We start from the raw sequence: 212,757 nt of genomic DNA on the forward strand, positions 1-212,757 counted from the left end.
ACAAGCAGTACGACGAAGCCGGCCTCAACGCCCCCCAGATCGTCGATACCGTCCTCAGCGCCCTCCGGCACAACTCCACAGGCGTCGAGCACGATACGCTCGAGGCGAGAGCCTGAGGAAACCGGTGCCGCTGCCCTTCCCCTTCACGCGCGCGGCCGTACTGGCGGCAAGCATCGCCGTGCTGGCAATTCCCGTCACGGCGGGATCGCAGCAGGCAGAAGGCGTGCTGACGATCGATGTCGGCAACGTGCGCGTCGCGCGCGGCACCGTGCATATCGACATCTGCCCGCAGGCGCAGTTCCTCAAGGACAACTGCCCCTGGGCGGCCGACGCCCCCGCGCAAGTGGGCGTGACCCGGCTGGTGGTGCGGCACCTGCCGCCGGGCCGCTATGCCGCGCAGGCCTTTCTTGACGAGAACAACAACAAGGAAGTCGATCGCGCGCTGTTCGGCATCCCTAAGGAAGGCGTCGGTTTCTCCAACGACGCCAAGATCGGCTTCGGTCCGCCGAAGTTCGCCGACGCGGTGTTCACCTTCAACGGCCCGTCGCAAGCGATCCGTTTCAATCTCCGCTATTTCCTCGGTGCCAAAGGCCCGCCTGCAAGACGCTGACCATGCGCCCTACCCCCACCTCCCTCGTTACGGCGAGCGTTCGCCGGCCCTGGCTCACGCTTGCGATCGGCCTCGTGCTCACGCTGGGCGCGCTGTTCGTCAACGCCCAGCGCATGGCGATGACCACCGACACCGCGGCGCTCATCTCGTCATCGGTGGAGTGGCGCCAGCAGGAACAGCGCATGGAAGCGGCGTTCCCGCAATTGCGCGACGCCATGCTGATCATCGTCGATGGCGACACGCCCGAGCGCGCCGAAGGCGCCACGGTGCAACTGGCGGCGAAGCTGGCGGAAGACAGCGCCCATTTCCGCCGCGTCACCCGGCCCGACGGCGGCGATTTCTTCGCCCGCGAAGGCCTGCTCTACGGTTCGATCGACGAAGTCCGCAGCGCCACCCGCGCGATGGTCGATGCCCAGCCCCTGCTTGGCCCGCTGGCCGCCGATCCCAGCCTGCGCGGCGTTTCCGGTGCCCTTTCGACCATGCTCGATGGCGTCGATGCGGGCGAAACCTCGCTCCCTCGCGTTAGCAAGCCGTTCAAGGCGCTGACTAGCGCGATCAACGGATCGCTCGACGGCAAGAAGCCCGGCTTTTCGTGGCAGAAGCTCTTTGCCGAGGATGGCAGCGCGGTGGCGCCCCCCACGCGCCGCCTGATCCTGGTGCAACCGGTGCTCGACCATTCCGCGCTGATGCCCGGCGAAGCGGCGAGCGCGGCCGTGCAGTCCGCCGCCAAGGCGCTCTCGCTCGACGCGGCGCATGGCGTTTCGGTCAAGCTTACCGGCGAAGTGCCGCTGGCGGACGAGGAGTTCGCCACGCTGCAGGAGAACATCGGGCTGGTCGCGATCGTCATGCTGGGGGCGATGCTGCTGACGCTGTGGCTGGCCACGCGCTCGGTCAAGCTGGTGGCCGCGATCATGATCACGATCGTCGCCGGGCTTATCGTCACCACGGCGGTCGGCCTGCTGGCGATCGGGCGGTTCAACCTGATTTCGGTGGCCTTCATCCCGCTGTTTGTCGGGCTGGGCGTCGATTTCGGCATCCAGATCTGCGTGCGCTACAACGCGGAGCGCGCCGACGGCGCCGAACCGGCCGCCGCGCTGCGCCAGGCCGCCGCCGCGCTCGCCGCGCCGCTAACGCTCGCGGCTGGCGCGATCTTCCTGGGCTTTGGCGCCTTCCTGCCCACCGCCTATGTCGGCATCGCCGAACTCGGCGTGATTGCTGGCCTTGGCATGGTGGTGGCGCTGCTGTTCAGCCTGACGCTGCTGCCGGCTCTGGTCCTGCTGCTGAAGCCCGGCAGCCCGCGCGGCGACGTAGGCTTTGCGCAGCTTGCCCCGGCCGATCGCTTCCTCGAACGCCGGCGCGGTGCGGTGCTGTGGGCGTTCGCGCTCGCCATGGCCGCCAGCATCGCGACGCTGCCTTGGGTGGTGTTCGACTTCAATCCGCTGCACCTGCGCGATCCCGAAGCCCCCGCCATGCGCGCACTGGGCGACCTGACGCGCGATCCAGACCGGACGCCCAACACCATCGACGTGCTGGCGCGCAACGCAGACGAAGCACGCCAACTTACGCAGAAGCTGGCCAAGCTGCCCGAAGTGGCCCGCGTGATCTCGGTCGACAGCTTCGTGCCGGAGGATCAGGCACCCAAGCTGGCGCTGGTGCAGGATGCCTCGACGCTGCTCGATCTCACGCTCAACCCCTTCGACATCACCCCACCTCCGGGCGAGGCCGAGATGCAGGCGGCCGTCTCGGCCACCGCGCAACGCTTGCAGACCGTGGCCGCCGCCCATCCCGGTGCCGACGGAACTGACGCGCGCGCGCTGGCCAAGGCGTTCGACCGGCTGGCCAAGGCCACGCCGGCGCAGCGCGAACAGGTCAACGCCATGCTGTCGCAACCGCTCGGCGTGATGCTCGACCAGATGCGCCTGGCCTTGCAGGCGGCTCCCGTCGACCGGGCCAGCCTGCCCGCAGAGATCACGCGCGACTGGATCGCACCCGATGGCCGCGTGCGCCTGCAGGTATTTCCCAGCGGCAATGCCAACGACAACCGCGTGATCCACCGCTTCCGCGATGCGGTAGCAGCAGTGACGCCGGCAATCTCGGGCCTGCCGGTGGCAACGCAGGCCGCCGCCTCGACTGTGGCGGGCGCGTTTGTGCAGGCCGGCGTGATCGCGTTCCTGCTGGTCAGCGTGCTGCTGTTCCTCGTGCTGCGTGACGCAAAGGAAGTGGCCTTCACGCTGGCGCCCGTGGTGCTGTCGATCTTCCTGACGCTGGGCAGCTGCGTGGTGATCGGCCAGCCGATCAACTTCGCCAACATCATCGCCTTCCCGTTGCTGTTCGGCGTGGGCGTGGCGTTCCACATCTATTTCGTGATGGCCTGGCGCGATGGCGCGACCGGGCTGCTGCAATCGAGCCTGGCCCGCGCCGTGCTGTTCAGCGCCTTCGCCACCGGCACCGCGTTCGGCAGCCTGTGGCTGTCGCACCACCCCGGCACGGCGAGCATGGGCAAGATCCTGATGATCTCGCTGATCTGGACGCTGATCTGCGCGCTGGTATTCGAACCGGCGCTGCTCGGCCCGCCGCGGGCAAAAACGAAACGCGGTTAGGGTTGCGGGGCCGGCGCCGGCGGCTGCGGCGCGGGCGTCCCTTCCGGATCGTCCAACGGATCGCGCAACTCGGGCGCGTCGGACTGGGGCGCCGGCGGTTCGGGCTGCGTGCCGGTCAGTTCCGGATCGTTCAGCGGATCGGTCAGTTCCGGCGCGGCCTGCTGGGGAGCGGTTGCGGCATGCCCCTTGGCTTCCTCGACCTCGGCCGCGCGATTCTGGAGATAGACCGAACGCAGGGTGGCATAGGGATCGACCGCGCCATCGAACAGCGCGCGCAAATCCGCGTCCGATTCGGCGCGCAGGTCCAGACCGCCAATGCCGCCGGTGATAAGCTGGTATTCCATCGAATTGAACGGCTTGCCCGCGACCAGCGGCAGGAGCGCATCGTCGGCCGAATTGCCCAACAGGTCGCGCAGCGTGGTGGGGCCGATGAACGGCAGGAAGATGTATGGCCCCGGCCCCACGCCATAGAACGCCAGCGTCGTGCCGAATCCGTTGGGGCGATGCGGCAGCTTGAAGTCCTTGGTCTTGGCCACATCGAACAGCCCGCCAACGCCGAATGTCGAATTGACCACGAACCGGCCGAGCGTTTCAACCGCCTTGCCCGGTTTGCCCTGAAGCAGGAAGTTCACGAAGATGAAGGGTTCGGTAAGATTGCTGAGCGCGTTGCGCAGGCCCGAACGCAATGGCCGGGGCACCACCTGCTTGTAGCCCATCGCCGCGGGGCGGAAGACGGCGTGATCGATCCCCTGGTGGATGCCGAACATCGTCCGGTTGAAGCCTTCGAGCGGATCGCCCTTGGCGTGATGGTGGCGTTCTTCAGCGGGTTGCGTCGCCGGAACCGTCGCATCCTGCCGCTGTGCGGGAGACGCAAGAACCACGGGAGACGCAGACACCGGGTCCGCCGCGCCCGATACCACCGGGCCGGCAATCGCCTGCTGCGGCACGGGTATCGCCGGCTCGGCCGTAACCGGCGCGAATGCCAGCGCCGCGGGAACAAGCAATGGCGAGATCAACTATTTATCACCTCTGGCAGCGATCGCATCCATGTGCGCGACCAGCGAACGCGCGCCCCCGCGTTGCAGGATGGAGGCAAAATCGGAACGTCGCGTCGCGATCTGGCTGATTGCGTTGCGATAGAAAACATCGACGATCCTCCAGCTACCGCCATTCTGCCGCAGCCGGTAGCTGATCGCGACCGGCGCCTGCTTCGGCACATTCAGCGTCGTCCGCACCAGCTTGTCGGTGCCTCGCACCTGAACATTGGGATCGATGGTGAAGCTTTCCCCGGACCAGCTATCGAAATTGCGGGCATATTGGGCCACGGTCATGCGCCGGAACGCCGCCGTCAGCGCCTGCTGGTCCGCCGGCGCGATGGTGGTCCAGGCCGGGCCGACCGAAAGGCGGGTCATCAGCGGAAGGTCGAAGGTCCGGTCCACGACAGGGCCGATTGCCGCCGATCGTGATGAAATGGTGCCGCCGGCGCGCATGATTCTGATCAGTCCGTCGTTAAGCTGCTGCACGGTGGCGCGCGCCGGATCGACGGACTGGGCCGAAGCCATGGCCGGCAACAAAGGCGCGATAACCAGCGCAGCAAGGATCGGACGATGCATTTTGAACTCCTGATATTCCGGTTCGCTTATCGCGTCAGCGCGGCAGCCGTCTACCGCGAACGCACAAAGGCGGTACCTTTCTGCGCAAGAACGCTCTATGAACGGTTCGGGACCACTTTCGCCAGCTGCACCTAAGCATTATCATGTTAGCAGCCGCACAATGAATAAGGCTTTTCCGGATAATCGAATGCCAGGTCCCGTCCATTCGCTGAATATCATTCTCGCCAATCCCCGCGGCTTCTGCGCCGGGGTAACGCGCGCCATCGACATCGTGGAGAAAAGCCTCGAACGCTTCGGCGCGCCCGTCTATGTGCGGCACGAAATCGTTCACAACAAGCACGTGGTCGAACAGCTCAAGGCCAAGGGCGCAGTCTTTGTCGACGAACTGTCGGATATTCCCGCGGGCGCGATGACGATTTTCAGCGCCCACGGCGTCGCCCGCACGGTGGAGGAAGAGGCAAAGATCCGGCAGTTGCCCGTGATCGATGCCACCTGCCCGCTGGTGACCAAGGTCCATAGTCAGGGGCGGCGCTATGCGCGGGCCGGGCGGACGCTGGTGCTGATCGGCCATGCCGGGCACGCCGAAGTGATCGGCACGATCGGGCAGATCGATTCGCCAGTCCATCTCGTGTCGACCGCGGACGACGTCACCGCGCTGCCGATCGCCCAGGATCAGCCGATCGCCTATATCACCCAGACGACGCTCAGCGTGGACGATACGCGCACCGTCATCGCTGCGCTGCACCAGCGTTTCAGCGATGTCGCCGGGCCGGATGTGGACGACATCTGCTACGCCACGCAGAACCGGCAGACCGCCGTGCGGAAACTGGCCACGCTCAGCGACGTGCTGATCGTGGTCGGCGCGCGCAACAGCTCCAATTCCTCGCGTTTGCGGGAGATCGGTGCCGAACTCGGCGTGCGGAGCTACCTTGTCGACAACGGCGACGATATCGATCCGACATGGCTGGAAGGTGTCGGCACCGTTGGCGTCACCGCCGGCGCTTCGGCCCCGGATGTACTGGTGGACAGCGTGATCACCGCCCTTGGCCGGTTGCGCCCCGTCACCGTCTCGCAACTCGATGGCGTAAGGGAAGACATTGAGTTCAGTCTGCCTTCTGCGCTACGACGTCCCGCGCCCGCGATCCCCAGGGCCGCTGAATAGGAATATTGATGAGCCTTCCGCTCTCCCAGGTCGCCCGTATCGGCGCCTATACGCTTCGCCAGCACATCAAGGGTGGCAAATACCCCCTGGTTCTCATGCTGGAACCGCTGTTCCGCTGCAATCTCGCCTGCCCGGGCTGCGGCAAGATCGATTACCCTGACGCCATCCTCAACCAGCGGCTCAGCTTCGAGCAGTGCATGGAAGCGATCGAGGAATGCGGCGCGCCGGCCGTGTCGATCGCCGGGGGCGAACCCCTGTTGCATCGCGACATGCCGCGCATCGTCGAAGGCTATATCGCGCGCAAGAAGTTCGTGATTCTCTGCACCAACGCGCTGCTGCTCAAGAAGAAGATCGACGACTACAAGCCGTCTCCGTTCTTCACCTGGTCGATCCACCTCGATGGCGACAAGCAGATGCACGACCACGCGGTCGATCTGCCCGGCACCTACGAGGTCGCGCTGGAAGCGATCGAGTTGGCCAAGTCCAGGGGCTTCCGCGTCCAGGTCAACTGCACCGTGTTCGATGGCGCCGATCCGGATCGCCTGGCCGCCTTCTTCGACGAGATGAAGAGCCGCGACGTGGAGATCACGGTTTCGCCGGGCTACGCCTATGAACGCGCGGCCAACCAGGAGCACTTCCTCAACCGCGAACGCACCAAGCAGTTCTTCCGCGACGTGTTCAGCCGGGGCAACAAGGGCAAGAACTGGGCCTTCACCAATTCGCCTCTGTTCCTCGATTTCCTGGCCGGCAACCAGACTTACGAATGCACGCCGTGGTCGATGCCGCTGCGCACCGTGTTCGGCTGGCAGAAGCCCTGCTACCTGCTGGGCGAAGGCTATGTCGACAGCTTCCGCGAACTGATGGAAGGCACCGACTGGGAAAAGTACGGCGTCGGCAAGTACGAGAAGTGCTCGAACTGCATGACGCATTGCGGCTTCGAAGGCACCGCCGCCACCGACGCGATCCGCCATCCGCTGAAGATGCTGCAGATCGCGCGCAAGGGCGTGAAAATCGATGGACCGATGGCGCCCGAGGTCGATCTCTCGAAGGCGCGCCCCGCCGACGACGTCTATTCAAGCCACGTCGAGCGCGAACTGGCCAAGATCAAGGCTGAAAATCCCGCTGCGGCCAAGCGCGTGGTGAACGCGGCCTAGCGTCCGGAACGCCAGCCCGGCGTGGCGGCCCGTGCGGATCAGCGCGGGCAGTTGCGCCGGGTTCCGGGCCAGCGACGCCAGCACCGCGCCCAGCGCCACGCTCCCATCGGGCTTCATACCGATTTGCGCCGCCGGCGGCAGCGCTTCATCGGCGCTATCGGAAATGACCCGCACCACCGCGAACGGCAGGCCACGCCGCGCCGCCACGCGCGCGGCGACATGGCTTTCCATATCGACGGCCAGCGCGCCGGTTTCGGCCCGCAAGGCCCGTTTGCCCGCCACCGTCGGCGTCATGACGTCACGCCCGGCGACCGCGCCCACGACGGCTTCCGGCAGGATCGCGCGCAGCTTTTCGACCACCGCCGCATCGCCATCGAGCACGGCGTCCCCAATCTTCAAAGCTGGATCGAGCGCTCCGGCAATGCCGCTGGAGAGGATCACGGCGGGGAACATCTCCGCCATATCGTCCAACTCGGCTTCGAGGCGGGCGCTATCCCCGCCGCCGACAACGATGTGAAACGCCCCGCTGCGCCGGATCAGGTCCGCTTCGCGCTTCAGGCCACAGGCGACGATCCAGTTCACCGCAGCTCGGTCACATGCCGAACGCCACCTGCCGCGTGTTCGACCGCTTGAGGTTGCGATAGCGCGCCACGGCCCACAGCGGGAAATACTTCGGGTATCCGTGATAGCGCAGGTAGAACACGCGCGGGAAACCGCCGCCGGTGTAGTATTCCTGCCCCCAGAGGCCATCGGCCTCCTGGTTTGCGACAAGCCAGTCCACGCCGCGTTTAACGGCTTCCGAATCAGCCTCGCCCGCCGCCATCAGCCCCAGCAGCGCCCAGGCGGTCTGCGACGCGGTGGAGGGCGCGGGAACATGGCCCTTGCGATCGAGCGCGTAGCTGTCGCAATCCTCACCCCAGCCGCCGTCCGGGTTCTGGATCGCCTTGAGCCAGCCGACCGCCCGCGCCACCGCCGGGTCTTCCGCCGGCAGCCCCGCCGCGTTGAGCGCGCACAGCACCGACCACGTGCCGTAGATATAGTTCACGCCCCAGCGGCCGAACCAGCTGCCCTCCGGTTCCTGCTCCTTGCGCAGATAGGCGATCGCGGCGGCCATGCGTGGGCTGTCCAGCCCCTCGCCCAGTTGCGCCAGCATCGAGACGCAGCGCGCCGAAACGTCGGCCGTGGGCGGATCGAGCAAGGCGCCATGGTCCGCGAAGGGCAGGTTGTTGAGGTAATCGTAGTCGTTGTCCGCGTCGAACGCGCCCCAGCCGCCGTTCCTCGATTGCAGGCCGACGGTCCATTCCACGCCGCGATCGATCGGCATCCGGTCCGCCACCTGCGCGCGGTCCATCGCCATCACCACCACGGCCGTATCGTCGAGGTCGGGATAGTGCGCGTTGTTGTACTGGAACGCCCACCCGCCAGGCCGCACACCGGGGCGCTCCTCCGCCCAGTCGCCTTCCACGTCGAGCACTTGCCGAGGCTTGAGCCAGTCGAGCGCCGCTTCCGCGCGCGCCGCGTTGTCCGCCCCGCCCGCTTCCAGCATCGCGTGCGCGGCCAGCGCGGTATCCCACACCGGGGAGACGCAGGGCTGGCAATAGGCTTCGTCCTCATGGATCACGAGCAGGTTCTCGACCGACTGGCGGGCAATGGCGCGGGCCGGGTGATCCTTGGGATAGCCCAGCACGTCGTACATCATCACGCTGTTGGCCATGGCGGGGTAGATCGCGCCCAGCCCGTCCTCGCCGTTGAGCCGCTCGGTCACCCACGCTGCGCATGTATCGATCGCGCGCTGGTGCAGCGTTCTGGGCCAATGCCCCTCGGCCACCTTCAACACCTTGTCGAGCGCGTTGAAGCTCTTGGTCCACACCCACTTGGGATCGGCCGCCTGCGTCTTCCGGTCGATCGGCCGGCGCGTGTAGAGTTCGTCCACCTTGATGCCCTTGGCGTTGCGCGCCACCGGCTTCTTCGCGCACAGCACCAGCAGGGGCACGACCACCGTGCGCGCCCAGTACGACATCTTGGACAGATGGATCGGGAACCAGCGCGGCAGCAGGATCAATTCGGGCGGCATCGTCGGCACGACCGACCACGGCCCGGCATCGAACAGGGCCAGCTGGATGCGCGTGAAGACGTTGACCGCCTCCGCCCCGCCGGCCTTGTGCACAGCCTCGCGCGCCCGCACCATGTGCGGCGCAGCGGGATCGTCGCCGATCATCTTGAGCGCGTAATAGGCCTTCACCGTGGCGCTGACGTCGAACGCGCCCTTGTGGAACAGCCCCCAGCCGTGATGCTCGTCAGACTGCGTGCGCCGCAGATAGCGGCCGATCTTCGCTTCCAGCTCCTCCGCGACCGGCTCGCCAAGGTAGTGCCGGAGCAGGACGTATTCGGCCGGAATCGTGCAATCGGCTTCCAGCTCGAACACCCAGTGGCCATCGGCGCGCTGCGCACCGGAGAGCGCCGAGGCGGCACGGTCCACCGCCGCGTCAACGGCCGCGAGCGGATCGGTCATTGTCGAAAGCGTTGCCATGGACGTCCTCTTAACGTTGCGCGGCAGCAACCGCCAGCCGCGCGGCGGTCTCGCCGGATCGCAGAGCGCCCTCGATCGTCGCGGGCAGGCCGGTCTGCGTCCAGTCACCGGCCAGGAACAGGTTGGTCCAGCGGGTCCGCGCCGGAGGACGCTTGGCGTCCTGCGCGGGCGTGGCGGAAAAGGTCGCGCGCTTTTCCTTGACGATCTGCCATTTCGGCAAGGGCGCGGCAAAGCCATAGGCGCGCTGGATTTCGTCCCAGAAGCGCCGGGCCAACTCCTCGCGATCCTTATCGACGATGGCGTCGGCGGCCGAAACGGTCACCGAAATGCGATCGGGAAAGGCGAACAGCCACTGCGCCGTCGCGCCCAGCAGGCCCAGCATCGGCGGCGCGCCCGGCGGCGGCGACAAGGCGAAATGCGCGTTGACGATCGCGTGGAAAGCGTCGGGCGTGTCGATCCCGGGCAGCAACGTGCGCGCCACCCAGGGCGGCACGGCGAGCACCACGGTTTCATCCTTGCCGACCGATTCCGGCCCGTTGCCCCAGTCGAGCGCGACGACACGGTCACCTTCCGTCACGATGGTTCGCAACCGGCGCCCCAGCGCAACCGGCGCGCCGCGCTCTGCAAGCCACACCGTCGCCGGATCGATGAACGCCGCCGCCAGGGTCGGTTCTGCGATGCGCGGCAGGCTGGCCTTGCCCCCGCGCGCCAGCGATTCGCGCACGACGCCGGCGGTCAGCCGCGCCGATCCGATCGCGGGATCGGTGTTGAGCACCGCCAGCAGCACCGGTTCGAGCAGGCGCTCCCACAAGGCGCCGCTGACCGGCACGCGCTCACCCACCGTCTGCTCCGCCTTGCCCGAAAGCAGGCGGGCAAGCGCGAGATAATCGGACGGCCCCGTCCCCGGCACGCGCCGGTTCTTCGCCAGCACCCACCACGGCATCGCACCATCGTTGATGCGGATCGTCCAGCGCTCGCCCGTGGCAAGGTCCGCGAAGGCGAAATCCGCCTGCGCCGGCCCGGCCAGCGGCTCACGCGCACCGACCGTCGCCCGAAACCGCGCGACCGCGGTGTTGCCGGCAAGGACAAGGTGGTTGCCGTTGTCGATCGTCAGCCCCAGCTGCGGATCGTGATAGGACCGGCAGCGCCCGCCGGCCTGCGCCGCCGAATCCGCGATGCGCACGGCAAAGCCGGCTTCCGCCAGCCGCACGGCGGCGGACAGGCCCGCCAGCCCTGCCCCGGCGACGATCGCCTTGCGCGCGCTCATCCTGTCACCAGCAGGCGCAGCACGGTCCAGATGACCGCCAGCTTGTTGGTCCGCACGCGCCGGCGCGGCGGTGCCCAGCCCACGCGCTCCATCCGCCGCAGCACGCCCGCATAGGCGTGTTCCATCAAGCGCGGCGCGATCAGGTGCCCTTTCGGCCTGGTCGCCAGCAGGGCCGCCGCCTCGCGGTAATGCCGGTGCGCCCGCGCCGCCACGCGGCGCGCGGCCACATCCATGCGCGGATCGGCGGCGACCTGTAGCGGCGTTTCGGGGACAATCCCGGCTTCGGCCAGCGCTTCGGCAGGAATATAGACGCGGCCGATTGCCGCATCCTCGTCGATATCGCGCAGGATGTTAGTCAGTTGCAGCGCCCGGCCAAGATGGTGCGCCAGCACCACACCTGGTTCGCGCTCCATGCCGAAGATATGGACCGAGAGCCGCCCCACCGCCGACGCCACCCGGTCGCAATAAAGATCAAGCTCGGCCTCCGTCGGCCAGCGGACATCGTGATCGACATCGGTCGCCATGCCGTCGATCACCGCCTCGAAGTCCGCCCGCTCCAGCGCAAAGCGCCGCACCGGTTCGGCCAGGAACGCCGCCTGCCCGGCATCGCCGCCGGCATAGAGCGCGTCGAGATCGCGCCGCCACCGGTCGAGCTGCATCCTGCGCGCCGCCCGGTCACCCTGCTGGTCGTCGGCGATGTCGTCCACGATCCGGCAGAAGTCATAGACCGCGTACATCGCCTCGCGCTCGGCCTTGGGCAGCACGCGCATCCCCGCGTAGAACGAACTGCGCGCGGCTGCCGGTGCTGCGGGCACGGTATTGACGGCGCTATCGCTCATGCCGCCCGCCGGAACAGCGTGGGGATCGCCGCGCCCAGCGCCATGAACAGCGCTTCGGCCTTGCCATGGTGGACGCGCTCGCTCAGCGGATCACGCTGTTCGAGACGATCGCAAAGATCGCGTGCAAGCCTATGAATGACGGCCACTTCTGCCGCCAGCCGGCGATCACGAATCATTGCGGAAAAGCCCGCCGCCTGATCGAGCAGCCCGCGCGTGCGCCGCGCTAGCCCGGCGATGATCGCGCGCAGTTCCGCACTGGCCCGGTCTGCCGCCAGATCCTCGACTCTCAGACCGGTGTCGAGCGGGATATAGACCCGGTTGATCGTGCGGTAATCCTTCCCGCAATCCTGCAGGTGGTTGACGATCTGCAAGGCCGCGCACAGCGCGTCGTTGGCCGCCCACGTCGCCCGGCTTTCGCCATGCACGTCGAGCACGAAGCGCCCGACGGGCATCGCCGAATAGCGGCAATAGCCGATCAGATCGTCCCAATCGGCATAGCGGTTGACCGTCACGTCGCGTTCGAAGGCGTTGAGCAGATCGTGCGCGTTGACCGGGTCGATCGACCGCTCCGCCATCACCGCGCGCAGCGCCATGGCTTCGGGCGCGCCGTCTCCGTCCAGCCCGGCGCGCAGCCGCGCCAGCCGCGCCAGCTTCTCGTCGGCGCTCGCCGTCGGATGATCGGCCACGTCGTCCGCCGCGCGCGCGAAGCGGTAATACGCCATCACCGGCGTGCGGTATTCCGGTTTGATGAGCAGGCTGGCGACGGGAAAGTTCTCGTCGCGATGCCCCTTGCCCGAAGCGAGGCCGGTGTTGTCCATCACGTTCCCGTAGCGGCCTGAGCGCGCCCTTTCCACATTCCACCACGCCCCCGGCCATGCTGCCAGGCCGAAAGCACCGTGCAGCCCGCGTAAAATGCCGCGATCACCGGCAAGGCAAGCCCCCACAGCGGGCTGCGCCGGTAGAAGCGGAGCATCGGCTGGAACGACAGCGCCATCAATCCCCACGCCGCCAAACCCAGTCCGCGCGGCAGGCCATGCCCGAACAGCGCCAAGGCCGGCGGCACGCCATAGACCAGCGCCAGCCCCGCAATGGTGCCCGCCAGCAGCACCGGCGAATAGTGCAGTTGCGCGTAGGCGGAGCGCGAGATCATCGCCGCGATCGGCTCGAACCCGTCATAGGGGCGAATGCTGCGCGAGCGATCAGTCAGCCCCAGCCAGACCGGCCCCTGCTTCTTGAGCAGCGCGCCCAGCGTGCAATCGTCGATCAGCGCGCCCCGGATCGCGGCGATGCCGCCCGCGGCCTCCAGCGCCTCGCGCCGCACCAGCATGCAGCCGCCCGCCGCCGCGCCCTGCCCGGTCGGCCGGTTCACGCGGCCAAAGGGATAGAGCATCTGGAAGAAGAACACGAAGGCCGGCACCAGCATCCGCTCGGCAAGGCCTTCGCAGCGCAGCTTGGCCATCAGCGTCACCAGCGCCAGCCGCCCCGCTTCGCCGCGCGTCACCAGCATCCGCAGGGTATCGGGCGCGTGCTCGATATCGGCATCGGTCAGCCAGAGATAGGAGGGGGAAGCCCCGGCGCGCGCCACGCCCTGCGATACGGCCCAGAGCTTGCCGGTCCAGCCTTTCGCCAGCGGCGCGCCGGTCAGCACCTCCAGCCGGTTCGAACCCAGCGCGCGGGCGATATCGCCGGTGCCGTCGCTGCTCGAATCGTCGACCAGGATCACGCGGAAACGTCCCGGATAGTCCTGAGCTACCAGACTGCCGATCGACCGGGCGATCACGTCCGCCTCGTCCCGCGCGGGCACCACGGCGACGACATCGGGCCACACCGCCGGTTCCGCCGGCATCCCCAGCGTATCGCGTTCGCGCGTGAGCCAGAAGCCATGGTGCGCGAAGATCAGGCCCAGCCAGATCGCCAACGACAGGCCGCCCAGGATCAATCCGGTCATCGGATCATGCCCGCCTGCCGGAACCATGCGATCGCGTCGCCGATCGCGCCCTGCCATGGCCGCGCGCTATAGCCGAGTTCGGCCTCTGCCTTGGCCGACGAGAAGAACATCCGGTAGCGCGACATGCGCAGCGAATCGAGCGTCAGGAACGGGTCGGAACGCCCGGTCAGCCGGCACAACGCCTCGTTCGCCCAGGCCAGCGGATAGAGCGGCCCACGCGGCAGGCGAACCTTCGGAGCCTTGCGGCCCACCTGCCGGGCGATCTCCGCCAGCATGTCGCCCAGCATCACGTCCTCGCCGCCCAGGATATAGCGTTCCCCGATCCGCCCCCTGGCCAGCGCCAGAAGATGCCCCGCCGCCACGTCATCGACATGGACCAGGTTCAGCCCGGAATCGACGAACGCCGGCATTTTGCCGTTGGCGGCCTCCACGATCACGCGGCCGGTGGGCGTGGGCTTGACGTCGCGCGGGCCGATCGGCGTCGATGGCTGGACGATCACGGCGGGCAGCCCTTCCTCGGTCACCATGCGTTCGACCAGCCGTTCGGCCACGACCTTGCTGCGCTTGTAGGCGCCCACCGCTTCGTCGGGCGCGGCGGCGTGGCGTTCGTCCACCGGGCCATCATGCGACGGCTTCAGCGTGGCGACGCTGCTGGTATAGACGATCCGGCCGACCCCCGCCGCCTGCGCCGCGCGCATCACGGTGCCGGTGCTGTTGAGGTTGTTGCGGACGATTTCCTCGGGATCGGGCGCCCAAAGGCGGTAATCGGCGGCGACATGAAACAGCGTGCCCGCGCCGGTCAGCGCGCGCGCCATGCTGGCTGCGTCCCGCGCATCGCCTTCCACCAGTTCGCCCGGAAAATCCGCGAGGTTGGCGCGGGGGCTGGTGGCGCGGACGAGGCCCCGCACCTGCCAGCCCTCCGCCGCGAGCGCGCGCGCCACGGCCGAGCCGACAAATCCCGAGACGCCGGTTACCAGAACCAGACCGCGTGAATCGCTCATGGCTTCGCCCACCATGGCATCGTCCGTATCTCGCTCGCTGCCAGCATGGCCCCTCCATATGGCGGCAAGCCGTGGAGGCAAGCCCCCGGCGCGCGCTTTCCGTATATTTCGTCGCTAGGGGCAGGATCGGGCTTTCGCCGGGGTCGCCAGCGCCGGGCCGAACGGCTAGGGAGCCCGCTTATGCCCGGAGTCGCGCTCCTCCTTTCGGCCACTGGCTGGGTGCTGCTGGCGCTCGCCACGATCGGCACGGCCTACATGGCCTTCGCGACGCGGGTGCTGGCGCGTTTTCTGGTCCAGCACTCGCCCGCCTCGCCCCGCGCCACGCCGGTCACGCTGCTGAAGCCGCTCTACGGCGCCGAACCGAAGCTGGCCGAAAACCTCGCCACCTTCCTGAAACAGGATCACGAGGGACCGGTGCAGGTGCTGTTCGGGGTGCAAAGGGCCGACGATCCCGCCATCGCCGCCGTCCGCGCCCTGCAACGGTGCTATCCCGCCGCCCGTATCGATCTGGTGATCGACGGAACGCCACACGGCTCTAACGGCAAGGTCGGCAATCTGATCAACATGATGCGGCAGGCCGCGCACGACGTCCTGATCCTCAGCGACAGCGACATGGCGGTGGCGCGCGACTATATCGCGCAGGTACTGGCCGCACTCGATCAACCGGGCACCGGCGCGGTCACCTGCCTCTATCGCGGGCGCGGCGATGCCGGATTCTGGTCGCGCCTTGCCTCGGCGGGGCCAAGTTATCAGTTCCTGGTCGGTCTGGTCTTCGCCAAGACGCGCGGGCTGGCCGATCCCTGCATGGGCTCCACCATCGCGCTCCGGCGCGAGACGCTCGACGCGATCGGCGGGTTCACGGCTTTTGCCGATGTGCTGGCCGACGATCACGCCATCGGGCAGGCGGTGCGGGCGCGCGGGCTTGCCATCGCCATCCCGCCGCTGCTGCTGGTCCACGCTTCCACCGAAACCGCATTCGCGCAGCTGTGGAAGCACGAACTGCGCTGGGCCGCCACGGTGCGCGGGGTATCGCCGGCTGGCTATGCCGGATCGTTCATCGGCATTCCGCTGCCCATGGCGCTGGCCGGAATGGCCATTCATCCCAATTACGGGCTTGCCATCACGCTGGCTGCGCTGGCAGTGCGGGTGGCGACGGTCCGGGTGGTCGATCGTCACGCCGGCGAGCCGACCGCTCCGCTGTGGACGCTACCGTTGCGCGACGGCATCAGCTTCGCCGTGTTCGTCGCCAGCTTCTTCGTCCGCTCGGTTGATTGGCGCGGAACAGAACTTACAATGCTCGACAACGGGCGCGTCGCAGCGCCCTCGGAGATGACTTGACCATGATGCGTACCCTCTTCCTCCAGGCCCCCTCTTTCGATGGTTATGACGGGGGCGCGGGCGCGCGCTACCAGATGAAGCGCGAGGTCAAGAGCTTCTGGTATCCCACCTGGCTGGCCCAGCCGGCGGCGATGGTCGAAGGATCGAAGCTGATCGACGCCCCGGCGCACGACCAGTCCTGGGAAGACATCGCGCACGAATTCGACGAACGCGATCTGGTCATCCTCCACACCTCCACGCCCAGCTTCAACCAGGACATCCGCACCGCCGCGCTGATCAAGCAGCGCAATCCCAAGATCGTGATCGGCTTCGTCGGCGCCAAGGTCGCGGTCGAGCCGGACAAGAGCCTGGCCGCCAGCGCCGACATCGATTTCGTCGCGCGCGAGGAATACGATTTTACCATCGTCGAGATCGCGCAGGGCAAGCCGCTGGCCGAAGTCGATGGCATCACCTGGCGCGGGCCGGAGGGTGCGTTCATCCGCAACAAGGACCGCGAGATGATCGAGGACATGGACGTGCTGCCCATGGTCTCCCCGATCTACCGGCGCGATCTGGACCTGACCAAGTATTACGGCGGCTACCAGCGCCACCCCTATGTCAGCTTCTACACCGGGCGCGGGTGCAAGAGCCGCTGCACCTTCTGCCTGTGGCCGCAAACGATCAGCGGCCACCGCTATCGCCACCGCACCGTGCCCAAGGTGATCGAGGAGGTGAAATACATCCTCAAGGAAATGCCCGAGGTGAAGGAGATCTTCTTCGACGACGATACCCTGGCCGACGCGCACGATTTCGTGGTCGAGCTGTCGGGCGAGCTGGCCAAGCTGGGCTTCGGCCAGAAGGGCTTCGACATCACCTGGGGCTGCAACGCCAAGGCGAACGTGCCCCAGCCGGTGCTGAAGGCGATGAAGGAAGGCGGATGCCGCGTGCTGCTGGTCGGCTATGAAAGCGGCAACCAGAAGATCCTGCACAACATCAAGAAGGGCCTGCGCACCGACGTGGCGCGCCAGTTCACCAAGGATGCCCACGCCCTGGGCCTGACCATCCACGGCACCTTCATCCTCGGCCTGCCGGGCGAAACGCTGGAGACGATCGAGGAGACGATCCGCTACGCGATCGAGCTGAACCCGCACACCATCCAGGTCAGCCTGGCGGCGCCCTATCCGGGCACGTTCCTTTACAAGCAGGCGACCGAGAACGGCTGGTTCGACGGCAGCGATCACCTGCTGACCGACGGTGGCAATCAGATCGCGCAGCTCAGCTATCCGCACCTGCCGGCCAGCGTGATCTTCGACAAGGTCGAGGAGTTCTACAAGCGCTTCTACTTCCGCCCGCGCAAGATCGGCGCGATCATGGGCGAGATGATCCGTGACTGGGACATGATGAAGCGCCGCCTGCGCGAAGGCGTGGAATTCTTCGACTTCCTGCGCCGGCGCAAGGAAGCCGCCTGACCGCGCGCACGGACCATCCACTTTGAAAAGGCTGGTTATTACCGCGGATGACTTCGGCGCTTCGACCGAAGTCAACGATGCGGTCGAACAGGCGCATGGTGAAGGCGTGCTGAGCGCCGCCAGCCTGATGGTGGGGGGCGCGGCGGCGCAGGATGCGGTGGCGCGCGCCCGCCGCTTGCCGGCGCTGGGCGTCGGCCTCCATGTCGTGCTGGTCGATGGCCGGCCGGTGCTGCCACCGGAACGGGTGCCCGCGCTGGTCGATGCAGACGGTTGCTTCCGTACCGACATGGTGCGCGCGGGGATCACGATTTTCGCGTCATCCGCGGCGCGGCAGCAACTGGCCGCGGAAGTGGATGCACAGTTCGTCGCCTTCGCGGAGACCGGCCTGCCGCTCGACCACGTCAACGCGCACAAGCACTTCCACCTGCATCCGACCATCGCCGGAACCATCCTGAAAGTCGGCCGGCGCTATGGCATCAAGGCGATGCGTGCGCCCATCGAACCGCGCGCCGTCCTGACCGCGATCGACGGCACGCGCGCCGGGCCGGGCATCGAGCGGTGGTGGGCCAGGCTTGTCCGGCGGCGGATGCGCGCGGCCGGCCTGGTCGTGCCGGATCAGGTCTTCGGCCTCGCCTGGTCGGGCGCGCTGACCGCCGACCGCCTGCGCGGGCTGCTCGATCATCTGCCCGACGGTTTGACCGAGATCTATGCGCATCCGGCGACCGGTCCCTATCAGGGCGCCGCGCCGGGCTATCGCTATGCCGAGGAACTCGCCGCGCTGACGGATGCGCTTGCCAAGCAGGCCATCGCGCGCAATGGCGTGAGCCTTGGAAAGTTTGCCGATTTCAAGTGAGGACCACCCCATGACGACTCTCGTCCGCACCTGGGGCGAATACGATGAAGCCGCCCCGCTCCCCAAAGGCCGCGTGAAGCTTGGCAGCAAGGATCATCTCATGCTGATGAGCCGCACGCTGCTCGACACGCACGATCCCTATCGCCCGGCCGTGATCGACTGGCCCAAGCTCGATGACGAAACGCGCGACAAGATCGTTTCGCTGCCCATCTGGGACATCGCCGTGGCCACCGAGGGCCGCGCGGGCATGAACGTGAAGACCTACGCCGAATACATCGACGATCCGCTGCTCAAGGCGGCGGTGGAGATGGACGGGTTCGAGGAAGCGCGCCACAAGGTCGTGCTGGCGGACATGGTGCGCGCCTATGGCATCGAACTGGCACCAGAGCCGGAATACCTGCGCCCGAAGGACCCGGAATTCGCGTTCATGCGCACCGGCTATTCGGAATGCATCGACAGCTTCTTCGGCTTCGGCCTGTTCAAGATCGCCCGGGATTCGGGCTTCTTCCCGCCCGAACTGGTCGATACGTTCGAACCGGTGATGCGCGAGGAAGGCCGCCATATCCTGTTCTTCGTGAACTGGGTGGCGTGGTGGCGGCGCAACATGCCGTGGTGGCGGCGGCCGTGGTTCGAACTCAAGGTGATTGCGGTGTGGATCGCGCTGATCCTGGAACGCATCGATACCGCCAAGGGCATGGGCAAGGACAATACCAAGGCCCAGGAAAACAACTTCACGCTGAACGGGTCCAAGGAACTGGGCGTTGAAATCACGTTTCCGGAACTGGCGCGCATCTGCCTGGCGGAGAACGACCGTCGGCTTGCCCCCTATGACGAGCGCCTGATCCGTCCGCGCTTCGTGCCGGCGATGATCCGGCTGGCGCTGCGGTTCATCAAGACGCCTGCCCCTGCGGGAGAAGCCGCCTGAAATCCTGGAGCCGCCTGGGCATCCTGCTGGCAACGGTTGCGGGGCTGGGCATTGCCATCTGGACGATCGGCAGCGCCGGCCTGACCGACGTGATCGGCACCGCCGCGCGGATGGGAGCCGGCGGCTTCGCGCTCTATTGCGCGTGGACTCTGGGCGTGTTCGTTTTGCTGGGCGCGGCCTGGCTCGCCGCCGCGCCGGGCGAACCGCCGCGCAGCCTGCTCCTGTTCACGTGGGCGCGGCTGGTGCGCGAGGCCGTGTCCGATCTGCTGCCGTTCTCTCAGCTTGGCGGGATCTTCGTCAGCACCCGCATGCTGACCCAGACATCGATTCCCGCGACGCGCGTCTATGGATCGATGGTGGTCGACATGACCACGGAAATGGCCAGCCAGCTCGTCTATACCCTGTTCGGGCTGGCGATGATGGCCTCGCTGCTGATCGGCGATGGCGCGGCGGTGCGGCTGCGCCCGATGATCCTGGGCGGCACCGGCGTGATGATCATCGTCATCCTGCTGTTCTTCACCATGCAGCGCGCCGCGCTGGACCTTGCCGGCCGCATGGCCGAGCGCTTCCTGCCGGGATCGACCGCGCTGGCCGATGTTCGCGCCGAGCTTTCGCGCATTTACGCGCGCCGCACGCATGTCGGGCTGGCCTTCGTGTTCAACCTCGCGGCCTGGATCGCCAGCGGCATGGGCGCGTGGCTGGTGCTGCACCTGATGGGCGTGCGCATCGCGGTCTGGGAGGTACTTTCGCTCGAAAGCCTGATCTTCACGCTGCGCAGCGTGGCCTTCGTCATTCCGGGCGCCATCGGCGTGCAGGAAGCAGGCTATGCGCTGGCCGCGCCGCTGTTCGGCCTGCCCCCGGAAACCGCGCTGGCGCTGTCGTTGGCCAAGCGCGCGCGCGAACTGTTGATGGGTCTCGTCACGCTGCTGGGATGGCAGCTTGGCGAAGTGCGCGGGCTTGCGCGGAGCGCCTGAAGCCCTGACCGGAAACGCGAGCATCCCCGCACCGGTTTGTGACAACGCAGTGAGCCACTTGCGCCGTCATCGCGGCCTGACCTATGCCCGAACCGGTCGCAACCGCGCGGCCGGGATTCGGATGCCATCTCTCTTTCGGAATACGCCATTCGATGAAGGGTTCCGCTCCGCCTTGGCCCGGTCTTGCGCCCAGCATGGTTCCGGCCATCATCATTGCCTTGTGCGCGTCCGGCGCGATGCTGCTCGCCGGGGCAGGCTTCTGGCTGACGCTGGCCGTGCTGGTGGTCTGGCTCGCCAGCCTGTGGCTGGCCCGGCCCGAACCCGTGGTGGAAGCGCTCCCGCCTGACGACGGCAGCGTTTCGCGCCAGGCGATGATCGAGCTGATCGAGCCGTTCGGCGTGCCCGTGATGATGCTGGACGGGCAGCGTATCGCCGCCGCCAACGCCGCCGCGCGCGAAGCGCTGGGGCCGCATGTCGTGGGCCAGGACGCGCGCGTGGCGCTGCGCCACCCCGAAGCGATCACCCTGCTCGATCAGCCGGAAGGCCGCGCGCTGGTGCGCGGGCTGACCGGATCGCGCAGCATCTGGCAGGTTTCGCGCGTGGCGATCGATGAACGCTATTCGCTGATCGAGCTGGTCAACCGCACCGCCGAAGCGGACATCAGCCGCGCGCACACCGATTTCGTGGCCAACGCCAGCCACGAACTGCGCACGCCGCTGGCCTCGATCATCGGCTATATCGAGACGCTGGCCGATCCCGACGCCAAGGTGGACGAAGCCACAGCCGCGCGCTTCCACAACACCGTGCTGCGCGAGGCGAAGCGGCTGCAGACGCTGGTCGAAGACCTGATGTCGCTTTCCCGGATCGAAGCGGAGAAGCACGAACCGCCCAAGGAACGCATCGATCTGGGCCAGCTGGCCGCCAGCATCGGGGGCGAAGTGGGCTTTACGGTGGGCGAAAGCCGGATCGCGGTCGACAGCACCGAGGCGGTCGTGATCGGCGATCGCCAGCAGTTGGACCAGTTGATCCGCAACCTGATCGACAACGCCCTGAAGTACGGCGATCCCAAGGCGCCGGTGCGCGTGGGGGTCCACACCCAGGGGCACGAAGCGGTGCTGACGGTTACCGACAAGGGCGAAGGCATCCACCCCGATCACATTCCCTATCTGACTCGGCGCTTCTACCGCACCGATCCCAGCCGCAGCCGCGCCGCCGGCGGGACCGGCCTTGGCCTCGCCATCGTCAAGCACATCGTCGAACGCCACCGCGGACGGCTGGATATCACCAGCAAGCTGGGCGAAGGCACGACTGTAACCGTGCGTTTCTCGATCGCGCCCGACCTTGAAGCGGCGGAGGCGGCGGCCTAACGCAGCCACAACGGACGACCGTCACATAACTGTCACAAAACCACCGCAAGGGGGTAGGTGGCCGGAAAGCCGGGTGTTCGCCTCAGGAGTCCGTGGCGGCAGCCTCGAAGGAAAGCGGTTCGATGATGACGAGGCGGATTGCTTTGCCTTTGCTGGTCCTTCTGCTGTCCTCCTGCGGCCAGCAGATGGCCACGCGCGATCAGGTTCGCGCCGTGGGATCGTCGACGGTCTACCCCTTTGCCAAGGCTGTCGCGGAATCGCTGGCGCGCGCGCAAACGGGCATCAAATCCCCGATCATCGAATCGACCGGCACCGGCGCGGGCATGAAGCTGTTCTGCGGTGGCGTTGGTCCGCAGTTCCCGGATCTCGAGAACGCGTCGCGCCGGATCAAGAAGTCCGAATTCGAGGATTGCCGGCGCAACGGCGTGAAGGATATCGTCGAGATCCAGGTGGGGCTGGACGGCGTGGCCTTTGCCGAAGGGCGTGACGGCCCGGGCATCGCGCTGACGCCACAGGACGTCTATCGCGCGCTGGCCCGCAATCCTTATGGCCGTCCGAACACGGCGCGCACCTGGAAGGACGTGAACCCCGCCCTGCCCGCCATGCCGATCCTGGTCTATGGCCCGCCCTCCACATCGGGCACGCGCGATGCGCTGCGCGAACTGATTCTGGTGAGGGGCTGCGATGCCGATCCGGCGATGGCCGCGCTGAAAGGCAGCGACGCCCCCCGCCACGACGCGATCTGCGGCGAAGTGCGCGAGGACGGCGGCTATGTCGATGCCGGGGAAAACGACAACCTGATCGTCCAGAAGATCGAGGCCAATCCCAAGGCGATCGGCATCTTCGGCTTTTCCTATCTGGAGGAGAACGCCGACCGGCTGCGCGGGCTGACCATGAACGGCGTGCAGCCCAGCTACCAGACCATTTCGGACTTCAGCTATCCCGGCGCCCGGCCCTTGTACATCTACGTGAAGAAGGCGCACCTGCGCGCCATTCCCGGCCTCAAGGCCTATGTCACGGAATGGTCAAGGCTGTGGGGCAAGGACGGTTCCCTTGCCCGGCTCGGCATGGTGGTGGCGCCGGACGCGGTGCTCGCGCAAAGCCGCAGGATCGTGGAAGAGATGCCGGCGCTGGATGGCGCGCCGCTGAAGTAGGGAGTACCGTTCGGCCTCATGCCCTCCGCCGTGCTTCTTCTGCTTGCCTTCGGGCTGGGCCTGGTCGGATGGCTGGCCGCGCGCGGACGCGCCTGGGCGTTCCGCCGGACCGCGCCGCGCGGCCGCATCGATTCGCTGCCCGGCTTTCACGCCTGGTACGTGGCCCTGTGGATCGCCGTGCCGGCCCTGCTGTTCGCGCTCGCATGGAATACGATCAGCCCGGCGCTGGTCACGCACCAGGTTCTGTCCGATCCCGCCGCGACGATCCTGCCGCCGACAGGGTTCGAGCGTGATACCATGCTGGCGGAAGCCTATGCCGTCGCCGATGGGCGCGCTTACGGGGTCTTCAATGCCGAAGCGCAGGCACTGGTCGAACCGTTCCGCGCTGCGCTGCTGAAGTTCCAGTCAATCGGGCTGGCCATCACCGTGCTGATCGCCTTTGCCGGCGGGGCCTTCGCGTTCCTGCGCCTGCGCCCCGATTTCACCGCGCGAACGCGCGTGGAACGGGCGGTCATGGCAGTGCTTTTGCTCGCCTCGCTGGTGGCGATCCTCACCACGATTGGCATCATCATCAGCCTGATCTTTGAAACAATACGCTTTTTCGGGATGATCTCACCCACGGACTTTCTGTTCGGGACGCATTGGTCGCCCGACCCGATGAGCACGAGCGCGCCCGATGGCAGCAAGTACGGCGCGCTGCCATTGTTCTGGGGCACGATCTACATCGGCGCGGTGATCGCCATGATCGTGGCGATCCCGCTGGGCCTGCTGAGCGCTATCTACCTGACCCAGTACGCCAGCCCGCGCGTGCGCCAGCTGATGAAGCCCCTGCTGGAAATCCTCGCCGGCATTCCCACCGTGGTCTACGGCTATTTCGCGGCGCTGACCGTGGCGCCGGCGGTGCGCGATGCCGCGCAGGCCATCGGCATCGCCAACGCTTCCACCGAAAGCGCGATCGCGGCGGGGCTGGTCATGGGCATCATGATCGTGCCCTTCGTCTCTTCCATGGCCGATGATTCGATTGCCGCCGTGCCGCAGGCCATGGGCGATGGCAGCCTGGCCATGGGCGCGACCCGCGCCGAGACCATCCGGCTCGTCCTGATCCCCGCCGCCCTGCCCGGCATCGTCGCGGGGGTGATGCTGGCGATCAGCCGCGCCATCGGCGAAACGATGATCGTGGTCATGGCCGCCGGCGCAACGGCCAACCTCACGCTCAACCCGTTCCAGAGCATGACCACGGTCACCTTCCAGATCGTTGCCATGCTGACCGGCGAAGGCAGCTTCGACCATCCGGCCACGCTCAGCGCCTTCGCGCTGGGCATGGTGCTGTTCCTGGTCACCCTGGCGCTCAACTTCATCGCGCTGCGCGTGGTGAAGCGCTATCGCGAGGCCTATGAATGATGCCGCCGATGGATGAAGCGAGGACAGCGGCCGATAGCCGCGCGACCGAGCAGGAACACATCCGCGCTCTTCGTCGCGCGCGCATGGAAGCCGGCCTTGCCCGTCGCTACGCGGTCGACCGGCTGTTCCGGCTGGCGGGCCTTTCCGCCGTGGTATTCTCCGCGCTGGTGCTGGCCTTCCTGCTGGCGTCAATGACCGCCAACGGCGTCAGCGGCTTCAAGCGCAGCGAATTGCGGATGGCCGTGCCAATCCGCGGTTCGATGCAGATCGACGCGCAACGGCTGGGCCAGCCCGATCCCGCCGGCGGACTGGAACTGGCCGGGTTGCCCCACGTGATCGACACTGCCGCCAACGCCGCTTTCGGCAAAGGCGGCGCACGCCTGCTGGCGGACGATGCCTGGCGCGAGGTCGCCGACATGCTGATCGCCGATCCGTCGCTGCTCAACAACGCCGTGCTGAACGTTTCGCTGCCCGCCAGCGACAAGCTGGCGACCGCCCAGCGCGGCGATGGCGATCCGGACCTGCGGGTGATCGCGACGCGGCTGGAGCGCGAGGGGAAACTCGTCCGCGCGTTCGATTTCGGCTTCCTGACCCGCTCGGACGCGACCAGCCCGCAAAGCGTGGGTATCTGGGGGGCGCTGAAGGGATCGATCCTGACCATGCTGGTCACGCTGGTCCTGGCTTTCCCGGTCGGCGTGCTGGCCGCGCTCTATCTGGAGGAATACGCGCCCCGCAACCGCTGGACCGACCTGATCGAGATCTCGATCAACAACCTCGCCGCTGTGCCTTCGATCATCTTCGGCCTGCTGGGACTGGCCGTCTTCCTCGGCCTGTTCCCCAATTACCGTTCGGCCCCGCTGATCGGCGGCATGACGCTGGCGCTGATGACGATGCCGGTGATCGTCATTTCGGGCCGCAATGCGATCAAGGGCGTGCCGCCATCGGTTCGCGATGCCGCGCTGGCGGTGGGCGCCAGCCCGGTGCAGGTGGTGTTCCACCACGTATTGCCACTGGCCCTGCCCGGTATCCTCACCGGCACGATCATCGGCATGGCGCGCGCGCTGGGCGAAACCGCGCCGCTGCTGATGATCGGCATGCGCGCCTTCGTCGCCACGCCGCCGGGCGATCTCACATCGCCTTCCAGCGTGCTGCCGGTGCAGATCTTCCTGTGGTCGGACGAGATCGATCGCGGCTTCGTGGAGCGCACCAGCGCCGCCATCGTGGTCCTGCTCGCTTTCCTCCTGCTGATGAACGGCCTTGCCATCTATCTGCGCAACCGCTTCGAGAAACGGTGGTAACATGAATACCCAGCCCATCAGCGCCGATCCGCGCGCCGCCAAAGCCGATGGCGGGGACGAGGCGGTGCCCAAGATGCGCGCGCGCGACGTCTCCGTGTTCTATGGCGACAAGTGCGCGATCGATCAGGTCTCGATCGACATCCCCCAGCGCTATGTCACCGCGTTCATCGGCCCTTCGGGCTGTGGCAAGTCCACGTTCCTGCGCGCGCTCAACCGGATGAACGACACGATCGCCGGCGCCCGCGTGGAAGGAGAGATCCTGCTCGACGGCGAGGACATCTACCGCAGCAGGATGGATGTGGTGCAGTTGCGCGCCCGCGTGGGCATGGTGTTCCAGAAGCCCAACCCCTTCCCCAAGTCGATTTACGAGAACATCGCCTATGGCCCGCGCATCCACGGATTGACCGGCAGCCGCGCCGAACTGGACGCGATCGTCGAACAATCGCTCCAGCGCGCCGGCCTGTGGGACGAAGTGAAGGACCGCCTCTCCGACAGCGGCACCGCGCTATCGGGCGGCCAGCAACAGCGCCTGTGCATCGCCCGCGCCATCGCCGTCGATCCCGAAGTGATCCTGATGGACGAGCCGTGCTCCGCGCTCGACCCCATCGCCACCGCCCGCATCGAGGAACTGATCGACGAACTGCGCGGTCGCTATGCGATCGTGATTGTGACACACTCGATGCAACAGGCCGCCCGCGTATCCCAGCGCACCGCGTTCTTCCACCTTGGCAGGATCGTGGAGTACGGGAAAACCTCCGACATCTTCACGAACCCGCGTGAGGAACGGACGAAGGACTACATAACCGGGCGCTACGGATAGGACGATGGTGGCAGAACATACCGTCAAGGCATTCGATGAGGACATCACCCGCCTGCGCGGCCTGGTTGCGGAAATGGGCGGCCTGGCGGAACTTTCGGTGGGCGAAGCGATGGACGCGCTGGTCCGGGGCGATCAGGAACTCGCCAATACCGTGATTGCCCGCGACAAGCGGATCGACCAGCTCGAGGCGGAAGTCGACCGCCTTTCGATCCGCGTTCTCGCCCTGCGCGCGCCGATGGCCGACGATCTGCGCGAAGTCGTGGCCGCGCTGAAGATCGCCGGGGTGATCGAGCGCATCGGCGATTATGCCAAGAACATCGCCAAGCGCGTCGGCCACATCGAGGGCCGCAAGCGCTTCGAACCGCTGACGCTGCTGCCCGCGATGAACGAACTGGCGGCGGAAATGGTGCACGACGTGCTGACCGCCTTCGCCGCGCGCGATCCGGTGGCGGCGGCGGAGATCGTCGCGCGCGATGCCACGGTCGATGCCTTCTACGACAGCGTGTTCCGCAATTTCGTGTCGTTCATGGTCGAAAATCCGGCCACGATCACCAGCGTGGCGCAACTGCTGTTCGTGGCCCGCAACATCGAACGGATCGGCGATCATGCCACCAATATCGCCGAGATGGTCCACTATGCCGCCACGGGCGCCTATCTGCCGGAACGCGAGGATGTGATTCCGCCTGCCTGAGGTAAAGCTGCCTGAGGTAATGCGACCTGACGTAATGACACCGTAACATTAGTCGTGCTTTCGCAACCTGCCTGTCATGGAGGTTCGCCGTGTCTGCCCCGAAACTGCTTCTGGTTGAAGACGATACCGCGCTTGCCGAACTGGTCGAATACCGGTTTCGTGGCGAAGGATACGACGTGCGCACCACCGACGATGGCGACGAGGCCCTGCTTCTCGCCGCCGAGGATACGCCGGATCTGGTCCTGCTGGACTGGATGATCGGCGGCACCAGCGGGATCGAGGTCTGCCGCCGCCTGCGCCGCAACAAGAGCACGGCGCATGTGCCGATCATCATGCTCACCGCCCGCAGCGACGAGGACGACCGCGTGCGCGGGCTGGAAACCGGCGCGGACGATTATGTCACCAAGCCGTTCTCGCCGCGCGAACTGATTGCCCGCGTGGGCGCCGTGCTGCGTCGCGTGCGCCCGGCACTGGCCGGCGAGACCATCACCGTGGGCGATCTTTCGCTCGATCCCACCGCCCATCGCGTCATGCGGCGCGGGCAGGCGATAAAGATCGGCCCCACCGAATTCCGCCTGCTGCGCCACTTCATGGAACACCCCGGCCGCGTCTTTTCGCGCGGGCAACTGCTCGATGCGGTGTGGGGCAGCGGCAGCGACATCGAACTGCGCACGGTGGACGTTCACATCCGCCGCCTGCGCCAGGCGATCGCGCTCCCCGGAGCGGCCGACCCGGTACGCACGGTGCGTTCCGCGGGCTACGCGCTGGAAGGCGCGTAAACCCGGTCAGACGCCCAGTTTGCGGGCGTAGTCGAGATCGTCGATGGTGACCCACTGATTGACGTAGTTCGCGTAATACAGCCCGAACAGGATCGCCGCCAGGATGGTGGCGCGGATCGCGACCCGCTTGGGCCGGAAATTGCCGGGCGCGCTGTGCGCCTGCCCGTCCACCTTGCCCATCCCCAGTTCGTCGTGCGTGCGAATGCCGAACGGCATCACCAGGAAGGCGGCGAACACCCAGAACAGCGAATAGATCGCAACGATCGACGTCCAGCGCACGGCAGGCCTATCCTTCCCGCAGCAGGACCTGGACGACCGGCTTCTTGCCGGACCAGCGCTGCGCCGCCCGCCTTACCGCCAGCCGCACCGTCTCGGCAACCGCCAGCCTGTCGCGCTTGCGGTCGCCCTTCAGATCCTTGACCGCCTGCGCGGCGTCCGCCTGCGCTTCCTGCACGAACTGGTCCATGTCCTCGTCCAACGGCAGGCCGATGCTGCCGATATCGACCGATGAGGCCAGCCGGCCTTCGGGCGTCACCGCCAGCGCCACCGAAACCAGCCCGTTCAGCCCCAGCTTGCGCCGCGCTGCCATGGCCTCGCCATCCGCCGGCGCGATGATGTCGCCATCCAGCACGAGCCGCCCGGCGCGCACCTCGGTCAGCTTCACCGGCCCGTCGGGCGCCAGCCGCAGCAGATCGCCGTTCTTCTGCAAGATCGCCTTCGGGATGCCCTCGTCCAGCCCCAGCCGGGCCTGCTCCGCCATGTGGCGTATCTCGCCATGGACTGGCACGAGGATCTCCGGCCGCAGCCAGTCATAGAGCGCGACGAGTTCGGGCCGCCCCGGATGGCCGGAAACGTGGATCATGCTCTGGCGGTCGGTCACGATGCGCACGCCGCGCCCCACCAGCGCGTTCTGCACGCGGCCGATGGCCAGTTCGTTGCCCGGTATCTGCCGGCTGGAGAACAGCACGACATCGCCTTCCTCCAGACGGATCGGGTGCTGTTCGGCGGCGATGCGCGCCAGCGCGGCGCGCGGTTCGCCCTGCCCCCCTGTCGCCAGCACCATGATCTCGCCACGCGGCAGGTCCATGGCCCGGTCCATGCTAACCGTTTCGGGGAAGTCCTCGAGATAGCCCGAAGCCTGCGCCACCGAGATGATCCGGTCCAGCGATCGCCCGGCCACGCAAAGCTGCCGCCCGGTCGCCTGCGCCACTTCGGCCAGCGTCTGCAGCCGCGCCACGTTGGAAGCGAACGTCGTCACCACCACGCGCCGCCCGCGCTGGCAGCTGACCGTCTCCAGCAGGCCGGCGCGCACCGCGCCTTCGGAACCGGATGCGGCCGGGTTGAACACGTTGGTCGAATCGCACACCAGCGCCAGCACGCCCTCGTCGCCGATCGCGGTCAGTTCCTCTTCGGTCGCCGGCGTGCCGATGCGCGGTTCGTCGTCCAGCTTCCAGTCACCGGTGTGGAACACGCGGCCGTAAGGCGTGTCGATCAGCAGCGCGTTGCCTTCGGCGATCGAGTGCGCCAGCGGCACATACCGGATATCGAACGGCCCCAGCGAGAACGCTCCCTCGTTGGGAATGACATTCAGTTCGATGTCCGCGTCGATGCCCGCCTCGACCAGCTTTTCGTTGACGAGCCGCGCGGTGAACGGCGTGGCAAAGAGCGGCACGCCCAGTTCCTGCGCGAAATAGGGCACCGCGCCGATGTGATCCTCGTGCGCGTGGGTCAGCACCACGCCCAGCAGGTTTTCGCGCTGCTCCTCGATGAACTCGAGATCGGCGAAAACCAGATCCACACCGGGATAATAGGGGTCGGCGAAGGTCATCCCCAGATCGACCATCAGCCACTTGCCGTCGCACCCGTAGAGGTTGACGTTCATCCCGATCTCGCCCGAACCACCCAGGGCGAGGAAAAGCAGTTCCTTTCCTGGCTTCACGAGGGAGCACGCTCTGCAAGGATCGCGAGACCGTCCAGCGTCAGATCGGTATCCACATGATCGAAGATCGTGGTGTGATCCCCGAACAGCACGGCAAGGCCGCCGGTCGCGATCACCTTGGCCGGCCGGCCCACTTCCGCCCGCATTCGTGCTATCAGCCCTTCCATCAGCGAAACGTAGCCCCAGAACACGCCGATCTGCATCTGATCCTCGGTATTGCGCCCGATCACACTGTTGGTGCGGCTAGGCGGCGCGATGGCGATGCGCGGCAGCTTGGCGGCGGCATTGACCAGCGCTTCCAGCGAAAGGTTAATGCCCGGCGCGATGATCCCGCCCTTGTAGGCACCGTTGAAATCCACCACGTCGAACGTCGTTGCCGTGCCGAAATCGACCACGATCAGATCGCCGGGATACTTGGCGTGCGCGGCGATGGCGTTCACGGCGCGATCGGCCCCCAACGAGCGCGGCTCGTCCACGTCGATATCGATGCCCCATTCGATCGGCTGCTGCCCGGCGATCAGCGCATCGCGATGGAAGTACTTCTGAGCCAGCACCTGCAGGTTGTGCAGCGCGCGCGGAACGACCGTGGAAACGATGATCTGATCGACGTCATCGGCCGCGAAGCCCTGCAACTGCATCAGTTGGAGCAGCCAGACCGCGTATTCGTCCGCCGTCCGGCGCGGGTCGGTCGCCACGCGCCAGCGCGATTTGATCGTCCGTCCGGCATAGAGGGCAAAGACAACGTTGGTGTTGCCTACATCAATCGCGAGCAGCATCCGTTCCCACCATTTCAATATCGCCCGCGTGGATGGCACGGGTGGAGCCGTCCGCCAAGCGCAGAAGCGCCACACCCTCCTCGTCGATGCCGCCGAACGCGCCCATGATCTCGCCCTGATCGCGGTCCTTGACCGTCACCAGCGTTCCGACGGGATGCGCGCGCACCAGCCATTCGCCCCGCAGCAGCGGCCATTCACCCCGGTGCCAGCGCAACAATGCATCGGCCCAGGCCGCCGCCAGCCGCTCCGCGAACGCATCCCGCCTCACGGGAAAGCCCAGCGCGGCAAGACTGGCCGTGGCGCGACCCGGTACCTGCGGGGACTGCGCCAGATTGACGCCGATTCCGACCACCACCGCTTCGCGTTGCCGTTCGAGCAGGATGCCAACCAGCTTGGCATGGCCCACAAGCACATCGTTGGGCCACTTGAGCCGCAGATCGGCGATCGCGGGGGCACAGGCCTTCACCGCATCGAACACGGCGACCCCGGCCACCAGCGCCAGCGTCTGCGCCGGTGGATCGCCGGCGCGCAGCTGCACCGCGGTCGATCCCATGAAATTGCCGGCGCCATCGGACCACACGCGCCCGGCGCGCCCGCGCCCGGCGCTTTGCCGGTCGGCCACCAGCCAGTGCCCTTCCGGCACGGCTTCCCCCTCCCTCACCCGCGCCAGCAACGCGGCGTTGGTGGAGGGGATTTCAGCGACGGTTTCGATCAAGGCTGGACAGCCTTCGCGCGGTCAGGCGACGTGGAACAGCGCCGTGGCGGCGTTGTCGGCCAGCGTCCCGATCCACTTGGTCAGCAGATAGCCCAGCGGCGAGATGAACAGCGCCGACGCTGCCAGCAACACGCCATGCGCCAGATCGATCTCGCCCTTCACCCGGTCCGCCGCCTCGTCGAAGTACATGACCTTGACGACCTTGAGGTAATAGAACGCGCCGATCACGCTGGCTGCGATGCCGATGGCCGCGAGGGCCACGAGATTGGCCTGCACGGCGGCCTGGAACACCACGAACTTGCCCCAGAAGCCGAACAGCGGCGGAATGCCGGCGAGGCTGAACATCACCGCCGCCAGCGCCAGCGCCAGCATCGGCCGGGTCTTCGACAGGCCGGCGAGGTCGGAAATGGCTTCCACCGCCTCGCCGTTCTCGTCGCGCAGCAAAAGGATGGCCACGAAGCCCGCGATCGACATCGCGACATAGATCGCGAGATAGACCAGCATGGCGGACGCGCCCCTGGGCGTCGCCGCCGCAAGGCCGATCAGCATGAAGCCGACGTTGTTGATCGAGGAATAGGCCATCAGGCGCTTGATGTTCGCCTGCCCTATCGCGCCCAGCGCGCCGATCACGATCGACAGCAGCGACGCGAAGATCACGATCTGCTGCCACGCCCCCGGCTGCGAGCCAAACGCTTCGAGGCTGACGCGCATCAGCAGCGCCAGCGCCGCCGCCTTGGGCGCGGTGGCGAAGAACGTCGTCACCGGCGTCGGCGCGCCTTCGTAGACGTCCGGCGTCCACATGTGGAACGGCGCCGCGCTGATCTTGAAGGCCAGGCCGGCCAGCACGAACACGATGCCGAACGTAGCGCCGGTCGACAGCGAGCCCGACAGGGCCAGGCGGATGCCTTCGAAGCTGGTCGTGCCGGTGAAGCCATAGGTCAAGCTCATGCCGAACAGCAGGATGCCGCTGGCGAGCGAGCCGAGCACGAAATACTTCAGGCCCGATTCCGCCGAACGATCATCGGTGCGCAGGAACGCGGCCAGGACGTAGGAGGCAAGGCTGTTGAGTTCGAGGCCGATGTAGAGCGTCAGCAGATCGCCCGCCGAAACCATCATGCCCATGCCCAGCGCCGCGAACAGCACCAGCAACGGGAATTCCGCCCGCATCGCGCGGACCCGGTCGAAGAACGCGGGCGCGACGATCAGCGTGACGCCGGCGCCGGCATAGACCAGCAGCTTGGCGAAGGCCGAGAAGGCGTCCGCCTTGTACTGGCCACCGAATGCCTCGGTATCCGGCCCCATCGCACCGCCGCACAGCGCGGGGGCGACAAGGATCGCGCAGACCGTCAGCGCGGCGACCGACAGGATCGAGATCGTCCGCGCCGCCTTGTCACCGCCCCAGGCGGCGACCAGCAGGAGCAGCAGGCCGGAGATGCTGAGCACTTCTTCCGGCGCGACGATCAGAAGGGAGCGAACGAGTTCCATCAGTGCGCCTCCCCTTCGTGCACTTCATGTTCGGCGGCCGGCTTGGGCGCCCCCATCTTCACGTCGGCATCTCCCTTGGGCCGGGCCTGGGCAAGGCGCGCATCAAGCGCGGCGATGTCCTTCTTCATCGGATCGAGGAACGACTGCGGATAGACGCCCATCCACAGCACCACGGCCGCGAGCGGCACCATCATCGCCCATTCGCGCGCATCGAGATCGGGCATCGCGGCGGCATCGGCGTTCTTCTGTTCGCCAAAAGCCACGCGGCGGTAGAGGTAGAGCATGTAGGCCGCGCCCAGGATGATGCCCGTGGTGCAGATCAGCGCCACCCAGCTCGACGCCTGGTACACGCCCAGCAGCGACAGGAATTCGCCGACGAACCCGCTGGTGCCCGGCAGGCCGATCGAGGCCATGGTGAACAGCAGGAAGAACAGCGCGTACTTCGGCATGTTGATGGCAAGGCCGCCATAACGGTCGATCTCGCGAGTGTGCAGGCGATCGTAGATCACGCCCACGCACAGGAACAGCGCGCCCGCCACCAGACCGTGGCTCAGCATGACGATCATCGAGCCTTCGAGGCCCTGTTCGTTGAAGGCGAACAGGCCGATCGTCACGATCGCCATGTGCGCGACCGAGGAATAGGCGATCAGCTTCTTCATGTCGTGCTGGACCAGCGCGATCAGCGAGGTGATGACCACCGCCGCCATCGACAGGCCCCAGATCAGCGGCGCGAACTGCGCCGAGGCTTCCGGGAACATCGGCAGCGAGAAGCGGATGAAGCCGTAGCCGCCCATCTTCAGCAGCACGCCAGCCAGGATCACCGAGCCGCCGGTCGGTGCCTGCACGTGCGCGTCGGGCAGCCAGGTGTGGACCGGCCACATCGGCATCTTGACCGCGAAGCTGGCGAAGAAGGCCAGCCACAGCCAGGTCTGCGCGTGGACCGGGAAGTTGTAGACCATCAGCGTCGGGATGTCGGTCGTGCCCGCCTCGTTCACCATCCAGAACATCGCGATCAGCATCAGCACCGAGCCGAGCAGCGTGTAGAGGAAGAACTTGTAGCTGGCGTAGATGCGCTCCGCCCCGCCCCAGATGCCGATGATCAGATACATCGGGATCAGGCCGGCTTCGAACATGATGTAGAACAGGAACAGGTCCTGCGCCGCGAAAACGCCGATCATCAGCGTTTCCATCAGCATGAACGCGGCGTAGTATTCGCCCTGGCGCTTGTCGATCGACAGCCAGCTGGCGCCGATGCACACCGGCATCAGGAAAACCGTCAGCGCGATCAACATCAGCGCGATGCCGTCGATGCCCAGCTTCCATTCGAAGCCCGCGAACAGCGCGGCGTGTTCGGTGAACTGCCACTGCGCGCCGCCGGTATCGAAGTTCGCCCACAGCAACATGCCAAGGACGAAATCGATCAGCGTCCCCACCAGCGCCACGGTGCGCGCCTGTTCGCGATCGACGAGGAGGCAGGCCACCGCCGTTACGAGCGGCACCAGCAACATCACCGAAAGGATCGGAAACCCGGTCATTGTGCGATCACCCAGCTGATTGCGAGCGTCAGGCCGATCAGCATGACCAGCGCATAGCTATAGAGATACCCGGACTGCAGCTTCACCGCCGCGCGGCTGCCCTTGGCCACCACCCAGGCGGCGCCGTTGGGGCCGAAGCGATCGATGATGCCGATATCGCCCACCTTCCAGAACACCCGGCCCAGCCACATTGCCGGACGGACGAAGATGAAGTGATAAAGCTCGTCGAAGTACCACTTGTTGAGAAGGAACCGGTAGAGGAAGCCGAACTGGTCAACGAACGCCGCCGGGAACTTCGTGTTCTTGATATAGGCGTACCAGGCGATCAGCAGGCCGGTAGCCATGACCGTGAACGGCGCCCATTTCACCCAGTGCGGCACGTGGTGCATCGCGTGGATCAGGTGTTCGCTGAACACGAGGCTGCCCTTCCAGAACTCGCCCGTGCCTTCGCTGACGAAGGCGTGGTTGAACACCAGCCCCGCGAAGATCGCGCCCATCGACAGGATGACAAGCGGGGTGAGCATCACCGCGGGGCTTTCATGCGGATGATAGCCAGCCGTGCCATCGCTGTGATGGCCATGATGCCCGTGGTCGTCGTGCCCGTGACCTTCGTGGCCGTGATCGTCATGACCATGGCCGTGCGCGTCGTGCACCGCGTGCTGGATGTGTTCGGACTGTTCCCACCGCGGCTTGCCGAAGAAGGTCAGGAACACCAGCCGCCAGGAATAGAAGCTGGTCAGCAGCGCGGCGAAGATGCCCATGAAGAAGGCGAAATGCGAAAGCTCGGTCCCGCGCGCGAACGCGGCCTCGAGGATCGCGTCCTTCGAATAGAAGCCGGCGAAGCCCACCACATCGACGATGCCGACGCCGGTAATCGCCAGCGTGCCCGCCGTCATCGCCCAGAAGGTGATCGGGATGTGCTTCCGCAGGCCGCCATAATAGCGCATGTCCTGTTCGTGGTGCATCGCGTGGATCACCGAACCCGCGCCCAGGAACAACAGCGCCTTGAAGAAGGCGTGCGTGAACAGGTGGAACATCGCCGCGCCATAGGCGCCGACGCCCGCCGCGAAGAACATGTAGCCCAGCTGCGAACAGGTGGAATAGGCGATCACGCGCTTGATGTCGGTCTGCGTCGTGCCGATGGTCGCCGCGAAGAAGCAGGTCGCCGCGCCGATGAAGGTCACGAAGCCCAGCGCCGTCGGGCTGGTTTCGAACATCGGCGAAAGGCGGCAGACCATGAACACGCCGGCGGTGACCATCGTCGCGGCGTGGATCAGCGCCGAAACCGGCGTCGGGCCTTCCATCGCGTCCGGCAGCCAGGTGTGCAGGCCAAGCTGCGCCGATTTGCCCATCGCGCCGATGAACAGCAGCAGGCACAGCACCGTCATCGTGTCAAAACGGTGGCCGAGGAAGCCGATCGTCGATCCGGCCATGCCCGGCGCGGCTTCGAGGATCGCGGGAATGGAAACCGTGCCGAACACCAGGAAGGTGCCGAAGATGCCCATCATGAAGCCAAGATCACCCACGCGGTTGACCACGAAGGCCTTCATCGCGGCGGCATTGGCACTGGGCTTGCGGAACCAGAAGCCGATCAGGAGGTACGAGGCGAGGCCCACGCCTTCCCAGCCGAAGAACATCTGCACCAGGTTGTCGGCGGTCACCAGCATCAGCATCGCGAAGGTGAACAGCGACAGGTACGCGAAGAAGCGCGGCTGGTCAGGCTCGTCGCTCATGTAGCCCCACGAATAGAGGTGCACGAGCGCGGAGACGCTGGTGATGACCACCAGCATGACCGCCGTCAGCGTATCGACGCGCAGCGCCCAGGCGAAATCGAGATTGCCCGAGGTCACCCAGTGCAGCACCGGCGAGACATGCGCCTCGGCATGGCCCGACAGGAACGACAGGAAGATCGGCCACGACAGCGCGCACGAGATGAACAGCGCGCCGGTCGTCACCACCTTGGCGGGAACATTGCCCAGCTGCTTGTTGCCCAGCCCGGCGATGATCGCCGCCAGCAGCGGCAGGAAGACGATGATGTGGATGGCAGACATGATCGCGTACTCAGCCCTTCATCCGGTTGACGTCGTCGACGGCGATGGTGCCGCGGCCACGGAAGTAGATGACCAGGATCGCAAGGCCGATCGCCGCCTCGCCCGCCGCCACGGTCAGCACGAACATCGCGAAGACCTGGCCGACAAGGTCGTGCAGGAAGGCGCTGAAGGCGACCAGGTTGAGGTTCACCGACAGCAGGATCAGCTCGATCGCCATCAGGATGATGATGACGTTCTTGCGGTTGAGGAAGATGCCGAGCACGCCGAGCACGAACATGATCGAGCTGACGACGACATAGTGTTCGATGCCGATCATTAGAGGCTGACCCCCTTGCCCACTTCCGGCTTGACGTTGATGGTCGCCTCTTCCGGACGGCGCGCCACCTGTTTCGCCACGTTCTGGCCGCGCACCCCGCCACGCTGGCGGTGCGTCAGCACGATGGCGCCGATCAGGGCCACCAGCAGCAGGATGCCCGCCGCTTCGAACAGGAAGAGGTAGCGCGTGTACAGCAGCGCCCCGATGGATTCGATGTTGGATGCCCCGGCCAGCGGCGCGGCCGTCCCGTCCGCCGTGCCAAGCTGCATCGCGCCGGCGCGATAGGCGCCGATGCCCAGCACCAGTTCGCACAGCAGCACCAGCGCCAGGATCATTCCCAGCGGAAAGTTCTTCACGAACCCTGCGCGCAGTTCGGCGAAATCGATGTCGAGCATCATCACCACGAACAGGAACAGCACCGCGACCGCGCCGACATAGACGATGACCAGCAGCATCGCGATGAACTCGGCCCCCACCAGGATCATCAGGCCGGCGGCGTTGAAGAACGCCAGGATCAGCCAGAGAACCGAATGGACCGGGTTGCGTGCCAGGATCGTGACGGCGCCCGAGACAATCATGAGCGTCGCGAAGAGATAGAAGGCAAATGCCTGGATCATGCCAACAACTCCCGTTCGCTTCGAGCGAAGTCGAGAAGCCTCGCGCGACGTGTCTCGACTTCGCTCGACACGAACGGATGCAGGGTTTCTGAAGTCATGTGTGTGCGGCCCCCTACCGGTACGGTGCGTCGGCTTCAAGGTTGGCAGCGATCGCGCGCTCCCACTTGTCGCCGTTCGCCAGCAGCTTGGCCTTGTCGTAAAGCAGTTCCTCGCGCGTTTCGGTCGCGTATTCGAAGTTCGGCCCTTCGACGATGGCATCGACCGGGCAGGCTTCCTGGCAGAAGCCGCAGAAGATGCACTTGGTCATGTCGATGTCGTAGCGCGTGGTGCGGCGGCTGCCGTCCTCGCGCGGTTGCGCTTCAATGGTAATGGCCTGGGCCGGGCACACCGCCTCGCACAGCTTGCACGCGATGCAGCGTTCCTCGCCGTTGGGATAGCGGCGCAGCGCGTGTTCGCCGCGGAAGCGCGGGCTAAGCGGGTTCTTCTCGAACGGGTAGTTGATCGTCGCCTTGGTCTTGAAGAAATACTTCAAGGTCAGCCAGTGCGCCTTCACGAACTCCCACAGGGTGAAGCTCTTGATGAGCTGTCCGACGGTCATGAGAAATGCCCCGTAAGCATCAGGTAGCCGCTGACGAGGAACACCCACAGCAGCGAGACAGGCAGGAACACCTTCCAGCCCAGACGCATCAGCTGGTCATAGCGATACCGGGGTACGGTCGCCTTCACCCAGCTGAAGATGAAGAAGAAGAACAGGATCTTGAGCAGCACCCACACGACGCCCGGCACCAGATAGAGCACCGGAATGTCGAGCGGCGGCAGCCATCCGCCCCAGAACAACGTGGCGTTGAGCGCGCACATCAGCAGCACGTTGGCGTATTCGCCCAGCCAGTAGAGCGCGAAGGCCATCGACGAATATTCGGTCTGATACCCGGCGACGAGTTCGCTCTCCGCCTCGGTCAGGTCGAACGGCGCGCGCTGCGTTTCCGCCATGCCCGAGATCAGGAACATCACCCACATCGGGAACAGCAGCGGGTTGAACACGAAGCCGTTGAACAGCCCCAGCACATGGCCCTGCTGCGCCTTGACGATCTCGTTCATGTTGAACGAGCCGGACCACAGCACCACGCAGATCAGGATGAAGCCGATCGAGACTTCGTAGCTGATCATCTGCGCCGAAGCGCGCATCGCCGAGAAAAACGGGTACTTCGAGTTCGAGGACCAGCCGGCGATGATCGTGCCGTAAACGCCCAGCGACGAAATCGCGAGGACATAGAGCAAGCCGACGTTGATGTTGGCGAGGATCGCGCCGGAATTGAACGGGATCACCGCCCAGGCCATCAGCGCCACGGTGAAGGTGATGATCGGGGCGATCAGGAACAGGCCCTTGTTGGCCGCCGAAGGAATGATCGTTTCCTGCAGCATGACCTTGAGGCCGTCCGCGAACGACTGCAGCAGGCCGAACGGGCCGACCACGTTGGGGCCGCGACGGAGCGCCATCGCCGCCCAGATCTTGCGGTCGGCATAGATGATCATCGCCACGCCGAGCATCAGCGGCAGCGCGATCAGCAGGATGCCAACGATCGTAGCGAGCGTCCACGCAGCCTCATAAGACATCGTGACATGAAGCCACGAAATCCAGAGAATGTGAAAGTCCTGAAAGAAAGCGGTCATGACGGCTCCCTCAAGCCGTCACCCCAGCGCAGGCTGGGGTCTCGTGCCTCAGGCGAAGCGCCATCCGGAGTGAGATGCCAGCCTTCGCTGACATGACGGGCAATGGTGTTGGACGTGCTCACTCGGCCGCCTCCGCGAAGCTTTCACCATGGAGCAGTTCGGCCGAGCAGCGCTGCAAAGTGGGGCTGGCGCGGCAGATCGCGTTGGTGAGGTAACGATCCTTGATCGGGTAGCCGGCGATCACGCCTTCCGCCTTCGCCCCGGCGGGGGCAGCGGGCAGCGCGCCGTAATCGGCCAGTCCCTCGGCACCCAGTGCCGGCACGTCCGCGATCATGGCAATGCGCAATTCGTCGAAGCTGTCGAACCCGACCGAGACTTTCAGCGCATCGGCCATAGCCCGCAGGACGCTCCAGTCCTCGCGCGCGTCGCCGGGCGCGAAAACGGCCTTTTCGGCATATTGCACGCGGCCTTCGGTGTTGACGTAGGTGCCGTCCTTCTCGCTGTAGGCAGCGCCCGGCAGGATCACGTCGGCGACATGGGCCGCCTTGTCGCCGTGATGGCCGATGTGGACGATCATGCTGCCGGCGAACTGGGTCCAATCCACTTCGTCCGCGCCGAGCGAAATCACCAGCTTGGGCTTGGCTGCGACGATATCGGCAAGGCCGCCCTTCTGCGCATAGCCCAGCATCAGCCCGCCCATGCGCGCGGCCGCCATGTGGACCACGTTGAAGCCGTTCCAGCCCTCTCGCACCAGGTTGAACTTTTCGGCGAAGGCCAGGCCTGCCTCGCGCGCGCCTTTCACGATGCCGGCGGCACCGATGATGATCGCGGGCTTGGCCGCCTTGGCGAACACATCGGCGACATCGGCCGGCAAAGCGTTCAGCGTGGCGGCATCATCGCCCAGGAAGGTCGCCGAATAGGTCGGCTCCCATGCCGGGCCGATGATGAAGACCTTCGCGCCCTTCTTCACCGCCTTGCGCAGGCGGACGTTGAGCAGCGGGGCCTCGTCGCGGATCTGGCTACCCACGATCAGGATCGCGTCGGCATCCTCGATCCCAGCCAGCGTCGAATTGAAATTCACCGCCGCCAGGCTCGACGTGTCATAGGCCATGCCCGTCTGGCGGCCTTCGAGCAGCGAGGACCCCAGCGCGCCGGCCAGCTTCTTCGCGGCGAACATCGTTTCGCAATCGACCTGGTCGCCCGCGATCACCGCGACCGATGAGCCCGGGTTGATCCGGGCGATGGCGTCGAACGCCTCGGCCCAGCTGGCCGCCTGCAGCTTGCCGTCACGGCGCAGCCACGGCTTGTCGAGCCGGCGCCGGGTAAGGCCATCGACCATGTAGCGGCCACGGTCCGACAGCCATTCCTCGTTCACGTCGTCGTTCACGCGCGGCAGCGCGCGCAGCACTTCGCGACCCCGGCTGTCGAGCCGGATATTGGCGCCCACCGCGTCCGAAACGTCGATCGAGAGCGTCTTTTTAAGCTCCCACGGCCGCGCTTCGAAGGCATAGGGACGGCTGGTCAGCGCGCCGACCGGGCACAGGTCGATCACGTTGGCGGAAAGCTCGTGCTTCGCCGCGTGCTCCAGATAGGTCGAAATCTGGGTGCTTTCACCGCGATAGAGCGCGCCGATCTCGTCCACGCCGGCGACCTCTTCGGAGAAGCGCACGCAGCGGGTGCAGTGGATGCAGCGCGTCATCACCGTCTTGATGAGCGGCCCCATGTACTTCTCGGTGACCGCGCGCTTGCTCTCGTGATAGCGCGAACCGCCCCGGCCGTAGGCCACCGACTGGTCCTGCAGGTCGCATTCGCCGCCCTGGTCGCAGATCGGGCAATCGAGCGGATGGTTGATGAGGAGAAACTCCATCACCCCTTCGCGCGCCTTCTTGACCATCTCGCTGTCGGTGCGGATTTCCTGCCCCTCGGCGGCCGGCAGCGCGCACGATGCCTGCGGCTTCGGCGGTCCGGGCTTCACTTCGACCAGGCACATGCGGCAGTTGCCGGCGATGCTCAGCCGCTCGTGATAGCAGAAGCGCGGGATTTCCTTGCCGGCCAGCTCGCACGCCTGCAGGACAGTGGCGCCTGCCGGAACTTCGAGTTCTACGCCGTCGACTTTGACCTTGGGCATTACTCTGCAGCCTCCCGCACGGCGCCGTGTTCGGCGATCCGGCGTTCCAGTTCGGGGCGGAAGTGGCGGATCAGGCCCTGGATCGGCCAGGCGGCCGCGTCGCCCAGGGCGCAGATGGTGTGGCCTTCGACCTGCTTGGTCACGTTGAACAGCATGTCGATTTCCTCGACCGCCGCGTCACCCGTGCGCAGGCGCTCCATCACGCGCCACATCCAGCCGGTGCCTTCGCGGCACGGCGTGCACTGGCCGCAGCTTTCGTGCTTGTAGAAGTGCGACAGGCGGGCGATCGCGCGGACGATGTCGGTGGACTTGTCCATCACGATCACGGCGGCGGTGCCAAGGCCCGAGCCTAGCGCGCGCAGCCCGTCGAAATCCATCGGCGCGTCCCAGATTTCCGCCGCCGGAACCAGCGGGACCGAGGAACCGCCGGGGATCACGGCCAGCAGGTTGTCCTTGCCGCCACGGATGCCGCCGCAGTGCTTCTCGATCAGTTCGCTGAACGGGATCGACATCTCTTCCTCGACCACGCAGGGCCGTTCGACGTGCCCGCTGATCTGGAAGAGCTTGGTGCCCTTGTTGTTCTCGCGCCCGAAGGACGAGAACCACGAAGCGCCACGCCGCAGGATGGTGGGCGCGACCGCGATCGATTCGACGTTGTTCACCGTGGTCGGGCAGCCATAGAGGCCCGCGCCAGCCGGGAACGGCGGCTTGAGGCGCGGCTGGCCCTTCTTGCCTTCCAGGCTCTCGATCATCGCGGTTTCTTCGCCGCAGATGTAGGCGCCCGCGCCGCGATGGACGAAGACGTCGAAGTCATAGCCCGAACCGCAGGCGTTCTTGCCCAGCAGGCCGGCGGCATAGGCCTCGTCCCGCGCGGCGAACAGCGTCTCGGCCTCGCGGATATATTCGCCGCGAATGTAGATGTAGGCCGCCCGCGCGCGCATCGCGAAGCCGGCCACCAGCGCGCCTTCCAGCAGCTTGTGCGGATCGTGGCGGATGATCTCGCGGTCCTTGCACGAACCCGGCTCGGATTCGTCGGCGTTGATCACCAGGAAGCTGGGCCGGCCGTCCTTGCTCTCCTTTGGCATGAAGGACCACTTCATGCCGGTGGGGAAGCCCGCGCCGCCACGGCCGCGCAGGCCGGACGCCTTGATTTCCTCGATGATGCCGTCCTGCCCGCGTTCGAGCAGCGCCTTGGTGTTATCCCAGTCCCCACGCGCCTGCGCGGCAGGCAGGTTCCACGGTTGGTAGCCGTAGACGTTGGTGAAGATGCGGTCCTTGTCGGCGAGAGCCATGGCTTACCATTCCCCCCGATAATCGTGGTTTTCACCGACCATCGCGGTCAGGTTGCTGAGCGCGCCGGCCGGTTCCACCGTGTGGCGGCCGGGAAGCTGCGTACCGGTCTTGGGCTGCTTGCCCGCCGCCAGTTCGTCGAGGATGCGTTCCATGTCGGCGGGGGTCAGATCCTCGTAGTTGTCGTCGTTGATCTGGACCATCGGGGCCGAAGCGCAGTTGCCCATGCATTCGACCTCGGTGAACGACCAGAGGCCGTCATCGGTGATGTGCCCCGCCTTCATCCCGCGCTTCTTGCACGCGGCGATGATGTCGTCCGACCCCCGCAGCATGCACGGCGTGGTGCCGCAGACCTGCACGTGGAAACGGCCGATCGGCGCGATGTTGTACATCGTGTAGAACGTCGCGACCTCGACCACGCGGATGATCGGCATGGAGAGATAGGCGGCGACGTATTCCATCACCGGGATCGGCAGCCAGCCTTGCGTGTTCAGTTCCGCGCCGACCTGGCGCTGGGCCAGATCGAGCAACGGCATCACCGCCGAGCGCTGCCGCCCTTCGGGGTAGCGCGCCACGATCTCTTTCGCCTTCTCCGCGTTCTCGGCAGTCCAGGCAAAGGCGCCCCAGCGGGCGCGCAGTTCCGGGGTATCCGGTTCGATGTAGCGGTCAGCCATCAGCGAATAAACTCCACTCGAGAGCACTTGTCGCCCTCGAAAGTATAGACTGCGATCACGTCGAACGGTTCGACCAGGGCCGATCCGTCGGTGGCGGGGCCGCGCGTGACGTGTTCGCGCATCAGCACGTAGTTGCCGATCGCCTGCGCGTCGCGGATTTCAGCATGGTTCTGCGGCCAGCGGGCGAACGCGGCGGTAAGGCCCGAACGCGTGCCTTCCTTGCCCTCGCGCACGACATCGCCGCGATAGTTCGCCTCGCAGGCGTCGTCGGTCATGTACGAGACGTAGGTATCCACGTCCTGCGCGTTGTAGGCGGCGATCATGGCCTTGGCGGTGGCAAGGTTGCTCATTTGATGGTCCTTGCGGCCGCCGGACGAACGAAGACAGCCCACAAGACTGCAACGGGAACCATAAGGATTGCGATAACCTTGCCGACCGTGAGCGGAGTTCCATCATGCATGTGTGGGATGATGAACAGCCACAGCGAAGCAAGCATCGCAGTAGTCAAAACGACGGTTACAACGATATGGAGACGCTTCCCGATCACCGGTCGCACTCCCCGAACACCACGTCGATGGCGCCAAGGATCGCGGTCGCGTCGGGCAGCATGTGGCCCTTGCACATGAAGTCCATCGCCTGAAGGTGGCTGAACGCCGTCGGCCGGATCTTGCAGCGGTACGGCTTGTTGCTGCCGTCCGAGACGAGATAGACGCCGAATTCGCCCTTGGGGCTTTCGGTGGCGACATAGACTTCGCCGGCCGGAACGTGGAAGCCTTCCGAATAGAGCTTGAAGTGATGGATCAGCGATTCCATCGAGCTCTTCATCTCGCCGCGCTTGGGCGGGACCACCTTGCGGTCGGCCGAGCTGACCGGGCCTTCGGGCATTTCGGCCAGGCACTGCTTCATGATCCGCGCGGACTGGCGGACTTCCTCCACGCGCACCATGAAGCGATCATAGCAATCGCCGCTGGTGCCGACCGGAATTTCGAAGTCCATGCGGTCATAGACGTCATAGGGCTGCGCCTTGCGCAGATCCCACGCGATGCCCGAGCCGCGGATCATCGGGCCGGAAAAGCCCCAGCGGATCGCGTCTTCCTTGCTGACCACCGCGATATCGACGTTGCGCTGCTTGAAGATGCGGTTGTCGATGAGGAGGCTCATCGCGTCCTCGAACAGCTGCGGCAGGCGCGTGTCGAGCCAGTCGCCAATGTCGGTCAGCAGCTTCAGCGGCACGTCCTGATGCACGCCGCCGGGGCGGAACCAGGCCGAATGCATCCGCGCGCCCGAAGCGCGCTCGAAGAAGTTGAGGCAGTCCTCGCGGATTTCGAACAGCCACAGGTTCGGCGTCATCGCGCCCACGTCCATGACGTGCGACCCGATGTTGAGCATGTGGTTGCAGATGCGCGTCAGCTCGGCAAACAGCACGCGCAGGTACTGACCGCGCAGCGGCACCTCGAGGTTGAGCAGCTTTTCGACCGCGAGCACGTAGGAGTGCTCCATGCCCAGCGGCGAGCAGTAGTCGAGCCGGTCGAAGTACGGGAGCGCCTGGGTATAGGTCTTGTACTCGATCAGCTTTTCGGTGCCGCGGTGAAGCAGGCCGACGTGCGGATCGATCCGCTCGATGATCTCGCCGTCCAGCTCCATGACCATGCGCAGCACGCCGTGCGCCGCCGGGTGCTGGGGGCCGAAGTTGATCGTGTAGTTGGTGATGACCTCGTCGCCGGTGGTCGGCGATTCTTCGAGCTGGAAGCTCATGCGCCGTCTCCTTCAACCTTGCGGTCGGTCTTTGCGGGAGCCCCGGGTTCGTCCTTGGCCGTCGTCTTGGGCGAGCCTTCGACCGGCTTCGCAGCCTCGGCATTGGCCTTGTCGCCGGCGCCGGTATCGGCGGGCTTTTCGGTGACCTTCGGCGTATCGACCTTGGGCGGAGGGGCGGGCGCCGCCGGCGCGGGCGAAGCCGCCGCCTTTTCATCGCCCGGCAGCACGTATTCCGCGCCTTCCCACGGGCTCATGAAATCGAACTGCCGCAGGTCCTGCGCCAGTTCGACGGGTTCATAGACCACGCGCTTGTCCTCTTCGGAATAGCGCAGTTCGACATAGCCGGTCAGGGGGAAGTCCTTGCGGAACGGATGCCCCTGGAAGCCGTAGTCGGTGAGGATGCGGCGCAAGTCCGGATGGCCGGCGAACAGCACGCCGAACATGTCGTAAACCTCGCGCTCGTACCAGCCGGCGACGGGCCACAGCGTCGTCACCGTCGGCACCGGCGTCGCCTCGTCGGTCGAAACCTTGACGATCACGCGATGGTTCTTCGTCAGCGACAGCAGGCAGTAGCAGACCTCGAAACGGTCGGGCCGCTGCGGATAGTCGACGCCGGCGATTTCCATGAGCTGCTGGTATTCGTGCCCGTCACGCAGCAGGCGCAGCGCATCCTCCACGCGGTCGCGCGCGACGGTCAGCAGGACTTCGCCATGCTCTTCCTTCGCCGAAACCAGCATGGCGCCCAGCGCCGCCGAAAGCGTGTCCAGCACGCCTTCGTTCGAGGTGAAGCGCGGGGCGGAATGAACGACCGTCATGCCCTTCTCCTCAACGCTCGAGCGTGCCGACGCGGCGGATCTTCCGCTGCAGCTGCATCACGCCATAGAGTAGCGCCTCGGCAGTGGGCGGGCAGCCCGGCACGTAGATATCGACCGGCACGATGCGGTCGCAGCCGCGCACCACCGAATAGCTGTAATGGTAATAGCCGCCGCCGTTGGCGCACGATCCCATCGAGATGACGTACTTGGGGTCCGACATCTGGTCATAGACCTTGCGCAGCGCCGGGGCCATCTTGTTGCACAGCGTGCCGGCCACGATCATCACGTCCGACTGGCGCGGGGATGCGCGCGGCGCGACGCCGAAGCGCTCCATGTCGTAGCGCGGCATGTTCACGTGGATCATCTCGACCGCGCAGCAGGCCAGGCCGAACGTCATCCACCACAGCGAACCGGTGCGCGCCCACTGGAACAGTTCCTCGGTCGAGGTGACGAGGAAGCCCTTGTCCGAAACCTCGGCATTGAGGCTTTCGAAGAACGCCTGATCGGGCGCGGTGATGGCGGAGCCGGCGGCAGCGCCGGTTGCAGTCGGAGCGGTGACCATGTTGCTCATTCCCAATCCAGCGCTCCCTTTTTCCAGGCGTAGGCAAACCCGACGACCAGTTCCGCCAGGAACAGCATCATCGTGAACCAGCCGGCCCAGCCCGTTTCCTTCAGGCTGACCGCCCAGGGAAACAGGAACGCCGCTTCCAGATCGAAGATGATGAACAGGATCGCGACCAGGTAGAACCGGACGTCGAACTGGCTGCGCGGGTCCTCGAACGCGGGGAAGCCGCATTCGTACTCGCTGAGCTTCTCCGCGTTGGGATTGTAGGTTCCCGTCAAGCGGGAAACGCCCATCGGCAGGAACACAAAGGCACTGGAAAGCGCGAGAGCGATCCCGAGGAAGATCAGGATCGGCAGATATTGTGACAGATCGACCAAGGGGCTGACTCGCCTAGCTGGTGTTCGCTCCGCGCCCTAGTCCCGACGCCGCCCGCGCGCAAGTGCCGTGCAGCGCCCGCAAGGGCAGTTTCTCCACCCTTTTGGCCTTCCCGTGCCGATTACAGCCCCGTTTCCGGGCCTCCCGCGATCGTATGCGGGGCTTACTTAAGTTGCATCTTCAGGGTGCGCTGCGTCGCGGCACCATAGGGCGGCCGCAACCCTGCCAGCTTCGCAAGATCGACCTTCGGCTGACGATAGACCGCGCGCGCATGGCTGAACGTGCGGAAACCTTCCACGCCATGATAACTGCCCATTCCCGAAGGCCCGATTCCGCCGAACGGCAGGTCGTCGGCCGAAACGTGGAAGATCACGTCGTTGACGGTAACGCCACCCGAGATGGTGCGGGTCAGTACCTTCTCCGCCTCGGCCTTGTCCTGGCCGAAGTAGTACAGCCCCAGCGGACGATCGTGCGCGTTGACGTAATCGATCACCTCGTCGATCGCGCGATAGGTTTTCACCGGCAGGACCGGACCGAAGATTTCCTCCTGCATCACGCGCATGTCGTCGTTGACGTTGCGCAGGATGGTCAGCGGCATCTTGTTGCCGTTGGTGCCGGCGAAGTCCTCGCCGCCCGGATTGACGACGATCGCCTCGGCGCCTTTCTCTCGCGCATCCTCCACAAGCCCCGCCAGACGATCGCGGTGGCGGCGGTTGATGACCGAGGTGTAGTCGTCGTTGGCGAGCAGCGTCGGATACATCGAGCTGACTCCGGCGGCGACCGCGGCGATGGCGCGATCCTCCAGTTCCTCGGGCACCATCATGTAGTCGGGCGCGAGGCATATCTGCCCCGCGTTCATCATCTTGCCCAGCGCCACGCGCTCTGCGCTGCGCTGGAGATCGGCGCTGCGGCCGAAGATCGTGGGCGACTTGCCGCCCAGTTCCAGCGTGACCGGCACGAGGTGATCGGCGGCGGCATGGAGCACGTGGCGGCCGATCGGCGTCGCCCCGGTGAACAGCAGATGGTCGAACGGCAGCCCGCAAAACGCCTGCCCGGTTTCCGGCCCGCCCGTGACCACCGCCACTTCCTCTTCCGCGAAATAACGCGGGAACAGTTCCTGCATCAGTTCGGACGTGCGCTCGGTAAACTCCGAAGGCTTGAGCATCGCGCGGTTGCCGGCGGCGAAAGCCTGGGCCAGCGGGGCCATGGTCAGCCCGACCGGGAAGTTCCACGGCGCGACGATGCCGATCACGCCCTTGGGTTCGTAGCGCACTTCCGCCCGCGCACCGAGCAGGTTCAGCGGGAAGTTGACATGGCGCTTTTCCGGACGCGACCAGCGCTTCATCCGCTTCTGCGAATAGCGCACGATGCTGACCGAGGGCATGATGTCGGTCAGCATGGACTGTTCGTGGCTGCGGTGTCCAAAATCGGCGCTCATCGCCTTGGCGAACGCCTCGCCATGCTCCTTGAGCATCGTGGCGCAACGCTCCAGCCTGTCGTGCCGCACCGAAAGCGCTTCGGGGCGCGCCGCCGTGAAGGCCGTGCGCTGACGTTCCAAAACGGCCAGCATGTCCGTGCGATTCGTCTCGTTCATCACAATCCCCGTCCCCGAACCGCTTGTGCAGGTCCGATTTATCCGAAGCCCTGGAGCAGGAAGACCGGCCAGCCGGCGGCGGCGAGACAGGTTCCGAGCGGCAGGGCCGTTTGGCGCGAGACCTTACGGCCTCCCGCCAGCAAAGCAACCGTTGCGAGAAGCCCGATCACGCTGCCTCCCAGCAGGGTGGCGACCGTCCCCACCGGCCCCAGCCACAGGCCGATCGCGCCCAGCAGCAACGGGTCCCCTCCCCCCATGCCTTCGCGGCCGCGCACCCGGCGATAGTAGGCGGCGATCAGCCAGAGCATACCGAAGCCGGTCAGCGCGCCCGCGCTGGCCCACAGGACCGGACCGCTATCGTGCTCCATCGCCCCGCGCAGCAGCGCGAGCACGCCTCCCGAACCGGCGAGCGTGCCCACCAGCGGCAAGGGCAGCCAGAAGTGCCGCAGATCGAGCAACGCCAGCAACAGCAGTTGCCAGCCCAGCACCATCGCGGCCAGCGCGGTGCGATCGGGCATGGCGATCACGGAAACCAGCGCCACCGCCGCGCCACCCAGTTCGCAGCCAAGCTGCCATCCACCGATCGCGCCGCCGCAGGTCCGGCAGCGGCCCCGCTGCACCAGCCAGGACAACACCGGCACCAGCTCCAGCGGGCCAAGCGTCCGCCCGCAGTGATCGCAGGCCGACCGGCCGGTCACGACCGACCGCTCCTCCGGCAACCGTGCCAGCGCCGCGCCCAGGAAGCTCCCGACGATCGCGCCCAGCATCGCCGACGCGGACCAGATCAGCGGCAGGCTGGCATATGCCACGCGTTCGTGACTCCCCCGTCGGCTCGATTGCCATGAGCGCGGCGTGGCAGTATGGCCCCGCCAAGTCCAGCCCCGGCGCGATCGTGGCCACAGGAACCGCCAACGAACCGCAACGGATCGTCAGATGGTTGCCGCCCGCCCGGACCGACCCCATATCCGGGTCTTTCCTGACCCGACCATTGAAGGAGTGTGATCGCCATGGCCCAGTTTTCCGCCGCAGATCCGGTCGTTATCCTGTCTTACGCGCGCACTCCGATGGGTTCGATGCAAGGCGCGCTGTCCGATGCCGCCGCCACCGACCTCGGCGCCACCGCCGTCAAGGCCGCCGTCGAACGTGCCGGCGTGGCGGGTGACAAGATCGACCGCGTCTACATGGGCTGCGTGCTGCCCGCCGGTCTCGGCCAGGCGCCGGCGCGCCAGGCCGCGATCAAGGCCGGACTGCCCAAGTCCGTGCAGGCAACCACCGTCAACAAGGTCTGCGGCTCCGGCATGCAGACCGTGATCATGGGCGCCGAGGCGCTGGCTTCCGGCAGCGTCGACGTGATCGTGGCTGGCGGCATGGAAAGCATGACCAACGCGCCTTACCTGCTCAAGAAGCACCGTTCGGGCGCGCGCATCGGGCATGATACCGCCTATGACCACATGTTCCTCGATGGTCTGGAAGACGCCTACGAACCCGGCCGCGCGATGGGCACCTTCGCGCAGGATACCGCCAATGAATACCAGCTGACCCGCGAAGCGCAGGATGGCTACACGATCGAATCGCTGCGCCGCGCGCAGGCCGCAATCGCGGAAGGTGCCTTCGTGGACGAAATCGCGCCGGTCACCGTCAAGTCGCGCGGCGGCGATGTCGTGGTCGATACCGACGAACAGCCCGGCAAGGGCCGTCCGGACAAGATTCCGACGCTCAAGCCCGCTTTCGCCAAGGATGGCACAATCACGGCCGCCACCTCCAGCTCGATTTCCGACGGCGCCGCCGCCGTGGTGATCACTCGCCAGAGCGTTGCCGATGCGGAAGGCCTGAAGCCGGTGGCGAAGGTTGTCGCGCTGGCCGCGCACGCGCAGGAACCGAAGGACTTCACGGTCGCCCCGGTCGGCGCGATCAACAAGGTGCTGGAACGGGCCGGCTGGTCGATCGCCGATGTCGATCTGTTCGAAGTGAACGAAGCTTTCGCCTGCGTCGCGATGTTCGCGATGCACGATTTGGGCATCCCGCACGAGAAGATCAACGTGCACGGCGGCGCCACGGCGCTGGGCCATCCGATCGGCGCCAGCGGCACGCGCATCGTCACCACGCTGATCGGCGCGCTGAAGCGCCACGGCAAGACCAAGGGCGTGGCCAGCCTGTGCATCGGCGGCGGCGAAGCCACCGCGCTGGCGATAGAGCTGGTCTGACCCGGAAGAAAATGGCGGGGCGCCGACGTTACGGTGCCCCTGCCCCCCAGATGGCCGCTTGCTGGGCATAGCCCTTGCGGCCATTGACATCGAACTGGCACCAGCCGGCGCCGCAATCGCCGATCGTGCCCACCACGCCGGGCGCCAGCCGCCACAGCAGCCGCCCCGAACCGTCGGCCTTTTCGCGCATCTCCGCGACGCCGCCCTTGACCATGCCGGTATGGGCGCGCGCCAGGAACTGGGCGAGCATCCACCCGCGCGAACCGTCCGGGTCCTCCACCAGCCGCCAGCCGCCCATCACGCGCAGCACCTTCATCGGCAACCCCTTGCGCACGTAGGTCCAGTTGATCCGGTATTCCCGGCCGGGGCCGACGCGCATGTTCGATTCATCCTTGCGCAGCGAAACCCAGTATGGCGCGCCGCCATCCTCCGCGCGCGCGGCGTAGCCGGAAAGACCGGCGGACACGGCAAGGACGCAGGGCAGGACATACTTCACGGCACGCACGACACGGAAACCCCAGACCAAATCCAACAAAAACTTGCCCGCCATGCGATACAGCATTGGCACGACAGGGCAACCACGCGCTTGACCATCCCTGTCCCGCAGGCATAGCGATACGATCATGCCAACGCACCAGAGCGCCGCCGGCGCGCGCACCGCGCACGAAGCCGTCAAACGCCGGATCGAGGGGAAACCCTCGGTCATCGTCACCCGCCGCCTGCTGCCGGAAACCGAACAGCGGATGCGCGAACTGTTCGACGTGACGCTGAACGCCGATGACCGGGCGATGACGCGCGACGAACTCGTCGCCGCGATGCAATCCTGCGACGTGCTGGTGCCGACCGTGACCGACACGATCGACGCCGGGATGATCGCCGAAGCGGGAGAACGCCTGGGGCTGATCGCGAATTTCGGCGCGGGGATCGAACACATCGACCTCGCCGCCACGCGCGCCCGCAGAATCATCGTGACCAACACGCCCGGCGTCTTCACCGACGATACGGCGGACATGACGCTGGCGCTGATCATTTCCGTCGCGCGGCGGCTCAACCATGGCGGCCGCATCCTGCGCGCCGGCAAGTGGGAAGGCTGGGCGCCATCCACGCTGCTTGGCCACCGGCTCAACGGCAAGACGCTGGGCATCATTGGCATGGGCCGGATCGGGCAGGCCGTGGCGCACCGCGCCCGCGCCTTCGGCCTGCAGGTGGCCTATCACAACCGGCACCGCCTGCCCGAAGCGCTCGAAACCATGCTGGGCGCACGCTACGTCGCCGATCTCGACACCCTGATTGGCGATGCGGACATCCTGTCACTGCACTGCCCCGCCTCGCCCGAAACGCACCACCTGCTCGATGCCCGGCGGATCGCGCTGATGAAGCCCGAAGCCTACCTCATCAATACCGCGCGCGGGCAGATCGTGGACGAACAGGCGCTGATCGAAGCGCTCGTGGCAGGGCGTATCGGTGGCGCGGGACTCGACGTGTTCGAGCACGAGCCGCAGGTCGATCCGCGCCTGCTGGCGCACCACAACGTAGCGATCCTGCCGCACATGGGCAGCGCCACGTTCGAGGGCCGCATCGCATCGGGCGAAAAGGTCATGGCCAACATCCGCTTCTGGGCCGACGGACATCGCCCGCCCGATCAGGTGCTGGAAGGCTGGGTCTGACGCCGCCGATCCGGCGCCATCGCCTCCTCTGCCTGTACAGGGCCAAGCGCTTCGCCTAGGGGCTTGAACGGACACCGCATAACCGCAAGCGCGGACGGAGGGGCAAGAGTGCGCAAGTTTCTGGCAACGGCCGCGATGGCCGCGACATCGGCCATCCCTGCACTGGCGCAGGCCCAGACCGCCACTACGCTCGATTCCGCCGACAGCGGCGATACCGCCTGGCTTCTCGCGGCTTCGGCGCTGGTGCTGATGATGGCCGCGCCGGGCCTTACCCTGTTCTACGGCGGCCTGGTGCGCGCCAAGGGCTTCCTGGCGGTGATGGTGCAGACCGGCGCAATCATCGCCGTTGCCTCCCTGCTGTGGATCGCCGCTGGCTATACACTGGCCTTCGGCGAGGTAACCAATGGCTGGATCGGCGCCGGCAATGCCTGGATGCTGCTCAATCTCGGCAACGTGCGCGGCAGCTATGGTGTGCCCGAAAGCGCGTTCGCCCTGTTCCAGATGTGCTTCGCGCTGATCACCCCCGCGCTGATGGTCGGCGCCTGGGTCGATCGCGCGCGGTTCGGCTGGGTCGTCGCCTTTTCGGCGTTGTGGAGCCTGATCGTCTATGCGCCCGTCGCGCACTGGATCTGGGGCGGCGGCTGGCTGGCGACCAAGCTCGGCACGCTGGATTTCGCCGGCGGCATCGTGGTTCACACCACGGCTGGCGTCTCGGCGCTGGTCGTTGCGATGCTGCTGGGCAAGCGCAACGGCTTTCCCAAGTCGCTGATGCTGCCGCACAGTCCTGCGCTGACGCTGGCGGGCGCCGCGCTTCTGTGGGTGGGCTGGTTCGGCTTCAACGGCGGCTCGGCGCTGGCCGCCAACGACGACGCGGCCTCCGCCATCATCAACACCCACGCCGCCGCCAGCGCGGCGGCGCTGGCCTGGCTGCTGATCGAAAAGCTGACCGTGGGCAAACCCACCTCGGTGGGCTTCGCCACCGGCGCGATCGCCGGCCTCGCCACGGTGACGCCGGCCGCCGGCTTCATCGCGCCTGGTGCGGCGATGCTGCTCGGCGTTGCCGCCGCGGCGGTATGCTATCCGATGATCCTGCTTGTGAAGCACAAGCTCCATATCGATGATTCGCTTGACGTTTTCGCCGTGCATGGCGTGGGCGGCATGCTCGGGTCGATCCTGCTCGCGGTGTTCGTCTCGCCGTCGCTGGGCGGCACCGGCTATGCCGATGGCATGGGCATGGCGCGCCAGATCGTCGGGCAGGTCGGCGGCGTGGGCATCGTGGCGATCTGGAGCGCCTTTGCCACCACCATCGCTGCCCTGATGGTTTCGATGGTGATACCGATGCGCGTCACCGAAGACGAGGAACGGGACGGTCTGGACCTGACCAGCCACGGCGAACGGGCGTGGGAAATGGACTGACGGCGGGCAGCCCGGATTTCCCCGGACGGTCGGGTCATCGTCCCCAAATCACCGCCGATGCCGATTTTGCTTCATACCCTGCTGATCGATAACGATTCTTTTACCGGCCATTGATACGTCATCTCCGAAGGAGTGATGTGATGGTCCAGCACAAATTGGCGGACGCCCTCGAGGCGAGGACCGCGCATCGACGCCGCCTGACGCTGTCGGTGGAAGCCAATGTCACCGCAGCGGGTACGCCCGTCGACGCCAGGCTGCTCGACTTGTCGGAACGCGGCTTCCTGCTCGAAAGCGATACCGCGCTGGACGAAGGCGATGTGGTAGACATCGGTCTGCCCGAAACGGCCGCGGCCACCGAGGCGGTCGTCGTCTGGACAGCGGGCACGCGCCACGGCTGCGAATTCGTTACGCCGATCAGCCGCGCCACCGTCAGCGCGCTGCTGCTGCGTTCGCCCGCGCTGCATGGCCAGGTGACGATCCCGGCGGACCAGCGATCGCAGGAAGTGTTCTCGCCCCGCGCGAAGTTGGCGATCTGGATCGGCCTTGCCCTGCTGGCATGGCTGCCGATCATCGTCGCCTTCAGCCTCTGGGGCTGAAGGCGCGGCCGCACCACTTACCCGCGCAAGGTCTTCGGCGTCAGTCCCCCGTCAGGATACGATCGACCAATTGCTTCACGCTGGGCGTGAAGTTGTTCGAATAGAACGGGTCCTGCTTGAAACGATAGGCCGCGTGGCCGGCGAACATGAGGTTCTGATCCACCGGGCCGCCGTGCGCGATGTCCTGCAACGTCTTCTGGATGCAGAAGCTGCGCGGATCGGCGAGCCGGCCGGTGGTATAGTCGTCATGATCCTTCCAGGACGAAAAGCCACAGTGGGAAAGACAGCCCATGCAATCGGCCTGATCCTTGCGGATTTCCTCACGCTCGGCGGGCGTCACGAACACGATGGTATCGTCCGGCGTGCGTAGCGCATCGGTATAGCCCGCACCAAACCAGTTTCGCGCGCGATCGAGATCAGCCGGCGTAACCCAGAAGTTCTTGCCCTTCACCCCGACATCGAGCTGCACGGTGTGTTCGCCCGCCGCGACCTTGGAATAGGGAATCTGGCGCTCCGAACGCGCTTCGAGATTGCGCAGGAAGGGGTTGCGCACGGCCGAGCTGTAGAACCCCGTGGGGGAAAAGCGGTGCAGCAGCACGTCGCCCGGTTCCAGCGTGCGCAGATGATCCTTCCACGTCTGCGGAATGGGGCTTTCGTGCGTCAGCAGCGGCCGCGTGCCGAACTGGAAGGCGATGCTGCCGAGTTCCGGATTGTCGATCCAGTCGTTCCATTCGCGCAGGAACCATACGCCGCCGGCCATCACGATCGGCACGTCGTCCGAAACACCTTCCTTGCGCATCGTATCGCGCAGCGCGGCAACGCGGGGATAGGGATCTTCCGGCGTCAGCGGGTTTTCCGCATTCGACAGGCCATTATGGCCGCCCGCCAGCCACGGGTCTTCATAGACCACGGCGGCCATCAGATCGGAAACCTTGTGGTAGGCCCGCTTCCACAGCGCGCGAAAGGCGCGCGCGGAGGAGACGATCGGCAGATAGTTGACGTTGAACCGCGCCGCGATTTCCGAAAGCTTGTAGGGCATCCCCGCGCCGCAGGTCACGCCAGTAACAAGGCCGCGCGTCTTTTCCAGCACGCCTTCCAGCACCTGCTGCGCACCGCCCATTTCCCACAACACGTTGATGTTGATCGCGCCACGCATGCCGTTGGGGCCGCTGGCGATATCATAGGCGCGCCGCACCTGCTCGACCGCCCCGTCGATTGCGTAGCGGATCAGCTCCTCGTGCCGCTCACGGCGAGTCATGGCGTTGTAAATCTGCGGAATGATCTTGCCTTCGGCGTCATAGCTATCGGCGTTGACAGCGCTGACCGTACCGATTCCGCCCGCAGCCGCCCATGCCCCCGAACTGGCATGGTTGGTGGCCGCCACGCCCTTGCCGCCTTCAACCAGCGGCCAGACTTCACGGCCGCCATACAGAATCGGCTTCAACCCCTTGAACGCAGACATAAACCCCTCTCAACGACCCTTCGCGCGCGTGACCTGCCCGGCTTCCAGCCGACACGGCTTTATCTTACCGGGTTCGGGCCGCCTGGGCGCGGCTTCGAACTGTGCATAATAGCCCGCTATTTCGGGCTTACGTTGAAATTCACTCAAGCGGAAGCCCACCGCCTCAAATTCGCAGAACAGAAGCGCCGGCGGCGTTCCGTGCTGTTCGGTCGGCCGGTCCAGATCGACCACGATCACGCGTCCGCCCGGCCGCAGCGCGGGCCAGAGGCGCCACAGGAACGCATAGGGTTCCCCCACTTCGTGATACATGTGGATCAGGAACACGCGGTCGAAACTGTGTTCCGGAATGCGTGGATCGTCGACCGCGCCGGGCTTGATCGACACGTTGTCGAGCCGGTCATGCTCGACGCGTGCACCCAGCTTGCGCAGCGCCGCCTCGTCGATGTCCTGCGCCAATACGCGCCCCTTGGCGCCGACACGGGCCGCCAGGCGGACGGTGTAATAGCCCTCGCCCGCGCCGATATCGGCCACGGTCATGCCCGGCTGGATCGCGGCCAGGTCCATGACCGTCTGCGCTTCCTTGCGGTTGTCGCGCTCCGCCTCGGTGGTGAAGCCACTGCCGCCCGGTCCCGATACGGGCCTGTCCGCACGCGGGAACGCCCGCGCAGTCGGAGCCCGATCCTCGTCCGACGGCCGCTGGCACGACGCCAGCGCCACGCAGGCCACCCCGATCAGGCCCGCCCGCAGGCCCAGGGCAGCCAGCCTGCTCAATCGTCGTCTTCCACGGCGACCTTTTCGCCGGTCACCTTCTGCGAGAGCGCCGCCGCCATGAACGGATCGAGCGCGCCATCCAGCACGTCCGTGGGATTGGTCGAAACCACACCGGTGCGCAGGTCCTTCACCTGCTGGTAGGGCTGCAACACGTAGGAACGGATCTGGTGGCCCCAGCCGATCTCGGTCTTGGCGGCATATTCGCCGCTCGCCGCCGCCTCGCGCTTGGCGAGTTCGGCTTCGTAGATCCGCGCCTTCAACATGTTCATCGCGGTGGCGCGGTTCTTGTGCTGCGAACGGTCGTTCTGGCTGGCGACGATGATGCCGGTCGGCACGTGGGTGATGCGCACGGCCGAATCGGTGGTGTTGACGTGCTGCCCGCCCGCGCCCGATGCACGGTAGGTATCGATCTTCAGGTCGGCCGGATTGATATCGACCTCGATGTTGTCGTCGATTTCGGGATAGACCCAGACCGAGCTGAACGAGGTGTGCCGCCGCGCCGAGCTGTCATAGGGGCTGATGCGGACGAGGCGGTGGACGCCGCTTTCCGTCTTGGCATAGCCATAGGCGTTCTCGCCCTTGATCAGCAGCGTGGCCGACTTGATGCCAGCGGCTTCGCCCGCGTGATAGTCGACCAGATCGACCTTGTAGCCATGCCGTTCGGCCCAGCGCGTGTACATGCGCTGGAGCATTTCCGCCCAGTCCTGGCTTTCGGTGCCGCCCGCGCCGGCGTGGACTTCGAGATAGGCGTTGTTGGCGTCGGCCTCGCCGGCCAGCAATGCCTGCACCTTGTCGTTGTCCGCCCGTTCGGCCAGCGCCGCCAGCGTCGCCAGCCCTTCGTTAATGGTGGCTTCGTCGTCCTCCATCTCGCCCAGTTCGACGAACTCGATCGCGTCGGCCATTTCCTGGCCGATCTGGTTGACTGTGCCGATCGCGGCTTCCAGCCGGCGACGCTCGCGCATCACTTCCTCGGCCTTCTTGGGATCGTCCCACAGCTTCGGGTCTTCGACGCGCGCGTTGAGTTCATCGAGCCGGCGGACGGCGCGATCCCAATCGAGGAACTTGCGCACCAGCGCCAGCGACGCTTCGATGCGATCGATATGAGCCTGACCTTCGGCCCGCATGACACCTGAACTCCGTAAATGAGCGGAACCGCTTAGCGAAGCGGCGCGCCAAGTAAAGGCCGGTTATCATTGCCCGGCGCCCGCCGATGCGGGTTATGGCGCTCGAAAAGGGGCCTAGCGGCGCGCGCGCAGGCGCTGCACCGCTTCCAGCGTCAGGCGGACGTGATCGCGATAGTCCATGTCCGAATGCACCAGCACGACCCGGCCATCGCGCCCGATCACATAGCTGGTGCGCTTGGTCAGCCCGGTGGACGTGCCATCGCGCTTGAGATCGACGTCATAGGCCGCGATCACCTGCGGCGTGGCGGCGGCCACGGCGAACTTGTCGCGGCAGGCTTCGCGCGAAAACTTCTGGAGCGTCGGCAGGTCATCGGCGGACATCCCGACCACGGTGGCCCCGGCGGCACGGAACTGGTCCGTCGCCTCGGCAAAGGCGTGTGCTTCCAGCGTGCAGCCTTGCGTGAACGCCTTGGGGTAGAAATAGAGCACGACCGGGCCACGGCGCAGCGCCTGGCGCAGGTTGAACTGGAACGTCCGCCCGCCCAGCGCGCCTTGCGCGGCGAAATCGGGCGCGCGCGCCCCTTGCGGCAATTCCGCCTGCGCGGCGAACGGGAGGACAAGGGCGATGGCCGCGGCGGCAGCCTTGATGGAGCGTGGGATCATCCCTTTAATATAGCAGGCTCCGCGCCACGCGGGGAGATGCCAAAACGCGGGCTGCCCGATAGGGCGACGAAGCGGGAACAGGGCCGGGTCAGTAGATCCCGCCCTGTTCCTCCACGAAGCCTTCCTCCCCGCCTTCGGGCGCGGCCGCCGCCCCGTGGCGCGCGGCGCGGGCGCGGCGTAGCGCATCGAGCACGGCTTCCTTGGTCGTCAGTTCTTCCTGGTGGATCGTGCGCCGTGGCTCGGTATCGGGCTTGAACGCCTCCCAGATAACCGACGCCTTGGGTTCATCGTTGTTCGGCATGCCGCCGAACACGCGCTTGCCCGAGACGCGATCGATGCGCACCATACGCACGCCTTCGGGCACCGGGAACGGCACATCGGCCCAGCGCGCGCGGGTGGACTGGACGAACTGCTTGAAGATCGGCGCGGCGATGCGGCCGCCCTGCGCATAGCCGCCCAGGCTGCGCGGCTGGTCGTAGCCCATGTACACACCGGCGATGATGTCAGGCGAACCGCCCACGAACCACACGTTGGTCGGCCCGGATGTCGTACCGGTCTTGCCGAACAGCGGCAGGTTGAGATCGCGCAAGGTCACCGCCGTGCCGCGAATGACCACGCCTTCGAGCATGTGGACGACCTGGTAGGCGGTGCGCGCATCCATCACCTGACGGCCCGACGGCTTCAGGCGGGGCATGGGCTTACCGTCCCACCGCGCCATGTTGCACCCGTCGCACGGCCGGTTGTCGGCGCGCCACACGACCTTGCCGTTGCGGTCCTGCACGAAATCGATCACCGACGGATCGTGCTGGCGCCCATGGTTGGCCAGCGCCGAATAGGCGTTGACCATGCGCAGCACCGTGGTGTCTCCCGCGCCCAGCGCCATCGACAGGAACGGCTTGTAATCGCCGATGCCGACATCGCGGATCGTCTTCACCACGCGATCCATGCCGGTATCGTTGGCGATGCGCACGGTCATCAGGTTGCGCGACTGTTCGAGGCCCCAGCGCATCGTGTGGCTGCCCGAACCGCCTTCGCCACCGAAGTTGCGGAAGCACTTCTGGCCGAGCGCCGCGCCCTGATAGACGCAGAACGTGCCATCGACGACCATCGAGGCCGGTGTCATCCCGTTATCGAGGCCAGTGGCATAGACGAAAGGCTTGATCGTGGAGCCGGGCTGGCGCTGTGCCTGCGTAGCGCGGTTGAACGAGCCCAGCCGCGCATCGAAACCGCCCTGCATGGCCAGAACGCGCCCGCTCTGCGGGTCTTCGACCACCATGCCGCCCGAGACTTCCGGCACGGTCCGCACCGCCCAGGCGTTGCCGTTGGGCGCCACCGTGATCACATCGCCCGGCTTCATCGCCTGCGGCATGCCATAGAGCGGCCCCGTGGTGCCATCGGCAAAGCCGATCTGGCCGCTATCGCCCCTGCGCGAAAGCACCACGCCTACGCGCCAGTCGAGATAGCGGATCGAGAGGTTGCTGGTGATGAGCTGGGTCTGCCAGTTGCCATCGGAAAGGTCGATCGTCGCCACCGGCCCGTGCCAGGGCCGTCCGCCCGAATAGCGCAGCAGGCCCGCGCGCAACGCGTCCTGTGCCGCCGTCTGCAACTGGGTATCGAGCGAGGTCCGCACCCACAGCCCGCCGGCATAGACGCTGTTGGGGCCATCCTCGGCCTTTTCGCCGAACTTGTCGATCAGCTGGCGGCGCACTTCCTCCAGGAAATAGCCGGCATCGGCGGTGTAGTTCTCCGCCCGCCGCGCCACCAGGCCCAGCGGTTGCGCCTTGGCCTCGTCCGCCTGCGCCTGCGTCGCCCAGCCGTTGCGGACCATCTGGTCCAGCACCCAGTTGCGGCGCGTCACCGCCTCGTCATGGAACTTGGCGCGGCCATACTTCTCCGGCGCCTTGGGCAGGATGGCGAGAAAGGCCACCTCGTGCAGCTTCAGATCGCCCACATCCTTGTCGAAATAGGCCCGCGACGCCGCCTGCACCCCGAAGCTCTGGCGGCCCAGCGGGATTTCGTTGAGATAGAGCTCAAGGATCTGCTGCTTGGTCAGCACGCCCTCGATGCGCCGAGCCAGGATGAGTTCCTTGAGCTTGCGCGTGATCGAGTATTCGTCGCCCAGCAGGATGTTCTTGGCGACCTGCTGGGTGATCGTGGACCCGCCCCGCGCGCGCTGGCCGGAGCCGAACTTGGTGGCATAATCGAACACCGCGCCGACGAAGCCGGTGTAATCGATGCCGCCGTGCGTCCAGAACGTCTTGTCCTCAGCCGAGAGGAAGGCGTTGATCAGCGGCTCGGGGAAATCGACGAAGCGCAGTTGCACGCGCCGTTCGCGCGCATAGGACGACGCGATCTCGCCATCCGCGCCGCGCACCATCGTGGGTAGCGGCGGCTGATAGGTCAGCAGCTTGTCGGCCGAGGGCAGCCCCCGCGCCACGAACACCCAGACAAGGAAATAGAGCGCGACCAGCGCCCCAAGGGCATAACCCCCGAAACGGAACCACTTCCTTTCGCGCCAGGTTTGGCGGAACCATGCAAACAGCCCCGATGCCTCGCGACGGATGCGGTAGCTGATGCTCTTCTGGGGCGTATCTTCGGCCATCGTGCGCGCCCTCTAGCACGCCCTTTCTGTCATAAGCCAGTAGGCGCGCGCATCATGGAGCAATCCCCGCCGCCTCCTGCCGGGCCAGGAAAATCTCCACGGCCTGCGCCACGCGCCCCGCAAACTGCTTGCGCCAGGCGGGATCGATCAGACGCCGGGCGTCGTCGGGGCTGCTGATATAGCCCGCCTCCACCAGCACCGAAGGAAGATCCAGCGATTTCAGCACGACGAAAGCGGCCTGCCGCTGCGGATTGGCATGAAATGTGACCACCCCCTGCCCTTCCCGCACCACCAGATCGGAGAAGCGCTGCGACCGCTCCCGCATCTCGCGCCGCGAAAGATCGACCAGAATGGTCGCGACCGCATTGGACTTTCCGCCCAGCGCCACGCCGTTGACATCATCGGCGCGGTTTTCGCGTTGCGCCACCAGATCGGCCACCGCATCGGAACCGCGATCCGACAGAGTATAAACCGTTGCGCCGTTTGCGTCCGGCGTTTCCGCCGCATCCGCGTGAATCGACACGAACAGGTCGGCCTTCAACTGTCGGGCTATGCCGGCGCGTTCCTCCAGCACGAGAAACCGGTCGCTGTCGCGCGTCATTGCCACGCGCACGCGGCCATCGGCGAGCAGCGCTTCGCGCAGCGCCTTGGCGAGGGCCAGCGTGACGTTCTTTTCGCGCAACGTGCCCTCGCCGCTCGCGCCCGGATCGTGACCACCGTGACCGGCATCGATCACCACCAGCGGCCGGCTGGCATCCGCCGGCCCTTCGACGGGTGGCAGGCCAATCCCGCGCGATCCATCAGGCAGCGTCAGCCGCAGGACGTATCCATCGCCGGGATTGCCGATGCGCAGCACGAAATATCCCCACAACAGCAAGGCCGCCAAAGGCAGCACAAACCCCGCGATGATCCCGACCCGCCGCAACATCGCCATCCGCTATGCAGGTCCGGTTTCGGTCGGTCCAGCCGGAATCGTGGACGGCACTTCCCGCCCGCCCGACACGCATCGAAAAATGCCGCCGGAAATTGCTCCGGGGAAATCATCGCCATTGTTTTAATTGCTGGTTTGGATTTGTAATGCTAGCACCCTTCCACCGGGGCAAGCCAGCACCGGCGCCAGCCTTGAATATGCCCTCCCTGCCCCCATTTGACCGGACAGGACGGCGGAACCAGGCAATGTGGAGCCGCTGGCAAAAATCCGGAACGCGGGGATGACGAAGCAGAAACGCTCACTCACCCGCGCCGTGAAGGTTGATGCTGTGATGATGAGCCGAGTTTCGATTGAGCAGAAGCGCCCCGGAAGGGCCGCTCGCGCTTGGTCGATACCGCTTCCGACAGGCCGGAGCCTGACGGAAGCCGGCGCGCGCATTTCGCCGCGCATTGTCAGCACTGCAGACGCAAACCAACCGCCGCCGGGCGGAGAGCGCGACAGGACCGAGGTTCAGGCGCTCCGAACCGGCATTTCCGCATTCGCGATACGTCATGGCCGGGCCATCGCCCGGCCGTCCGGCGTTCGCGCTTCACCAAAGAACCGCGCCCGGTACCCGGATACAATCCCGTGGCGGCGCGGCTGGAGATTCCATAATGACCACGCGCATGCTAATCGATGCGCGCCACCAGGAAGAAACCCGGGTGGCGGTGCTCAAGGGCAACCGTATTGAAGAATTCGACTTTGAATCGGCTGATCACAAGCAGATCAAGGGCAACATCTATCTCGCCAAGGTAACCCGCGTCGAACCGTCGCTGCAGGCCGCGTTCGTCGATTTCGGCGGCAACCGTCACGGGTTCCTGGCCTTCAGCGAAATCCATCCGGATTACTATCAGATCCCCAAGGAGGATCGCGAGGCGCTGCTGGCGGAAGAAGCCGCGCATGCCGAGGAAGAAGCCGCCCTGCGCGCGGCCGAGGAAGACGCGGACGACGGCTTTGGCGATGAAGGCGATGCCTTCGGCGATGAAGAAGGCGTGACCGAAGTCGATACTTCGGAAAAGGACGATGTCGCCACGATCGAAGGCGGCGTGGTCGAAGGGGAAAACGAAGAGGCCGAACAGGACGCCGAGGCGGAAGACGCCTCTGCCGATAACGGCGGTCGCCGCCCGCGGCGCGGACGCCGGCAGGGCCGCGGCCAGGCCAAGGAAGCCGATGAATTGCGCGCCAAGCGCATGGCGCTGCGCCGCCGCTACAAGATCCAGGACGTGATCCAGCGCCGGCAGGTGCTGCTGGTCCAGGTCGTCAAGGAAGAGCGCGGCAACAAGGGTGCGGCGCTGACCACCTACCTGAGCCTTGCGGGCCGCTATTGCGTGCTCATGCCCAATTCCAGCCATGGCGGCGGCATCAGCCGCAAGATTTCCAGCGCTTCGGACCGCAAGCGGCTGAAGTCGATCATCGGCGAACTGGAACTCCCCAAGTCGATGAGCTGCATCGTCCGCACTGCCGGGCTGCAGCGCACCAAACCCGAAATCAAGCGCGACTTCGATTATCTCGCCCGCCTGTGGGACGAAATCCGCGAGCGCACGCTGCATTCCAGCGCGCCGGCGCTGATCCATTCGGACAGCGACCTGATCAAGCGCGCGATCCGCGACATCTACAACCGCGACATCGAGGAAGTGATCGTCGAAGGCGAAGCCGGATACCGCGCCGGCAAGGACTTCATGAAGCTGCTGATGCCCAGCCACGCCAAGCGGGTGAAGCACTATGCCGATCCGGTGCCGCTGTTCCAGCGGTACGGCGCGGAAGACCAGCTTACCGCGATGTACGATCCGGTGGTCCAGCTGAAGTCGGGCGGCTATCTCGTCATCAACCCGACCGAAGCGCTCGTTTCGATCGACATCAACTCGGGCCGCTCCACCAAGGAGCACGGCATCGAGGCGACCGCGCTTTCCACCAACCTGGAAGCGGCCCGCGAAATCGCGCGCCAGCTTCGCCTGCGCGACATGGCCGGCCTTGTGGTCATCGACTTCATCGACATGGAATACGGATCGAACATCCGCAAGGTCGAGAAGGCGATGAAGGACGCGCTGAAGAACGACCGCGCGCGCATCCAGGTGGGCCGCATTTCCGGCTTCGGCCTGATGGAAATGAGCCGCCAGCGCCTGCGCACCGGCGTGCTGGAAGCGACCACCCGCGCCTGTCCGCACTGCGATGGTTCGGGCCTGGTCCGCACCGCCTCGTCCGCCGGCCTTTCGGCGCTGCGCATGATCGAGGACGAAGCCGCCAAGGGCCGTGGCAGCGTCATCACGCTCTACGCCAGCCAGGAAGCGACGATTTACGTCCTCAACACCAAGCGCGCCGATCTTGCCGAGATCGAGGCCCGCTATGGCGTGACGGTGGAAGTGATCCCCGAAGGCGAGAACGAAGGCGCCAAGATGCGCGTCGCCTCGCGCGGGCCGAAGCCTGAGTTCCAGCCGCGCTTCGAACCCATCGTCGAACCGGAGGAAGACGACCTCGCCGACGAGGCGTTCGACGACGAGGACGAGGAAGAAGAAGCCGAGGCGCGCGGCGACGACCGCGACAACGGCGATGGCAATGGCCGCCGCAAGCGGCGCAAGCGCCGTCGCGGCCGTGGCCGACGCGACGACGAAACGGCGCAGACCGAGGACGGCCGTTCGGCCGACGACGGCGATGGCGAAACCGAAGCGCGTGATGCTGAAACGGCAGACGATGCCGAGGATGCCGAGGAAACCGAAAGCACCGTTGCCGCTGGCGAGGATGCCGAGGGTGACCGCGGCCCCCGCAAGCGTCGCCGGCGCAGCCGTCGCCGCCGTGGCGGCGGTCGTGAAACGGATGGCACCGAAGGCGGTGAAGAGCTGAGCGCGGCGGAAGAAGCGGCTGCTCCCGAAGAAGCGCCGGAAGAAACGCCCCAAGAAACGGTTGCCGAAGCACCGGCTGAGACGGTCACTGCCGAAGCCGCGCCTGCGGACGAGGCGCCGGCCAAGCCCAAGCGCACCCGCCGCAAGAAGGCCGAGGCCGCTCCGGTAGTCGAGGAAGCGCCGGCTGCGGAAACGGCCCCCGCTGAACCGGCTGCCGCCGAGGAAGCTCCGGCCAAGCCCAAGCGCACCCGCCGCAAGAAGGCCGACGCTGCTCCGGTGGTCGAGGAAGCGCCCGCTGCGGAAGCGGCCCCCGCCGAACCCGCTGCCGCCGAGGAAGCGCCGGCCAAGCCCAAGCGCACTCGCCGCAAGAAGGCCGATACTGCTCCGGCGGACGAAGCGGCCGAACAAGCGCCCGTGGCCGTCGAGGCAGCCGATCCGGTTGTCGCCGATCCGGCCGCCGACGCCGAAAATGCCGAAGCCGAAGGCGGCGCATCGCGTCGCGGCTGGTGGCAGCGCACGTTCGGCGCCTGACGGCACCCGTCATTGGACAACAAAAAGCCCTCCCCGGACAGCCGGGGAGGGCTTTTTCGTGTAGGCCGGCGCATTACGCTGTCTTGAGCGCGCTGCCCCATTCCATCCAGGACGCCCAGCGCGGCATCTTCGGCATGTACCGCTGACCGCTGTCTTCCACGGCAAAGCCCGCCTGCCGGACGGACGCAATCACCGGCCGCGTCAGATGGCATCCCCCCATCAATGGAACCCAGAGCGGCTCCAGCCGGCGCTGCCAGCGCTGCACGCCGGGATCGGGCGCCTGCCCGTGTTCGAGGAACAGCAACCGCCCGCCGGGCTTCAGGATGCGCCGCATTTCGCGCAGGACCTGCGCGGAATCCCCCACCGAGCACAGCGTGTAAGTGCAGACAACCGTATCGAAACTGTCGTCCGCGAACGGAATGGCCTCGCCCACGCCTTCGCGGATATCGGCCTGCCAGCCCTTCCTTTCGGCTTCCGCGCGGGCATAGTCCAGCAGCTTGCCCGAAGGGTCCAGCCCGGCGAACGCGGTTACCGCATCGGCATCGTAGAACTGCTGGTTTATGCCCCCGCCGCAGCCGAGCTCGAACACGCGGCCGCGCGCCTTGGGCACCACGCCCGCCCGCAATTCCATGATCGCATCGGCGCTGCACGCGCATCGGATCATCCGTGGCAGGATCTTGTCCTCATACCATTGTCTGATACCCATCCCTCTCCCTCTCGCTCGCCTTTCACGCTCCGGTCGCAGAGTGAGCATGCCCGCAATGTTCGACAAGCCGGAAACACCGCGCGTTCCGCAGCATGGTTCCGCCAGAGCGACGGCAAGCCGCCCCAACCAATTGTGCGCCGCAAGGGGCATTACCCGTCTGTCCCCCTTGCCCCGCGCGCCGGTTTCGCTAATGACCGACTCGAATTGGAGCCAACCACGCGCAACGGGGACATTTTGATGGCGACCTTCTCGCTTCCGAAGAATTCCAAGATCACCGGAAAGTCCCGTCATCACGCGGCGGCGACCCAGGGGCGGATCCGGAAGTTCAAGGTCTATCGCTACGACCCCGACAGCGGCGAGAACCCCCGCTACGACACGTTCGAGATCGATCTGGACCAGTGCGGCCCGATGGTGCTCGACGCGCTGATCAAGATGAAGAGCGAGCAGGACCCGACGCTGACGTTCCGCCGGTCCTGCCGCGAGGGCATTTGCGGTTCGTGCGCGATGAACCTCAACGGCCGCAACGGCCTAGCCTGCACCACGGCGATCGAGGACCTCAAGGGCGATATCCGCATCACCCCGCTGCCGCACATGGAAGTGATCAAGGACCTTGTTCCCGATTTCACGCACTTCTACGCGCAGTACGCCTCGATCCGTCCCTGGCTGCAGACGGTTTCGCCCACGCCTTCGGGCAAGGAGCGCCTGCAGTCGCCGGAACAGCGCGAAAAGCTGGATGGCCTTTACGAATGCATCCTGTGCGCGTGCTGCTCCACCTCCTGCCCGAGCTACTGGTGGAATTCGGACAAGTTCCTTGGCCCGGCAATCCTGCTTCAGGCCTACCGCTGGCTGGCCGACAGCCGCGATGAAATGACCGGTGAACGGCTGGACGAGCTGGAAGACCCCTTCCGCCTCTACCGCTGCCACACGATCATGAACTGCGCCAACGTCTGCCCCAAGGGCCTGTCGCCGGCGCGCGCGATCGCCGAAATCAAGAAGATGCAGGCCGAGCGGGCGGTCTGACCCGCAGATGGCCTTCAGCTACGGGCCTTCGGACCAGCATCCCGGCTGGTTTACCTGGAACCTCGCGGACCCGACCCGGTTCAACGCCCAGACGATGGGCGACCTTGTGGTGCGCGAGGAAGAGGCGCCGGGCGGCAAGCGGCAGGTTCGCCTGCGCATGTTTCCTGAACGCCGCCACAGTAACCTGCTGGATGCGGTCCACGGTGGGGTCACGCTGGCGCTGATCGACATCTCGCTGTTTTCCGCGATGCGCCTGCTGCTGAACGGCGATGCGGCGGGTTCCGTCACGCTCGACCTCGCGACGCAGTTCATCGGCGCCGGCCGGATCGGCGAGCCGCTCGATTCGGTGTGCGAAGTCCTGCGCGAAACCGGCCGGCTCGTGTTCCTGCGCGGCCTGGTGGTGCAGGAAGACGAAACCGTCGCGTCTTTTACCGGCACGGTCCGCAAACCTTCGCGTAAATGACCCGCGTTTCGGAACGCTATGCCGAACTGGTCGCGGCGGGAGAACTGCGGCCCGATCCGGAACAGGCCGCCGCCGCCGCCAGGCTCGACCGACTCCAGCAGGAACTGGAAGCACCAGCGCACACGCCCGGCTTTTTCGGCAAGCTGCTGGGCCGCAAGGCGCAAGACCAGCCGCGCGGATTGTACATGTGGGGCGGCGTGGGGCGCGGCAAGTCCATGCTGATGGACCTGTTCCACGACAACCTTGCCATCACCGCCAAGCGCCGCTCGCACTTCCACGAATTCATGCTCGACGTGCACGCGCGCCTGCGCGAGGAGCGCAAGAAGGAAAGCGGCGATCCGATCCTGCCGGTCGCCGCCGCGATCGGGCAGGAAACGCGCGTGCTGTGTTTCGACGAGATGGTCGTGAACAACAGTGCGGATGCCATGATCATGAGCCGGCTGTTCACCGCGCTGATCGTGGACCATGCCGTTACCGTAGTGACCACATCCAACCGCGCGCCGTCGGAACTGTACAAGGACGGGTTGAACCGCGAGCACTTCCTGCCGTTCATCGCGCTGGTCGAAAGCCGGCTGGACGTGCTGACGCTCAACGGCCCCACCGATTACCGGCTGGAGCGGATGCGCGGCGTCGGCACCTGGCATGTGCCCAACGGACCGGCCGCCACGGAGGCCACGCGCGAAGCGTTTTTCCGGCTGACCGACTATCCCCCCGAAGACAGCCTGCACGTTCCTTCCGCGGACATCGACGTGGGCGGCGGGAGAATGCTGCATGTGCCCAAGAGCCTGAAGGGCGTGGCCGTGTTCAGTTTCAAGCGGCTCTGCGCCGAAGCCCGCGGCGCGGCGGACTATCTGGCCATTGCCCGCAAGTACCACACCGTGATCATCGTCGGCATCCCGCGCCTGGGGCCGGAAAACCGCAACGAGGCCGCGCGCTTCGTCACGCTGATCGACGCGCTCTACGAACACAAGGTAAAGCTGATCGCCGCCGCGGATGCGGAACCGGCGGATCTTTACGAAAGCGGCGATGGTCGCTTCGAGTTTGATCGCACCATCAGCCGCCTGATGGAAATGCAAAGCCAGGACTATCTCGCGCTGGGACACGGCGAGAACTGACAACGCCTACGTGGCGAACCTGCCTGGCTCATGCCGACAGCGGCTGCCGCTCTTTTGCGCCCCCGGCGACCCGATCCACCAATCCGCTGGCGCGAATCACCCAACAAAAAACCCGCGCGAAACCGCACGGGTTAACCAAAAAACACAAAATCAATAACCCCGGCTCCACCAAAATCCGTGGAAATCAGAAATCCCAGGAATGACAGAAAACGGGCACTTCCTTGCGGAAATGCCCGTATTTTCAGTGCTTCAGATCAGCTGAAGCAGCCAACGCCAAATCGACATAGCTTTTGCCTCCATCCACGGTTGGAAGCAAAAATTATCATTAACGTCGAGGGTTAACAATCCCTAAACGATTCCGATCTGGATGTCGGCCGATCTGCGGTAGGTCTGGATGAAGTCCGCGAAGGATTGCGGTTTGCCGAGGTAATACCCCTGCGCGTAGTCGCAGCCCAGCTCCATCAGAAGCTGAAGCGTCGCCTCGTCCTCAATCCCCTCGGCCACCACTTCCTGGTGAAGATCGTGCGCCAAGGCGATCGTATAGGCCACGATCGCGCGTTCGCGCTCTGCCGTGGTGATTCGCGAAACGAACCGGCGGTCGATTTTCAACTCATCGCTCGGCAATTCGGCCAGGTGGGAAAGGCTCGCCTCGCCGGTGCCGAAATCGTCGATCGAAAGGCGGAAGCCCAGTGCGCGCAATTGCGAAAGATTGTGACGTGCCGCCGGGCGGTTGTGGACGCTGGAGGTTTCGGTGACCTCGATGGTCAGGAGCGAGGGATCGATCCCGCGCCGCTGCACCACCTCGGCGATGTTCGACACCAGGTTCGGCTTGTCGACCATCTGCGCCGAAAGGTTGATGCTCATCTGGAAACGCGGCCCCAGGGCGTTGATTTCCAGCGCGGCCGTAATCGCCTCTTCCAGAACCCAGAAGGTCAGCGCATCGATCCGCCCTGCCCGCTCCGCCTGCAGGATGAAGGCATCGGGCGCTATCGGCCCGCGCGTGGGGTGGTTCCAGCGGATCAGGGCTTCCGCGCCGCAGAAGCGCTTTTCGGCAAAGTCCCACTGTGGCTGAAAGGCCAGCCAGATATCGCCGTTGCGCAGGCCTTCATCGATGCGCGCATGAAGCGAAAGTTCCCACGGCGCTTCGGCAAGGCGAGCCGCTTCGAACAGTTCGATCGACCGGCCGCTGGTCAACGCCTCGTTGGCGCTCGCGAGCGCGGAATTGACGCGCGCAAGGGCATCCACGCCCTCGTTGCGGTCAAGACCGAAATGGATGTTGGTGTCGAACGTGTGCTCGCCGATCTGCAGCGGAGCCGAAAACAGCGCGCGCAACCCTTCAAGGTGGTTGAGCTGCATTTCCAGCGGCCGCGCTTCCTCGGTCCAGGCGAAATGACCGCCATCGCCGTTGTATATCTCGCTGCGTCCCGAGCCGACGGACAGGCGGCGCGCGATCTGCCGCGCGCATTCCCCATGGAGTTCCTTGGGCAGCGTCGCGAGGATTTCTTCATAGCGCGCGATCACCGCGACCACCACGTCGCGCCCGACCTCGATTTGCTTCGAGGTGAGCGACAGAAGATTGGGCAGGCCCGACGCGCTCGTGTGCTGCACGCGACGGCGCCACTTCTGCCACAGGCGGATGCTGCCATAGATCGCCATCGTGGCGAGAAGCTGATCGGTGAAGCTGAGGATGCCAAATTCGACGAGAATGGCGGGCAGCACGAACGTGACGGCGCAGGCGGCGATATAGAACAGCGCCTTTTCCCGACGCGATCGGGCATTCGCCGCCAGCGCGAGGCAGACCGCCAGCAGGCCCAGCAGCACAAGGCGCGGCAGCACGATGGCGAAAGGACGCCGCAAACCCTCCGATCCGGCGAAAGCCAGCGCGATGTCGGGCGTGCGACCGTGCCCGAAGTATCCGATCGGTCGGCCTGCCGTTCCAAAATCGCTGATGACGACAGTGCGGCCGGTCAGCAGGCCCGGCGCGAACTTGCCGTTGAGCAGCTTGCTGACAGGAAGCTGCGGCACCGAATCCGGATCGAGCGAGAAATCGGGAACATAGACCCCGCCCTCACGCCCGCGGATACCGGCAACCGCCGGGCCGACCGTGGGATAGGACTTGCCATCGATCCGCACCGCATAGGGCGCGGTCGTGGCGAAATCGATGAAGTTCGCATTCCATTTGGAAATGGCGATGCGCGAACGCGGCACCACGGAGGAGGCAGGGAACAGGAACTCGCCGTGCGAATCCGCATCCACGCTGTTGTTGCGCAGAACCAGCGAGAAATCGTCCCCCAGTTCACCGATGGCACGCGCCAGCGCGCGATCGCCCCAGATCGACTGACCGGTATCGACGCGCGCGTCGAGCACGACCTTGCGCGGAACCTGCCGTCGCACCAGTTCGAGCAACCGGGCCTGTTCCATCGTGGTCCAGCCGCTGCTCTTCGTCGATCCCGAACCCTGGTTATCCAGCGGGATAACGATAACCGGCTGCGAGATCGCGTGGCTTGAGAGGCGATAGCGAACGTTCCAGTAGATCTGGTCCAACGGCTCGGCAATGAACACCAGGCTGCATATCAGCCCAATGAGCACCGAGATTGAAACTGGCGATCGCAGAAAGTTTCGCATGGACCGTCACGAAAAAGGTTACGATCGGCGTCTAATCCGAAATGGTTTATATGACATTACCATGGTTACCGCCCATCAACCAAATTGAACAGGCGGTGAAGCACGCTCCCGGCGATCGCACGGAAGCCCACGCCCTCCCGCGGCGGGGCGGATCAGGATAGCAGCGCCAGGCTGCGATCCAGCATCAGCACTTGCCACAGCAGGCGGGAATGGTCGGCGCGGCCCGCGATATGAGCCTCGGCGATATCGCGCAGCACAGGAGCACGGAACCAGCCCGTTCGCGCCAGCACGCCACCTTCTGCCACCGCCCTGGCCTCTCCGGCCAGCGGTCCGCGCAGCCATGCGGCGATCGGGGTGACGAAACCCATCTTGGGGCGAAACAGCACGTCTTCGGGCAGATAACGGCGCATCACGTCCTTCATCAGCCATTTGCCCGTCGCGCCGCGCACCCGCATGGCCTCGGGCAGCCGCGCGCCGAATTCCAGCAAGCGATGATCGAGCAGCGGCTCGCGCGCTTCAAGGCTGACCGCCATGCTCGTCCGGTCCACCTTGGTCAGAATGTCGCCGGGCAGATAGAACTTGAGATCGGCGTATTGCGCCCGGTCCAGCCCGGAACGCCCCGGCGCCCGGCGCATCATCTCCACAAAAGGCTGTTCGGCGCGATAATCGCCCCGCAGCCGCAGGAAATCCTCGCCATACAGGCGTTCCCGCAGTTCGACCGGCGTGACGGAGAGCGATCGGGCATAGCCCTCCTCTCCGCTCCGCGCGAGATTGAGGAAGGTTGCCTTGGCCCGCAGCGGGCGTGGCGCCCAGTCTGCCTTGGGCCAGAGCCGCCCCAGCGTGCCGAACACCGGCGTTCGCAAGCCTTGCGGCAGCAGCGCCCGCACGGATTCCTCGCGATGCTGGAACACCTGCCGGCGGTATCCGGCGAAAGCTTCGTCCGCGCCATCGCCTGAAAGCGCCACGGTCACATGCTCGCGCGCAAGTTCGCAGACCCGGAACGTCGGCAGAGCGGAGGCATCGGCGAAGGGTTCGTCGAACATGCCCGCCAGCCGGTCGATGAGCGCGAAATCGTCCGACGCCACCACCCGCTTGCGGTGGTCTGTGCCGAACAGCGCGGCCACCTTGTCGGCATAGGCCGTCTCGTCCAGCGCCTGCACGTCGAAGCCGATGCTGCAGGTCTTCACCGGATCGGTGCTGGCTTCCGCCATCAGCGCCACGACGCTGGAACTGTCGACCCCGCCCGAAAGGAAGGCACCCAGCGGCACATCGGCCATCATGCGCGAGGTAACCGCCTCGCGCAGGCGGTGCAGCAGGTGCGCGCCCAGATCGGCGGTATTGCCCGGCTCCCGGTCGGCAAAGGAGATGTCCCACCACTGTACCGGGGCGGCCGGCGGGGCATCGTGCCGCAGCAGGCGGTAATGGCCCGCCGGCAGCTTTTCCACGCCCTTCAGGATGGATCGGTGATCGGGCACGTAACCCCAGGCGAGATAGTCCTCGATCGCCAGCGGATCGATATCCCGCCGCAGCATGGGATGCGCGAGCAGGGCCTTCAGTTCCGAACCGAAGATCACGCTGCCATCGGCCAGTTGCGCGGTGAACAGGGGTTTCACGCCCAGCCGGTCGCGCGCCAGCAGCAGCGTCCGCTGCCGCAGGTCATAAAGCGCGAAGGCGAACATGCCGTGCAGGCGCGGCAGGCAATCGACGCCCCAGCGCTGCCACGCAGCCAGAATTACCTCGCTGTCGCCGTCAGTGTGGAACTGCGCGCCATCGGCCTGCAATTCGCGGCGCAATTCGCGGAAATTGTAAATCTCGCCGTTGAAGACGAGCATCGCCGAACCATCGGTGGCGGCCATCGGTTGAGGCGATCCCGCCAGATCGATGATCGCCAGCCGGCGGTGCCCCAGCGCCACGCCGGGAGCAGTCCATATCCCCTGCCCGTCTGGCCCGCGATGCGCAATGGCATCGCACATCCGCTCCAGCCGCGCCGGATCGACCGGCTTCATGCCCTCCGTGTGGAAAATGCCCGCGATGCCGCACATGCCTCCGCGCCTATCGCATGTTGCCGGTGCGGTCCATCCAGGTCGCTACCGGACCGGTAGCACCCAGGAACGCGCGAACGGCGGCTTCCGTCTGCCCATCGCTGCCTTCGGACGACACGATCAACGCGGCTGTGGGCCGGCGACGCAACAGCAGCCGGTCAGCGATGTTGGCCAGCTTGAGCCGCGCGTTGCTGCCGGTCAGCAGATCGCCGGTGCGATACCAGGTGAGCGCGAGGCGGTGGACCGGCCCCGGCGCCTGGATCACATCGGACTTCGCACCTTCCAGCGCCAGGCCCTGCTTTTCCCAGGCCCAGCTGCTGCCCAGCGGTAAGGCGCCCTGCCCGAAGCCGCCAGCCTCCTTGCCTTCGGCCTGCCCCGCATAGAGCGCGTAGGACACCTCCACCCGATGGCCTGTCGCATCGGCGTAACTGCCCAGCAAGCGATGCTCGGCACCCGTGTGCAACGGCTGCCAGGGCGCGGCAGGCGCCATGTCTACCCGGTGCCAGCCCGGCACGTCGGGCAGCAGTATTTGCGCAGGGACGGGCGCTTCCAGCCGGTTGGCCATCGCCCCCCAGCCCAGGAACAGCGCGGCGATCCCGGCCAGCGCACCCAGCGCCTTGCCCTCGGGCCAGCGCAAGGCAGCGAGCCGATCCAGCAGCGGAGAAGCGGCGATCGCGTCGGCGTCGATCATCGGATCATCGATCGCGCGGTCGAAGAACTTCCAGCCGGCGGCCATGACCAGCGCCATCACGATGGCGAAGAACACCCAGCCGTAGAACACGTGGTCGAAACCGGCGGCGAAACCGATGCCGACCTTTCCGGCGATGAACACCGTGCCCCATGCGCGCACCCCGTTGGCCAGGATCGGCACCACCAGCGCCATTGCCATGAACGCTGCACGGCGCGGCCAGCTGCGGAAGCAGACGTTGGCGACCAGCGTGCCATAGGCCACCATCGCGATCAGGAATTTCACGCCCGAACAGGCTTCGGCCACTTCGAAGTAACCGCCCGGGGCGGTGATGAACACGCCGTCGATCGTGGCGGGGCCTCCCGCCACGGACAGCAGCAGCATCGTGATCCTGGCGGTCACGGTCTGCAGCGTCGGGATCATCTCGTCCCCGGCGGGCACCAGAAACAGCATGTAGAACAGCGGAAACGCCAGCGCCACGCCCACGCGCGGCCCCAGCAGCGTCAGCACGCTCGCCTGCAACATGACCACCACCGCCAGTTGCCGCGCCAGCGAAAAGCCGGAGAAATCGCCCAGCATCCACAGGAAGCACGCCCCGCCGAACGGCAGCAGCCCCGGCCACCAGGCGGAAGGCACGAGGCGCAGCAATCCGTCCGTCCGCAGCCAGACCAGCCAGCCGAGTATCAGCGGGATGAGCAGCGCGTGGTTGTAGGTCGAACTGTCCCACCATTGCAGCGCCATGTCGCGCCAATCGCCGGCGAACAGCGCGAACACGCCCAGCCATGCCGTGGCAACGAACAGCAACGGCCGCCGCCAGCTTTCCGGCACGGCCAAAACGAAACGCTGGATTGAGGACAAGGGCGCGGCATCAGGCCGCATGGCGATCCCCCCTGCGGTCCGCGCCCAGCAGGGCCGGCAGCGGGTCGAGCGCGCGGTCCCAGCCGCACCGGTCGACCACGAAGCGCCGCCCCGCCGCGCCCATGCTGCGCGCCAGCGCCGTATCCGCAAGCAGCGTCATCGTGTGCGTGGCGAAATCCTCCGGCCCGTCCGCGACCGCGAGGTCCTGCCCCACGCGCGCGGGAATACCGGTGGCCGCCGCGCGCGTCGCCAGCACGGGGCGCGCCATGGCCATCGCCTCCAGCACCTTGTTCTGCACCCCGCGTGCGATCAGCAGCGGCGCGACCACCAGATCGGCCCCGGCCAGCCACGGACGGACATCGGGCACCGTGCCGGTCACGCGGCATCCGTTGCGCCCGTGTAGCGCCTGCACCTCGGCAACGGGCGCGCGACCGACCACGTTGAATTCCGCCTGCGCAAAGCGTTCGCGCACGCGCGGCATGACCTGGCGCGCAAAGAATTCCACCGCCGCCACGTTTGGCGGATAGTCCATCTGGCCGGTGAAGACGATCTGCGGCCCGGCGCGCAGCATGTCCGGCGCGGGGACGATGCCCGACGGATCGTAGAACCGCCAGTCGATGCCGTTGGGCAGCGCCATCACCCGCGTACCGCGCCGATGCCGCAGGCGATCGCGGAACAGCGTGGCTTCCTCATCGGTCACCAACACGCTGGCGGTGGCGCGATGCGCGATCTTTTCCTCGAACCGGCGCAGGAGGTTCGCCTCGCGCCGGTACATCACCCGCACCGCTGGATTGCCTGCGCGCGCATAGGCTTCGAACTTGGCGGAATCGACATCCACAAAGTCCATCACCACCGGCCCGGTGAAATCCTCCGGAATGTATTGCGCCATCTGCCCGGAGAACACGAAGATCGCCGAGATCGGCCGGGTGGCCAGCGTTTCGCGCACGAAGCGGCGGATGGCCGGCGAGGAAAACGCGGTCAGGCTGACGGGCTTGCCCGTTGCCAGCGCCTGCGCGGCGGCTACGGGAACCGACTTGGTCCGCGCGACAAGGCACAGGCTGGCCGAAATCGCCGCCAGTTCCGGTTCGTGCGACCAGTCCGCCTCGTCATCGGCAAAGCACGCGACATGAACCGGCGCCAGCGCGCTGATCCGGCGCAGCATGTGGCACGAGCGGATCTTGTCGCCGCGATCGGGCGGAAACGGCATCCGGTGCGCCAGAAACAGGATTTCGCCCATGGCCGCTCCCGTCAGGCCAGCCCGGTCGCGATCAGCGGACCGAGCCGGTTCGCGATCGGCAGCGGCAGTTTCTGCCACGCGGCGATCTTGGCGCGATAGCGCGGGCTGAGCGGATTGACGTCGCGCGGAGGAACGCCATCGGCGGACCAAGTGGCATAGGACAGCGGCTCTGGCACGAAGCCCCAGTTGCGCTTGAAATGATAGGCGCCGCTGTCGGTCTTGGACCGGCCGAAATCGAACCGGTCGCAGCCCAGGCCGCGCGCGTGGTTCATCAGCGCGTAGTACATCACGTCGTTGGCGCGCAGCGCGCGCGCCGCGAACACGCCACCGCCCCAATAGGGCATGACCGCGCCGCGATGGTACAGGCTCAGCACGCTGGCGACCGGCTTGCCCTGGTGCAGCACCGTCAGGATATCCGCATCCGCAACGAAGAGGTCCATCACCGCGTCGAACAGGCACTTGGGGAATACCGGCGTGCCCAGGTTGCGCACGGATTCGGCATAGACCGCGTAGTGCATCGCGCGATCCGCCCCGGACCGGCCGACCCGCACTTCCAGATCGTTGCCCAGCCCCTTGCGCACTTCCGCGCGCTGTTTGCGCGGAACGGCAAGCAACTGCGCCTCGTCGTCGGCGGCCAGCGGCAGGACGAAGCCGGCGTGGCTATCCTGCTTGATGTGCCAGCCCGCGCCGTCCGGCATCACGCCGCCGCGCAGTTCGATCGTCGGCGTGGACAGGCGGCGGGCCAGTTCGCGCGCGGCATCGAACAGCGCCGTGGCTTCGCCCGCATCGCCGATCAGCCCGCCGCCCACTGCGAACCCGATCGAGACCAGCGCGCGGCCGAAAAGCGGGGAGTGCGCCGCGTGCAACGGCAGCATCGCGGTAATCGCGCCATCACGCTCGGCCAGCAGCAGGTGCGCGCGGTGCCCGGTGGCGCGCTCCACGGCGTCGATCCATTCCAGGCGGTGGAAGGCCGTGGCGGCGGGGTCTTCGGCCAGGAACCGCGCCATAGCCGGGCGGTCACCCGGATCGGCAAGGCGCACGCGGGCCGCCAGGAAGCGGAATGGCGCGTTCATGCCGCCTTCCCCAGTACGGGTTGCGCCGGCAGAGCCAGGGCCATCTGGCCTGCGGCCACCTCGTCCATGCGCCCCCAACGGAAATCGCGGATCAGCCGGTCCAGCTTGGCCGCCATGACCGTGAGGTTGGTATAGTGCCGCACCTTCGAGCGCAGCGGCGCGGAAGCGACGCGTGGCTGTTCCGGATCGATTTCCCACGGATGGAAATAGAACACGGCCGGCCGGCCATCCACGGTGTTGACCTGCCGGATCGCCCAGCGTGAAACGGTATAGGGCAGCAGGCGGAAGAAGCCACCGCCGCCGGCCGCCATACGCCGGCCGGCCACTTCGGCCGTCGTTACCGGGATCTCGATGAGGTCCGCACCTGCGACCGGACGGAAGGCGAAACGCGGCGCCTCGCGCCAGCCGTAGTGATCGTGCACGATCGGCGCGACGCTGGAAGAATAGGCATAGCCCTGCTCGGCCAGCACCTCGTGCGCCCAGGGCGTGCGCGCATCGATCGAGAAGCTGGGCGCGCGATAGCCGGTCACGCGCTGGCCGCCGGCATCTTCCAGCACCGCCCGCGCCCGCGCGATGTCCTCGGCAAAGGCCTTGGCGCCCAGCGTGAACACGCGGGCATGGTCCCAGCCGTGGCTGGCGATCTCGTGCCCTTCGTCGGCGATCCGGCGGATCATCGCGGGATAGCGTTGCGCCACCCAACCCAGCGTGAAGAACGTGCCCTTCACCCCGGCATCGGCGAACATGCGCAGAATCACGTCGCAATTGCGCTCGACACGGCAGGAAAGGCCATCCCAGTCCCCGCGATCGATCACGGTTTCGAACGCGCCGACCTGGAACCAGTCCTCGACATCGACCGAAAGGCCGTTGCGCGGCGCCTGGGCGGGCCCTCTGCTGGGCCCTGAGCTGGGCCCTGAGCTAGGCCAGGTCATCGGCACGCTCCCTTCCTCAAGCCGCGAGGCGCGGCTTCTGTTCGCTTTCCAGCCATTCGATCAGCATGGTCAGGACATGGCGGATCGCCTGTTCCTGCTCGGCCAGCCGCATTTCCAGCGCAGCGACGCGACCGTTGGCATCCGTCAGAGCGGCGGCGAGTTCATCGCGGGCCGGGTCTTCCGTCGTTGCGGCCGGGCGCAGTTCGGCAAGTTCGATCACGGCCTGCTGCAGTTCGGCGATCTGTTCGTCGCGGCTGGCCAGCGCCTGCTGGATCATCGACAGGTCGAACGCCGGCTGGGCATGCGCCTGGGGCTCGGCTTCGCCAACCGGCTGAACACCGTGCTCCAGCGCTGGTTCAGGCGCGGCGAAGGAATCCATCACCGGCAATGCATCGGTCAGCGCCGGTTCGGCCGCGGGGGCCGGCCGCGCGGCAACGGCACCGCCCGCCGCATCGCGATCCAGGTCGGTCAGCACGTCTTTCAGCATGGCGCTGTCAATGCGCGGGGACTGCTCGATTGCTCCCATCAGCAGCAGGCGGCTGACGATCTGGTTGATCCGGCGCGGCACGCCACCGCTTGCCCGCGCCAGATCGGCATAGACGCGCGGCTCGAACGCGGGATTGCCCGTCCAGCCCACACGCGCGAGGCGATGTTCGATATACGGCCCCACCTCGCCCGCTTCCATGGCATCGAGATGGTGCGAGGCGATCACGCGCTGGCGCAACTGTTCCAGTTCGGGCGATGTCTGAAGCAGCGTACGAAATTCCGGCTGTCCCAGCAGGAGCATCTGCAGCAGCGGATGCGCGCCAAGCTGGAAGTTCGACAGCATCCGCAGTTCTTCGAGTGCGCCGATCGAAAGGTTCTGCGCCTCGTCCACCACCAGCAGACAGCGGCGGCCGGCGCGGGCCTCTTCGTGCAGGAACACCTCGATCGCCGCGAGCGCGGACGCCTTGTCGTGCCCTGGCACATGCAGCCCGAACGCGCGCGCGGCCACGTGGATCAGTTCCTCGCCGTCGAGCTTGCTGGTGACGATCTGGCCGGCGGTCAGCCGCTGGCGGTCGATCGTCGCCATCAGGTGCGCGGCCAGCGTGGATTTGCCCGCGCCGACTTCGCCAGTGATGACGATGAAGCCTTCGCCCTGCGCCAGACCATAACCGAGGTACGACAGCGCCTTGCGGTGCGTCGTGCTCTCGAAATAGAAATCCGGGTCCGGCGTGAGCTGGAAGGGACGTCCTGTCAGCCCATAGAACGTATCGTACATCGAAGCCCCCCGGGGGTTAGAAATTGTAGCGCAGGGCGATCCGGCCCGATGCGACGAGTTCATCCGGCGCCGCCTTGCGGCTGAAGCCATCGATCCCCACCGCCGCGCTGCCGACCAGACGATCGGTCAGGTTGCGGAAGTAGGAAGCGTTCGCGCCCACCGCGTTGCTCTTGGCATTGCCAGCCGAACCGCTGTTGTACCAGGCGCTGTACACGGCCACGGCGAAACTGGATCGTCGGTCGAGCCGGCCGGACACGCTGCCATCGACATACCAGCTTTCGTCCACCGTGCCATCCGCAAGGCCCAGCACGGTCCCGCGCGCGGCAATGAACTTGCGCCGCACATAGCCGGCGCCGATCCCCGCGCGCAGACGGCCCACGGTCATGCCGTAGGTCGCGTTGACGCCGCGGGCGCGGAACACCGACGACGACAGCGAGGCCAGCGCGCCGTTGACGCAGCCGCCGCCAGTCGAACCGATGCCGCAACCGCTGATGTTGCCGTTGAACGGATCACGGCCAACCTCGAAGTCGGTCGGCACGTCGCGCAGCGCATTGCCGAGCGAGGAGCCGAAGCCCGAAATGCCGTCATAGACCGAGATTCCCAGCGCGCTGCGCGCGTTGGGCGCATAGCTGAAGCTGCCGTAATAGGTCGTGCTGTCATACCGGCGGCCGACGAAGGCCGAAAGCGATGTGCGCCGGCTGGGCCGCCACATCACGCCGGCATCCCAACTGAGGCCGCTGAAATCATAGGCGATGGCGCGCGGCTTGGACTTGTCGGTAACGAAGCGGCCGTTGCTGCCGATCACCGGCACACCGTTGACATCATAGACCGCATCGCGCGCCGAAACCTGTACGTCCTGATACCCGACATCGCCCACCAGCGCGAGGTCCTGCGTCACCGGCAGGGTCACCTGCACGCCGGCGTTCAGTTCGCGATAGCGCTGGTCGAGGTTGGAAATGTCTTCCTGCGCATAACGGCCGCTGGCGGTCACGCCCACCGGCGCGATCACGCCGGGGCGTACGCCTGCCGAAAGCTGCGCCGATTGCGAAAGCGAATGATCGAAGATGTTGGAACTGGGCTGCCCGGCCACGGCGGTCACGCCGTTCTTGGTATCCACCTTGGTGTAGCCCACCATGTAGGAGCCGTTGACCGCCACGTCGCCGACATGGGTTGCCAGCGCCGGCCCGGCATAGGCCGAATAGATCTGGGTGGTCGCGCTGCTGGTGGCCACGGGGTTGAGGCTGCCCGCCCCGGTGGCATCCACGCGGGTCCGCGTCGCCAGGCCGCCGGCTTCCACCGACAGCGTACGGGGGATCAGATCATGCTTCACGCGAGCGAGGCCCGAGATCGTGTCGCCGTTGGCGGTATTGCCCTTTTCGGTGATGCGCCGTTCATAGCGGAAGGACACCGCCCCTTGCGTGTTGCGCCCGTTGAGCGCGACATCAACCCCGGCCGCAATCGCGGTATAAGTCAGCACATCGTCGCCCGGCTTCAGTTCGGCTAGCAGGTTCTGCGACACCTCGAGATAGGGCTGGATGGTGGTCCGCGCCCCGCCACCGGCGGAACGGATCGAGTGCCCGCCGCGTCCTTTCGCGCCGGCATCGCCGCCCGTGGCGCTTCCGCCCGAGGCATCAACGACGTTGCCGTAGTCAAGCTGCTGCGCAAGCGCTGGCGCACCATGAAGCGCCAGCAGCGCGACGGCACCGTACAGGGCGGATTGCGCACCCCGGCGCGAGGAAAAGCGGGCCATTATCATTCCTTGTACCCGTAATAAGAACCGAACCGCCGGCCCGTGGGCGAGAAGCGGGTGCAGTTGAGCAACAGCCGGATGTTCTCGCAGCCGGAAAGGATGTTCACGGCGTCGCGCAGCTCGGCTTCGCCGGTTTGGTCCGCGCGAACGACCATCATCGCCTGCCCCACGTGCATGGCCAGCTCCGAAGCCGGAGAGGCCGCCAGCGCTGGCGGGCTATCGAAGATGACGATGCGATTGGGTGCGTGCGCCGTCAGCCGGTCCAGCACCGTACGGGTGCGCGCGGACGCCAGGAATTCGGTGTCCGACCCGGTCGAATTGCCAGCCGGCAGCACGAACAGGCCCGGAATGTCCGTGCCGAGGATGCAGTCCTCTACTCGCACGGAAGGATCGGCCAGCGCGTCCATCAGGCCGGGGCCGCCGGGCAGGCCGAGCGCGGACAGCACGCTGGGCTTGGCGAAATCGGCATCCACCAGCAGGACCTCGTTGTCCTTTTCCGCGGCGATCGACAGCGCCAGATTGGTGGCGCAGAACGTCTTGCCCTCGCCCGGATGGGCGGAGCAGACGAGAATGCGCTCGCCATGTGGGGCACCACGCCCTGCGCGCGAATCCGCCGCCGTCAGCAGCAGCTGGCGCTTGACGATGCGGAATTCCTCCAGCAGCTCCGTCACCGCGCCATCGGGTTCGATCAGGCACTGTTCGCGCAAGTGCAGGCGGTCGATGGGATGCAGCTTGCCCTTGAAGACCTGCTCCGCCGGGATACCGTCGAGCACGGGCTGCGCGTCCTCTGGAGCAGGACGGTCGACGGCCGCCGGCACTGGTGGCACGGGCGCGAGGGGCGAAACGGGCGCGGCAACGGGCGGAGGCGCAGGCGTATCCGCAGCCGGCGCGCCAGGCGCGGCGGGCACGGGAGCCTGCAACACCTTGCGGAAATCGAACGTCCCCGCGGCCCGCTCGATCAGCGATGGGCCGGTAGGCGGCAGCGGAATCTTGCTCTGGTCGGTCATCTTCAACCCCGCTTCCTCACGCCACCATGCCGCGCTTCATGAACTCGACCGCCAGCAGCAGCACCAGCACGGCCACAAGGCCCGCGCTCGCGCCGGCAAACCATTTGAGGTGCCGGTTGCGCAACGCGCGCGCCTGGCGCGTCAGCGTCAGCGACACGGAACCCAGCACCGGCATCCCGGAGGCCCGTTCGAGCTGGCCGGTGGTGGTATAGGTCGATCGCAGTTGCGCCACCGCGAAAGCCGCGCCGCAGCCCGCTCCAAGGCCCACGATCAGCACCAGCATGAGCAGCAAGGGCCGATCCGGGGCCGTCGGCGCGCGCGGCGTGGACGGCGGATCGATCACGTCGAACTTCACCGCATCGTGTTCGGATTCCACCTGGCCGCGCAGGCGAAGCTGTTCGCGATCGCGCAGCAGCTTGTCGTACTGTTCCTTCAGCACGTCATAATCGCGATTGATCCGCGCCGCTTCGGCGGCGACCGCCGGTTCGCTGTATTGCTTGCCGGTAAGCTGGCCGATTTCGCCCTGGAGCGATGCCTTGCGCGATTGCAGCGCCACCACGCTTGCCTCGCGATCCGCCTTGATCGACTGGAGCGAGGAATAGGCCGGGTTGGGCGTACCGCCGACGTGCCCCGTTTCCGATGCCGCCTGCCGGGAAAGGCTGGCGATCTGGCTCTTGAGCGCGATCACGTCGGGGTGGCTGTCGGTAAGGCCGCGCGCGCGCATCGAAGCGAGATCGGACTGCGCCTGTGCCAGCGCACCCTTGGCGCCGCCCGATACGCCGGGCACCATGATCGTCGGCGGCGTGCCCGAAAGCTGGCCGTTGATCGAGGCGAGCGCGCTCTGCGCCGCCAGCAGATCGGATTCGACGCCGCGCAGTTCGGAGCGCGCGCTTTCCAGCTTCGCCCCCAGCGAACCGCTGCCGGGAATGAGATCGGTGTTCTTCGCCTCGAATTCCTGGCGCTTCTGTTCGGCGGTTTCGAGATCCTTCTGCCGATCGGCCAGCTGCTGGTCCATGAAGGCCAGTGTGCTGCTCATCTCGCCACGGCCGCCGGCCAGGTTCTCTTCCCGGAAGATGTCGATCATCTTCTGCACGATGTCCTGCGCCAGCTTGGCGTTCTGCACGTCGGTATAGCCGCCGCTGCCGGAGCTGGCCGAAATCTCGAACAGGTTGTCCTGCTGGCTGACCACCTTGATCCGCGCGCCCAGGCCCTGGACCGCCGATTCCATCTGCTTGTCGCTGGTGATCTTGTCGCCCAGCCGCGTCGCGCGGATGACCTTCTCGAGATTGACCGAGCTGGTCAGCGTCTGGCGCACGCGCTCGATATCGCGCTTGCCGTCGTTGCCCACGCCGATCTGGTCGGACAGCACATTGTCGGTCTGGACGAAGATGCGCGCTTTCGATTCGTAGCTGTTCGGCACCATCGCCACGAAGACCCACCCGACAAGGCAGACCAGCCAGGCGATACCCAGCGCCAGCCAGCGCCGGTGCCAGATGCCGTAAAGCGCGATGCGCACTTCTTCATAGATGTTGGTCATCGCCGGAAAGGCCCCCTCGTCCCGCCGCCGCTCAGAACGTGCTCTCGGGGATGATGATCACATCCCCGGGCATGAGCAGGACGTTGGCCTTGCTGTCCCCCTTGCGCAGCAGATCGCCCAGCTTGACGGCGTATTCCTTCTGCTTGCCGGTCTGCTTGTCGAAGCGGATCAGGCGGGCGCGATTGCCGGCGGCGTATTCCGAGAGGCCACCGACCGCGATCATCGCGTCGAGCAGCGTCATGTTGGCGCGATAGGGGATCGAGGCCGGCTTTTCCGTGGCCCCCACGATGCGCACCTGCTGGCTGAACGTGCCCGCGAACTTGTTGACGATGACCGAGACGATCGGCTCCTGGATGTACTGCGACAACTGGAGCTTGAGATCTTCCGCCAGCATCGAGGGCGTCTTGCCCACCGCCGGCATGTCGGTGATCAGCGGCGTGGTGATGCGCCCGTCCGGCCGCACCTGCACGCTGGCGCCGAGTTCGGGGTTGCGCCACACGAAGATCGTCAGTTCGTCGAGCGGACCGATCACGTATTCCTCGCCCGGCCCTTCCTGCAGCGAGACGAACGAGGCCGGCGGAAGCTGCGGCTTGCCGCCCGAACCCGCGCAGCCCGTCAGGGCAAGGCTTGCCATGGCGGTGCCGGCAAGCAGGCGGGTCAGACGCGTATCGATCGGCATGGACTGTCCTTTTCCGAGCCAGCGGCATCGCTTCCGCCGTCCCGCCAAGGGACGCGAAAGGCACCGCTATTCAGTGTCGGCTATCGCCAAAAAGGGTGAAGATACCGTTAGCCTTCACTGAACCGCGCCCGCGAAACAGCGGGAATTTGCGGCCAGTCCCGAAACGGCACGGATCGGGCGGACAGTATGAAAATCCGCTCCGTTACGGATTCATACGAGGATTTCGGCCGCCGGCCCCTGCCCCAGGAACATCGCCGGGCTGGCGCTGGCGCCATAGGCCCCGGCGCAGAAGATCGCCACCAGATCGCCGGGATGGGCGCGCGGAAAGCCGCCCTTGTCGGCCAGCCGGTCCAGCGGGGTACAGAGGCAGCCGACGATGCTCGCCTCTTCCTCCACCGGGGCACCGAACCGCGTGGCGATGGCGCTGGGATAGTTGCGCCGCACCACCGTGCCGAAGTTGCCGCTGGCGGCAAGCTGGTGATGCAGCCCACCATCGGTAACCAGATAGATCTCGCCGTGGCTTTCCTTGCGGTCGACGATGCGGGTCAGATAGACGCCCGCTTCGCCCACCAGATAACGGCCCAGCTCGATGCAGAAGTGCGTGTCGGCGAGCACCGCCGGCAGGTCCGCGAAGCGTTCGGCGAGAGCCGCGCCCACGGCCGCGACGTCCACCGGCTCGTCGCCCGGGAAATAGGGAATGCCCATGCCGCCGCCCAGGTTGCACTTGGGCAGCGGTGCGCCGCTTTCTTCCGCCAGCCGCGCCGCCAGCTGCAGCGTCTGCGCCTGCGTATCGGCGATGGCGGCGGCATCAAGCGCCTGACTTCCCGCGAAAATATGGAAACCGCGCCATTCCGCGCCCGCCGCGATCAGGCGGCGCGCCAGCGCCGGCACGCGCTCCGCATCGATCCCGAACGGCTTGGCCCCGCCGCCCATCTTCATGCCCGATCCCTTGAGATCGAAATCGGGATTGACCCGGATGGCAAGGCGCGGCGCCTGACCCAGCCGTTCGGCAATGGCCAGGGCGCGCTCCGCCTCGCCTTCCGATTCGAGATTGAGCGTCACGCCCCTGGCGATCGCCGCTTCCAGTTCGGCATCGCGCTTGCCCGGCCCGGCGAAGCTCACCAGCGCCAGGTCGATGCCGGCCGCCTCCACCATCGCCAGTTCGCCGCCCGACGCGATATCGAATCCGTCGACCAGCCCGGCCATGTGCGCGAGCAGCGGCCCGAACGGATTGGCCTTCACCGCATAGTGGATCGCCAGCCGCTCCGGCATCGCGGCGCGCAACCCGGCCACCTTCCGGTCGAGCAATTCGCGCGCATAGACGAACAGCGGCGTATTCCCCGCCTCTGCCGCAAGATCGCTCGCCTTGCGACCGGCGATGGCCAGTTCCCCGTCGATCGCGGCGAAACCGGGCGGGATGGGGCCGAGCGGCTTCATGCGTTCTCTCCGCCCGCGAGTTCGGCGACGAGGGCCACGCGGTCCAGCTTGCCGTTGGGGCTGACCGGCATGTCCGCCCGCCAGTGGACGTGGCGCGGCACCATGAAATTGGGCAGCGCGCGGGTCAGCGCGGGCAGCAGTTCCGCCTCGGCTTTCTCCGGCGCCACGGCGGGCCGGGCGACAAGATGGATCGCGTGCCCCAGGTGCGGATCGGGCAGGCCCAGCGCGACGGCTTCGGCGACCAGGCCAGTGGCCACCGCCGCTTCCTCCACTTCCTGCGGGCTGACACGGTTGCCCGAGGTCTTGATCATGGCATCGCGCCGCCCCACGAAATGCAGCAGCCCTTCGGCGTCGCGCCGCACGCGGTCGCCCGACCAAACCGCCATGCCGCCAAGCGCGGAGAACGCCGGCGCGGGGCGAAAGCGTTCGGTGGTGCGTACGGTGTCCTGCCAATAGCCCTGCGCCACCAACGGCCCGGCGTGCACCAGTTCGCCTTCCTCATCCGGCGCGGCTTCGGCGCCGCTGTCGGCCACGACCATGATCTCGGCAAAGGGAATCGCCCGGCCGATCGAGGTGGGGTGACGATCGACCAGATCGGGATCGAGATAGGTGGAACGGAACGCCTCGGTCAGCCCGTACATCGGATAGAGCCGCGCTTCGGGGAACGTGCCGCGCAAGGCGCGCACCAGCGAGGGCGTCAGCGCGCCGCCGCTGTTGGTCAGCCGGCGCAGTTGCCGGGCGGCATCCTCGGGCCAGTCCTGCTCCACCAGTTGCAGCCACAGCGGCGGAACCGCGGCAATGCTGGTCACACCATCGCGCGCCACGGCCTTCACCACATCGCGCGGGGTCAGGTAATCGAGCGGCACCACCGCGCCCCCGGCGTACCACGTCGAAAGCAGCTGGTTCTGGCCGTAATCGAACGCGAAGGGCAGCACCGCCAGCACGCGGTCCGCCGCCGTCACCTTCAGGTAATACGCCACGCTGACCGCCCCCAGCCACAGGTTCGCATGGCTCAGCACCACACCCTTGGGCCGGCCGGTCGATCCGCTGGTGTAGAGAATCGCCGCCAGATCGTCGGACATGGCCTGGCTCGGTGGTAGCGGATCGGCCTCCCCCGCAAGACCCGCGCGCACGCCGGCTTCCTCGCGCAGCGCGGCCTGCCCGGCATCGCCCGGCTCCAGCGTATCGAGCCGCGCCGTGTTGGAAATCATCAGCCGCGCGCCGCTGTCGGCCAGGATATGCGCCACCTGCGCCCGCTTGAGCAGCGGGTTCACAGGAACATGCACCAGCCCGGCGCGCACCGCCGCCAGCGGCATCAGGCACGCCAGTTCGGTCTTGGCCAGCCATGTCGCCACTCGCGCGCCCTTTTCCGGCACCTGCCGGGCGAGCCATGCAGCAAGCCGGCCTACACGGTCATTTAACGCCTCGAAGCTAAGGGTCTCGTTCCGCAGGATCAGCGCCGGGGCTTCCGGCGCGCCGCGCAACGGCAGATGGTCCAGCGGATGAACGGTAGGATCGGGATCGGCGGACACGCGGCTTTCGGACCTTCGCAACGGGGAATTCGGTTCTTGGGCGCCATCGTCTATCACGCCAGTCTTAACGAAGCGCAAGAAGACGCCGCGCTTTCGCGCCTGCTCGGGCGCGAGATGCAGCACGCGCCGTTCGACCGGCTGGACTGGTACGCGCTGCTGGCACGCGAATGCCTCGATCCCGCGCGCTGCTTCCTGGCGACCGCCCGCGATGGGGACGAACGCGCGGTGCTGCCGGTGCGCCAGACCGCGCCGGGCACGCTGGAACCGCTCGGCAACTGGTACAGCTTCTTCACCCGCGCGCGCTGGACCGATCAGGGCGCCGCGCTGCTCGAAGGCATCGCGCGCGACCTGTCACGCACGCACGACGGGATCGTATTGTCGCCGCTGCCCGAGGAAGACGTGGCCCCGCTGACCGCCGCGTTCCGCAAGGCGGGCTGGCTGGCGTTCGCCACCCCGTGCGATACCAACCATATCCTGCCGGTCGATGGCCGCAGCTTTGCCGAATACTGGGCCGCCCGCCCCGGCCGCCTGCGCGAAACCGTGCGCCGCAAGGGCAAGAAGGGGGTGGTCGATCTGCGCATCGCCACCGCGTTCAACGAAGCGGACTGGGCCGCCTATGAAACGATCTATCGGCTGAGCTGGAAGCCGGAAGAAGGCAGCCCCGCCTTCCTGCGCCGCTTCGCCGAAGCCGAAAGCGCGGCCGGCAATCTGCGGCTGGGCATCGCCACGATCGACGGCAAGCCTGTGGCAGCGCAGTTCTGGACGGTGGAAGGCGGCACCGCCTTCATTCACAAGCTGGCGCACGATGAAAGCGCCAAGGCCCATTCGCCGGGCACGCTGCTGACCGCCGCGCTGTTCGAACACGTGATCGATCGCGACCGCGTGCGCGAAGTGGACTTCGGCACCGGCGACGATCCCTACAAGCGCGACTGGATGGAAAGCACCCGCACGCGCTGGCAGGTGGCGTTCTACCGTCCGCTCGCTCCGCGCCGCTGGCCGGCCATCGCCAAGGCGCTCGTGCGCGGCGGGCGGACGTAACGCCCCTTGCTCCGGACTCCCGCGCTGGCTAGACGCCGCGAAAACCATGATATCAGGGAAGGTTCGATAGTGACCGGTCTGGCCAACGACGAAACCGACACGCTGCTCCGCGCGATCCTGCGCGACGTTCTGGGTCTCGCGGCGGACCGCGTTGCCGCGTTCGATGCGGATACCGGGCTGTTCGGCGCGCTGCCCGAACTCGATTCGATGGCCGTGGCAGGCCTGCTCACCGAAATGGAAGACCGCTTCGACATCGTGATCGATGATGACGAAGTCGATGGCGAGTTGCTGGAAACCTACGGCAACCTGCTCGCCTTCGCGCAGGCCAAGCGCGCGGCCGCCTGATCGCGGTGTTCGCCGACTGGCCCTGCCCCGGCCCGGAAGGCCCCGCCAACGAACAGGCGCTCGCGTTCGACCGTGACCGCGCGCACCGCCTGCTGATCGTGCCCGCGCTGTTCGAGGAAGCGAACCGCACGCGGCGCTTCCTGGTCGAAACCATGCGTCGGCTCGACGCCGCCGGGATCGACAGCTTCCTGCCCGACTTGCCCGGCTGCAACGAAAGTCCGCAAGAGTTCGCCGCCCAGAGCCTCCACGCCTGGCGCACCGCCATGGCTCAGGCGGCGGCGCACTTCGCGGTCACGCATGTGCTGGCGGTGCGTGGCGGGGCGCTGGTCTTTCCCACCTCGCTGCCGGGCTGGGTGCTGGAGCCGGTCAAGGGCGCCACGGTCCTGCGCCAGATGCTCCGCGCCCGCACGCTCTCCGCGCGCGAGGCCGGGCGCGAGGAGGACAGCGCATCGCTGCTGGAGCACGGCCGCGCCGAAGGGCTGGACCTCGCCGGATACCGCTGCGGCGCCTCGCTGATCGCGGGGCTGGAGACGGCCCTGCCGGCGGATGAGGGGCAGCGCACGATCCGGCAGGCTGAGCTTGGCGGCAGCGCGCTTTGGCTGCGCGCCGAACCGGGCGAGGATGCTGCGCAGTCGGATGCCCTGGCCGCCATGATCGCGCGCGAGATCGCCGCGTGAACCGCCTGCACCTGACGTGTCCGTGCGAAGGCGCGGCGCTGGCGGGTACGCTGGACATGGCCGCCGCCACGGGGACCACGGGCCTGCTCATTCTCTCGGGCGGCAACGAGATACGCGCCGGAGCGTGGGCTGGACAGGCGCAACTCGCGGCCCGGCTCGCGCGCCATGGCGTTCCCGTGTTCCGCTTCGACCGGCGCGGCGTGGGGGACAGCGAAGGCGCCAACGGCGGGTTCCGCTCCAGCCGCGATGATCTGGCCGCCGCGCTCGCCGCGTTCCGCAAGGCGGCGCCGCAAGTCCGCCGTGTGGTCGCTTTCGGCAATTGCGATGCCGCCGCGGCGCTGCTGCTGCACCACGCCGGGCTGGGCATCGATGCGCTAGTGCTGGCGAACCCATGGACGATCGATGGCGAGGAAGCGCCCGCAGCGATGCCCGCCGCCGCGATCCGCCAACGCTATCTCGCCAAGCTGAAGAACCCGCGCGAAGTGCTGCGCCTGCTGACGGGCGGCGTAAACCTCGCCAAGCTGTTCCGGGGCCTGCGCAGCGCCGCCGCGCCGGCGGCCGCGCCCTCCTCCCTGGTGGATGCGTTGCGCGCCGGGGCAGACGCATTCGCCGGCCCGCTCACCATCCTGATCGCCAGCGGCGACCGCACCGCGCAACTGTTCGAAGCCGCGTGGCCCAAACACGACGCGCGCATCCAGCGGATCGCCAGCGCATCGCACAGCTTTTCCGACGATGCGGCCCGCGAATGGCTGTTCGCGCGCCTGCTGGACGCGCTGGATTAGCCGACCGCTTCCGTCTTGGTCGCGGCGAAATCCAGTTCGGCCACGAACCGTTCCGCATCCAGCGCCGCCATGCAACCGGTGCCGGCCGCCGTCACCGCTTGGCGATAGGTGTGGTCCATCACGTCGCCGGCCGCGAACACGCCGGGGATCGCGGTCTTGGGCGTGCCGGGCTGGACGAAGATATAGCCGCTCTCGTCCAGTTCCAGCTTGCCCTTGAACAGTTCGGTGGCCGGGGCGTGGCCGATCGCGACGAAGGCGCCGTCCGTCTCCACCACCGACTGTTCGCCCGTTTCGGTATCGATCACCGCCACGCCGGTCAGACCCTTGCCGGGCTCGCCCACGAAACGGTCGACCTTCTTGTTCCACAGCACCTTCACATGGGGATGCGCGAACAGGCGGTCCTGCAGGATCTTTTCGGCGCGGAAGGAATCGCGACGGTGGATGATCGTCACGTCCTGCGAATGGTTGGTGAGGTAGAGCGCTTCCTCGACAGCTGTGTTGCCGCCGCCGATGACCACGACCTTCTTGCCGCGATAGAAGAAGCCGTCGCAGGTGGCGCAGGCGGAGACGCCCTTGCCGCCGAACTCGACCTCGCCCGGCACGCCCAGCCACTTGGCTTGCGCGCCCGTGGCGATCACCAGCGTATCGCCTTCGTACATGTCGCCGCTATCGCCCACGGCGCGGAACGGCGGGCCTTCCAGGCTGACCTCGGTGATCGTGTCCCACAGCATCCGCGTGCCGACGTGCTCGGCCTGGGCCTGCATTTCCTGCACCAGCCACGGTCCCTGCACGGCTTCGCGGAAACCGGGATAGTTCTCGACATCGGTGGTGATGGTCAGCTGGCCGCCCGGCTGCAGCCCCTGCACCACGATCGGCTCCATACCCGCGCGCGCGCCATAGATCGCGGCGGTCAGGCCGGCAGGGCCGGAACCGATGATGAGCATGCGGGTCTTGTGCGTGGTGGCCATGGTGAACTCCGGTCGGGGCCTTGGCAACGGGTGCCGAAACTGGGCACGCGACATAGGAAACCGGGGCGCGGAATGCGAGTCCGCGCGGTCCGGTTATCCGGCAAATTCGCCTTGTGATCGGCGAGGTCAGACTATCAGGCGCCGCTCCAGCGCCGCAATATCGGCTTTGCCGAAGCCCAGCACCGCATCGGCATAGGCCTCTACCGAGCCATGTTGTTCGCGAATCGCGGTAAGGCTCGTGTCGAGGTAATCGGCATGGACCGACATCAGCACCCGCACCGCCGCATCATCCATGTGCCGGCCGAACCCGGCGCGCACGTGGCGCGCGCCGGCCGCGATACGTGCCTCGGCGTTGCCCGCCGTGTTGGTCAGCAGGTAATCTTCCACGATATCGTCGGGATGGACCCCCAGCAGGTGATGCACCAGCGCGGCGGCCACGCCCGTCCGGTCCTTTCCCGCCAGGCAATGCAGCAGGCTTGCCCCATCCCGATCGACCAGCGCGCGCAGATAGAGGCGATAGGTGCCGACCAGCACGGGGCGGAACGGCAGGGTTTCGTAGAGCCGGATCATCGCGGCGTGCGCGTCGGCGGCCGTGCGCACTTGTTCGGCCGCTTCCTCGTGCGCCGCCCGGCCATGCGCGCTTGCCGTTTCGCCGGGGTGAAACAGGACGTGCCCTTCGAATTCGGGATGGCGCACGCACGGGCAGGCTTCGCGCTCGCTATCGCCGCGCAGGTCGATCACGGTGGCGATGCCCAGGCGATGCACCGCATCGAGATCGTCCGCCGTGGCTTCGCCATGCTGGCCCGATCGCCACAGCACGCCCAACCGGATGGCACCGCCGCGCGCGCGATACCCGCCGTAGTCCCGAAAGTTGTGAATACCCTGCATGGGCAGGACGCGGGTGTCCGCATCGATCATCTAGTCAGGCTCCTCGTTCGGGATGCCTTGTTGCCCTGCGGCAGGCCGATTGCAAGACAGTGACGGTTAACGCGGGTGGTTCATATCTGCCGGGCGTCACCGCGAGCGCATTGCAGGGCACGCGTCACCACGACGGAGGCCGGCGTCGGTTTGGGCACGAGAATCCCGCCCAGATCGCGCACCGCCATGTCCAGCCGCTCGACGTCCCCGGTATGCAGCACATAGGGCACGCCGCGCGCCGCGAGCGCCCGCGCGACCGGCTCGCAGGTTTTGCCCTGCCCCAGCGACACATCGAGAATGGCCGCGCAGACCGGCTCGACATCAAGGATTTGAAGAGCTTCGTCAGGCTCAAGCGCGGTCAGCGGCACGCACCCGGCATCAGCGACGGCGCATTCCAGATCCAGCAGAATCAACGGCTCGTCGTCCAGAACCAGAATCCGCTTGGGACTTTCATGGTCACCGGCACCGGTCATGCCCGAATAGCTGTTGTCCTGCGTCACCAAACCGATTTGTCCCGGGCGCGGCCGCATTGCCGCTGGTCTTCTATACCGCCGACAATGCTTTTCCCGCCGGATGGTTCCAGCACACGGTAAATTTTGACAGCGACCGTGTTGATAGTTGGCGGCACGTTACTTCCGGTCGAGCGGAATGATCGCCACGGTCAGGCGTGAAACGCACACCAGCCGGCCTTCCCCGTCCTCGATGCGAATCGACCAGACGTGCGTGGTTCTGCCCAGCGCCTCCGGCCGGGCTGTCGCATAGACCCATCCATCGCGGACGGGACGAACGTGGTTGGCGTTGATCTCCATCCCGACCCCGACAAACTTGTCCGGATCGACGGTCATCGCCGCCGCCATCGAGCCGACTGTTTCCGCCAGTGCCACCGAAGCTCCGCCATGCAGCCGCCCGAACGGCTGGTGCGTGCGTTCGTCCACCGGCATTCGCGCCCGGATCCAGTCCGGCCCGCAATCGTCGAACTCGATACCCAGCAGCGCGGGCATGGCCTTCGTGCCCATGCGCGTCAGCCGCTCGAGCGAGGGCATCTCCCCATTCCACCAGATCATGCGAAACCTTCCGCCAGAAACGCTTCGGCACATCCCGCCAGCAATGCCGTTCCCAATGGAAGAACAGCCTCATCCACAACCATCCGCGTCGAATGGATGCCGCAGGCGTGCCGCCAGTCGGTCCCCTCGTGCGCAACGCCCAGGAAGAACATCGCGCCCGGCACCTTTTCCAGCACGTAGGAGAAATCCTCCGCCCCCATGATCGGGTCGGTCAGGCGGTGAAACGCATCCGGCCCGCGCAATTGCCGCGCCACCTTTTCGCCAAGATCGACCGCGCGAGCATCGCAGACCGTGACCGGGAAACCGGGCGTCAGGGTAACCTCCGCCGTCATGCCGTGCGCGGCGGCGATATGCGTCGCCAGCGTGCGCAATCCCTCGCGCAGAGCCTCGCGGTTGGTGGGCGAGAGCGTGCGCAGCGTGCCCCCCAGCGTCGCGGTATCGGCAATCACGTTGTGCGCCGTGCCGGCCTCCACTTTGGCCACGGTGGCGACGACGGGATTGGCGACCGGGAATTTGCGCGTGACCATGGCCTGCAGCGCGGTCACGATCTCGCAGGCAACCGGCACGGGATCGAGCGTGTAATGGGGCATGGAGGCGTGGCCGCCGCTGCCCCGAACCACGATCTCGAACTGGTCGGCCGAGGCCATCAGCGGGCCTGCACGCCCGGCAACAAGGCCATGCGGGCTGTTGGGCATGATATGCAGCGCGAACGCCGCCTCGGGCAGCGGGCGATCATCACCGCCCAGCAGACCGTCTTCGAGCATGAAGCGCGCGCCGTGCCAGCCTTCCTCGCCCGGCTGGAACATGAAGCGGACCTCGCCCGCCCAGCTTTCCCGACGTGCCGCCAGCAGCTCGACGGCGCCGGCGAGCATCGCGGTATGCGTATCGTGCCCGCAGGCGTGCATCGCGCCGGGAATGGTCGAGGCATAGGGCAGCCCGGTTTCCTCGGGCATCGGCAGGGCATCCATGTCGCCCCGCAGCAGCACGGTGCGCCCTTCCCCCGCGCCGCCCTTCAACGTGGCGACAAGGCCGGTGGTGGACGGCCCTTCCCGCCATTCGAGCGGCAGATGGGCCAGCGCGGCGCGCACCTTGTCGCGCGTCTTCGGCGTCTGCAGACCCAGTTCCGGTTCGGCGTGAATCGCGCGGCGCAAGGAGACGATCCGTTCGGACAGTCCACGCGCCTGATCGAGCAGTTGGTCGGTGAGCATGACGGACATCATAGGCACGCCGCCGAAACGGTGTCGAGAGGGGCGGATGCGGATGCCGCATGGTTGCGCCCGGCGAATTGGACTTGCAGAGACCGCTCACGCGTATTAATCGATCGATTAAATACTTCATCCAGCGCGCCGCCGGACACCGTTGCCCGGCACCGCCACAGGGAGAGACTGACCATGGCCGAAGCCTACATCATCGACGCCGTCCGCACGCCGCGCGGCGTGGGCAAGCCCGGCAAGGGCGCGCTTTCGCACCTGCATCCGCAGCACCTTGCCGCCACCGTGCTGAAGGCGATCAAGGACCGCAACCACCTCGACACCTCCACCGTGGACGACATCATCTGGTCCACCTCGTCGCAGGTCGGCAAGCAGGGTGGCGACCTTGGCCGCATGTCGGCGCTGGCCGCCGGCTATGACATCACCGCCAGCGGCACCACGCTCGACCGGTTCTGCGGCGGTGGCATTACCTCGGTGAACCTCGCCTGTGCCTCGGTCATGTCGGGCATGGAAGACTGCGTGATCGCCGGCGGCACCGAAATGATGAGCTTCACCGCCGCCCACGGCGCGGAACAGGCCAATGCCGGCATCAAGCCGCTGGGCATGGGTTCGGGCAATGCGGCGCTCGACGCCATTCACCCGCAATCGCACCAAGGCGTTTGCGGCGATGCGATCGCCTCGATCGAGGGCATCAGCCGCGAAGCGCTCGATGCTCTCGCGCTCGTCAGCCAGCAGCGCGCCGACGTGGCGATCAAGGAAGGCCGCTTCGCCAAGTCGGTCGTGCCGGTCTATAACGAGGACGGCTCGGTCGCGCTCGATCGCGAGGAGTTCCCCCGCCCCGAAACCACCGCCGAGGGCCTCGCCGCGCTCAAGCCCAGCTTCGCCGGACTGGCCGATTTCGACCTTGGCGGAACCACCTTCCGCAAGCAGATCAACCGCCGCTATCCCGACGTGGAAATCCAGCATTTCCACCACGCGGGCAACTCCTCGGGCGTGGTGGATGGCGCCGCCGCCATCCTCGTCACCTCGAAGGACTATGCCGACAAGCACGGGCTGAAGCCCCGCGCCCGCATCGTTGCTTACGCCAACCAGGGTGACGATCCCACGCTTATGCTCAACGCCCCGGTTCCGGCGGCGAAGAAGGTGCTCGCCAAGGCCGGGCTGACCAAGGACGACATCGACGTCTGGGAAATCAACGAAGCCTTCGCGGTGGTCGCCGAAAAGTTCATCCGCGATCTCGACCTCGACCGGTCGAAGGTGAACCCCAACGGCGGTGCGATGGCGCTGGGCCACCCGATCGGCGCCACGGGCTCGATCCTGATCGGCACCGCGCTCGACGAACTGGAGCGCACCGGCGGCCGCTATGGTCTCGTCACCATGTGCGCCGCCGGCGGCATGGCGCCCGCGATCATCATCGAACGGATCTGATACAGTACACCGTCGCCCCCGCGAAAGCGGGGGCCTCAGGCCTTTACAGGGGAACAAGGCACCGCCCGACCTCACGAGATCCCCGCTTTCGCGGGGATGACGCGCTTTACATGCCGCGCGTCATTCGACCGGCTGGATCGGCTCCGCCGCGTTGGTCACGACCTTGAGCACCGCCGTCCACGCCGCCACGTTCTGCGCCAGCGCCTGCGGATCGACCTTGTCGAGCGTATCGTCGGGCGTGTGGTGCAGGTCGAAATAATGCGTGCCGTCCTGGTTGAGATCGACCACGGCCAGCTTCTGCCTGGCGATCACGAAGCCCACGTCGGTTCCGCCCTCCACCTCGCCATGGCCGGCGACGATGCCCATCGGCGCAAGTGCGACGGCGATGCGATCGCCCAGCGCCTTGTTGCCCGCGGCGAACTTCGTGATCACGCGCCACACCCGATCCGCGCCAAAATCGCTTTCCATCGCCAGCGCGTGCGGTTCCCCATGCTTGTCCGCATAGGCCTGGCCGCCGAAGCCGCCCAGTTCCTCGCTCCCCGCCCACAGCACGCGGATCGTGCGCAAGAGCTTGCCCCCTTCCTGCGCCTTCAGCGCGGCAGCGGTCACGATCGCGCAGCCGGCCGCATCGTCGATCGCGCCAGTGCCGAGATCCCAGCTATCGAGATGGCAGCCGACCAGGATCGGCGGCAGCGATGGATCGCTGCCCGGCAGTTCGCCGATCACGTTGCCGGAAGGCAGGTTGTCTGCCGTCTTGCCGGTTAGCGTGAGCGCGATGCGCACCGGCTTGCCGCCGGCCACCGTGCGCGCGATCAGATCGGCATCGGGATTCGAAACCGCCCCGGCCGGGATCGGCTTCACGTCGTCGGGCCAGTTGGTGGCACCGGTATGCGGGTTGCGGTGGCTGTCGGTACCGATCGAGCGGATCACGACGCCGATCGCGCCCTTGCGCGCTGCAATGGCCGGGCCCTGCCGCCGGGCATTGCCATAGGGGCCGTAGCCGCTGCCATCCTGCGCCGCGCGCATGGCGTGGTCGATGTAGGCGATCTTGCCGGCGAGCGAGCCGTCCGGCGCGGCCTTCAGCGCGTCCAGTGTGGGGAAATAGACGAGTTCGCCCTCGATCCCGGCATCCGGCGTGGTGCCGCTATAGCCTAGCGCGGTCACGGCCAGATTTTGCGGCACCGGCGCTACCAGCCGCGCGCGATCCACGCCGCGCACATAGCCGCGGATGGGAAACGGCTCGACCGCGACATTGCGGAAGCCCAGCGCCTTCAGCTTTTCCGACGCCCATACCCGTGCCCGGGCCTCTGCCTCGCTGCCAGCAAGGCGCGGGCCGACATCGGTGGTCAGCCCCGCCACGATGTTCCACGCGACATCGTCCTTCGGCGGTTCCGCCTGCGCGGCAACGAGGGGAACGAAGGCGGCGGAGAGCGCGAGCGCGCGGAGCTTGTTTCGCATGAAACCTCTCCTATCTTTGGGGTGCTCTCCTGCCAACACCCTATCCGCCAAAACGCCCGCTTGCCCGGCCCTTCCCGCTTGGCTAGAGGCCGCATCAAGTGCCGAGTTCGCACGCCATTCCACCAAGGAACGATCATGGCCGCCCAATACGCCTACGTCATGAAAGACATGACGAAGACCTTCCCCGGCGCACAGAAGCCGGTGCTGAACAATATCAACCTGCAGTTCTATCAGGGCGCCAAGATCGGCATCGTCGGCCCGAACGGCGCCGGTAAATCGACCCTGATCAAGATCATGGCCGGGATCGACAAGGACTTCACCGGCGAAGCATGGCCGGGCGAGAACATCACCGTCGGCTATCTCGAGCAGGAGCCGCAGCTCGACGAGAGCAAGACCGTGCTCGAAAACGTCAAGGACGGTGCGCGCGCGACGGCGGACATGGTCGAGCGCTTCAACCAGATCGGCATGGAAATGGCCGAGGAAGACGCCGACTTCGACGCCTTGGGCGCGGAGATGGCCGAGCTTCAGGACAAGATCGACGCGGTCGATGGTTGGACGCTCGACAACCAGCTCGAAATCGCCATGGAAGCGCTGCGCTGCCCTCCCGGCGACTGGTCGGTGGCAAGCCTTTCGGGTGGTGAAAAGCGCCGCATCGCGCTGACCCGCCTGCTGATCCAGAAGCCTTCGATCCTGCTGCTCGACGAACCGACCAACCACCTTGACGCCGAATCCGTCGAATGGCTGGAAAACCACCTCAAGGACTATGCCGGTGCGGTGCTGATGATCACCCACGACCGCTACTTCCTTGACAACGTGGTGGGCTGGATTCTCGAACTCGACCGCGGAAAGTACTTCCCCTACGAGGGCAACTACTCGACCTACCTCGAAACCAAGGCCAAGCGCATGGCCCAGGAAGAGCGCGAGGAAAGCGGCAAGCAGAAGGCGCTGCAGCGCGAACTCGAGTGGATCCGCCAGACCCCGGCCGCGCGCCAGACCAAGTCCAAGGCACGTATCCGCAAGTTCGAGGAACTGCAGAACGCCCAGGACAACCGTCCGGTCGGCAAGGCGCAGATCGTGATCCAGGTGCCCGAGCGCCTTGGCGGCAAGGTGATCGAGGTGAAGAACATCTCGAAGGCCTATGGCGACAAGCTGCTGTTCGAAGACCTGTCGTTCATGCTGCCGCCCGGCGGCATCGTCGGCGTGATCGGCCCGAACGGCGCGGGCAAATCCACGCTGTTCAAGATCCTGACCGGCAAGGAAGTGCCAGACACCGGTTCGGTGGAAATCGGTTCGACCGTCCATCTGGGCTATGTCGACCAGAGCCGCGACGACCTGAACCCGGCCAACAACGTGTGGCAGGAAATCTCGGATGGCCTCGATTACATGAAGGTCAACGGGCAGGACATGTCGACGCGCGCCTACGTCGGCGCGTTCAACTTCAAGGGTCCGGACCAGCAGAAGAACGTCGGCAAGCTTTCGGGCGGTGAGCGCAACCGCGTGCACATGGCCAAGATGCTAAAGGCCGGCGGCAACGTGCTGCTGCTCGACGAACCGACCAACGACCTCGACGTGGAAACGCTGGCGGCGCTGGAAGACGCGATCGAGAACTTCGCCGGCTGCGCCGTGGTCATCAGCCACGACCGCTTCTTCCTCGATCGCCTCGCCACGCATATCCTGGCGTTCGAGGGCAACAGCCATGTCGAATGGTTCGAAGGCAACTTCGCGGCTTACGAGGAAGACAAGCGCCGTCGCTTGGGCGACGCGGCCGACCGGCCCACCGCGCTGGCCTACAAGAAACTGACACGCTGATTTCCATCGGCGGAGCCTGAAACACGGTGCGGGGCGGGAGCACGGTTCCCGCCCCGTTTCGCTGTGCCGTTTCGGGAAAGCTGAACGAATGCCCTTGCAAGCGGTTCAGCGGCGCGACAGCGCGACTCCGGTAACACTGTGTCACATGACGTCACGGGATGGGCCGTGACCACAGGTGCATCGGAGAGCGGCCATGGCCGGGATCACATTCTTCAGGAACAGCCTGCTGGCAGCAGCCGCGCTCGCCTCGACGGTGGCCGCGCTTCCCACGGCCGCTTTCGCCCAGCAGGGCGACTGGCGCGGCGCGGGGCGCGAGGCGCGCGGGACTGAGCCCGGTCCGGGCCGTGGTGGCAACCGGGGTGGCGGCTGGAACGGAGGGGGCAATGGTGGAGGCGGCGGTGGAGGCGGCTGGAATCGCCCCGCTCCACAACAGGCCCAGCCCCAGCCCCAGCCCCAACCTCAGCCGCAACGCAACTGGGGTGGCGGCAATCCGGGCGGCTGGAACCAGAATCGTCCTCAATCGCAACCCTCCATGCCCCAGCAGCAGGCGCCACGCGCGCCCCGCTCCTGGCAGGGAGGCGGCGATGGTGGCGTCCGTCCGGCGCCGCAGGACCGCGGTGATCGTTGGCAAGGGGGTGGCTGGCAGGGGGGCGGCTGGCAGGGAGGCCGCAATGGCGACTGGCAGCGCGGTAATCCGAACCCGCGCCCGGGCGGTCCCCGGCCCGATGGCCCGCGTCCCGACAATGCCCGCCCCGGGCCGACCTATCGCGATGGCGTGGGCGTCCATTATGGCAACGGCCAGTGGCGGAACGACAATCGCGGATACGATCGCGGGCGGGACAATCGCTGGCGTGGCAACGATGGTTGGCGCGGCAACGACGGCTGGCGCTCGGGTGAAAGCTGGCGGGGGGACCGCGGACGCTGGAACAATGGCGGTGGCTGGAACAGCGACTGGCGGCGTGACCGGCGCTACGATTGGCGCGGCTATCGTGCTGAAAACCGCAGCATTTTCCGGTCCCGGCCCTACTATGCGCCCTATCGCGGGTATTCGTACAGCCGCCTCAGGGTAGGCTTCTTCCTGGATAGCGTGTTCTTCGGCAACCAGTACTGGATCAACGATCCGTGGTCCTATCGTCTGCCGGACGTGTACGGCCCCTATCGCTGGGTTCGCTACTACAACGACGTCCTGCTGGTAGATGTCTATTCCGGCGAGGTCGTGGACGTGATCTACGATTTCTTCTGGTAACGCCCAGATACTTCTGGTGACATCCAGGCCGGAAACCGCCGGTTCTAAAGACGCGACGACCCGCCGGTGGCCCGTGCCAACCGGCGGGTCGAACGCTTCAGGAACGCGCCAGCGACGGCTCGCAGCGACCGTCGGGAATCACCGCGGTCCGCCGCTTCTCAGCTGATCGGCCCGATCGCGCGCAACACGCGCCGCATGACGGCATGGCCTTCATCGGTCAGGCGCACGAAGCGGCGGCGCGCATCTCCCCGGTCAGCCTTGCGGTAAAGCAGGCCTTCCTTTTCCAGCCGGGCAATCCACCGCAGGATGGTGGTGGAAGGGACACCGGCCTCGATGCACACGCTGGAAACCTGGATTTCCATGCCGCGTTTGCTGGCGATGTACAGGTCCAGAAGTATATCCCACGCCGGCTCGCCGAAAATCCGCCTTGGCCCCAGGGCGGAATCGCGCTTACGGCGCAAGTTATACAGGGCTTGAGCGAGCCGATAAGCTTCGGCCTCAGTATCGATCAGGGCTTCCAATGGAATACGACCTCCCTATATCAAAAGTAGGTCATCCCAAATTAGCGAAAGAAGAACATAGAATTCCTTGCCCGCTATTAGGCATAGCATTCCAATTCGACCCTTCCGCAAAGTTAGGACTTCGATTCCTACTTCCCGGTATTTATTTAACGACTTCTTCCTACGCCAATATTCACAGTATTTGCCCTGACTGGCAACGGCTCGCCACCGGATCGGATCAAAACCGCATTAACCTTAAATCGCCCCTGAACGCGGGGTGTGACATCCGTCACAAGGCGCCCACGCCTCTTGCTCCCCGTCCCGCCTTGGGTCATGAAAGCGGCACCCATGATCTCCCTGTCTCGCAAGTCCCGTCCGCATCCGGACGCCGCCCTTCTCAAGCGTATCGGCCAGACCGTTCGCGCCCGTCTGGATGCCGATCCTGCGGCCTATCGCCTTCCGGTTGAAGGTCTTGAAATATATGGAGTTTCCAACTTCCTTTCCGAAGCGGAATGCCAGCGGCTGATCGCGACCATTGACGACGTCGCGCGCCCATCGCTTACCTACGATGGCAACCGCAGCGGGGGCCGCACCAGCTACTCCGGCGACGTCGATCCGTGGGACCCGTTCACCCTGATGTTGCAGCGCAGAATCGATGACCTGGTGGGGCTCGATCCCGACACCGGAGAGACCATTCAGGGGCAACGTTACACCCCCGGACAGGAATTTTGTCCCCATTTTGACCATTTTAATCCGGCCCAGCCGTTCTGGGATCGGGAGATGGGGCGTGGGGGTCAGCGAAGCTGGACCGCCATGGCCTATCTCAACACCGTCGAGGAAGGCGGTTCAACCGATTTCCCAAAGGTCGACCTGTCGATTCCCCCCCAACGCGGCGCGTTGCTGGTGTGGAACAACATGGCCGTGGATGGCACTCCCAACCCCAACAGCCTTCATGCCGGCCGGCCGGTCGTCAAAGGCACCAAGTACGTCCTCACCAAGTGGTACCGGACACGCGCATGGGGCTGATCCGGGGGGCGGGCACGGCAAACCCGACGGTTCCGGCAAGAGGGGCTGCAAGCTGGCGCCTGCTTCGCGGCACCGCATTGGTCCTTGCCCTGGGGTTGACGGCAGCGGCAAGCGCCCCGCAGACCTCCCCACTGGCAGATCGGCCCGTCCCGCAAGCCACCGCGAAGGCCGGCTTTGTCCGGCAAAGCGAAGCAGCCCTGGCGCTCGACCGGTTGTTCATGGACGACAGCCGGGCGGAACAGGCGCTCGACCCGCTCGGTGCGCTGGAACAGGGCGAACAGATTCCGCTCGACCGCTTCCTGCTGCTGTTCACGCCGGAAATCGTCCACCGCCTGCGCGAAACCAACGCTGCCACGCTGGCCCGGCTGGACAGGATCGATCGCAATCAGCTCGATGACGCGCACCGCATTTCCTACGACGTGTTCCGCGATGCCAAGCTCCAGGAACGCGATGCGCTGGCTCCGCAGGTGGAGGCGCTCACCGCGGTTCGGCCGTTCAACCACTTCGGCGGCTTTCACGTCGAGTTTCCCGGCCTTGCTTCGTCCGAAACGCCTGTCCCGCTGGAAACGCCCGCCGATTTCGACGCGCTTCTGGCGCGTGACCGGGCGCTGCCGCAGGTCTTCGACCATGCCATCGCCCGTTTCCGCGAAGGCATGGCAGGCGGCGCGATCGAATCCCGCCTGACCGTGCGCAACATGATCGCGCAGATCGATACGATCCTGGCGCAGCCGGTCCAGCGATCCCCGTTCTATTCGCCCGTCGCGCAGTATCCCGCGCGATATGGCACCGGCGCCAAACGGCGCAGCGCCGCCGCCTTCCGGCAGACAATCAGTCAATCGGTGTACCCCGCTTATCACAAACTTCGGGCTTTCCTCGCGGAGGAATACTACCCTGTCGCGCGCGAGGATGCCGGATTGTGGGCGATGAAAGGCGGAGACAGGCTCTATCGGCTGCTCATCCGCAATCACACGACCCTGCCGCTCGATCCCGATGCGGTGCACGATCTGGGCCTAGGTGAAGTGGCGCGCATCCAGCGCGAGATGGAAGGGGTGAAGACGGAACTGGGCTATGCCGGTCCGCTCAAGGCGTTCTTCGACGAATTGCGGGTGAACCCCCGATACCATCCGCGGACCGACGCGCAACTTGCCGAGGGCTTTCGCGCCGTGGGCCGCAAAGTCGAAGCGCAGGCGCCGCGCTATTTCCTGCACCTGCCGCGCACGCCGCTGCTGATCCAGCCCTACCCCGCCTATCGCGCGCGCTACGAAGCCGGCGGCAGCTATAGCCAGGGCGCGCCGGACGGCAGCCGGCCGGGCGTGTTCTTCTACAACACCTACGACCTCAAAAGCCGCTTCCTGACGGGCATCACCACGCTTTACCTCCACGAAGGCGCGCCGGGGCATCATTTCCAGATCAGCCTGGCCCAGGAGAACGCCAGCCTGCCAGATTTCCAGCGTTTCGGCGGCAATACCGCCTATGTCGAAGGCTGGGCGCTCTATGCCGAGACGCTGGGTTACGAGATGGGGTTCTACAAGGACCCGATGCAGCACTGGGGCACGCTGGACGACGAGATGCTGCGGGCCATGCGGCTGGTGGTGGACACCGGCATCCACGCCAAGCGGTGGACGCGCGAACAGGCGATCGACTACATGCTCGCCAATTCGGGCATGGGTCGCAGCGATGCGACCGCCGAGGTCGAACGCTACATTGCCAATCCGGGGCAGGCGCTATCCTACAAAATCGGCGCGCTCACCATCCAGCGCCTGCGCCGCAAGGCCGAAGCGGAACTCGGCCCGCGCTTCGACATTCGCGCGTTTCACGATCAGGTGCTGGGCAGCGGCGCGCTGCCCATGCCGGTTCTGGAAGCGAAGGTCGACCGCTGGATCGCGGGGCAGCGGGGATAGTCGAGAGGGCGGCGCGTCGGCTCCAAAGTGCGCGCTCAGCCTTCCAGCGCCTCGGCGATCAGCTTGCGCGTGTTCTCGATGCCATAGAGCGCGATGAAGCTGCCCATGCGCGGCCCCTGGCTGGAGCCGAGCAGCGTCTCGTAAAGCGCCTTGAACCAGTCGCGCAGGCTCTCGAAGCCGTAATGCGGGTCCTTGCCGATCTCGTAGACGATGTTCTGCAATTCCTCGGCGGTGGTGTCGGCGCTGGCGGCGGCCAGTTCCTCGTCCAGCGCGGTCAGCGCCGCGATCTCGCCGTTCTCCGGCTTGCGGCGGCGAAGCGTGGGCGCGATGAAATCGCGGTTGTAGGCAAGTGCGCAGGTCACCAGCGTATCGAGCGCGGGATGCGCAGCGGGATCGGCATCCTCCACATAGTTGGCAAGATACGACCAGACCTGTTCGCGCGTCGCGCCCGCGCCGAGCACACCCACCAGATTGAGCAGCAGGCCATAAGTGACCGGCAGCTTCTCGCCCGCCCCGGCGGCATCGCCGTTGGCGCGCAGCAGGTGCCACACCGGGTTGCCCAGTTGCTGTTCGATCGGCTGCGCGGGCAGCTTCTCGCGGAACTGCCAGTATTCGTCCACCGCGCGCGGGATGATGCCAACGTGCAGAGACTTCGCGCTCTTTGGCTCGCGGAACAGGTAGAAGCCCAGGCTTTCCTCGCTGCCGTAGTCAAGCCACTGCTCGATCGTCAGCCCGTTGCCCTTGGACTTGGAGATCTTCTCGCCCTTCTCGTCCAGGAACAGCTCGTAGATCAGTCCTTCGGGACGGCGCCCACCCAGCACCTGCGCGATCCGGCCCGACTGCGTGACGCTGTCGGTCAGGTCCTTGCCGCACATCTCGTAATCGACGCCGAGCGCGACCCAGCGCATCGCCCAGTCGACCTTCCATTGCAGCTTGGAGCGCCCGCCCAGGATCGACTGTTCGACCATCTCGCCGGTCACGTCCTCGAACCGGATCACGCCCGCTTCCGCATCGACCACGTCCACCGGCACCTGCAGCACCTGATGATTGGTCGGCGAAACCGGCAGGACCGGCGAATAGGTCTTGCGCCGTTCCTCACGCAGCGTGGGCAGCATGATGCCCATGATCGCGTCGTAATGGCGCAGCACGTTCTTCAGCGCATCGTCGAAACCGCCCGCGTTGTAGCGGTCGCTGGCCGAGACGAATTCGTAGTCGAAGCCGAAGCGGTCCAGAAACGCGCGCAGCATCGCGTTGTTGTGGTGCGCGAAGCTTTCGTGCGTGGCGAAGGGATCGGGAATGCGCGACAGCGGGTGGCCGATATAGGCGGCGAGCAGGCCCTTGTTGGGCACGTTGTCGGGCACCTTGCGCAGCCCGTCCATGTCATCCGAAAAGGCGACGAGGCGCGTCGGGTGGCCGCCCGTCAGCGCTTCGTAAGCGCGGCGGACCAGCGTCGTGCGCAGCACTTCCTGGAACGTGCCGATGTGCGGCAGGCCCGAAGGGCCATACCCCGTCTCGAACAGCACGGGCGCCAGATTTCCGGCGGCATCGCGTTTGCCGCCCGGATACCGCTTCACGATCTTGCGGGCTTCCTCGAACGGCCAGGCCTTGGAGACCTGCGCGGTTTCGAGCACGGACGGCGGACGGGTTTCGGTGTCGGTCATAGCGGGCGTCCTTTCGCCCGCCTGCCCCGCTTGCGCAAGGAAAAGCTGGCGCCGCTGACGACGTGGCCCGATCGTGGGAAGGACACCGCGCCGCGCAACCCAAAAAAGAACGGCCGCCCCGCCAGGGTGCGGGGCGGCCGCGCTGCGGCGCAAGACGCGGGGGAGAGCCTTTAGCGCAGCAGCGTCAGGACGGTCTGCTGGGCCTGGTTGGCCTGTGCGATCATCGCGGTCGATGCCTGGCTGAGGATCTGCGACTTCGCCAGCGCCGTGGTTTCGGCCGAGTAATCGGTGTCCTGAATCCGCGAACGCGCTTCCGACAGGTTGGTCACGTTGCTGGTGAGGTTGTTCACCACCGATTCCAGCCTGTTCTGACCCGCGCCCAGCGAGGCGCGCGTCGCGCTGACATCCGAAAGCGCGGCTTCCACGTTGCTCATCGTGGTCACGGCCTTGGCCGCCGTGGTGACGTCGAGCGCGGCTGCGGCCAGGTTCGTGCCATCGATGGCCGTGCTGGTCAGCGTCACGGTATCGCCGCTGTTGGCCCCCGCCTGGATGTCGATCGACACGTCGGTGCCGGCCGTGGTGCTGAACAACGCGTTGCCGTTGAACTTGACCGTGCTGAAGACGCTGCCGATCTGCTCGGTCAGCGCGGTCACTTCGGTCTGCATGTAAACGCGGTCGGTGGTGTCCTGATAGGTGCCCGAAGCCGACTGGTTCGCCAGTTCACGGATGCGCTGGAGCATGTTGGTCACTTCGCCCAGCGCGCCTTCGGCGGTCTGCGCCAGCGAGATGCCATCGTTGGCGTTGCGGATGCCCTGGCTCATGCCCTTGATCTGCGAGGTCATGGACGTGGTGATGGCAAGGCCGGCCGCGTCATCCTTGGCGCTGTTGATGCGCATGCCGGTGGACAGGCGCTCCATCGAAAGGCCCAGGGTCTTGGTCGCGCTGTTGGATGCGTTCGCCGCGCGTATCGCGTTGATGTTCGTATTGATAACGGTCATGACAAATACCTCCACTCTGTCTGCCGGAACGATCCGGCGCGGACCTGCTGGTCCCGGGGCAAAGACCGGTGTGGAAGCGGGGGGTTTCAGGGCATCCGTGTCAGTACGTAGTCCGCGGGCAAAGATCGCTTCAGTATGACCCCTGTCAATCATGTGATTGTTTTAGCCTAATAATCTCCGATCTTCACCATTTCTGACAGCCGCGCATCGGGAAACGCGACAGGCCATGGCTTGCCCCGCGTTCCAGTTCCGTTCTATGCGGAACGGATGGCTGCCCTTACCCTTCCCGCGCTCCATGCCAGCCATGGCGGCTGCTGGCTGCGCGATGCCTCGCTGACGGGCAGCCCGTCCACGCGCACGGTCGGCAAGGGCGACGCGATCATGGCTGCGGCCGATACGCCGCTGCTGCTGCTCAACGCCCCGCTGGTGGCAAGCCGGCTGGGCTATCCCGACCTGTCCGGGCTGGACCTGCTCGAACTCTATGCCTTCGTTCACCCCGCCCGGTTCGTTGTGCCCACGCCCAAGGGGCTCGCCCACGCCCTGAACCTTGCCGAACCCGCCAGCGACGATGCCGTGCCGCTGCTGTTGCAGGAAGCGGCGGAGGCCCTGCTGGCGGTGTGCGAAAGCCCGGACTGGGCCGAGCGCGAAGGCGCCTGGACGGCGCTGCAATCGCTGGTGCGGATGCGCTGGCCCTGGGCAACGCTGCTCGCTCCCCGCATCCGGCGGCCCGAACGCGCCGAACGCTGGCTGTTCACGCGCCTGCCCGAATGGGAAGAAACGGCCGAACGCCCGCAGCCGGCGCAGGTAACGCTGTCCGGGGAGGACGTGGAACAGCGGTTGGCCGTGCTAACCGGGCGCGACGCCGAAGCGCGCCCCGCCCAGCGCGCCTATGCGCGCGAGGCCGCCGGGATGTTCGCGCCGCGCCCGTCGCGCGGCACCGGTGCGGGCCAGCCGCACATGCTGCTGGCGCAAGCCGGGACCGGCACCGGCAAGACCTTCGGCTATCTCGCCCCCGCCTCGCTATGGGCGGAGAAATCGGGCGGCACCGTGTGGGTTTCGACGTATACCAAGGCCCTGCAACGGCAATTGCGGCGCGAAAGCCGGCGCGCGTTCCCGGCTGAGCGCCATGGCAAGGCGCCGGTGGTGGTGCGCAAGGGACGCGAGAACTACCTGTGCCTGCTGAACCTGGAAGACGCGCTGCAGGGCGGCTTCGCCGGGCGCGCGGCGATCCTGGCGCAACTTGTCGCGCGCTGGGCCGCCTATAGCCAGGACGGCGACATGATCGGCGGGGACCTGCCCGGCTGGCTGGGCACGCTGTTCCGCAAGCGCGGGATCAGTGCGCTGACCGACCAGCGTGGCGAATGCGTCTATGCCGGCTGCCCGCACTACCGCAAATGCTTCATCGAACGCGCGGTGCGCGCCTCCGCCGATGCCGAACTGGTGATTGCCAACCACGCGCTGGTCATGGTCAACGCCGCGCGGGGCCGCGATGCCGCCCAGCGCCCCACGCGGATCGTGTTCGACGAAGGCCACCATGTGTTCGAAGCGGCGGATTCGACGTTCTCCGCCGCACTCACCGGTGCGGAGACGATCGAGCTGCGCCGCTGGGTGATCGGCCCCGAAGGCAAATCGCGCGGGCGGCGGCGCGGGCTTTCGGCGCGGCTGGCCGACGTGGCGAGCTATGACGAGGAAGGCGCGCGGGCGATTGCGCAGGCGCGCGAAGCCGCCGAGGCGCTACCCTCCGACGGATGGCTGGCGCGGCTGCAGGAAAACGCGCCGATCGGCCCGCTCGAAGCGCTGCTCGCGGCGTCGCGCGCGGTGGTCCATGCCCGCGATGAAAGCGGCGGGCAGGAAGCCGGCTATGGCCTGGAAACCGAGATCGCGCAGATGGACGGCGGCTTCATCGAGGTTGCCGGGCGCGCGCAGGAAGCGCTCGAAGCGCTGCGGCAGCCCCTCGCGCGGCTGGCGTTGCGGCTGGAAGCGATCATGGAGGACGGCCCCGACTGGCTCGACGGGCCGGCGCGCGCACGGATCGAGGGCGCGCGCGGCGCCATCGGCTGGCGGACCGATCTGGTCGCCGGGTGGATCGCCCTGCTCAGCCGCCTCGGCGGCCCCGCTGATCCCGATTTCGTCGACTGGCTGGCGGTGGAACGCTCCGACGGGCGCGAGTGGGACATCGGCCTCTATCGCCACTATCTCGATCCGATGAAGCCGTTCGCCAACACCGTGCTGGCGCCCGCGCACGGGGTGATGATGACCAGCGCGACCTTGCGCGACCGGGCCGGTGGCGGTCGGGGGGATTCACCCGACAACGGCGACTGGGACAGCGCGATCCGCCGCAGCGGCGCGCCCTGGCTCGACGTGACCCCGCGCCTGTTCTCGGCGGAAAGCCCGTTCGATTATGCCAGCCAGGCCGAAGTGCTGATCGTGACCGACGTGCCCAAGGGCGATATTCCCGCGCTGGCCGGCGCCTATGCCCGGCTGATCGAGGCATCGGGCGGTGGCGCGCTGGGCCTGTTCACGGCGGTCCGGCGGCTGCGCGCGGTATATGGCCGCATCGCCGACCGCCTCGCCCGCGCCGGGCTGCCGCTCTATGCCCAGCATGTCGATCCGATCGATACGGGCACGCTGGTCGACATCTTCCGCGACGATCCACGTGCCTCGCTGCTGGGCACCGACGCGCTGCGCGACGGGGTGGACGTGCCGGGCCATTCGCTGCGGCTGGTGATGATGGAACAGGTGCCCTGGCCCAAGCCATCCATCCTTCACCGCGCGCGCCGTCTGGCCGGCGGAGGGCAGGCGTATGACGACCGCATCATCCGCGCGCGGCTGGCGCAGGCCTTCGGGCGGCTGATCCGTTCGGCCGACGACAGGGGCTTTTTCGTGGTGCTGTCCTCCGCCTTCCCGTCGCGCCTGCTGGGCGCCTTTCCGCCCGGCACGCCCGTTCGCCGCGTCACGCTCGATGTGGCTTTACAAAGCGTGGCGGGCGGTGTTTCTGGAGCTTCGGCATCCATCGCCAACGCCGGCGCCAGCGCCGGACCTGCCGGGGATTTCTCGTGAAGACGCTTGCGCTTTTCCGTCACGCCAAATCAGACTGGTCCGACGCGCGCGCGCGCGATTTCGACCGGCCATTGAACGATCGCGGCATCAAGGGCGCGCAAGTGATGGGGCGCTTCATCCGCGATGGCGGTTGGCGCTTCGACCGGCTGCTCGCCTCTCCCGCCGTGCGCGTGGCGGAAACGATCGAGCAGGCGAGCACGGCGTGGGGCCACGGCTTTCCGGTGGAATGGGACCGGCGCATCTACCTGGCCAGTTCGGCCACGCTGATGGACTTGCTGCGCGAAGTGGAAGGCGATCCCGCCAGCATCCTGATGGTGGGGCACAATCCCAGCCTGGAAGACCTGATCTTCGATCTGGTGCCCGACGACGGCAGCAGCCCGTTGCGCGACGTGGTGGAACAGAAGTTCCCCACCGCGACCTTCGCTGTGCTGGAACTGGATATCGACCGCTGGTCGGACATTGACGAAAACTGCGCGCGGTTGGTGGCGCTTACCCGCCCGCGCGATCTCGACCCCGCGCTGGGACCAGTCTTGATCGACTAAACGGCTTCGGCTTCCGCAAGGGCGCCGGCAAGACCGTCGCGCACCGCTTCCAGACGGCCGTACAGCACGCGCAGAGCCGAAAGGACATCCTCCGCCCGCGCAAGCTCATCGCTGCTGGCCGGCGCCGGATCGGACACGAACGGAACCGCGACAGGCCGCGCTCCACGCGCCTTGCCCCCGAGCGCCTGCCGCGCCCCGCGGATGGTATAGCCTTCGCGGTGCAGCAAACGGTCGATCTCGGAAACGAGCGCCACATCCTCCGCGCGGTAATATCGCCGCCCACCAGCCCGCGTCAGCGGGCGCAGCATGGGAAACTGTTCTTCCCAGTACCGCAGGACATGGGGCCGTATGCCCAGCCCCCTGGCCACCTCACCGATGGTGCGGAGCGCGCCAGGATCCTTGCCGTCCTGGAAAACAGAGACGCCCCGGCCGCTCATCCACCGGCGCAGATGCGATCCTTGAGCATCTGGCTGGCACGGAAGGTCAGCACCCGGCGCGGCGTGATCGGCACTTCGATACCGGTCTTGGGATTGCGCCCGATCCGTTCGGTCTTGTCGCGCAACAGGAAAGTGCCGAAGCCTGAAATCTTGACGTTCTCGCCCGTGGCCAGCGCGTCGCTCATGTGCGTCAGGATCGATTCCACCATGTCCAGCGAATCCGCGCGCGACAATCCGACGCGCCGGTTGATGCTTTCCGCCAGATCAGCCCGGGTCAAAGTGCCTATCGATCGCATCCGTTTGGTTCCCCCAATGCAAACCCTCCGTCACACCATAATGCAAAACGTCTGCATGGCAATGCAATGCCTTGGGGTTGAAGGGAATTCGGATGAAATCTCCGCGATCAGACGCGCGCGAGGCAGGCACCCCAGGTGAAACCGCCGCCCATTGCCTCCAGCATCACAAGGTCGCCAGGCTTGATCCTTCCATCGCGCGCCGCGGTGTCATAGGCGAGCGGCACCGAGGCGGCGCTGGTATTGGCATGACGATCCACCGTGACCACGACCTTTTCCGCCGGCAGCCCCAGCTTGCGCGCGGTCGCGTCGAGAATGCGGAAATTCGCCTGATGCGGCACCACCCAGTCGATGTCGGACGGCGCGTAACCCGATGCCGCCAGCACCTCTTCCAGCACCGAAGCAAGATTGACAACGGCATGGCGGAACACCTCGCGCCCCTTCATCCGCACCTTGCCGACCGTGCCAGTGGTCGACGGGCCGCCATCCACATAAAGCAACTGGTTGTGCTGGCCATCGGCATGAAGCCGCGAGGCAATGATCCCAGGCGCCTGCCGGTCATCATCGGCCACCGTGCGCGCTTCCAGCACCAGCGCGCCGGCGCCATCGCCGAACAGGACGCAGGTGGTGCGGTCTTCCCAGTCAAGAATGCGCGTGAAGGTTTCGGCGCCGATCACCAGCGCGCACTTAGCCATCCCCGTGCGGATCATGCTGTCCGCAGTGGCCATCGCGTAGAGAAAGCCCGAACAGACCGCCGCCACGTCGAACGCGATGCCGCCGTTGCAGCCCAGGTTGTGCTGGACGATCGTGGCCGTGGCGGGAAACGTCTGGTCCGGCGTTGCCGTGGCGAGCACGATCAGGTCGACGCGCGAGGCATCGACGCCGGCCGCTTCCAGCGCACGACGGGCGGCATCGGTCGCCAGGCTCGATGTGGTTTCGCCTTCCCCGGCAATGTAGCGGTTGCGGATGCCCGTGCGCTCGACGATCCATTCGTCGGTCGTATCGACCATCTTTGCCAGTTCAGCGTTGGAGACCGACCGTTGCGGCAGCGCCGAACCGCTGCCCGTAATCACCGATCGAATCATCACGCCGCCGTCTCGTCTTGCGCGGCGGCAGTCTTGCGGCGGCTGGAGGAACGGATGGTCTCAGCACCGACGCTGGCAAGGTCGGCCGCGATACGCTCGGTCAGATTTTCCTCCAGCAACCGAGCGGTGACCGCCACGGCATTGGCCACGCCCAGCGCCGAAGCGCCGCCGTGGCTTTTTACGACAATCCCGTTGAGGCCCAGGAACACGGCCCCGTTGTGGTTGTTCGGGTCAAGATGATGCTTGAGCAGTTCGGTCGCCGGGCGGGAGATCAGGAAGCCCACCTTGGACCGCAGCGAACTGGCAAAGCTGCGCTTGAGCAGGTCCGCCACGAAGCGGGCCGCGCCTTCCACCGCCTTGAGCGCGATGTTGCCCGAGAAGCCGTCGGTCACGACCACATCCACGTCCCCGCGCGACAGCTTGTCCGCCTCGGTATAGCCATCGAACGACATCGCGAGGCTGGCGTTGGCTTCCTTGAGCTGCTGCGCGGCGGCCTGGAGTTCCTCTGTGCCCTTGGTCTCTTCCGTGCCGATATTGAGCAGGCGCACGCGCGGCGCCGGCAGCCCGGTGACGATGCGCGAATAGGCCGCGCCCATGATCGCGAACTGGACGAGATTGCGCGCGTCGCATTCGGTGTTCGCGCCAAGATCAAGCATGACGAGATCGTGCTCGCCCATCGTGGGGAGCAGCGCCGCAAGCGCGGGCCGGTCGATACCCGGCATGGTGCGCAGCGAAAGCTTGGCCATCGCCATGAGCGCGCCGGTGTTGCCCGCGCTGACGGCGGCGCCGGCATCGCCGCGCTTCACGGCGTCGATGGCGAGCCCCATCGACGTCGTCTTCGCGCGGCGGAGTGCCTGAGTCGGCTTCTCATCGCCCGAGACGACATCGGGCGCATGGAGGATTTCCGTCGCCGCGCGCAGATTAGGGTGGTTTTCGAGAGCCTGCTTGATGCGTTCTTCGTCCCCGACCAGCAGGAACTTGAAGCGATCATGGCGACGACGGGCCAGCGCCGCGCCTTCGACCATCACGCGCACGCCCTCATCGCCGCCCATCGCATCAACAGCGATACGCGGCAGGCTCATTGTGCGAATACCCCCCAATTGATGGGATCAGAGCCCGACGGCGATGACTTCGCGGCCGTTGTAGTGACCGCAGGCGTTGCACAGCATGTGCGGACGCTTCAGTTCACCACAGTTCGAGCATTCGTGGAATGCTTCCGCCTTCAGCGCATCGTGGCTGCGGCGCATGCCGCGACGGGACGGCGAGGTCTTTCTTTTGGGGACGGCCATTTCGGCACCTGTTCCTGATCTTGCGAAACTGTTTGTTACGGGCGCGATAGGGAAAACAAGCCTTCCGCACAACCCCTGCGCGCGTATGCGGCGGAACGGCAAGTCGGGAGTCGCCCCTATCGCGGGCGAAGGCGCGCCTATACGGAATTTCTCGTGCTTTGCAAGCGCAACAGGGCTAGCAATCGTGCGGACAACAAGGGGAGTGGACGAGAGGATGATCCTGCCTGTCACATTGAGCACGGCCGCCGCCGCCGCGCTGCTGAATATCTGGCTTACCATTCGGGTCGGCATGGTGCGCCGCGCCACCGGCATCAGCGTGGGCGACGGTGGCAACGAAGCGTTGATCCGCCGGATGCGCGCACAGCTGAACTTCATTGAAAACGCGCCGGTGGTGCTGGTGATGGTAGGCGGGATCGAGCTGGCGCGCGCCGGCAACCCCTTCCTGCTGGGCGCCGCCGCGATCTTCATCCTGGGCCGCGTGGCGCACGGCATCGGCATGGACGGCGGCCCGCTGGGCTTCCTGCGCGGTGTGGGCACGCTGACCACGATGCTGACGCAACTATGCCTTGCCGTCTGGGCGGTTTCGATCGTGCTGGACGCCTGACCGATTACGGGCCCGCCGCGCGCATAGCCCGGCCGGCCCATTGCTTATCCCAGCACGTAATCGCTGACGTAGGAATTGGTCTGGCGCTCGCGCCCGAACGTGCTGGTCGGCCCGTGACCGGGCACGAACGTGACGTCGGAGCCGAGCGGCCACAGCTTCTGCGTGATCGAATCGATCAGATCCTGATGGTTGCCCATCGGGAAATCGGTGCGGCCGATCGAGCCCTGGAACAGCACGTCGCCCACGATCGCGAACCGCGAGGGCGCGTGATAGAATACGACGTGGCCGGGCGTGTGGCCGGGGCAGTGGATCACGTCCAGCTCCAGTTCGCCGATCGTGACCTTTTCGCCATCCTGCAACCAGCGGTCCGGCTCGAACGGCTCTCCGGGGATGCCCCAGCGCTTGCCGTCCTCGTCCAGGCGCGAAATCCAGAAGCGGTCCGCCTCGTGCGGACCCTCGATCGGCACGCCCAGGTCTTTTGCGAGAATGCCGGTCACGCCGCAGTGATCGATGTGGCCATGGGTGACGAGCAATTTCTCGATAGTAACGCCCGCCTTGGCGATCGCCGCCTTCAAGCGCTCGGGATCACCGCCGGCATCGATGAACGCGGCCTTCATGGTGCGGGTACACCACACCAGCGTGCAGTTCTGTTCCAGCGGCGTGACGGGGATGATGGCCACCTTCATCGGCGGCCGCGCGGCGGTTTCGGTCATGCAAAGGGAAATGGCGGGTCGCGTGGCGCTTGGCAAGGGACGAGCCACCCACCGTGCCATAATCGGCGCGCTACAGGCGCCCGCCCTTCCACACCACGCGTCCGACCACGTCGACCTCACCCATCGCGCGTTCGCTGGCCGGATAGGCCGGGTTGTCGCTGATCACACGCATAGTGCCGGCAGGGCCGGGTTCGAGGCGCTTGACCAGCAACATGTCGTCCAGGCGGATGACGTGGATACCGGCACGCAACGCGCGCGGCGTACGATCGACGAGAATCTCGTCCCCGTCGCGCAAGGTCGGCTCCATCGAATCGCCTTCCACCGCGATCACCGACAGCGCGACGGGATCGAGCCCCTGGGCCTTGAGCCAACGGGCCGAGAAGCGCAGTTGGCCCGATGGCGCTTCGTCCCGCGCCAGCGCTCCGGGACCCGCCGAGGCCCCCAGCGGCAGGCGCGGAATATCCGCCCAATCGACCAGCGCGCGGGCGACGCCGCCCACCGCGACCGCGCTTCCCGAAGCCGCATGGGCCGGCGCGCCGAGCTCGCTTTCCGACACGCCGAAGAAATTGGCGAGAACGCGGCGGTCGTCCTCCTCCAGCTTGCGCGGACTGCCCTTGCGCACGAACTGCTGGAGATAGGCCGGATTGCGCCCCAGCAGGCCCGAGAGCGCCGAAAGGCTAACGCCGCGCCCGCCGGCAAGCTCCAGCAGACGCTCCCGTGCACGGGCCTGAAGATCGGTTCCGGTCATGCACCCACCATTGTCGAAGGATTTTTCCTAGATTTGTAGGATTTGTCCGTCAACATAAGAAAAATCCTAAATGGATTCGCGAGGGAGATTGCACCGTGCTCATCCGCAAGATCGAAAAATTCCTGCTGCGCACCGGGATGCCGGTGACTCGGTTCGGCCGCATGGCCGCGCACGACCCCCGCCTGGTCATGGACATGCGCAACGGACGCGAACCCCGCCCCGAAATGATCTCCCGCGTAGAACATTTCATGAACAACTACAAGCCGGAGACCTTCGCGAGCGATGCCCATGCTGGTTGATCATGCCCTGTTTCGGGACGCGCCGCGCGCCTCTCGCCCGGCCCGCCACCACCGCACCGCAGGCGAGCGGCTATGGCACGCCCTCAGCGCCCTGGCGGGCGCACGCGCCATCCTCGTCAGCCAACGCGAAACGCCGTGGGCCAGCGTGACCTTTTCCGGCGCGCGCCACAGCTTCACGCTGCGCTTCGACGAGGCCGAGGCGATCGAGGACGGCGAACACCTGATCGCAGTGCTGCCCGATCACCCGTTCCACATCCCCGGCCATCTGGTGGCCGACGCCAGCGTGGCGCGGGCAGACCACACCCTGCTGCCCGCCCCGCGGCTGGAGCTGGACATCGACATCCTGTTGCTGGAAGCATCGTGAAACCGATCGGGGCCTGAACGCTCAAGGGGCCGCGCCCGGGTAAACCCCGGTGCGCGGCCATTCCTCTCCACAAACCGTCAGAAGCGCAAACTAGCGGTCGGTGCGGGCCATCAGCTGCGGTGCAGTTGTCGCCCCTACCCAGAGATTCATGTCGACAGCGTTCGAGACCCGGAACGGTTCCCTGCGATCGTTGAGGAACAGTTCCTCCATCTCAGCACGGTTGAACGGACGCGATCCCAGCCGGCCGAAGATGGCGATCTGCCCGCCGGTTTCATCCACGCCGCGATCGCGATCCAGCCCCTTAGAGAGCGCCAGCGCCGGGCTGGGCGTGTGCGCCCACGCGATCAGTTCCGGCCGGGGTTCGGGCGAGAAGCCGTAGAAGTTCGGCTGGCTGGACGGTGAGGTAAGCTGCACCACCTTCATCCCGTTCCGCCCGTCCGCGACATAGGCGAACAGCGAGGCGTTGGTGGAAGCGACGATCACATCCTCGGCATCGTTCAACTGCCCGTCGGCGGTGAACGCTTGCTGGATCGCCGGGCGCGTGGGCGCGGTCACGTCCACGATCACCAGCCCCTGCGCCTTGGCCGCGACATAGGCATAGGTGCGGGCGACATAGACGCGGCGGGCATCGGCCAGCGGAACGGTGGCCTGCGGCACCGGCACCGGCCGCGCCAGGTTTGTCACGTCCATCAGCTCAAGCCCGTTGGCCGTCGTCACCCACAGGTAGCGGAACTGCACAGCCGTAGAGCGCGGGTCCTTGAGCGGCACGACCGAGGTGACGCGTGGATCGAGGCAGGTCTCACCGCCCTTCTCCTCGCTCGCCTCGCAGGGCTTGCCCGGCGACCAGGGCTTGGGGAGGTGGACGGTGACCAGCGCCTTGTCGGTGACGATATAGGCATAGTCACCTGCAAGCGTGATGTGCCGCGCCCCCGTCAGGACGCCGTCCGGATTGAACGTCAGCGCGCGGCGGAAGAAGTTGTTGCGGAACTCGCCATCGGCCAGCGTATCGACGTTGACCGCGATCAGCCCTTCCACGGCATCGGTGACGAAGGCGTAGTGGTAGATCGGCGAGAACGGCTGTTCCTGGTTCAGATGGCGCAGCTCCGGCGTGTTGCGCGTGGGCGCGATCGCCTGGTTGGTGGGCAGCGCCATGCAGGTGGCGTTCTTCGTATCCACATGCGTGTCATGCCCCAGCGGCGAGAACGGCGCAGTGGTGATCCGTTCCGAGAAACCCTTGTTGCTGACCGAGGCGATATCATAGGCGCGGAAGCCGCCCTTCCCTTCGGCCACGAACATGTATTCGCCCCGCATCTGCAGGCAGCGGACCGCGTCCGATGTGCCCTTGGTGACGTTGGTGAACTGTTCGCGTCCCTTGGTCTCTTCGGAGAGCTTGCCGTCGATCACCCCGCCGCGCGTCCAGTCCTTCAGCTCGCGGCCGTTCTTCTCGACGTGCTGCTTCCAGTAGTCCGGATAGGCATAGCGGTGGAGATAGCTGCCGATCACCGCCTGCGGCTCGTCCCATTCGGTGACGCGCACCGCCTCGAACCCGCCGTCCAGCCCGAACCAGGCGTTCATGCCGACGAAGTTCACGTAATTGGTGCCGAGCAGCAGCAGCTGCGCCATGATCGCGTTGTTATCGTCCTGCTGGCTGAGGTGGCAGTCGGTGCACTGCTTGGTCTCGTTCTTGCGGACGGTGTGCGGGAAGTGCGGCGCGAACGCCTGCGAGGAATAGCCGATCGCCGAGATCGGCGGCTGCTGCACGTAGATCCGTTCGCGGTTGATGTTGGTGGACGACAGGATCAGCGCCGAGGACGAGCGGATCGGCGCGGTGATCGCCTTGCCGCTGACGGGGTTGCCGTCCTTGTCGAACTGCACCGGATCGGAACCCGAGGTCTTGTTGCGCTGGTGCTTGCCGAGCTGGAACATGTCGTCGCGCGCGACCTGGGGGTTATAGGTCGCGTAGTTGCGGGTGTAGTCCTCTTCGTACTTGTGCGTGGTGGACTTCCAGTTCGCCTCGATCGGCAGGTGGCAGCCGGCGCACGACGTGGTCCACGAGAGGTGGCAGGTGAAGCACGCCATGTCGTCATCGCGGTGGGCGCGCTGTTCCTTGGGCACGCCGGTGCCGAACTTGTACACCCCATCCTGCGCAGCGGATTTCGCCATCAGCTTGGCCCGCGCCGCCTTGGGATTGAAGATCGGCTTGCCCAGATCATCGACCTTGCCGGCAAAGCGCGCGTCGACCGAATCCTTCACCAGGCTGACCCGCCAGGAGAGGTTGGGATCGATGATCGAGCGCTGGATCAGCACGCGGCGCCCGTCGGCCGCCTTCATCCATTCGAACCGGCGCTGGCCGTCGGCGTTGCGCAGCAGGCTGAGGTTGTTGCCCTTGGGCGGCGCGGCGAGGTTAGACGTCATCAGCGTGGGATAGGCGTCGGGCGTGCCGTGGCAGTCCTTGCAGCCGATCTCCACCGCGTTGGCCACTTCGCCCATGATCATGCCGTTGCCGTGGCTGTCCTGCGAGAAGTGGCAATCGGCGCACTGCATGCCGAGCTGGGCGTGGATGTCCATCATGTGGACCGCCTTGCCGGGATTGTCGGGACCCGGCTCGACGAACTTGCCCTCCATGGTCCCATTGGCACCGCTCTTGCGCCACTTTTCCGGATCGTCCGGATTGACGATGTGCGCCTTGTCGGTGCCGTAGCTCGACATATCGCCTTCATCGTCCAGCAGGTTGCCGCGCCGGTCGCGCTTCAGGATCGCGCGGAAGTTCCAGCCGTGGCCGTGGTAGTCCGCGAACTGCGTGTTCTTGAGCTGCGGGTTCAGGTCATAGACGTTGCGCAGGAACTCCACGTCGCGCCACAGGCCATGGGTCGAGGCCGCTTCCGGATTGCGATCGAGAATCTCGCGCGCTTCGGCCATGTTCGGGTGGAACTGCTTCTTGAAGATGCGCTGGTAGTCCGCGTCGGACATGCCCGCCGGCTTCGGCGCGCGATTCTCCGGCCCCGGCCACATCGAATCCGCATCGGATTCGTAGTCCCACATGATGTAGCCGAGGTAGGTGTTCAGGAAGATGTTGGGCTGGTGCATGTGGCAGTTCATGCACTGCGCCGTGGGGATGGCGCGGGTGAAGGCGTGGACCAGCGGGTGGCCGCGTTCGCGGTCCTGCATCGCCACCGGACCGCCCTCATGACCGCCGGCAGGGGCGGGCACGGCATGGCCCGCCTTGTCGAGCCCGGCCGTCGCGTGCGCTTCGGCCTGGCCCATGGCGTGCGCGTCCATCGACCCGTGCGGCGCGACGCCGGCAGCGGGCGAGAACGTGAGCTGTTCCGCCGAAGCAATGGCGCGCGCGCAGTCGCCGGCCAGGTCCTTGGACGCGGCGGAATCGCTGGCATCGGCCTGCAGATAGCCGCCCTGCCCCCCCAACACGGTGCCGCGCACGCGCGTCTTGTGCTCTTCCTTCGCCGCGTCATAGCTGCCGTACTTGCCGGCACGGTGCTGGCCTTCGCGCAGCGAGTTGATCGTGGGATCGGCGGTGATCGTCTGCCCGTCGCGCCCGCACTTGCCATAGTTCAGGCTGTGGCGCGGCTCGCGATCGTTGGCGTAGATGACGTGGCACGAGGCGCAGCCCGAGGAGCGGTAATCGCCCGGCTGATCGTTGGTGCCCATCTGGAACAGGAACGGGTCGTTCAGGCGCGTCTTGTGGATGTTCAGCACCGGAATGGCGACGCGCAGGCCCGTGGCGGGGCCGCGGTTCGACTGCTTGAGATCGGGGCGGCCCGGCTCGTCGAGCCGCTGGATCAGACCGGTCGAGTTGGGCAGGCCGATTTCGGGGAACTGCGGGTTGATCGTGCGACCGCCATCCTCGAACACGCGGAACACGTCCGCCGGCGGGATCGTGTGCCAGCGCGGCAGCGGATAGAGCACGGGCAGCGCGCCGCGCGCCTTTTCCTGCGGGGTGACGGTGCCCCACATCGGCTTCCCGTCCGGCCCGATTTCCTTCGACGCGGACTTGAGCAGCGCGGGTTCGCCCTGGCGGGTGAAGCTTTCCCCGAACATGTAGTTCTTGAAGGGGACGATGCCGTTGTTATAGGCCGCGCCGCCCCACAGCATCGCGCCGGTGGACATCAGCGAACGTTCCGACGCCTCGATGATGTTCATGTGGCAGGCCCCGCAGGAATCGCGGGCGACGCGATAGTCCGACGGGTTCACGAAGCGGATGAATTCCGGGCTTTCCTTGGCCAGCAGCGCGTAGGAGCGCTTGGGATTGGCCGAGGAAGGCCAGCCCCACGCCACCGGGAAGCGCGGCAGGACGTGGGCGTCCTTCATCGCGCCCACGTATTCCATGCTGCCCCGGTTCCAGCTCCGGTCCGCGACGACCTGGTTGTTGCCGCCATGGCAATCGACGCAGGAGAGCACCACCGCCGGGCTGGCGTGCATGGTCTTGTGATCGCTGGCGGTGTGGCAGCTGACGCAACCGGCGTTTTTCTGGTCGACGAAGGCCCATTGCTCCTCCGCCGTATCGCCCGGCTGGCCGCGCGGGGCGGCGGGGGCGCGGACATACTTGACCTTCTGCGGCACTTCCTCGCCCGAGGCCCACAGCGCGCTGGGCACGGCCAGGACGGCCAAGGCGGCGAGCAGCCACGCCAGCGGCAGGGCGCGAAGCCGGCGAAACAGGGCGGCAGGACGGCGGAAGGCGGAAGGCTGGGTCATCAGAAGGCCAGTGTCGCGTTGGCGAGGACGGAGTAGTAGCGGCTGCCGCCACCTTCCTGCGCGAAGAGGTCACGGAAACCGCTGCCGGCGTGCAGCACGGCGCCCGACAGGCGGAACACCAGATTCTGCGAGGCGTTGGGCCGCCAGATCGCGGAAACGGAGGTATCCCAGCCGATGCTGTTGGGAATCGAGCCCTCGTTGCGCAGGACCTGCAGGATGCGGGTGTTCTGGAACCACAGGTGGTTCACGTTGGCGGAGACGCGCAGCGTGGGCAGCAGATCGAAATCCCCCCCCACCCCGGCCAGCACCGTGCCGGGATTGAGGAAGTTCGACTGGCCCAGTTCCTTCGACGTGCGCAGCGAATTGAGAATGCCGTTGCGGCCGTTGAGCGACACCGCGCGGCCACCGCCCGCGAACGGGATCGACTGGCGAATCCAGTAGCTGGTATCGGCCCCGGCGAACTGCGGGTTCTCGAAGATGGCGTCGAAGCCGCCTTCGGTGCCGTCATAGGGATTGCTGTCGCCGCTGGCCCACAGGCCGGAAAGGCGGAAGCGCATCCAGTTGATGTCGTAGCTGGCTTCGGCCGCCGCCATGAACGCCTTGATGACGGCCGGGCGGCTGGTGATGAAGCTGTTGCGGTCCTCCCCCAGCGCGGCATAGGCCTGCGCGGTCAGGTTCATCCGGCCGACGTGGCCGTCCGCCGCATAACCGATGTAGACCACGTCGTACTGGCGCGGGCGGATATCGCCGAGCAGCGCAGGGCGCGCGGGAAAGCCGTTCTTGTCCGACTTGTAGCGGTTTTCCCGGTTCATGTTGTAGGTGAGCGAAACCTGGCTGGTCAGCCCGACGAACGGGAAATCCTGGCGGTAGATGTTGCCGGTGAAGATCCAGTCGCGGCGCAGCGGCTGCGTCACGTCGTTCAACCCGGAATTGGTGTCCTTCTCGATCCGCCAGAACGCGGCGAGGTTGAACTGCCAGCGGTTGTTGTCGCGGTTGCCGAACAGGCGTACGCCCAGCTGGTTGTCGTTGAACAGAAAGCCGCGGAAGTCCGACTGAAACGGCTGGATGCCGGCGCGCAGCGAGACGAAATCGTAGCGCTTCGTATCGAACCGGCCGATGTGGTAGTCGATGAAGGCTTCCTGCAGGCCGACGAAGCCGGTGGTGCGCGTGGTGCCTTTCGAGGGTTCCACATAGAGCACGCGGCGTTCGGGCACTTCGACATGGGTGATGTTGGCGCCCACGGCCACGCGGTATTCGATGACGGGCGGCTTGAACGCGGTCATGCCCTTGAGCAGCGAAAAGCCCGCGATGAAGGTCTGCGACAGGACCAGGCTGTTGCTTTGTCCGAACACGTCGATCGAATTGGGCCGCGTGGTGGTCTGGTTGCCCACGGGAATCGGGAACGTGCGCGGCTCGATCACCGTGTCCGACACCGCGTTGGCGATGAAGAACCAGTCGTCACCCTTGAGGAAGCCCGGGCGCTGGCCTTTCGACAGCGGATGGTCGCCCTTCAGCAGCGAATGGTGGAAGGGATCGAGCGTGGAATGGCAGACGTATTCCAGCTTGGGGAACAGCGTGAACAGCGCACGATCGCGCGCGCCGGTCTGCGGGTCCTTCTTGGGGCAGAGCGACCCCATGATGCGCCAGCGATCCGGCACGCCAACATCGAGGCCAAGCGCGCCGACGGGGCCTTCGCCATCGTACTTGTCGTAATAGGCTTCGGGCGGCGGGGCGGAAACCGCGCCGGGGTTGGTCTGGTCGACCTTGTCGGGCAGTTCCTTGTTGAAGCCGGGGCGGCGGCGTCCGTCGATCAGGGCGTCGTCCGCTTCTGTTGCGCCGCCCGGCAACGCGGGTGGTGATGCCGCCTCCGGCGCGCCCGATGTTGCTGCCTCCGGCGCCAGCGCCGGTGCGCTGCCGCCTGCCGTTTCGGCAGACACAGGCGCGGACTGCATCAGCGCCACAGCCGGAACCAGGGCGCCGGGCGCGACAGCCGCAGCCGGCAGCGGCGTGGTGGCGGTAAGCACAGGCAGGAACAGGGCGGCGGTTTCGATCACAGGCCCTCGCAGACGTTCTGTTCGTTGCTGTCGAGGAACGGCGCGAACGGGCAATTCACGTAACGCAGCCGCACGCCCTGCCCCACGTTGACCACGATCGTATCGGCCCGCATGTCCTTGGGCGCGTTGCCGATCGTGCCCACGCGCAACCCGCCGTTGTTCGCGCCCAGAAACGCGATCATGTCGTCTTGATCGATGCCGTCACCGGAAATACCGATTGCGCCGACCAGTTGGCGACCGCGATAGATCGGCACCGAGCCGGGAAAGATCTGGATGCCGTTGGCCAGCCGCTTCTTGCCGTTGGGTGCGTCGGGAACGGCCGTACATTGCTGCACCACATCCTGCGCCTTCAGCGAGCCTTCGACGAAGACCGCGTGCTGGATCAGGTTCGCCTTGACCAGCGCGATCTGCAGGCCGGTAGCGAACGGGCTGAAATCGGTAATCGGGCGCGAGAGCGGGCCATTGGGCCGCCCCACTTCGCCATCGGGGAAGAACGGGCGCGAAAGGTTGCCGCCCGAACGGTCGGCAAAGGCGACCTTGCCGGTCAGCGCGGTCTGATCGCCCAGAAAATCGCGCACGCGCTGGACGAATGCCGGAATTTCGGCGTCAAGATCGCCGGTCAACTGCGCGGCGGCATTCGGCCCGGAGAAAAACGCGGCGGTGCGAGCCTTCTGGAGCGAGACATCGGTGCCGAAGATCGGCGCGTCTGGCCCGCGCACCACGCCAAGCGGCGCCCCATAGGTATCGACCATGGAGATCGTCACCTGCGCGCGGCTGTCGAGGGGGCGGCGAATCTGCGCGCGGGCGCGGCTCATCACCTTGAACGCTTCTTCCAGCACCGCGCGCACTTCGGCGGCGGTAAGCGGCTGGGTAACGTCCGCGCCATCGGTGCCGCCGCGAATGGGGTAGCGATCGTTGCCCGATCCGTCCGTCAGCACGAAGGCATCGGCGTTCGCGAACTCGCCCGACGTGGCATAGCGGTAGCCGCTGGCTTCGGTGCCATAGGCCGTTCCCGCCAGCACCACGCCGCCGGGATAGTATCCGTTCACCGGAACCAGCGTGCCCACGGTGTTGTTGATCGCGTTGAAATCGGTCTGGAGCGCGTGCAGCCCTTCCACCCGCGCGTCCGAAAAGCGCAAGGTCGAGCCATCGACCGGGATCATGTTGGCGACGATGCTGTCCGGCGGGGCAAAGCCCTGGATGCCGGCCAGCGCCATGTATTCCTCGGGATCGCCGTCCACGTCGGCGACGTTCGGGTCATAGCCGTAATCGCCATCGGCCATGACGCCGATCCCACCGACCACCACGCCGTTCTTGTAGAGCGGGAACCCGCCCGGATCAGCGGCGAGGCCCAGCGGCGACCGCTTCGGCCCGATGAACGCCGCCGCGCCCAGGTTGTTGGTAATATAGCGCGTGTTGAGGTCGGAACATGGCAACTGGCTGAACTGCACCCCGAACAGCGGGCCGCTTTCCAGCCCCGGCGTGTTCGGCGCGGGCGGGAAATGTTCCTGCACGATCATGCTGGCCGTGCGCGTGGAAAAGGCGTTGCCGCCGCTCGACAGATAGGCGCCGGTGATCGCCTTGGCGATCGCGCCCATCGTCGCTTCCACGGTCAGCCCCTGCGCATCGACCTCGCGCGGGCTGATTTCCCCGGTGGCGGTGCGGCGGCTGGTGTCCATCCGCGTCAGCGCGCCGTTCATCCGGAACACCGCGAGCACGTTGCCGACCCGGTCGACCACCGCGACGATCGCCGGATAGTTGAGCGCGCGCGCCTCTCCCACCGCTTGCGCGATGATCTTCTTCACGTCGTCCGGCGTCAGCGCTTCCTGCCCGGGCGTGGCATAGACGCGGGCGCTGCTGGTGGGTGTCGGCGTGGGCGAAGGCGCGGGCGAAGAACCGCCGCCTCCCCCGCAACCGGCCAGCGCGAGCGAAAACGATGCCAGAATCGCTACCGCCCGGTTGGCGATCACACCGGAAGCAGCCGCCTGACGCAGGGCCAGCTTTACCTTCATCCGTGCAGACTCCGGCATCAGCGCAGGCTCCGGATGCTGCGAATGGCCCCGCCCAGCGCACGGCGGAAAGCGATCGGCTGGAACCCGTTGGGGTCTCGCACCGCCGCATAGGCCTGGTTGATCTGCACGCGCAGGCCGTTGGCGGACCCGCCCGAAACCGCGCCCTGATTGACCAGGCCGTTGAGCAGCGTGTCGATCGCCATGACCGACTGCACCGCGCCTTCGTAATCGGTGAAGCGTTCCGACACCGCGTCGCTGGCGATGGCGTCCATCACCGCGAAGGTCTGTTCGCGGGTGAATGAGGCGCCGGCGAAACGGGTCGAAAGCGTGTCCGCCGCCTGCCGCAAGGCTTGGGCTGCCTGCACCGTCTGCGGCCGGCCTTCGCCCATCGCGCGGTGGAACGCCTTGCTGCGCGCATCGAACGTGGTGGCCAGATCGGGCGCGATCACCCGTGCCGCCGCCAGCAGCATGATCATGTTCTCGTCGTTGTAAGGCGGCATCCCCGCGTGAATCGGGCGGCCGGGATTGGGCATCGCCGTCACCGTCGCCTCGTCGCTGTCATAGATGCGGCGGTGGCACGAATGGCAATCGAAGAACGTGAATTCGGGGAAGAGGCCGTCACTGGCCTTGCCCGGCTGGCTGAACAGTTCGAGCGAGCGCTTGACCGCTTCCGCCTGACCCACGGCCCACATCCGCATCCCGTTGGTCTTGCCCCCCTTGCGCTGGGCATAGTCCGAATCCTCGTTATGATGGGCCTGGAGCGTCGAGAACAGGTCCAGTTCGAACGAGATGCGCGGGTGACCCGCCGCCATGATGCGGTGGGCGATGAACTGCCCCTTGCCGTCCCCGGACAAGTGGCAATCGAGGCAGACCTGCGCGCGCACCCGCGGGCTGGTCAGGTCGGTCATCCCCTGCGCAACGTTGCGCCCGTGGCTGGCGCCGACGGTATAGTGGGTGGAGAGCCAGCCGCCGGCATTGCCATGGCAGGCTTCGCAATCGACGCCATCGGCCACGCGCACGGCGCCCGGCGTGGCGTGGCACCCCAGGCATTCACGCTGCACGCCGGCGGCATCCAGCCCCATGCGGCGGACGATCGCCTGCCCGCGCGGCTCCACGATGGCGCGATAGGCGCGGCTATGCGCGCCGGTGGGCGAGGATTCTTCCTGCCAGCGCAGCAGTTCGTCCTGCCGCACCGGCGTGCCATCGGCCACGCTGCGGCCATGGCAGGTTGAGCCGGCACAGCTTGCCACGCCCTGATGCGCGCGGAGTGAGCCGCCCGCGTTCTGGGCTTGCAGCGGCGCGGCGGGAACGAACAGGGCAGCCGACAGCGCAGCGCACGCCATCAGGACGCACAGAATCGCAGCCAGAAAACCCAATCGCGGGACGGACCGGAAAGCGGTCGAAAGCCGCTTCGGATGGATCGAATTGCCCAGCATTGCCCCTCGTTCCTGCCGGTAGCGGAAAGGAGTGGAAGCTTTTGCCTCTTCACTCCACGCGAACCGGTAGTGCTGCAATGCGACCCCGCGATTGCAGACTAGGCGAGACACCCCTTCGGGTTCAAGCCCTGATTTCGCTTTGGCGCTGGCATTGAAGGCGTTTTTTGCCGCGCGGCTGCTCAGGCAGGACGAATGACGATCGTCTGCCCTGCGGGATCGAAGCGCACCGCGTCGATACCGGGGGCGCTGGCGCATTCGCCGGGCCGCACGGCTTCCCCTTCAACCACCGCCTCGCCACGACGCGGCACGATCAGGCACGGCCCGGCATAGGCATCTGCCAGCGCGGCATCCGGGACGCCATCGACGCGATGCGCGGTGAAGTAAGGCCCGCTGGCCAGCTCCACGGTGCCTTCCGGCGGAATCACGCGCCGCAGCGCGGGATCGAGCGGCACGCCCCGCGCCACGGCCATCCCCCGGTCCAGATGCAACTCGCGCGGGCGGCCGTAGTCGTAGAGGCGATAGGTGATGTCGCTGTTCTGCTGGATTTCGATCAGGCTGACCCCCGCGCCAATGGCGTGGACGGTACCTGCCGGAATGTAGAAGAAATCGCCCGCCTGCACGGGATGCCACACCAGCATATCCTCGATAGACCCGTCCAGCGCAGCGGCGCGCAGCGTTTCCCGATCGACCGTTTCGCGGAAACCGACTCCCAGCGTTGCGCCCGGCTCGGCATCGATCACCAGCCAGCACTCCTCCTTGCCGCCATCGGATTCGCCCATGGCGGCCGCTTGCGCATCGGAAGGGTGGACCTGCACCGAGAGCTTTTCGGACGTGAAGATGTACTTGACCAGCAGCGAGGGCAGTTCGAGCGGCGGCACGAACCAGATTTCGCCAATGCGCGCGCCGCCATGCGGCGGTGGGAATGGGGCCGGCAGGGTATCACGCCCCCAAGGCTTCTCAACGGATCGGGTGGTGAGCTTCATCAACCGGACCTCAACGCGTGCCGCAACCCCTGCGGGCCATCCCGCGAGCGCTACTGGTTTGCCGCGCCCGACAGCTTACCGACGAGTTGCGCGCCTTCCGGCGTGCAGACCAGCACCTCGTCCTTGTCGACCACCACGATCAAGTTTGTGGCGCCGACCACGGACACGCGCGGGCCATCGGTCTGCACCAGAACGTTGGCGCAATCCTTCAGTTCCACCCGCCCCTTGATCGCGTTGCCCGCACCATCGCGCTCCAGCGCCTCGTGCAACGCCTGCCAGTTGCCGATGTCGGACCAGGTCATCACCGCCGGCACCATGGCCGCGCGAACGGTGTTCTCCATCACCGCGTAGTCTACCGATTCGCCTTCGATCGCGGCGAAGGCGGCCGCATCGGGATGGAAGCGATGCCCTTCCTCCACGCCCTTCTCCACCGCTTCGCGCACGGCGGCGGCAAGCGCAGGGCGATGCGTTGCCAGCTCGGCTAGGAACGCCCCGGCGCGGAAGGCGAAGATGCCGCCATTCCACGAATAGCCACCATCGGCCAGAAACTGGCGGGCACGGTCAAGATCGGGCTTTTCGACAAAGCGTTCGACCCTGGAGCCGCCGGTATCACCGATCGTTTCGCCATGCTTGAGATAACCGAAGCCGGTTTCCGGCGCGGTGGGGGCGATCCCGAAGGAAACCAGCCAGTCATCCGCCGCGAGCGCTGCCGCAGCCTGTGCCGCCGCCTGAAACGCCGCGAGATCGCCGATGTGATGATCGCTGGGGCAGACCAGCATGATCGCGTCGTCCGGCAGACGCAGCGCCGCCAGAGCAATGGCGGCGGCCGTGTTCTTGCCTTCGGGCTCGACGATGATGGCCGTCCGATCCGGATCGGGCAGCTGCGATTCCACGTGCCCGAGGTGCGCGGTGCCGGTGACGACCACCGGATCGCCAAAGCCCGCATCCGGTGGACAGCGCAGCAAGGTCGCCTGAAACAGCGTGGTGTCGCCAACAAGGGGAAGGAACGGCTTGGGCATCGCCTTGCGCGAACTGGGCCACAGCCGCGTGCCGCTGCCGCCGCACAAAACAACAGGAATTATGGTCTTCATGATACCCCGTCTTACCTGCCGCCGCTCTGCCATAACCCCAACGCCATGACAAACTTTTTCCCGGCAAGGTTACAAGGCTAAAAGAACCAATGTAGCCGATAAGCATGTCCCATGTTAGGAAACCCCGCGCGAACGCGGGCAGCAGTGCCGAAATAAAGACGAACTACACCCGCCGAATAACCATGTTACGAATTTCGGTCATGTCTTCCATCGCGAAACGGATGCCTTCGCGGCCCAGCCCTGAATCCCGCACACCGCCATAGGGCATGTTGTCGACGCGATAGCTGGATACGTCGTTGACGACGATACCGCCCACTTCAAGCCTGTCCCACGCTTCCAGCACCTTGTGCAGATCGCTGGTGAACAGGCCCGCCTGAAGACCGAACTTGCTGTCGTTGACTTCATCGAGCGCCGCATCCCAGTCGGTAAACTTCGACAGGATCACCACCGGACCGAACGCTTCCTCACGATAGACGTCGCTGTCGCGCGGCGCGTCTTCCAGCAGGGTCGCTTCCAGCATGTTGCCTTCGCACCCGCCGCCCGCCAGCAACCTGGCGCCGCCGGCCACGGCGTTGTCGATCCAGCCCTTGAGCCGTTGCGCCTCCTTCGCCGAGATCATCGGGCCGATGAACGTCTCGCGCAGCTTTGGATCACCGGCGACGAGCGTTTTCACCTTGGCCGCCAGCATGTCGCGAAACGTGTCGTAGATGTCGGCATGGATGATCACGCGCTGCACGTGGATGCAGCTTTGCCCCGACTGGTAATAGCCGCCGAAGATGATGCGGGCGAGCGCGTGGTCGAGATCGGCGTCCTTGTCGACGATCACGGCCGCGTTGCCGCCCAGTTCGAGCACCACCTTCTTCTTGCCGGCCTTTGCCTTCAGGTCCCAGCCCACGCCGGGTGAGCCGGTGAACGACAACAGCTTCAGCCGCTCGTCCGTGGTGAACAGGTCCGATCCGGCGCGGCTGGCCGGCAGGATCGAGAACGCGCCTTCGGGCAGCACGTCGCATTCGGCCAGCACTTCGCCGATGATGATCGCGCCCAGCGGCGTCATCGACGCGGGCTTCATCACGAACGGGCAGCCGACCGCGATCGCCGGCGCGATCTTGTGCGCGGCCAGGTTCAGCGGGAAGTTGAAGGGACTGATGAAGCTGCACGGCCCGATCGGCACGCGCTTCCACATGCCCATGTAGCCCTTGCTGCGCGGCGAGATATCGAGCGGCTGAATCTCGCCATAGTTGCGCGTGGCCTCTTCCGCCGCGATGCGGAAGGTGTCGATCAGGCGACCGACTTCGCCTTCTGCGTCGGCGATCGGCTTGCCCGCTTCGACGCACAGGGCATAGGACAGTTCGTCGAACCGTTCGCGGAAGCGGCCGACACAATGGTCCAGCACGTCGCGCCGCTCGAAGCTCGCCAGTTTCGTCAGCGGCTCGGCCGCGCGCACCGCGCCGGCGATGGCTTCGTCGATCACGTCCGGCGTGGCCAGCGCGGTGCGGAACGCGACCTCGCCGGTGAACTTGTCGGTCACCTCCAAGTCGGCGTTGGGCTGCACCGCCTTGTTGTTGAGGTAGAGCGGATAAACGTCCTTCAACTGCACCATATCTCGAACTCCCCCCTCCCGCTGGCGGGAGGGGCCGGGGTGGGCCTTCTCAGGAGCGGGAGTATACCCACCCCCAGCCCCTCCCGCGAGCGGGAGGGGAACAGGTTGCGCCTAAAGCGCCTTCGACAGTTCCTTGATGTCCTTGTTCAGGATCTGGTCGTTTTCCGAATAGTCGACCGGGCAGTCGATCAGGTGGACGCCCGGCGTATCCCGACAATGCGCCAGCAGTTCGACAAGGTGCGCTGCGCTTTGCACGCGATGCCCGCTGGCGCCGTAGCTTTCGGCATATTTCACGAAATCCGGGTTGTTGTAAGTCAGCCCGAAGTCCTTGAAGCCCATGTTCGCCTGCTTCCAGCGGATCATGCCATAGGCGCTGTCGTTGAGGATCAGCACGGTGAGGTTGAGGCCCAGGCGAACGGCCGTTTCCATCTCCTGGCTGTTCATCATGAACCCGCCATCGCCGCAGATCGCCATGACCTTGCGATCGGGATAGAGCATCGCGCTCATCATCGCCGAAGGCAATCCCGCGCCCATCGTCGCCAGCGCGTTATCAAGCAGCACCGTGTTCGGCCGGCACGCGGTATAGCCGCGGGCGAACCAGATCTTGTACACGCCGTTGTCGAGGCAGATGATCCCGTCATCCGGCATCGTGGCGCGCACCTGCTGCACCAGATGCGGCGGGAAGATCGGGAACCGCGCGTCCCCCGCGAGCTTGTCGGTATGCGCGATCTCCGCCTTGCGGAAGGCCAGCATGTGATCGAACGTCCAGCTGCCGGAAGGCACGATGTCCTCCTTCATCTGCCAGACCGCGTTGGCGATATCGCCGATCACTTCGATATGCGGGAAGTAGACAGGATCGACTTCGGCCGTCTTGGTGGAGACGTGGATCACGGTCGGCCCGCCTTCGTTCTTCATGAAGAACGGCGGCTTCTCGATCACGTCGTGCCCCAGATTGACGATGCAGTCCGATGCTTCGATCGCGCGGTGGACGAAGTCCCCGGCGGAAAGCGCCGCGCATCCCAGGAACCGGGGGTGGCGTTCATCGATCACACCCTTGCCGAGCTGGGTGGTCAGGAACGGGATGCCCGTCTTTTCGATGAATTGCAGCAACATCCGGCTGGTCATCGTGCGGTTGGCACCGGCACCGATCACCAGCACGGGCGATTTCGCCGCCTCCAGCGCCTGCACCGCCTGCCGCACCGACTTGGCATCCGCGTTGGGCCGGCGGACCAGGCTGCGCTTCAGCGGCCGTGAATCGGTGTATTCGTCGGCAATGTCCTCGGGCAATTCGATATGCGTCGCGCCGGGCTTTTCCTCCTCGGCCAGCCGGTAGGCCTCGCGAATGCGGCTGGGGATGTTGTCGGAAGACGCCATCTGGTGCGTGAACTTGGTGATCGGCTGCATCATCGACACCACGTCGAGGATCTGGAAGCGGCCCTGCTTGGATTTCTTGATCGGCTTCTGGCCGGTAATCATCAGGATGGGCATGCCGCCCAGCGTGGCATAGGCGGCGGCCGTCACGAAATTGGTGGCGCCCGGCCCCAGCGTGGCGATGCACACGCCAGTCTTGCCGGTATGACGGCCATAGGTGGCCGCCATGAACCCCGCGCCCTGTTCGTGCCGGGTCAGGATCAGCTTGATCCTGTCAGAGCGGGAGAGCGAATCGAGCAGGTCGAGGTTCTCCTCGCCCGGCACGCCGAAAATGTACTCGCAGCCTTCTTCCTCAAGGCATTCGACGAAAAGATCGGACGCTTTCTTGCCAGTTCCTTCGGCCATGCAACGGTCGCTCCCAGCAGGCGCGCGCAGCCAGACGCGGACCTTTCCCCAACTCGGATACGACCCCGGACAGGCTGGCGTTGTCGTTCTGGCTTCCGCGCCTGTCCCTTGGCCTCAGACCTAACAAACGGCAGGCGCGAAGTCACCCGGCAATGCGCGGAGACGCCGCCTTAATATCCCCGCGCCAGATCGACCACGTGCGTCAGCGGTTCGCCGGCCAGGAAGCGCGGCATGTTACCCAGGAAGCGCTGCACGGAACGTTGGAACATCCGGTCCTGCGCGCGGCCCGAAAGGTGCATGGTGACATGCGCGTTGGGCAGCGACCACAGCGGATGATCCTGCGGCAGTGGCTCGGGCGTGGTCACGTCGAGAAAGGCCGCGCCGATGCGCTTTTCGGACAGCGCGGCCACCAGCGCGGGCTGATCGACCACCGACCCGCGCGCCACGTTGACCAGCGTCGCGCTGGGCTTCATCGCCGCCAGTTCGGCCGCCCCGATCATGCCATCCGTTTCCCCCGTGGCGGGAACCGCCAGGATCACCCAGTCGAATTCCCCCAGCCGCGCGCGCCAGGCATCCGGCGTCAGCACGCCTTCCCCCGGCGTGCGCCGCACCACCGTCACGTCCACGTCGAACGCGCTCAGCAGGTGCGCCACCTTCTGGCCGATCGCGCCATAGCCCAGCAGCAGCGCCCGGCTGCCGGCCAGTTCCATCTTGCCCGGCGAATCCATCAGCCATTCGTGCCGGTCCTGTGCGCGCACCACCTCGCGATAGCCCTTGGCGATCGAGAGCATCCCCAGGATCACGTATTCGGCGATGGTGATCGCGTTGATCCCGGCCCCGTTGGTGAACGTCACCCCGCGCTGCGCCATGACATCGAGCGGGAAACCATCGACGCCGGCATAGATCGAATTGAGCCAGCGCAGCCTGCCCGCGCGGCGGATCGCTTCGGCCATGTCGCCCTTGTCGTGCAGATCGAACCAGCCGATCTCCGCCTCGGGCGCCAGGTCCATCAGTTCGTCCGTGTGGCGGAAATAGCGCGGCTCGATACCGGCGGGCAAATGCCCTTCCACAAGCGGCGCCGCAAGGGCGTTCATCACGAGCACGGTCATTGACGCGGTTCTCTCCCCGGTGTTGTCTGATGACAGCGTAACGCGGAGAGTTCGTCAATGAAACTGATTCAGACGGTCGGCGCTGCCTGAACGCATGGTGGGGTGCCGCCGTTATCGCCGGACGCGTTGCACCGCCCGCATCAGCCGAGCTTCCACTCCCAGCCCAGCGGATCGCCGTCCATCGCCTCGACGCCCCGCGCCGCCAGTTCATCGCGCAGCGCGTCAGACTTCGCGAAGTCCTTGTCGGCGCGCGCGGCCTTGCGTTCGGTCAGAATGGTCTCGATCTCGACTTCGGCAATCTCCGCGCCCTTCGGCCGCAGCCGCAAGGCGGCGCGGTCGAGCGTGAGCAGGTCCAGCCCGAGTACCGCGTCCATCGCGGCGATCGCGGCCAGCTTCTCCGCCGGATCGACTTTCTTCAGCGCGATCAGCTCGTCCAGCACGGTCAGCGCGATGGGCGTGTTGAGATCGTCGGACACGGCGGCATCGAAGCGTTCGAGCAACGGCGCGAACTTCGGCCCCGGCGCCGCGGCCGGACCACCGGGTGCGCGCTCTTTCAGTTGCCCCACCGCCATCAGCATCCGCTTGAGCCGGGTCAACGCGGCGGCCAGCCCCTCCCACGAGAACTCCAGTTCGCTGCGATAGTGCGCCTGCAGGCACAGCATCCGGTAGGCGAGCGGGTGATAGCCCCGGTCGATCAGCAGTTGCAGCCGCAGGAACTCGCCCGACGACTTGGACATCTTGCCGGACCGTTCGACCAGGAAGTTGTTGTGCATCCACACCTTCGCGCCGGAATTGGCCGGCACGTCAAGCCCGTTGGTGCAGCAGAACGCCTGGTTCTGCGCGATCTCGTTAGGATGGTGGATTTCGCGGTGATCGATGCCGCCAGTGTGGATGTCGAACGGGAAGCCCAGCAGCTTGCCCGACATCACCGAGCATTCGAGATGCCAGCCCGGCGCGCCGCGTCCCCACGGCGAATCCCATTCCATCTGCCGCTTTTCACCCGGCGGCGTCTTGCGCCAAATGGCGAAATCGGCCTGGTGGCGCTTGCCGTCGACCTGTTCGATGCGTCCTTCGCCCTCTTCCGTGGCGGCGCGGGCCAGCCGGCCATAGTCCGCCACGGTCGAAACGTCGAAATACAGGCCGCTCGGCAGTTCGTAGCAGTGCTTGTCCGCGATGCCTTCGGCGAACGCGATCATCTGCGGCACATAGTCCGTGGCGATCGACCAGTGCGCCGGCTGGCGGATGTTGAGCGCGCGAATGTCGGCCCAGTAGGCTTCGGTATAATGCTTCGCGATGTCCCAGATGGATTGGGCGCTGGCGCGCGCCATCTTCTCCATCTTGTCCTCGCCCGCGTCCGCATCGTCGGTCAGGTGGCCGACATCGGTGATGTTGATGACGTGGGTGAGCCTGTAGCCCTTGTAGCTCAGCGTCCGCCCCAGCACGTCGGCGAAGACATAGGCGCGCATGTTGCCAATGTGCGGGTAGTTGTAGACCGTCGGCCCGCACGAATAGACCCGTGCCTCGCCGGGGTGGACCGGCTGGAATTGCTCAAGGCTGCGGGTCAGGCTGTTGAACAGCGTGAGCGGGGCGGATGGCGGGGTGGGTTGCATGGGCCATGCCCTTGCCCCGCCCCCCGCCATCCGGTCAAGCGTCTCCGTTCAGGCCTCGCCGCTCAAGCCCCGTCATTCAAGGCCGCGCGCAGTTTCCGCCCTCTTCGCGACACTGGCCGTCGCCCAGCAGGTCATCGTTGCCCGTGCCGGTCACCGGTTCGTCGATCAGCGGCGCGAAGCCCGGAGGGGTGATCTCGTTGATCTGCACCAGCGGGCTCTGCGTGAAGCTGTCGGCCGTGGGCACCGTGTTGGTGCCCGGAGGCGGATCGAGATAGGTGACGATCACGTTGCGCACGTCGCCATCGTCGACCCGCTTCGGCGTGCTGTCGCACGATCCCGGGTTGGCCAGCAGGCACCCGTTCACGGTGGAGCCGGTCGCAAAGGCGCCATTCACGGAAATCCGCGGAATGGCGGCAAGGCCGGTCTGACCGCCGACGATGCCGTTGATCGCGATCTGCGTGGGCGCCTGCGTCCCGCCCGCGCGGATGGTCAGCGTATCGACCACCAGCCCGCGCCGGTCGTCATAGGCGGTGCCGGCCGCCGTGTTCTGGACCAGGAACCGCTGGCCCACGCCAACATCCAGCGCGCCCGCCTCGATCACGGTGCGGCCGGCGGCTACGCCGTCGTTGGCGTCCAGCCGCTTGCTGATCGCACCGAGATCGGTGAGGTCCGCAATGGCTGTGCGCGCCGCGCCCGTCACCGCAACAAGGCTCGCGCCCGAAACGGACAACGTGCCCCCACGGCCCTGCCCTTCGAGCAGGCGGATCGAGCCGGTTGCCGCGTCGATGAACGTGCCACCGCTGGCGTCGATCGCCAGCGTATTGCCGGCCATGCCGTTCATCGTCACGGCGCCGCCGAACGAGGCCGTGCCCGTCGTAATCAGCCGCAAGGTGCCGGTCGCGCCGATCTGGCCATCCGTGGACACGCCGTTGGCCGCAACGGTGCTGCCGGCCATGCCGGTAAGCGTGCCGACCTGGAGCGAAGGTCCGGCATTGATCGTCAGATCGCCGCCCGAATGGATGTTGCCGAACTCCGCGTTGGACAGGCGATAGCCGGTCTGGCCGGTCAGCCCGTCGCCCAGCAACATGCCCGACTGGCCATTGTTGATCAGCGTGATCGCGGTGGTGCGCGCCGCTGTGCCAAGTACTGCTTGCGTGCCCAGATCGAGGTCGGCCGACCGGAACGTGATGGTCTGCCCCACCGCACGCTGACTGACCGCGATCAGCCCTTGCGCCGTCACGTCCAGCGCCGTGCCCGCATCGATGATGCCGCCACGGATGTCGCCACCGATCAGGGTGATCGAACCGGTCGCCTGCATCGTGCCGAAGGTCAGCGAGATCGGATCGATCAGGATGTTTCCGCCAGATGTTGCGCTGCCGATCCTCGCCGTATTCACCACTGTCAGCGTCAGGTTTCCACCGGCGGAAAGGCTGGTCACGTCAAGGTCGTGGGCGGTGCCCACCAGCGTCGTGCCCGCGCTGATGCCCGCGCCGGTGAGGCCGCCGGTGGCCGTCAGATTGACCGCGCCCGTCCCGGAAATCGTGCCGAGATCAAGCTCCGTACCGCTGATGGTGATGTTGCGCACGCCGGTCGTGGCGCCAAGCCGCACGCTGCCGCTGGACAGGAGATCGACATCGCCGTTGGACAGCACAGTGGAGCCGATCGCGATCGGGCCGGTAGCCGTGATCGCCGCATTCCCGCCGATCGACAGCGTATCGAGCACGGTGAAGGCACCCGGCGTCACGAAACGGGCCGTCGGCGCCGCATGGTAGCCGGTCAGCGTCCCGGTCGCGATCAGGCTGCCGGCAGCAATGTTTCCGCCAAAGCCCAGCCCGATGTCCCCGGCCGTGGCCTGCACGATCCCGTTGCCCGATAGATCGGTCGCGCCCGACAGGTTCAGCGATCCGGCGGTCAGGTTCGCGCCGGTGAGGACGATGCCCGCGCCGGTCGATTGCAAGTCTATCGTGTCAGCGATGTCGGCGGAGCCGCCGTCGAACGCTAGTGTGCCACTGGTACGGATGTCGAGCGTGCTGCCATTCAGCGTGCCTTCGCCCAGGAAGCCGAGAGGCGCGCCGCCCTCGCCCAGACCGATCGCGATGGCATTGGCCACGTTGACGTTGCCCAGGCAGATCGAGCCGGTTGCGCAAGCGCCCGGTTCGGGAGCGCTTGCGGGCGCGGACGGGGAGAGCACGTCGGCCGAGAAGTTGCCGCCGAAGAAGGACGCGCCCCGCGCATCGATCGTTTGCCCTTCGAGCCGGATATCCCCGCCTCCGGCGTCAACCGACGTACCGGCGCCGACGAACAGTGTCGTTGCCGGCACTGACGGCGGGTTGGTTGGCGGCGGGAAATTGGTGCCCGCCGAAAGCGTGATGCCCGGAGTGCCGCTGACCAGCCCACGAAGCGCGCCGCCCGCCTGGCGCTTCTGCCCGGACGTGCCGGTGTTCGCCAGCAGACTGTTGTTCTCGGCGATCCGGATATCGGCGCCACTGCCCATGTAAATGGTGGAGCCGGCGGTCACGCTGTTGCCAGCCGGCATCCGGATGTCCCGCCCGGCCCGGATGTCGACAAAATCGGACGCAGCGATGGTGCCACCGCCGTCATCCTCGCCCAGGATCACGTCGGCGGGGTTGGAAAAGCCGAAGGGCGTGCCCGCGTTGGCGGTAATCGTCAGACCGCTGGCGTTACGCAGCGTGATCGTGCCGATGGAACGCAAAAGGATGTCGCCATCAGCGAAATAGCCACTGTGCGCGCCGCCATCGATAAAGCCGGTGGCATAGATGTCGATATTGCCGCCAGCCTGCACCGTGGCCGTGTCCGACAGAGAGAAGCCATAACCGTTGTGCGTAAGGTCTCCATCGAACCGCAGCACAGCGCAGGACTGATCAGCGCAATCGATCGAATAGATCGAGGTAGTGCCGTAGACATTGGTCAGGCTGGAACTGCTGGCGTGGATGTAGCCGCCACCCCCGCCCGTGATGTCCAGGCCATAGCCAGCGTTGATGTTCAGCACGTCACCAATATCGATCACGCCACCCGACAGCGCCTGCAGGTTGACCGGACCGGCTCCCAGAAGCGTTAGCGAGCCGGCGACATTGATGCCTCCGCCATCTGTCACGATGGAAGCGGACGGATAGGCTCCATAGTAACCGGAGGCATCGACAAACAGCGACTGGAAGTCCAGCGTTGCCGCGTTTTCACCGCCGCGGTTCTCGATAAAGAAGGAACCGCTGCCCCCTTGTCCGGCATTGACCGGCGGCCCTTCGCCTCCCGGGTACACGAACTGGCCCGTGACGTTCACAGCCGTATTTCCGGCCGCGAAGCTGCTGACGCCGCCGCTCTCATCGGGGGCGACGAGCAACCGCACGGTTCCGCCCGACGAGGCATAGGCAAATCCATAGCCGGTATAGCCTGCCGCGCCCGCTGGAATCGGGTTCAACGGTGTACCGCCAGCCGGGCCGCCAGCGCCACCAAAGCCGCCCTGCGAATTGAACTGCGTGGTGCCAATGGCATTGAATGCGGTTTCGCCCAGCGTCAGGTTTCCACCGTAGAGGCTGACAGAAATCTGGCCACCGACACCTTCGCGATCTACGCCGCCATTACCCCCGTTTCCTCCGTTCCCGCCTATGGCGCTGTTGCTGGCACCATTCCCGCCATAACCACCGCCGCTGCCAAAGCCATTCGCCTCGAACGTGATCGATCCATCGACGCCCAGTTCGATCCGGCTGCCGATCTCGCTGGTGACAAAGATACCGCCGCCGGTGGCCACGCCGCCATCGCCGCCATCGCCGCCCCGCGCACCCGTGCCATCCTTGGCGTTGGAACCGCTGCCGCCGAAACCGGAAATCGCGCTCGCCAGGAACTTAGCGGTATACTCCTGGCCCAGGGAAACCTGTCCCCCCTGGGTGGCAACAAGGTTGATGGTGCCGCCCGTGGCGTCGCCGCCTGTGCCACCCCGCGCGCCGGCGCCGGTTGTCGCATCGGTGCCGAGCGAGCCTGCTCCATCGCCGCCCCATGCGCTCGCCTCGGCGGTGAAGCTGGTTCCCAGAAGCCGCGAACCTTCATCGCTCACGGTGAACGATACCGTCCCGCCGGTCGCCTGACCGCCATTGCCGCCCAGCGATGCACCGCTTTGTTGCGGGAAGATATCGCCCGCAGCGAAGCCCCCGCTACCGCCATAAGCGTTCGCCTCGATATACGAGCGGCCCAGATCGATCAGGCCACCATTGCGGACACTGATATCCAGGCTGCCGCCACTGGCATTCCCGCCCAATCCGCCGTTGGCGACCACGGTGCCACCGCTGAACCCGGCGTTGCCGCCCTGGCCACCATTGCCCCCTTGGCCGTCGGCTGAAAAGCCGTAGGTGCCCTCGCCACTGGTGAGCGTGAGCGACGATGGTCCGTTGATCGCCAGTACCGCGGAGCCGCCGTTGCCCGCGCCACCATTGCCGCCCGCGCCCGCCTGGTCGATCTGGCCCCCGCCTTGGCCACCCCGACCGCCGTACCCGTCGGCGTTGATGTTGACATTGTTGATGGTGGCGCCGGTCTGATTGCCCGATACATTCAGGGCGACCGCGCCTCCGGTTCCCATGCCGCCATTGCCGCCGGCGAACCCAAGGCTGCTCGATCCGCCATCGCCACCATCGCCCTCGGCGGAAAGGTATGGAGAGAACAGCGTGACGTTGCCGCCGGTGACATTGATGGTGGCAGATCCGCCCTGGCCATCACCGCCGCCGCCGCCGCTCGTTCCGCTGAGGCCCGACTGCCCGAACCCGTCGGCATTGACCGAGAACGTCTGATAGTTTCCGTCCAGCGTGCGCGACGTGAAATCCGATTCGATCGTGAGCGTGGCCGTGCCACCGACGGCATCCCCCCCGCGTCCACCGCCGCCGAACACGCCACCATAGCCGCCGGAACCACCGGAGCCGTAGTAATACGACGAGAAATCGCCCGGCAGGCCGCCGCGAGCTGAACTGTCGAGCAGGGTACGCGTGGCGTCGAACCGCCCCGCCCCGATGGTCAGTTCGACCGTGCCGCCCTGCGCCGCGCCGCCATCGCCGGTGATCAGACCGGCGTTCGCGGACGAACCACCGCTGCCGTATTGATAGATGTTTCCGCCCTGTCCGCCCTGGCCGGCCGCGGAAAGGGTAACTTCCAGGTTCGTTGGGTTGTCTGGATCGTCTGGCAGGTCGATCAGATCGCCCCCGTTCACCAGCAGCGATACCGTGCCACCCTGACCATAGCCACCCGTGCCGCCCTTGCCGGGCGCAGTATCCACCGTTCCGCCCTGGCCATAGCTTTCGGTGGAATAGCCATCGAAATAGTCGGTATTGCCTTCGGCCCGCAGCACGACCGCATTGCTGGCGAGCGAGCCGCCGTTGAGCGTCAGGCTGGCATTGCCGCCCACGCCGGCGCCGCCGTTGCCAGCGTCGATCCCGGCATAGGAGTCCTGATACGAACCCGCCCCGCCGCGTCCGCTCGCCTCGATCGTGAGGCTGGCAATGCTGGACGTGCCGCCGATGACGGTGAGCGAAGCGGTGCCGCCCGTACCCGCCCCGCCATCGACCGGGGTGGTCAAGCCATAACTGTCGCCCTGCCCGCCAAAGCCGTTGGCCGAGATGGTCAGTGTATCGATCGTCGCGGTGCCGTCGTTGATCGTGAATTCGGTCGTCCCGCCAACGCCTTCGCCCCCGTGCGGATGGCCGGAGGAAGGCGGAGCAGCGAATGCCGAAACCGTGCCGCCGGACAAGGCCGCGAAACCGAGATTGCGCACGGCGGTGCCAAGGCTGTCAAGCGTGACCGATCCCGCCGTCAGCGAAGCGTTGAAGCCATCGAGCGAGAGGGACACATGCCCGCCGGTGCCAAGGCCCGACCGCGCACCTCCGCCATAGTTGTACCCCGCATAGCCGGAGGACGTAAGCGAAAGGGAATCCGTCGAAAGCGACGAATCCTCGATCTGCAACGTGATGTCGCCCGCGGTGCCGTTGCCGGCGCCGTCCAGATCCTCCGCGCCGGTTGCTTCGGTGGATGCGCTGAGCGCGCCAGAGAGAGCAATGGCGCTGCCACCGCTGGCCGTGATGGAGATGTTGCCCGAAACGGCATCCGTGGCGGCGCTGCTCGTCCCGCTCGCACGAGCGCTGGCCGAAAAGTAAGACGAATCGATCGTGCTCGCGCCGCTGACGTTCACCACGATGTCACCGGTGCGCGATGCGCCCGCGAACGGAGACGTGCTATACGTCTCGAGCGAGATACCCTGCGGCGTATCCAGCGTGGAACCGTTGGTCAGAGACAGCCGCAGAGTGTTCGGGCCTATGGGCTGGCCGGTCTGCGGGTTGACGGCGCCTGCAGTCCCAGCTGCGGTGCTGTACAGCGACAGGCCGTAGTTCGAAGCATCATCGAATGTCAGATGCGCGGCATCCAGCGTGAGCGAGACATCGCCGACGGCAGCGGATTTGCTAGCCGAGGCATCGTTGGACAGGCTGAGTCCGCCCAGGCTGAAACTGCCGTTGGCGAAGCTGGCGGAAACGCTTCCGGTGCGGGCATCGTAGAGGACGTTGTCGCTTCCCAGCGCGGTGCTGGAGCCGGCTTCCAGGAACGTGGCGCCGGCCGCGAAGATGCCATCCGCCACGTTCAGCGAAACGTTGCCCGCGCTCGACCCCGCGCCCGCGACCGGAAGCGTATAGATGTAATAGCTAGACGGGCTGTCAGGCCTGCCCAGCGCTTGCAACCGCAGCCACTGCCGATCGCCATCCGGGCCGATCTCCACGCTGGAATTGACGCCGCTCTGCGTGAAACTGATGGTCCCGGCGTCGGAACGGCCGAAGTTCAACGCTCCCGCGCCACCATAGGCGTTGGCAGCCAGAAGCGCCTGGCCAGTCACGGCAAGCTGGCCATTGGTGATCGTGGTGGTGATCGAGCCGCCACTGGCTTCCTTGCCGGTGCTGCCCGCCAGGAATTGCTGCGGATTCTGGGGATCGAATTCGATGCCACCCTTGCCCGAAACGTCCACGTTGAGATCGCTGCCGACCGCCAGACGCCCCCCGCCGGTGAGGGTTATGGTCGCCGAGCCGCCAACCGGGCCGGTCGTGGCGTCGATCTCCAGAATGCCGCCGGTGCTGATCTGGTGGCCCGCCGCGGCCGAAAGCCCGACCGCGTTGCGCGCGCGCAGGGCGACGAGCTGGGTGGACTGGAAGTTCGTGGACGAGGCGGTGGCATCGACATCGATGCGGTCGCTGGCCGTCGCGAGGACCTGGTTGGACGTGGTGAGCCCGGAGACGGATATCCGCCCGCCCGCTGCCGCCGGAGTCGCGGGGAAGTTCACGTTTCCGCCCGACACGTTGTAACCGGCGGACAGCGTGATCGTGCCATCGATTTCGCTGTTGGCGGCAACGGCGGGCGCATAGCCCAGCGAACCCGACACCAGCATCGTGGTCACATCGTTCTTGGGCACGGTGACCAGATAGATCCCGTGGTAGGGATCGCTGAAGGTAGCGGCCGCACCGGTGGTGGTGCCGGTATGGACCACGCCGTTGGCATCGGTGGTGCCGGTATCGACCGTGATGTTGAACAGGCCGTTGTTCACCGTCAGCGTCGCGGCTTCGGCCCCGACATAGGCGACCGCCCCGTTGGCGCTGACCGTGCCGCCCTGCACCACGCGTGGCGCAACCAGCGCCACATAGCTGCCCGGCGCCACCGTGGTGATCTGCGCGCCATTCTGCACCGTGATCGAAGCGCCGGCATTCGGCGCCTGCCCCAGGGTGATCGCGCCGTTCGCTCCCGCGAACTTCTGCCCATCGGGATTGCCGGTATTGATCGTCACCGGGCTGGCCGTCAGCAGCAGGCTGCCGACGTTGAACGCGCCAGAGGAGCCGACCACCCAGCCGGTCGGGTTATAGAACCAGATGCGGCCGGCATCGCCGGAATTGACCGTGCCGTTGATCTGCAACGGCGATGCCCCCGCCGCGGACGAGCTCACACGGTTGAGCACGGTATAGGCGCCGGAAACACTGGTATCGGCATTGAAGGTCAGCGTGTTGCCGGTGGGCAGGAACACCCCGCCCGCGTCGGTCGCCGTCCAGTCCACCAGCGCGTCGTGCGCGTTCACGGTGATCGTGTCGCTGCCGGCCGCACGGACCGGCGCGTTGGCCCCGAATACGACCGTGGGCGCGCCATTGACGGCTTGAGCCCAGGCCGGCCCGGCCAGCGGAATGGCGTTGATGATCAGCGCCGCCGCGCCGGTCGATGCGCCGGCGAGCAGCTTCTGAAGAACCCGGCGCGTGCCGGCCTTGCGGGAAGCCGGAGCGTTGCGCCCCGCGTGGAGTGCCGATTGAACCATGGCCTTGCCTTCCGTTCGCATCTGGAACGCCCCCTTCACAGCCGCCACGGGGCGAGCTGGATCGAAAGATTGATCAGGAAGCGGACATCACCCTTGACCTTCTGCAGCACCGTATCGCGCAGCGGCACCGCCACCACGCCATCGACCCGCACCGCGTCGAACAGCGTGGCGCGCACGCCTGCGCCGGCCGAGAACAGCCGTTGCGGATCGGGCACCCCGGCTACCTTGTCGCGGTTCCAGATCCACGCCGCATCGAAGAAGGCATAGGGCTGGAACGCCGGCTTGCCGGGTTCCTTGGGAAATTGCGATCCGATCCGCAGTTCCGTGCGCAGCCCGATGCCGCTGTCGCCGATGGCCGCCCCCGGATCATACCCGCGCCCGACCGTGTAGTTGCCGCCGGAGAACTGTTCGTAGGACAGCAGGTTGTCGAACGCGTATTGCGCGCGCGGCGCCACCGCGATCGTGACATTGCGGACCGGGCGATAATCGAACTCGCCCGAAGCGCGGATCAGCGACCCTTCGGGATCGCCGCTGAACCGGCTGGGCGTGACCGCGCCGCAAGCCGCCAGCGACAGGCCGGCGCAGCTCTTCGTGGCGTCGAGGATCGACAGGCCGTGCCGCGCCTCGACCGACAGCCCCCAGTTCCAGTGCGGTTCATAGGGGGTGAAGCCATCGCGGCCGAGCAGGCTCTGGCGTGAAAGCCCGTTCAGGTCGAGCCGCACGAAGGCAACTCTCAGCCGGTCCTCGTTGAAGCGGATCGCACCGAAATCGACCTGCTGGTTGATCAGATCCAGCCCGCCCGAAGCCGACAGGTTGAACGCCTGCCGCCGCACGAACGGATAGCGCGCCTCCAGCGAGGCGACCAGCGTGCGCGAATGGAACTGGCTGGCCCCCACGGTGGTGGGATTGGTCCAGGCATAGGTGAAATCCCCGCGCAGCGTGAAGCCTTCGCCGCCCAGCCGCATCTCGTGCCCGATCTGCAGCACTTTCTGTTCGCGGAATTCGGGCGTGGCGAAGAAGCTGACTGTGGTGGTATCGCCAAGCCCCGTCAGCCCGTTGAACTGCGCGCGCAACAGGCCATTGAACCGGCCGACCGCCTTCGAGCCGAAATTCTGGACCGAGAAATCGGCATAGACCGGCGTGCGCCGGACCGAGACTTCGCCGATCACCTCGCCCGGCGCGCCATCCACCGGGCGCAGCGCCAGCCGCACGTCCAGCCCCGGCACGTCCTTGGCCAGCAACAGGTAGCGTTCCGCCTGATAGGTGTTGAACACCGGCTCGGCAGTCAGCTTGTTGAGATAGCGCAGCAGCGCGCCTTCGGATGCGCCCGCATCGCCCTTGATCTGGATGCGCGAAAGATGCGCCAGCAGCACGTCCAGCCTGACGTTGCCATCGGTGATCTTCTGCGGCGGCACCTGCACCGCCGCTAGATAGCCGGCGCCGCGCAGCTTGGTGGCGGCGCGATCGCGGATGTCGCAAATGATCGAAACCGGCTGGTCGGTGCCGACATACTCGCGGTAGCTGTCGGACAGGTCCATGCCCGGGAGCTTGTCCATGCCCGCGAACGTCACGCTCGACAGCTTGAGGCGGATGCCGGCGAAATCGGGCGAAGACAGCGGACACGGCGCGCGCTCGACCGCCGACGTGTCGACCGCGACCGGCCCGCTCTTGTTCAGCGTGCCTTCGGCTACGCCACGTTCGATTTCCTCGCGCGTGGGCGGCTGCGCGCCGACGGGCGCGGGCGGCGGCACCGCCTGTGCCAGTGCCTGCCCGGCGGGAACGAGAAGCACCGCGGCCAGCGCGGCCGACAGGACTCTGCCTCCGCCGGCAGGCCGGCGGACAGCAGCGGAAACAGGCTCGCTCCCGAACGGGCGCGCTGCGACGTAATCGGGCATCCGATCCGTAACTCCATCAGGCGCGACCCTGTTATGATTATCGGTTGTCAAATAGTGGCGTGATCCGGCCTCGTGCCGCCCATGCCGTGGTTTTCAATGCAGGAGCAATCCCCTGCCTATCCTTGTGCAGCCCCGTCAAGCTGTTCGAGGCTGGCGGCCAGCCAATCGAACTGGGCCTTGCACCCGTTGTCGAGCAGCAGCGTTCCCAGCGAGGCGGCGTCAGCCGGCACCGCTTCCGGGTCCAGCATCACCACCTCGAAGTCCACACCCTTGTTCGGATCGCCTTCTTCCGCAACCCGGTAACTGTGCCCGTCGAACAATTCCACCTGCGCCCGTGGCCAGGCGACCCCGGCCGTCCGGCTCGGCAGGGCGACCCGCACGGTACCGCCGCCGGCGCTTTCCCCCAGCCAGACAAACCGCCGGGCTTCGGACGCCTTGCGCCACAGATAAAGATCGCTGCCGCGCGGCAGACATACCCGCCCGCCCTGGTCGATATCGGCCAGCCAGATGCTGACCGGGATGGGTTCAGCTGCTTGCCCGCCTTCACCGCCCTGCGCCGGCAATCCACCGCGCACCGCGCCGGCACGCACCGACACCGGATTGCTGAGCGAGCGCGCCAGCAGCGCCGCCGAGCCGGCATCACGGCTGGCCAGCGTGTTCATCGCGAAACTGCCCGCCCCGCGCAACACCCGCGTTCCCGCGCGATCCAGCACGGTCACCACGTCGCCGGCGCGCAAGGTCACGGTCGCCCCGGCGGGCAGCCGCTTCCCCGGCGGATAGCTGACCGCCGAAGGACCGGTCGATCGCACCACCACCACCTGCGCCAGCGCCATGCCGGACACCGAAAGCCCCAGCGCCAGCACAGTGGCCGCGATCGCGGATTTCAGCCTGCCTGTTTTCAGCCTGCCCATCGTGCCTGCCCCCTTCATCCGCCCGACGCCTGCGGTGCGGCGGAATTGGCGATGACGTCAAGTTGCGCGTTGCAGCCGTTGTCCGCAAACACCGATGCCACGGCCATGTCCTCGGATGGGACACTCGCCAGCAGTTTCAGCCGGATATTCACGGTCGGGCCGACCGGGTTGCTGAAGGTATAGCTCTGCCCGTCCACCACCGGCACTGACGCCACCGGCCAAAGCTTCAGCGCGCTGCCGGCCTTCCAGGCGACGTCGGCCATCGAACCATCGGCGGAGAGCAACTTGCCCGCGCCTTCGCTCGCGCGATTGGGTCGCCAGAGGACCAGCGCGGTCGGATCGGCCACGCAGAACGTGCCGCCCTTGCTGACATCGACATACCATACGCTATCGGGCGCGTTCGCTTCCGCGGTCGATGCCGCCAGTGGCGCGCCGCGCACCGCCCCCGTCCGCACACGGGCGCCGGGGGTCCGCACGGTCAGGCTGGCAAGCGCGCTGCCCGCCGTTTCGTCGCGGTTGATCGCGCCGTTGAGCGCGAAGGAACCAGGACCGGACAGCACCCGCGTGCCGGCCTTGTCGAGCACCGTCAGCCGATCGCCCGCGCGCAGCGTGACGCTGGCGTTGGCGGGCAGCTTGCGCCCTTGCGGATATTCGGCGGCGGAAGGCCCGGTCGATCGCACGACGATCGCCTGGGCCAGCGCGGAACCGGCCGAAAACAGGCATCCCGCAGCCATCAGCCCCGCGACGACGGCCTTGCGCGTCTTCGTGTCAGCCAAGGACATAACTTTCTCCCTTATGCGTATGCTGCAATCTCTGGAGGAGATTGAGCACTGCATCGTCTGAATGCGCCATTTCCAGCAGCTTGTCTGTGAGTCCAAGCACACGGTCGCTGTCCCCGGCGTCGTGCGCGGTTATCAGATCGGCCACCGCCGCGCGTTCCGCGGCGGGCATGTCGGGCAGCGGTTCGAACACGTCGACCGGCGTGGCGCGACCGCGCAGCGTGATCGTTCCCATCGGGCGGAACCAGTCCAGCCCGGATCGCTCCATCGCCGCCCGGCTGACCAGAACAGTGGTGTCCAGCGGCTTGTTGGCGCCTTCCAGCCGCGCGGCGGTGTTCATGGCATCGCCCAGTGCGGTGTACTGGATGCGGCCTTCCCCGCCGAAGTTACCGACGATCGCCTCGCCATAATGCAGCCCCACGCGGGTGCGGCCGATCCGGGGCACGCCTTCGGGCACGTTCTTGCGAAATTCCTCGCCGGCCAGATACATCGCGTAGGCCGCGCGGACGGCACGCTCGCCATCGTCGGGATAGGCGATCGGCGCGCCCCAGAACGCCACCACGGCATCGCCGACGAACTTGTCCAGCGTGCCACCATATTGCAGGACCACCGCGCTCAGGCGGTCGAGATAATCGTTGAGCAGCCGGGCGATCACTTCGGGTTCGACCGCGTGAGTCAGTTTGGTGAACCCTTCGAGATCGCTGAACAGGCAGAATATCTCACGCTTTTCGCCGTGCAGCGACAGCCGTTCGGGATTGCGCATGATTTCCGAAGCGACCGAGCGCGGCAGATACTTGCCCAGCGCCCCTTGCGCGAATTCACGCTGTGCGGCGTTGATGGCGCGCAGCGCCGCGCTGATCGCGGTATAGGCAATCAGCCAGCCAACGAGCCAGCCCATCGCGGGCATCCGCAGCGTATCCATCCCCGCCCGCTCGATCAGGAACGGCAGCCCCAGGAACAGGCCGAATTGCCCGATCACCGCCAGCGCCAGCAGCCAGGTGCGCGTGCGCACCGCCGCCGTCACCGCGCCGAGGCCCACCGCCAGCAGCGCCGCCAGCACCTTGATGGCCACCGGCGGCGGCAGCGTCAGCGCCTTGTCGAGCAGTTGGGCCAGCATGCTGGCATGGACTTCCACGCCGATCATGCGGGTTTCGCCGGTCACCGGGTTGCCGGTGCGGGTGAAGGGCGTATCGAACTGGTCGAAGTCCGAGAAATCGCCACCGATCAGAATATAGCGCCCCTTGATCGCATCGGCGACCAGCGGCGCGGTTTCCGGATCGGCCAGCAGGTCGATCGGGATCTTGTCGAATACCGGGCGGTCGCTCGCCGTCGGGGACCGGAAACGGATCGGCCCCATGTACGTCGCAAAGCGCGGATCGGCATCCCCTGCCACATGCTGCGTCATCGCCACCGAAAGCAGCGGCGGCAGCCCCGGATACTGCATGGGCCACGCCCGCGCGACGCCATCGTTGTCGGTTTCCAGCAGGATGCTTGCCGGCTTCACGTTTGCGGTCTGCGCCGCCGAGATGAAGCGGCGCAGGTCCTGCTCCTGCTCATAGGTGATCGCGTCGCGATTGGTCCGGTTGTCGGCATAGGCCAGGAAGACCGGTGTCTTCATGCCTTTCAGCGTCGACTGGAGCAGTGGGTCATCGTCCTGCGGCGAATCGAACAGGATGTCGATGCCCACGCCTTTCACCCCGATGCGGTCGATCTGGGCGAGCGCTTTGGCAAGGATGGTGCGATCGACCGGCGATATCTGCCCCGTGGCGCGGTTGGTATCGGCGGTATAGACGACCATGGCGATGCGCTTGTCAGGGTCGACGCGCGGCGCGAAGTTGGCCGCCCGAATATCGTAGAGCGCGCTTTCCGCATCGCGCAGCAGCGGAATTTGCCAACTGAACAACGCCGCGAACAGCGCCGTCGCCAGCAGCAGCACCGCCACGGCCACACGCTGGCGGCCAAGCTGCGCCACGCCGCGCCGAAAGCGGCGGCCCCAGTCAGACACGTCCATCAAGGCCGATTTCGCCTCCGGCATCCGCTTACCGGACTCTTCCGGCGGCGGTTCCGGAACCGGCACCCGCCGGCGCCGCATCGCGCAGCAATGGCCGCGCCGCATCGCCGATCACCGCGAAGCCCGCCCAGTAATAAGGGTGCGAGGTATCGACATCGTCCATCAGCTTGCGCTGGGCTTTCAGCAGCGCCTCGCCCGAGCTTTCGCCCGGCACCGCCTCGAACAGCCCACCGATCAGGCGGGTCGTGGCCATGAAGTCATCGGGGGCGGGCCAATGGCTGGCCAGCACGGCGCGTCCGCCGGCACCGATGAACGCGCGCACCAGGCCTTCCAGCGCCGATCCGCCGCCGGTCGCCAGACCGGTTTCACGCGTTACGCTGATGTCGGCCTGCCCGGCCGTGTCGCAGGCGGACAGTATCACCAGATCGGCATCGAGCTTGAGATCGAAGATCTCCGAGAAGCTGAGCAAGCCATCGGAGCCGGCCGGACCGAACGAGGTCAGCAGCGCGGGCCGGGTCGGGCAATCGTCCCGCGGAGGTGTAACCAGCCCGTGCGTGGCGAAATGCAGGATACGGAAATCGGCCAGATCGCGCCGCGCCTTGATCGCGGTGTCGGAGAACGCCGCGCCGATCATCAGATCGGTGCCTTCGTTGCGCAGCACCTTCTGTGCGCTGACCAGTTCCTCCTGCGAAATCGGCCGGTTCCACGCGGCCAGCGGCCAGTCGCAGCCGCTGCGGTCCATCTCCGCCTCCATGCCGCGCATCCGCGCCACCTGGATCGCCCCTGCCCCGGACACCGTGGCATTGTGCCCCAGCCCGAGATAGGCTGAATGCGCCTTCGACAGCGGCTGTTTGCGCGACTCCATGAAGGACCGCGCTGAAACCGACGTGGACACGATGCGGTCACGCCCAAGCCATGCCACCCCGCGCATGTCGAACGGATCGCCTGCGGGATTGTCCGCCTGCTTCTGATAGGCGGCGAGCGAGGCGTCATCGGTGATGAGCAGGTTCGCCGGCAGACTGAGCAGCGCCCCGTCCGGCTCGAAGATCAGGTGATGCACCGAGGCCATGTCGGCAGCGACAGGATCGAACAGCGCGCGATAGACGCCGCGTGCGTCCTTCACGTCGAACGGATTGGTCACGTACTGGCGGCCATCGAACTTGGAGATCGAATCGCGCATCCGCGCGACCGCTGCCTGGATCTCGCCGCCGGTCATGGGCACGCGATAGGCGACCGCCTTGTCCTTGGTGGCGAAGTACACGAACACGTCCGGCCCCAGCGCGGCCATCTTCACATAGGCTTCACCCGGTGCCAGCCCCGCCTTGAGCTCGGCTTCGGGAATGGCGCGCTGAGACACCACGCGATAGCGCGCGAACGCGGCAAGCTGGACGACGGTGGTCTGCTCCTGCGCCTCCAGATCCTGGATCATCTGCTGCGCCTGCGCGATTTCGTCCTTGCGGGACGCGGCGTCCTCCAGCCGCTGCAGCGCGGCGAACTGCATCCGCGCGCGTTCGATCGAGCGGCCAAGGCTGACCGACTGGCGGAACAGCCGCGCGGCATCGTCGCTGCCCGCCGACAGCTCGCGCGACAGCACCGCCTGGGTTTCGGCCACGCCGGGGCGGACAATGATCTGCGACGCGGCGAGGAAATCACCGCTCGCCGCCGGATCGGTGCCCATGCGCGCGACCAGCATGTCGAGATAGGGCGACATCTGGCGCGAGAGACCGGACAGGCCGTTGCGCCGCTCGATCGAGCGGGCCACGACATCATGATAAAGCTTAAGCGCCTCGTCCTGCTTGCCGTGGCGCGTTAGGAAGGACGCGAGCCGGGCCTGCGTGACGGCCAGGCTGCGCGTATCGGGGTACTGGACGCCGACGATGTCCATCGCTCCGCGCAGCAACGCCTCGGCGGAGGCAAGCTTCCCCTCGCTCTCGTCGATCGCGGCCAGCTCGGTCATCATCTGCGAACGCATCCGCACGATCGAGACCACACGGCCATTGCGGATCGCGATGGCGCGCTCCAGCCCCTGCCGCAGCGCTTGCCGCGCATCGTCATTGCGCCCGAGCAGACGCAGCGCCGATCCCTTCAGGTGCAGAGCCTGCGCATCGAGAATCAGGGAGCGTTCGTCCTCGGTCAGCTTGAGGTCGTCGACCATGCCGATCGCGCTGGCGGAATTGTCGGAGGAATTCACCCGTCGCGCCACCGATGGCGTCAGTTCCATCCGCTCGCGCAGTGCGTCCGCGCCGGTCGCTCCGATCGTCCGCAAGGGCACGCCCAGCCGGTCGAGCGCTTCGGCGTATTTCTCGCGGTTGAGCAGGTGGATCGCTTCATAATTGCGGCGCAGGCGCTCGACCGCAGCGGTGCCTGCCGGCATGGCGTCAGCGCGCGTGAACAGCGCCTCCGCTTCGGCGAACTGGCCAAGGTTGGAGCGTTGCAGCGCCGCGTTCACGAGAAATTCGACGCGATCGATCGGCACATCGCCTTGCGACGCCTGCCGCTGGTCCAGCGTTTCGAAATAGGCGGCAGCATCGGCATAGTCGCCCGAATTGTTCCGGCGATAGCCTTCGGCCAGGGCCGTGGCGGGATCGAGCGTGAGCGCCTGGATGCGGGCATAGGCTTCGGAATCGTCGATCGACGTCGTGGCGACCTCGATCGGTTCGTCCAGCGCCTTGTCCGCCATGATCGACCGGACCGCCAGCGAAAGTGCGCCGTGATACGCCGAGAAACCCTCTACGATATAGGTCACCTTGCCGCGATCGGCACGCAAGACTTCGTAACCGAGTTCGGGCGAGCGCCAGCGGCAGTCCTCGCGCGACCAGGAAGCCGGCGCGGCCGGCAGGGCGCCCGTGCAATCGACCGAGGCGCGGCGCCGCTCCGCCAGCCGCACGGCGGGATCGCCTGCATTGTTCCGCAGCGCGAAGACATAGCCGACGGGCAGCGCCGAATCGCGGCACACGATCGCCCACGTCCGGTCGAACGCGCCGGCGTTGGCGCTATCCCCGGTGCGTGACTGTACCTGGCACAGCGCGCTTCCGCCGCCGCTTCCCAGCGGGAAGCTGTCCCTGAGCAACAAGGAGTCGCCCTGTGCCTGGGCCGTGCCGCCAGCAAACAGGCCGCAACCTGCCACGCCCAGCAACAGCGCCTTCAGCGCCGCCTTGACTCCGCGTGCGGCGCCAGTCGCCGCTCCTGCCGAATGATACCGCATATGCGCTCCCCATGGCCGGACGGCTGCCGCCGTCGCTCCACGCCAGATAAGCGCGACCCCGCTTTGTAATTATGCTTGCTGGCACACCATAGAAGGATTTCCCAGCCGGTGCCAACAGCCTCGCGTAGTAGCGGGCATAAAGACGGCGCGATTGTATGAACACGACGGACCGGAACGTTCCGGCGCGGCGTCCGTCAAAAACCCTCGAAGGTCAGGACTTCCGCGAGCGGCGCGCGCGGCACCGGGAACCGGTTGACGACAGCATCGGCATCGCCATGCCCGATGGCAAGGCCGCAGAAGAAGATGTGATCCTGCGGAATCGCCACGCATTCGCGAATCTGCCGCTGATAGACCGCCCAGGCCTCTTGCGCGCACGAATCGAGTCCTTCTTCGCGCAGCAGCAGCATCACCGTCTGCAACCACATGCCGATGTCCGACCACTGCGGCGGCCCCATCGTGCGCGGCGTGTGGATCAGCATCAGCACCGGCGCGCCGAACGCGCGGAAGTTGTCCATGAACTGCGTCAGCCGCCCGCGCTTGTCCTCGCGCGCGATGCCCAGCGCGGCATAGAGCACCTCGCCCACGCCGAAACGGCGCGCTTCGTAGGGGCCGGACAGTTCCGGCGGATAGATATCGTATTCCGGGGCATGGGCCGCACGGCCTTGAGGGATCACCGCCGCCACATGCGCGAACAGGCGTTGCAGAGGCTCGCCAGTGAGCACCAGCGCGTTCCAGGGCTGCACGTTGCCGCCCGACGGCGCACGCTGCGCCTTTTCCAGCACGCGCTCCAGCACGGCCCGATCGACCGGATCGGGCAGGAACCGGCGGACAGATCGGCGAGTGGCGACGGCTTCGGATACGGTGCTGGCCGGGGAAGCGGGGCGTGATGGCGTGCTCATCGCATTTAACTGATCGATTAAAACAAGCGCGTCAATCGTCCTCGAACAGGTCGGCCAGTTGTTCGACCATCGTGCCGCCAAGCTGTTCGGCATCCATGATCGTCACCGCGCGGCGATAATAGCGCGTCACGTCATGGCCGATGCCGATGGCGACGAGCTGCACCGGCGACTGCTTTTCGATCCAGTCGATCACCTTGCGCAGATGCTGCTCGAGATAGCCCGCGCTGTTCACCGAAAGCGTCGAATCGTCCACCGGCGCGCCGTCCGAAATGACCATCAGCACGCGCCGGTCCTCGGGCCGTGCCAGCAGACGGGCATGCGCCCACAGCAGCGCTTCGCCGTCGATGTTTTCCTTAAGCAGCCCTTCGCGCATCATCAGGCCCAGATTGCGCCGCGCCCGCCGCCACGGTTCATCAGCCTTCTTGTAAACAATGTGCCGCAAATCGTTGAGACGGCCGGGATTCGCCTGCCGTCCGGCGGCCAGCCATGCCTCGCGCGATTGCCCGCCCTTCCACGCGCGGGTGGTGAAGCCGAGAATCTCCGTCTTCACGCCGCAGCGCTCCAGCGTGCGCGCCATGATGTCCGCGCTGATCGCCGCGATCGAGATCGGCCGCCCGCGCATCGAGCCGGAATTGTCGATCAGCAGGGTGACGACGGTATCCTTGAACTCGACGTCGCGCTCCACCTTGTAGGACAGCGACTGCCCCGGCGAGATCACGACGCGCGCCAGCCGCGCGGCATCGAGCAAGCCTTCTTCCTGGTCGAAATCCCACGAACGGTTCTGCTGGGCCATCAGCCGGCGCTGAAGCCGGTTGGCAAGCCGTGTGACGACGCCCTGCAACCCCTTGAGCTGGGTGTCGAGGTAGGCGCGCAGGCGGGTCAGCTCCTCCTCGTCGCACAGGTCCGTCGCGGAGACCACTTCGTCGTAGACGGTGGTGAAGGCCTTGTAGTCGAAATCATCGGGCAGGTCGGTCCACGGCCGGTTCGGGCGCGTCGGCAGCATGCCTTCCTCGCCCTCGTCGGCCATGTCGGCGTCGGCCGCGTCCTCGGGACTTTCGATGTCCTGCTCGGTATCGGTTTCCTCGTCGCCCTCCGTCGTCTCGCCCGCGGCCTCGACCGGCTGGCTCTCGGCGTCGCTCTCCGAATTGTCCTGCTCGTCCTCGCGATCGTTTTCCTGATCCTCGCCCTCGTCCTCCTCGGTCTCGGGCTGGTCGGGATTGGCGGCCTGGGTCAGTTCGAGATGCTGGAGCATGTCCAGCGTGAGATGCTGGAACGCTTTCTGGTCTTCGAGCGCGGCGGCCAGCGCATCGAAGTCGCCGCCCACGCGCTGTTCGATCCAGCTGCGCACCATCGAGGTACCGAGCTGCGCGCTGGCGGGAATCGGCTGGCCGGTCAGTCGTTCGCGCAGCAACAGCGCGACCGCTGCCTGCAAGGGCACGTCATCGGGCTTGGCCGCGCGCGCGATGGGATCGGACGCCATCCGCGTGGCCAGCGCGGCGTCCAGATTGTCGCGCATCCCGGCATAGCCGTTCGACCCCAGCGCCTCATACCGGACCTGCTCTACCGCGTCGTAGCACGCCCGCGCCACCGCCTCGTTCGGCGCGCCGCGTTGATGCAGCACGGGATCGTGATGGCGCAGCCGCAACGCCATGGCATCGGCGAAACCCCGCGCCTCGGCCACCTGCGCGGCGGGCAGCGATCGACCCGGCATAGGCAGGCGGAAATGCGCGCCGGACTGGCTGGGCGCATCCGCCGTCCACGCGACGTCCACTTCCGGATCGTCCGACACCACGCGGGCGGTGCCGGCAAGGACGGAGCGGAACTGATCGAGGGGCGTTTCTTCGGCCAAGGTCTTTGCGTTCTTTCAGTGGCCGCGCGCCCATCCCGGCAGGCGCGCGGCGTCATTTCCCGGTTCAGCCGATCTTCTGGCCGGTCTTTGCCCAGTCGGCAAGGAAGCCTTCGATGCCCTTGTCGGTCAGCACGTGCTTGAACAGGCCCTTGATGACCGCGGGCGGCGCGGTGATCACGTCCGCGCCGATCTTGGCCGATTCCAGCACATGCACGCCATGGCGGATCGAGGCGACGAGAATCTCGGTGGCGAAGGCGTAGTTGTCGTAGATCAGGCGGATATCGCGGATCAGTTCCATGCCGTCGAAGCCGTTATCGTCATGCCGGCCGACGAAGGGCGAGATGAAGCTCGCCCCGGCCTTGGCCGCAAGCAGGGCCTGGTTGGCCGAGAAGCACAGCGTGACGTTGACCATCGTGCCATCGCCGGTCAGCTTCTTGCAGGTCTTCAACCCGTCGATCGTCAGCGGCACCTTGATGCACACGTTGTCGGCGATCTTCCGCAGGATTTCCGCCTCGCGCATCATGCCTTCGTGATCGAGCGCGACCACTTCGGCCGAGACCGGGCCTTCGACAAGACCGCAGATTTCCTTCGTAACCTCTATGAAATCCCTGCCGGATTTGGCGATCAACGAAGGATTCGTGGTCACGCCGTCGAGCAGGCCGGTGGCGGCGAGGTCGGCGATTTCGGCGGTATCGGCAGTATCGACGAAGAACTTCATGGGTGTGGTCCTGACCGGAAAGTGATTCCCTCACGCCTATAGCGCGTGGCGGGCGCAAGTGTATCCCCATGCCAGAGGCTGCGCCCCTTTGCCCGTGCACGATCCGCCCCATATAACCATCCACGCATGAACCGCGTCCGCTGCCTCGTCTTCAACGCCGCCCTCGGCCCGCTGGACTACCGCGTGCCCGATGACATGGCGGTGGAGCCGGGCTCGGTGGTGGTCGCGCCGCTTGGCCCGCGCCAGATCATCGGCGTGGTGTGGGAGGCAGAGCGGCTGCCCGGCACCGAGGTTCCCGATTCGAAGCTGCGGCCGCTTCTCGCCGTGCTGCCGGTGCCGCCCCTGCCCGCGCCGCTCCGCCGGCTGATCGAATGGTGCGCCGACTATTACCTCGCTCCGATCGCCTCGGTTGCGCGCATGGCGCTCTCGAGTACGGCAGCGCTGCGGGGCGGCGGCACCGTCACCGAATACCGCCTTACCGGGCGGGAACCGACTGGACGGCTCACTCCGCAACGCGCGCAGGCGCTGGACCTGCTGATCGACCAGCAGGCGACGATCCGCGAACTGTCGGAGATCGCCGGCGTTTCCGACGGCGTCCTGCGCGGGATGGTCAATGCCGGGCTGCTCGAACCCGTGCTGGTGGACAGCGACCGCCCCTACCCCGCGCCCGATCCGCGCCATGCCGTGCCGGATCTTTCGGACCAGCAGCGCGAGGCGGCAGCCAAGTTCGTGGCGGCGGTGGAAGAGCATGCGTTCCGTCCGTTTCTGCTCGATGGCGTGACCGGTTCGGGCAAGACCGAAACCTATTTCGAAGCCATCGCCCGCGCGATCGGGAAGCGGCAGCAAGTGCTGGTGCTGCTGCCCGAAATCGCGCTGACCGAAAGTTTCCTCAAGCGCTTCGAGGCGCGCTTCGGCGCCGCGCCGGTGACCTGGCATTCCTCGCTCAAGTCCTCCGAGCGCCGTCGCGCCTGGCGCGCCATCGCGGGGGGTGACGCGCGCGTTGTGGTGGGCGCGCGCTCCGCGCTGTTCCTGCCCTTTGCGCGACTTGGACTGATAGTCGTCGACGAGGCGCACGAAATCTCGTTCAAGCAGGACGATGGCGTGCGCTACAACGCGCGCGATGTGGCGGTGATGCGCGCCCGGTTCGAACGCGTGCCGGTGATCCTCGCCAGCGCCACCCCCGCGCTCGAAAGCCTGCAGATGGCCGAAGCCGGCCGCTACGAGCGGGTGGTGCTGCCCGATCGATTCGGCGGAGCGTCGCTGCCCGATATCGCGGTGGTCGATCTGCGCGAACAGCAGCCGCCGTGCGGCCACTGGCTGGCGCCTGCGCTGGTGGAAGCGCTGAAGGACCGGCTGGAAAAGGGCCAACAGTCGCTGCTGTTCCTCAACCGGCGCGGCTACGCCCCGCTCACGCTGTGCCGCAACTGCGGCTATCGCTTCCAGTGCCCGAACTGTTCCGCCTGGCTGGTAGAGCACCGCCTGTCGCGCCGGCTGGCCTGCCACCACTGCGGGCACGAAGTGCCGACGCCCGACAAATGCCCCGAATGCGGCGAGCCGGACTGCCTTGTCGCCTGCGGGCCGGGCGTGGAACGCATCGCCGACGAGGTGGCGGAAATCCTTCCCCAGGCGCGGGTTGCACTGGTAACTTCAGACACGTTGACAAGTCCCGCCAAGGCCGCCGAATTCGTGGAGCAGGCATCGAACAAGGCGATCGACGTGATCGTCGGCACGCAGCTCGTGACCAAGGGCTATCACTTCCCCGACCTGACGCTGGTTGGGGTGATCGATGCCGACATGGGCCTGGAGGGCGGTGATCTGCGCGCGGCGGAGCGCACCTATCAGCAGATCGCACAGGTTGCCGGGCGGGCCGGGCGCGGCGAGAAGCCGGGCGAAGTCCTGATCCAGACCCGCCATCCCGAGGCGCCCGTGATCGAGGCACTGGCCAGCGGCGACCGCGACGCTTTCTACGCCGCCGAGACCGAAGCGCGCCGCGACGCCGGCGCGCCCCCGTTCGGGCGCTGGGCGGCGATCATCGTCTCGAGCGAGGACGAGGCCGAAGCGCGCGAGGCGGCGCGCGCGATCGGCGGCACCCGTCCGGAGCTGCCCGACGTGATGATCCTTGGCCCCGCCCCGGCCCCGCTTTCGCTGCTGCGCGGACGCTATCGCTACCGCCTGCTCGTCAACGCGCGCCGCTCCACCGAACTCCAGCGCGTGATCCGTGCCTGGCTGGACCCGTTGCGCTTCCCGCAAGGCGTGCGCGTGGCCGTGGACATCGATCCTTACAGCTTCGTCTAAATCCGATCGAAAAGCCCGTTGCAAACGGCTGAAACCTTGTGAAACTTGCCGCGATCTTGGGCGGGGGAAACAAGGCGAATGCGCATTTGGATCACAAGGTTGGCGGTTTTGGCGTCCGCCGGACTGCTGCTGATGGGAACAGTGCCTTCGCACGCGGCGGCCTGGTATCGCGCCCGTACCGCGCATTTCGTGATGTACAGCGACGGCGATCCCAAGGCGCTGCGGATGCTCGCGCAAAAGGCGCAGAAGTTCGAAACGGTTCTCAACGATCGCTACAAGGCGATATTCGACCCCGATACCCCGCCGATCGACATATACATCCTGCGCTCGCAGGAAAACGTCGCCAAGCTGATGGGAGGCTCCAAGACCACCGCGGGTTTCTACAAGCCGGACACCGAGGGCAGCATCATCCTCTCCAACCGGGAAGGCGCCAGCAACGAACTGGATCTGGACCGGGACTCCACGCTTTTCCACGAATACACGCACTATTTCATGCTGCATAACTTCGTCAGTGCCTATCCCGCGTGGTTCACCGAAGGCTTTGCCGAACTGCTGGCGACCGTGGAGTTTCCGGCCAAGGGCGGATACGAAATCGGCCGCCCGCCGAAGTACCGCGCCTACGGACTGTTCATGAGCACACCGGTGCCGATCACGTCGATTCTGGGCGAATCGTCGTTCAGCGGCAACGCTGAACAGCTGGACTTCCGCTATGGTCGGTCGTGGCTGCTGACCCACATGCTGGTGGTCGGCACGAATCGTAAGGGCCAGATGGATGCCTACCTGAACCTGCTCAACACCGGAACGGCGCTCCCCGAGGCCGCGCAGCAGGCGTTTGGCGATCTGGCCCAGCTGGACAAGGATCTCGACAAGTACCGGTCGGGACGGCTGACCTATTACAGGTTCGATATGCCCGCTTCGGACGCCCCCGAACCGGCCATCGAGCAACTGGACGCGGTGGAAGCGCAGCTCATCCCCTATCGCCTGATGCGCCGGGCCGGCGACGATGCCGCTTCGGCGGTCGAACCACTGGCCCTGATCGCGCAGGCCAACCCCACTTCCGCGTCGGCTTGGTTCGAATTCGCCCGCGCCGCCACCGTTACCGCGAGCGAAGCTTCGGACAGCAGTGCCAAGGCGGCTCTGCGGCAACGCGCCGCCGACGCACTGGATCGTGTGCTCGCGCTCGATCCAGCGCATGTTCGCGCTCTGCTCTACAAGGCCGAGGCGCAGGCCGAACATCTGCACTTCATCGGCAATAACGATCCCGCGCGCTGGAAGGAAGTCGGCACGCTGTTGCGCCGGGCGAACGCGGGCAATCCCAACGATCCGCTCGTGCTGTATCAATGGTACAGGAATTTCGGGTTGCGGCGCGAGGCACCTCCGCAGAATGCTCGGGACGCGCTGGCTCGTGCATTCCAGCTTGCGCCCGACGTGACGGATATCCGCGTCGCCTATGCCTTTGATCTTGCCCGGCATGACGATTTCACCAACGCGCTGGCGGTGGTCCGGCCCATCGCTTTCGACCCGCACAATGCCCAGGCGGGAATCTCCGTGCTCCTATCGTTGCGGGAAATGCAGAAGCACCGGGATCAGGAGAAGAAGGACGGCAAGGCCTCGGTCAACACAGCGCACTGAAATAGCGGCTGTCATCCGCTTCCTTGCCGGCCCGGACTGCTGCTTCCCTGCCAGGAATCAAGCGCTTTCGCGTTCCAGCAGCGCGCGCTTGATGTCGAGGCCATAGGCATAGCCCCCCAGCGTGCCGTCCGAACGAATCACCCGGTGGCACGGGATCAGCACGGCGACGTTGTTCGCGCCGTTGGCAGACCCGGCCGCGCGCACGGCGGAGGGCTTGCCTACGGCCGCGGCGACTTCGGCATAGCTGCGGGTTTCACCTGGCGGAATGCGGCGCAGTTCGCGCCACACCGCCTGCTGGAACGCGGTGCCATCCACATCAAGCGGCAGGTCCGGCATCTCCGCCGGATTGTCGCAGGCGGCGATGGCCGCTTCGCGCAGGGCCGCTACGTGATCGCCGCCGCGCACCAGCGTGGCATGGGGAAAGCGGGCGCGCAAATCGGCCTCATCCTCGTTGAACGAAAGCCGGCAGATGCCCCGCGCGGTTGCCGCCAGCAGCATGGGCGCAAGGCTCGTCTCCGCGATGTCCCAGTGAATCTCGACGTTCGCGCCGCCGTTGCGCCAGGCCGATGGCGTCATCCCCAGTTCCTTTCCGGTTTCCGCGTAAAAGCGGCTGGGCGCCGAATAGCCCGCCGCATAGATCGCTTCGGTCACGTTGACCGTCGCCTCAAGCGCCCGCCGCGCCCGTTCGGCCCGCCTTTCGCGCGCATAGCGGGCGGGTGAAAGGCCGGTTTCGCGCTTGAACAGCCGCTGGAAATGGTGCGGCGCATAGCCGACCAGCGCCGCCAGTTCCTCAAGCCTGGGCGCGTTTTCCTCCTGCAACAGCGCCACCGCCCGTTCGACCGCGATGCGATCGCGGCCGACCTCGTCAGGCAGGCAGCGCCGGCAGGCCCGGAAGCCCGCTGCCCGCGCCGCCTGGCCATCGGGATAGAACACCACGTTCTCGCGCCGGGGACGCCGCGCCGGGCAGCTCGGCTTGCAGTAGATACCGGTAGTCAGCACCGCACCAACGAACCGCCCGTCCAGGCTGCGGTCCCGCCGCTCGAACGCACCATAGGCCCAGTCGAAATCGATGCCAGAGCCGCTTCCGGCGGCCCCGTAAGGCGTGCTGTCGATCAGGGCTTCGGGCGATGTCATGGCCCCCTTCTATCGCCATCGCATGGCAGCCGCTTCCCGAAACTTGCGGTCAAAGCAAAACGGCGCGAGAACGCTCGGCTATGCCGAGCATCCGCCGCACCGCCCGCGTCATCGCCCTTCTGCTCCTTGCTTTTATCGCCATTCCGGCGCCCGCGCTGGCCGATCCCGCCGACATCGCGGCGGCGAGCCGGAGCGTGGTCCGCGTGGTCATCATCCAGAACGATGGCAGCGACGCCCAGCTCATCACGCACGGCAGCGGCTTTGTCGTCGCGCCCGATCTGGTGGTGACCAACGCGCATGTCGTCGAGCAGCTGCGCCAGGACGATTCGCTGATCGTGGGTGTGGTGCCCGCCGAAGGGCGCAGCGGCTATCAGGCACGCCTTGTCGCCTATTCGCCCCGCAACGATCTGGCGCTGCTGAGAATCGACGGCAAGGCCGCGCTTTCGCCGGTCACCCTGTTTTCGGGCGCTCCGGCGGACAGCGCCGAAGTCTATGCCGTCGGCTATCCGGGCAACGTCGATCTGGCGCAGGGCCTGTCGATGGCCGATCTGGTGACGCCGCAGGCCCCCGTGAAAGCACGCGGTTACGTTTCGGCCGGGCGCACGTCCAAATCGTTCGACACGCTGTTGCACACAGCCCCCATCGGCGCGGGCAATTCGGGCGGACCGCTGTTCGATTCGTGCGGGCGCGTGCTGGGCGTGAACAGTTTCGGCACCGTCAGCGACAACAGTACCGATTCGGCGTTCTATTTCGCCATTTCGATGCGCGAACTGGCCGCATTTCTCAGGCAGGCCAAGGTGGAAGCCCACGTCAGCGGGCTCCCCTGCACCTCGATCGCCGACCTCGACCGCGCCGAAAGCGAACGCGCCGCCAGCGATCAGGCCCGCCAGGCCGCCGATGCCGAAGCGAAGAGCGCCACCAAGGCGAAAGCTCTGGAAAAAGCGCGTCGCGATGCGGAAATCGCGGTTCTTTCGGAACGCGACAACGGCATGGCGCTGGCGGCCTTGCTGCTGGTGGCGGCGCTGCTGGCCGGCGGCAGTGCCTTGCTGTTCGCGCAGCGCGACGAGGCACGCAACGTCCGGATCGCGGGCGGCGCCGGGGGCGTGCTGCTGCTGGCCGCGATCGTGACCTGGCTGGTGCGCCCCTCGCTCGAATCGATCGAGACGCGCGCGGAGGACATCCTCGCCACCGCCAGCCCGACGCCCGGCGCCACGCCATCGGGCGGGGCAACCGACGGCACCGGGCACCTGGTCTGCGTGATCGACACCCAGCGCAGCCGCGTCACCGTTTCGGACATCACCGACGTGCCGCTGGCATGGAGCGCGGACGGCTGCGTCAACGGCCGGGCGCAATATGGGCTGGCCCAGGACGGCTGGACGCGAATCCTCGTTCCGGACAGTGAGGAGACGATTTCGGTCAACCGTTACGACCCGGCGACGCGGACCTACATTGTCGAGCGGTTCCTGATGAGCCTTGATGACATGAACAAGGCGCGTGCCGAACGGAAGAAAATCGTAGCCCCGGCGTGCGGCGCCCCGACCGACGCCGCGCGCCGCTTTGGCGAGGCGCAGCAGGCGATCAAGGCGCTGCTTCCGGCCGAACCGAACGAGCGGATGCGCTACAACTGCCAGCCACAGCCCTGAGAGTCCGTTTCAAAGCCGGCCGGCGCGATACGATCCGTAACGAATACGATTGCGCGACCTAGGTCGAAGGCGCGAAACTCGCATCTTGTAATACGACGGTTACGTTGCTAGGCGCGCCCCGTCTGCGGGCTACCACGTGTTAAAGCGTGTGCGTGGCCCAATCGGCTTATCCGAATGAAGGGGGACCTGAGCGCGTGGAAGTTTCCAGCGGCATTACGGCCAGTCTGCAAGGGCGTTACGCATCGGCGCTCTATGATCTGGCGCGCGAGCAGGACGCCGTTTCCACCGTGGAAGGCGATCTTGAAAAGCTGTCTGCCGCGATCCGCGAATCGGCTGATCTGGCCGCGCTGATCCGCAACCCGCAAGTCAGCCGCGAAGCCGCCGGCAAGGTCGTCGAGGGAATCGCCAGCCTGCTGGATCTGGCGCCGCTGACGAAGAACTTCCTGGGCGTGCTGGCCGGCAACCGACGCCTGTCCGCCCTGCCCGACGTGGTGCGCGCCTTCTCGGCGATCGCCGCCGCCGCGCGCGGCGAGGTGACGGCCGAAGTGACCACGGCGCACCCGCTCGACGCCGCGCAGCTTGCCGACCTTTCGGCCAAGCTCAAGGAACGCGAAGGGCGCGACGTGAAGGTGAAAGCCAGCGTCGATCCCGAAATTCTGGGCGGTCTTGTCGTGCGCATCGGCAGCACGATGATCGACAGCTCCATCCGTACCCGTCTCAATTCTCTCGCCCAGGCGATGAAGGGCTGAAAAGCCCCACAGGTTCTACGAAAGGCTGAACATGGAAATCCGCGCCGCTGAAATCTCGAAGGTCATCAAGGACCAGATCGCCAGCTTCGGCACCGAGGCCCAGGTCTCGGAAGTCGGCTCCGTGCTGTCCGTGGGTGACGGCATCGCCCGCATTCACGGGCTGGACAAGGTCCAGGCCGGTGAAATGGTGGAATTCACCAACGGCGTGAAGGGCATGGCGCTCAACCTCGAAGCCGATAACGTCGGCGTCGTGATCTTCGGCTCGGACGCCGAGATCAAGGAAGGCGATACCGTCAAGCGCACCGGCACGATCGTGGACGTGCCCGTGGGCAAGGGCCTGCTGGGCCGCGTTGTCGACGCGCTGGGCAACCCGATCGACGGCAAGGGCCCGATCGAGGCCGCCAGCCGCCAGCGCGTGGAAGTCAAGGCGCCGGGCATCATCCCCCGCAAGTCGGTGCACGAACCCGTGCAGACCGGCCTCAAGGCGATCGACGCCCTCGTTCCCGTCGGCCGTGGCCAGCGCGAACTGATCATCGGTGACCGCCAGACCGGCAAGACCGCCGTCGCGATCGACACCTTCATCAACCAGAAGGCCGTCAACGCCGGCACCGACGAAGGCAAGAAGCTCTACTGCATCTACGTCGCCGTCGGCCAGAAGCGCTCGACCGTCGCCCAGATCGTCCGCCAGCTCGAAGAGAACGGCGCGATGGAATATTCCATCGTCATCGCCGCCACCGCTTCGGAACCCGCGCCGCTGCAGTACCTCGCGCCCTACACCGGCGCGACCATGGGCGAGTTCTTCCGCGACAACGGCATGCACGCGGTGATCGTGTACGACGACCTTTCCAAGCAGGCCGTGGCCTACCGCCAGATGTCGCTGCTGCTCCGCCGCCCGCCGGGCCGCGAAGCCTATCCGGGCGACGTGTTCTATCTTCACAGCCGCCTGCTCGAGCGCGCCGCGAAGATGAACGACGAGAACGGCGCTGGCTCGCTGACCGCGCTGCCGATCATCGAAACACAGGCGGGCGACGTTTCGGCCTACATCCCGACCAACGTGATCTCGATCACCGACGGCCAGATCTTCCTGGAAACCGGCCTGTTCTACCAGGGCATCCGTCCGGCCATCAACGTCGGTCTCTCGGTGTCGCGCGTCGGTTCGTCGGCGCAGACCAAGGCGATGAAGAAGGTGGCCGGCTCGATCAAGCTGGAGCTCGCGCAGTACCGCGAAATGGCGGCCTTCGCGCAGTTCGGTTCGGACCTCGATGCTTCGACCCAGAAGCTGCTCAACCGCGGCGCGCGCCTGACCGAGCTGCTCAAGCAGCCGCAGTTCTCGCCGCTGGGCTTCGAAGAACAGACCTGCGTGATCTTCGCCGGTACGCAGGGCTACCTCGATGCCGTGCCGACCAGCCGCGTGACCGAGTACGAAGCCGAGCTGCTCAGCTTCCTGCGCACGAGCCATGCCGACCTGCTCGGCCTGATCCGCGACACCAAGGACCTGGGCGACGAAGCCAAGGGCAAGCTGGTCGCCGCGCTCGACGCGTTCGCCAAGCAGTTCGCGTAACACACGTCATCCCGGCGCAAGCCGGGATCTCGTGCCGCCAGGTACGGCCTAGTGGATAGGGACCCCAGCGTTCACCGGGGTGACGAATTGGAGAAAATTGAGTGGCTTCGCTGAAGGAACTCAAAGGCCGGATCAACTCGGTCAAGTCGACCCAGAAGATCACCAAGGCCAAGCAGATGGTCGCGGCGGCCAAGCTGCGCAAGGCGCAGGCGGCGGCCGAGGCCGCGCGCCCCTATGCCAGCCGCCTGGCCGAAGTCATGGGCAGCCTTGCCGCCAAGGTCGCCGGGCAGGACAACGGGCCGCTGCTGATGCGCGGCACCGGGTCCGACCAGCGCCACCTGCTTGTCGTGGTCAACACCGACAAGGGCCTGTGCGGCGGCCTCAATTCGAACATCGTCAAGGAAGCCAAGGCCCAGGCCCGCGCGCTGATCGCCGCCGGCAAGACCGTGACCTTCTACCTCGTCGGCAAGAAGGGCCGCGCGCCGCTGCGCCGCGATTATCCCAAGGCTATCGCGGAGAACTTCGACACCAGCACGGTGCGCACGCCCGGCTTCGACGAAGCCAGCGCGATCGCGCACCAGATCCTCGCCATGTTCGAAGCGGGCAAGTTCGACGTCGCCCACCTCGTGGCGCCGAAGTTCAAGTCGGCGCTGGCGCAGGACCCCGTGACCACGCAGATCATCCCGGTTCCCGCCCCCACCGCCGCCGCCTCGGCTGATGCGGTGGTGGAGTACGAACCGGGCGAGGAGGAAATCCTCGAGGAACTGCTGCCGCGCTACGTCACCACGCAGGTGTTCGGCGCGCTGCTGGAACGCGAAGCGTCCGAACAGGGCGCGTCGATGACCGCGATGGACAACGCCACGCGTAACGCCGGCGAGCTGATCAACAAGTTGACCATTCAGTACAACCGCAGCCGCCAGGCCGCGATCACCACCGAACTCATCGAAATCATCGCGGGCGCGGAAGCGCTCTGACGATCGGGACAGAAGGCAAGGAAAGAACCATGGCCACCGCAGTAGCGACCTCCACCGGCAAGATCAGCCAGGTCATCGGCGCCGTCGTCGACGTGAGCTTCGATGGCGAGCTGCCGGCGATCCTCTCCGCGCTCGAAACCGACAACAACGGCAACCGCCTCGTTCTCGAAGTGGCGCAGCACCTGGGCGAAAACACCGTCCGCACCATCGCGATGGACTCGACCGACGGTCTGACCCGCGGCCAGCCGGTGAGCAACACCGGTGCGCAGATCTCGGTGCCGGTCGGCCCCAAGACGCTGGGCCGCATCATGAACGTGATCGGCGAACCGATCGACGAACGCGGCCCCGTGGGCGCGGACCAGACCGCCCCGATCCACGCCAAGGCTCCGGAATTCATCGACCAGTCGACCGAAGCCGCGATCCTCGTCACCGGCATCAAGGTGATCGACCTGCTCGCCCCCTATGCGCGCGGCGGCAAGATCGGCCTGTTCGGCGGCGCCGGCGTGGGCAAGACCGTGCTGATCCAGGAACTGATCAACAACATCGCCAAGGGCCACGGCGGCGTCTCGGTGTTCGCGGGCGTGGGCGAACGCACCCGTGAAGGCAACGACCTCTACCACGAGTTCCTCGACGCCGGCGTTATCGCCAAGGACGCCGACGGCAACCCGACGCCGGACGGCTCGAAGGTCGCCCTCGTGTTCGGTCAGATGAACGAGCCCCCGGGCGCCCGCGCCCGCGTCGCGCTTTCGGGCCTGACCATGGCCGAATACTTCCGCGACCAGGAAGGCCAGGACGTGCTGTTCTTCGTCGACAACATCTTCCGCTTCACCCAGGCGGGTTCGGAAGTGTCGGCGCTGCTCGGCCGTATTCCTTCGGCCGTGGGCTACCAGCCGACGCTTGCCACGGACATGGGCCAGCTGCAGGAACGCATCACCTCGACCACCAAGGGCTCGATCACTTCGGTCCAGGCCATCTACGTTCCCGCGGACGACCTTACCGACCCGGCGCCGGCCGCCTCGTTCGCGCACCTTGACGCGACGACCACGCTGAACCGCGCGATCTCGGAACTCGGCATCTACCCGGCGGTCGACCCGCTCGACTCGACCTCGCGCGTGCTGACGCCCGCCGTCGTCGGCCAGGAGCACTACGACACCGCCCGCCGCGTTCAGGAAACGCTGCAGAAGTACAAGTCGCTGCAGGACATCATCGCGATCCTGGGCATGGACGAGCTTTCGGAAGAGGATAAGCTCACCGTCGCCCGCGCCCGCAAGATCCAGCGCTTCCTCAGCCAGCCGTTCCACGTCGCCGAAGTGTTCACCGGCATCAGCGGCAAGTTCGTGCAGGTCGAAGACACCGTGCGTTCGTTCAAGGCTGTCGTGGACGGCGAATACGACCACCTGCCCGAAGCCGCGTTCTACATGGTCGGCGGCATCGACGAAGCGGTCGCCAAGGCCAAGAAGCTGGCCGAAGAGGCCTGATGCTCCGGTAAGCCCCTCCCGCCTGCGGGAGGGGTTTGGGGTGGGCAAGTGCCGCACCCCTGCCCACCCCCGGCCCCTCCCGCAAGCGGGAGGGGAGAAGAGGTTCAAGATGCTGCACTTCGAACTCGTCACCCCGGCCCGCCTCGTCCGTTCGGACGAGGTCTACATGGTCGTCGTTCCCGGCACGGACGGGGAATTCGGCGTGCTGGAAGGCCACGCGCCGTTCATGTCCACGGTCAAGGACGGCACGATCAAGCTCTTCAAGAGCCAGGGCGCCGCGCCGGAGGAAATCCAGGTCCAGGGTGGCTTCGCCGAAGTCAGCGCCAAGGGGCTGACCGTGCTGGCGGAGCACGTCGAGGGCTGACGCCTCTCTCGCTTGCCGGGCTCGGACCCATGAAAAGGGCCGCTCCTCTTTCGGGGAGCGGCCCTTTCCGTTTTCCCGGTTGGGTCAGCCTTACCAGCTGCCGGTGTTGGGCATGCTGGCCCACGGCTCGGCCGGTTCGAGATGCCCGTCCTGCAGCAGTTCCACCGAGATGCCATCGGGCGTCTTCACGAAGGCCATGTGCCCGTCCCGCGGGGGGCGGTGGATGATGTGGCCGGCATCGGCCAGCTTCTGGCAGGTTTCGTAGATGTTCTCGACGCGATAGGCGAGATGGCCGAAATTGCGGCCTCCGGAATAGGTTTCGCCTTCGCCGTCCTCGGGCGGCCAGTTGTAGGTCAGTTCCACTTCGGCCACGCCTTCCCCGCCGGGCGCGGCCAGGAAGATCAGGGTGAAGCGGCCCTTCTCGCTTTCCATCCGGCGCACTTCGTGCACGCCGATAAGCTCGAAGAAGCGGATGGTGGCCTCCGGGTCGGTCACCCGGATCATGGTATGCAGATACTTGGTCACGCGGCACTCGCTCTGTCTGGAGGACGTCCGCGCCCAAGGTAGTGCCCTTCCCCGCCAAACCCAAGGGCGGTGCGCGGAAAGGTTTTCCCAAACGAAAGGCCAGCGCCGATTTCCGGCGCTGGCCCCCGCGTCATCCTGCCTTTCGGCCGGAAGGTCAGAAGCTGGCGGTTACCGAAAACACGCCCACGGCCTTGGCCGCGCGATAGGTTTCGAAGGGCGAAGCCGTGCCGGTCTGGTCGGCGAACGGCGCCGCCGCCGCATCCGACTTGCTGACGTTGGTGCCGACGACCGAAGCGTCGAACGTCAGGTTCTTCCAGGTGAGGCTGGCACCCACGTTGTAGTCGATGTACTGCTTCGTGTAGTTGAAGCCGCCGCCGGTGTGGCCCAGGTGCGAATGCAGCGTGATCGGCGTGCCCGGAATGCCGCCGCTGAGTTCACCATAGACATAGGTGCTGTGGTGCGTCGGCGTCGCATCGAGCACGGTCTGCTTCGGAGCGAAGAACACGCCCGCCTTGGCATTGACCGGGCCGACCGTCTTGGCGAGCGAGCCGTAGATTTCGTAGTAGTTGAGGCCCGGCGCACCCGGATAGATATAGCCATAGAGACCCGCGTCGATCGTCACGCCGCTGCTGCCCAGACCGTGGGTGTAGCCGCCGTAAACGTCGATTTCGGTGCCGCCGATGTTGACCGTGCTGTTGCCGGCCGAGGCGCTCGATCCCCAGGTCGAAACGTAGAAGCCCGAGCTGTGGGCCACGGTGATCGCACCCTGAACCGCCGGGCGGTTGTTCGACTGCGAGATGCCGCGGAACCGGTACTGGCTGACCACGGCGGCGCTGCCGGTGATCTTGAAATCGCTCGGCGGTGCGGTCTCGTCCGCCAGAGCGGGCGAAGCAGCGGCCAGCGTCGAGACGAGAAGAGTCGAGGCCAGAAGGGCCTTGATGGACGTACGCATGAGCATTTCCTTTTGCTTGTTCTTGACGCGTCGTCCCGCCTGCGGAGCCCCGCCGGTCTCGTATATCTGGACCGGCTTTGGGCTTGCCGGCCGAGAAGTGCATTTCCGTGCTGCAATGCACAAGATGAAAATTGCCTGATGTTGCCCGATTGTAAATGAATGTGTCTTTTCTGCATCATCAAGCGCAATCCGCTTGTTTCGCATCGCGGCACTGCGCATATTCGTTGCTGGAATCCGGGAAAGTCATGATCAGCACGCTTCGTTCCCTGTTCAGGAGCCCCGCGACGAATGCGGCCCCCGTGACATCCTGGGCGGCCGTCCCCGCAGGCCAGCGCCTCTATGCGATTGGCGACATTCACGGGCGGCTCGACCTGTTCCGGGCGATGATCGAGCGGATCGACGCCGACGATGCGGCACGCGATCCCGCCGAAACCACGGTGATCCTGCTGGGCGATCTGGTCGATCGCGGCCCCGACAGTGCCGGCGTGATCGACGCGGCGCGGACATGGGGCCGGCAACGCCGGGTCCGCCTTGTCCAGGGCAACCACGAGGAGATGTTCCTCGGCAGCTTTGACGACGACAAAACGCTGCGCCATTTCCTGCGATACGGCGGCCGTGAAACCCTTGCCAGCTATCAGATAGATCCGGACGCGGGCGACCATGCTGCCATGGCGGATCTGCGCAAGGCCATGGCGACATGCGTGCCGGCCGCAGACATCGCCTTCCTGCAGGCGATGGAAGAACGCGTCCACATCGGCGACTACCTCTTCGTCCACGCCGGGATCCGCCCGGGCGTGCCGATCGCCGAGCAGACCGGATCGGACCTGCGCTGGATCCGTGGTGAATTTCTCCAGGACCGGTCGGTCCGCGAATTCATGGTGGTGCACGGGCACACGATCGTGGACGAGCCGGAATTCAAATCCAACCGCATCGGGCTGGATACCGGCGCCTTTCAATCCGGCCGTCTCACAGCCATCGGCCTCGAAGGCACGCGACAGTGGCTGGTAACGGTGTCGGACAACGACCCGACCGGAATTTCCTGACCAGGGGACCGCCGCTCCATTGGCGAGGCCACTCTGCATCGAAAATTCCTGCTGCGTTGCAGTATGGCAACATATGCAATAATATTACGCAAAGTGACCGCAGGGAGGACCTTTTGCGTCTTCTCTTCGCCAAAGATCGCACATTTTTTCCGCGTGCGTCGGCACATGTCGTCACAATGTCTAAACATTGCAATATCGGTGTCATCTGCAACCTGTTCGAGTCTTCCGGCAGGGCCGCTAAGAGTTGCCCGCCCATTGCTCCGAGGGGTGATTCCGCATCCGCGAAGGATGCGGAAAACGTCGGGCGATGGACGCTCAAAGGCTGGTTTTCCGGTCCAAAACGGGGTTCGACATGCAGTTCAGATTCTTCCTTGCCGCCAGCGTGGCTGGCCTTTCGCTGGCGACCGCCATCGCCACGCCCGCTTATGCGCAGGAAACCTCCGCCTCGATGCGCGGCTCGGTTACTGACGCCGGGACCGCTATTGCCGGCGCGACGATCACCATCGAGCACCTGCCCACCGGAACGATCACCAGCGCCACCACCGACGGTAGCGGCGTGTTCACCGCCAACAGCCTTCGTCCTGGCGGCCCCTACTCCGTCAAGGTCACCGCCCCCGGCCACCCCGGCGCGACCGTGACCGATGTCTACACCGTCGTCGGCCAGACCTTCTCGCTGCCCATCGAACTGTCCGCCGCCGAAACCGGCGCAGACCAGGGCGCCCCGATCATCGTGACCGCGACCCGCATCAAGGGCGCCGGCAATCTCTCCGCCGGCCCGGTGACCGTGCTGACCTCGGAACAGATTTCGAAGGTGGCTTCGGTCAACCGCGACATCCGCGACCTTGCCGCGCGCAACCCCTTCGCCACGCTCGACACCAGTTCGACCAACGGTCGCCAGGTATCCTTCGCCGGCCAGAACCCGCGCTTCAACCGCTTCACCATCGACGGCGTGCCGATCACCGACAGCTTCGGCCTGAACCCCGACGCTCTGCCTTCCCGCCGCGGTCCGGTGCCGCTGGATTCGATCGGCCAGTTCGAAACCAAGGTCGCGCCCTATGACATTCGCGAAGGCTTCTTCCAGGGCGGCGTCAGCAACGCGATCCTGAAATCTGGCACCAACGATTGGCATGGCACCGCATTCTTCACCTACAGCTCCGACGCGCTGACCGGCAAGAAGACCGCGCCCTATATCACGCGCCCCGATGGCCGGATCCCGCTGCCCTCGTTCGAAAGCAAGGACTTCGGCGCCACGCTTTCCGGCCCGATCATCAAGGACAAGCTGTTCTTCATGGTTTCGGCCGAGCGCGTTCGCGCGGCACGCCCTGTGCAGCCCGGTACCGTCGAGGACAATTCCGGCACGCCCGTCACCGGCGCGACCAATGCCGACCTTGCCCTGATCCAGAGCATCGCGAAGACCAAGTACAGCTTCGATCCGGGTGGCATCCTGAAGACCGACGGCGACAAGGACGATCGCATCGTCGGCCGTCTCGACGCCAACCTTTCGGAAACGCAGCGCGTTTCGCTGACCGGCCTGTACACCAAGGATTCGCTGATCGTGAACACCACGACCGGCAATACCAACCTGGGCCTCTCGTCCAACGCCTATACCAAGCCCAACAAGCTGCGCGCCGGCATCCTGAACTGGAACGCCGACTGGTCGGAAAAGTTCTCGACCGAATTCCGCGCGCTCTACAAGGCCTATGACAGCGGCCAGTTCCCGCTGATGGGCCGCACCGCGCAGTTCGCGATCTGCGCCGATCCGAACACGCCCAACCGCACCGGTGGCGCGACGACGACGAATGCGAGCCTGAGCTGCCCCAGCGGTACGCCGCAGTACATTATCGGTTCGGGTGGTCCCAGCCAGTCTAACGTCCTTCAGGTGCGCACCTGGGGTGGGTCGATTTCCGCCAAGCTGCGCGCAGGCGATCACAACTTCCGCCTGCTGGGCGAATGGAACCATACCAAGACGTTCAACCTGTTCGTCAATCCATCGGCCGGCTCCTATTACTTCGACAGCATTGCGGATTTCCGGAACGGCAACGCGCAATCGTTCAGTTACAACAATGCGGTACGCTGAATCCGAACGACGCCGCGGCGAACTTCTCCTACGACACCTACACTTTCGGCCTGCAGGACGATTGGCGTGTCAACAAGATGCTGAGCGTGACGGCAGGTCTGCGCTATGACGTGTACGGCACCTCGTCGCACCCGCAGCTCAACCCGAACTTCCTCACGCGCTATGGCTTCCCCAACACCTATTCCATCGAAGGCATGGGCCTGTTGCAGCCGCGCGTTGGCTTCACTTTCACGCCCACGCCGCGCCTGACCGTTCGCGGCGGCGGCGGTATCTTCGGTGGCGGATCGCCGGACGTCTATATCGGCAACTCGTTCTCGAACACCGGCGTTATCAATACCTCGATCACGGCGCGCGTTACCGACGGCGGCGTGTATCAGCTTAACGGCACCGCTGCCGGTGCCAATGCGGCGACCGCTTCGCAGATCCTGAACGCGCCGTCGTTCACGGTGATCCCCACCGCGGCGAATGCGGCGGTCCAGGCTGCGGCTGGCTCGCTTACGTCGAACCCCAATGCCACGACCACGATCAACGCGATCGATCCCAACCTGAAGATGCCCAACCAGTGGCGTGCGACGCTGTCGGCGGATTACACCGCCGATCTCGGCCCGCTCGGCGATGGCTGGCACTTCGGGGCCGACCTGCTCTACTCGAAGGTCCGCAGCCAGGTGACCATCGTCGACCTGCGTTCGAAGGTGCTTACCGGTTCGCTGACGCCCGATGGCCGCCAGCGCTACCAGAACGGCCTCGCCGTTCCGAACTCCGGTGACACGGGGCAGGACCTGCTGCTGACCAACACCGACTATGGCCGCAGCTGGATCGGTGTGGTTCGCTTCGACAAGACCTGGGACTTCGGCCTGACCATCGGCGGTGCCTATACCCGGCAGGACGTGCGTGATGCCGGTGCGCTGACCTCGTCGATTGCTTCGTCGAACTACGGCAACTCGACGTACTATGACCCGAACTCGATTTCGCCGGGTCACGCGAACGACGAAGTGCGCTGGGCGTTCCGGTACAACCTGTCGTACGAACATGCCTTCTTCGGCGACTACAAGACCCGGCTCGACCTGTTCGGCACGACCCGTGCGGGTAGCCCGTACAGCTACGCGATGCAGGATCTTTCGGGCGGTCGTTCTGGCGTGTTCGGTACGGCAGGCACCAACACCCGGTACCTGTTCTACGTCCCGACCAGCCTGAGCGATCCGAAGGTGGTGTATGACAGCGCCACGACGGCCAACCGGATCGACGCGATCATCAACGGTTCTGGCCTTGCCGCCTATCGTGGCCAGGTTGCGCCGCGCAATGCCTTCCGTTCGAAGGCGTTCACTCGCATCGACCTGCATCTGGAACAGGAAGTGCCGCTGCCGCTCGGCGCGCGTTTCTCCGTATTCGGAGACATCGAGAACTTCACCAACCTGCTGAAGAGCTCGTGGGGCCAGCAGCTGCGTTCCAGCTTCCCCTATCGCAAGGTCGTGGCGAAGGTGAGCTGCGTCGCGAACGGCGGCAACGCCTGCGCCCAGTACAAGTACGAGCAGCCCAACCCGGACACCATTCTGGCCGACGAACTGGTGACCACCAACGGCTCCTCGCTCTACACCATCCGCATCGGCGCGCGCATCAGCTTCTGATCGCAGCGCAGAACGGCACACGCAAAGCGCGGGGGGAAGCATGGCTTCCTCCCGCGTTTTTCGTTGGCGAAACAGACATCTCCGAAACGGAATAGTGTGCGGATCGGTGTGCGATTCCCCACTGCATCGGCGCGCGCTTCATGGCATGACATCGCCGCCGGTTTCCATCTCGGACCCGGCGCATGGGACCGTTTCTCGAAATGAAGACCAGACTGCTTCTTTCCGCCTCGTTCGCCCTCGCCACGATCGCGCTTGCCGATCCGGCTCTGGCGGCCTGTTCCGCCGACGGCGCCCGAGCCTTGCCCGTGGGCAAGCTTGAGCAGGTGCCCGCAGGCTCCGCCCCGCGCTTCGCCGTCGATCTCGCGGCCGGCGAAGGCCTCCAGATCGAGCTGGCGCCGGTTGCTGCGGCCGGTTCCGACGACGGTGACGAACACGACAGCAAGACACCCGCTACCGGTCTTTCCGCCTGCGACGCGACCGGCAGGATCGTCGCACCGTTGCCCAGCGAAGTCTTCGCCAGCGGCGGCAGCCTGGCGCGCGCGGACGATGGCACGCTGACGCTGCGCCTGTCCGCCCCCAAGGCCGGACGCTACGTGATCGCCACCGACGCCGCCGACGTGGCCCGCGAAATCCTGCTGCGCCCGCGCGCTGTTTCCGCCCAGCCCCGCCCGGCCACACCGCTGGAGATCGGCGGCAGCGATTTCGTGAAAATCAGCAAGGGCACCCCGCGCGTCTGGTCGTTCGCCGGCAAGGCGGGCCAGTGGGTCAAGATCACCGCGACCTCGGAAAGCGATACCGTGCTGCACCTGGCCGCGCCTGTTGCCGGCGGCGGCTATGAAGTGATTGCCGACAACGACGACAGCGACGGGCTGAACCCCAAGATCCAGCGAAAGCTGCCGGCCACGGGCACCTATTACATCCAGCTGGAATCGCTGTCCGACGAAACCAACGACGCGACCGTGGTGGTCCAGCCGACGCAGGCCCCGCCCCCGCCTCCGCCGCCCGCCGCGCTCCGTGCCGGCGCTCCGGTTCAGGGCAAGCTGGCCAGCAGCGATGATACCCGGCTCTATACCCTGCCGGTCGTGGCCGGGCGGTCCTATCGCCTTGAACTCAACGCGCCCTATGACGCCGTGCTGGAAGTGGGCCAGCCCGATCCGCTGGAGCCCGAAGACGGCAAGGACGGCGCGGGCTTTGCCGCCAGCCGCACCGTGGACGACAACACCTCGGGCACCGAGAAGATGAACATCACCGCGCGCACCAGCGGGCAGTTGCTCGTGCGGGTCCGCGCGTTCAGCGTGGGCGACGATGGCGGCGATTACACGCTGATCGTCAAGGAAGCCGGAAACTGAAACCGCGGGCAGGCCGGGGATTTTCCCGGCCTGCCTTGCATAGCCGACGCCATCCGGACGCCACCTTTATTCTCCTGCCCGCCGCTTCATGAATTTTTGGACAGGCCTCCTTTCCGCGGGTGGGAACGACTGGTCCGCGTCGTCTCAACGTCGAACCAACATCGCACAGGCCGGCGGTGCGGTTCGCGGCCGACTCGATCCCGGCCGGGGAGAACTCCTGATGCCTCGGGAGACGCCGGCAAGCCTCCTCCCGCTGCCAACTTCGTTCAGCGATAGACGCAGGTGTCGTAATCGGCGCGAACCGTGTTGACGCGCGCGGCGATGGCGTTGCCGTGGCGGCGGGTGAAGCCGGTAGCCCCTGTCACCGCGCGCACCTTGGGTTGCGGGAAAGCGGCGGCAATGCGGGCAGCCTCGATGCGGGAAAGGTGCCGCGCCCCCTTGTTGTAGTACCGCTGGGCGCCGGCTTCGACGCCATACGTCCCGATCCCGGTTTCGGCGACGTTGAGATAGACCTCCATGATCCGCCGCTTGCCCCAGATCGTCTCGATCAGCACGGTAAACCAGGCTTCCAGCCCCTTGCGGAAATAGCCCCCGCCCTGCCACAGGAACACGTTCTTGGCCGTCTGCTGGCTGATCGTGGAGCCGCCGCGAATGCGCCCGCCCTGCTGGTTGCGGCGCCAGGCGGTGAGGATCGCGTCCTCATCGAAGCCGGAATGGAGGCAGAACTTGGCGTCCTCGCCGGCGATCGCCGCATCGACCATGTTGCGATCGATGGCGTCCAGCGAGGTCCAGTCTTTGGTGAAACCGTTGGGGTCCATCAGCATGGTCGCCGTTACGGGCACGGGCACGAACTTGTACAGCACCGTCAGGCCCACGCTGAGCACCAGAAAGGCCACGATCGCGCGGCCTATCCACCAGCCGGCGCGATAGGCGAAGCCATGGTTGCGGGTCGGGCGGGAGGGCTTCAGGCTCTCGAACATGCCCATTGCTTACCGGACGCCACGCGGCAAGCAAAGAGGCTTTGAAAGGCCCGGAAATCCGTGATTCTTGCCTGCACATTACGCATGTTTAAGTTGACCCGGAACGGTGTGGACGGCCACTTCGCGGCCGTAATGCAGGCATGGTATGCTTGGCGCGCACAGCGTTTTGACGTGGGGTATCGATGACTTTCGAACATGATGTTCCGGCGCTCAGCCGGTCGCGGCAGATCAGGCTGCTGATCATCGCCGTTGTTGCCGTGGTGGCAATCTACGGCGCGATCACGCTGGCGCGCGCGCTTTTCCGGCATCCCGAAACGCCTCCCCCGACTCTGCCGCCGGGCGAGCTGCAACTGACCCAGGGTCAGATCGCCAGCATGAAGATCCAGACGGTGCAAGCCGATGACGGCGAAATCCGCACCGGCGCCACCGGCATGATCGACGTGGACGGCACGCAAAGTACCCCGGTGTTCCTGCCCTATTCGGGCCAGGTGGTGAACGTCTTCGTCGAAGCCGGCGCGCGCGTCGGCGCGGGCCAGCCGCTGCTCAGCATCCGCACCGGCGATATCGCCGATGCCCGCAACGCGCTGATGTCCGCCGAGGCGCAGCGCGCGGCGGCCAGCACGTCGCTCCGCGTCGCGCAGGAGAACGCCGCGCGGGCCGAACAGGTCTACAAGACCGCCGGTGGCGCGCTGAAGGACTACCAGCAGGCCCAGGCCGATCTCGCCAGCGCCCAGTCGGCCGTCCGCGTCGCCGATGCGGCGGCGGCGGCGGCGCGCGGCAAGCTTTCGGTGTTCGGCGGTGGCGGCGGCAGCGGCGCGCTGGCCACCTTGCGCGCGCCGATCTCCGGCGTCGTGGCCACCCGCGCGGTTTCCGCCGGGCAGTTCGTGCAGGTGGGCGGCAGCCAGCCAGCCTTCGTCATCGCCGACCTGTCGCGCGTATGGCTGATCGCGCAAGTAGCGGAAAGCGACGCCACGCGGGTGAAGGTGGGCGATCACGTCAACGTTACCACCAACGCCTGGCCCGGCCGCGTGTTCGATGCGGTGATCGACAATGTCGGCGCGCAGCTTGATCCCGTCACCCACCGCCTGCCGGTGCGCGCCACCATCGCCAATGCCGATGGCGCGCTGAAGCCGCAGATGTTCGCCAGTTTCACGATCAAGGCGCCCAGCAGCACGCCCGGCGCGCTGGCGGTGCCGGCCGTCGCGGTGATCAACGAAGGCGATACCGCCCGGGTCTGGGTCTATCTCGGCAAGGGCCGGGTCAAGGCGCAGAACGTGACCGTGGGCGAAAGCCATGACGGCTACGTCACCATCACCTCCGGCATCGCGCCGGGCACCAAGATCATCACCGACGGCGCGCTGTTCGTCAACGAAGCGGGGCTTGGCGACTGATGGTCAGACTCGTCCGTTTCGCCCTGCGGCAAAGGCTGACGATCGTCGGCTTCTTCGTCGCGATGCTCGTCGCCGGCGGCATCGCGTTCTACAACCTCAACATTGAAGCCTATCCCGATCCGGTTCCGCCGATGGTCGAGCTGGTGACGCAGTCTTCCGGCCTTTCGGCCGAGGAGATGGAACGCAACGTCACCATCCCGATCGAGGTCCAGATGTCGGGCCTGCCGCACATGAACGCGATCCGCGCGATCTCGCTGTTCGGCCTGTCGGACGTGAAGATCCAGTTCACCTACGACTACAACTACGATCAGGCCCTGCAGCAGGTGGTCAACCGCCTGGCCCAGCTGCCGCCGCTGCCCGGCGGGGTGGTGCCGCAGATTTCACCCACCAGCCCGGTCGGCGAAATCTATCGCTACCGTATCAAGGCGCCGGCGGGCTATTCGGTCGAGGACCTCAAGACCCTGCAGGACTGGGTGCTCCAGCGCCGCTTCCGTGCCATCCCCGGCGTGGTCGACGTGACCGGCTGGGGCGGCAAGGAACGCTCCTACGAAGTGGTGATCGACCACGACAAGCTGGTCGCCCATCACACCAACGTCGGCCAGGTCATCACGGCGATCAGCCACAGCAACGCCAACGTCGGCGGCCAGACGATCAACTTCGGCGCGCAAGCGGCCATCGTGCGCGGCATCGGCCTGATCCAGTCGGTCAGCCAGATCGAGGACGTCGTCGTCGCCCGCGATGGCAATGCCCCCGTGCTGGTCAAGGACGTGGCCACGATCCGCATCGGCAACCTGCCGCGCAACGGCATCGCCGGCCTCAACAACGATGATGATATCGTCCAGGGCATCGTGCTGATGCGCCGCGGCGCGCAGTCCATGCCCACGATCCAGGCGGTCAAGGCCGAAGTCGAGAAGATCAACACCACCGGCGTGCTGCCGCCCGGCGTGCAGCTGGAACGCATCTACGACCGTTCGGACCTGATCGGCGTGACCACGCATACCGTGATGGAAAACCTCGTCGCGGGCGTGCTGCTGATCTTCTTCCTGCAGTGGGCCTTCCTCGGCAACCTGCGCAGCGCGCTGATCGTGGCGGCGACGATTCCCTTCGCCCTCGCCTTCGCCGTGCTGATCCTCACGCTCCAGGGGGAATCCGCCAACCTGCTCTCGGTCGGCGCACTCGACTTCGGCCTTGTCGTCGACGCGACCGTGATCATGGTCGAGAACATATTCCGGCACATGGCCGAACGATCGCACGAGGTGGAAGCCCACAAGGATACGGGCGCGCACTATACTTTTGCCAGCCGGCTTTCGGCGGTGCTGGGCGCGTCCAGCGAAGTCAGCCGGGGCATCTTCTTCGCCGCCGCGATCATCATCGCCAGCTTCCTGCCGCTGTTCACGCTGACCGGCGTGGAAGGCCACATCTTCGGCCCGATGGCCAAGACTTATGCCTATGCCATCATCGGCGGCCTGATCGCCACGTTCACCGTGGCGCCGGCGCTTTCCGCGATGCTGCTGCCCGACAAGCTGAGCGAAGTGGAAACGTGGATCGTCACCAAGATGCGTGGCGTCTATGGCCCGTCGGCGGCTTTCGCGATGAAGAACCGCCTGTTCACGATCGGCGGCGCCTGCCTGCTGCTGGTGGGCGCGCTGATCGGGGTGCGCTCGCTCGGTATCGAGTTCCTGCCGCACCTGGAAGAAGGTAACATGTACATCCGCGCGTCGCTGCCGGCCTCGATCTCGCTGGAAGCGGGCGAAAAGACCGCGCAGTCGATCCGGCGCGACATGCTGAAGTACCCGGAGGTCACCGCCGTCCTTTCGGCCCACGGCCGCCCGGACGATGGCACCGACGCCACCGGCTTCTTCAACATCGAATACTTCGTCCCGCTCAAGCCGTTCGACGAATGGCCATCGGGCATGGACAAGGAGAAGCTGATCAAGGAGCTCTCGCAGAAGTTCCAGGAGAAATACCCCGGCGTCGACTTCTCGTTCTCGCAGATCATCGAGGACAACGTGGAGGAAGCGGCTTCGGGCGTGAAGGGCGCGAACTCGGTCAAGCTGTTCGGCCCCGACCTCGAAACGCTGGAAAAGCTGGCCAGCCAGATCAAGGACCAGATGCAGAAGGTGCGCGGGATCACCGACCTTGGCATCTTCCAGTCGCTGGGCCAGCCGACCGTGCGCATCGACATCGATCGCGAAAAGGCGGCCCGCTATGGCCTGACGCCCGACGACATCAACCAGACCGTCGCCGCCGCCATCGGGGGCACCTCGCCCGGCGACATCTACGAACCGCACACCGACCGGCACTTCCCGATCGTGGTGCGCCTGAAGCCCGAACAACGCGACAGCATCGAGGCGGTCAAGCGCATCACCGTGGGCGCGACCTCGCCCGACGGCACGCCGATCCAGGTGCCGCTGTCGGAACTGGCCGAGATCAAGCTGACGACCGGCGCCTCGTTCATCTATCGCGAGCACCAGTCGCGCTACATCCCGATCAAGTTCTCGGTCCGCGACCGCGACCTTGGCAGCGCGGTGGCCGAAGCGCAGGCGAACATCGCCAAGCACGTGGTGCTGCCGCCGGGCTATTCGCTGGAATGGGCGGGCGAACTCGCCAACCTCCAGAACGCCATCGCGCGGCTGGAAATCGTGGTGCCGATCAGCCTCGTCATCATCATCGGCTTGCTCTACGCCAACTTCGGCTCGCTGCGGGATACCTTCCTGGCGTTCAGCGTCATCCCCATGGCGATCATCGGCGGCGTGCTGGGCCTGCTGCTGACGGGGACGGCGTTCAGCATCTCCGCCGCGATCGGCTTCGTCGCCCTGTTCGGCATATCGGTGATGGACGGCATCCTTGTGGTGACCAACTTCAACCAGGCGATAGACGAAGGGGCGGACCGTGCCTCGGCGCTCAAGACCGCGATGACCAATTCGCTGCGGCCGGTGGTGATGACCTGCCTCGTCGCCGCGATCGGCCTGCTGCCGGCGGCGCTTTCCACCGGCATCGGCAGCCAGGTGCAGAAGCCGCTCGCGCTCGTCGTGGTCGGGGGCATGACGCTCGCGCCCGTGCTGATCCTGCTGGTCCTGCCCCTGCTGATCGACCGTTTCTCCAGCCGCCTGCAGCCCAATTGGGCGAAAAAGGCCGAGGGAGAAGGCGACGAAGGCGAAGAAGGAACGGAGGTGCCGGCATGACGCGTCCCCTGATGAACGCCGCGCTCAAGGCCGCGCTGCTGATCGCGACCGCCACGCCCACGCTGGCCGCTCCGGTCAAGGTCGATCTGCCGCAACCGCCCACACCGGCGGGCAACGCGCCCGCCAGCGTGCTGGACACGCCGATCGCGCCCCAGTCCGGCACCGCGCAGGCGGTCCATCCGGGCGCGGCGGTGGAAGGCGAATGGTGGAAGGCGTTTGGCAGCCCCGCTCTCGACGGCCTTGTCGCGCAGGCGCTTGCCGCCAACAACGACATCCAGGTCGCGCAGGCCACGCTCAAGCAGGCAAGCGAACTGACCCGTGTGGCGCGGGGTGGCCTGTTCCCGCAGATCGACGCGGGCTACCAGGCCTCGCGCCAGCGCGTTGGCAACGTGCTGTCGTCACCCCTGCCGACGCAAACGCCCTCGCTGTTCACGCTGCACACCGCGCAGGTCAACCTGACCTACACGCTCGACCTGTTCGGAGAGACGCGCTCGCGCATCCGCTCCGCGCAGGCGGCCACGCGCGCGCAGCAGGCGCGGCTGGCGGGCGTGAAGACCATGGTCGCGGGCAACACCGCGCTGGCGGTAATCCAGAACGCCGCGCTGGAAGCGCAGGCGGACGCCGCCCGCAGCGCCGTTACCAGCAACCGCGACATCCTGAACCTGCTGCGCCAGCGGCAGGCGCTGGGCGCGGTCGGCGCGGCCGACGTGGCGGCGCAGGAAGCGGCGTTGGCGGCGGCCGAAGGCGCGCTGCCTCCGCTGGACCGCGCGCTCTCCGCCAACCGCAGCGCCTTGCAGGTGCTGCTCGGCGTCGCGCCGGGTTTCCCCCTGCCCGCCCTGCCCTCGCTCGATGCGCTGGCATTGCCGGCAGACCTCCCGCTCAGCCTGCCGTCCGATCTCGTCGCCACCCGGCCCGATGTGGTCGCCGCAGCGGCGACGATGGAAGGCGCGGCGGCAGACGTGAAGACCGCCATCGCCGCGCGCCTGCCTTCGATCACGCTGGGCGCGAACGCCGGCGGCGCGGCGCTGGACTTCGCCAGCATGTTTGCCAGCGGCAACCCGTTCTGGGCGCTGATCGGCTCGATCGGGGCGCCGCTGTTCCACGGCGGCTCACTGCGCCACCAGCAGCACGCGGCGGAAGACGCGCTGGAAGCGGCCAAGGCCAATTACCGCGCCACCGCGCTCCAGTCCTTCGCCGATGTCTCGAACGCGCTCACCGCGCTCCAGACCGATGGCGCGGCGCTGGATGCGGCGGACCGGGGAGACCGCTCGGCCAGCACCAGCCTGGGCTTCGCCACGCGCCAGTTGCAGCTCGGTGCGGTCGGCACGCTGTCGGTGCTCAACGCGTCGGCCACGCAGGCGGCGGCGCGCCAGCAGCTCATCACCGCGCGCGCCGCGCGGCTGACCGACACGGTGGGCCTGTTCATAGCGCTGGGCGGCGGGCAGATCCCACCGGTGAAGGTGGCGAGCCAGCCCTGACTCCATAGCGGAGAAGCAGGCTTCCTAACGAAAAAGGCCGGGGAGATTCCCCGGCCTTTGTTCTTGTCCGCGCGAAGGGAAACGATCAGCCGGCCGGCAGCAGATGCCGTTCGCCGGCGATCCGCTGCATCGCCTTTTGCAGCTTCTCGAACGCCCGCACCTCGATCTGGCGCACGCGCTCGCGGCTGACGTTATAGACCTGGCTCAGTTCCTCGAGCGTCTTCGGCTCGTCGATCAGGCGGCGGTCCGTCAGGATGTGGCGTTCGCGGTCGTTGAGGCTGTCCATCGCTTCCACCAGCATTTCGTGGCGGAACTGGGCTTCCTCGGCATCGGCCACCGTCTCGTCCTGCAACGGGCGGTCATCGGTCAGCCAGTCCTGCCAGCTGCCCTCGCCATCCTCGCGCATGGGGACGTTGAGGCTGGCGTCGCCACCCATCATCATCCGGCGGTTCATGTTGACCACTTCCTGCTCGGGCACGCCGAGATCGGTCGCGATCTTGCGCACGTCGTCAGGATGGAGGTCCGAATCCTCGAACGCCTCGAGGTTCTTCTTCATCCGGCGCAGGTTGAAGAACAGCTTCTTCTGCGCGGCGGTGGTGCCGATCTTCACGAGGCTCCACGAGCGCAGAATGAATTCCTGCATCGAGGCCTTGATCCACCACATCGCATAGGTGGCCAGGCGGAAGCCGCGATCCGGCTCGAACTTCTTGACGCCCTGCATCAGGCCGATGTTGCCTTCGGAAATCAGTTCCGAAACCGGCAGGCCATAACCGCGATAGCCCATCGCGATCTTGGCCACGAGCCGGAGGTGGCTGGTGACGAGCTGGGCGGCGGCCTGCGGATCCTGGTGTTCCTGATAGCGCTTCGCGAGCATGTATTCCTGCTCGGCGGTCAGCACCGGGAACTTGCGGATTTCCGCCAGATAGCGGTTGAGGCTGGCTTCCCCGTTCAACGAGGGGACGGACAGCGCGTTCTTCTGTTCACTCACCTGAACACTTCCTTTCTTCGCGTCGGAACCCCAGTGCCTGAACCCCTAATGGGCGTTCGGCGGCGGGACCACACATGGAATCTTCGCGGGTTGATATCTATTATACCAGTGGATGCTAATGCTAGAGATTGGACATAGCCACGGCATTCTGCCCCTCAACGCACAATTCGACGATCAGTTCCCGCATATCGACGGGCGTCGGGCTGGCGAAGTGGAGCGGCTGGCCGCCGACCGGGTGGAGGAATCCAAGCTCGGCCGCGTGCAATGCCTGACGGCGGAAACCAAGCCGGGAAAGAAGCGGCCGAAGCCGGGAGGGCGTGCGTCCATATACAGGATCGCCTAATAGCGCATGGCCGATTGACGCAAGGTGAACGCGCACCTGGTGCGTCCGCCCCGTCTCCAGCCGGCATTCGACCAGCGCCGCCTCGTCCAGCGGCGCCAGCGTGCGGTAATGCGTCACCGCGTGCTTGCCCCGGCCTTCCTCGACCAGCGCCATCTTCTTGCGATCGTGGCTGGACCGGCCGATCGCGCCCCGGATCGTTCCGGCAGGCGGCAGCGGCTGGCCGGCAGTGACGCAGCGATAGGCGCGCGTGATCGAGTGATCGGCGAACTGCCTGGCCAGCCCTTCATGCGCGGCATCGGTCTTGGCCACGACCAGCAGGCCGGACGTGTCCTTGTCGATGCGATGGACGATCCCCGGCCGCGCCACACCGCCGATGCCCGAAAGCTGGCCCCGGCAGTGGTGCAGCAAGGCGTTGACCAGCGTACCATCGGGATTCCCCGCCGCAGGATGAACCACCAGACCGGCCGGTTTGTCGATCACGATCAGGTCCGCGTCTTCGTACACGACCGCCAGCGGAATATCCTGCGCCACCGCTTCCGCCGGCGCGGCTTCCGGCACGCGGATCGTGTAAGGCGTGCCCGCCGCGGGTTTAGAGGAAGCCTGCGTAGCAATACGCCCGCCGACCTCGATCCCGCCTTCCTCGATCAGCGCCTTTATGCGTTCGCGAGAAAGGCCGGATACGTCCGCAAGCGCCCGGTCAAGCCGCAGCCCGCCCGCTTCGAAGATGCCCGTGATGACTTCTGCGCTTCCCCCCATGCCCCGCGATATGGGAACTGTTGCAACCGCGGCAAGGGGCTTCAGGGCATCTTTGCGCCGTTGCCCCCTGTTTACGCGAGATCGACGGATTGCAGCGGCCGCTCCGGTGGCACGCGGGGCCGGAACAGGCCGGTCACAAGACCCAATGCGGTGCTGTTCCACACGAGAAACGAATAAGGGACGAGTTCCAGCGAACGCCGGCGCCACCAGAACCACGCCATCGGCGCGAGAGCATAGGGCACGGACAACCACCAGGGCGCCCGCGCCACCAGAAGCAGGGCAAGCAGAACCCACCAGCCCAGTACGGCCACGCCCTTGCGGATATGGCCCAGCCGCCGCAAAACGACCGCGAGATGCGGCCTGCCCAGCGCGGCACGCAGCACTTCACCGGTCGCACCGGTATAGCCCGACCGGATGCGCCGCATCAGCAGGCGATAGCCCTGCGTGGTATAGCCATAGTGCCGCACCGCCGGCACATCGATACGGGCAAGCTTCCACCCCCGCGCCGCCAGCCGGGCCGCCAGTTCGAATTCCTCGAAGGCATGGAGGTTGCGGTCCGCGAAGTACCCCGCCGCGCGCACGGCATCGACGCGATACAGCCCGCCGCAATCGAGCCGGTCCACATCGCCGGGCTGCCAGTCGCTGCCTTCGGCCACCTTGGCCGCGCGGATCTTGAACTCGGCGTTGGTGGCATTCATTTCGCGCACCCGCCCCCCCACGCCCGCATGGCCTGGATGATCACGCAGAAAGGCGATGCCCGCATCGATGAAGGCGGGATCGAGTTCCATGTCTCCATCGAGCAGATAGAAGAACTCGCCGGTCGCGTGCTGGAAAGCGAGTTGCGCCCCCGCACCGCAGCACCGCTCGTCCAGGTTGGCAAGCTGCACGATGCGGATCGGGAAAGTCCGGGCGATTTCCAAAGTCCGGTCGGTCGATCCGCTGTCGGCCAGCACCACGTCGCCACCCACACGCGCCACGGCGGCCAGCGCACTGGCGATCGCGGCGGCGATGTGCTCCTCCTCGTTCAGCGCCTTGATCCCGATCGTCAGCAACGGCCGATCCTGCCCCTGTTCCATCTCTACCGTCCCTAACGCGCCCAAGCGCCAGCCACTTCGCCGCCCCTGGCGCCGGGATCGGGCCGCCGCGCCGAAGCGATCCATTGCCACGCCTTGCGCCATACCCAGTACAGGAACACCAGTTCTCCGCCCAGTACGCCCGCCACCGACCAGATCGGCTGCGCGAACACCAGAACCGTCGCCACCGTGGCGATGGAAAACGCGGCGGAATAGATGCTGGCCATCGCCAGAGGCCGAAATGCGCCGGCAGCCTGCAACAGCGCGCTTTCGGGCGTGCGGATGGCGCGGATGAAAGCCACCGTCAACCACGATGCGGCCCCCGTCACCAGCACGGGCATGGCATAATGCGCCGGAAACAGCAGGCGCGGGGCGAACAGGAACAGCGCCAGCACCGCCAGCCCCACCAGCAGGCACACACCCGCCAGCACCATCCGGAACAGCCGCAAGGCGTGCGCGGCCGAATCCACCACGCCTTCGCCCAGTTGCCGGGCCATCTGCGCGCGCTCGAACTCCATCAGCGCATTGGTCGCCACGGTGATCGGACGGATCAGCAATTGCGTCGCCGCGATCGGCGCGAACGCCGCCGGCCCGCAGATGGCCGTCACCAGATAGGCATGGCAGTTCACCGTTGCCTCGGTTGAAACCACCCCGGCCAGGGACCAGCTCGAATGCTCGCGCCATACCCGGCGATAGCCCCGCAGCACCGCTGGTGTGGGCGCGATCAGCAGCGCCGAGGCATAGGGTCTGCCCAGCGCGCCGATCCCGGCCACAGTCGCCACCAGCAATACCAGATAGGCATGGTCGAGCGTGATCGCCTCCAGCGTGAACAGCAGGCCGATCCCCCCCATCAGCGACACCGCATAGACCACGTCCGAAGCGATGGTGCGCGTCTGGTGTCCCAGCGCGTAGGCGTGGGCGCGGCCCAGCCAGCGGACGAGGCCCAGCGAAGCGAAGAAGGCGAAGATCACCGATGCTTCCGCCGGAAAACCCGTCGCGAGCGCCAGCGCGGCGAACCCGACCGTCGCGATCGCCGCACCGACAACGCTGGCCATCAGCACCGCCTTTGCCGCCTGGTCCGCCCCCTGCTCCCGCCGTTGCGTCATGAACACCAGCAGCGGCGCGCAGAACATCGCGCTCCACACGCTCGTTGCCAGTGTCGCCGCTATCAGCAGGAACGAAAAGCCGCCGAACGCCGCCGGCGGCAACGATCGCAGCAGCAGCAGCGAAAGCAGGAACTGCGCGCCCGCCGTCGCCACCGGGCCAAGCGCGGCAAGGACGTAACGCGCCAGTCGGTTCATGAAAGCGCGTGTCGCATACTCGCCGTGGCCCATGGCGAGCTGACGCGACGGCGGTCGGCGCGATCGGCCTCGGCCTTCAACGCGGGGATGAGCGCCAGCGCGAACATCAGCATCACCTGCATGATCACGTCACGGTCGAACAGGCTGGATTCCGTGGTGTTGTGCATGAACGCGAACATGATGAACGCGATCACGATGGCCACACGTTGCGCCTTCAGCCGATGGTCGCTGAACACCTGGACCAACGGCACGACGATCACCGAGGCAACCACCAGCAGCGCGCCCGGAACGCCGATCTGGACCGCCAGATCGAGGAACCCGTTGTGGCCGTTCGCCAGTTCGGTGATCCAGCCCTTGGCGTATTTGAAGATCGGGCTGATCGGGCCGACGTTCCAGAACGAACCGTAGCCAGACCCCAGCCACAGGTGATCGTTGAGGTAGGCCAGCAAGGCACGCCAGACCGAGGAACGCCCGGTCACCGCTTCGGGATCGCGCAACAGCGCTTCCAGCGGATTGCTGTAGAGATCGTTGAGCAGCGCAGCCGCCGCGAACACCACCATCAGCAGCGGGATGACATAGACGCGGCGGCGCGCAGGCAGCCGTTCAAAGGCGAAGCCGGCCAGCACGGCCACGCCGATCAGGCCAAGCGAGGTCTTGGAGTGCGAGAAGTAGAGGAATACCGCCGCCGCCACGATTCCGGCCACACGCGGCCAGAGCCATTTGCGCGGCGCGTCGAAGATCAGCAAAGGTATCAGCAGCGCGCTGACTTCGCCGGCGAAGTTCTTGTGCATCATGATGCCACGCCAGCTTCCCACCAGTTCCTTGTCGCCGATCGCGTTGGCCTGGTGAATCCCGAAATCGGGAAACAGCGCGACGGTGACGAAGTTGGCGAAAAGCGTGACGCAGAGCGCGATCCGCAGGATGTTGACGGTCAATGCCGATCCGATCTGCCGGACGCTGACGAAGATGATCCAGATCACCAGCGTCGTCAGGATCATGCGCCGCAACGCGACCGAGGGATCGATCGACCACGAAAGGCTGAGCCAGCACCAGCCGAGCGCCACGACCAGGGGAATCGGCACGGCGATCAACCGGCGCCATTCCGCCGGGCGAAGGCCGAACAGAACCGCTGCCGTCAGCGCGAAATAGGCCAGCTGGCGCCCGGCGTTGCCCTCGCCCAGCATGGGCTGGTCGCTATAGACCATCAGCGGCCCAAGCAGCACGAGCAGCAGCACCCCGCCAAGGCAGGCGGCGAGCAGTTGGCGGTTGGCCGGCTTTTCCAGGCGCCAGCCATCATCGCGCGCTTCGGTGTTCATAGAGTTCCCCCAACCATTGCGGCATTGGTATCGGCCACCACGGCATCCGCGCCGCCGCGCGTTTCCACCGCCCCCTTGCTCCGGACGGCTTTCGCTTCACCCGACGCGCGCAGCAGCGCAGCCAGTTGGCCGAGAGCAAACATCAGATGCACTTCCAGCAAAGCGTCTCGATCCAGCAGCGTCGATTCCGTCAGATTGTGACCGAAGGCGAACACGATCACCGAAACGATCCACGCCGCCGCCCCCCGTGGCAACGTCAGGCTCGTCAGCAGGCTCGTCAGCGGCGAAACGAACACGGCGAGCATGACCAGGGCAAGGCCGACCGGCCCGATCGTGACCAGCAAGTCCAGGTAGCCGTTATGGCCGTTGCCCAGCCGCGCGACCCAGTCCTGATTGTATCGGAACACGGGGCCATCCAGCCCGACGTTCCAGAACGAACCGAACCCGGCGCCCCAGGGATGATCGTACCAATAGTCCAGCACCACCGGCCAGATCACCACGCGCCCCGTCAGCAGCGACTGGTCGGGGCTGTAGAGCGGCGCCACGATCACACCCCACCGGGTCGTGACGAAATAGCTTATGCCCGCACCGGCAACCATCGCCAGGGGGACGAGGAAGGCGCGATAGGCCGGGCTGTACAGCAGGTAAAGCCAGCCCGTGCCGATCGCCACCAGCAGAATGTTCATCGATGTCTTGGAACCGGTCCTGTACAGGAAATAGCTGCTGCCGGCCAACACCGCCGCGCGGGGAAGCAGGCGCCAGTGGTTGCCGCCGAACACGAATGCCAGAACCGTGACCGCGCACAAGGCTCCGGTGTAGTTCTTGTGCTCCAGCAATCCGCGCCAGCACCCGACCAGGTTGAGGTCCATCCTCTCCCCTTCCTGATGGACTGCCACTGGGCTGGCCGCGACCGCTGCGAAATTGAGCACCAGCGCCACCGCCAGGATGATCCGCAAGGCCGCCATCGATCGCCGGAAGCCCAGTTCATCGCATATCCGGAAGATCGACCAGATAAGGATCGCGGTCAGCAGCAGCCGGCGCATCCCGATGCCGGGATCGGCCGACCAGAACAACGTGACCGCCGACCACACGAGCACCAGCGCCATGCTCGGCGGAAGGACCCAAAGCCGCTGCATGTTGTTGTAGCACTGCGATCCCAGGATCAGCATGACGAAAATCGAGATATACCAGAACTGGCGCGTGCTGTCGCCCATCGCGGTTGCCGGATCGGCAACCCGCACCTGCAAGGGCCGGGTGCCGATCACGAGCATTCCGAACAGCATGACCATCGCGATCAGGGCGATGACCCTGCGCACGCGCGCGGGCGACATCAGCGCCATCAGCGGCGGCGGCGGCATGTTGAGCAGATAGTGCCTGTTGTTCGCCCCGCGCATCAGACCGCCAATGCCTCGTATGCGTCGACAACCGCATCGAACCGCGCTTCCTCCGCGATCCGCCGCGCAGCCGCGCTCCACCGCCGGTAAGCGGCGGAATCGTTCAGCACCGCGGTGATCGCCCCGGCCAGGGCGGCATCGTCGTCAAGCGGAACCACGATGCCGCAGGCGTCGCCACCTTCCGCCGTGACCGCTTCCACCTGCTCGGGCACATTCGAAACGATCAGCGGCAATCCTACGCGCGCGGCTTCGATCAGCCCGAGACTGTGCCCTTCGAACCTGCTGACCTGCACGAACACATCGCCCCCGGCCAGAATGGCAAGCGCCTCGCGCCGGGGGCGGACGCCAAGGAAGCGGACCCGCTCCGCAATGCCCAGTTGCTCCGCCAGCGCCCGCAATTCCGCCTCGTCAGGCCCGGTCCCGACAATATCGAGCGAAGCATCCGGCACCTCCGCCAGCGCGCGGAGCAGCATCGGGTAGTTTTTCTGATAGGCCAGCCGCCCGGTACTGACGATCCGTCGCTGGGTTGGCGCATCCCTGACTTCACCGGCCATGCCGGAAAGATAGGTTTCGATATCGGGCGGCAGCGCGTTGCGGATCGCCCGGCGTTTGGCGCGGTACGCGGCCGGCTTGCTGGCCAGCGACGCGGACACGGCGTGCGACACGCTGATGATCGCGCGGACATTGCGCAACTGCCCGGACCACGCATCGAGCCGGTTAAGCAGCGGCGCGTGCGTTTCGACCGGCGAATGATGGGAAATGGCAACGCGCGTCGCGGGGCTGCTCCAGCGCGCCACGATCGGCACCAGGACATTGGCGGCGGGCATCGCCGTCACCACCAGCCGCGGTTCATGCGCTCTGAGCCATCGCGCCAGCGCGAACACCAGACGAACGGCACGGACGGGATTGCGCAGTGGCCCGGAAACGAAATGGAGCCAGCTCCGCCCGGCTCCGCTACCATCTCCGCCACCCGCCTCTCCCCAGCGCGGCGGATAGAACGCGACGCATTGGGTCTCGAAGCCGCGCTCGGCCAGCGCATCGGCGAGATTGCCCCACAGTTCACGAATGCCACCGGACGGGTGCGTTGCAGCAAACACGATCATTCCGCGTGCCCGATGGGCCTGCCCCTGTGTCAACGATCGGGACATGCCCACCTGTTCCTCCAGAACAAAGTCGTCCAGCGCGTTTCCCGATGCACGAAAACTACCGCATCACCATAGATGCCGGGTACTTGCCCGTCAAATAGAGACATGGATTACCAAAGGTTACGTCGCGCTTAACTAAGAAGCGTTACCCGGCCCAAACCCTGCATGCGGCAAACAGCGGACGTTCATCATGGAGCGTCCGATGCGCCTGTTCTATACCGTACTGGCCGGCCTGTGGCTGGCAAGCGGCAACGCAGAAGCGAAAAGCCCAGCCGACGGCGGAAGTTTCATTCCGCTGGGCGCTCCCGCATCCGCTCCGCTGGGCTTCACCCAGATGTGCGAACGCGATACGGAATTGTGCCTCGCCGGGGCAACGAGCATCGCCGCCGCGCTCAGCCCGCCAACCGAAAGCGCGCCACTTGTGGTCATGGCTTCGGCACCACCCGCGTTCGATCGCGAAGGCGCGGGTTATCGTCGCTTGCGCGTGACGGCGGATGACTTGTCGCGCTTCGGGAAGGACAACCCCGTCGATCGCTTCGGTCTCGTCCGTCTTCTGGTCGGGGACGCGGCCGCGACAGCGACCTCTCCAGTCGCAACCGCCCCCTGCCCGCCCGCGGCTGGCTGGACGGAAAGCCTTGCTCCCGATGTCCCGTGCGACCAGGTGAGCGACGCGATACCATCGCAAACCCGGGGACTGGCGACGGCAGCCTTCGTCACGCTGGTTCCGCAGCCGTTGCAGCCTGCGGCGCCCGCGATAGCGCTTCCCCCGCTCGATGGGGAGCCTGCGAAACCGGCGGACGCAGCCTTTGACGGAAAGGCGGCATTCGCGCTGATCGGCAAGGTCAACCGCAACGTCAACGATGCCGTCGTCCAGGTGGAAGACATCAATTCCACGGGCGAGGAAGACCGCTGGAACCGTCTGGGTTACGGCTGGCGGCCCGCCGGCGATTGCGAGGACATTGCGATCGAGAAGCGCATGCGCCTGATGGAAATGGGCTTCCCCGCAGACCGGCTGTTTCTGGCCGTGGCCTACAAGTACCGCGCCGGGTTGCACACCGTTCTGATCGCGCGCCTGCCCGATGGCGATTACGTGCTCGACAGTCTCGTGCGCAAGGTCAGGCCATGGTCGAAGGTGACGTACCAGTGGCTTCGCGTGCAGACGCCCGGCGATCCGTTGGTGTGGCGAGGCCTGACCCCGGCGCCGGCGGCCGCGCCGACCGTCCGCATCGCCAGCAGCGATAGCGGAGAGGCCGCGATACCGCCCCAGCCGGCGGCCTGAGCACGATCCGCGCCGGACAGGGCCCGCCAGATCAGATTTTCCCGGTCGAAATATACCCCGTCAGCGCGTTGACCAGTTGTCCGCGCACGGCATCGTCCCAATCCGCGCGCGGCGCTTCCAGCCGCTCGCGCAATGTCCGCGCCAGCGCCTCGTCGTCTTCGGCCACGTAAATGCCGGACCGGCCGGCAAGCGCGGCGACGGTCGCCATCTGGTGATCGTTGCGATGCTCGTGCAATGCCACGCGCCTTGGATAGAGGATCAACGGCTTGTGATGGCGCAACGCCATCAGCACCGTACCGATCCCGGCGTGCGACACGATGATGCTGGCGGCCCCGAATCGGGCCTCGAACTCGCGCGGCTCGATGAAATGTTGCCACTCCATATGGTCGGGCTGATAGGTGCCGCCACCGGTCTGCGCAAAGACGGGCTGCGCCAGATCCGGCGCAATGCCGTCCATGGCCCGGATCAGCCGGTCAAAGGGCAACTGCGTTCCGACGGTGACAAGAATCAAATGACTGCCCCCAGAAAATAGAGCCCTTGGTCGGGGTTAGCCAGGTGTTGCCATTGCGTCACCCGCAGGGTTGCGAAATAGCGGGCCATCCGCCCGCTGGCCGAAAGCTCTTCGGAATTGGCGATGCTGTCGATCCACACTGTCCGCCGCCCCAGCACACGCCCCGCGATCAGGCAGGCCAGCCCCGGAAACGCGCCGGTGGACACTATCACCTCCGGGCGATGGCGCAGCACCAGCGCAAAGGCGCACCACATCGTCCGCAAGGCCGCGACGGGGCCGTTGCGGTTGGAATCAGGAATGCTGAGGACGTCCTCGATGCCTTCCCTCCAACCCAGCGCGGGATCGGTAGTGACGTAGCGGGTATCGAACTGGTCGAATGCCGCGCGAAGACGCAGCAACTGCTCCCAGTGCCCTCCGCCGGATGCCACCGCCAGAACCTTGATCCCCATATCCTCGAATCTACTCCGACGCCAAACCGATCGAAGGCTGGCTTGCATATCAACCTGCTACCATTGTTGCTGCACTGCAATCAACCGAGGGCTGAAAATGAAGTGTACCATCATGGTGCGGTGAAATTCGTTTATATATCCTTCGTTGTACGCGCCAATTCCTTCCGACAAACTTGGCCGCATGAAGTACCGCGCGCCGTCATTTGTCTGGCGCACGCCGCGGCCGGTCTGTCGAAATGCCGCAAAAAGATCATGCTGCGCAACCCGTCTTATGGGAATTCCCGCTGGCGAAGCAAAGGCATCCGTGGCAAATGACTCATTGTGCGGTGCAAATGAAACTGTCCGTGACTGGCACAGTGCAGGAAGAATACGCGTGGAAAGTGTTTCCGGTCAGGCCTGCTGGGTTATATTGGCATGGTCTTTTCCGCATAGCGTGCGCAATCATGCCGCCTTCGCCGGCACGATGACGATCGCGACTGAGCATCTGCGTCAGGAACAGTGAGATGAACGATCCCGCTTCCCTACAGACCGTGCAGGATCGACTCGTGGCCAAACGTCCGCGCAGGCCGGTTACCCGGCCCGGAACCGGCCGATCCGGAACCGGCAGCTTCGTCGATTCGATGATTGCGGCGCTGGTTGTACTGTATCTCGTCGCCGCTGCGGGGGCCACGGCCAACCTCCTCACGCCGGTCGATCCCACCGGCAAGATGCTGGAAGGCAGCGGCCTGCTGACGATAAGCTGGCTGGCGCTCTACGGCATTTCCGCCCCCTTCATCATCACCAGCCTGCGGCCATCCATCACTCTCCGGGAAGTCGTCCTGTTCGCGTTCGCCGGCCTGGCGATCGCCGGCGTGGCGTGGTCCAAGATGCCGAATGCCACGCTGATGTACGGGTTTTCGCTCATCGCGAACCTCGCCTTCGCCTGGGCATGCCATCGCCACCTTTCACTCGAACGGTTCGAGCGCATCCTGCTGTTCACGCTGAACGCGCTGATCGTCATCGGCCTGCTCATGGCCGTGGTCGGCCTGCCACACGCCTATTATTTCGATCCGATCGATCGCGCGAACCTGCTCGGCACCGTCCTGGTCCGCGGGTTGTTCAGCCACAAGATCTACGCCGGCTTCTATGCCGCGATCGCGTTCGCCATGAACATTCAGTTGCTGCGCAATCCCTGGCGCTGGCCGATGGCGGCGACGTGCGCGCTGGCGGTGCTGGTTTCCGGGTCGTCGCTGGGCCTCGTCACGCTGTTGCTGGTCTGCGTGTTGATGGTTCTGCTCCCGCGTCTGCAAGACCTTCAGCTTCGACTGCTGTTCCTGGTCATGATGCTGTTCGGCGCCGTCGTCGCGCTGCTGTCATGGCAGACCCTGTTCGCCGATGCGGTTGGCGCCCTGGGCCGCGACGTGACCCTGACCGGCCGCACCACGCTCTGGGCCTATGCCGTGCAGTTCTGGTCGGAAAAGCCGGTGCTGGGCTGGGCCTATGGCGGCATATTCGGTGACGATCCCAACGCGCCGGGCGCTATCGTCAACGTCGACAAGTACTACCAGGCACCGCACTTTCACGATGTCTACCTGCAAGTCGCGGCGGAAATGGGCTCGGTGGGTTTCCTGCTGTTCTCGACGATCCTGTTCATGACGATCGGCACCGCGCTGCGCAACACCTGGACGCTGCGGCGGCCGGTCGATACCGTATCGGCGATCTTCGCGCTGTCGCTTGCGGTCATCGGCACCGTGATGAACATTGGCGCGCGCTATAACGAACTTTCCACGATCCTGCTGGCCTACTTCTTCCTGGCCACGGGCAATGGCGCGGGCGTCTGGCGCGCGCTGCCCCGTCCTTCTTCCGGCCGCGTCCGCGCCGGAGCGCTGCAGAATCGGGCGAGCGACCGATGAGGGCAGACAGCCAGACGACAAAACCCCGTCCGACTTTCTTTCTCCTCCTGAAAACCCAATACGAAAATCTTGGCGACCTGATCATCAACCGCGAATGCATCGGTCTGCTGCGCACGCGCGGGACCGTCGCGGTCGGACTGGCCCACGCGCCTGCCGCGTTCATCGCCAACCTGCATCTCGCCCCGGGCGAAGAGCGCACCGCACGCGCCGGTTTCCATCTGGAACTGATCCGCTCCGCCCTGTCGGGCGATGGCGACACCTATTACGTGCTGCTGCCGGGCGGCTATTCCGGCGATCTGCGCGGAATGCAGGCTGTCAAGGAATGCATCTCCACGGCGTATTTCTGGCTGCTGCGGCTGTGTGGCGTGAAGATCATTCGCATGGGCGCGTCGATGGGGCCATATTCGCCGGGCCGTGCCCGGTTCGAAAAGCTGAAGTCGCGGGCGATGCGGCTGATCGGCCTGCGCGACCATATCTCGCTGGCCTATGCCGACAGCATCGGACTCGCGCATGTGCGGCGCTTCCCTGATTTTGCGTTCATGCTGCCCACGCGCCAGCACACGCCGGACAGGCAGGCTCCCTACATCGTTCTCAGTTTCCGCGCCGAAGGGGCGCAACACATCGATGAAATCGCCACGGCGGCGCGCCGGATGCTGGATGCGCTGGACCCGCAACGCCGCCATCGTATCGTCCTTTCGGCGCAGGTCGAACGCGACGAACCGGTTTGCGCCGCGCTGAAGCAGCGGCTGGAGGCGGATCGCCCCTGCGAAACCGTTGGCGCGGCCATCGGCGAAAGCGCGCTGTTCGACCTGTACCAGCAAGCCGCCTGGGTGCTCAGCAACCGGCTGCATGTCCTGCTGTTTTCCGCAAGCTGCGGCGCCCCGGTCTGGGCATTGGTTCACCCCGCGCGCAACCGCAAGATCATTGGCCTGTTCGAGGATTCGGGCATGGCGGAACGGCTGGTCGATCTGACACGGCAGGAACTGCCGGCAATGGCAACCCCTGCCGATCCGGGCGTCGACATCGCGATCTTCGCGCGCGCGCGGTCAGGCATCGTTCAGGCCATCGCCGCGCTGCCGTGACCCTCCCAGCCGCCTCTCCCCAGGATTCCCCAGTCATGCGCCTGCAGACGTTTCCCCGATACGAACTGTTCGATCCGCTGGTGCCGGTCCACCAGATTACCGATGGCAAACGGCCGACGATTCACCGCTTCTTCGACAGTTGCCCGATCAGCCCCAGCGGACGCTACATCGCCCTCAACGAGTTTCCCTATCAGGACAGGCCGCCAGCGCCCGGAGACCGTTCGTTCGTGGTGGTCGTTGATCTTGCCAGCGGCGAGGAAGTCTATCGCGACAGCACAGCGGCGTGGGACACGCAGGTCGGAGCGCAAGTGCAATGGGGCGCGACCGACGCGGCCCTGCTGTTCAACCGCATGGACGAGGCGACGTGGCTCCCGCATGGCGTGCAGGTCGATTTCACCAATGGTACGGAAAGACGGTTCGAAGCGCCGGTCTATCATGTTTCGCGCGATGGACGTTTCGCGATATCGCCCGATCTCGTCAAGATCGGCATCGCGCAGGCCGGCTACGGGGTACACGTCCCGCCCGGTCGCGTCGCCCCGAACAGTGGAGCGCCTGCCGACGACGGCATATTCATCACCGATCTGGAGCGCGGTGAAAGCCGGCTGCTGGTGAGCCTGGCGGACGTGTGCGCGGCAATCGCTCCCGCGAGCGATACTTTCGCGCCGGAAACCAACGCCGTCTATGGCTTTCACACCAAATGGAACGACCAGGGCACGCGGATCATGTTCATCGTCCGCCAGTTCCCGGCCGGTGCCCGCAAAGGCAAGAGCCGCAACTGGCTGGTGACGCTCGACGCGGACGGATCGAACATACGGGTCGCCGTGCCGCCCCATGTCTGGTCCGATGGCCACCATCCCAACTGGGAACCGAACGGCGACCGCATCATCATGAACCTGCCGCCGGCATCCAGCGCCGGCCTGTTCGGGCGGATGCGCATCCTGCTGGGCAAGATCGGTCGTCGCACGGGCCTGCCGATCGGCCGCGCCGGCGTGCCGCTGCATTTCCGGTCGGTCCGCTTCGATGGCGCGGACCTGCGCTCCGTTTCGCGTCATCAAGGTTCCGGCCATCCCACGATCCACCCCGGCGGCGGGCACCTGATGACCGATTGCTACGCCTATGAACCGATGGCCGCGAACGATGGCACCGTCCCGCTGCGGCTGATCGATCTGGCGACTGACGCCGTGCGCAACGCCGTGCGGATCGACACCGCCCCCGCCTACAAGGGACCGCGCAGCGAATACCGCATCGATCCGCATCCCGCGTGGGACGCGCAAGGGCACCTCCTGACGTTCAACGGCGCCGTGAACGGCGTGCGATCGGTCTTCGTCGCGGACTTCTCCGCCCTGTTGCAATAGACCGCCAGATCACGGGAAACCACCATGTCCCTTGCCAAGAACGTCGCGTGGATGCTGGCAGGCCGATGGGCCTACAACCTGATTACGCTGGCGTCGTTCACCACGATCGTCGCGCTCATCTCCCCCGCGGCCTTCGGCATCTATACCATCGCCTCCACTTTCCTGATCTTGTCGGACACGTTCTTTTCCGACGCGGTCGAAAACCTGATCGTCCGGCAAAATGGCGAAGAAGCGGATATAGCGCCGACAACGTTCTGGGTATCCGTCGGCATCTCGGGATTGATGGCCGCGCTGATCGCCGTGATCGCGTTCGGTTTCGGATGGTTCTACAGCAGCGTCGAAACGCAGTGGGCAATCCAGGCGATCGCGCTGATCATCGTGGTGCAAGGCGCGGCTTCCGTTCCCCGCGCACTGCTGATGCGACACGGGCGATCGCGCCAGTACGCGACCAACTCCGCGCTCTCCAACCTGATCGGCGCCGCGATCGGCGTGGCCTCCGCCTATCGTGGCGCGGGTTTCTGGAGTCTCATCATCCAGCAGGGCGCGCTGCACATCTCGATGTTTACGCTCTGCTCGATTCGTGCCGGCTTCGTCCCCAGCATGCGCCTTGACCGGACAATCGCGCATGATTTTGCCGGCCATGTCGCCACGATGCTGTGGTCCACGATTCTCAATGTCTTCGGCAACCGGCTGGACATTCTGGTGATCGGCGCCCTGTTCAGCAACAGCGTGACCGGGGTCTATGGCCTGGCCAAGCGGCTGGTGCAGATCCTGCAGGATCTCGTCGCCAGTTCGTTCGACAAGGTCATGCTGTCCATGATCGCGCGGCAGGGTCTCAAAGGGCATCAGGAGCGGATCTATCGCAGTTCGGTGCTGATGCAGGGCATTACCGCCATTCCCAGTTTCGCCGGATTCGCGGCCATATCGCCGCTGGCGATCAAGATGATCTTCGGGCCGGAGTGGGACGGCGCCGCCGCGTTGATCATCATGATGACGGTGGGCGGCATCTTCCGTTCGATGGTAACCATCGAGCGCGCCCAGCAGATGCTGGCCGGGCAGACCAGGCTCATCGCCAATGTCCGGCTTGTCGAACTGATCATCGGCGTGATTCTCGTCGTCCCGTTCGGGCGGCTTGGCCCGGCCTACATGGCGGTGGTTTTCTCGGTGCGCTATGTCATCGGCTATGTACTGGTCATCGCATCACGCATCGGGAGACGCGAAACGCCCGCGTTGCTGGCGCAGACCGCGCGGTGGCTGGCCGTTCCCGTTCTCGCCACGCTCGCCATGTCCGGCATCGTCTGGCTGGCGCAGCGCGAACTGCACGGCCTGGGGCATCCGATGCTGACGATCGCCGCTTCCGTCATGATCGGCGTCGTGGTCTTCGGAGCCATTCTTGCCGCAGCGCGCCGGTTCTGGTTACCCTATCTCATGCAAGCGCAGGAGGCGTCCTGAAACATGCCTGTTCCCGCCGTTCCGCTTCTGCTCCTTGCCGGCGCCGCCGGCGTTTCGCCCGGCTGCCCTCCGGTCGCGACGATTCCCCGCACGATGGAAATCGTCACCCGGTATGTCGCGGATGACAGCGACGCGACACGGTCACGCCTCGATCCAGGCAAAGTCCAGGCACAGGCCGGCGTGCGCGCGGCCATTGTTGGCCCCGTGCGCCGGATAAACGCGCTCGCGGACCGTTACCGGCAGGCGCCCGATCCGGCCGCGGCCCGCTGTCTTGCCGCGCACTTCGCGGCCCAGGCGCAAGCCGGTGCGATGACGGTATCTCCCGCAGATGCCGACATGTTCTTCCGCGAATGGATGATCGCCAGCCTCGCAATTTCGTACCTGAAGGCCAAGAGCGCGCTGGACGCCATGCCAGAGGGCGGAATGATCCGCTCCTGGCTGGTGCAGAGCGCCAGGGCGGTGCAGGCATTCAACCAGCAAAGGATCGATCGCGGCCTGATCGACAACCACCGTTACTGGGGCGGCCTTGCCGCGCTGGCGACCGGCCTTGCCGCCAATGACAGGGGGCTGGTCGCGTTCGGGCGTAACAGCCGCGCGCTGGGCCTCGCGCAAGTGACGCCGGAAGGGACTCTGGCGGCGGAACTGAAACGCGGTCCCAAATCGCTCCACTACCACCTGTTCGCGGCGGCACCGCTGGCCGCTTCGGCAGAGCTTGATCCGTCAGGCCTTTCCGCGGCCGAGCGAGGCGCGCTAACCCGCCTCGCCGATCGCATTCTGGACGATGCCGGCACCCCGTCCGGCGGCCGCATCGGCGCCTTGGCGGGACAGCCGCAGGAGGCGCCGGAAGCGCCCATCCTCTTCGCCTTGCTCAGGCCCTATGCAGGCCAGACCGGAGGACACCGGCAGAAGCTCGATGCCCTGCTCGCCGGCGCGCGCCCCACCTACCTGTTTCTCGGGGGCGACACCACGTTCCTGACGCGATAGGCGTTCATGCCTGCAAGGCCTTGAGCACGCCCTCCGCGAAGCGGTCGGCCATGGCCTCTATCGTATAGCGGGCAGACACGGCGCGCGCCTGCTCGCGCATCGCCGCCAGACGCTCGGGATCGAGCAGGATCTCCGCAACGGCATCGCCGTAAGCTACCGGATTTTCCCAGTCCTGCACGATCAGCCCGCTGATTCCATCGTTCAGATAGGCGATCTCGGGGCTGTGCCAGGGAAAGGCCGTGGTCACGATGGGTAGCCCTGCGGCGGCCGCGTCCAGAATCGCCAGCCCCACCAATCCCGGCATCAGGAACAACTGCCCCAGCAGCATCAGTTCGATCTTGTCCGGGCCGAACTTCGGTCCCAGCACATGGATCCAGGGATGGGGCGCCGCCTGCGTCTTGAGCGTTTCGAAAGCGGGACCGCCGCCAATCACCAGCATTTCGAAATCCGGAACCCGCGCGCGCGTCTGGCACGCGGATTCGATCAGGAAATCCAATCGCTTGTCTTCGTAAAGACCGCCCACGAACACGCCCACGTGCGTGCCCGTCAACCCCAGTTCCGCGCGCCGGTGGGCCAGCCGTTCGGGCGTGACCGCCGCGATCTGCTGGCGCACGGTTCCGGTATCCACGGCATTGTTGAACACGGTGATCCGGCTGGCGGGAAAGCCCAGCGATTCGATATGCTTGCGCGTCTCGTCGGTATAACCGAACCACCAGTTCACCCTGGTTGCCCAGAACCGCTTCCACCGCTCGGCGCGGCTGCTGCGATCGCGCGCCTGAAAGTTCCGGCCGTGGCCAAAATAGGCCACGCGCTTCAGACCAATCATCGAGGCGATGTTAAGAAAATAATTCAGGGCCAGCTTGTTTTCCTGCTGGACGATAACGAGGTCCGCTTTCAGCGCCTCGCGCAGGCCGTGCTGATACGCCAGCCCCCCAATCGTGGTGGTCGGCACCTTGATGCCCCAGGCAATGTCCACGGTATCGCGCTTTTGCCGGTTCTCCTCCGGCGGATCGCTATATACGACACGGTAATCGACATCGTGAAGCGCCAGCCGCTCCCTCAGCCGTTCGTGGAACGGATAGCGATAGTGGTGCGAAACAGGGAAAATATACCGGACCTGCCTCACGCCGCCCCCGCTCCCATCGCCGCTTCGTGTTCGATCACCTGTTCGGGCGTGAACCGCATGCCGATCCGTGACGCCGGATTGCCGGACATGATCGCGTAGGGCGGCACATCCTCGCTTACCACGGCCCCGGCAGCGATGATCGCTCCCCGGCCGATGGTGATGCCGCTCAGGACGATCGCTCCGAAGCCGATCCAGACGTCCGCGCCGATGGTCACGCTGTTGCGCGGATCATCCGCCAGACGCGGCGTGTCGCCGACCCACGCCGCGCGACTGATCAGCTTTCCCACATCGCGCATATCGTGATCGCGCCGTCCCACGATGCCGACATTGTTGGCGATCAGACAGCCGTTCCCGATCTCCCCGTTTACCTGGATTGAACAGAACTTGCCGATATAGACATCATCGCCGATCGCCAGCTTCCGCGAAGCGCTGACATAAGACAGCATGCCGATATGGAACCGCTGCCCCACCACGACGCTGCCCGATACGAACAGCCTGCGCTTCAGGGATTTCCAGGCTCTGCCGATCACGGCCGCCCCTCTTTGAGCGAGCAGTCAGGTTCACATGATTCCGATAGCGCCGGAGCAAAAACCGGCACAGGCACGGGGCAGCGCATGATTCAGCCGTTCCGTCCCTGGCGCAGTTGCATGAGCACGAACTTCGGTGCCAGGATCAGGTAACGGCGCCACAGGCGACGCGGTTCGCTCAACAGGCGATGCAACCATTCGAAACCGGTCTTGCGCATCCAGCGAGGCGCGCGTTTCACGTCTCCCGAATGGAAATCGAACGCCGCGCCCACGCCGATCAACGTGGCCCCGGGCAGACGGTCGACGTGATCGCGCATCCAGAATTCCTGCTTGGGCGTGCTGATGCCCACCCACACCACGCCGGCGCCCGATTGCTTGATCCGTTCCACGACAGCGGCATCTTCCTCCGCCGTCATCGCGCGGAAGGGCGGCGTCTCCAGACCGGCGACCTTGAATCCCGGATACTTGGCCACGAGATTCTGCGCCATGCGTTCGGCAACGCCCGGCTTTCCGCCGAAGAAATAATGGGAAACGCCCGCCTTTGCCGACGCTTCGCACAACGCATCGACCAGATCCGCGCCACAAACGCGGCCCACATCCCGATGGCCACGCCAACGGGCAAGCCAGACCAGCGGCATCCCGTCCGGGGTGATCATCCCCGCCTTGTAGTGCAGCGCCATGATATCCGGGTCCTCGACGGCACGGACCACGCCATGCACGTCGCGCACACAGATGAAATGCGACTTCCGATCGCGTACCCAGCCGAGAATCGTGTTCACGGCCAGATCCATGTTCACGAGGCTGACCGGCACTCCCAGCACCTTTGTGGCTGGCAGCCCCGAAGGACTCGCCATCGTCAGCGCATCGCCCTGATTCACACGCGCCTGCATGATCGCCTAGCTACGCAAGCGAGCCGGCGGGTTCGGCGTGGTCGAGATACCACCGATACGCCTCCTCGATGCCTTGTTTCAGAGGTATTTTCGGTTCCCAGCCTAGGGCGCGGATGCGTCCGGAGTCCATCAGCTTTCGCGGCGTGCCGTCGGGCTTGGTCGGGTCCGTGGCGATATCGCCAGCGAAGCCGACCACCGCGGCGACGGTCCGGGCCAGATCGAGGATCGTCACGTCCTCCCCGCTGCCGATGTTGACGTGCTCGTCACCGGAATAGTGCTTCATCAGGAAGACGCAGCCATCGGCCAGGTCGTCGACGTGCAGGAACTCGCGCCGGGGCGATCCCGTTCCCCATATCTCGACCGCGGCGGCCCCGTTCGCCCTGGCCTCGTGCGCCTTGCGGATCAGCGCCGGAAGGACATGGCTGGTCCTGAGGTCGAAGTTGTCGCCCGGTCCGTAAAGGTTGGTCGGCATGGCCGAGATGAAATCGCGCCCGTGCTGCCGGCGATAGGCCTGCGCCAGCTTGATCCCCGCGATCTTGGCGATCGCATACCATTCGTTGGTCGGCTCCAGCGGACCGGTCAGCAGCGCGCTTTCCACGATCGGCTGCGGCGCGAACTTCGGATAGATGCACGACGATCCCAGGAACAGCAGCTTGGCCACGTCGACGCGATGGGCCGCCTCGATGACATTCGCCTCGATCATTAGGTTGTCATAGAGAAAATCGGCCGGATAGCTGTCGTTGGCCAGAATGCCGCCCACTTTCGCCGCGGCCAGGAACACGGCGTCCGGTCGCTCCCGCTCGAACCAGCCGCGCACCGCCACCTGATCGCGCAGGTCCATCACGTCGCGCCCGGCCACCACCACGTTGCACCCTTCGGCCTGCAGGCGGCGGACGATGGCCGAGCCCACCATCCCGCGATGTCCGGCGACGAACACCTTCCGGCCTGCAAGATCGAAGGCGCCGTGTTCCATCGGGTCAGGCATCCTTGGCAATCGGCGCGTCGCGCATCACCTGCAGGTCGTCCCGCACCATCTCGGCGCACAGGTCGCGGACCGAAGTCTCGTGGACCCAGCCCAGCTTCTCGCGCGCCTTGGTCGGATCGCCGATCAGCAGTTCGACTTCGGTGGGGCGGAAATAGCGCGGGTCCACTTCCACCAGGCACTTGCCGGTTTCCACGCAATAGCCGCGTTCGTCCACGCCTTCGCCTTCCCAGCGCAGCGTGATGCCCGCATCCGCGAACGCCCATTCGACAAAGGTGCGGACCGGCGTCGTCTCGCCCGTGGCGAGCACGTAGTCGTCGGGCTGTTCCTGCTGCAGCATCAGCCACATGCCGCGCACGTATTCGCGCGCGTGGCCCCAATCGCGGCGGGCATCGAGATTGCCCAGCCACAGCTTCTCCTGGCGCCCCAGCCGGATCGCCGCCGCCGCCCGCGTGATCTTGCGCGTCACGAAGGTCTCGCCGCGCAGCGGGCTCTCGTGGTTGAACAGGATGCCGTTCGAGGCGTGCATGCCATAGGCCTCGCGGTAATTGACCACGATCCAGTAGGCATAGAGCTTGGCCGCGGCATAGGGCGAGCGGGGATAGAACGGCGTCGTCTCCCGCTGCGGCACTTCCTGCACCAGGCCGTACAGCTCCGATGTCGATGCCTGATAGAAACGGGTGGTCTTTTCCATGCCCAGGATGCGAATCGCCTCCAGCAGGCGCAGCGTGCCGATACCATCGGCATTGGCCGTGTACTCGGGCGTTTCGAAACTCACCATGACATGGCTTTGCGCGGCCAGGTTGTAGATTTCGGTCGGCTGCGTTTCCTGGATGATCCGGATCAGGTTGGTGGAATCGGTCAGGTCGCCGTAGTGCAGGTGAAAACGCGAACCTTCCGCATGCGGGTCCTGGTAGATGCCCTCAATACGCCCCGTGTTGAACGAAGAAGAGCGGCGCTTGACGCCATGAACCACATACCCCTTGGAAAGCAGAAGCTCAGCGAGATAGGCCCCGTCCTGCCCCGTCACACCGGTTATTAATGCAACCTTTTCAGCCATTTTCACCGCTTACCAGACTAGCCAAAGAACAGCCAAAGCCTTCGCAGATGCACAATCCATTTGCAACCAGTTTCTCCTTCTGTCGCACGCTGGGACAATCCACCACGATTTCACACCATGTCACCGTAAAGAATTGGTATTTCGCTCAGTTCCGCGTCATTCTGAAAGAAGCACCGCGACCGGTTGCACGCTATGGAACGATAGCGACCGCCTGGAACGGAAGGGCTGAAGCGCGCACCATCGCGCGCTTTTTCCCGCGCAGCAATCAACGCTTCTCGCTTTAGCGAACAGGCGATGGAAAAGGTGGCCAGGGACGTACCCCCCCCCCGGCCACCCGGACCAGCTAAGCCGCGTAGGGCCTCGGCATCACGCCGGGCACCAGACTCATCTGATCGACGTAACACGCCTTGGTCCCGTCCGGCGTTGTGCCGCTGTCGATGAACAGGCGCAGGCTCAGGCCGGTGATGTCGTCGGGCAGCACGAACGGTTTCAGCACGATCCAGCCAAAGCCGTTGGTCTGCACGATGTTGGCGTCGGCGATCACCGCGTTCACGGTGCCCCCCAGCGATGCCGCCGTGGCCCGCAGGCACAGGCGGGCCAAGTTGGTGCTGGAGCCGCCCGTGTCGCGCCACACCCGCGCGCAAGCGGTCACCGGCTTGCCCAGCAGGTACTGGCGGAACTTCGTGGCATCCACCACCTGGTCGATCCACGTCTGCGCCGCGCCGCTGGCCACGCCTTTCAGCGAGAACGGCTTGCGCGGATTGGCGTAGGTCGTCGTGTCCTTGCTGAAGGCGATCGTCCCGCTCGACGTGAAGCTGTCCGGCGCGGCCGCCGTGTTGGTCCACGTCTGGAAATCGCCATTGACGATCATCTGCTGGTCCGCCGGCAGCAGCAGCGAGGGCGAGCGCGCGATGCCGGCACCCGGCGAACTGGCGTCCCACCACGCATTCAGCATCGCCACGTAGAGCGCGCAGCCGGTATCGGTGCTCTCGTGGATGCCATCGCCGTTGTAGAGGCCATTCGGCTTCCCGGCGGCGAGGTAGGCCTGATAGACCGTATCGTCCACCGCGATGCCCCACGCGGCCGCATTGCGGAGCAGCGCCGGACGCCAGCTCGTCTCCCCATTGGTATTGGCCTGGAGCGGATGCTGCGTGGTCCACAGGATCGGCGTCATGGGATGGACGGTGCGGAACTGCTCGATCGCGGCCAGCATCTCGCCTTCGATATTGGTGAAGCTGGCCAGGTTGATGCCATGCCCGATGAACAGGGCGTCCGCCGGCACCGCCGCGATCGCGCGCAGGAAATAGGCGTGCAGGAAATAGCGCGGGATCGAGCCGGAAACGCTGGCCTGATAGATGTCGAGCCACAGCCCGTTGCCGGGATCGCGCAGGGTTTCGGCCAGCACGTATTTCTGGGTACTCAGGCTGTCATAGACATAGATGCGCACGCCATGCGTCGCCGGCAGGCGGCCGGACGCGATCAGGCTGTCCGCCCATTGCGCGGGATAGCGGCGCGGCGTACCGTCGGCGGGCACGCTGTTGCGCGTGGTGCTGTCGCCCCACACCAGGATCGTTGCGTTCTGCCCGGCCGCCAGCTTGCGCTTGACCGATGCCAGCCAGTTTGCAGCGAAACCGATGCCGGCGGCGGCGGCCCAGTCCCGTTTCGGCTTCGCGGCGGTCGCCACGCCCAGCGCCTTCAGCGCGAGCGCGGCGCTCATTGCGACACCCGATAGGTAACGGTGCCGGAAGCCAGGGCGATGTCGAGATACAACGTGGCTGCCGCTTCGGTTTCCACCCAGACCAGTTCATTGAGATTGCCGGACCAGATCAGCGGCGCACTGGCCAAAGTCGCTGGCAGCTTGGTCGTTCCCCCATCGACGGAGCGCAGCAGGCTGACCGTGCCGCTCCAGGCGCCCGACAGCGTAAGGACAATTTCCCGTCCCGGCTGGGGCGTGAATGCCGGGGTCGTCACCGATGCGTTCGCGGTTCCGGTCAAGGGAGCCGATGACGCCGCGTTATAGCGCGGACCGCCATCCACAGCCAGCACCACCTCCGCGTGCGTTCCATCGCCCATGTCGCGGAAGCGCTTGGCCGTGCCGGCCAGAATGCTCGTAATCACATCCACCATGTCAGTCCTCCATTGCGGGAAAACGCGCGAGGCGATGGCCCTTCTTCGTCCGCCCTGCGCGGCGTCGGTAAGCGCCACGCCGGTCGGAACGGCCACAACCCCATGTTCTCCTTATGTTCCAATGCATGTCGCAAAGGTTGTAGGACAGGAAAATTTTCCGGAACCTTGGCCAGTCCACCGCTGGCCGGGCGAAAATCAGGGATTGGGTACGATCATCCGCTTGCCGGCCGCCGCACCGCCGGTCTTGTCGCCCCCTGCGGCAGAGGCGGGCGCCCCGGCTGCCGCAGCGGAAGCGGAGGCGGAATCGGGTGTGGTCGCCTCCATCGAGAGCAACCAGCGCGCCGTGGGGCGAGTCGGCGTCGCGGGGGCCGAGTTGATGGATTCGCTGTTCGCCAGCAACGGCCGCCGCGCGGCGCTCACGACGCCGCCCTCATCCACCTGCGTCAGCGTTTCATCCAACGCCAGCGCCTGATCCTGTCCGGTAAAGACCGGCTCATTGCCGGCATAGGCCAGATTGAACGCGCCAGGCGAACCGAACGTGCCGGGCAACCGATAGAAGATATGCCGCCCGACGACGGATACTTTAAGCAACTTGGTGATCCACACCGGCACGACGTAATCCGCATGATAGTTCGTCGACCAGCCGACCGGAGTATAGACCGAGCCGGCCAGCGCCGCTGCGGCGATCTTGCGCGCGCGATCCCACAGCGCAGTGACCGGCTTGCGCACGAGCGAGCCGTCACACGTGAAGGAAAACTGGCACCCCGTCCGCCGCTCGTGCCCTTCATAGACGACACCGCAGACGGTCTTGGGATACAGCGGGTGCCGCACCCGGTTCAGAATGACCTGGGCCACCGCGCGCTGCCCATCCACAGGCTCCAGCGCCGCTTCATAATAGATCGCGGTCGTCAGGCATTCCACCGCTCGTTCCCAGTCGCTTGCCTGGCCGCTCACCAGCGAAAAGGTTCTGGCTGCGGGACTTTTCTCGGTCGTCAGCGGAATCGCCGCATTGCGGGCCACGGCATCCGTCGGCGAAATCTTTTCCAGCTTGTCCGGATCGACGGAAAGATCTTCCACACGGAAAGGGAGCGGCGCGTTTGGCAGCGCGACGCGTACCACGCTCGAACGCGCGTCACCTTTCCACCAGCCCGCCGGCGCCACGCGCCACAGCGTCAGTCCGCCCGCGACAACCAGCGCCAACACCGTCAGCCAGACAACTGCGCGCGGAACTGGGCGCGCCAGCGGACGGATCGGCCGGGGCGGGGGCACAACGCTTGCCGCAGGGTTGATGATCGCCTGATCGTTCACAGCGGCGGATTACCAGAACGGACCGGACCGCGCGATGCAATTTATCACGGTGTACCGCAATGCACCATCTTTCTGCCGCAACGCCGCCTCTTTCCGGACTGCGGTATTGTCGTCGCGCACGCCCCGTGCCACGGTACGGATGCTTACGTCTTGGCGATGCTGCGATTGTTCTCCGCCCACAACATATCGCTCGAACGTGACGCGGTGCAAAAAGGACGATATGCAGTAGCCATGGTCCACACGCCACCACCTGCCTCCGACGGAAACGGCTTTCGCCTTTTTTTCGACAGCGAACTGACCCGTCCCACGCCCTATGATGGAGACGGGGACTACATCGGCATGGCCCGTCCGCGGCTGGATCGCACGTTTCGGCTGATCGAGCGGTACATGCCGGGCGCACATGTCGCTGATATCGGCGCGTCTCCCTTCTACCTGCTGGATCGCGCGCTGGCCGCGGGGGCAAGGCAGGCTTCAGGCGTCTATTTCGCGCACGATGCCCACCCGCTGAAAGGGTGCGACCGCATCTATTCCCGCCACGGATCGATCGCCCTGCACCACAGCAACATCGAGGACGAGGATCTGCCCTTCGCCGACGATGATGTCGATGTGCTTACCGCATGCGAAATCCTGGAACATTGCGAATACTTCCCGCTGCGCTTCGCCAATGAGGTCCGGCGGGTGCTGAAACCGGGTGGATTGCTGTGCATCACCGTGCCCAACGTTGCATCGGTGGCGAACATCGGCAAACTGCTGCTCGGGCAGAACATCTACATGAAATACCGCGCCGATCCGACGGGTCGGCACAAGCACGAATACACCATGCGGCAATTGCGTGCCTTCGTCGATTTCCTGGGCATGGACATGGCCGGCGCGGGCGTACTGCCCTTCGTGACCTCGCATCGCGCACTGCCCCGGCTCGCCTATCGCGCGGTGGCGGCCACGCCGGTGCTGCGGCGCTATTCGCCGAAAATCTACGTCCTTGCGCGCCAGCCGCTCGACAAGGACCGAACACACCTGACAACACCGCCCCGCGCCCTCTTCGACGCGGTGGAATCAATCGAAGCATGACCCTTGCAATACAAATTCCACCCCACCTGTTTTCTGATAGCGCCTGCTTTCTGTTAGCTTGAAACCTTGCCCCTCCCTCAGATCGAGGACCGATTTGGTGAGCGCGTTCAATTCCGGGGAACTCAGCGACGCCATGCGCTCACTGCGCGGCTCGCTTGTCGTGGTCGCGCTGCTGAGCGGCGCTTTGAACGTGCTGCTGCTGGGCGGCTCGATCTACATGATGCTGATCTACGATTCGGTCCTGCCAAGCCGCAGCATACCCACGCTGGTCGGATTGCTGTTCATGGTGCTGGCGGTCTATGCGTTCCAGGGTCTGTTCGATGCCTTCCGGTCCCGCCTGCTGAACGACATCGCGATTTCCTTTGATCAGCGGATGACCGCGCGGGTTCAGGACGCCGCCTTCACTGCGCGCCTGCGCGGCCTGGGGGCAAGCGGCCTGCCATCGGGCGCGGTCCGCGATCTCGATACGATCCGCTCGTTCCTTTCCGGCAGCGGTCCCAGCGCTTTCATCGACGCGCCCTGGATCGTGTTCTTCCTGCTGGTGCTGGCCATTCTTCACATCTGGCTTGCCGTCACGGCCTTGATCGGCGCGTGCATCATGGGAGGACTTACCTACCTGACCTATCGCGCCAGCGCGGAACCCACTCAGCGCAGCGCGCAGACCATCGTCGCCCGTCAGGCCGCGAGCGAGGAGCGCTTCCGCCATGCGGAAACGATTCACGCGCTCGGCATGGAGCAGCGGCTGCGCCAACGCTGGGAGGCGGCCAACCGCGTGTTTCTCGCCGCGCAGGACCGGGTAACGAGGGCCACGAACCTTTATGGCGGCATCAGCCGGATTTTCCGCATCACGCTCCAGTCGCTCATCCTTACCGTCGGCGCGCTGCTGGTGATCGACGACAAGGCAAGCGGCGGCGTGATCTTCGCCAGTTCGATCCTCTCGGCCCGCGCGCTGGCGCCAGTCGACCAGGTCATCGCGCAATGGCGCGGTTTTGCCGCCGCCCGCGACAGCTGGAACAGGCTTTCCAGCCTGCTGGCGTCGCTCCCACCCACGCCGGTGGCAGAAACCGTGCTGCCCCGCCCCGCCGCCACGCTTTCGGTCGAAAACTGCGTCGTCGCGCCCCCGGGAACCCAGCAAATCACCGCGCAGGGCGCTTCGTTCACGCTGGAAGCGGGCGATGTGCTGGGCATCGTTGGCCCCAGCGGATCGGGCAAAAGCTCGATGGCCAAGGCACTGGTCGATGCCTGGCGACCGGTGCGCGGCGCGATCCGGCTCGATGGCGCCACCTTCGACCAGTATGACCCGCAGAGACTGGGCGAATACATAGGCTATCTGCCGCAGACAGTGGAATTGCTCAACGGGACCGTCGGCGAGAACATCGCCCGCTTCGATCCCGATCACGATTCGAACGCGATCGTGGAGGCGGCGATGATAGCGGGCGTACACGATCTCATCGTGTCGCTGCCCAAGGGATATGCAACGCCGGTCGGCGCGGACGGAGAGCAGCTTTCCGGCGGCCAGCGCCAGCGCATCGCGCTCGCCCGCGCACTTTATCGGAATCCCTTTCTCGTCGTGCTCGACGAACCGAACTCCAACCTCGATGCCGAAGGCGAAGCGGCTCTCGACGCCGCCATCCGCGCAATCCAGGACCGTCGCGGAATCGTGGTCGTGGTTGCCCATCGCGGCATGGCGATCAACCGCGTCAACAAGGTGCTCTACATGGTGGGCGGGCACGCCAGGATGTTTGGCCCGCGTGACGCCGTGCTGGCAAAAATCGCCCCGCTCATTCCCGCTCCGCCGGGCGGGATCGCAGGGGAGCCGGTGGCATGAACGAGCAATTGGCGCTTTCCGTGGATGTGCCCCCTCCCTCGCCTTCCGACCCGCTGGGCGTGGAAGAACGCCTTGTCCGCACGCGGCGCCTGGCCTTCATGGGGTTGGGCGCATTCCTGCTGGTGCTGGTGCTGGCGGCGAGTGTCATTCAGGTCGGCGGTGCCGTGGTCGGACAGGGCCAGTTGGGTGTCGAAAGCCGCGTCAAGCAGATCGCCCATCCCGCAGGAGGGGTCATCAAGGCCATCTTCGTTCACGATGGGCAAAAGGTGGCGAAGGGCCAGTTGCTGATCCAGCTGGAAGACAATGTGACCGGCCTCAACGCCAGCCTTTCCGTTCAGACGGTGGATCAGTTGCTGGCGCAGCGGGCACGGCTGATGGCGGAGCGCGAAAATGCGCCCGCGATCGCCTTCCCGCCGGAGCTGACTCGCAACGCAAGTTCATCCGCCGCGGCAGCCATGGCATCGGAGCAACGCCTGTTCAACCTTCGGCGCAGCGAACGCGCCAGCCTGCGCGGCCAGCTTGCCCAGCGTGTCGTGCAGCTTGAACAACAGATCGACAGCTACCGCGCCCAGATCGGCGCGCTGCAGCAGCAGAAAGTCCTGATCGAACCCGAGCGGGAGGGCGTCCGGGATCTTTGGAAGAAGGGACTGGTCACCATCAACCGGCTCAACCAGTTGGAACGGGCCGCCGTGGACATGGACGGATCGATCGCCTCGCTGCAAGCCAATATCGCCCAGACGCGCGCGCGCATCACCGAAACCCGCCAGCAGATCATCTCGATCGACCAGAACGCGCGATCCGAAGCCGGCACCGAACTGGCCCAGGTAATGACCACGCTCAACGAGCAGCAGGTCAAGAGCGCTTCCGCTTCGGACCAGTTCAGCCGGACGGAAATCCGGGCGCCCTATTCAGGCACGGTCGACAAGCTGGCTTTCGCCACCGTGGGTGGCGTGATCCAGCCGGCGCAGAAAATCATGGAAATCGTGCCCGAGAACGAGCGTCTGCTGGTGGAAGCGGCGATGAACCCCGCCGACATCAACCGCCTTCGCTATGGGCAGAAGGCACGGGTCCGGCTTTCCGCGTTCAGCGCGCCGACGACGCCGGAAATCCCCGGCACCGTGGTTTTCGTTTCGCCGGAACGGACTTCCGATCCCAACACCGGCGCCAGCTTCTATCGCGTACACGTCCTGATGGATCAGGCGGTGATCGCGCACGAGCGGCTGGATCTGAAGCCGGGGATGCCAGCCGAGGTGTTCGTCAGCGCCGGCGAACGCTCGCTGCTGTCCTATGTCCTCAAGCCTCTGCGCGATCAGTTCGCTCGCGCTTTCAGGGACTAGGCCGTGAATGAAGGCGCAGCAGCCCGCGCGGCGCGGTGGGCTACTTGCGCGGAAAGCATCTGTCCTTCGCGCAGTCTCCGGGCGCGCCGGTTCCACGACCATCGGCGCAAATGGCTGGTCGCGACCAGCACCGATGGCCACAGCATCGTCAGCAGCACGTCCCGCAGGGTATCGCCACCCCGCCACGATCCGTAGAACAGCCGATCGCAGACTTCGTTGAACGCCTCGAAGAAGAACACGCACAGCAAGGCGGGAACCGATCCCCGACGCGTTCCCCAGACAAGCTGGAACAGCACGTAGATCGCAAGCCCGGCGTGAACATGCATCAGGGCATGGCTCTGCCCCATGGCGGCCACAAGCGCCTCTTTCAGCTCATGGTACTGTGAAAAGAAGTCCATATCGCCAGCCTAGCGCGAAATACCTTCGGTTTGGTTAGCGCCGGAACCGCCGCCGTTCCGGGTTATGCGGTATGCTGTTGATCGGCTTCGGGACATAAGTCATCGTTGCAATGCAGCATCAGGGGCGGTAGATGGCCAACCTGCAGATTTCGGCAAGTACAGTCCGAATGAAACATCTTAACGGCCTTGTAACGCGGGGACATTTTCAAACATGCGCATAACGATGATCGGCTCTGGCTATGTGGGTCTGGTTTCCGGCGCCTGTTTCGCCGACTTCGGCCACGACGTCGTTTGCGTCGACAAGGACATCGCCAAGATCGAGGCGCTGCGCAACGGCGAGATTCCGATCTTCGAGCCCGGCCTTGACCAGCTTGTCGCCAGCAATGTCCGCGCCGGGCGGCTGTCCTTCACCACCGACCTTGTCGATGCGACGCGCGATTCCGACGCCGTGTTCATCGCCGTCGGCACCCCGTCGCGCCGTGGCGATGGCCATGCGGACTTGTCCTACGTCTATGCCGCCGCAGAGGAAGTGGCCCACGCCCTGAACGGCTTTACCGTTGTGGTCGACAAGTCGACCGTGCCGGTGGGCACCGGAGACGAGGTCGAACGGATCATCCGTGAAGCCAATCCCAATGCGGACTTCGCCGTGGTCTCCAATCCGGAATTCCTGCGCGAAGGTGCGGCGATCAGCGATTTCAAGCGCCCGGACCGCGTGGTGATCGGCGGCGATGATGCGCGCGCCCTGGAAGTGATGCGGGAAATCTACCGGCCGCTGGCCATCGGCCGATCGCCGGTGATCGAGATGAGCCGGCGCGGCGCAGAGCTGACCAAATACGCGGGCAATGCATTTCTCGCCACCAAGATCACCTTCATCAACGAAATCGCCGATTTGTGCGAAAAGGTTGGCGCGGACGTGCAGGATGTGGCGCGCGGAATTGGGCTGGATAACCGTATCGGTTCCAAGTTCCTGCACGCCGGGCCTGGATACGGCGGCAGTTGCTTCCCCAAGGACACCCTGGCCCTTCTCAAGACCGCGCAGGATTTCGAAGCACCGCAACGCATCGTTGAAGCGGTGGTGGCGGTCAACGACAATCGCAAGCGCGCAATGGGCCGCAAGGTGGTCCACGCGCTTGGCGGCGATGCCCGCGGCAAGACGGTTGCGATCCTGGGCCTGACATTCAAGCCCAATACCGATGACATGCGCGATTCCCCGGCCATCGCCATCATCCAGAGCCTGCAGGATGCGGGCGCGCATGTTTGCGCTCATGATCCCGAAGGCACCGAGCAAGCGAAGAAAGTGCTGAACAACATCAGCTATTTCGACGGACCTTACGACACGATGGAAAATGCCGATGCGCTGGTGATCGTGACCGAATGGGACGCTTTCCGAGCGCTCGACCTGGCACGCGCCAGGGAGTTGCTGAAGGCTCCTGTCCTCGTCGATCTGCGGAACATCTACGCCCGCGAGGCGGCGGAAGCGGCCGGCTTCACCTACTACGGAATCGGCCGCTGACCCCGGCGCGAGGGGAACCGCCCCTCGCGCGGGCCTTGCTCGATTCTCTTGTCGCAAATGCGAGATGACCGGCGTGGTGGTCGTTTTCCGCCTTTGCGTTGCCGTTGCCACCACTTCGGATTTTTGCCGAATGTTGCAAGCGAGACCGATTTTGCGATGCAAAATCGCGATTCCGCACAACAGCAAAAAACCCTTGGCATTTTACAAACAGGGTGCGGTATTGGGTTGTAACGGTACTATTTTGAGACAAATGTAAAACCGTCGGAGTATGACGCAGCGCATTATTGCTATAGTCTCAGCATGGCATGAAGCGCACGTCGCAGTTAAGATTGTAACCGCTGCCGGGGGTAAAAATGGAGGAAGTGCAAGCCTGGCACGTGATGCCGTCTGCCTGTTGATTTCCGCTGAGAGTTGACCCGGGAGGGGCATAAATTTCCACTGAGAATTGACCCATGTTTTGATCGTTCCCCTGGCTGATTTGTCGGGGGATCCAGGAGTGATCGACATGGCGTTATTGAG

175 protein-coding genes are annotated in these 212,757 nt (G+C 66.1%); 67 read left to right on the top strand and 108 right to left on the bottom strand.

Annotated elements, in window-relative coordinates:
- Positions 1 to 124 precede the first annotated feature (124 nt).
- Both EH199_RS03530 and EH199_RS03535 read left to right on the top strand, forming a co-directional pair.
- Entirely contained in the window at positions 125 to 610 is a 486-nt protein-coding gene (locus EH199_RS03530; RefSeq protein ID WP_292960913.1) for a DUF2141 domain-containing protein, read from the top strand.
- A 2-nt stretch (positions 611 to 612) separates the two neighbouring features.
- Positions 613 to 3,210, top strand: coding sequence for an MMPL family transporter (locus tag EH199_RS03535; RefSeq protein ID WP_124807888.1), 2,598 nt, complete (start codon positions 613 to 615; stop codon positions 3,208 to 3,210).
- Here EH199_RS03535 and EH199_RS03540 read toward each other — a convergent pair.
- The gene (locus EH199_RS03540; protein ID WP_223806449.1) at positions 3,207 to 4,214 is read right to left on the bottom strand and encodes a VacJ family lipoprotein; all 1,008 of its coding nucleotides are present in this window, start codon (positions 4,212 to 4,214) and stop codon (positions 3,207 to 3,209) included. The two genes, EH199_RS03535 and EH199_RS03540, sit on opposite strands and share 4 nt — an antisense overlap.
- Positions 4,215 to 4,226: 12 nt before the next feature.
- Positions 4,227 to 4,823: an ABC transporter substrate-binding protein gene (locus EH199_RS03545; RefSeq protein ID WP_124807889.1), complete on the bottom strand. Its 597-nt coding sequence runs from the start codon at positions 4,821 to 4,823 to the stop codon at positions 4,227 to 4,229.
- A 187-nt stretch (positions 4,824 to 5,010) separates the two neighbouring features.
- Here EH199_RS03545 and ispH point away from each other — a divergent pair, with 187 nt between their 5' ends.
- Positions 5,011 to 5,985, top strand: coding sequence for a 4-hydroxy-3-methylbut-2-enyl diphosphate reductase (gene ispH, locus EH199_RS03550; protein WP_124807890.1), 975 nt, complete (start codon positions 5,011 to 5,013; stop codon positions 5,983 to 5,985).
- Positions 5,986 to 5,993: 8 nt separating this feature from the next.
- Positions 5,994 to 7,139: an adenosyl-hopene transferase HpnH gene (gene hpnH / locus EH199_RS03555; protein ID WP_124807891.1), complete on the top strand. Its 1,146-nt coding sequence runs from the start codon at positions 5,994 to 5,996 to the stop codon at positions 7,137 to 7,139.
- On the opposite strand, the gene EH199_RS03560 is transcribed toward hpnH, so the two are convergent.
- The 7 genes from EH199_RS03560 to hpnA are packed head-to-tail and all read right to left on the bottom strand — an operon-like array spanning position 7,059 to position 14,724.
- Positions 7,059 to 7,721, bottom strand: coding sequence for a phosphorylase (locus EH199_RS03560; protein WP_124807892.1), 663 nt, complete (start codon positions 7,719 to 7,721; stop codon positions 7,059 to 7,061). The two genes, hpnH and EH199_RS03560, sit on opposite strands and share 81 nt — an antisense overlap.
- A gap of 10 nt (positions 7,722 to 7,731) precedes the next feature.
- Positions 7,732 to 9,669 carry a squalene--hopene cyclase gene (gene shc, locus EH199_RS03565; RefSeq protein WP_223806450.1) on the bottom strand — a complete coding sequence of 646 codons (1,938 nt, stop codon included), beginning with the start codon at positions 9,667 to 9,669 and terminating at the stop codon, positions 7,732 to 7,734.
- Positions 9,670 to 9,679: 10 nt separating this feature from the next.
- Positions 9,680 to 10,936 (bottom strand): hydroxysqualene dehydroxylase HpnE, encoded by a 1,257-nt coding sequence (gene hpnE / locus EH199_RS03570; protein WP_124807893.1) that lies wholly within the window; start codon positions 10,934 to 10,936, stop codon positions 9,680 to 9,682.
- Positions 10,933 to 11,775 (bottom strand): presqualene diphosphate synthase HpnD, encoded by an 843-nt coding sequence (gene hpnD / locus EH199_RS03575; RefSeq protein WP_124807894.1) that lies wholly within the window; start codon positions 11,773 to 11,775, stop codon positions 10,933 to 10,935. The genes hpnE and hpnD overlap by 4 nt, the downstream gene beginning before the upstream one ends.
- Positions 11,772 to 12,593: a squalene synthase HpnC gene (gene hpnC, locus EH199_RS03580; protein ID WP_124807895.1), complete on the bottom strand. Its 822-nt coding sequence runs from the start codon at positions 12,591 to 12,593 to the stop codon at positions 11,772 to 11,774. Before hpnC ends, hpnD begins: the two co-directional genes overlap by 4 nt.
- Positions 12,593 to 13,723, bottom strand: a complete 1,131-nt coding sequence (locus EH199_RS03585; RefSeq protein WP_190287106.1) for a glycosyltransferase — start codon at positions 13,721 to 13,723, stop codon at positions 12,593 to 12,595. The genes hpnC and EH199_RS03585 overlap by 1 nt, the downstream gene beginning before the upstream one ends.
- Positions 13,720 to 14,724, bottom strand: coding sequence for a hopanoid-associated sugar epimerase (gene hpnA, locus EH199_RS03590; protein ID WP_124807896.1), 1,005 nt, complete (start codon positions 14,722 to 14,724; stop codon positions 13,720 to 13,722). The genes EH199_RS03585 and hpnA overlap by 4 nt, the downstream gene beginning before the upstream one ends.
- A 180-nt stretch (positions 14,725 to 14,904) precedes the next feature.
- Between hpnA and hpnI the strand changes: the two genes are divergently transcribed.
- From hpnI to phoB, 12 genes are all read left to right on the top strand, one after another.
- Positions 14,905 to 16,062, top strand: a complete 1,158-nt coding sequence (gene hpnI, locus EH199_RS03595) for a bacteriohopanetetrol glucosamine biosynthesis glycosyltransferase HpnI (protein WP_124807897.1) — start codon at positions 14,905 to 14,907, stop codon at positions 16,060 to 16,062.
- Positions 16,063 to 16,064: 2 nt separating this feature from the next.
- Entirely contained in the window at positions 16,065 to 17,510 is a 1,446-nt protein-coding gene (hpnJ, locus tag EH199_RS03600; RefSeq protein ID WP_124807898.1) for a hopanoid biosynthesis associated radical SAM protein HpnJ, read from the top strand.
- Between the two features lie 22 nt (positions 17,511 to 17,532).
- The gene (gene hpnK / locus EH199_RS03605; protein ID WP_124807899.1) at positions 17,533 to 18,363 is read left to right on the top strand and encodes a hopanoid biosynthesis-associated protein HpnK; all 831 of its coding nucleotides are present in this window, start codon (positions 17,533 to 17,535) and stop codon (positions 18,361 to 18,363) included.
- A gap of 10 nt (positions 18,364 to 18,373) precedes the next feature.
- Complete coding sequence (locus EH199_RS03610; protein ID WP_124807900.1) at positions 18,374 to 19,288, top strand: ferritin-like domain-containing protein; 915 nt, start codon at positions 18,374 to 18,376, stop codon at positions 19,286 to 19,288.
- Between the two features lie 26 nt (positions 19,289 to 19,314).
- Positions 19,315 to 20,262 carry a lysylphosphatidylglycerol synthase domain-containing protein gene (locus tag EH199_RS03615; protein ID WP_223806465.1) on the top strand — a complete coding sequence of 316 codons (948 nt, stop codon included), beginning with the start codon at positions 19,315 to 19,317 and terminating at the stop codon, positions 20,260 to 20,262.
- A gap of 194 nt (positions 20,263 to 20,456) precedes the next feature.
- Positions 20,457 to 21,629, top strand: coding sequence for a cell wall metabolism sensor histidine kinase WalK (locus tag EH199_RS03620; RefSeq protein ID WP_223806451.1), 1,173 nt, complete (start codon positions 20,457 to 20,459; stop codon positions 21,627 to 21,629).
- A gap of 122 nt (positions 21,630 to 21,751) precedes the next feature.
- A complete protein-coding gene (locus EH199_RS03625) occupies positions 21,752 to 22,783 on the top strand; it encodes a substrate-binding domain-containing protein (protein ID WP_124807903.1) in 1,032 nt (343 codons plus the stop codon).
- 18 nt (positions 22,784 to 22,801) lie between these two features.
- Positions 22,802 to 24,184: a phosphate ABC transporter permease subunit PstC gene (gene pstC, locus EH199_RS03630; RefSeq protein WP_124807904.1), complete on the top strand. Its 1,383-nt coding sequence runs from the start codon at positions 22,802 to 22,804 to the stop codon at positions 24,182 to 24,184.
- A gap of 8 nt (positions 24,185 to 24,192) precedes the next feature.
- Complete coding sequence (gene pstA / locus EH199_RS03635; protein ID WP_124807905.1) at positions 24,193 to 25,482, top strand: phosphate ABC transporter permease PstA; 1,290 nt, start codon at positions 24,193 to 24,195, stop codon at positions 25,480 to 25,482.
- Position 25,483: 1 nt separating this feature from the next.
- Positions 25,484 to 26,302 (top strand): phosphate ABC transporter ATP-binding protein PstB, encoded by an 819-nt coding sequence (pstB, locus tag EH199_RS03640; protein WP_124807906.1) that lies wholly within the window; start codon positions 25,484 to 25,486, stop codon positions 26,300 to 26,302.
- Positions 26,303 to 26,306: 4 nt separating this feature from the next.
- The gene (gene phoU, locus EH199_RS03645) at positions 26,307 to 26,993 is read left to right on the top strand and encodes a phosphate signaling complex protein PhoU (protein ID WP_124807907.1); all 687 of its coding nucleotides are present in this window, start codon (positions 26,307 to 26,309) and stop codon (positions 26,991 to 26,993) included.
- Positions 26,994 to 27,082: 89 nt separating this feature from the next.
- Positions 27,083 to 27,772 carry a phosphate regulon transcriptional regulator PhoB gene (phoB, locus tag EH199_RS03650; RefSeq protein WP_124807908.1) on the top strand — a complete coding sequence of 230 codons (690 nt, stop codon included), beginning with the start codon at positions 27,083 to 27,085 and terminating at the stop codon, positions 27,770 to 27,772.
- A gap of 6 nt (positions 27,773 to 27,778) precedes the next feature.
- Here phoB and EH199_RS03655 read toward each other — a convergent pair whose 3' ends face one another.
- The 21 genes from EH199_RS03655 to EH199_RS03755 form a co-directional block, all read right to left on the bottom strand.
- Complete coding sequence (locus EH199_RS03655; protein ID WP_124807909.1) at positions 27,779 to 28,051, bottom strand: DUF1467 family protein; 273 nt, start codon at positions 28,049 to 28,051, stop codon at positions 27,779 to 27,781.
- Positions 28,052 to 28,058: 7 nt separating this feature from the next.
- Positions 28,059 to 29,711, bottom strand: a complete 1,653-nt coding sequence (locus tag EH199_RS03660) for a ribonuclease J (protein WP_124807910.1) — start codon at positions 29,709 to 29,711, stop codon at positions 28,059 to 28,061.
- The gene (locus tag EH199_RS03665; RefSeq protein WP_124807911.1) at positions 29,708 to 30,487 is read right to left on the bottom strand and encodes a type III pantothenate kinase; all 780 of its coding nucleotides are present in this window, start codon (positions 30,485 to 30,487) and stop codon (positions 29,708 to 29,710) included. The genes EH199_RS03660 and EH199_RS03665 overlap by 4 nt, the downstream gene beginning before the upstream one ends.
- The gene (locus tag EH199_RS03670) at positions 30,471 to 31,202 is read right to left on the bottom strand and encodes a biotin--[acetyl-CoA-carboxylase] ligase (RefSeq protein WP_124807912.1); all 732 of its coding nucleotides are present in this window, start codon (positions 31,200 to 31,202) and stop codon (positions 30,471 to 30,473) included. The genes EH199_RS03665 and EH199_RS03670 overlap by 17 nt, the downstream gene beginning before the upstream one ends.
- Before the next feature lie 21 nt (positions 31,203 to 31,223).
- Positions 31,224 to 32,687, bottom strand: a complete 1,464-nt coding sequence (gene nuoN / locus EH199_RS03675; protein WP_124807913.1) for an NADH-quinone oxidoreductase subunit NuoN — start codon at positions 32,685 to 32,687, stop codon at positions 31,224 to 31,226.
- Entirely contained in the window at positions 32,687 to 34,222 is a 1,536-nt protein-coding gene (locus EH199_RS03680; RefSeq protein ID WP_124807914.1) for an NADH-quinone oxidoreductase subunit M, read from the bottom strand. The genes nuoN and EH199_RS03680 overlap by 1 nt, the downstream gene beginning before the upstream one ends.
- Positions 34,219 to 36,273, bottom strand: coding sequence for an NADH-quinone oxidoreductase subunit L (nuoL, locus tag EH199_RS03685; protein ID WP_124807915.1), 2,055 nt, complete (start codon positions 36,271 to 36,273; stop codon positions 34,219 to 34,221). Before nuoL ends, EH199_RS03680 begins: the two co-directional genes overlap by 4 nt.
- Positions 36,274 to 36,283: 10 nt before the next feature.
- Positions 36,284 to 36,589, bottom strand: coding sequence for an NADH-quinone oxidoreductase subunit NuoK (gene nuoK, locus EH199_RS03690; RefSeq protein WP_124807916.1), 306 nt, complete (start codon positions 36,587 to 36,589; stop codon positions 36,284 to 36,286).
- Positions 36,589 to 37,206 carry an NADH-quinone oxidoreductase subunit J gene (locus tag EH199_RS03695; protein ID WP_124807917.1) on the bottom strand — a complete coding sequence of 206 codons (618 nt, stop codon included), beginning with the start codon at positions 37,204 to 37,206 and terminating at the stop codon, positions 36,589 to 36,591. Before EH199_RS03695 ends, nuoK begins: the two co-directional genes overlap by 1 nt.
- 112 nt (positions 37,207 to 37,318) lie before the next feature.
- Positions 37,319 to 37,804: an NADH-quinone oxidoreductase subunit NuoI gene (nuoI, locus tag EH199_RS03700; protein WP_124807918.1), complete on the bottom strand. Its 486-nt coding sequence runs from the start codon at positions 37,802 to 37,804 to the stop codon at positions 37,319 to 37,321.
- On the bottom strand, positions 37,801 to 38,877 hold the full coding sequence (gene nuoH, locus EH199_RS03705; RefSeq protein WP_370449656.1) for an NADH-quinone oxidoreductase subunit NuoH: 1,077 nt from the start codon (positions 38,875 to 38,877) through the stop codon (positions 37,801 to 37,803). The genes nuoI and nuoH overlap by 4 nt, the downstream gene beginning before the upstream one ends.
- 118 nt (positions 38,878 to 38,995) lie before the next feature.
- A complete protein-coding gene (gene nuoG / locus EH199_RS03710; RefSeq protein ID WP_124807919.1) occupies positions 38,996 to 41,005 on the bottom strand; it encodes an NADH-quinone oxidoreductase subunit NuoG in 2,010 nt (669 codons plus the stop codon).
- Positions 41,005 to 42,297 carry an NADH-quinone oxidoreductase subunit NuoF gene (nuoF, locus tag EH199_RS03715; RefSeq protein ID WP_124807920.1) on the bottom strand — a complete coding sequence of 431 codons (1,293 nt, stop codon included), beginning with the start codon at positions 42,295 to 42,297 and terminating at the stop codon, positions 41,005 to 41,007. Before nuoF ends, nuoG begins: the two co-directional genes overlap by 1 nt.
- 3 nt (positions 42,298 to 42,300) lie before the next feature.
- Positions 42,301 to 42,969: an NAD(P)H-dependent oxidoreductase subunit E gene (locus tag EH199_RS03720; protein ID WP_124807921.1), complete on the bottom strand. Its 669-nt coding sequence runs from the start codon at positions 42,967 to 42,969 to the stop codon at positions 42,301 to 42,303.
- On the bottom strand, positions 42,969 to 43,319 hold the full coding sequence (locus EH199_RS03725) for a nuclear transport factor 2 family protein (protein WP_124807922.1): 351 nt from the start codon (positions 43,317 to 43,319) through the stop codon (positions 42,969 to 42,971). The genes EH199_RS03720 and EH199_RS03725 overlap by 1 nt, the downstream gene beginning before the upstream one ends.
- Positions 43,320 to 43,512: 193 nt before the next feature.
- Positions 43,513 to 44,724 (bottom strand): NADH-quinone oxidoreductase subunit D, encoded by a 1,212-nt coding sequence (locus EH199_RS03730; RefSeq protein WP_124807923.1) that lies wholly within the window; start codon positions 44,722 to 44,724, stop codon positions 43,513 to 43,515.
- Complete coding sequence (locus EH199_RS03735; protein WP_124807924.1) at positions 44,721 to 45,539, bottom strand: NADH-quinone oxidoreductase subunit C; 819 nt, start codon at positions 45,537 to 45,539, stop codon at positions 44,721 to 44,723. Before EH199_RS03735 ends, EH199_RS03730 begins: the two co-directional genes overlap by 4 nt.
- Positions 45,540 to 45,549: 10 nt before the next feature.
- Complete coding sequence (locus tag EH199_RS03740) at positions 45,550 to 46,110, bottom strand: NADH-quinone oxidoreductase subunit B family protein (protein WP_124807925.1); 561 nt, start codon at positions 46,108 to 46,110, stop codon at positions 45,550 to 45,552.
- Positions 46,107 to 46,481 (bottom strand): NADH-quinone oxidoreductase subunit A, encoded by a 375-nt coding sequence (locus EH199_RS03745; protein ID WP_124807926.1) that lies wholly within the window; start codon positions 46,479 to 46,481, stop codon positions 46,107 to 46,109. The genes EH199_RS03740 and EH199_RS03745 overlap by 4 nt, the downstream gene beginning before the upstream one ends.
- A 161-nt stretch (positions 46,482 to 46,642) precedes the next feature.
- A complete protein-coding gene (locus tag EH199_RS03750; protein WP_124807927.1) occupies positions 46,643 to 48,073 on the bottom strand; it encodes a coniferyl aldehyde dehydrogenase in 1,431 nt (476 codons plus the stop codon).
- Between the two features lie 38 nt (positions 48,074 to 48,111).
- On the bottom strand, positions 48,112 to 48,882 hold the full coding sequence (locus EH199_RS03755; protein ID WP_124807928.1) for an A24 family peptidase: 771 nt from the start codon (positions 48,880 to 48,882) through the stop codon (positions 48,112 to 48,114).
- 198 nt (positions 48,883 to 49,080) lie between these two features.
- Between EH199_RS03755 and EH199_RS03760 the strand changes: the two genes are divergently transcribed.
- Complete coding sequence (locus tag EH199_RS03760; RefSeq protein WP_124807929.1) at positions 49,081 to 50,277, top strand: acetyl-CoA C-acyltransferase; 1,197 nt, start codon at positions 49,081 to 49,083, stop codon at positions 50,275 to 50,277.
- A 28-nt stretch (positions 50,278 to 50,305) separates the two neighbouring features.
- Here EH199_RS03760 and EH199_RS03765 read toward each other — a convergent pair whose 3' ends face one another.
- Entirely contained in the window at positions 50,306 to 50,782 is a 477-nt protein-coding gene (locus EH199_RS03765; RefSeq protein WP_223806452.1) for an SH3 domain-containing protein, read from the bottom strand.
- A 118-nt stretch (positions 50,783 to 50,900) separates the two neighbouring features.
- Here EH199_RS03765 and EH199_RS03770 point away from each other — a divergent pair, with 118 nt between their 5' ends.
- The 3 genes from EH199_RS03770 (at position 50,901) to EH199_RS03780 (ending at position 53,956) form a co-directional block, all read left to right on the top strand.
- A complete protein-coding gene (locus tag EH199_RS03770) occupies positions 50,901 to 51,944 on the top strand; it encodes a D-glycerate dehydrogenase (protein ID WP_124807931.1) in 1,044 nt (347 codons plus the stop codon).
- 108 nt (positions 51,945 to 52,052) lie between these two features.
- Positions 52,053 to 53,360, top strand: a complete 1,308-nt coding sequence (locus EH199_RS03775; RefSeq protein WP_370449657.1) for an ammonium transporter — start codon at positions 52,053 to 52,055, stop codon at positions 53,358 to 53,360.
- 140 nt (positions 53,361 to 53,500) lie between these two features.
- Entirely contained in the window at positions 53,501 to 53,956 is a 456-nt protein-coding gene (locus EH199_RS03780; RefSeq protein WP_124807932.1) for a PilZ domain-containing protein, read from the top strand.
- 40 nt (positions 53,957 to 53,996) lie between these two features.
- On the opposite strand, the gene EH199_RS03785 is transcribed toward EH199_RS03780, so the two are convergent.
- From EH199_RS03785 to EH199_RS03810, 6 genes are all read right to left on the bottom strand, one after another.
- Entirely contained in the window at positions 53,997 to 55,418 is a 1,422-nt protein-coding gene (locus tag EH199_RS03785) for a nitronate monooxygenase family protein (RefSeq protein ID WP_124807933.1), read from the bottom strand.
- Positions 55,419 to 55,427: 9 nt separating this feature from the next.
- Positions 55,428 to 56,189: a class I SAM-dependent methyltransferase gene (locus EH199_RS03790; protein ID WP_223806453.1), complete on the bottom strand. Its 762-nt coding sequence runs from the start codon at positions 56,187 to 56,189 to the stop codon at positions 55,428 to 55,430.
- Positions 56,186 to 57,313 carry a peptide chain release factor 2 gene (gene prfB / locus EH199_RS03795; protein WP_124807934.1) on the bottom strand — a complete coding sequence of 376 codons (1,128 nt, stop codon included), beginning with the start codon at positions 57,311 to 57,313 and terminating at the stop codon, positions 56,186 to 56,188. The genes EH199_RS03790 and prfB overlap by 4 nt, the downstream gene beginning before the upstream one ends.
- A 114-nt stretch (positions 57,314 to 57,427) precedes the next feature.
- A complete protein-coding gene (locus EH199_RS03800) occupies positions 57,428 to 57,976 on the bottom strand; it encodes a peroxiredoxin (RefSeq protein WP_124807935.1) in 549 nt (182 codons plus the stop codon).
- An 88-nt stretch (positions 57,977 to 58,064) separates the two neighbouring features.
- On the bottom strand, positions 58,065 to 60,578 hold the full coding sequence (locus tag EH199_RS03805) for a penicillin-binding protein 1A (protein ID WP_124807936.1): 2,514 nt from the start codon (positions 60,576 to 60,578) through the stop codon (positions 58,065 to 58,067).
- A 52-nt stretch (positions 60,579 to 60,630) separates the two neighbouring features.
- Complete coding sequence (locus EH199_RS03810) at positions 60,631 to 61,434, bottom strand: N-acetylmuramoyl-L-alanine amidase (protein ID WP_223806454.1); 804 nt, start codon at positions 61,432 to 61,434, stop codon at positions 60,631 to 60,633.
- Between EH199_RS03810 and EH199_RS24330 the strand changes: the two genes are divergently transcribed.
- Positions 61,424 to 61,636 carry a hypothetical protein gene (locus EH199_RS24330; protein ID WP_190287123.1) on the top strand — a complete coding sequence of 71 codons (213 nt, stop codon included), beginning with the start codon at positions 61,424 to 61,426 and terminating at the stop codon, positions 61,634 to 61,636. The genes EH199_RS03810 and EH199_RS24330 overlap by 11 nt on opposite strands.
- A 526-nt stretch (positions 61,637 to 62,162) precedes the next feature.
- Positions 62,163 to 64,916, top strand: a complete 2,754-nt coding sequence (locus EH199_RS03815) for a ribonuclease E/G (protein WP_124807938.1) — start codon at positions 62,163 to 62,165, stop codon at positions 64,914 to 64,916.
- Positions 64,917 to 64,989: 73 nt separating this feature from the next.
- Here the strand turns inward: EH199_RS03815 and EH199_RS03820 are convergent, their stop codons facing one another.
- Positions 64,990 to 65,622, bottom strand: a complete 633-nt coding sequence (locus EH199_RS03820; RefSeq protein ID WP_124807939.1) for a class I SAM-dependent methyltransferase — start codon at positions 65,620 to 65,622, stop codon at positions 64,990 to 64,992.
- 237 nt (positions 65,623 to 65,859) lie between these two features.
- On the opposite strand from EH199_RS03820, the gene EH199_RS03825 reads away from it, so the two are divergent.
- Genes EH199_RS03825 through zapE form a run of 3 tightly spaced genes read left to right on the top strand, consistent with a single transcriptional unit; the run spans position 65,860 to position 68,220 of the window.
- Positions 65,860 to 66,642 (top strand): succinate dehydrogenase iron-sulfur subunit, encoded by a 783-nt coding sequence (locus tag EH199_RS03825; protein ID WP_124807940.1) that lies wholly within the window; start codon positions 65,860 to 65,862, stop codon positions 66,640 to 66,642.
- A gap of 7 nt (positions 66,643 to 66,649) precedes the next feature.
- Positions 66,650 to 67,105, top strand: a complete 456-nt coding sequence (locus EH199_RS03830) for a PaaI family thioesterase (protein WP_124807941.1) — start codon at positions 66,650 to 66,652, stop codon at positions 67,103 to 67,105.
- Positions 67,102 to 68,220: a cell division protein ZapE gene (gene zapE, locus EH199_RS03835; protein ID WP_124807942.1), complete on the top strand. Its 1,119-nt coding sequence runs from the start codon at positions 67,102 to 67,104 to the stop codon at positions 68,218 to 68,220. Before EH199_RS03830 ends, zapE begins: the two co-directional genes overlap by 4 nt.
- A gap of 348 nt (positions 68,221 to 68,568) precedes the next feature.
- Here zapE and EH199_RS24605 read toward each other — a convergent pair whose 3' ends face one another.
- From EH199_RS24605 to EH199_RS03900, 13 genes are all read right to left on the bottom strand, one after another.
- Entirely contained in the window at positions 68,569 to 70,782 is a 2,214-nt protein-coding gene (locus EH199_RS24605) for an EAL domain-containing protein (RefSeq protein WP_223806455.1), read from the bottom strand.
- Positions 70,783 to 70,997: 215 nt separating this feature from the next.
- Positions 70,998 to 72,887, bottom strand: coding sequence for an XrtA/PEP-CTERM system amidotransferase (locus EH199_RS03845; RefSeq protein WP_124807943.1), 1,890 nt, complete (start codon positions 72,885 to 72,887; stop codon positions 70,998 to 71,000).
- A gap of 10 nt (positions 72,888 to 72,897) precedes the next feature.
- Positions 72,898 to 74,454 carry an exosortase A gene (xrtA, locus tag EH199_RS03850; RefSeq protein WP_124807944.1) on the bottom strand — a complete coding sequence of 519 codons (1,557 nt, stop codon included), beginning with the start codon at positions 74,452 to 74,454 and terminating at the stop codon, positions 72,898 to 72,900.
- Positions 74,444 to 75,748 (bottom strand): TIGR03087 family PEP-CTERM/XrtA system glycosyltransferase, encoded by a 1,305-nt coding sequence (locus EH199_RS03855; protein ID WP_223806456.1) that lies wholly within the window; start codon positions 75,746 to 75,748, stop codon positions 74,444 to 74,446. The genes xrtA and EH199_RS03855 overlap by 11 nt, the downstream gene beginning before the upstream one ends.
- Positions 75,682 to 76,743, bottom strand: coding sequence for a FemAB family XrtA/PEP-CTERM system-associated protein (locus EH199_RS03860; RefSeq protein WP_124807945.1), 1,062 nt, complete (start codon positions 76,741 to 76,743; stop codon positions 75,682 to 75,684). The genes EH199_RS03855 and EH199_RS03860 overlap by 67 nt, the downstream gene beginning before the upstream one ends.
- Positions 76,740 to 77,672: an XrtA system polysaccharide deacetylase gene (locus EH199_RS03865; RefSeq protein WP_124807946.1), complete on the bottom strand. Its 933-nt coding sequence runs from the start codon at positions 77,670 to 77,672 to the stop codon at positions 76,740 to 76,742. The genes EH199_RS03860 and EH199_RS03865 overlap by 4 nt, the downstream gene beginning before the upstream one ends.
- Positions 77,673 to 77,688: 16 nt before the next feature.
- On the bottom strand, positions 77,689 to 78,933 hold the full coding sequence (locus EH199_RS03870; RefSeq protein ID WP_124807947.1) for an XrtA/PEP-CTERM system-associated ATPase: 1,245 nt from the start codon (positions 78,931 to 78,933) through the stop codon (positions 77,689 to 77,691).
- Positions 78,934 to 78,949: 16 nt separating this feature from the next.
- Positions 78,950 to 80,683, bottom strand: coding sequence for a preprotein translocase subunit YajC (locus EH199_RS03875; protein WP_124807948.1), 1,734 nt, complete (start codon positions 80,681 to 80,683; stop codon positions 78,950 to 78,952).
- Positions 80,684 to 80,685: 2 nt separating this feature from the next.
- Complete coding sequence (locus EH199_RS03880) at positions 80,686 to 81,690, bottom strand: AAA family ATPase (protein ID WP_124807949.1); 1,005 nt, start codon at positions 81,688 to 81,690, stop codon at positions 80,686 to 80,688.
- Between the two features lie 16 nt (positions 81,691 to 81,706).
- Complete coding sequence (locus EH199_RS03885; RefSeq protein ID WP_124807950.1) at positions 81,707 to 83,227, bottom strand: XrtA system polysaccharide chain length determinant; 1,521 nt, start codon at positions 83,225 to 83,227, stop codon at positions 81,707 to 81,709.
- Positions 83,228 to 83,258: 31 nt separating this feature from the next.
- Positions 83,259 to 83,906: an XrtA/PEP-CTERM system exopolysaccharide export protein gene (locus EH199_RS03890; RefSeq protein WP_124807951.1), complete on the bottom strand. Its 648-nt coding sequence runs from the start codon at positions 83,904 to 83,906 to the stop codon at positions 83,259 to 83,261.
- Positions 83,907 to 84,116: 210 nt separating this feature from the next.
- Entirely contained in the window at positions 84,117 to 85,343 is a 1,227-nt protein-coding gene (locus tag EH199_RS03895; protein ID WP_124807952.1) for a pyridoxal-dependent decarboxylase, exosortase A system-associated, read from the bottom strand.
- A complete protein-coding gene (locus EH199_RS03900) occupies positions 85,340 to 86,875 on the bottom strand; it encodes an acyl-CoA ligase (AMP-forming), exosortase A system-associated (protein WP_124807953.1) in 1,536 nt (511 codons plus the stop codon). Before EH199_RS03900 ends, EH199_RS03895 begins: the two co-directional genes overlap by 4 nt.
- Positions 86,876 to 86,911: 36 nt before the next feature.
- Here EH199_RS03900 and EH199_RS03905 point away from each other — a divergent pair, with 36 nt between their 5' ends.
- From EH199_RS03905 to EH199_RS03920, 4 genes are all read left to right on the top strand, one after another.
- Positions 86,912 to 87,913 (top strand): GNAT family N-acetyltransferase, encoded by a 1,002-nt coding sequence (locus tag EH199_RS03905; RefSeq protein ID WP_223806457.1) that lies wholly within the window; start codon positions 86,912 to 86,914, stop codon positions 87,911 to 87,913.
- A 69-nt stretch (positions 87,914 to 87,982) separates the two neighbouring features.
- Entirely contained in the window at positions 87,983 to 88,258 is a 276-nt protein-coding gene (locus tag EH199_RS03910) for a phosphopantetheine-binding protein (RefSeq protein WP_124807955.1), read from the top strand.
- Positions 88,259 to 88,263: 5 nt separating this feature from the next.
- Positions 88,264 to 88,935 (top strand): hypothetical protein, encoded by a 672-nt coding sequence (locus EH199_RS03915; RefSeq protein WP_190287108.1) that lies wholly within the window; start codon positions 88,264 to 88,266, stop codon positions 88,933 to 88,935.
- The gene (locus tag EH199_RS03920; RefSeq protein WP_124807957.1) at positions 88,932 to 89,717 is read left to right on the top strand and encodes a hydrolase 1, exosortase A system-associated; all 786 of its coding nucleotides are present in this window, start codon (positions 88,932 to 88,934) and stop codon (positions 89,715 to 89,717) included. Before EH199_RS03915 ends, EH199_RS03920 begins: the two co-directional genes overlap by 4 nt.
- On the opposite strand, the gene trxB is transcribed toward EH199_RS03920, so the two are convergent.
- The 5 genes from trxB to EH199_RS03945 all read right to left on the bottom strand — a co-directional run bounded on the left by trxB (position 89,714) and on the right by EH199_RS03945 (position 93,875).
- Positions 89,714 to 90,685 carry a thioredoxin-disulfide reductase gene (gene trxB, locus EH199_RS03925; protein WP_124807958.1) on the bottom strand — a complete coding sequence of 324 codons (972 nt, stop codon included), beginning with the start codon at positions 90,683 to 90,685 and terminating at the stop codon, positions 89,714 to 89,716. The two genes, EH199_RS03920 and trxB, sit on opposite strands and share 4 nt — an antisense overlap.
- 126 nt (positions 90,686 to 90,811) lie before the next feature.
- Positions 90,812 to 91,603: a tyrosine-protein phosphatase gene (locus EH199_RS03930; RefSeq protein WP_124807959.1), complete on the bottom strand. Its 792-nt coding sequence runs from the start codon at positions 91,601 to 91,603 to the stop codon at positions 90,812 to 90,814.
- 80 nt (positions 91,604 to 91,683) lie between these two features.
- Positions 91,684 to 92,103 carry a response regulator gene (locus EH199_RS03935; protein WP_223806458.1) on the bottom strand — a complete coding sequence of 140 codons (420 nt, stop codon included), beginning with the start codon at positions 92,101 to 92,103 and terminating at the stop codon, positions 91,684 to 91,686.
- 129 nt (positions 92,104 to 92,232) lie between these two features.
- Positions 92,233 to 92,667 (bottom strand): hotdog fold thioesterase, encoded by a 435-nt coding sequence (locus tag EH199_RS03940; RefSeq protein WP_124807960.1) that lies wholly within the window; start codon positions 92,665 to 92,667, stop codon positions 92,233 to 92,235.
- On the bottom strand, positions 92,664 to 93,875 hold the full coding sequence (locus tag EH199_RS03945; protein ID WP_124807961.1) for a M20 family metallopeptidase: 1,212 nt from the start codon (positions 93,873 to 93,875) through the stop codon (positions 92,664 to 92,666). Before EH199_RS03945 ends, EH199_RS03940 begins: the two co-directional genes overlap by 4 nt.
- Positions 93,876 to 94,058: 183 nt before the next feature.
- Here EH199_RS03945 and EH199_RS03950 point away from each other — a divergent pair, with 183 nt between their 5' ends.
- The gene (locus tag EH199_RS03950; protein WP_124807962.1) at positions 94,059 to 95,306 is read left to right on the top strand and encodes an acetyl-CoA C-acetyltransferase; all 1,248 of its coding nucleotides are present in this window, start codon (positions 94,059 to 94,061) and stop codon (positions 95,304 to 95,306) included.
- A 120-nt stretch (positions 95,307 to 95,426) separates the two neighbouring features.
- Here EH199_RS03950 and EH199_RS03955 read toward each other — a convergent pair whose 3' ends face one another.
- Positions 95,427 to 96,764, bottom strand: coding sequence for a M28 family peptidase (locus tag EH199_RS03955; RefSeq protein ID WP_124807963.1), 1,338 nt, complete (start codon positions 96,762 to 96,764; stop codon positions 95,427 to 95,429).
- A 135-nt stretch (positions 96,765 to 96,899) separates the two neighbouring features.
- On the opposite strand from EH199_RS03955, the gene ettA reads away from it, so the two are divergent.
- Positions 96,900 to 98,573 (top strand): energy-dependent translational throttle protein EttA, encoded by a 1,674-nt coding sequence (ettA, locus tag EH199_RS03960; RefSeq protein WP_124807964.1) that lies wholly within the window; start codon positions 96,900 to 96,902, stop codon positions 98,571 to 98,573.
- Positions 98,574 to 98,766: 193 nt separating this feature from the next.
- Complete coding sequence (locus EH199_RS03965; RefSeq protein WP_124807965.1) at positions 98,767 to 99,819, top strand: RcnB family protein; 1,053 nt, start codon at positions 98,767 to 98,769, stop codon at positions 99,817 to 99,819.
- A 158-nt stretch (positions 99,820 to 99,977) separates the two neighbouring features.
- Here the strand turns inward: EH199_RS03965 and EH199_RS03970 are convergent, their stop codons facing one another.
- Positions 99,978 to 100,340: a winged helix DNA-binding protein gene (locus EH199_RS03970; RefSeq protein WP_124807966.1), complete on the bottom strand. Its 363-nt coding sequence runs from the start codon at positions 100,338 to 100,340 to the stop codon at positions 99,978 to 99,980.
- Between the two features lie 327 nt (positions 100,341 to 100,667).
- On the opposite strand from EH199_RS03970, the gene EH199_RS03975 reads away from it, so the two are divergent.
- Together EH199_RS03975 and EH199_RS03980 are read left to right on the top strand one after the other, a co-directional pair.
- Positions 100,668 to 101,345, top strand: a complete 678-nt coding sequence (locus EH199_RS03975; protein WP_124807967.1) for a 2OG-Fe(II) oxygenase — start codon at positions 100,668 to 100,670, stop codon at positions 101,343 to 101,345.
- Positions 101,336 to 103,246: a DUF885 family protein gene (locus EH199_RS03980; protein ID WP_124807968.1), complete on the top strand. Its 1,911-nt coding sequence runs from the start codon at positions 101,336 to 101,338 to the stop codon at positions 103,244 to 103,246. The genes EH199_RS03975 and EH199_RS03980 overlap by 10 nt, the downstream gene beginning before the upstream one ends.
- A gap of 35 nt (positions 103,247 to 103,281) precedes the next feature.
- On the opposite strand, the gene EH199_RS03985 is transcribed toward EH199_RS03980, so the two are convergent.
- Both EH199_RS03985 and EH199_RS03990 read right to left on the bottom strand, forming a co-directional pair.
- Positions 103,282 to 104,907: a lysine--tRNA ligase gene (locus tag EH199_RS03985; RefSeq protein ID WP_124807969.1), complete on the bottom strand. Its 1,626-nt coding sequence runs from the start codon at positions 104,905 to 104,907 to the stop codon at positions 103,282 to 103,284.
- 170 nt (positions 104,908 to 105,077) lie between these two features.
- Positions 105,078 to 105,905: a flagellin gene (locus EH199_RS03990; protein ID WP_124807970.1), complete on the bottom strand. Its 828-nt coding sequence runs from the start codon at positions 105,903 to 105,905 to the stop codon at positions 105,078 to 105,080.
- A 267-nt stretch (positions 105,906 to 106,172) separates the two neighbouring features.
- Here EH199_RS03990 and EH199_RS03995 point away from each other — a divergent pair, with 267 nt between their 5' ends.
- Positions 106,173 to 108,965: an ATP-dependent DNA helicase gene (locus EH199_RS03995; protein ID WP_124807971.1), complete on the top strand. Its 2,793-nt coding sequence runs from the start codon at positions 106,173 to 106,175 to the stop codon at positions 108,963 to 108,965.
- Positions 108,962 to 109,507: a histidine phosphatase family protein gene (locus EH199_RS04000; protein ID WP_124807972.1), complete on the top strand. Its 546-nt coding sequence runs from the start codon at positions 108,962 to 108,964 to the stop codon at positions 109,505 to 109,507. The genes EH199_RS03995 and EH199_RS04000 overlap by 4 nt, the downstream gene beginning before the upstream one ends.
- On the opposite strand, the gene EH199_RS04005 is transcribed toward EH199_RS04000, so the two are convergent.
- From EH199_RS04005 to rpmF, 5 genes are all read right to left on the bottom strand, one after another.
- A complete protein-coding gene (locus EH199_RS04005; RefSeq protein WP_124807973.1) occupies positions 109,504 to 109,944 on the bottom strand; it encodes a MerR family transcriptional regulator in 441 nt (146 codons plus the stop codon). The genes EH199_RS04000 and EH199_RS04005 overlap by 4 nt on opposite strands.
- On the bottom strand, positions 109,941 to 110,240 hold the full coding sequence (locus EH199_RS04010; protein ID WP_124807974.1) for an integration host factor subunit alpha: 300 nt from the start codon (positions 110,238 to 110,240) through the stop codon (positions 109,941 to 109,943). Before EH199_RS04010 ends, EH199_RS04005 begins: the two co-directional genes overlap by 4 nt.
- A gap of 107 nt (positions 110,241 to 110,347) precedes the next feature.
- Positions 110,348 to 111,322, bottom strand: a complete 975-nt coding sequence (locus EH199_RS04015) for a beta-ketoacyl-ACP synthase III (RefSeq protein WP_190287121.1) — start codon at positions 111,320 to 111,322, stop codon at positions 110,348 to 110,350.
- The gene (gene plsX, locus EH199_RS04020; protein ID WP_124807976.1) at positions 111,322 to 112,404 is read right to left on the bottom strand and encodes a phosphate acyltransferase PlsX; all 1,083 of its coding nucleotides are present in this window, start codon (positions 112,402 to 112,404) and stop codon (positions 111,322 to 111,324) included. The genes EH199_RS04015 and plsX overlap by 1 nt, the downstream gene beginning before the upstream one ends.
- A gap of 27 nt (positions 112,405 to 112,431) precedes the next feature.
- Positions 112,432 to 112,611, bottom strand: a complete 180-nt coding sequence (gene rpmF / locus EH199_RS04025; RefSeq protein ID WP_124807977.1) for a 50S ribosomal protein L32 — start codon at positions 112,609 to 112,611, stop codon at positions 112,432 to 112,434.
- A 214-nt stretch (positions 112,612 to 112,825) separates the two neighbouring features.
- Between rpmF and EH199_RS04030 the strand changes: the two genes are divergently transcribed.
- Entirely contained in the window at positions 112,826 to 113,215 is a 390-nt protein-coding gene (locus tag EH199_RS04030; protein ID WP_124807978.1) for an MAPEG family protein, read from the top strand.
- 44 nt (positions 113,216 to 113,259) lie between these two features.
- Here EH199_RS04030 and EH199_RS04035 read toward each other — a convergent pair whose 3' ends face one another.
- Positions 113,260 to 113,928, bottom strand: coding sequence for an MBL fold metallo-hydrolase (locus tag EH199_RS04035; RefSeq protein ID WP_124807979.1), 669 nt, complete (start codon positions 113,926 to 113,928; stop codon positions 113,260 to 113,262).
- A gap of 70 nt (positions 113,929 to 113,998) precedes the next feature.
- Positions 113,999 to 114,676: a S24 family peptidase gene (locus tag EH199_RS04040; protein WP_124807980.1), complete on the bottom strand. Its 678-nt coding sequence runs from the start codon at positions 114,674 to 114,676 to the stop codon at positions 113,999 to 114,001.
- A 95-nt stretch (positions 114,677 to 114,771) separates the two neighbouring features.
- Between EH199_RS04040 and EH199_RS04045 the strand changes: the two genes are divergently transcribed.
- Both EH199_RS04045 and EH199_RS04050 read left to right on the top strand, forming a co-directional pair.
- Positions 114,772 to 114,975, top strand: coding sequence for a hypothetical protein (locus EH199_RS04045; protein WP_124807981.1), 204 nt, complete (start codon positions 114,772 to 114,774; stop codon positions 114,973 to 114,975).
- Positions 114,959 to 115,339: a hypothetical protein gene (locus EH199_RS04050; protein WP_223806459.1), complete on the top strand. Its 381-nt coding sequence runs from the start codon at positions 114,959 to 114,961 to the stop codon at positions 115,337 to 115,339. Before EH199_RS04045 ends, EH199_RS04050 begins: the two co-directional genes overlap by 17 nt.
- A gap of 90 nt (positions 115,340 to 115,429) precedes the next feature.
- Here EH199_RS04050 and EH199_RS04055 read toward each other — a convergent pair whose 3' ends face one another.
- From EH199_RS04055 to fsa, 19 genes are all read right to left on the bottom strand, one after another.
- Positions 115,430 to 120,049 (bottom strand): multiheme c-type cytochrome, encoded by a 4,620-nt coding sequence (locus EH199_RS04055; RefSeq protein WP_124807982.1) that lies wholly within the window; start codon positions 120,047 to 120,049, stop codon positions 115,430 to 115,432.
- On the bottom strand, positions 120,049 to 122,103 hold the full coding sequence (locus tag EH199_RS04060) for a hypothetical protein (protein WP_370449658.1): 2,055 nt from the start codon (positions 122,101 to 122,103) through the stop codon (positions 120,049 to 120,051). Before EH199_RS04060 ends, EH199_RS04055 begins: the two co-directional genes overlap by 1 nt.
- Positions 122,100 to 124,115 (bottom strand): heme-binding protein, encoded by a 2,016-nt coding sequence (locus tag EH199_RS04065; protein ID WP_124808056.1) that lies wholly within the window; start codon positions 124,113 to 124,115, stop codon positions 122,100 to 122,102. Before EH199_RS04065 ends, EH199_RS04060 begins: the two co-directional genes overlap by 4 nt.
- 17 nt (positions 124,116 to 124,132) lie before the next feature.
- A complete protein-coding gene (locus EH199_RS04070; protein ID WP_124807983.1) occupies positions 124,133 to 125,551 on the bottom strand; it encodes a multiheme c-type cytochrome in 1,419 nt (472 codons plus the stop codon).
- Between the two features lie 179 nt (positions 125,552 to 125,730).
- Positions 125,731 to 126,534 carry a class I mannose-6-phosphate isomerase gene (locus EH199_RS04075; RefSeq protein ID WP_223806461.1) on the bottom strand — a complete coding sequence of 268 codons (804 nt, stop codon included), beginning with the start codon at positions 126,532 to 126,534 and terminating at the stop codon, positions 125,731 to 125,733.
- Positions 126,535 to 126,584: 50 nt separating this feature from the next.
- Positions 126,585 to 127,625, bottom strand: coding sequence for a mannose-1-phosphate guanylyltransferase (locus EH199_RS04080; RefSeq protein WP_124807985.1), 1,041 nt, complete (start codon positions 127,623 to 127,625; stop codon positions 126,585 to 126,587).
- 163 nt (positions 127,626 to 127,788) lie between these two features.
- Positions 127,789 to 129,225, bottom strand: coding sequence for an aldehyde dehydrogenase family protein (locus EH199_RS04085; protein WP_124807986.1), 1,437 nt, complete (start codon positions 129,223 to 129,225; stop codon positions 127,789 to 127,791).
- A 111-nt stretch (positions 129,226 to 129,336) separates the two neighbouring features.
- Entirely contained in the window at positions 129,337 to 131,001 is a 1,665-nt protein-coding gene (locus tag EH199_RS04090) for an acetolactate synthase large subunit (protein WP_124807987.1), read from the bottom strand.
- A 170-nt stretch (positions 131,002 to 131,171) separates the two neighbouring features.
- Positions 131,172 to 132,110, bottom strand: a complete 939-nt coding sequence (locus tag EH199_RS04095) for a D-2-hydroxyacid dehydrogenase (protein ID WP_124807988.1) — start codon at positions 132,108 to 132,110, stop codon at positions 131,172 to 131,174.
- Between the two features lie 140 nt (positions 132,111 to 132,250).
- Positions 132,251 to 133,720, bottom strand: coding sequence for a cysteine--tRNA ligase (gene cysS, locus EH199_RS04100; RefSeq protein ID WP_124807989.1), 1,470 nt, complete (start codon positions 133,718 to 133,720; stop codon positions 132,251 to 132,253).
- Positions 133,721 to 133,796: 76 nt separating this feature from the next.
- Complete coding sequence (locus EH199_RS04105) at positions 133,797 to 142,052, bottom strand: hypothetical protein (RefSeq protein WP_124807990.1); 8,256 nt, start codon at positions 142,050 to 142,052, stop codon at positions 133,797 to 133,799.
- Positions 142,053 to 142,087: 35 nt separating this feature from the next.
- A complete protein-coding gene (locus EH199_RS04110) occupies positions 142,088 to 143,947 on the bottom strand; it encodes a ShlB/FhaC/HecB family hemolysin secretion/activation protein (protein ID WP_124807991.1) in 1,860 nt (619 codons plus the stop codon).
- 116 nt (positions 143,948 to 144,063) lie between these two features.
- A complete protein-coding gene (locus EH199_RS04115) occupies positions 144,064 to 144,858 on the bottom strand; it encodes a hypothetical protein (protein WP_124807992.1) in 795 nt (264 codons plus the stop codon).
- A gap of 14 nt (positions 144,859 to 144,872) precedes the next feature.
- Entirely contained in the window at positions 144,873 to 145,634 is a 762-nt protein-coding gene (locus tag EH199_RS04120) for a hypothetical protein (protein ID WP_124807993.1), read from the bottom strand.
- Positions 145,627 to 147,648 (bottom strand): adenylate/guanylate cyclase domain-containing protein, encoded by a 2,022-nt coding sequence (locus EH199_RS04125; protein ID WP_124808057.1) that lies wholly within the window; start codon positions 147,646 to 147,648, stop codon positions 145,627 to 145,629. Before EH199_RS04125 ends, EH199_RS04120 begins: the two co-directional genes overlap by 8 nt.
- A 28-nt stretch (positions 147,649 to 147,676) precedes the next feature.
- Entirely contained in the window at positions 147,677 to 150,853 is a 3,177-nt protein-coding gene (locus tag EH199_RS04130) for a CHAT domain-containing tetratricopeptide repeat protein (protein WP_124807994.1), read from the bottom strand.
- Positions 150,854 to 151,047: 194 nt separating this feature from the next.
- Complete coding sequence (locus tag EH199_RS04135; protein ID WP_124807995.1) at positions 151,048 to 151,752, bottom strand: nitroreductase; 705 nt, start codon at positions 151,750 to 151,752, stop codon at positions 151,048 to 151,050.
- 31 nt (positions 151,753 to 151,783) lie between these two features.
- Positions 151,784 to 153,601 (bottom strand): cobaltochelatase subunit CobT, encoded by a 1,818-nt coding sequence (gene cobT / locus EH199_RS04140; protein ID WP_124807996.1) that lies wholly within the window; start codon positions 153,599 to 153,601, stop codon positions 151,784 to 151,786.
- Between the two features lie 64 nt (positions 153,602 to 153,665).
- Positions 153,666 to 154,319, bottom strand: a complete 654-nt coding sequence (gene fsa / locus EH199_RS04145; protein ID WP_124807997.1) for a fructose-6-phosphate aldolase — start codon at positions 154,317 to 154,319, stop codon at positions 153,666 to 153,668.
- A gap of 126 nt (positions 154,320 to 154,445) precedes the next feature.
- Here fsa and EH199_RS04150 point away from each other — a divergent pair, with 126 nt between their 5' ends.
- Both EH199_RS04150 and EH199_RS04155 read left to right on the top strand, forming a co-directional pair.
- Entirely contained in the window at positions 154,446 to 156,614 is a 2,169-nt protein-coding gene (locus tag EH199_RS04150; protein ID WP_124807998.1) for a primosomal protein N', read from the top strand.
- Positions 156,615 to 156,713: 99 nt separating this feature from the next.
- Positions 156,714 to 158,246, top strand: a complete 1,533-nt coding sequence (locus EH199_RS04155; RefSeq protein ID WP_124807999.1) for a hypothetical protein — start codon at positions 156,714 to 156,716, stop codon at positions 158,244 to 158,246.
- Positions 158,247 to 158,303: 57 nt separating this feature from the next.
- On the opposite strand, the gene EH199_RS04160 is transcribed toward EH199_RS04155, so the two are convergent.
- The gene (locus EH199_RS04160) at positions 158,304 to 159,380 is read right to left on the bottom strand and encodes a bifunctional transcriptional activator/DNA repair enzyme AdaA (protein WP_124808000.1); all 1,077 of its coding nucleotides are present in this window, start codon (positions 159,378 to 159,380) and stop codon (positions 158,304 to 158,306) included.
- Between the two features lie 80 nt (positions 159,381 to 159,460).
- Between EH199_RS04160 and EH199_RS04165 the strand changes: the two genes are divergently transcribed.
- From EH199_RS04165 to EH199_RS04190, 6 genes are all read left to right on the top strand, one after another.
- The gene (locus EH199_RS04165) at positions 159,461 to 161,023 is read left to right on the top strand and encodes a S1C family serine protease (protein WP_223806462.1); all 1,563 of its coding nucleotides are present in this window, start codon (positions 159,461 to 159,463) and stop codon (positions 161,021 to 161,023) included.
- Positions 161,024 to 161,217: 194 nt separating this feature from the next.
- A complete protein-coding gene (locus tag EH199_RS04170; RefSeq protein ID WP_124808002.1) occupies positions 161,218 to 161,772 on the top strand; it encodes a F0F1 ATP synthase subunit delta in 555 nt (184 codons plus the stop codon).
- A 31-nt stretch (positions 161,773 to 161,803) separates the two neighbouring features.
- Positions 161,804 to 163,333 (top strand): F0F1 ATP synthase subunit alpha, encoded by a 1,530-nt coding sequence (gene atpA / locus EH199_RS04175; protein WP_124808003.1) that lies wholly within the window; start codon positions 161,804 to 161,806, stop codon positions 163,331 to 163,333.
- A gap of 101 nt (positions 163,334 to 163,434) precedes the next feature.
- Positions 163,435 to 164,307 (top strand): F0F1 ATP synthase subunit gamma, encoded by an 873-nt coding sequence (locus EH199_RS04180; protein WP_124808004.1) that lies wholly within the window; start codon positions 163,435 to 163,437, stop codon positions 164,305 to 164,307.
- Between the two features lie 29 nt (positions 164,308 to 164,336).
- Positions 164,337 to 165,785 carry a F0F1 ATP synthase subunit beta gene (gene atpD / locus EH199_RS04185; RefSeq protein WP_124808005.1) on the top strand — a complete coding sequence of 483 codons (1,449 nt, stop codon included), beginning with the start codon at positions 164,337 to 164,339 and terminating at the stop codon, positions 165,783 to 165,785.
- A gap of 109 nt (positions 165,786 to 165,894) precedes the next feature.
- Positions 165,895 to 166,149, top strand: coding sequence for an ATP synthase F1 subunit epsilon (locus EH199_RS04190; protein ID WP_124808006.1), 255 nt, complete (start codon positions 165,895 to 165,897; stop codon positions 166,147 to 166,149).
- A 90-nt stretch (positions 166,150 to 166,239) separates the two neighbouring features.
- On the opposite strand, the gene EH199_RS04195 is transcribed toward EH199_RS04190, so the two are convergent.
- Both EH199_RS04195 and EH199_RS04200 read right to left on the bottom strand, forming a co-directional pair.
- The gene (locus EH199_RS04195) at positions 166,240 to 166,674 is read right to left on the bottom strand and encodes a VOC family protein (RefSeq protein ID WP_124808007.1); all 435 of its coding nucleotides are present in this window, start codon (positions 166,672 to 166,674) and stop codon (positions 166,240 to 166,242) included.
- Between the two features lie 154 nt (positions 166,675 to 166,828).
- Entirely contained in the window at positions 166,829 to 167,626 is a 798-nt protein-coding gene (locus EH199_RS04200) for a TorF family putative porin (RefSeq protein WP_124808008.1), read from the bottom strand.
- A 299-nt stretch (positions 167,627 to 167,925) separates the two neighbouring features.
- Here EH199_RS04200 and EH199_RS04205 point away from each other — a divergent pair, with 299 nt between their 5' ends.
- From EH199_RS04205 to EH199_RS04220, 4 genes are all read left to right on the top strand, one after another.
- Positions 167,926 to 168,669: a metallophosphoesterase family protein gene (locus tag EH199_RS04205; RefSeq protein WP_370449659.1), complete on the top strand. Its 744-nt coding sequence runs from the start codon at positions 167,926 to 167,928 to the stop codon at positions 168,667 to 168,669.
- Positions 168,670 to 169,021: 352 nt separating this feature from the next.
- Positions 169,022 to 170,746, top strand: a complete 1,725-nt coding sequence (locus EH199_RS04210) for a TonB-dependent receptor (protein ID WP_190287110.1) — start codon at positions 169,022 to 169,024, stop codon at positions 170,744 to 170,746.
- The gene (locus EH199_RS04215) at positions 170,743 to 172,371 is read left to right on the top strand and encodes a TonB-dependent receptor domain-containing protein (protein ID WP_255420439.1); all 1,629 of its coding nucleotides are present in this window, start codon (positions 170,743 to 170,745) and stop codon (positions 172,369 to 172,371) included. Before EH199_RS04210 ends, EH199_RS04215 begins: the two co-directional genes overlap by 4 nt.
- Positions 172,372 to 172,571: 200 nt before the next feature.
- Complete coding sequence (locus tag EH199_RS04220; RefSeq protein ID WP_190287112.1) at positions 172,572 to 173,720, top strand: PPC domain-containing protein; 1,149 nt, start codon at positions 172,572 to 172,574, stop codon at positions 173,718 to 173,720.
- 266 nt (positions 173,721 to 173,986) lie between these two features.
- On the opposite strand, the gene mtgA is transcribed toward EH199_RS04220, so the two are convergent.
- The gene (mtgA, locus tag EH199_RS04225) at positions 173,987 to 174,700 is read right to left on the bottom strand and encodes a monofunctional biosynthetic peptidoglycan transglycosylase (RefSeq protein WP_124808013.1); all 714 of its coding nucleotides are present in this window, start codon (positions 174,698 to 174,700) and stop codon (positions 173,987 to 173,989) included.
- A 182-nt stretch (positions 174,701 to 174,882) separates the two neighbouring features.
- Between mtgA and EH199_RS04230 the strand changes: the two genes are divergently transcribed.
- The 3 genes from EH199_RS04230 to EH199_RS04240 are packed head-to-tail and all read left to right on the top strand — an operon-like array spanning position 174,883 to position 180,754.
- On the top strand, positions 174,883 to 176,091 hold the full coding sequence (locus EH199_RS04230; RefSeq protein ID WP_124808014.1) for an efflux RND transporter periplasmic adaptor subunit: 1,209 nt from the start codon (positions 174,883 to 174,885) through the stop codon (positions 176,089 to 176,091).
- Positions 176,091 to 179,276 carry an efflux RND transporter permease subunit gene (locus EH199_RS04235; RefSeq protein WP_124808015.1) on the top strand — a complete coding sequence of 1,062 codons (3,186 nt, stop codon included), beginning with the start codon at positions 176,091 to 176,093 and terminating at the stop codon, positions 179,274 to 179,276. Before EH199_RS04230 ends, EH199_RS04235 begins: the two co-directional genes overlap by 1 nt.
- Positions 179,273 to 180,754, top strand: a complete 1,482-nt coding sequence (locus EH199_RS04240; RefSeq protein ID WP_124808016.1) for an efflux transporter outer membrane subunit — start codon at positions 179,273 to 179,275, stop codon at positions 180,752 to 180,754. Before EH199_RS04235 ends, EH199_RS04240 begins: the two co-directional genes overlap by 4 nt.
- An 85-nt stretch (positions 180,755 to 180,839) precedes the next feature.
- Here EH199_RS04240 and rpoH read toward each other — a convergent pair whose 3' ends face one another.
- The 7 genes from rpoH to EH199_RS04275 all read right to left on the bottom strand — a co-directional run bounded on the left by rpoH (position 180,840) and on the right by EH199_RS04275 (position 189,073).
- On the bottom strand, positions 180,840 to 181,742 hold the full coding sequence (gene rpoH, locus EH199_RS04245) for an RNA polymerase sigma factor RpoH (RefSeq protein WP_124808017.1): 903 nt from the start codon (positions 181,740 to 181,742) through the stop codon (positions 180,840 to 180,842).
- A 121-nt stretch (positions 181,743 to 181,863) separates the two neighbouring features.
- A complete protein-coding gene (locus EH199_RS04250) occupies positions 181,864 to 182,841 on the bottom strand; it encodes an RluA family pseudouridine synthase (protein WP_124808018.1) in 978 nt (325 codons plus the stop codon).
- Positions 182,842 to 182,912: 71 nt separating this feature from the next.
- Positions 182,913 to 183,917 carry a glycosyltransferase gene (locus EH199_RS04255; protein ID WP_124808019.1) on the bottom strand — a complete coding sequence of 335 codons (1,005 nt, stop codon included), beginning with the start codon at positions 183,915 to 183,917 and terminating at the stop codon, positions 182,913 to 182,915.
- Positions 183,918 to 183,928: 11 nt separating this feature from the next.
- The gene (locus tag EH199_RS04260; protein WP_124808020.1) at positions 183,929 to 185,215 is read right to left on the bottom strand and encodes a hypothetical protein; all 1,287 of its coding nucleotides are present in this window, start codon (positions 185,213 to 185,215) and stop codon (positions 183,929 to 183,931) included.
- Positions 185,212 to 186,531, bottom strand: coding sequence for an O-antigen ligase (locus tag EH199_RS04265; protein WP_124808021.1), 1,320 nt, complete (start codon positions 186,529 to 186,531; stop codon positions 185,212 to 185,214). The genes EH199_RS04260 and EH199_RS04265 overlap by 4 nt, the downstream gene beginning before the upstream one ends.
- The gene (locus tag EH199_RS04270; RefSeq protein WP_124808022.1) at positions 186,528 to 187,925 is read right to left on the bottom strand and encodes an O-antigen ligase; all 1,398 of its coding nucleotides are present in this window, start codon (positions 187,923 to 187,925) and stop codon (positions 186,528 to 186,530) included. Before EH199_RS04270 ends, EH199_RS04265 begins: the two co-directional genes overlap by 4 nt.
- Positions 187,925 to 189,073 (bottom strand): glycosyltransferase, encoded by a 1,149-nt coding sequence (locus tag EH199_RS04275; RefSeq protein WP_124808023.1) that lies wholly within the window; start codon positions 189,071 to 189,073, stop codon positions 187,925 to 187,927. Before EH199_RS04275 ends, EH199_RS04270 begins: the two co-directional genes overlap by 1 nt.
- A 187-nt stretch (positions 189,074 to 189,260) precedes the next feature.
- On the opposite strand from EH199_RS04275, the gene EH199_RS04280 reads away from it, so the two are divergent.
- Positions 189,261 to 190,349 carry a transglutaminase-like cysteine peptidase gene (locus EH199_RS04280; protein WP_223806463.1) on the top strand — a complete coding sequence of 363 codons (1,089 nt, stop codon included), beginning with the start codon at positions 189,261 to 189,263 and terminating at the stop codon, positions 190,347 to 190,349.
- Positions 190,350 to 190,380: 31 nt separating this feature from the next.
- Here EH199_RS04280 and EH199_RS04285 read toward each other — a convergent pair whose 3' ends face one another.
- Together EH199_RS04285 and EH199_RS04290 are read right to left on the bottom strand one after the other, a co-directional pair.
- Positions 190,381 to 190,860, bottom strand: a complete 480-nt coding sequence (locus EH199_RS04285) for a glycosyltransferase (protein ID WP_124808024.1) — start codon at positions 190,858 to 190,860, stop codon at positions 190,381 to 190,383.
- Positions 190,857 to 191,309 carry a glucuronosyltransferase gene (locus EH199_RS04290; RefSeq protein WP_124808025.1) on the bottom strand — a complete coding sequence of 151 codons (453 nt, stop codon included), beginning with the start codon at positions 191,307 to 191,309 and terminating at the stop codon, positions 190,857 to 190,859. Before EH199_RS04290 ends, EH199_RS04285 begins: the two co-directional genes overlap by 4 nt.
- A gap of 42 nt (positions 191,310 to 191,351) precedes the next feature.
- Between EH199_RS04290 and EH199_RS04295 the strand changes: the two genes are divergently transcribed.
- Genes EH199_RS04295 through EH199_RS04320 form a run of 7 tightly spaced genes read left to right on the top strand, consistent with a single transcriptional unit; the run spans position 191,352 to position 198,074 of the window.
- Positions 191,352 to 191,624, top strand: a complete 273-nt coding sequence (locus EH199_RS04295) for a hypothetical protein (RefSeq protein ID WP_124808026.1) — start codon at positions 191,352 to 191,354, stop codon at positions 191,622 to 191,624.
- A 58-nt stretch (positions 191,625 to 191,682) separates the two neighbouring features.
- Positions 191,683 to 191,811: a hypothetical protein gene (locus EH199_RS24930; RefSeq protein ID WP_255420438.1), complete on the top strand. Its 129-nt coding sequence runs from the start codon at positions 191,683 to 191,685 to the stop codon at positions 191,809 to 191,811.
- A 1-nt stretch (position 191,812) separates the two neighbouring features.
- On the top strand, positions 191,813 to 193,201 hold the full coding sequence (locus EH199_RS04300; RefSeq protein WP_124808027.1) for an O-antigen ligase: 1,389 nt from the start codon (positions 191,813 to 191,815) through the stop codon (positions 193,199 to 193,201).
- Positions 193,198 to 194,283, top strand: coding sequence for a polysaccharide pyruvyl transferase family protein (locus EH199_RS04305; protein WP_124808028.1), 1,086 nt, complete (start codon positions 193,198 to 193,200; stop codon positions 194,281 to 194,283). Before EH199_RS04300 ends, EH199_RS04305 begins: the two co-directional genes overlap by 4 nt.
- Before the next feature lie 35 nt (positions 194,284 to 194,318).
- Positions 194,319 to 195,638: a hypothetical protein gene (locus tag EH199_RS04310; RefSeq protein ID WP_124808029.1), complete on the top strand. Its 1,320-nt coding sequence runs from the start codon at positions 194,319 to 194,321 to the stop codon at positions 195,636 to 195,638.
- 24 nt (positions 195,639 to 195,662) lie between these two features.
- A complete protein-coding gene (locus tag EH199_RS04315; RefSeq protein WP_124808030.1) occupies positions 195,663 to 197,090 on the top strand; it encodes an oligosaccharide flippase family protein in 1,428 nt (475 codons plus the stop codon).
- 3 nt (positions 197,091 to 197,093) lie between these two features.
- Positions 197,094 to 198,074 (top strand): alginate lyase family protein, encoded by a 981-nt coding sequence (locus tag EH199_RS04320; protein ID WP_124808031.1) that lies wholly within the window; start codon positions 197,094 to 197,096, stop codon positions 198,072 to 198,074.
- A 4-nt stretch (positions 198,075 to 198,078) separates the two neighbouring features.
- On the opposite strand, the gene EH199_RS04325 is transcribed toward EH199_RS04320, so the two are convergent.
- From EH199_RS04325 to gmd, 5 genes are all read right to left on the bottom strand, one after another.
- Positions 198,079 to 199,200: a glycosyltransferase family 4 protein gene (locus EH199_RS04325; RefSeq protein WP_124808032.1), complete on the bottom strand. Its 1,122-nt coding sequence runs from the start codon at positions 199,198 to 199,200 to the stop codon at positions 198,079 to 198,081.
- Positions 199,197 to 199,730 (bottom strand): DapH/DapD/GlmU-related protein, encoded by a 534-nt coding sequence (locus EH199_RS04330; RefSeq protein ID WP_210417592.1) that lies wholly within the window; start codon positions 199,728 to 199,730, stop codon positions 199,197 to 199,199. Before EH199_RS04330 ends, EH199_RS04325 begins: the two co-directional genes overlap by 4 nt.
- Before the next feature lie 89 nt (positions 199,731 to 199,819).
- Entirely contained in the window at positions 199,820 to 200,617 is a 798-nt protein-coding gene (locus tag EH199_RS04335; RefSeq protein WP_124808033.1) for a WecB/TagA/CpsF family glycosyltransferase, read from the bottom strand.
- A gap of 10 nt (positions 200,618 to 200,627) precedes the next feature.
- Entirely contained in the window at positions 200,628 to 201,590 is a 963-nt protein-coding gene (locus EH199_RS04340; protein WP_210417593.1) for a GDP-L-fucose synthase, read from the bottom strand.
- 4 nt (positions 201,591 to 201,594) lie between these two features.
- Positions 201,595 to 202,659, bottom strand: coding sequence for a GDP-mannose 4,6-dehydratase (gene gmd, locus EH199_RS04345; protein ID WP_124808035.1), 1,065 nt, complete (start codon positions 202,657 to 202,659; stop codon positions 201,595 to 201,597).
- Between the two features lie 47 nt (positions 202,660 to 202,706).
- Between gmd and EH199_RS04350 the strand changes: the two genes are divergently transcribed.
- Positions 202,707 to 202,943, top strand: a complete 237-nt coding sequence (locus EH199_RS04350; protein ID WP_124808036.1) for a hypothetical protein — start codon at positions 202,707 to 202,709, stop codon at positions 202,941 to 202,943.
- Between the two features lie 59 nt (positions 202,944 to 203,002).
- Here the strand turns inward: EH199_RS04350 and EH199_RS04355 are convergent, their stop codons facing one another.
- The 3 genes from EH199_RS04355 to EH199_RS04365 form a co-directional block, all read right to left on the bottom strand.
- The gene (locus EH199_RS04355) at positions 203,003 to 204,376 is read right to left on the bottom strand and encodes a hypothetical protein (protein WP_124808037.1); all 1,374 of its coding nucleotides are present in this window, start codon (positions 204,374 to 204,376) and stop codon (positions 203,003 to 203,005) included.
- Positions 204,373 to 204,882 (bottom strand): hypothetical protein, encoded by a 510-nt coding sequence (locus EH199_RS04360; RefSeq protein ID WP_124808038.1) that lies wholly within the window; start codon positions 204,880 to 204,882, stop codon positions 204,373 to 204,375. Before EH199_RS04360 ends, EH199_RS04355 begins: the two co-directional genes overlap by 4 nt.
- A gap of 99 nt (positions 204,883 to 204,981) precedes the next feature.
- On the bottom strand, positions 204,982 to 205,986 hold the full coding sequence (locus EH199_RS04365; RefSeq protein ID WP_190287114.1) for a cell wall hydrolase: 1,005 nt from the start codon (positions 205,984 to 205,986) through the stop codon (positions 204,982 to 204,984).
- A 339-nt stretch (positions 205,987 to 206,325) separates the two neighbouring features.
- Between EH199_RS04365 and EH199_RS04370 the strand changes: the two genes are divergently transcribed.
- The 3 genes from EH199_RS04370 to EH199_RS04380 all read left to right on the top strand — a co-directional run bounded on the left by EH199_RS04370 (position 206,326) and on the right by EH199_RS04380 (position 210,327).
- Positions 206,326 to 207,162, top strand: coding sequence for a class I SAM-dependent methyltransferase (locus tag EH199_RS04370; protein WP_168196001.1), 837 nt, complete (start codon positions 206,326 to 206,328; stop codon positions 207,160 to 207,162).
- Between the two features lie 97 nt (positions 207,163 to 207,259).
- A complete protein-coding gene (locus EH199_RS04375) occupies positions 207,260 to 208,990 on the top strand; it encodes a type I secretion system permease/ATPase (protein WP_210417594.1) in 1,731 nt (576 codons plus the stop codon).
- Positions 208,987 to 210,327 carry an HlyD family type I secretion periplasmic adaptor subunit gene (locus EH199_RS04380; RefSeq protein WP_124808041.1) on the top strand — a complete coding sequence of 447 codons (1,341 nt, stop codon included), beginning with the start codon at positions 208,987 to 208,989 and terminating at the stop codon, positions 210,325 to 210,327. Before EH199_RS04375 ends, EH199_RS04380 begins: the two co-directional genes overlap by 4 nt.
- Here the strand turns inward: EH199_RS04380 and EH199_RS04385 are convergent.
- On the bottom strand, positions 210,324 to 210,725 hold the full coding sequence (locus tag EH199_RS04385) for a hypothetical protein (protein ID WP_124808042.1): 402 nt from the start codon (positions 210,723 to 210,725) through the stop codon (positions 210,324 to 210,326). The two genes, EH199_RS04380 and EH199_RS04385, sit on opposite strands and share 4 nt — an antisense overlap.
- A 211-nt stretch (positions 210,726 to 210,936) precedes the next feature.
- On the opposite strand from EH199_RS04385, the gene EH199_RS04390 reads away from it, so the two are divergent.
- Positions 210,937 to 212,238, top strand: coding sequence for a UDP-glucose/GDP-mannose dehydrogenase family protein (locus tag EH199_RS04390; protein ID WP_124808043.1), 1,302 nt, complete (start codon positions 210,937 to 210,939; stop codon positions 212,236 to 212,238).
- The last annotated feature ends 519 nt before the right edge of the window (positions 212,239 to 212,757 follow it).

The sequence above is a fragment of the Novosphingobium sp. LASN5T genome (assembly GCF_003856955.1).
Lineage (GTDB): Bacteria > Pseudomonadota > Alphaproteobacteria > Sphingomonadales > Sphingomonadaceae > Novosphingobium.

Excerpts from the sequence above, each read along its gene's own strand:
- nuoN (WP_124807913.1), bottom strand. The coding sequence starts at position 32,687 with ATGGAACTCGTTCGCTCCCTTCTGATCGTCGCGCCGGAAGAAGTGCTC.
- nuoF (WP_124807920.1), bottom strand. The coding sequence starts at position 42,297 with ATGGCTCTCGCCGACAAGGACCGCATCTTCACCAACGTCTACGGCTAC.
- EH199_RS04035 (WP_124807979.1), bottom strand. The coding sequence starts at position 113,928 with ATGACCGAAACCGCCGCGCGGCCGCCGATGAAGGTGGCCATCATCCCC.
- EH199_RS04390 (WP_124808043.1), top strand. The coding sequence starts at position 210,937 with ATGCGCATAACGATGATCGGCTCTGGCTATGTGGGTCTGGTTTCCGGC.
- phoU (WP_124807907.1), top strand. The coding sequence starts at position 26,307 with ATGGTGGCAGAACATACCGTCAAGGCATTCGATGAGGACATCACCCGC.
- EH199_RS04320 (WP_124808031.1), top strand. The coding sequence starts at position 197,094 with ATGCCTGTTCCCGCCGTTCCGCTTCTGCTCCTTGCCGGCGCCGCCGGC.
- EH199_RS04165 (WP_223806462.1), top strand. The coding sequence starts at position 159,461 with ATGCCGAGCATCCGCCGCACCGCCCGCGTCATCGCCCTTCTGCTCCTT.
- EH199_RS03830 (WP_124807941.1), top strand. The coding sequence starts at position 66,650 with ATGGCCTTCAGCTACGGGCCTTCGGACCAGCATCCCGGCTGGTTTACC.
- EH199_RS04095 (WP_124807988.1), bottom strand. The coding sequence starts at position 132,110 with ATGACCGTGCTCGTGATGAACGCCCTTGCGGCGCCGCTTGTGGAAGGG.
- nuoK (WP_124807916.1), bottom strand. The coding sequence starts at position 36,589 with ATGATCGGCATCGAACACTATGTCGTCGTCAGCTCGATCATGTTCGTG.
- pstB (WP_124807906.1), top strand. The coding sequence starts at position 25,484 with ATGAATACCCAGCCCATCAGCGCCGATCCGCGCGCCGCCAAAGCCGAT.
- EH199_RS04335 (WP_124808033.1), bottom strand. The coding sequence starts at position 200,617 with ATGCAGGCGCGTGTGAATCAGGGCGATGCGCTGACGATGGCGAGTCCT.
- EH199_RS04125 (WP_124808057.1), bottom strand. The coding sequence starts at position 147,648 with ATGGACGTGTCTGACTGGGGCCGCCGCTTTCGGCGCGGCGTGGCGCAG.
- EH199_RS03785 (WP_124807933.1), bottom strand. The coding sequence starts at position 55,418 with ATGTCTGCGTTCAAGGGGTTGAAGCCGATTCTGTATGGCGGCCGTGAA.
- EH199_RS03620 (WP_223806451.1), top strand. The coding sequence starts at position 20,457 with ATGGTTCCGGCCATCATCATTGCCTTGTGCGCGTCCGGCGCGATGCTG.
- EH199_RS04190 (WP_124808006.1), top strand. The coding sequence starts at position 165,895 with ATGCTGCACTTCGAACTCGTCACCCCGGCCCGCCTCGTCCGTTCGGAC.
- EH199_RS03610 (WP_124807900.1), top strand. The coding sequence starts at position 18,374 with ATGACGACTCTCGTCCGCACCTGGGGCGAATACGATGAAGCCGCCCCG.
- EH199_RS03780 (WP_124807932.1), top strand. The coding sequence starts at position 53,501 with ATGGTCCAGCACAAATTGGCGGACGCCCTCGAGGCGAGGACCGCGCAT.
- EH199_RS03740 (WP_124807925.1), bottom strand. The coding sequence starts at position 46,110 with ATGAGCAACATGGTCACCGCTCCGACTGCAACCGGCGCTGCCGCCGGC.
- EH199_RS04280 (WP_223806463.1), top strand. The coding sequence starts at position 189,261 with ATGGAGCGTCCGATGCGCCTGTTCTATACCGTACTGGCCGGCCTGTGG.
- EH199_RS03940 (WP_124807960.1), bottom strand. The coding sequence starts at position 92,667 with ATGATCTGGTGGAATGGGGAGATGCCCTCGCTCGAGCGGCTGACGCGC.
- EH199_RS03875 (WP_124807948.1), bottom strand. The coding sequence starts at position 80,683 with ATGGCCCGCTTTTCCTCGCGCCGGGGTGCGCAATCCGCCCTGTACGGT.
- hpnJ (WP_124807898.1), top strand. The coding sequence starts at position 16,065 with ATGATGCGTACCCTCTTCCTCCAGGCCCCCTCTTTCGATGGTTATGAC.
- EH199_RS03825 (WP_124807940.1), top strand. The coding sequence starts at position 65,860 with ATGGCGACCTTCTCGCTTCCGAAGAATTCCAAGATCACCGGAAAGTCC.
- EH199_RS04310 (WP_124808029.1), top strand. The coding sequence starts at position 194,319 with ATGCGCCTGCAGACGTTTCCCCGATACGAACTGTTCGATCCGCTGGTG.
- EH199_RS04030 (WP_124807978.1), top strand. The coding sequence starts at position 112,826 with ATGATCCTGCCTGTCACATTGAGCACGGCCGCCGCCGCCGCGCTGCTG.
- EH199_RS04200 (WP_124808008.1), bottom strand. The coding sequence starts at position 167,626 with ATGCGTACGTCCATCAAGGCCCTTCTGGCCTCGACTCTTCTCGTCTCG.
- EH199_RS04055 (WP_124807982.1), bottom strand. The coding sequence starts at position 120,049 with ATGACCCAGCCTTCCGCCTTCCGCCGTCCTGCCGCCCTGTTTCGCCGG.
- EH199_RS04210 (WP_190287110.1), top strand. The coding sequence starts at position 169,022 with ATGCAGTTCAGATTCTTCCTTGCCGCCAGCGTGGCTGGCCTTTCGCTG.
- EH199_RS04115 (WP_124807992.1), bottom strand. The coding sequence starts at position 144,858 with ATGGGCAGGCTGAAAACAGGCAGGCTGAAATCCGCGATCGCGGCCACT.
- EH199_RS04235 (WP_124808015.1), top strand. The coding sequence starts at position 176,091 with ATGGTCAGACTCGTCCGTTTCGCCCTGCGGCAAAGGCTGACGATCGTC.
- atpA (WP_124808003.1), top strand. The coding sequence starts at position 161,804 with ATGGAAATCCGCGCCGCTGAAATCTCGAAGGTCATCAAGGACCAGATC.
- nuoI (WP_124807918.1), bottom strand. The coding sequence starts at position 37,804 with ATGACCGTCGGACAGCTCATCAAGAGCTTCACCCTGTGGGAGTTCGTG.
- EH199_RS03760 (WP_124807929.1), top strand. The coding sequence starts at position 49,081 with ATGGCCCAGTTTTCCGCCGCAGATCCGGTCGTTATCCTGTCTTACGCG.
- EH199_RS03680 (WP_124807914.1), bottom strand. The coding sequence starts at position 34,222 with ATGACCGGGTTTCCGATCCTTTCGGTGATGTTGCTGGTGCCGCTCGTA.
- EH199_RS04230 (WP_124808014.1), top strand. The coding sequence starts at position 174,883 with ATGACTTTCGAACATGATGTTCCGGCGCTCAGCCGGTCGCGGCAGATC.
- mtgA (WP_124808013.1), bottom strand. The coding sequence starts at position 174,700 with ATGTTCGAGAGCCTGAAGCCCTCCCGCCCGACCCGCAACCATGGCTTC.
- EH199_RS04085 (WP_124807986.1), bottom strand. The coding sequence starts at position 129,225 with ATGGTGCAGTTGAAGGACGTTTATCCGCTCTACCTCAACAACAAGGCG.
- EH199_RS03955 (WP_124807963.1), bottom strand. The coding sequence starts at position 96,764 with ATGCGAAACAAGCTCCGCGCGCTCGCGCTCTCCGCCGCCTTCGTTCCC.
- EH199_RS04070 (WP_124807983.1), bottom strand. The coding sequence starts at position 125,551 with ATGCTGGGCAATTCGATCCATCCGAAGCGGCTTTCGACCGCTTTCCGG.
- EH199_RS03985 (WP_124807969.1), bottom strand. The coding sequence starts at position 104,907 with ATGACCGACACCGAAACCCGTCCGCCGTCCGTGCTCGAAACCGCGCAG.
- fsa (WP_124807997.1), bottom strand. The coding sequence starts at position 154,319 with ATGAAGTTCTTCGTCGATACTGCCGATACCGCCGAAATCGCCGACCTC.
- hpnH (WP_124807891.1), top strand. The coding sequence starts at position 5,994 with ATGAGCCTTCCGCTCTCCCAGGTCGCCCGTATCGGCGCCTATACGCTT.
- EH199_RS04150 (WP_124807998.1), top strand. The coding sequence starts at position 154,446 with ATGAACCGCGTCCGCTGCCTCGTCTTCAACGCCGCCCTCGGCCCGCTG.
- prfB (WP_124807934.1), bottom strand. The coding sequence starts at position 57,313 with ATGCGGGCCGAAGGTCAGGCTCATATCGATCGCATCGAAGCGTCGCTG.
- shc (WP_223806450.1), bottom strand. The coding sequence starts at position 9,669 with ATGGCAACGCTTTCGACAATGACCGATCCGCTCGCGGCCGTTGACGCG.
- EH199_RS04265 (WP_124808021.1), bottom strand. The coding sequence starts at position 186,531 with ATGAACACCGAAGCGCGCGATGATGGCTGGCGCCTGGAAAAGCCGGCC.
- EH199_RS04040 (WP_124807980.1), bottom strand. The coding sequence starts at position 114,676 with ATGACCGGAACCGATCTTCAGGCCCGTGCACGGGAGCGTCTGCTGGAG.
- atpD (WP_124808005.1), top strand. The coding sequence starts at position 164,337 with ATGGCCACCGCAGTAGCGACCTCCACCGGCAAGATCAGCCAGGTCATC.
- EH199_RS04255 (WP_124808019.1), bottom strand. The coding sequence starts at position 183,917 with ATGGAACAGGGGCAGGATCGGCCGTTGCTGACGATCGGGATCAAGGCG.
- EH199_RS03945 (WP_124807961.1), bottom strand. The coding sequence starts at position 93,875 with ATGCTCACCGACCAACTGCTCGATCAGGCGCGTGGACTGTCCGAACGG.
- nuoL (WP_124807915.1), bottom strand. The coding sequence starts at position 36,273 with ATGTCTGCCATCCACATCATCGTCTTCCTGCCGCTGCTGGCGGCGATC.
- EH199_RS03865 (WP_124807946.1), bottom strand. The coding sequence starts at position 77,672 with ATGACCTGGCCTAGCTCAGGGCCCAGCTCAGGGCCCAGCAGAGGGCCC.
- EH199_RS04385 (WP_124808042.1), bottom strand. The coding sequence starts at position 210,725 with ATGGACTTCTTTTCACAGTACCATGAGCTGAAAGAGGCGCTTGTGGCC.
- ettA (WP_124807964.1), top strand. The coding sequence starts at position 96,900 with ATGGCCGCCCAATACGCCTACGTCATGAAAGACATGACGAAGACCTTC.
- EH199_RS03870 (WP_124807947.1), bottom strand. The coding sequence starts at position 78,933 with ATGTACGATACGTTCTATGGGCTGACAGGACGTCCCTTCCAGCTCACG.
- EH199_RS04050 (WP_223806459.1), top strand. The coding sequence starts at position 114,959 with ATGCCCATGCTGGTTGATCATGCCCTGTTTCGGGACGCGCCGCGCGCC.
- EH199_RS03965 (WP_124807965.1), top strand. The coding sequence starts at position 98,767 with ATGGCCGGGATCACATTCTTCAGGAACAGCCTGCTGGCAGCAGCCGCG.
- hpnE (WP_124807893.1), bottom strand. The coding sequence starts at position 10,936 with ATGAGCGCGCGCAAGGCGATCGTCGCCGGGGCAGGGCTGGCGGGCCTG.
- pstC (WP_124807904.1), top strand. The coding sequence starts at position 22,802 with ATGCCCTCCGCCGTGCTTCTTCTGCTTGCCTTCGGGCTGGGCCTGGTC.
- EH199_RS03880 (WP_124807949.1), bottom strand. The coding sequence starts at position 81,690 with ATGACCGACCAGAGCAAGATTCCGCTGCCGCCTACCGGCCCATCGCTG.
- EH199_RS03950 (WP_124807962.1), top strand. The coding sequence starts at position 94,059 with ATGGCCGAAGCCTACATCATCGACGCCGTCCGCACGCCGCGCGGCGTG.
- EH199_RS04315 (WP_124808030.1), top strand. The coding sequence starts at position 195,663 with ATGTCCCTTGCCAAGAACGTCGCGTGGATGCTGGCAGGCCGATGGGCC.
- hpnD (WP_124807894.1), bottom strand. The coding sequence starts at position 11,775 with ATGAGCGATAGCGCCGTCAATACCGTGCCCGCAGCACCGGCAGCCGCG.
- EH199_RS04005 (WP_124807973.1), bottom strand. The coding sequence starts at position 109,944 with ATGAGCGGCCGGGGCGTCTCTGTTTTCCAGGACGGCAAGGATCCTGGC.
- EH199_RS04110 (WP_124807991.1), bottom strand. The coding sequence starts at position 143,947 with ATGCCCGATTACGTCGCAGCGCGCCCGTTCGGGAGCGAGCCTGTTTCC.
- EH199_RS04380 (WP_124808041.1), top strand. The coding sequence starts at position 208,987 with ATGAACGAGCAATTGGCGCTTTCCGTGGATGTGCCCCCTCCCTCGCCT.
- EH199_RS03845 (WP_124807943.1), bottom strand. The coding sequence starts at position 72,887 with ATGTGCGGCATCGCGGGCATTTTCCACACGGAGGGCATGAAGCCGGTC.
- EH199_RS04240 (WP_124808016.1), top strand. The coding sequence starts at position 179,273 with ATGACGCGTCCCCTGATGAACGCCGCGCTCAAGGCCGCGCTGCTGATC.
- nuoG (WP_124807919.1), bottom strand. The coding sequence starts at position 41,005 with ATGCCCAAGGTCAAAGTCGACGGCGTAGAACTCGAAGTTCCGGCAGGC.
- EH199_RS04015 (WP_190287121.1), bottom strand. The coding sequence starts at position 111,322 with ATGATTCGATCGGTGATTACGGGCAGCGGTTCGGCGCTGCCGCAACGG.
- trxB (WP_124807958.1), bottom strand. The coding sequence starts at position 90,685 with ATGGCCACCACGCACAAGACCCGCATGCTCATCATCGGTTCCGGCCCT.
- EH199_RS04350 (WP_124808036.1), top strand. The coding sequence starts at position 202,707 with ATGCACAATCCATTTGCAACCAGTTTCTCCTTCTGTCGCACGCTGGGA.
- EH199_RS04290 (WP_124808025.1), bottom strand. The coding sequence starts at position 191,309 with ATGGGGATCAAGGTTCTGGCGGTGGCATCCGGCGGAGGGCACTGGGAG.
- EH199_RS03860 (WP_124807945.1), bottom strand. The coding sequence starts at position 76,743 with ATGAACGCGCCATTCCGCTTCCTGGCGGCCCGCGTGCGCCTTGCCGAT.
- EH199_RS03695 (WP_124807917.1), bottom strand. The coding sequence starts at position 37,206 with ATGATCCAGGCATTTGCCTTCTATCTCTTCGCGACGCTCATGATTGTC.
- EH199_RS04300 (WP_124808027.1), top strand. The coding sequence starts at position 191,813 with ATGAACGATCCCGCTTCCCTACAGACCGTGCAGGATCGACTCGTGGCC.
- EH199_RS04250 (WP_124808018.1), bottom strand. The coding sequence starts at position 182,841 with ATGGGGGGAAGCGCAGAAGTCATCACGGGCATCTTCGAAGCGGGCGGG.
- gmd (WP_124808035.1), bottom strand. The coding sequence starts at position 202,659 with ATGGCTGAAAAGGTTGCATTAATAACCGGTGTGACGGGGCAGGACGGG.
- nuoH (WP_370449656.1), bottom strand. The coding sequence starts at position 38,877 with ATGACCGCTTTCTTTCAGGACTTTCACATTCTCTGGATTTCGTGGCTT.
- hpnC (WP_124807895.1), bottom strand. The coding sequence starts at position 12,593 with ATGGACAACACCGGCCTCGCTTCGGGCAAGGGGCATCGCGACGAGAAC.
- zapE (WP_124807942.1), top strand. The coding sequence starts at position 67,102 with ATGACCCGCGTTTCGGAACGCTATGCCGAACTGGTCGCGGCGGGAGAA.
- EH199_RS04305 (WP_124808028.1), top strand. The coding sequence starts at position 193,198 with ATGAGGGCAGACAGCCAGACGACAAAACCCCGTCCGACTTTCTTTCTC.
- EH199_RS03995 (WP_124807971.1), top strand. The coding sequence starts at position 106,173 with ATGGCTGCCCTTACCCTTCCCGCGCTCCATGCCAGCCATGGCGGCTGC.
- EH199_RS04130 (WP_124807994.1), bottom strand. The coding sequence starts at position 150,853 with ATGCGGTATCATTCGGCAGGAGCGGCGACTGGCGCCGCACGCGGAGTC.
- EH199_RS03545 (WP_124807889.1), bottom strand. The coding sequence starts at position 4,823 with ATGCATCGTCCGATCCTTGCTGCGCTGGTTATCGCGCCTTTGTTGCCG.
- EH199_RS04260 (WP_124808020.1), bottom strand. The coding sequence starts at position 185,215 with ATGAACCGACTGGCGCGTTACGTCCTTGCCGCGCTTGGCCCGGTGGCG.
- EH199_RS03895 (WP_124807952.1), bottom strand. The coding sequence starts at position 85,343 with ATGAAGCCGCTCGGCCCCATCCCGCCCGGTTTCGCCGCGATCGACGGG.
- EH199_RS03820 (WP_124807939.1), bottom strand. The coding sequence starts at position 65,622 with ATGGGTATCAGACAATGGTATGAGGACAAGATCCTGCCACGGATGATC.
- EH199_RS04340 (WP_210417593.1), bottom strand. The coding sequence starts at position 201,590 with ATGGAACACGGCGCCTTCGATCTTGCAGGCCGGAAGGTGTTCGTCGCC.
- EH199_RS04010 (WP_124807974.1), bottom strand. The coding sequence starts at position 110,240 with ATGCGATCGATAGGCACTTTGACCCGGGCTGATCTGGCGGAAAGCATC.
- ispH (WP_124807890.1), top strand. The coding sequence starts at position 5,011 with ATGCCAGGTCCCGTCCATTCGCTGAATATCATTCTCGCCAATCCCCGC.
- EH199_RS04080 (WP_124807985.1), bottom strand. The coding sequence starts at position 127,625 with ATGAAGACCATAATTCCTGTTGTTTTGTGCGGCGGCAGCGGCACGCGG.
- EH199_RS03770 (WP_124807931.1), top strand. The coding sequence starts at position 50,901 with ATGCCAACGCACCAGAGCGCCGCCGGCGCGCGCACCGCGCACGAAGCC.
- EH199_RS03750 (WP_124807927.1), bottom strand. The coding sequence starts at position 48,073 with ATGAACGAGACGAATCGCACGGACATGCTGGCCGTTTTGGAACGTCAG.
- EH199_RS03730 (WP_124807923.1), bottom strand. The coding sequence starts at position 44,724 with ATGAGCTTCCAGCTCGAAGAATCGCCGACCACCGGCGACGAGGTCATC.
- EH199_RS04075 (WP_223806461.1), bottom strand. The coding sequence starts at position 126,534 with ATGAAGCTCACCACCCGATCCGTTGAGAAGCCTTGGGGGCGTGATACC.
- EH199_RS03930 (WP_124807959.1), bottom strand. The coding sequence starts at position 91,603 with ATGATCGATGCGGACACCCGCGTCCTGCCCATGCAGGGTATTCACAAC.
- plsX (WP_124807976.1), bottom strand. The coding sequence starts at position 112,404 with ATGAGCCTGCCGCGTATCGCTGTTGATGCGATGGGCGGCGATGAGGGC.
- EH199_RS04355 (WP_124808037.1), bottom strand. The coding sequence starts at position 204,376 with ATGAGCGCCGCGCTCGCGCTGAAGGCGCTGGGCGTGGCGACCGCCGCG.
- EH199_RS04275 (WP_124808023.1), bottom strand. The coding sequence starts at position 189,073 with ATGTCCCGATCGTTGACACAGGGGCAGGCCCATCGGGCACGCGGAATG.
- EH199_RS03990 (WP_124807970.1), bottom strand. The coding sequence starts at position 105,905 with ATGACCGTTATCAATACGAACATCAACGCGATACGCGCGGCGAACGCA.
- EH199_RS04160 (WP_124808000.1), bottom strand. The coding sequence starts at position 159,380 with ATGACATCGCCCGAAGCCCTGATCGACAGCACGCCTTACGGGGCCGCC.
- xrtA (WP_124807944.1), bottom strand. The coding sequence starts at position 74,454 with ATGCGGCCTGATGCCGCGCCCTTGTCCTCAATCCAGCGTTTCGTTTTG.
- cysS (WP_124807989.1), bottom strand. The coding sequence starts at position 133,720 with ATGCAACCCACCCCGCCATCCGCCCCGCTCACGCTGTTCAACAGCCTG.
- EH199_RS04370 (WP_168196001.1), top strand. The coding sequence starts at position 206,326 with ATGGTCCACACGCCACCACCTGCCTCCGACGGAAACGGCTTTCGCCTT.
- EH199_RS03535 (WP_124807888.1), top strand. The coding sequence starts at position 613 with ATGCGCCCTACCCCCACCTCCCTCGTTACGGCGAGCGTTCGCCGGCCC.
- EH199_RS03800 (WP_124807935.1), bottom strand. The coding sequence starts at position 57,976 with ATGATCCCACGCTCCATCAAGGCTGCCGCCGCGGCCATCGCCCTTGTC.
- hpnA (WP_124807896.1), bottom strand. The coding sequence starts at position 14,724 with ATGAGCGATTCACGCGGTCTGGTTCTGGTAACCGGCGTCTCGGGATTT.
- EH199_RS03890 (WP_124807951.1), bottom strand. The coding sequence starts at position 83,906 with ATGCCGATCGATACGCGTCTGACCCGCCTGCTTGCCGGCACCGCCATG.
- EH199_RS24330 (WP_190287123.1), top strand. The coding sequence starts at position 61,424 with ATGCGCAGCACGAAATATCCCCACAACAGCAAGGCCGCCAAAGGCAGC.
- EH199_RS03725 (WP_124807922.1), bottom strand. The coding sequence starts at position 43,319 with ATGAGCAACCTTGCCACCGCCAAGGCCATGATCGCCGCCTACAACGCG.
- EH199_RS03980 (WP_124807968.1), top strand. The coding sequence starts at position 101,336 with ATGGGGCTGATCCGGGGGGCGGGCACGGCAAACCCGACGGTTCCGGCA.
- EH199_RS04065 (WP_124808056.1), bottom strand. The coding sequence starts at position 124,115 with ATGAAGGTAAAGCTGGCCCTGCGTCAGGCGGCTGCTTCCGGTGTGATC.
- EH199_RS03585 (WP_190287106.1), bottom strand. The coding sequence starts at position 13,723 with ATGACCGGATTGATCCTGGGCGGCCTGTCGTTGGCGATCTGGCTGGGC.
- EH199_RS04270 (WP_124808022.1), bottom strand. The coding sequence starts at position 187,925 with ATGCGCGGGGCGAACAACAGGCACTATCTGCTCAACATGCCGCCGCCG.
- EH199_RS03885 (WP_124807950.1), bottom strand. The coding sequence starts at position 83,227 with ATGACCAACATCTATGAAGAAGTGCGCATCGCGCTTTACGGCATCTGG.
- EH199_RS03720 (WP_124807921.1), bottom strand. The coding sequence starts at position 42,969 with ATGGCTGACCGCTACATCGAACCGGATACCCCGGAACTGCGCGCCCGC.
- EH199_RS03665 (WP_124807911.1), bottom strand. The coding sequence starts at position 30,487 with ATGCTGCTCGCGATTGATGTAGGCAACACCAACGTTGTCTTTGCCCTC.
- EH199_RS03815 (WP_124807938.1), top strand. The coding sequence starts at position 62,163 with ATGACCACGCGCATGCTAATCGATGCGCGCCACCAGGAAGAAACCCGG.
- EH199_RS03975 (WP_124807967.1), top strand. The coding sequence starts at position 100,668 with ATGATCTCCCTGTCTCGCAAGTCCCGTCCGCATCCGGACGCCGCCCTT.
- EH199_RS04090 (WP_124807987.1), bottom strand. The coding sequence starts at position 131,001 with ATGGCCGAAGGAACTGGCAAGAAAGCGTCCGATCTTTTCGTCGAATGC.
- rpmF (WP_124807977.1), bottom strand. The coding sequence starts at position 112,611 with ATGGCCGTCCCCAAAAGAAAGACCTCGCCGTCCCGTCGCGGCATGCGC.
- EH199_RS04105 (WP_124807990.1), bottom strand. The coding sequence starts at position 142,052 with ATGGTTCAATCGGCACTCCACGCGGGGCGCAACGCTCCGGCTTCCCGC.
- EH199_RS03735 (WP_124807924.1), bottom strand. The coding sequence starts at position 45,539 with ATGACGGTCGTTCATTCCGCCCCGCGCTTCACCTCGAACGAAGGCGTG.
- hpnI (WP_124807897.1), top strand. The coding sequence starts at position 14,905 with ATGCCCGGAGTCGCGCTCCTCCTTTCGGCCACTGGCTGGGTGCTGCTG.
- EH199_RS04220 (WP_190287112.1), top strand. The coding sequence starts at position 172,572 with ATGAAGACCAGACTGCTTCTTTCCGCCTCGTTCGCCCTCGCCACGATC.
- EH199_RS04135 (WP_124807995.1), bottom strand. The coding sequence starts at position 151,752 with ATGAGCACGCCATCACGCCCCGCTTCCCCGGCCAGCACCGTATCCGAA.
- pstA (WP_124807905.1), top strand. The coding sequence starts at position 24,193 with ATGGATGAAGCGAGGACAGCGGCCGATAGCCGCGCGACCGAGCAGGAA.
- EH199_RS03625 (WP_124807903.1), top strand. The coding sequence starts at position 21,752 with ATGATGACGAGGCGGATTGCTTTGCCTTTGCTGGTCCTTCTGCTGTCC.
- EH199_RS03805 (WP_124807936.1), bottom strand. The coding sequence starts at position 60,578 with ATGGCCGAAGATACGCCCCAGAAGAGCATCAGCTACCGCATCCGTCGC.